At 62.6% G+C, this 230,686-nt stretch carries 196 protein-coding genes, 4 tRNA genes and 2 pseudogenes (2 of these 202 only partly in view); 129 read left to right on the top strand and 73 right to left on the bottom strand.

Features of this window, described 5'->3' with window-relative positions:
- Positions 1 to 1,171 carry the 3' portion of an RNA polymerase sigma factor RpoD gene (gene rpoD / locus ACK8CP_RS07030; RefSeq protein ID WP_414833784.1) on the top strand. The gene continues 821 nt to the left of window position 1, outside the view, so only the last 1,171 of its 1,992 coding nucleotides appear in the window; the start codon falls outside the window, past its left edge; the stop codon is at positions 1,169 to 1,171.
- A gap of 90 nt (positions 1,172 to 1,261) precedes the next feature.
- On the opposite strand, the gene ACK8CP_RS07025 is transcribed toward rpoD, so the two are convergent.
- On the bottom strand, positions 1,262 to 1,981 hold the full coding sequence (locus tag ACK8CP_RS07025; RefSeq protein WP_414833783.1) for an SIMPL domain-containing protein: 720 nt from the start codon (positions 1,979 to 1,981) through the stop codon (positions 1,262 to 1,264).
- A gap of 125 nt (positions 1,982 to 2,106) precedes the next feature.
- Between ACK8CP_RS07025 and ACK8CP_RS07020 the strand changes: the two genes are divergently transcribed.
- The 4 genes from ACK8CP_RS07020 to ACK8CP_RS07005 all read left to right on the top strand — a co-directional run bounded on the left by ACK8CP_RS07020 (position 2,107) and on the right by ACK8CP_RS07005 (position 5,284).
- Positions 2,107 to 2,183, top strand: a tRNA-Ile gene (locus ACK8CP_RS07020).
- A gap of 235 nt (positions 2,184 to 2,418) precedes the next feature.
- Positions 2,419 to 3,420, top strand: a complete 1,002-nt coding sequence (locus ACK8CP_RS07015) for a DctP family TRAP transporter solute-binding subunit (protein WP_414833782.1) — start codon at positions 2,419 to 2,421, stop codon at positions 3,418 to 3,420.
- A 63-nt stretch (positions 3,421 to 3,483) separates the two neighbouring features.
- Positions 3,484 to 3,969, top strand: coding sequence for a TRAP transporter small permease (locus ACK8CP_RS07010; protein ID WP_234627755.1), 486 nt, complete (start codon positions 3,484 to 3,486; stop codon positions 3,967 to 3,969).
- Positions 3,962 to 5,284, top strand: a complete 1,323-nt coding sequence (locus ACK8CP_RS07005) for a TRAP transporter large permease (RefSeq protein ID WP_414833781.1) — start codon at positions 3,962 to 3,964, stop codon at positions 5,282 to 5,284. Before ACK8CP_RS07010 ends, ACK8CP_RS07005 begins: the two co-directional genes overlap by 8 nt.
- A gap of 39 nt (positions 5,285 to 5,323) precedes the next feature.
- On the opposite strand, the gene ACK8CP_RS07000 is transcribed toward ACK8CP_RS07005, so the two are convergent.
- From ACK8CP_RS07000 to ACK8CP_RS06975, 6 genes are all read right to left on the bottom strand, one after another.
- Positions 5,324 to 6,457 carry an alpha/beta fold hydrolase gene (locus ACK8CP_RS07000; protein WP_414833780.1) on the bottom strand — a complete coding sequence of 378 codons (1,134 nt, stop codon included), beginning with the start codon at positions 6,455 to 6,457 and terminating at the stop codon, positions 5,324 to 5,326.
- Between the two features lie 146 nt (positions 6,458 to 6,603).
- Complete coding sequence (locus ACK8CP_RS06995) at positions 6,604 to 8,142, bottom strand: tripartite tricarboxylate transporter permease (RefSeq protein WP_414833779.1); 1,539 nt, start codon at positions 8,140 to 8,142, stop codon at positions 6,604 to 6,606.
- Between the two features lie 19 nt (positions 8,143 to 8,161).
- Positions 8,162 to 8,593 (bottom strand): tripartite tricarboxylate transporter TctB family protein, encoded by a 432-nt coding sequence (locus ACK8CP_RS06990; RefSeq protein WP_092815077.1) that lies wholly within the window; start codon positions 8,591 to 8,593, stop codon positions 8,162 to 8,164.
- A 58-nt stretch (positions 8,594 to 8,651) separates the two neighbouring features.
- Positions 8,652 to 9,647, bottom strand: coding sequence for a Bug family tripartite tricarboxylate transporter substrate binding protein (locus ACK8CP_RS06985; protein ID WP_370642291.1), 996 nt, complete (start codon positions 9,645 to 9,647; stop codon positions 8,652 to 8,654).
- A complete protein-coding gene (locus tag ACK8CP_RS06980) occupies positions 9,644 to 10,489 on the bottom strand; it encodes a citryl-CoA lyase (protein WP_414833778.1) in 846 nt (281 codons plus the stop codon). The genes ACK8CP_RS06985 and ACK8CP_RS06980 overlap by 4 nt, the downstream gene beginning before the upstream one ends.
- Positions 10,486 to 11,679 (bottom strand): CaiB/BaiF CoA transferase family protein, encoded by a 1,194-nt coding sequence (locus ACK8CP_RS06975; RefSeq protein WP_261212115.1) that lies wholly within the window; start codon positions 11,677 to 11,679, stop codon positions 10,486 to 10,488. The genes ACK8CP_RS06980 and ACK8CP_RS06975 overlap by 4 nt, the downstream gene beginning before the upstream one ends.
- 164 nt (positions 11,680 to 11,843) lie before the next feature.
- Between ACK8CP_RS06975 and ACK8CP_RS06970 the strand changes: the two genes are divergently transcribed.
- A complete protein-coding gene (locus tag ACK8CP_RS06970; RefSeq protein WP_414833777.1) occupies positions 11,844 to 12,557 on the top strand; it encodes an IclR family transcriptional regulator in 714 nt (237 codons plus the stop codon).
- 5 nt (positions 12,558 to 12,562) lie between these two features.
- On the opposite strand, the gene ACK8CP_RS06965 is transcribed toward ACK8CP_RS06970, so the two are convergent.
- From ACK8CP_RS06965 to ACK8CP_RS06950, 4 genes are all read right to left on the bottom strand, one after another.
- On the bottom strand, positions 12,563 to 13,636 hold the full coding sequence (locus ACK8CP_RS06965; protein WP_414833776.1) for an AbrB family transcriptional regulator: 1,074 nt from the start codon (positions 13,634 to 13,636) through the stop codon (positions 12,563 to 12,565).
- Positions 13,633 to 15,162 (bottom strand): tripartite tricarboxylate transporter permease, encoded by a 1,530-nt coding sequence (locus ACK8CP_RS06960; protein ID WP_261212112.1) that lies wholly within the window; start codon positions 15,160 to 15,162, stop codon positions 13,633 to 13,635. Before ACK8CP_RS06960 ends, ACK8CP_RS06965 begins: the two co-directional genes overlap by 4 nt.
- Positions 15,159 to 15,611, bottom strand: coding sequence for a tripartite tricarboxylate transporter TctB family protein (locus tag ACK8CP_RS06955; RefSeq protein WP_414833775.1), 453 nt, complete (start codon positions 15,609 to 15,611; stop codon positions 15,159 to 15,161). Before ACK8CP_RS06955 ends, ACK8CP_RS06960 begins: the two co-directional genes overlap by 4 nt.
- A gap of 74 nt (positions 15,612 to 15,685) precedes the next feature.
- Complete coding sequence (locus ACK8CP_RS06950; protein WP_414833774.1) at positions 15,686 to 16,678, bottom strand: Bug family tripartite tricarboxylate transporter substrate binding protein; 993 nt, start codon at positions 16,676 to 16,678, stop codon at positions 15,686 to 15,688.
- Between the two features lie 215 nt (positions 16,679 to 16,893).
- Between ACK8CP_RS06950 and ACK8CP_RS06945 the strand changes: the two genes are divergently transcribed.
- The 3 genes from ACK8CP_RS06945 to prpB are packed head-to-tail and all read left to right on the top strand — an operon-like array spanning position 16,894 to position 19,705.
- Positions 16,894 to 17,571 carry a GntR family transcriptional regulator gene (locus tag ACK8CP_RS06945; RefSeq protein ID WP_234627766.1) on the top strand — a complete coding sequence of 226 codons (678 nt, stop codon included), beginning with the start codon at positions 16,894 to 16,896 and terminating at the stop codon, positions 17,569 to 17,571.
- Positions 17,568 to 18,722 (top strand): PrpF domain-containing protein, encoded by a 1,155-nt coding sequence (locus ACK8CP_RS06940; RefSeq protein WP_414833773.1) that lies wholly within the window; start codon positions 17,568 to 17,570, stop codon positions 18,720 to 18,722. The genes ACK8CP_RS06945 and ACK8CP_RS06940 overlap by 4 nt, the downstream gene beginning before the upstream one ends.
- Before the next feature lie 53 nt (positions 18,723 to 18,775).
- Positions 18,776 to 19,705, top strand: coding sequence for a methylisocitrate lyase (gene prpB / locus ACK8CP_RS06935; protein WP_414833772.1), 930 nt, complete (start codon positions 18,776 to 18,778; stop codon positions 19,703 to 19,705).
- Positions 19,706 to 19,753: 48 nt separating this feature from the next.
- On the opposite strand, the gene ACK8CP_RS06930 is transcribed toward prpB, so the two are convergent.
- From ACK8CP_RS06930 to ACK8CP_RS06910, 5 genes are read right to left on the bottom strand one after another with little or no spacing between them, the layout of a single operon-like run.
- Entirely contained in the window at positions 19,754 to 21,709 is a 1,956-nt protein-coding gene (locus ACK8CP_RS06930; protein ID WP_414833771.1) for a MacB family efflux pump subunit, read from the bottom strand.
- 3 nt (positions 21,710 to 21,712) lie between these two features.
- Complete coding sequence (locus ACK8CP_RS06925; RefSeq protein ID WP_414833770.1) at positions 21,713 to 22,936, bottom strand: efflux RND transporter periplasmic adaptor subunit; 1,224 nt, start codon at positions 22,934 to 22,936, stop codon at positions 21,713 to 21,715.
- A gap of 21 nt (positions 22,937 to 22,957) precedes the next feature.
- The gene (locus ACK8CP_RS06920; RefSeq protein ID WP_414834203.1) at positions 22,958 to 24,460 is read right to left on the bottom strand and encodes an efflux transporter outer membrane subunit; all 1,503 of its coding nucleotides are present in this window, start codon (positions 24,458 to 24,460) and stop codon (positions 22,958 to 22,960) included.
- A gap of 36 nt (positions 24,461 to 24,496) precedes the next feature.
- The gene (locus tag ACK8CP_RS06915) at positions 24,497 to 27,646 is read right to left on the bottom strand and encodes an efflux RND transporter permease subunit (protein WP_414833769.1); all 3,150 of its coding nucleotides are present in this window, start codon (positions 27,644 to 27,646) and stop codon (positions 24,497 to 24,499) included.
- 9 nt (positions 27,647 to 27,655) lie between these two features.
- On the bottom strand, positions 27,656 to 28,882 hold the full coding sequence (locus ACK8CP_RS06910; RefSeq protein ID WP_414833768.1) for an efflux RND transporter periplasmic adaptor subunit: 1,227 nt from the start codon (positions 28,880 to 28,882) through the stop codon (positions 27,656 to 27,658).
- A 448-nt stretch (positions 28,883 to 29,330) separates the two neighbouring features.
- On the opposite strand from ACK8CP_RS06910, the gene ACK8CP_RS06905 reads away from it, so the two are divergent.
- Genes ACK8CP_RS06905 through ACK8CP_RS06895 form a run of 3 tightly spaced genes read left to right on the top strand, consistent with a single transcriptional unit; the run spans position 29,331 to position 32,361 of the window.
- Positions 29,331 to 29,921: a TetR/AcrR family transcriptional regulator gene (locus tag ACK8CP_RS06905; RefSeq protein WP_414833767.1), complete on the top strand. Its 591-nt coding sequence runs from the start codon at positions 29,331 to 29,333 to the stop codon at positions 29,919 to 29,921.
- A gap of 22 nt (positions 29,922 to 29,943) precedes the next feature.
- Positions 29,944 to 31,152 (top strand): acyl-CoA dehydrogenase, encoded by a 1,209-nt coding sequence (locus tag ACK8CP_RS06900; protein WP_414833766.1) that lies wholly within the window; start codon positions 29,944 to 29,946, stop codon positions 31,150 to 31,152.
- 21 nt (positions 31,153 to 31,173) lie between these two features.
- Positions 31,174 to 32,361 carry a CaiB/BaiF CoA transferase family protein gene (locus ACK8CP_RS06895; RefSeq protein ID WP_414833765.1) on the top strand — a complete coding sequence of 396 codons (1,188 nt, stop codon included), beginning with the start codon at positions 31,174 to 31,176 and terminating at the stop codon, positions 32,359 to 32,361.
- 15 nt (positions 32,362 to 32,376) lie between these two features.
- Here the strand turns inward: ACK8CP_RS06895 and ACK8CP_RS06890 are convergent, their stop codons facing one another.
- Positions 32,377 to 34,647: a putative bifunctional diguanylate cyclase/phosphodiesterase gene (locus ACK8CP_RS06890; RefSeq protein ID WP_414833764.1), complete on the bottom strand. Its 2,271-nt coding sequence runs from the start codon at positions 34,645 to 34,647 to the stop codon at positions 32,377 to 32,379.
- Positions 34,648 to 34,832: 185 nt separating this feature from the next.
- Between ACK8CP_RS06890 and ispH the strand changes: the two genes are divergently transcribed.
- The 7 genes from ispH (at position 34,833) to ACK8CP_RS06855 (ending at position 42,669) form a co-directional block, all read left to right on the top strand.
- Entirely contained in the window at positions 34,833 to 35,792 is a 960-nt protein-coding gene (gene ispH / locus ACK8CP_RS06885; protein WP_414833763.1) for a 4-hydroxy-3-methylbut-2-enyl diphosphate reductase, read from the top strand.
- Between the two features lie 219 nt (positions 35,793 to 36,011).
- Positions 36,012 to 37,037 carry a magnesium chelatase ATPase subunit I gene (bchI, locus tag ACK8CP_RS06880; RefSeq protein ID WP_234627777.1) on the top strand — a complete coding sequence of 342 codons (1,026 nt, stop codon included), beginning with the start codon at positions 36,012 to 36,014 and terminating at the stop codon, positions 37,035 to 37,037.
- Positions 37,038 to 37,050: 13 nt separating this feature from the next.
- The gene (locus ACK8CP_RS06875) at positions 37,051 to 38,856 is read left to right on the top strand and encodes a magnesium chelatase subunit D (RefSeq protein ID WP_414833762.1); all 1,806 of its coding nucleotides are present in this window, start codon (positions 37,051 to 37,053) and stop codon (positions 38,854 to 38,856) included.
- A 63-nt stretch (positions 38,857 to 38,919) separates the two neighbouring features.
- Entirely contained in the window at positions 38,920 to 39,813 is an 894-nt protein-coding gene (bchO, locus tag ACK8CP_RS06870) for an alpha/beta fold hydrolase BchO (protein ID WP_414833761.1), read from the top strand.
- A gap of 125 nt (positions 39,814 to 39,938) precedes the next feature.
- Positions 39,939 to 41,432: a phytoene desaturase gene (locus tag ACK8CP_RS06865; RefSeq protein ID WP_414833760.1), complete on the top strand. Its 1,494-nt coding sequence runs from the start codon at positions 39,939 to 39,941 to the stop codon at positions 41,430 to 41,432.
- Positions 41,398 to 42,471, top strand: coding sequence for a phytoene/squalene synthase family protein (locus ACK8CP_RS06860; RefSeq protein ID WP_414833759.1), 1,074 nt, complete (start codon positions 41,398 to 41,400; stop codon positions 42,469 to 42,471). Before ACK8CP_RS06865 ends, ACK8CP_RS06860 begins: the two co-directional genes overlap by 35 nt.
- A gap of 39 nt (positions 42,472 to 42,510) precedes the next feature.
- Positions 42,511 to 42,669 (top strand): hypothetical protein, encoded by a 159-nt coding sequence (locus ACK8CP_RS06855; RefSeq protein WP_234627782.1) that lies wholly within the window; start codon positions 42,511 to 42,513, stop codon positions 42,667 to 42,669.
- Positions 42,670 to 42,909: 240 nt separating this feature from the next.
- On the opposite strand, the gene ACK8CP_RS06850 is transcribed toward ACK8CP_RS06855, so the two are convergent.
- Together ACK8CP_RS06850 and crtD are read right to left on the bottom strand one after the other, a co-directional pair.
- Entirely contained in the window at positions 42,910 to 43,833 is a 924-nt protein-coding gene (locus ACK8CP_RS06850) for a carotenoid 1,2-hydratase (RefSeq protein WP_414833758.1), read from the bottom strand.
- Positions 43,773 to 45,314, bottom strand: coding sequence for a 1-hydroxycarotenoid 3,4-desaturase CrtD (crtD, locus tag ACK8CP_RS06845; protein WP_414833757.1), 1,542 nt, complete (start codon positions 45,312 to 45,314; stop codon positions 43,773 to 43,775). The genes ACK8CP_RS06850 and crtD overlap by 61 nt, the downstream gene beginning before the upstream one ends.
- 110 nt (positions 45,315 to 45,424) lie before the next feature.
- On the opposite strand from crtD, the gene ACK8CP_RS06840 reads away from it, so the two are divergent.
- From ACK8CP_RS06840 to pufC, 12 genes and pseudogenes are all read left to right on the top strand, one after another.
- Positions 45,425 to 46,297 (top strand): polyprenyl synthetase family protein, encoded by an 873-nt coding sequence (locus ACK8CP_RS06840; protein WP_414833756.1) that lies wholly within the window; start codon positions 45,425 to 45,427, stop codon positions 46,295 to 46,297.
- 39 nt (positions 46,298 to 46,336) lie between these two features.
- Positions 46,337 to 47,482: a methyltransferase gene (locus ACK8CP_RS06835; protein WP_414833755.1), complete on the top strand. Its 1,146-nt coding sequence runs from the start codon at positions 46,337 to 46,339 to the stop codon at positions 47,480 to 47,482.
- 93 nt (positions 47,483 to 47,575) lie between these two features.
- Complete coding sequence (gene bchC / locus ACK8CP_RS06830; protein ID WP_234627787.1) at positions 47,576 to 48,514, top strand: chlorophyll synthesis pathway protein BchC; 939 nt, start codon at positions 47,576 to 47,578, stop codon at positions 48,512 to 48,514.
- A complete protein-coding gene (locus tag ACK8CP_RS06825) occupies positions 48,511 to 49,524 on the top strand; it encodes a chlorophyllide a reductase iron protein subunit X (RefSeq protein WP_234627788.1) in 1,014 nt (337 codons plus the stop codon). Before bchC ends, ACK8CP_RS06825 begins: the two co-directional genes overlap by 4 nt.
- A gap of 138 nt (positions 49,525 to 49,662) precedes the next feature.
- Complete coding sequence (gene bchY, locus ACK8CP_RS06820) at positions 49,663 to 51,210, top strand: chlorophyllide a reductase subunit Y (RefSeq protein ID WP_414834202.1); 1,548 nt, start codon at positions 49,663 to 49,665, stop codon at positions 51,208 to 51,210.
- A pseudogene (gene bchZ, locus ACK8CP_RS06815) lies at positions 51,210 to 52,668 on the top strand (chlorophyllide a reductase subunit Z). The gene bchY and the pseudogene bchZ overlap by 1 nt, the downstream one beginning before the upstream one ends.
- Before the next feature lie 81 nt (positions 52,669 to 52,749).
- Positions 52,750 to 52,980 carry a hypothetical protein gene (locus tag ACK8CP_RS06810; protein ID WP_092814997.1) on the top strand — a complete coding sequence of 77 codons (231 nt, stop codon included), beginning with the start codon at positions 52,750 to 52,752 and terminating at the stop codon, positions 52,978 to 52,980.
- A gap of 131 nt (positions 52,981 to 53,111) precedes the next feature.
- Positions 53,112 to 53,336 (top strand): light-harvesting antenna LH1, beta subunit, encoded by a 225-nt coding sequence (gene pufB / locus ACK8CP_RS06805; RefSeq protein WP_234627790.1) that lies wholly within the window; start codon positions 53,112 to 53,114, stop codon positions 53,334 to 53,336.
- Positions 53,337 to 53,348: 12 nt separating this feature from the next.
- On the top strand, positions 53,349 to 53,534 hold the full coding sequence (pufA, locus tag ACK8CP_RS06800; RefSeq protein ID WP_092814991.1) for a light-harvesting antenna LH1, alpha subunit: 186 nt from the start codon (positions 53,349 to 53,351) through the stop codon (positions 53,532 to 53,534).
- 126 nt (positions 53,535 to 53,660) lie between these two features.
- The gene (gene pufL / locus ACK8CP_RS06795) at positions 53,661 to 54,485 is read left to right on the top strand and encodes a photosynthetic reaction center subunit L (protein WP_234627791.1); all 825 of its coding nucleotides are present in this window, start codon (positions 53,661 to 53,663) and stop codon (positions 54,483 to 54,485) included.
- A gap of 15 nt (positions 54,486 to 54,500) precedes the next feature.
- The gene (pufM, locus tag ACK8CP_RS06790; protein WP_234627792.1) at positions 54,501 to 55,481 is read left to right on the top strand and encodes a photosynthetic reaction center subunit M; all 981 of its coding nucleotides are present in this window, start codon (positions 54,501 to 54,503) and stop codon (positions 55,479 to 55,481) included.
- Positions 55,478 to 56,833, top strand: coding sequence for a photosynthetic reaction center cytochrome PufC (gene pufC, locus ACK8CP_RS06785; protein WP_414833754.1), 1,356 nt, complete (start codon positions 55,478 to 55,480; stop codon positions 56,831 to 56,833). The genes pufM and pufC overlap by 4 nt, the downstream gene beginning before the upstream one ends.
- A gap of 948 nt (positions 56,834 to 57,781) precedes the next feature.
- Here pufC and hemA read toward each other — a convergent pair.
- From hemA to bchF, 14 genes are read right to left on the bottom strand one after another with little or no spacing between them, the layout of a single operon-like run.
- Positions 57,782 to 58,993: a 5-aminolevulinate synthase gene (gene hemA, locus ACK8CP_RS06780; protein ID WP_261212052.1), complete on the bottom strand. Its 1,212-nt coding sequence runs from the start codon at positions 58,991 to 58,993 to the stop codon at positions 57,782 to 57,784.
- 54 nt (positions 58,994 to 59,047) lie between these two features.
- Positions 59,048 to 59,947 (bottom strand): putative photosynthetic complex assembly protein PuhE, encoded by a 900-nt coding sequence (puhE, locus tag ACK8CP_RS06775; RefSeq protein WP_234627796.1) that lies wholly within the window; start codon positions 59,945 to 59,947, stop codon positions 59,048 to 59,050.
- Between the two features lie 12 nt (positions 59,948 to 59,959).
- Positions 59,960 to 61,027, bottom strand: a complete 1,068-nt coding sequence (gene acsF, locus ACK8CP_RS06770) for a magnesium-protoporphyrin IX monomethyl ester (oxidative) cyclase (RefSeq protein WP_414833753.1) — start codon at positions 61,025 to 61,027, stop codon at positions 59,960 to 59,962.
- Positions 61,024 to 61,329, bottom strand: a complete 306-nt coding sequence (locus ACK8CP_RS06765) for a hypothetical protein (protein ID WP_092814973.1) — start codon at positions 61,327 to 61,329, stop codon at positions 61,024 to 61,026. Before ACK8CP_RS06765 ends, acsF begins: the two co-directional genes overlap by 4 nt.
- On the bottom strand, positions 61,326 to 61,787 hold the full coding sequence (gene puhC, locus ACK8CP_RS06760) for a photosynthetic complex assembly protein PuhC (RefSeq protein ID WP_234627798.1): 462 nt from the start codon (positions 61,785 to 61,787) through the stop codon (positions 61,326 to 61,328). The genes ACK8CP_RS06765 and puhC overlap by 4 nt, the downstream gene beginning before the upstream one ends.
- Positions 61,788 to 61,796: 9 nt before the next feature.
- A complete protein-coding gene (gene puhB / locus ACK8CP_RS06755; protein ID WP_414833752.1) occupies positions 61,797 to 62,462 on the bottom strand; it encodes a photosynthetic complex putative assembly protein PuhB in 666 nt (221 codons plus the stop codon).
- Complete coding sequence (gene puhA / locus ACK8CP_RS06750) at positions 62,459 to 63,223, bottom strand: photosynthetic reaction center subunit H (RefSeq protein ID WP_414833751.1); 765 nt, start codon at positions 63,221 to 63,223, stop codon at positions 62,459 to 62,461. Before puhA ends, puhB begins: the two co-directional genes overlap by 4 nt.
- A gap of 22 nt (positions 63,224 to 63,245) precedes the next feature.
- Positions 63,246 to 64,679: a BCD family MFS transporter gene (locus tag ACK8CP_RS06745; RefSeq protein WP_414833750.1), complete on the bottom strand. Its 1,434-nt coding sequence runs from the start codon at positions 64,677 to 64,679 to the stop codon at positions 63,246 to 63,248.
- Positions 64,676 to 65,377, bottom strand: a complete 702-nt coding sequence (gene bchM, locus ACK8CP_RS06740; RefSeq protein ID WP_414833749.1) for a magnesium protoporphyrin IX methyltransferase — start codon at positions 65,375 to 65,377, stop codon at positions 64,676 to 64,678. Before bchM ends, ACK8CP_RS06745 begins: the two co-directional genes overlap by 4 nt.
- Entirely contained in the window at positions 65,377 to 66,279 is a 903-nt protein-coding gene (bchL, locus tag ACK8CP_RS06735; protein WP_128293895.1) for a ferredoxin:protochlorophyllide reductase (ATP-dependent) iron-sulfur ATP-binding protein, read from the bottom strand. Before bchL ends, bchM begins: the two co-directional genes overlap by 1 nt.
- Entirely contained in the window at positions 66,276 to 70,001 is a 3,726-nt protein-coding gene (locus tag ACK8CP_RS06730) for a magnesium chelatase subunit H (RefSeq protein WP_414833748.1), read from the bottom strand. The genes bchL and ACK8CP_RS06730 overlap by 4 nt, the downstream gene beginning before the upstream one ends.
- The gene (gene bchB, locus ACK8CP_RS06725; RefSeq protein ID WP_234627803.1) at positions 69,976 to 71,559 is read right to left on the bottom strand and encodes a ferredoxin:protochlorophyllide reductase (ATP-dependent) subunit B; all 1,584 of its coding nucleotides are present in this window, start codon (positions 71,557 to 71,559) and stop codon (positions 69,976 to 69,978) included. Before bchB ends, ACK8CP_RS06730 begins: the two co-directional genes overlap by 26 nt.
- 1 nt (position 71,560) lies before the next feature.
- Positions 71,561 to 72,844, bottom strand: coding sequence for a ferredoxin:protochlorophyllide reductase (ATP-dependent) subunit N (locus ACK8CP_RS06720; RefSeq protein WP_234627804.1), 1,284 nt, complete (start codon positions 72,842 to 72,844; stop codon positions 71,561 to 71,563).
- Positions 72,841 to 73,392, bottom strand: coding sequence for a 2-vinyl bacteriochlorophyllide hydratase (bchF, locus tag ACK8CP_RS06715; protein ID WP_414833747.1), 552 nt, complete (start codon positions 73,390 to 73,392; stop codon positions 72,841 to 72,843). The genes ACK8CP_RS06720 and bchF overlap by 4 nt, the downstream gene beginning before the upstream one ends.
- Positions 73,393 to 73,700: 308 nt before the next feature.
- On the opposite strand from bchF, the gene ACK8CP_RS06710 reads away from it, so the two are divergent.
- Both ACK8CP_RS06710 and ppsR (ACK8CP_RS06705) read left to right on the top strand, forming a co-directional pair.
- Positions 73,701 to 74,528, top strand: coding sequence for a B12-binding domain-containing protein (locus tag ACK8CP_RS06710; protein WP_414833746.1), 828 nt, complete (start codon positions 73,701 to 73,703; stop codon positions 74,526 to 74,528).
- A 34-nt stretch (positions 74,529 to 74,562) separates the two neighbouring features.
- A complete protein-coding gene (ppsR, locus tag ACK8CP_RS06705) occupies positions 74,563 to 76,011 on the top strand; it encodes a transcriptional regulator PpsR (RefSeq protein ID WP_234627807.1) in 1,449 nt (482 codons plus the stop codon).
- 48 nt (positions 76,012 to 76,059) lie between these two features.
- Here ppsR (ACK8CP_RS06705) and ACK8CP_RS06700 read toward each other — a convergent pair whose 3' ends face one another.
- The gene (locus tag ACK8CP_RS06700) at positions 76,060 to 77,115 is read right to left on the bottom strand and encodes an alpha/beta fold hydrolase (protein ID WP_414833745.1); all 1,056 of its coding nucleotides are present in this window, start codon (positions 77,113 to 77,115) and stop codon (positions 76,060 to 76,062) included.
- Positions 77,116 to 77,241: 126 nt separating this feature from the next.
- Here ACK8CP_RS06700 and chlG point away from each other — a divergent pair, with 126 nt between their 5' ends.
- The 5 genes from chlG (at position 77,242) to argC (ending at position 82,174) form a co-directional block, all read left to right on the top strand.
- A complete protein-coding gene (gene chlG, locus ACK8CP_RS06695; protein ID WP_234627809.1) occupies positions 77,242 to 78,150 on the top strand; it encodes a chlorophyll synthase ChlG in 909 nt (302 codons plus the stop codon).
- Between the two features lies 1 nt (position 78,151).
- Entirely contained in the window at positions 78,152 to 79,519 is a 1,368-nt protein-coding gene (locus ACK8CP_RS06690; protein ID WP_414833744.1) for a BCD family MFS transporter, read from the top strand.
- A 2-nt stretch (positions 79,520 to 79,521) separates the two neighbouring features.
- Positions 79,522 to 80,760, top strand: a complete 1,239-nt coding sequence (locus ACK8CP_RS06685) for a geranylgeranyl diphosphate reductase (protein WP_234627811.1) — start codon at positions 79,522 to 79,524, stop codon at positions 80,758 to 80,760.
- Between the two features lie 21 nt (positions 80,761 to 80,781).
- Positions 80,782 to 81,045: a hypothetical protein gene (locus ACK8CP_RS06680; protein ID WP_234627812.1), complete on the top strand. Its 264-nt coding sequence runs from the start codon at positions 80,782 to 80,784 to the stop codon at positions 81,043 to 81,045.
- Positions 81,046 to 81,121: 76 nt separating this feature from the next.
- Complete coding sequence (argC, locus tag ACK8CP_RS06675) at positions 81,122 to 82,174, top strand: N-acetyl-gamma-glutamyl-phosphate reductase (protein WP_414833743.1); 1,053 nt, start codon at positions 81,122 to 81,124, stop codon at positions 82,172 to 82,174.
- An 83-nt stretch (positions 82,175 to 82,257) separates the two neighbouring features.
- Here argC and ACK8CP_RS06670 read toward each other — a convergent pair whose 3' ends face one another.
- Positions 82,258 to 84,906 (bottom strand): Rne/Rng family ribonuclease, encoded by a 2,649-nt coding sequence (locus ACK8CP_RS06670; protein WP_414833742.1) that lies wholly within the window; start codon positions 84,904 to 84,906, stop codon positions 82,258 to 82,260.
- Positions 84,907 to 85,382: 476 nt separating this feature from the next.
- On the opposite strand from ACK8CP_RS06670, the gene ACK8CP_RS06665 reads away from it, so the two are divergent.
- From ACK8CP_RS06665 to prfB, 3 genes are all read left to right on the top strand, one after another.
- Positions 85,383 to 86,597 carry an N-acetylmuramoyl-L-alanine amidase gene (locus ACK8CP_RS06665; protein ID WP_414833741.1) on the top strand — a complete coding sequence of 405 codons (1,215 nt, stop codon included), beginning with the start codon at positions 85,383 to 85,385 and terminating at the stop codon, positions 86,595 to 86,597.
- Between the two features lie 149 nt (positions 86,598 to 86,746).
- Positions 86,747 to 89,176 (top strand): penicillin-binding protein 1A, encoded by a 2,430-nt coding sequence (locus ACK8CP_RS06660; RefSeq protein ID WP_234627816.1) that lies wholly within the window; start codon positions 86,747 to 86,749, stop codon positions 89,174 to 89,176.
- An 86-nt stretch (positions 89,177 to 89,262) separates the two neighbouring features.
- A protein-coding gene (gene prfB, locus ACK8CP_RS06655) for a peptide chain release factor 2 (RefSeq protein WP_414833740.1) occupies positions 89,263 to 90,388 on the top strand; the annotation gives its coding sequence in 2 pieces (ribosomal slippage) (positions 89,263 to 89,331 and positions 89,333 to 90,388; 1,125 coding nt in all).
- Between the two features lie 68 nt (positions 90,389 to 90,456).
- Here the strand turns inward: prfB and ACK8CP_RS06650 are convergent.
- A complete protein-coding gene (locus ACK8CP_RS06650; RefSeq protein WP_414833739.1) occupies positions 90,457 to 91,809 on the bottom strand; it encodes a M23 family metallopeptidase in 1,353 nt (450 codons plus the stop codon).
- Positions 91,810 to 91,910: 101 nt separating this feature from the next.
- Complete coding sequence (bcp, locus tag ACK8CP_RS06645; RefSeq protein ID WP_414833738.1) at positions 91,911 to 92,387, bottom strand: thioredoxin-dependent thiol peroxidase; 477 nt, start codon at positions 92,385 to 92,387, stop codon at positions 91,911 to 91,913.
- 197 nt (positions 92,388 to 92,584) lie between these two features.
- On the opposite strand from bcp, the gene ACK8CP_RS06640 reads away from it, so the two are divergent.
- Positions 92,585 to 95,836, top strand: a complete 3,252-nt coding sequence (locus ACK8CP_RS06640; protein ID WP_414833737.1) for an AsmA-like C-terminal domain-containing protein — start codon at positions 92,585 to 92,587, stop codon at positions 95,834 to 95,836.
- Positions 95,837 to 95,892: 56 nt separating this feature from the next.
- On the opposite strand, the gene tyrS is transcribed toward ACK8CP_RS06640, so the two are convergent.
- Positions 95,893 to 97,155: a tyrosine--tRNA ligase gene (tyrS, locus tag ACK8CP_RS06635; RefSeq protein WP_128293911.1), complete on the bottom strand. Its 1,263-nt coding sequence runs from the start codon at positions 97,153 to 97,155 to the stop codon at positions 95,893 to 95,895.
- 113 nt (positions 97,156 to 97,268) lie between these two features.
- Between tyrS and ACK8CP_RS06630 the strand changes: the two genes are divergently transcribed.
- Both ACK8CP_RS06630 and ACK8CP_RS06625 read left to right on the top strand, forming a co-directional pair.
- Positions 97,269 to 98,339 (top strand): anhydro-N-acetylmuramic acid kinase, encoded by a 1,071-nt coding sequence (locus tag ACK8CP_RS06630; RefSeq protein WP_414834201.1) that lies wholly within the window; start codon positions 97,269 to 97,271, stop codon positions 98,337 to 98,339.
- A gap of 192 nt (positions 98,340 to 98,531) precedes the next feature.
- On the top strand, positions 98,532 to 100,703 hold the full coding sequence (locus ACK8CP_RS06625) for a putative bifunctional diguanylate cyclase/phosphodiesterase (RefSeq protein ID WP_414833736.1): 2,172 nt from the start codon (positions 98,532 to 98,534) through the stop codon (positions 100,701 to 100,703).
- Positions 100,704 to 100,759: 56 nt separating this feature from the next.
- Here ACK8CP_RS06625 and ACK8CP_RS06620 read toward each other — a convergent pair whose 3' ends face one another.
- The 3 genes from ACK8CP_RS06620 to ACK8CP_RS06610 all read right to left on the bottom strand — a co-directional run bounded on the left by ACK8CP_RS06620 (position 100,760) and on the right by ACK8CP_RS06610 (position 103,969).
- Entirely contained in the window at positions 100,760 to 100,894 is a 135-nt protein-coding gene (locus ACK8CP_RS06620; protein ID WP_414833735.1) for a hypothetical protein, read from the bottom strand.
- Between the two features lie 242 nt (positions 100,895 to 101,136).
- Entirely contained in the window at positions 101,137 to 101,742 is a 606-nt protein-coding gene (locus tag ACK8CP_RS06615) for a response regulator transcription factor (RefSeq protein WP_414833734.1), read from the bottom strand.
- Positions 101,735 to 103,969, bottom strand: coding sequence for an ATP-binding protein (locus ACK8CP_RS06610; protein WP_414833733.1), 2,235 nt, complete (start codon positions 103,967 to 103,969; stop codon positions 101,735 to 101,737). Before ACK8CP_RS06610 ends, ACK8CP_RS06615 begins: the two co-directional genes overlap by 8 nt.
- Before the next feature lie 499 nt (positions 103,970 to 104,468).
- Here ACK8CP_RS06610 and ppsR (ACK8CP_RS06605) point away from each other — a divergent pair, with 499 nt between their 5' ends.
- Positions 104,469 to 105,863 carry a transcriptional regulator PpsR gene (gene ppsR / locus ACK8CP_RS06605; RefSeq protein WP_414833732.1) on the top strand — a complete coding sequence of 465 codons (1,395 nt, stop codon included), beginning with the start codon at positions 104,469 to 104,471 and terminating at the stop codon, positions 105,861 to 105,863.
- 28 nt (positions 105,864 to 105,891) lie between these two features.
- Here the strand turns inward: ppsR (ACK8CP_RS06605) and ACK8CP_RS06600 are convergent, their stop codons facing one another.
- Entirely contained in the window at positions 105,892 to 106,542 is a 651-nt protein-coding gene (locus ACK8CP_RS06600) for an alpha/beta hydrolase (protein WP_234627825.1), read from the bottom strand.
- Between the two features lie 204 nt (positions 106,543 to 106,746).
- On the opposite strand from ACK8CP_RS06600, the gene ACK8CP_RS06595 reads away from it, so the two are divergent.
- The 7 genes from ACK8CP_RS06595 (at position 106,747) to sufA (ending at position 113,815) form a co-directional block, all read left to right on the top strand.
- The gene (locus ACK8CP_RS06595; RefSeq protein WP_414833731.1) at positions 106,747 to 107,880 is read left to right on the top strand and encodes a cysteine desulfurase family protein; all 1,134 of its coding nucleotides are present in this window, start codon (positions 106,747 to 106,749) and stop codon (positions 107,878 to 107,880) included.
- Positions 107,881 to 107,899: 19 nt separating this feature from the next.
- Complete coding sequence (gene sufB / locus ACK8CP_RS06590) at positions 107,900 to 109,429, top strand: Fe-S cluster assembly protein SufB (RefSeq protein ID WP_414833730.1); 1,530 nt, start codon at positions 107,900 to 107,902, stop codon at positions 109,427 to 109,429.
- Positions 109,430 to 109,513: 84 nt separating this feature from the next.
- Positions 109,514 to 110,266, top strand: a complete 753-nt coding sequence (gene sufC / locus ACK8CP_RS06585) for a Fe-S cluster assembly ATPase SufC (protein WP_128293919.1) — start codon at positions 109,514 to 109,516, stop codon at positions 110,264 to 110,266.
- Positions 110,266 to 111,588, top strand: a complete 1,323-nt coding sequence (gene sufD / locus ACK8CP_RS06580; RefSeq protein ID WP_234627828.1) for a Fe-S cluster assembly protein SufD — start codon at positions 110,266 to 110,268, stop codon at positions 111,586 to 111,588. Before sufC ends, sufD begins: the two co-directional genes overlap by 1 nt.
- Positions 111,589 to 111,655: 67 nt before the next feature.
- Positions 111,656 to 112,891, top strand: a complete 1,236-nt coding sequence (locus ACK8CP_RS06575) for a cysteine desulfurase (RefSeq protein WP_414833729.1) — start codon at positions 111,656 to 111,658, stop codon at positions 112,889 to 112,891.
- 11 nt (positions 112,892 to 112,902) lie between these two features.
- The gene (locus ACK8CP_RS06570; protein WP_414833728.1) at positions 112,903 to 113,322 is read left to right on the top strand and encodes an SUF system Fe-S cluster assembly protein; all 420 of its coding nucleotides are present in this window, start codon (positions 112,903 to 112,905) and stop codon (positions 113,320 to 113,322) included.
- Positions 113,323 to 113,428: 106 nt separating this feature from the next.
- Positions 113,429 to 113,815, top strand: coding sequence for a Fe-S cluster assembly scaffold SufA (sufA, locus tag ACK8CP_RS06565; RefSeq protein WP_414833727.1), 387 nt, complete (start codon positions 113,429 to 113,431; stop codon positions 113,813 to 113,815).
- Positions 113,816 to 113,935: 120 nt separating this feature from the next.
- Here sufA and ACK8CP_RS06560 read toward each other — a convergent pair.
- Positions 113,936 to 115,454 (bottom strand): annotated as a pseudogene (locus ACK8CP_RS06560) (DEAD/DEAH box helicase).
- A gap of 554 nt (positions 115,455 to 116,008) precedes the next feature.
- Here ACK8CP_RS06560 and ACK8CP_RS06555 point away from each other — a divergent pair.
- Positions 116,009 to 116,737, top strand: a complete 729-nt coding sequence (locus tag ACK8CP_RS06555; RefSeq protein WP_234627833.1) for an outer membrane protein — start codon at positions 116,009 to 116,011, stop codon at positions 116,735 to 116,737.
- A 238-nt stretch (positions 116,738 to 116,975) separates the two neighbouring features.
- Here the strand turns inward: ACK8CP_RS06555 and parE are convergent, their stop codons facing one another.
- From parE to ACK8CP_RS06540, 3 genes are all read right to left on the bottom strand, one after another.
- Entirely contained in the window at positions 116,976 to 119,015 is a 2,040-nt protein-coding gene (parE, locus tag ACK8CP_RS06550) for a DNA topoisomerase IV subunit B (RefSeq protein WP_414833726.1), read from the bottom strand.
- A gap of 521 nt (positions 119,016 to 119,536) precedes the next feature.
- Positions 119,537 to 120,946: a type I glutamate--ammonia ligase gene (gene glnA, locus ACK8CP_RS06545; RefSeq protein WP_234627835.1), complete on the bottom strand. Its 1,410-nt coding sequence runs from the start codon at positions 120,944 to 120,946 to the stop codon at positions 119,537 to 119,539.
- A 69-nt stretch (positions 120,947 to 121,015) separates the two neighbouring features.
- Complete coding sequence (locus ACK8CP_RS06540) at positions 121,016 to 121,354, bottom strand: P-II family nitrogen regulator (protein ID WP_092812670.1); 339 nt, start codon at positions 121,352 to 121,354, stop codon at positions 121,016 to 121,018.
- 180 nt (positions 121,355 to 121,534) lie between these two features.
- Between ACK8CP_RS06540 and ACK8CP_RS06535 the strand changes: the two genes are divergently transcribed.
- The 34 genes from ACK8CP_RS06535 (at position 121,535) to ACK8CP_RS06370 (ending at position 156,369) form a co-directional block, all read left to right on the top strand.
- A complete protein-coding gene (locus ACK8CP_RS06535; protein WP_414833725.1) occupies positions 121,535 to 123,052 on the top strand; it encodes an NAD(P)H-hydrate dehydratase in 1,518 nt (505 codons plus the stop codon).
- A gap of 237 nt (positions 123,053 to 123,289) precedes the next feature.
- Positions 123,290 to 123,374: transfer RNA gene (locus tag ACK8CP_RS06530), tRNA-Leu, on the top strand.
- 89 nt (positions 123,375 to 123,463) lie between these two features.
- Positions 123,464 to 124,834 carry a trigger factor gene (gene tig, locus ACK8CP_RS06525; protein WP_414833724.1) on the top strand — a complete coding sequence of 457 codons (1,371 nt, stop codon included), beginning with the start codon at positions 123,464 to 123,466 and terminating at the stop codon, positions 124,832 to 124,834.
- Positions 124,835 to 125,028: 194 nt separating this feature from the next.
- A complete protein-coding gene (locus ACK8CP_RS06520; protein ID WP_092812661.1) occupies positions 125,029 to 125,661 on the top strand; it encodes an ATP-dependent Clp protease proteolytic subunit in 633 nt (210 codons plus the stop codon).
- A 148-nt stretch (positions 125,662 to 125,809) separates the two neighbouring features.
- Positions 125,810 to 127,090, top strand: a complete 1,281-nt coding sequence (gene clpX / locus ACK8CP_RS06515) for an ATP-dependent Clp protease ATP-binding subunit ClpX (protein WP_092812658.1) — start codon at positions 125,810 to 125,812, stop codon at positions 127,088 to 127,090.
- Positions 127,091 to 127,286: 196 nt separating this feature from the next.
- On the top strand, positions 127,287 to 129,716 hold the full coding sequence (gene lon, locus ACK8CP_RS06510; RefSeq protein ID WP_234627838.1) for an endopeptidase La: 2,430 nt from the start codon (positions 127,287 to 127,289) through the stop codon (positions 129,714 to 129,716).
- A 168-nt stretch (positions 129,717 to 129,884) separates the two neighbouring features.
- Positions 129,885 to 130,160 carry an HU family DNA-binding protein gene (locus ACK8CP_RS06505; protein WP_092812652.1) on the top strand — a complete coding sequence of 92 codons (276 nt, stop codon included), beginning with the start codon at positions 129,885 to 129,887 and terminating at the stop codon, positions 130,158 to 130,160.
- 119 nt (positions 130,161 to 130,279) lie between these two features.
- Positions 130,280 to 130,355 (top strand) — tRNA-Val (locus ACK8CP_RS06500).
- Positions 130,356 to 130,504: 149 nt separating this feature from the next.
- Positions 130,505 to 130,581, top strand: a tRNA-Asp gene (locus ACK8CP_RS06495).
- Positions 130,582 to 131,310: 729 nt separating this feature from the next.
- The gene (locus ACK8CP_RS06490; protein WP_414833723.1) at positions 131,311 to 132,747 is read left to right on the top strand and encodes a VWA domain-containing protein; all 1,437 of its coding nucleotides are present in this window, start codon (positions 131,311 to 131,313) and stop codon (positions 132,745 to 132,747) included.
- Positions 132,748 to 133,037: 290 nt separating this feature from the next.
- Entirely contained in the window at positions 133,038 to 133,676 is a 639-nt protein-coding gene (locus tag ACK8CP_RS06485) for a type II CAAX prenyl endopeptidase Rce1 family protein (RefSeq protein ID WP_234627840.1), read from the top strand.
- Between the two features lie 143 nt (positions 133,677 to 133,819).
- Positions 133,820 to 134,185: an NADH-quinone oxidoreductase subunit A gene (locus ACK8CP_RS06480; RefSeq protein ID WP_092812819.1), complete on the top strand. Its 366-nt coding sequence runs from the start codon at positions 133,820 to 133,822 to the stop codon at positions 134,183 to 134,185.
- Entirely contained in the window at positions 134,176 to 134,751 is a 576-nt protein-coding gene (locus ACK8CP_RS06475) for a NuoB/complex I 20 kDa subunit family protein (RefSeq protein ID WP_370642296.1), read from the top strand. The genes ACK8CP_RS06480 and ACK8CP_RS06475 overlap by 10 nt, the downstream gene beginning before the upstream one ends.
- Positions 134,752 to 134,759: 8 nt before the next feature.
- Complete coding sequence (locus tag ACK8CP_RS06470; protein WP_234629315.1) at positions 134,760 to 135,365, top strand: NADH-quinone oxidoreductase subunit C; 606 nt, start codon at positions 134,760 to 134,762, stop codon at positions 135,363 to 135,365.
- Positions 135,366 to 135,626: 261 nt separating this feature from the next.
- Positions 135,627 to 136,820 carry an NADH-quinone oxidoreductase subunit D gene (locus ACK8CP_RS06465; protein WP_234627841.1) on the top strand — a complete coding sequence of 398 codons (1,194 nt, stop codon included), beginning with the start codon at positions 135,627 to 135,629 and terminating at the stop codon, positions 136,818 to 136,820.
- Positions 136,820 to 137,821 carry an NADH-quinone oxidoreductase subunit NuoE gene (nuoE, locus tag ACK8CP_RS06460; RefSeq protein ID WP_414833722.1) on the top strand — a complete coding sequence of 334 codons (1,002 nt, stop codon included), beginning with the start codon at positions 136,820 to 136,822 and terminating at the stop codon, positions 137,819 to 137,821. The genes ACK8CP_RS06465 and nuoE overlap by 1 nt, the downstream gene beginning before the upstream one ends.
- Before the next feature lie 72 nt (positions 137,822 to 137,893).
- Positions 137,894 to 139,201, top strand: a complete 1,308-nt coding sequence (gene nuoF, locus ACK8CP_RS06455) for an NADH-quinone oxidoreductase subunit NuoF (protein WP_414833721.1) — start codon at positions 137,894 to 137,896, stop codon at positions 139,199 to 139,201.
- Positions 139,202 to 139,239: 38 nt separating this feature from the next.
- Positions 139,240 to 139,533: a hypothetical protein gene (locus ACK8CP_RS06450; RefSeq protein ID WP_414833720.1), complete on the top strand. Its 294-nt coding sequence runs from the start codon at positions 139,240 to 139,242 to the stop codon at positions 139,531 to 139,533.
- Positions 139,534 to 139,558: 25 nt separating this feature from the next.
- Positions 139,559 to 141,664, top strand: a complete 2,106-nt coding sequence (gene nuoG / locus ACK8CP_RS06445) for an NADH-quinone oxidoreductase subunit NuoG (protein WP_414833719.1) — start codon at positions 139,559 to 139,561, stop codon at positions 141,662 to 141,664.
- Positions 141,665 to 141,669: 5 nt separating this feature from the next.
- The gene (nuoH, locus tag ACK8CP_RS06440) at positions 141,670 to 142,731 is read left to right on the top strand and encodes an NADH-quinone oxidoreductase subunit NuoH (RefSeq protein ID WP_234627845.1); all 1,062 of its coding nucleotides are present in this window, start codon (positions 141,670 to 141,672) and stop codon (positions 142,729 to 142,731) included.
- A gap of 6 nt (positions 142,732 to 142,737) precedes the next feature.
- Positions 142,738 to 142,953 (top strand): hypothetical protein, encoded by a 216-nt coding sequence (locus ACK8CP_RS06435; protein ID WP_234627846.1) that lies wholly within the window; start codon positions 142,738 to 142,740, stop codon positions 142,951 to 142,953.
- A complete protein-coding gene (nuoI, locus tag ACK8CP_RS06430) occupies positions 142,953 to 143,444 on the top strand; it encodes an NADH-quinone oxidoreductase subunit NuoI (RefSeq protein ID WP_092812619.1) in 492 nt (163 codons plus the stop codon). Before ACK8CP_RS06435 ends, nuoI begins: the two co-directional genes overlap by 1 nt.
- Before the next feature lie 71 nt (positions 143,445 to 143,515).
- Positions 143,516 to 144,130, top strand: a complete 615-nt coding sequence (locus ACK8CP_RS06425; RefSeq protein WP_092812616.1) for an NADH-quinone oxidoreductase subunit J — start codon at positions 143,516 to 143,518, stop codon at positions 144,128 to 144,130.
- On the top strand, positions 144,127 to 144,435 hold the full coding sequence (gene nuoK, locus ACK8CP_RS06420) for an NADH-quinone oxidoreductase subunit NuoK (protein ID WP_092812613.1): 309 nt from the start codon (positions 144,127 to 144,129) through the stop codon (positions 144,433 to 144,435). Before ACK8CP_RS06425 ends, nuoK begins: the two co-directional genes overlap by 4 nt.
- Before the next feature lie 3 nt (positions 144,436 to 144,438).
- Positions 144,439 to 146,487: an NADH-quinone oxidoreductase subunit L gene (gene nuoL / locus ACK8CP_RS06415; RefSeq protein ID WP_234627847.1), complete on the top strand. Its 2,049-nt coding sequence runs from the start codon at positions 144,439 to 144,441 to the stop codon at positions 146,485 to 146,487.
- A gap of 10 nt (positions 146,488 to 146,497) precedes the next feature.
- The gene (locus tag ACK8CP_RS06410) at positions 146,498 to 148,012 is read left to right on the top strand and encodes an NADH-quinone oxidoreductase subunit M (RefSeq protein ID WP_234627848.1); all 1,515 of its coding nucleotides are present in this window, start codon (positions 146,498 to 146,500) and stop codon (positions 148,010 to 148,012) included.
- Between the two features lie 24 nt (positions 148,013 to 148,036).
- Complete coding sequence (nuoN, locus tag ACK8CP_RS06405) at positions 148,037 to 149,458, top strand: NADH-quinone oxidoreductase subunit NuoN (protein ID WP_234629316.1); 1,422 nt, start codon at positions 148,037 to 148,039, stop codon at positions 149,456 to 149,458.
- A gap of 2 nt (positions 149,459 to 149,460) precedes the next feature.
- The gene (locus tag ACK8CP_RS06400) at positions 149,461 to 150,285 is read left to right on the top strand and encodes a biotin--[acetyl-CoA-carboxylase] ligase (RefSeq protein WP_234627849.1); all 825 of its coding nucleotides are present in this window, start codon (positions 149,461 to 149,463) and stop codon (positions 150,283 to 150,285) included.
- A complete protein-coding gene (locus ACK8CP_RS06395; RefSeq protein WP_414833718.1) occupies positions 150,285 to 151,970 on the top strand; it encodes a ribonuclease J in 1,686 nt (561 codons plus the stop codon). Before ACK8CP_RS06400 ends, ACK8CP_RS06395 begins: the two co-directional genes overlap by 1 nt.
- 8 nt (positions 151,971 to 151,978) lie before the next feature.
- Positions 151,979 to 152,383 (top strand): methylmalonyl-CoA epimerase, encoded by a 405-nt coding sequence (gene mce / locus ACK8CP_RS06390; protein WP_092812602.1) that lies wholly within the window; start codon positions 151,979 to 151,981, stop codon positions 152,381 to 152,383.
- A gap of 3 nt (positions 152,384 to 152,386) precedes the next feature.
- On the top strand, positions 152,387 to 152,638 hold the full coding sequence (locus ACK8CP_RS06385) for a DUF1467 family protein (RefSeq protein WP_234627851.1): 252 nt from the start codon (positions 152,387 to 152,389) through the stop codon (positions 152,636 to 152,638).
- Between the two features lie 367 nt (positions 152,639 to 153,005).
- Positions 153,006 to 154,331 carry a proline--tRNA ligase gene (gene proS, locus ACK8CP_RS06380; protein ID WP_414833717.1) on the top strand — a complete coding sequence of 442 codons (1,326 nt, stop codon included), beginning with the start codon at positions 153,006 to 153,008 and terminating at the stop codon, positions 154,329 to 154,331.
- A 110-nt stretch (positions 154,332 to 154,441) separates the two neighbouring features.
- Entirely contained in the window at positions 154,442 to 155,671 is a 1,230-nt protein-coding gene (locus ACK8CP_RS06375; RefSeq protein WP_234629317.1) for a lipoprotein-releasing ABC transporter permease subunit, read from the top strand.
- Positions 155,668 to 156,369, top strand: a complete 702-nt coding sequence (locus tag ACK8CP_RS06370; RefSeq protein WP_234627852.1) for an ABC transporter ATP-binding protein — start codon at positions 155,668 to 155,670, stop codon at positions 156,367 to 156,369. Before ACK8CP_RS06375 ends, ACK8CP_RS06370 begins: the two co-directional genes overlap by 4 nt.
- A gap of 679 nt (positions 156,370 to 157,048) precedes the next feature.
- Here the strand turns inward: ACK8CP_RS06370 and ACK8CP_RS06365 are convergent.
- The gene (locus ACK8CP_RS06365) at positions 157,049 to 158,269 is read right to left on the bottom strand and encodes an esterase-like activity of phytase family protein (protein ID WP_414833716.1); all 1,221 of its coding nucleotides are present in this window, start codon (positions 158,267 to 158,269) and stop codon (positions 157,049 to 157,051) included.
- 207 nt (positions 158,270 to 158,476) lie between these two features.
- On the opposite strand from ACK8CP_RS06365, the gene dnaE reads away from it, so the two are divergent.
- From dnaE to lpxB, 15 genes are all read left to right on the top strand, one after another.
- A complete protein-coding gene (gene dnaE / locus ACK8CP_RS06360; protein WP_414833715.1) occupies positions 158,477 to 161,932 on the top strand; it encodes a DNA polymerase III subunit alpha in 3,456 nt (1,151 codons plus the stop codon).
- 258 nt (positions 161,933 to 162,190) lie between these two features.
- The gene (locus ACK8CP_RS06355) at positions 162,191 to 163,276 is read left to right on the top strand and encodes a 30S ribosomal protein S2 (protein ID WP_414833714.1); all 1,086 of its coding nucleotides are present in this window, start codon (positions 162,191 to 162,193) and stop codon (positions 163,274 to 163,276) included.
- 31 nt (positions 163,277 to 163,307) lie between these two features.
- Complete coding sequence (tsf, locus tag ACK8CP_RS06350; protein ID WP_092812584.1) at positions 163,308 to 164,234, top strand: translation elongation factor Ts; 927 nt, start codon at positions 163,308 to 163,310, stop codon at positions 164,232 to 164,234.
- 86 nt (positions 164,235 to 164,320) lie between these two features.
- Positions 164,321 to 165,070, top strand: coding sequence for a UMP kinase (gene pyrH, locus ACK8CP_RS06345; RefSeq protein WP_092812801.1), 750 nt, complete (start codon positions 164,321 to 164,323; stop codon positions 165,068 to 165,070).
- A complete protein-coding gene (gene frr, locus ACK8CP_RS06340) occupies positions 165,067 to 165,627 on the top strand; it encodes a ribosome recycling factor (protein ID WP_092812581.1) in 561 nt (186 codons plus the stop codon). Before pyrH ends, frr begins: the two co-directional genes overlap by 4 nt.
- A gap of 149 nt (positions 165,628 to 165,776) precedes the next feature.
- Positions 165,777 to 166,532, top strand: coding sequence for an isoprenyl transferase (locus tag ACK8CP_RS06335; protein ID WP_092812578.1), 756 nt, complete (start codon positions 165,777 to 165,779; stop codon positions 166,530 to 166,532).
- Complete coding sequence (locus tag ACK8CP_RS06330) at positions 166,525 to 167,409, top strand: phosphatidate cytidylyltransferase (RefSeq protein ID WP_414833713.1); 885 nt, start codon at positions 166,525 to 166,527, stop codon at positions 167,407 to 167,409. Before ACK8CP_RS06335 ends, ACK8CP_RS06330 begins: the two co-directional genes overlap by 8 nt.
- Before the next feature lies 1 nt (position 167,410).
- Positions 167,411 to 168,592, top strand: coding sequence for a 1-deoxy-D-xylulose-5-phosphate reductoisomerase (gene dxr, locus ACK8CP_RS06325; RefSeq protein WP_414833712.1), 1,182 nt, complete (start codon positions 167,411 to 167,413; stop codon positions 168,590 to 168,592).
- Between the two features lie 70 nt (positions 168,593 to 168,662).
- On the top strand, positions 168,663 to 169,796 hold the full coding sequence (gene rseP, locus ACK8CP_RS06320) for an RIP metalloprotease RseP (protein ID WP_234627858.1): 1,134 nt from the start codon (positions 168,663 to 168,665) through the stop codon (positions 169,794 to 169,796).
- 159 nt (positions 169,797 to 169,955) lie between these two features.
- A complete protein-coding gene (gene bamA, locus ACK8CP_RS06315) occupies positions 169,956 to 172,319 on the top strand; it encodes an outer membrane protein assembly factor BamA (RefSeq protein WP_414833711.1) in 2,364 nt (787 codons plus the stop codon).
- Between the two features lie 40 nt (positions 172,320 to 172,359).
- The gene (lpxD, locus tag ACK8CP_RS06310) at positions 172,360 to 173,415 is read left to right on the top strand and encodes a UDP-3-O-(3-hydroxymyristoyl)glucosamine N-acyltransferase (RefSeq protein ID WP_414833710.1); all 1,056 of its coding nucleotides are present in this window, start codon (positions 172,360 to 172,362) and stop codon (positions 173,413 to 173,415) included.
- A gap of 37 nt (positions 173,416 to 173,452) precedes the next feature.
- Positions 173,453 to 173,911 (top strand): 3-hydroxyacyl-ACP dehydratase FabZ, encoded by a 459-nt coding sequence (gene fabZ, locus ACK8CP_RS06305; RefSeq protein ID WP_128293959.1) that lies wholly within the window; start codon positions 173,453 to 173,455, stop codon positions 173,909 to 173,911.
- Between the two features lie 3 nt (positions 173,912 to 173,914).
- Entirely contained in the window at positions 173,915 to 174,715 is an 801-nt protein-coding gene (gene lpxA, locus ACK8CP_RS06300) for an acyl-ACP--UDP-N-acetylglucosamine O-acyltransferase (RefSeq protein WP_128293960.1), read from the top strand.
- 11 nt (positions 174,716 to 174,726) lie between these two features.
- Positions 174,727 to 175,566: an LpxI family protein gene (locus ACK8CP_RS06295; RefSeq protein WP_414834200.1), complete on the top strand. Its 840-nt coding sequence runs from the start codon at positions 174,727 to 174,729 to the stop codon at positions 175,564 to 175,566.
- Entirely contained in the window at positions 175,563 to 176,756 is a 1,194-nt protein-coding gene (gene lpxB / locus ACK8CP_RS06290) for a lipid-A-disaccharide synthase (protein ID WP_414833709.1), read from the top strand. The genes ACK8CP_RS06295 and lpxB overlap by 4 nt, the downstream gene beginning before the upstream one ends.
- A gap of 12 nt (positions 176,757 to 176,768) precedes the next feature.
- On the opposite strand, the gene gltA is transcribed toward lpxB, so the two are convergent.
- Together gltA and gltX are read right to left on the bottom strand one after the other, a co-directional pair.
- The gene (gene gltA / locus ACK8CP_RS06285) at positions 176,769 to 178,064 is read right to left on the bottom strand and encodes a citrate synthase (protein WP_234627863.1); all 1,296 of its coding nucleotides are present in this window, start codon (positions 178,062 to 178,064) and stop codon (positions 176,769 to 176,771) included.
- A gap of 200 nt (positions 178,065 to 178,264) precedes the next feature.
- The gene (gene gltX / locus ACK8CP_RS06280; protein ID WP_414833708.1) at positions 178,265 to 179,689 is read right to left on the bottom strand and encodes a glutamate--tRNA ligase; all 1,425 of its coding nucleotides are present in this window, start codon (positions 179,687 to 179,689) and stop codon (positions 178,265 to 178,267) included.
- A gap of 97 nt (positions 179,690 to 179,786) precedes the next feature.
- Here gltX and ACK8CP_RS06275 point away from each other — a divergent pair, with 97 nt between their 5' ends.
- A complete protein-coding gene (locus ACK8CP_RS06275; protein ID WP_414833707.1) occupies positions 179,787 to 181,991 on the top strand; it encodes a ComEC/Rec2 family competence protein in 2,205 nt (734 codons plus the stop codon).
- A 28-nt stretch (positions 181,992 to 182,019) separates the two neighbouring features.
- Here ACK8CP_RS06275 and lexA read toward each other — a convergent pair whose 3' ends face one another.
- The 8 genes from lexA to ACK8CP_RS06235 form a co-directional block, all read right to left on the bottom strand.
- Complete coding sequence (gene lexA / locus ACK8CP_RS06270) at positions 182,020 to 182,733, bottom strand: transcriptional repressor LexA (protein ID WP_414833706.1); 714 nt, start codon at positions 182,731 to 182,733, stop codon at positions 182,020 to 182,022.
- Positions 182,734 to 182,834: 101 nt separating this feature from the next.
- Complete coding sequence (gene glp / locus ACK8CP_RS06265; protein ID WP_414833705.1) at positions 182,835 to 184,040, bottom strand: gephyrin-like molybdotransferase Glp; 1,206 nt, start codon at positions 184,038 to 184,040, stop codon at positions 182,835 to 182,837.
- Positions 184,037 to 184,519, bottom strand: a complete 483-nt coding sequence (moaC, locus tag ACK8CP_RS06260) for a cyclic pyranopterin monophosphate synthase MoaC (RefSeq protein ID WP_414833704.1) — start codon at positions 184,517 to 184,519, stop codon at positions 184,037 to 184,039. Before moaC ends, glp begins: the two co-directional genes overlap by 4 nt.
- Entirely contained in the window at positions 184,516 to 185,328 is an 813-nt protein-coding gene (gene trpC / locus ACK8CP_RS06255; protein ID WP_414833703.1) for an indole-3-glycerol phosphate synthase TrpC, read from the bottom strand. Before trpC ends, moaC begins: the two co-directional genes overlap by 4 nt.
- Positions 185,325 to 186,365: an anthranilate phosphoribosyltransferase gene (gene trpD / locus ACK8CP_RS06250; RefSeq protein ID WP_414833702.1), complete on the bottom strand. Its 1,041-nt coding sequence runs from the start codon at positions 186,363 to 186,365 to the stop codon at positions 185,325 to 185,327. Before trpD ends, trpC begins: the two co-directional genes overlap by 4 nt.
- Positions 186,362 to 186,982 (bottom strand): anthranilate synthase component II, encoded by a 621-nt coding sequence (locus tag ACK8CP_RS06245; RefSeq protein WP_414834199.1) that lies wholly within the window; start codon positions 186,980 to 186,982, stop codon positions 186,362 to 186,364. The genes trpD and ACK8CP_RS06245 overlap by 4 nt, the downstream gene beginning before the upstream one ends.
- Positions 186,983 to 187,092: 110 nt before the next feature.
- Positions 187,093 to 188,601 carry an anthranilate synthase component I gene (gene trpE / locus ACK8CP_RS06240; protein ID WP_414833701.1) on the bottom strand — a complete coding sequence of 503 codons (1,509 nt, stop codon included), beginning with the start codon at positions 188,599 to 188,601 and terminating at the stop codon, positions 187,093 to 187,095.
- Between the two features lies 1 nt (position 188,602).
- Complete coding sequence (locus ACK8CP_RS06235) at positions 188,603 to 190,462, bottom strand: SurA N-terminal domain-containing protein (RefSeq protein ID WP_414833700.1); 1,860 nt, start codon at positions 190,460 to 190,462, stop codon at positions 188,603 to 188,605.
- Between the two features lie 158 nt (positions 190,463 to 190,620).
- Between ACK8CP_RS06235 and tpiA the strand changes: the two genes are divergently transcribed.
- The 7 genes from tpiA (at position 190,621) to eno (ending at position 197,712) form a co-directional block, all read left to right on the top strand.
- On the top strand, positions 190,621 to 191,385 hold the full coding sequence (gene tpiA / locus ACK8CP_RS06230) for a triose-phosphate isomerase (RefSeq protein WP_414833699.1): 765 nt from the start codon (positions 190,621 to 190,623) through the stop codon (positions 191,383 to 191,385).
- A 67-nt stretch (positions 191,386 to 191,452) separates the two neighbouring features.
- Complete coding sequence (gene secG / locus ACK8CP_RS06225; RefSeq protein ID WP_414833698.1) at positions 191,453 to 192,217, top strand: preprotein translocase subunit SecG; 765 nt, start codon at positions 191,453 to 191,455, stop codon at positions 192,215 to 192,217.
- A 133-nt stretch (positions 192,218 to 192,350) separates the two neighbouring features.
- Entirely contained in the window at positions 192,351 to 193,979 is a 1,629-nt protein-coding gene (locus ACK8CP_RS06220; protein WP_414833697.1) for a CTP synthase, read from the top strand.
- Positions 193,980 to 194,072: 93 nt separating this feature from the next.
- Positions 194,073 to 194,933: a VOC family protein gene (locus tag ACK8CP_RS06215; protein WP_414833696.1), complete on the top strand. Its 861-nt coding sequence runs from the start codon at positions 194,073 to 194,075 to the stop codon at positions 194,931 to 194,933.
- Positions 194,930 to 195,793 (top strand): 3-deoxy-8-phosphooctulonate synthase, encoded by an 864-nt coding sequence (gene kdsA / locus ACK8CP_RS06210; RefSeq protein ID WP_414833695.1) that lies wholly within the window; start codon positions 194,930 to 194,932, stop codon positions 195,791 to 195,793. Before ACK8CP_RS06215 ends, kdsA begins: the two co-directional genes overlap by 4 nt.
- Before the next feature lie 51 nt (positions 195,794 to 195,844).
- Positions 195,845 to 196,321, top strand: a complete 477-nt coding sequence (locus tag ACK8CP_RS06205) for a hypothetical protein (RefSeq protein ID WP_414833694.1) — start codon at positions 195,845 to 195,847, stop codon at positions 196,319 to 196,321.
- A 113-nt stretch (positions 196,322 to 196,434) separates the two neighbouring features.
- Complete coding sequence (eno, locus tag ACK8CP_RS06200) at positions 196,435 to 197,712, top strand: phosphopyruvate hydratase (protein ID WP_414833693.1); 1,278 nt, start codon at positions 196,435 to 196,437, stop codon at positions 197,710 to 197,712.
- Positions 197,713 to 197,756: 44 nt separating this feature from the next.
- Here the strand turns inward: eno and ACK8CP_RS06195 are convergent, their stop codons facing one another.
- Entirely contained in the window at positions 197,757 to 198,527 is a 771-nt protein-coding gene (locus ACK8CP_RS06195; RefSeq protein WP_414833692.1) for a class I SAM-dependent methyltransferase, read from the bottom strand.
- A 403-nt stretch (positions 198,528 to 198,930) separates the two neighbouring features.
- Between ACK8CP_RS06195 and ACK8CP_RS06190 the strand changes: the two genes are divergently transcribed.
- From ACK8CP_RS06190 to ACK8CP_RS06160, 7 genes are all read left to right on the top strand, one after another.
- Positions 198,931 to 199,254 (top strand): FtsB family cell division protein, encoded by a 324-nt coding sequence (locus tag ACK8CP_RS06190; protein WP_234627881.1) that lies wholly within the window; start codon positions 198,931 to 198,933, stop codon positions 199,252 to 199,254.
- A gap of 356 nt (positions 199,255 to 199,610) precedes the next feature.
- Entirely contained in the window at positions 199,611 to 200,537 is a 927-nt protein-coding gene (pdhA, locus tag ACK8CP_RS06185) for a pyruvate dehydrogenase (acetyl-transferring) E1 component subunit alpha (RefSeq protein WP_234629320.1), read from the top strand.
- Between the two features lie 11 nt (positions 200,538 to 200,548).
- On the top strand, positions 200,549 to 201,991 hold the full coding sequence (locus ACK8CP_RS06180; protein ID WP_234627882.1) for a pyruvate dehydrogenase complex E1 component subunit beta: 1,443 nt from the start codon (positions 200,549 to 200,551) through the stop codon (positions 201,989 to 201,991).
- Between the two features lie 145 nt (positions 201,992 to 202,136).
- Positions 202,137 to 202,319 (top strand): hypothetical protein, encoded by a 183-nt coding sequence (locus ACK8CP_RS06175; protein ID WP_414833691.1) that lies wholly within the window; start codon positions 202,137 to 202,139, stop codon positions 202,317 to 202,319.
- A 48-nt stretch (positions 202,320 to 202,367) separates the two neighbouring features.
- Positions 202,368 to 202,961 carry a Uma2 family endonuclease gene (locus ACK8CP_RS06170; protein WP_414833690.1) on the top strand — a complete coding sequence of 198 codons (594 nt, stop codon included), beginning with the start codon at positions 202,368 to 202,370 and terminating at the stop codon, positions 202,959 to 202,961.
- A 22-nt stretch (positions 202,962 to 202,983) separates the two neighbouring features.
- Complete coding sequence (locus ACK8CP_RS06165; RefSeq protein WP_414833689.1) at positions 202,984 to 204,369, top strand: pyruvate dehydrogenase complex dihydrolipoamide acetyltransferase; 1,386 nt, start codon at positions 202,984 to 202,986, stop codon at positions 204,367 to 204,369.
- Positions 204,370 to 204,383: 14 nt separating this feature from the next.
- Complete coding sequence (locus ACK8CP_RS06160; RefSeq protein ID WP_414833688.1) at positions 204,384 to 204,980, top strand: DUF2585 domain-containing protein; 597 nt, start codon at positions 204,384 to 204,386, stop codon at positions 204,978 to 204,980.
- Positions 204,981 to 204,994: 14 nt separating this feature from the next.
- Here the strand turns inward: ACK8CP_RS06160 and ACK8CP_RS06155 are convergent, their stop codons facing one another.
- Positions 204,995 to 205,234: a Flp family type IVb pilin gene (locus ACK8CP_RS06155; protein ID WP_414833687.1), complete on the bottom strand. Its 240-nt coding sequence runs from the start codon at positions 205,232 to 205,234 to the stop codon at positions 204,995 to 204,997.
- Positions 205,235 to 205,405: 171 nt separating this feature from the next.
- Between ACK8CP_RS06155 and ACK8CP_RS06150 the strand changes: the two genes are divergently transcribed.
- Together ACK8CP_RS06150 and ACK8CP_RS06145 are read left to right on the top strand one after the other, a co-directional pair.
- Complete coding sequence (locus tag ACK8CP_RS06150; protein ID WP_414833686.1) at positions 205,406 to 206,812, top strand: L-serine ammonia-lyase; 1,407 nt, start codon at positions 205,406 to 205,408, stop codon at positions 206,810 to 206,812.
- A 143-nt stretch (positions 206,813 to 206,955) separates the two neighbouring features.
- Positions 206,956 to 207,393, top strand: a complete 438-nt coding sequence (locus ACK8CP_RS06145) for a DUF1489 family protein (RefSeq protein ID WP_092812494.1) — start codon at positions 206,956 to 206,958, stop codon at positions 207,391 to 207,393.
- Positions 207,394 to 207,398: 5 nt separating this feature from the next.
- Here the strand turns inward: ACK8CP_RS06145 and panC are convergent, their stop codons facing one another.
- Positions 207,399 to 208,241, bottom strand: coding sequence for a pantoate--beta-alanine ligase (gene panC / locus ACK8CP_RS06140; RefSeq protein WP_414833685.1), 843 nt, complete (start codon positions 208,239 to 208,241; stop codon positions 207,399 to 207,401).
- Between the two features lie 105 nt (positions 208,242 to 208,346).
- Here panC and ACK8CP_RS06135 point away from each other — a divergent pair, with 105 nt between their 5' ends.
- Entirely contained in the window at positions 208,347 to 209,069 is a 723-nt protein-coding gene (locus ACK8CP_RS06135) for a VWA domain-containing protein (protein WP_234627890.1), read from the top strand.
- 7 nt (positions 209,070 to 209,076) lie between these two features.
- Positions 209,077 to 209,769, top strand: a complete 693-nt coding sequence (locus tag ACK8CP_RS06130) for a J domain-containing protein (protein WP_414833684.1) — start codon at positions 209,077 to 209,079, stop codon at positions 209,767 to 209,769.
- Between the two features lie 36 nt (positions 209,770 to 209,805).
- Here ACK8CP_RS06130 and ACK8CP_RS06125 read toward each other — a convergent pair whose 3' ends face one another.
- Positions 209,806 to 210,396 carry an SPOR domain-containing protein gene (locus tag ACK8CP_RS06125; protein WP_414833683.1) on the bottom strand — a complete coding sequence of 197 codons (591 nt, stop codon included), beginning with the start codon at positions 210,394 to 210,396 and terminating at the stop codon, positions 209,806 to 209,808.
- A gap of 1,467 nt (positions 210,397 to 211,863) precedes the next feature.
- Between ACK8CP_RS06125 and ACK8CP_RS06120 the strand changes: the two genes are divergently transcribed.
- The 5 genes from ACK8CP_RS06120 (at position 211,864) to ACK8CP_RS06100 (ending at position 216,779) form a co-directional block, all read left to right on the top strand.
- Complete coding sequence (locus tag ACK8CP_RS06120) at positions 211,864 to 212,148, top strand: phasin family protein (RefSeq protein WP_414833682.1); 285 nt, start codon at positions 211,864 to 211,866, stop codon at positions 212,146 to 212,148.
- 621 nt (positions 212,149 to 212,769) lie between these two features.
- A complete protein-coding gene (gene clpS / locus ACK8CP_RS06115; protein WP_092812489.1) occupies positions 212,770 to 213,105 on the top strand; it encodes an ATP-dependent Clp protease adapter ClpS in 336 nt (111 codons plus the stop codon).
- Positions 213,106 to 213,134: 29 nt separating this feature from the next.
- Positions 213,135 to 215,552 (top strand): ATP-dependent Clp protease ATP-binding subunit ClpA, encoded by a 2,418-nt coding sequence (gene clpA, locus ACK8CP_RS06110; RefSeq protein WP_414833681.1) that lies wholly within the window; start codon positions 213,135 to 213,137, stop codon positions 215,550 to 215,552.
- 160 nt (positions 215,553 to 215,712) lie between these two features.
- Positions 215,713 to 216,438 (top strand): AzlC family ABC transporter permease, encoded by a 726-nt coding sequence (locus ACK8CP_RS06105; protein ID WP_414833680.1) that lies wholly within the window; start codon positions 215,713 to 215,715, stop codon positions 216,436 to 216,438.
- Complete coding sequence (locus tag ACK8CP_RS06100) at positions 216,435 to 216,779, top strand: AzlD domain-containing protein (RefSeq protein WP_414833679.1); 345 nt, start codon at positions 216,435 to 216,437, stop codon at positions 216,777 to 216,779. The genes ACK8CP_RS06105 and ACK8CP_RS06100 overlap by 4 nt, the downstream gene beginning before the upstream one ends.
- Here ACK8CP_RS06100 and ACK8CP_RS06095 read toward each other — a convergent pair whose 3' ends face one another.
- The 4 genes from ACK8CP_RS06095 to ACK8CP_RS06080 all read right to left on the bottom strand — a co-directional run bounded on the left by ACK8CP_RS06095 (position 216,780) and on the right by ACK8CP_RS06080 (position 219,672).
- Complete coding sequence (locus ACK8CP_RS06095; protein WP_414833678.1) at positions 216,780 to 217,211, bottom strand: HIT family protein; 432 nt, start codon at positions 217,209 to 217,211, stop codon at positions 216,780 to 216,782.
- A 33-nt stretch (positions 217,212 to 217,244) separates the two neighbouring features.
- Positions 217,245 to 218,420: a GNAT family N-acetyltransferase gene (locus tag ACK8CP_RS06090; RefSeq protein WP_234627898.1), complete on the bottom strand. Its 1,176-nt coding sequence runs from the start codon at positions 218,418 to 218,420 to the stop codon at positions 217,245 to 217,247.
- A gap of 66 nt (positions 218,421 to 218,486) precedes the next feature.
- Complete coding sequence (locus ACK8CP_RS06085) at positions 218,487 to 219,206, bottom strand: glycerophosphodiester phosphodiesterase family protein (RefSeq protein WP_414833677.1); 720 nt, start codon at positions 219,204 to 219,206, stop codon at positions 218,487 to 218,489.
- 4 nt (positions 219,207 to 219,210) lie between these two features.
- Positions 219,211 to 219,672, bottom strand: a complete 462-nt coding sequence (locus ACK8CP_RS06080; RefSeq protein ID WP_414833676.1) for a RidA family protein — start codon at positions 219,670 to 219,672, stop codon at positions 219,211 to 219,213.
- A gap of 124 nt (positions 219,673 to 219,796) precedes the next feature.
- Between ACK8CP_RS06080 and ACK8CP_RS06075 the strand changes: the two genes are divergently transcribed.
- Positions 219,797 to 220,660, top strand: coding sequence for a cell envelope integrity EipB family protein (locus ACK8CP_RS06075; RefSeq protein ID WP_414833675.1), 864 nt, complete (start codon positions 219,797 to 219,799; stop codon positions 220,658 to 220,660).
- Between the two features lie 23 nt (positions 220,661 to 220,683).
- Here the strand turns inward: ACK8CP_RS06075 and ACK8CP_RS06070 are convergent, their stop codons facing one another.
- Both ACK8CP_RS06070 and ACK8CP_RS06065 read right to left on the bottom strand, forming a co-directional pair.
- On the bottom strand, positions 220,684 to 222,003 hold the full coding sequence (locus tag ACK8CP_RS06070; protein ID WP_414833674.1) for a DNA polymerase IV: 1,320 nt from the start codon (positions 222,001 to 222,003) through the stop codon (positions 220,684 to 220,686).
- Positions 222,000 to 222,245, bottom strand: coding sequence for a DUF3572 domain-containing protein (locus ACK8CP_RS06065; RefSeq protein ID WP_234627902.1), 246 nt, complete (start codon positions 222,243 to 222,245; stop codon positions 222,000 to 222,002). The genes ACK8CP_RS06070 and ACK8CP_RS06065 overlap by 4 nt, the downstream gene beginning before the upstream one ends.
- A 147-nt stretch (positions 222,246 to 222,392) precedes the next feature.
- Here ACK8CP_RS06065 and ACK8CP_RS06060 point away from each other — a divergent pair, with 147 nt between their 5' ends.
- Together ACK8CP_RS06060 and ACK8CP_RS06055 are read left to right on the top strand one after the other, a co-directional pair.
- The gene (locus ACK8CP_RS06060; protein WP_092812467.1) at positions 222,393 to 222,764 is read left to right on the top strand and encodes a response regulator; all 372 of its coding nucleotides are present in this window, start codon (positions 222,393 to 222,395) and stop codon (positions 222,762 to 222,764) included.
- 10 nt (positions 222,765 to 222,774) lie between these two features.
- Positions 222,775 to 224,139 (top strand): PleD family two-component system response regulator, encoded by a 1,365-nt coding sequence (locus ACK8CP_RS06055; RefSeq protein WP_128294000.1) that lies wholly within the window; start codon positions 222,775 to 222,777, stop codon positions 224,137 to 224,139.
- A gap of 465 nt (positions 224,140 to 224,604) precedes the next feature.
- Here the strand turns inward: ACK8CP_RS06055 and rpmG are convergent, their stop codons facing one another.
- The 6 genes from rpmG to topA form a co-directional block, all read right to left on the bottom strand.
- Positions 224,605 to 224,772: a 50S ribosomal protein L33 gene (rpmG, locus tag ACK8CP_RS06050; protein WP_128294001.1), complete on the bottom strand. Its 168-nt coding sequence runs from the start codon at positions 224,770 to 224,772 to the stop codon at positions 224,605 to 224,607.
- A 62-nt stretch (positions 224,773 to 224,834) separates the two neighbouring features.
- Complete coding sequence (locus tag ACK8CP_RS06045; RefSeq protein WP_414833673.1) at positions 224,835 to 226,019, bottom strand: MFS transporter; 1,185 nt, start codon at positions 226,017 to 226,019, stop codon at positions 224,835 to 224,837.
- A gap of 9 nt (positions 226,020 to 226,028) precedes the next feature.
- Positions 226,029 to 226,769, bottom strand: a complete 741-nt coding sequence (locus tag ACK8CP_RS06040; protein ID WP_414833672.1) for an NUDIX hydrolase — start codon at positions 226,767 to 226,769, stop codon at positions 226,029 to 226,031.
- Complete coding sequence (locus ACK8CP_RS06035) at positions 226,766 to 227,176, bottom strand: DUF983 domain-containing protein (protein WP_234627905.1); 411 nt, start codon at positions 227,174 to 227,176, stop codon at positions 226,766 to 226,768. The genes ACK8CP_RS06040 and ACK8CP_RS06035 overlap by 4 nt, the downstream gene beginning before the upstream one ends.
- A gap of 14 nt (positions 227,177 to 227,190) precedes the next feature.
- Entirely contained in the window at positions 227,191 to 229,536 is a 2,346-nt protein-coding gene (gene rnr / locus ACK8CP_RS06030) for a ribonuclease R (RefSeq protein ID WP_414834198.1), read from the bottom strand.
- Positions 229,491 to 230,686: the end of a type I DNA topoisomerase gene (gene topA, locus ACK8CP_RS06025; RefSeq protein ID WP_414833671.1), read on the bottom strand. 1,438 nt of this gene lie beyond the right edge of the window; 1,196 of the gene's 2,634 nt are visible here — the last part of the coding sequence; its start codon lies off the right edge, out of view; the stop codon is at positions 229,491 to 229,493. The genes rnr and topA overlap by 46 nt, the downstream gene beginning before the upstream one ends.

The following is a 230,686-nucleotide window of genomic DNA, read 5'->3' as shown; positions in this document are numbered from 1 at the left end:
CGACACGCTTGTCGAAAACGACATGCAGAGCCGGGCGCTGACCCCGCCGCAGGAGCGCCGTTACAAGAAGCTGCGTGACGAGATCGTCGCCGAGGTGAAGTCGCTGTCCTTGAATCAGGGCCGCATCGATGCCCTGGTCGAGCAGCTCTACGACATCAACAAGCGTCTCGTGTCTCTCGACACCAGGCTGATGCGCCTCGCCGAGGGCTATGGCGTCGACCGCATGGAATTCCTGTCGCACTACCGCGGCAACGAGCACGACCCGCACTGGATTCGCCGCGTGGCGCGTCTGACCTCGCCGGGCTGGCGCGATTTCGTTGCCAACGGCAAGGACCAGATCCACGGCATTCGTACGGAAATTCAGGAACTTGCGGCGAGCACCGGACTCGAAATCTCAGAGTACCGCAACATCGTCCACAAGGTGCAGAAGGGCGAGCGCGAAGCCCGGCAGGCGAAGAAGGAGATGGTGGAGGCGAACCTCCGGCTCGTTATCTCGATCGCCAAAAAATACACGAACCGCGGCCTGCAATTCCTTGATCTGATTCAGGAAGGCAATATCGGCCTGATGAAGGCGGTCGATAAGTTCGAGTACCGCCGCGGCTACAAGTTCTCCACCTATGCGACCTGGTGGATCCGCCAGGCGATCACCCGCTCGATCGCCGATCAGGCACGCACGATCCGCATCCCGGTCCATATGATCGAGACGATCAACAAGATCGTTCGCACCTCGCGCCAGATGCTGCACGAGATCGGCCGCGAGCCGACCCCGGAGGAGCTGGCCGAGAAGCTGCAGATGCCGCTCGAAAAGGTCAGGAAAGTCCTGAAGATCGCCAAGGAGCCGATCAGCCTCGAAACGCCGATCGGCGACGAGGAGGATTCCCATCTCGGCGACTTCATCGAGGACAAGAACGCCATTCTGCCGATCGACGCGGCGATCCAGTCGAACCTGCGCGAGACGACGACGCGCGTTCTCGCCTCGCTGACCGCCCGCGAGGAACGCGTTCTCCGCATGCGCTTCGGCATCGGCATGAACACCGACCACACGCTCGAGGAGGTCGGCCAGCAGTTTTCGGTGACCCGCGAACGTATCCGCCAGATCGAGGCGAAAGCGCTCCGCAAGCTGAAGCATCCGAGCCGGAGTAGGAAGCTCCGTAGCTTCCTGGATAGCTGAGCCTCCAAGGCCAGAGACAACAAAAAAGCCCGGCCATCGTGCCGGGCTTTTTCGTTGCAGTCGCTCTCGTTGAGATCTCGGAAGAGCTGGTTACTCCTCGATCCCCCAGACCATGTTGACCTGGACCTCGACGGAGACTTCGCCGCCTTCCAGCGGCACCGCTGCCTCGTCCATTTGCGCGCGCGCCATCGCCATCATCTTCGGCTGCGGGCGGCCATAGCTCTGTTCGGAGATCGACTGGATGGGCCCGAGGGTGATTCCGGCCGCCTCGGCGAGCTGTTCGGCGCGGGCACGCGCGTCCTCGACCGCTTTTTTGCGGGCCTCTTCTTCGAGTGGCTTCGGGTCGTCGATGGTGAACGACAGATTCTGGATGCGGTTGGAGCCGAGCTCCACGACCTTGTCGAGCGTCGAGCCGGCGCTTTCAAGATCGCGGATGCGAACCGTGAGGAGGTTGTCGACGCGGTAGCCGACGATCTTGCGCTCGGAAGCCTGGCCCGGGCGCGGCTGCTCGTAGACCGGCTGGATGGAGAAGCCTGAGGTCTGCAGGTCGCGGTCGGCGATGCCCTGGTCCTTTAGCGCCTGCGTGACCTTCGTCATCGCCTCTGAATTGGCGCGAAGCGCCTCCTGCGCGCTCTTCGCCTGTTCCGACACGCCGAGCGTGACGACGGCCATGTCTGGCGTTCCGAATGCCTCGCCGTTGCCGGAGACGTTGATTTGCGGGCGGTCTGGCCCATCCTGTGCGAGCGCCGGTGCTGCGAATGCGGCGAGCGAGAGGGCGAGGGCCGGGGCGATAAGGCGTCTGGTCGGCATGTCGGTTCTCCGGGGTGCGTGAATCGGTGGCCCGTGCGAATGCCTGCCGAATGCGGCTCTTTTTGGGGCTGTTGTGTCGCGCCGGCTTGCCCGGTGCCGGGCAATCGCGTACCTGACGCCTGTCTGGGTCCGTAGCTCAATTGGTTAGAGCCGGCGGCTCATAACCGCTTGGTTGCAGGTTCGAGTCCTGCCGGACCCACCACACCCTTTTCCCCACATCATGTCGGACGAATTCTGAAGCGCGCCTGCCACCCAGGTCGCGCGGGGAGCGACGTTCGCCTCGTCTTGGCCTTTCGTGCACCGGGTGAGGCGTTTACGGCATTGCGTGGCGCTCGCTCATCCGTATTGTGCGCGGCCTCAGATGGATTTTTCGATCACCAAAGAGCGCTTTGCCGAAAAATCGTTCGTGTTGGTGAGGCGAAAACGGGAGGAAGAAAATGAAAATTTCGCAAATTGGCGCGATTGCGCTGTTTTCCGCCACGCTTGCCGCGATGGCGGGGCCGGCTTCGGCCGAAACCTATCGTTTGTCGCAAAATACCAGCAACACGACGACCTGGCAGAAGGGCGCCGAGAAGTTCAACGAGCTTCTGGGTGAGGCGACCGACGGCAAGATGGACGTCCGTATCTTCCCGAATGCGCAGCTCGCCGGCGGCGACCAGATGAAGCAGACGGAGATGGTGAGCCGTGGCTCCATCGACTTCATGCTGACCTCCGCGATCAACGTCACGCCGCTTGTGCCGGAGCTTGCGGTCTTCTCGTTGCCGTACCTCTATTCGGACTATGACGCGGTCGACGCCACGACGAGCGGCGAGCCAGGGCAGAAGATCGAAGAGATCTTGAAAGAGCACGGCATCATCGCTCTCGCCTGGGGCGAGAACGGCTTCCGCGAAGTGACCAACAATGTCCGCCCGATCAAGACGCCGGAGGACATGCAGGGCCTCAAGATGCGCGTCTCGGGTCCGATGTACATCGACGTGATGCAGGCGCTCGGCGCCAACCCGCAGCAGATGCAATGGTCGGAGACGTTTCCGGCTCTGCAGCAGGGCGTGGTCGACGGCCAGGAAAACCCGATCGGCGCCGTCATCATCCCGCAGCGCGTCTACGAGGTGCAGAAATACCTGACCACCTGGCACTATTCCTACGACCCGCTTTTCCTCGGCGTCAGCGAGAAGCTGTGGGATTCGTGGGATGATGAGACGAAGACCACGGTGAAGAAGGCCGCCGAAGAGGCGATGGAATACCAGAAGGAAATCAGCCGTGAAGGCACGGCCAAGGGCGTCGAATTCCTGCGCGAACAGGGAATGGACGTCTATGAGCCGAATGCCGAAGAGATCGATGCTTTCCGCAAGGCGACCAAGCCGGCCTTCGACACATGGTCGAAGAAGGTGGGCGAGGATCTCGTGAAGAGCTTCCAGGACACCATCGCTCAGTCGAACTGAGGCATCGCTCATGCAGGCGGGGTGTCTGTGCCCGCCTGCACGTTCAGCCTTTGAGGAGGTTTCGTGTCGTTCCTGTTGCGCGAAGCGGAGAAGATCGTCTGCGCGGTGATCCTTCTTGCGATGACGGCCCTCGGCTTCGCCAATGTGGTCGTGCGCTATCTGACCAGCTATTCGCTCGCATCGACGGAAGAGCTCCTCACCAACGGCTTTCTGCTTTTGACGGTTTTCGGTGCGGCCATCGCCGCACGCAACGGCGAGCATCTTGCCGTGACCATCCTCTACGATGCCGTGCCGAGGCCGGTTCGGAGGGCGATCCTCGTCCTGTCGAGCGTCCTCTCCGTCGCTCTCCTCGCGATGTCGGCCTGGTTCACCTGGCAGCTTTTCGCGAACCAGTTCGAGAGTGGTGTGCGCTCCTACGCGCTGCAGATCCCGGCCTGGTACTACAGCGTGGCGCTGCCTTTCGGCTTCGCGCTCGTCATTATCCGCTACATTCAGCATGCCTTCGAGCGCTGGCGCGGTGACACGCATGAGGTCGTCGCCGATGTTTGACCTCGATGCCGGCACGCAGATGGTGATCCTGTTCTTCGTGCTGTTGTTCCTGCGCGTGCCAGTCGCGTTCGCCCTCGGGCTTTCTGCCGTCTATGCGATGTGGGCGATCGGCTTCGGTCTCGATATGGCGGGCGATCTCATCGCAAGCGGGATCGCCAAATTCTCCCTGCTGGCGATTCCGTTCTTCATCCTCGCCGGCACCTTGATGGGCTCCCTCGGCATAGCGGAGCGTATCATCGCCTTCTTCCGCGTTCTCGTCGGCGGCCTGCCGGGGGGCATGGGGCTTGTCGGAACCGTCGTCTGCCTCTTCTGGGGTGCGGTCTCGGGCTCCGGGCCGGCATCGGTTGCCGCAATTGGCCCGCTGATCGTGCGCGGCATGGCCGAGGATGGCTATCCGAGAGCTTTTGCGGCCGGCCTCGTCTGCGCCGGTGCGGGACTTTCCATCGTCATTCCACCCTCGATCGGTCTCGTCATCTACGGCGTCATTGCCGAAACCTCGATTTCGGACCTCTTCACGGCAGCGATCATCCCGGGCCTTGTCATGGGGCTCTTGATGCTCGTCGCTCTGCCTTTCGTGCCGAAAGTGGATGTGAACGAGATGCCGCCGAGCCTGGAGCGCCTGATGCCGCAGGCGTTTTCGGAACTCCCGTACGGCCAACGGCTGTGGCGCTCCTTCCTGCATTCCTTCTGGGGGTTGATGACACCGCTCGTCATTCTGGGTGGCATCTATTCCGGCATCTTCACGCCGACCGAAGCGGCGATCGTGGCGACTGTCTATGCGCTCTTCGTCGGCGGCCTCGTCTACCGCACCTTGAGCTTTGCGACGCTCTACGAGGCATTGTCCGCAGCTGCGGCATCCTCGGCCGTCGTCATGCTTGTGGTGGCCTATGCAAGCCTCTTCGGCTGGGTCGTGACGGTCGATGATCTCATCGGAAAATACTCGACCGTGCTTCTCGGGTTGAGCGACCAGCAATGGGTCATCCTCATCGTCATCATGCTCATCCTCCTGATTGCGGGGATGTTCATGGACGCGATCACCATCATGTTCATCACGCTGCCGATCTTCCTGCCGGTCATGCGTGAGCTCGGCTGGGATCCGGTCTGGTTCGGCGTCCTGGTGATGGTCAATCTGGCGATCGGGCTCTTCACGCCCCCCGTCGGCATCAATCTCTATCTAGCGGCCAATATGACGTCACTGCCTCTGGAAAAGATCGCGCGCGGCGCCGTGCCGTTTTTGATCACGAGTCTCATCGGCCTCATCCTCATCGCCGCCTTTCCGGGCCTGTCGAGCGTGCTCGTCGAGGTGTTGAAATAGGCGGCGGGGAGGTCCTGCCGTCCTGGCGAATGGGCGTGGTCAGGTGGCGGATGACCTGTCGGAGGCGCGAAGGATCCAACTCGCAATTTTCGGCCAGGTTTGCGAGAGCGTGCGCGCGCTCATGAAAAGCCCGATATGGCCGCCGGGCACCGTCTCCTTCACGATCGCGTCCTTGGGCGTTCCAAGGAGACGATCGGCCTCCAGCACCTGCTCCGGTGTGGTGATGTCGTCGGCGGCGCCGGCAAGGAGATAGACCGGGCAGCTGATATCGCTCAGCTTGAGCGGCCGCCCGAGCCCGACGAAGGTGCCCTTGGCGAAGCGGTTCTCCTTGAAAATCTCTTTGATCACCTGGAGATACCAACGTCCCGGCAGGTCGATCGGGTTTTCATACCAGCTCTCGAAGGTCTCGCGTTTGGCGAGATAGGCCGGGTCGTCGATGTGCTCGTAAAGCTCGATGTGCTCGTCGATGTAATGTTCGGCCGGATGCATGTTCTTCCAGCCGCGTAGCATGAAGCGGCCGAGCATCAGGCCGCCGCCGAGTTCCACGAGTTCGCGGTAGAAGGACAGGGGAGAGGCCTGCACCATGCGTTTGATGGGGCCGTCGCCGGCATCCGTGTCGATCGGCGCGCCTGCAAGAACGAGGCTGTTGACCTTCTCTGGAAAGCGCGCCGCGATCATGGCGGATGCCCATCCACCCTGGCAGAGCCCGACGAGATCGACGGAGCCGCCGAGATCGTCGATCGCAACGAGCAGCTCTTCCAGATAATTGTCGACCTCGAAGTCGCGCATGTCGGGGGTCGCCGAGGTCCAGTCCGTCAGGGCGACATGGGCGATGCCGCCGTCCAGCAGCGTTTGGACGAGGCTTTGGCCCTTGTGATAGTCGGCGATCATGGCGCTGTGCCCGGCATAGGGGGCGACGACGAGCGTCGGGCGCCCTTCTTCGCGTCCGTAATCGCGCAGATGCATGGTCCGAAGCGCGAGGCGGACCCGATTCTCCGTCGCAAGCTGCGGCCGCAGCTCGTGATGGATTTTGATTTCTTCCTCGATGAATTTAACGTTGCGGGCATAAAGCTCCGCTTCATCCTCGACGAGAGCGGAGGCCATGGCGACCGGCCAGAAGGCCGGCACGCTGGCGAGCTTGAACTCATGCGGTCGCGGCGTTCCTTGAGACATGACGGCGGCTTCCCCGTGACGAACTAAAGACGGGAGCGATTGTCCGCTCCCCGTCTTCAGGTGGCGTGTCGAAAAAGCCTGGGCAAGTCGCCGTCAGGCGGGGCAGGGCTGCGCGAAACGAGCCTCTGCCGCGCAGAAATCACCGATCAATCCGGATCGTCGCTTTCGCGCGAACGACCCTTGCCGACATTGGTGCGGAAGAACGAGCCGACGATAATCGGCAGGATGAAGCCGACGATCGCGAGCCCCCAGAGCGTGATCGACAGCCACGAATCGACGAGCGCCGACCAGTCGCCGTTGGAGATCGTCAGCTCGCGGCGGAGGTTGACCTCCATCTGCCCTCCGAGGAGGACGCCGAGGATCACCGGCACCAGCGGCACGTCGAGCTTGCGCAACAACCAGCCGCCGAGACCGAAGAGCACCATGACGACGAGATCGAAGGTCGAGCCGGAGATGCCATAGACGCCGACGAATGCGATCATCGCGACCGCCGGCATGAGGTATTTCGGCGGCACGAGGAGAACCCGCACGAACAGAGAGACGAGCGGGATGTTCATGATCAGCAGGATGATGTTGCCGATGAACAGCGCCGCGATCAGGCCCCACACGACGTCCGGATTGGACTGAAAGAGAAGCGGCCCCGGCGTGATGTTGAGGGCGAGCAGCATGGCGAGAAGCACGGCCGTCGTGCCCGAGCCCGGAACGCCGAGCGCCAGCATCGGCACGAGGGCGCCACCGGCGGCGGCGTTGTTGCCGGCTTCTGGCGCCGCAACGCCGCGAGGGTCGCCCTTGCCGAACGTGCCCTTGCGGTCGGAGACGCGCTTTTCGACCGAATAGGCGATGAACGAGCCGAGCGATGCACCGGCCCCGGGCAGGACGCCGGCGAGGAAGCCGAGAACGGTCGAGCGGCCCATCGTGCCAGCGGTCTTACGGAGCATCGAAAGCGGCGCGGTGACGCGGTTGACGAGCTTGCTCGCGCCCTCCGCATGAGCTTCTTCGCCGCGGTGTTCCAGGAAGATGAACACCTCAGAGACGGCGAACAGGCCGACGATCGCGACCAGAAAATCGATGCCGTCGTAAAGATGCACCTCGCCGAAAGCGAAGCGTGGCACGCCCGTCTGGGCATCGACGCCGATCATGGCGATGCCGACACCGAGGGCTGCGGAGAAGGCGGCCTTCGCCTGATTGCGGCTGGCGATCCCTCCGAGCGTGGCAAAGGCCAGTGTGAAGAGGGCGAAGTACTCCGCCGGGCCAAAGAGGAGGGCGACCTTGACGAGCTGTGGGGCGAGGAAGACGAGCCCCCAGGTCGCGAAGAACGAGCCGACGAAGGAGGCGATGCCGGAAAGTGCGAGCGCCTCGCCGGCCTTGCCCTGCTGGGCCATCGGATAGCCGTCGAGCGTCGTCATCAGCGCCGGCTCGTCACCCGGGATGTTGAGCAGGATCGACGAGATGCGCCCGCCATACATGGCGCCGTAATAGACGCTGGTCAGAAGGATCAGAGCCGGCGTTGCGGGCAGGCCGAGCGTGAAGGCGAGCGGAATGAGAATGGCGACGCCGTTCGAGGGCCCCAATCCTGGCAGAGCGCCGAAGATCGTGCCGAGAAAGCAGCCGAGGAGCGCCAGTAGCAGGTTCTGAAAGGTGAGAGCGACGGCAAAACCGTCGGCAAGGGAGGAGAGTGCGTCCATCGAAAAATCCTCCGCTTTCTCAAAAGCCCCAGGGGCCGCGCGCGAGCGACAAGCCGAGGACGAGGCCGAAAAGGACGTAGATGCCGACCGAGATGGTGGCACCTGCGATTGCCGCTTGCACAGGTCCCGCGCCGAGACGCCAGGACAGGAACATTGCGGTGATGGCGGTCGTGAGGACAAAGCCGCCGATCGGCAGCGCATAGGCGTAACCGAAGAGCACCGCGGCGGCGAACAGCACTTCCATCGTGCGCCCGAAGCTCGCCCATTGCGGTTCGGGATCGGGCTTGATGATGAAATAGATGGAGGAAAGTCCGAGAATGACGCCGATGATGATCGGAAACGTCTTGGGTCCGACCGGATCGGACATGAAGCTTTCCTGGATGAGCGTCGCCTGCCAGATATAGAAGGCGGCAAGCGCAACGCCGATCACGCCGAGTATCCGATCGCTCATAAGCTCTCCCCGTTATCGAGGAGGGCCGTGCCGAGGTCCGGCGCGGCCCTTCGCGATGTCACTTGATGATGCCGATTTCTTGAGAGAGCTCTTTGATCTCCGCGACGGATTCAGCCACGAATTTCTCGAAGTCTTCGCCTTGAAGATCCAGCGGGGCAAGGCCGTTGGAGGCCATGATCTTCTTCCATTCGTCGGATTTGTAGGTCTTGCCGATGGTTTCGACCCACCAATCATAGGCTTCGTCCGACATGCCGCCCGGGGCATAGAAGCCGCGCCAATTGGCGCCGACGGCATCGATGCCCTGTTCCTTGGCGGTCGGGAATTTCGAGAAATCGCCGGGCAGGCGTTCCGGAGCGAGGACGGCGAGGACTTTGATGTCGCCGGAATCGACGAAGCCCTTCGCTTCTGATGCGTCGCCGGAGAAGGCCTGAACGGAGCCGGCGAGAAGCTGGGTCACCGCTTCGCCGCCGCCCTCGAACGCGACGTATTTGATCTGACGCAGCTTATCGATGCCGGCGCGCTTGGCTGCGATCAGAACTTTCAGATGATCCCATCCGCCGACGGCCGAGCCGCCGGAGACGGCGATCGAGGAAGGATCGGCCTTGATGGCGTCGAACAGTTCGGGAAGCGTGTTGAACTTCGAATCCTTGGCAACCGCGATGATGCCGTAATCGGCGCCGACGGAGGCGAGCCAGCGGACCTGATCCATGTCGCCGCCGGGATAGGCGCCCTGGGCGAGGCGGCTCGAGGTTGCCGAGGAGGCTGCGACGATGAGGTTGTTGTCGTCATTGCGCTTGTTGACGACTTCGGCGAAGGCGACGCCGCCCGATCCGCCGGCAAGATTGGTGACCTTCATCGTACCCGGGATGAAGCCCAGATCCTGCATGGTCTTGCCGACCTGACGGCAGGTGAAGTCCCAGCCGCCGCCGGGATTGGCGGGGGCGATGCATTCGGTCGACGACGGCTCGAAGGCCGACGCCCGGTCGCTCAGCGTGGCCGTGGCGAAGGCCAGCGGCAGAGCAAGTACAAGCAAACGACGCAATGACATGGTCATGAATCCTCCCTGATTTGACCATTCTGACGCAGCTTCTGGCTGCGATAGGAAGCCGGCACTTCGCGCGGAGCCATTCCGTCGAAGGTCCAGCGATAGGCTGGTGGTGTCGGGCCCTTATTGCGGCCACCCTGACACATCTGCTCCCAGGCATGGGAGAGAATGCCGACGGAACGTGACAGGCAGAACAGCCCTCTGGCAAGGGGCGCTGGAAAGCCGAGCTCGGCGTAGATGACGGCGGTTGCCCCGTCGATGTTCATCGGGACGGGCTTGCTCTTCGCCTCCGTCAGCGTTTTTTCAATTGCACGACCGATCGTCGCAAAGCGTCCGGAAACGGTCCCGGCCGCGGCTGCCTCGTCGACAAGCCCAAGAAGGCGGGGCGCGCGGGGATCAACCGGCTTGTGAAAGCGGTGGCCGAAGCCGGGCACGAAACGGCTGCGTTCCGCCTGCCAGCGGTCCAGGATATCGGCCGTCTTTTCCGGCCCGCCGGCGTCGTCGATCATGTGGTAGAGTTCGACGGCCTGCTCGCCTGCGCCACCATGCACGTCGTCGAGGAAATTGACTGCGGACGCCATGGCGCCATTCAAGGGCAGGCCACAGGTGACGGCCATGCGAGCCGCCGCGATCGAAGGAGCCTGAGGCCCATGATCGACGGCCGCGACGAGCGCCGCCTCAAATAGGGCCGCCTCGTCATGGCCCGGCAGTTCGCCGCGGGTCATGAGCCAGATCATCTCGGGAAAACTCACCTGGCCGATGAGGTCCTGGACCGGGTAGCCGCGGAAACTGATCTTGCCTGGTTCCATCTCGATGATGGAGGTGCGCCACCAATCGGACACGTCGCTCATATCGCACCTTCCTTCTGAAGCGTCTCGATCTCGCTCGCCGGCAGGCCGAGAGCGCCATAGACTTCCTGGTTGTGCTCGCCGAGTTGCGGCGGCGGCGCGTCGACGCTCGGTGCCTCGCCACTCATCTTGATGCCGGTGCGGATGACGGTGATGTCGCGCCCGACGCCTGGAACGTTCTGGAAAGTCCCGAGCATTCCTCTTTCGGCGATCTGCGGATGCGCCAGGATGTCCGGGACACTCATCACGGCACCCGCCGGGACGCCGATCTCGTTCAATTCGCGCACCCAATCGCGTGCAGGGCGGCGTGTCAGTGCCGTTTCCAGCTCAGCCTTGAGACGAACGCGGTTCTCCTTGCGCTTCTCGCGGGTGGCGAAATCCGGATCCTGAAGCAGGTCCTCGCGTCCAAGATGGCGGGCAAGGAGTTGCCACTGCTCGTCTTTGTTGGCCGCGATGTTGAGAAGCCCGTCCTGCGCCTGAAACGAGCCGGAAGGGGCAGACGTCATGTTTTCGTTGCCCTTCGGCGAAGGCTCGACGCCGCCGATCAGATAATTCGAGACGACCCAGCCCATGGTGGCGATCGTCGCTTCGAGCATGGAAACATCGAGAAACGCGCCGCGCTCTTCGGCATTGAGGGCAGCGGCAATTGCAAAGGCTGCGGTCAATCCGCCGATCGTGTCTGCGATCGGGTAGCCGACGCGCAACGGGCCTGAATCATTGTCGCCGGTGATCGACATGACACCGGACGCGCCCTGGATGATCTGGTCGTAGGCGGGGCGTCCGATCCAGGGGCCGCTCTGCCCAAAGCCGGAGATGGCGCAGTAGATGAGCTGCGGGTTGACGTCCTTGAGCGCCTCATAGCCCACGCCCAGCCGCTCCATGACGCCGGGGCGAAAATTCTCGACGAGGACATCGGCGCTTTCCACCAGGCGGCGGAAAATGGCTTTGCCGCGCTCGTCCTTGAGGTTGACGGTGACGGACTTCTTGCCGGCGTTCTGCGCCAGAAAGGAGATGCCCATGTTGCGGGCATTGAGCTCGGGATCGGCCCCGAGCTGGCGCGCAAGGTCGCCTCGACCCGTTGCCTCGACCTTGATCACCTCCGCACCGAAATGCACGAGCTGATGGCAGCAGAATGGACCTGCGAGGACGTTCGTCAGGTCGAGAATGCGGATACCGGCGAGGGGCCGGAGCATGGCGTCTCCTTTTTGATCAGAGGGATAGCGGGACGTGCGGAATCAATTCCGCAAGTTGGGCCGATGTCCTCCGGATCGTTCTTCATTGTTCTTGCGTTCTGTCAGGCAGAACGTATATTCAACGTAGCAGAACGATTGTATAGCGGCAAGAGGGGAAGACAATCGTGGCAACGGTTGAGAACGGTGTTTCTGACGATGCGGGCCAGCGCGGCGTGGAAGCGGTCGAGCGCGCCTTCCGCATCCTGGCCTGCTTCGATGAGGGAGAGTTGACGCTCACGCTTGCGGAGCTTGCGCGCCGCACGGGCCTCTACAAGAGCACGATCCTGCGGCTCTGCGTGTCGCTGGAGCGTTACGGTTACATCGCGCGCCAGCCCGATGGGCGCTATCGGCTCGGCGCGACGGTGTGGCGGCTAGGGGCGCGGTACCGGCAGAATTTCACCGCTGCAGACCTCATCCGCCCGGAACTGCGTCGTCTGGCCGAGACGATCGGTGAGACGGCATCCTTCTATGTTCGCGACGGTGACAGCCGTGTCTGCCTTTATCGCCATGAGCCAGACCGCGCGATTCGTCACCACATCGTGGAAGGCGCGCGTATGCCGTTGACGGCGGGGGCGGCGTCCCACCTTCTCCTTGCCTGGACTGAGGAGGATTCTCGGTACCGGGAGATCCGGCGGGCGGGGCACGCGGTCTCTCTGGGCGAACGCGATTCCGACATCGCTGCGATCGCCGTCCCTGTCTTCAGTCCCGACGGCAATTTGCGCGGCGCGCTCGCCATCTCCGGGCTGATCACGCGCTTCGACGATGCCCGCCGCGAGACGGTGCTGCTGGCCTTGAAGGAAAGTGCGGAGCGGATCGGCCGCCAGAAGACGGCCTCCTGAGCGATTCAGTCAGGCTTGCCGTGTTTTGCGAGGTGTTTGAGCCCGAGCGGGATCAGCGCCACCATGATCGCGACGCGGACGAGATGATGACAGGCCACCATCGCCGGCGCGATGTGAAGGGCGACCGCGACCACCCCCATCTCCGGGGCTCCGCCGGGCAGGAACGAGAGAAGCAGCGGCGCCGCGTCGATTCCGGTGAGCTTCGAGGCGGCAAGGGCGGCGAGGAAAGTGCTGAAGGACAGCATCACGCCGATGATTGCCGACATCCAGCCGTCGCTCAAAATGTCTCGAAGCCGATAGCCGACGAAGCGGACACCGACATTCGCGCCGATAACGATCTGTGCGACGATCGAGATCTGCACCGGCACATGCGCCTCAACGACGCCGAGGCTGTGGACGAAGGCGGACAGGACGAGCGGGATCAGCAGGAGACCCGAAGGCACTTTCATCACCCGCCCGAGGAAATAGCCGGCAATCGCGCAGCCGAGAAGCAGCAGAAGATCGAGGGGCGACCCGTCGATTGGCGGCAGGCTGCCCGGGCGTGAGGCTCCGGCAAGATCGTAATCGCCGAGGAGGTGGATGAGGATCGGCATCGTCACCAGAAGGGCGACGAGCCGGGCGGAGTGGCAGAGCACGACCCGGCGGGGATCCGCCCCATAGGTTTCGGCAATGACGCTGACGACCGACAGACCGCCCGGCATGGCCGCCAGAAAGGCGGTTGCGGGCGTCATCTTCGCCCATGTCCGCAGAACCAGAAAGGCGAAGAAGAAGAACGCGATCGACAGCAAGATCATGATCACGAGGCTCGGCCACCAGCCGGGGATCGCCTTCACCGTTTCTGGGTCGAAGCCGGCCCCGAGCATCGTGCCGACGATCACCATGGCGTAGCCGCGCCAGGAACCCGGCAGGGCGAGCCGGACCCCGAAAAGCGACAGGAGGCCGGTTGCTGAAAAACTTCCGAGCACCCATGGCAGTGGGATCGACAGCGCCGTGAAGGTGAGGCCGCCGGTGAGGCCGGCGGCAAGAGTGGCAAGACCGATGAGAAGGGTTGATGCTCGGCCGGACGTCTTCTGGCTCAAGACGAGCCGGCGGCCGCTTCCTCCGCGCTTTGCCGGTTTTCACGATGGCGGCGCCACAGGGGCAGCACCACCGCGGAAAGCAGAAGCAGGACGAGGAACAGGATCGCGATCGGCCGCTCGGCGAGATAGGCGAGCGGGTTGCCGCCCGAGATCTGCAATGTGCGCACCATCTCACCCTCTGTCATGCGGCCAAGAAGCAGGCCGATGACCGTCGCTGCGACGGGATAGGAATGCCGGCGCATCATCCAGCCGAGCCCGGCAAAGACGGCGACCGTCACGGGACCAGCGATGGTGCCGGTGATACCGAACCCGCCCCAGGCACACAAGGCGAGAACGGAGGGTACGAGGTAGCTGAGCGGCACGCGCACCACCATGCCGAGCACGCGCAGCGACAGGATGCCGACGACCGCAAGCAGGATCACCTGGCCCATATTGCCGATGATGATGGAGTAGACGACGTCCCGGTTGTCTCTGATGAAGGACGGTCCGCCCACGAGATTGTGGAAAGAGAAGGCCGCGAGGAGCACGGCCGTTGCCGCACCGCCCGGCACGCCGAGTGCCAGAAGCGCCGTCATCGATCCGCCTTCGGAGGATGAGTTCGATGATTCGGCCGCGACGACGCCCTCAGGCTCGCCCTTGCCGAACTTTTCCGGATGATCGGAGCTGCGGCGCACTTCGCCATAGGCGACGAGATTTGCAACCGAGGAGCCGACGCCCGGCACCGCTCCGATCAGGGCGCCGATCAGGCTGCCGCGGATCAGCGTCTTCGGATAGCGAAACGTCTTGAGGAAGCCCTTGAGGAGTGCCGAGAGCGAAATCGTGCGCAGGCCCTTGGCGTCGACGAGGTAGGAATTGCCGCGCAACCGGAGAAGCTCCGAGGCGGCAAACATGCCGATCATCGCCGGGACCACCGGGATACCGTCGATGAGATAGGGATTGCCGATGGTCGTGCGCATCGTGCCGGTCGTCGACATGCCGATCTGGCTCAGAAGCAGACCGAGAAGGCCCGCATAAAGGCCCTTCGCCATGGTGCTGTCGTTGAGCGTGGCGATGAGGGTGAGCCCCCAGAACACCACCATCACCATTTCGAGCGGGCCGAGTTTCAAGACGACGACCGTCAGCGGTTCGATCAGGAGAAAGAGCAGGACATAGCCCACAAAAGCGCCGACGACGGAGGCGCCGAGGCCGAGGCCCAGCGCTTCGTTATGCCGGCCCTGACGAGCCATCGGATAGCCGTCGAAGGCGGTCGCGACGCTCGACGACGAACCGGGGATGTTCATCAAGATCGCCGTGACGCCGCCACCATAGGCGCCACCCGTGAAAATCGACGTCAGGAACAGCATCGCCTGAAGGAAATCCATGTTCCAGGTGAGCGGCAGGAAGACGGCCATCGCCATGGAGATCTGCAGGCCCGGAATGGCGCCGAAGACAAGCCCGATGAGAAGACCGGGCAGGACATAGAGCCAGGGGCCGAAACCGCCGAAAAGAAGGTCGAGCGACTGGGAAAGTGCAAGGCCGTCGATCATGAAAGGACCGCCAGGGGCATGGGGAAGGGAAAGAGCGAGCCGAAGCTCTCCACCAGGAGCGCTGTAAACACGGCCGCGTAGAGCGGCGGCGCCCAGAAGCGCTTTTCACCGCTCAGATGCACCCCGATCCACACGAAGAAGAACGTCGCGAGATCGAAGCCGACCTTGGTCAGCGCCACGCAGAAGACGCCGAAGCAGGCAAGCAGAACGACATCTCCGAGGGTCTCGCGGAGCGGTGTCCTTTCCAGGCCTTCCGGATCGTGGGGGCGCAGCAGGCTCTTGCCGAGGATGAGGGCGGCAAGCACGAGGAGCGCGATTCCGACCGGCACCACGACGATGAGATTGTAGAGCTTCGTCGATGCGGAAATGGCGCTCCAGTTGAGATAGATCGCGGTGATCGATCCGAGGATCAGGAAGACGAGATGAGTGGGCGCGATACGCAGCGGCATGATCTGCGACAGACCTCGGGAAAGATTTCGCCGGAAGGGTGGGAGGAGAGGGCAAAGGCCCTCTCCAGGCGGGTTCAGCCCGCGACGTCGTTAAAACGCTTCAAGATCTCGAAGTTGGACTTGATGATCTCGGTGGTTTTTTCCGGCCCGAGCCATTCGGCGCCGATGCCCTGCTTCTTGAGGCTTTCGACGAATTCCGGGTCGTCAAGAGCCGCCTTGTAGGCGTCCGTGATGCGCTGGAAGCGCTCCGGATATTTCTCCTTGAAGGTCGCATGGGCCGCGAGGCCGCGCATCGAGCCGACGAGAGGCGGCACGGTCACGCCCTCGTCCGAGAGAGCCTCGTTCAGGGTCGGGGCATCCCAATCCGGCAGGCGCTTCTCGGAGGCGACGGCGAGGGGGCGGATATATTCCGCAATCGACAGCGACCCGTCGGCGCCGAGCACTGTCATGTCGACCTGCCCGCCGGCTGCGGCGGTGCGGGCTGCTGACCCCGATTCGTAGGTAACGATGTTCACGTCATCCTCCGAAAGGCCGTAGCCTTCGAGCATCAGGAGCGCGTTGATGTAGCCCGTGGAGCCGGGAACGACGCTGATCGAATGCTTGCCCGGCTGTTCCTTGATGGCGGCGGCGAACTCGTCGAGCGTCTTGTAAGGAAGATCCTTGTTAAGCGCGAAGAGATCGATATCCGTCCACTGGCCGTTGATGAAGGCGAAGTCGTCGAGCGTGTAATCGGCGTCTTTCTGCAGGATGGCGTTGCTGATGTAGGGGTGGATCGATGTCGCCAGGAAGAAGCTGCCATCGTCCGGCATGTTGAGGAAGTAGGTGTGGCCCACATGGCCGCCGCCACCCTTCTGGTTGACCACCCGGATCGGCACGCCGAGTTCATCCTGCATCTTCTGCGCCAGCATGCGTGCGGTGCGGTCGGCCGAGCCGCCCGGTCCGAGCGCCACCACGAAGGTGATCTGCTGGTTCGGCCAGTCGTCCTGCGCCTGTGCCGAGATCGATGTTCCGAGCAAGGTCATGCCGGCGACGAGGCCGGCCAATGCGGAGCGTCTGGTGAGTTTCATAATCGTCCTCCCGCTTTTGTTGTCTTCGCGGAATTTGCACCGCCGGGCGAGAATGTCAACAATGTGAAAGAGGTGACGGCACTGGTTCGGGCAATAGGGGACGCTTGTCAGAGGCGGACTATTCTTCTAAGTGAGGCAAAACAGGGGGTTGTGGCCCTAAATTGAATCTGTCTCGTCATTGAGCAGAAAACGCCGCTAGTGTTGGGGGAGGAATATTGTCGACAATTGCAGTCAGGCACGGCGATTCCTCTGCCGCCATTCTGGAGCGTCTGCGGGCCGATATCCTGGCCGGACGCCTGGTTCCTGGAGAGCGCCTCGGCGAAGTTGCTCTGGCGCGACGCTTCGAGGTGAGCCGCGGGCCGGTCCGCGAGGCGCTGCGGCTTCTGGCAGATGCCGGGCTCGTCAGTTTCACGCCCAATGTCGGCGCGCGCGTGCGCGAGCTGTCCCTGGCTGACGCCCGTGTTCTCTATGAGCTGCGCGAAGCGCTGGAGGCTGAAGCCGCGAGGCTTGCGGCACTCAGGGCGACGCCGGAAGAGGCGCAGGATCTCGGTGCGCTCTTGAAGCAGCACGCAGGCGAGATCGCCGCCCATCCCGTGGGCGCTTACTTTCAAAGCGGTGGCGATGCGGATTTTCACATCGTCATCGCCAGGCTTTCAGGAAACCCGCTCATCCTGCGGCTTCTCGATTCGGAGCTTTATCCGCAGCTCTCCCTTCTCCGCCGCCGCCATGGCCGCGTGCAGGGTCGGGGCCGCGAGGCGCTGATCGAACACGAGCGCATCCAGGAAGCGATCGCAGCTGGCGACGGCGAACTCGCCGGACTTTTGATGCGCCGGCATATCCGCGCGAGCTGGACCTCGCTTGCCGGCGAACTCTCTCAAGAGGAGGAACGATGACCCAGCAGCGCATTCCGGCTGTTTTCATGCGCGGCGGCACCTCGAAGGCGATCATGTTGAAGGAGCAGGATCTGCCTGAGGACCGCGCTCTGTGGCCGGCGCTTTTTCGCAAGATGCTCGGCAGTCCCGATCCGAACGGGAGGCAGCTCGATGGCCTCGGTGGTGGCATTTCTTCCCTGAGCAAGATTTGCGTCATCGGCCCTTCGTCGCGCACCGATGCGGATGTCGACTACACCTTCGCCCAGGTTTCGGTGAAAACCGACGCGGTCGATTTCAGCGGCAATTGCGGCAATATGAGTTCGGCCGTCGGCCCTTTTGCCGCCGACGAGAAGATAGTTGCTGCGCCGCGCGACGGCGAGGCCACGGTCCGCATCCACAACACCAACACGGGCAAGATCATCCGCTCCGTCTTCCGGATGGCAGGCGGCGAGGCTTCCGTCGAGGGCGATGCGGTTTTGCCCGGCGTGGCCGGGAGCGGGGCGCCGGTGCGTCTGGAATTCCTGCATCCTGCCGGGACGCGCGGCGACGGCCTTCTGCCGGCGGGCGAGGCGCTCACCCGGCTTACGAAGCGTGATGGCAGTGTGGTCGAGGCGAGCCTCATCGATGCCGCGATCCCGACCTGCTTCCTTCCGGCGTCAGCGCTTGGTGTCGATCCGACGATCATGCCGGATGCCCTCGATGCGGCGGGAGACGTGCTTGAGGAGATCGAGCATCTCCGGCGGCAGGCATCCGTTGCCATGGGCATCGCTTCGAGCGTGGACGAGGCGGCAAAGATCATCGCCATTCCGAAGATCGGCTTCGTCGCTGCTCCGTCCTCGTTCTCTGACCTGTCCGGTTCTGCTCTCGCGCCCGACGACTTCGACATCCTCGTGCGCATGATTTCGGCGGCTCAGCCGCACCGTGCCGTTCCCATCACGTGCTCGCTCGCTCTGGCGAGCGCGGCCGCGGTCGAGGGAAGTGTCGTGCGCGCGCTGCTCAAGCCGGAGACAGATTTGAGCCGGCTTCGGCTCGGCACGCCGAGCGGCGTCGTGACAGTCGGCGTGAAGGCGAACGGCGAGAACGCCGGCGTCCCGGTGATCGAAGCCGCACATGTTCTTCGGACCCAGCGCCGCCTCATGGAAGGCGCGGTCTGCATCCCCAACCCATCGTGAATTCCCCAAAGTGGAAAACAATCCCCAAAGTGGAAAACAATCAAGGAGTGCCCATGACCGAGACACCGAACAGACCCGTGTGGTTGGAAGAGCCGCTTCCGCGCGATCTTGGCGCCGCGCTTGCCGAAAAATGGACCTCCGGCGAATTCCTGCAGATCGCGGGTGCCCACGATCCGATGGCCGCGCTTGTGGCGCGCAAGGCAGGGTTTGAGGCGTTGTATCTTTCCGGGGCGGCGCTCACGGCGTCTCTCGGCCTGCCGGATCTCGGTCTCCTCACCATGGAAGAGCTCGTCGGACGGGCGCGGGCGATCATCCGCGTGACGAGGCTTCCTCTGGTCGTCGACGGCGACACGGGCTTTGGAGAGGCTTTGAACGCCATGCGCCTCATTCGCGAACTCGAGGATGTGGGTGTGGCGGCCGTGCAGCTCGAAGACCAGGTGATGCCGAAGAAATGCGGCCATCTGAACGGCAAGCAGCTCGTTTCCGCCGAAGACATGGCCCAGAAGGTCGCCGCAGCCGCCCGCGCGCGGCGCGATCTCAAGATAATTGCCCGCACCGACGCGGCGGCAAGCGAGGGCGTCGAGGCCGCGATCGAGCGCGCGCGCCTCTATATCGAGGCCGGGGCCGATGCGATTTTCCCCGAGGCGCTCGAAGGCGAAGAGCAGTTCCGCCAGTTCGCCTCGGCCATCAAGGTGCCGCTTCTTGCCAATATGACGGAGTTTGGCCGCACGCCGCAGACTTCGGCCGCAGAGTTTGCCGAGATGGGCTATGCGATGGCGATCTGGCCGGTTTCGAGCCTGCGCATCTGCGCGCATGCCATGGAAAAGTTCTTCACCGAGCTGAAGACCACGGGCACCGCGGCCGGCACCGTCAAGGACATGCAGAGCCGCGCCGAGCTCTACGACATCATCAATTATTTCGGTTACGAATCCTTGGACAAGAAGGTCCTGCGGACGGTCCTCGACCCGGCCTTTGCGGCGTAATCGGATCTTGCTCTGGATTGTCGCCGGCCCGGCTTGCCGTGGCCGGCGTCAATCCCGGGCGAGTGCGGCGACCGGATCGAGCCTGGAGGCATTGCGTGCCGGCAGATAGCCGAAGACGATGCCGATGAGGCTTGAACAGAGGAAGGCCGCGACGATCGAGACGGGCGAGTAGATGAGCTTGAAGCTCGATCCGAGCGCATCGAAAAGGGCGCCGAAGCCGAGCGCCAAAGCGATGCCAAGCACGCCGCCGATCAGGCAGACGAGCACGCCCTCGATCAGGAATTGCTGCAGGATGTCGCTCTGGCGGGCCCCGACCGCCATGCGCACGCCGATCTCGTTGATGCGCTCAGACACCGAAACGAGCATGATGTTCATGACGCCGATCCCGCCCACGATCAGCGAAATGAGGGCGATGGAGGCGATCAGGACGGTCAAGGTTTCCGTCGTCGCCGTGATCGTCTGACGGATGTCGTCCGTATTCAGAATAAAGAAGTCTTTTGTTCCGTGACGCCGGGTGAGGAGCTCCGTCACGGCCTCTTCGGCGGCGTCGGTGGAGGTGTCGTCGGCGACGCGTACGGTGATGCTTCTGAGTGACTGGTCGCCCAGGAAACGCGCCTGCACCGTCGTGTAGGGCAGATAGAGGTTGAGGTTGCTGCTGGAGCCGAAGCCGCTTTGCTGGGCGCCTGCGACCCCGACGATGCGACAGGGCACCTTGCCGACCAGGATGACCTGGCCGACCGGGCTGCCGTCGAAATCAGCGAACAGAGATTGCCGGGTATTGTCGTCGATGACGACGTCTTTCTCCAACCGCCTCACGCTCTCCTGATTGAAGAAGCTGCCGGCGGCGAGCGTCGTGCCCCGGGCCTCGAAATACTGCGCCCCGACACCGTTGACGAGCGCACTCGCTTCGATCGAGCCGAAACGCACGTTGGCGCTCGTGGAGACCGTGGGCGTGACGGCTGCCACATAGGGCTGGCCGGCGAGGGCGTCCCCATCGGAGACGACCAGCGTCGTAATCTTGCCCGAGCGCACGTCGCCGAAATCCTTGCCGGGAAAGACCTCCAGCGTGTTCGTGCCGAGGCTTGAGATTTGCGACAGAACCTGCTGCCGCGATCCTTCGCCGAGCGCCACCACACAGACGACGGACGCGATGCCGATGATGATGCCGAGCATCGTCAGAAACGTTCTGAGCTTGTGCGCGCGCATGGCAAGCAGCGCCATCCGAAAGGCTTCGCCGAAACGGTCGATCGCGGCGCGCACACGCCCGCGCCGCCGCTCCTCTGCAATCTCTCCGGCAATCTTTTGCCCGTCTGCCTTGGCGCTGCGGGTGTCGGAAATGATCTCGCCATCGCTGATTTCGATGATCCGCTCGGCGCGTGCCGCGACGTTCATGTCGTGCGTCACCAGAATGACGGTCTTGCCCTCTCGGTTGAGCTCTTCGAGGATCTTCAGGACTTCTTCGCCGGAATGCTTGTCCAGGGCCCCGGTCGGCTCGTCGGCGAGGATCACCTGCGCGCCGTTCATCAGCGCACGGGCGATGGAGACGCGTTGCTGCTGACCTCCGGAGAGCTGACCGGGCCGGTGCTCCAGTCGGTCGGCCATGCCAAGCCGTGCCAGAAGCTCTTCGGCCCGCTCTTCGCGCTCCGCCGGTGGCTGGCCGGCATAGATCGCCGGGATTTCGACGTTGCCGAGGGCCGTCAGTTCCGAAAGCAGATGATAGCGCTGGAAGATGAAGCCGAAATGCTCGCGCCGAAGCGCTGCCAGCTGATCGGGTTCGAGTGCCGACGTCTCCTGGCCGGAAATCCTGTAACTTCCCGCTGTCGCACGGTCGAGACAGCCGAGAATGTTCATCAGCGTCGACTTTCCGGAGCCGGAGGCGCCGACGATCGCAACCATTTCTCCGGCATCGATCTGGAGGTCGATATCCTTGAGAACCGCGATCGTGTCCTCGCCGGCGGGAAACTCCCGCCGAAGCTTTTCCAGCGTGATGAGAGGTGTGGCCAACGCCTAGAGTCCCATCGGTCCCCGCGGCCCGCGGCGCCGGCCGTTCGCGGCGTCGCTCGTCGCGCCCGGCTGACCCATGACGACGCGGTCGCCTTCGGAGAGGCCGGAGACCACCTCCGCCCGGATCTTGTCGTTGAGGCCGATTTTCACCTTGCGTTCGGCGACGTTGCCGTCCGCCCCCAGCACATGGACCGAGTATGTGCCGTCGGCACCTTTGTTGCCGAGTGCCGCCGACGGCAAGGTCAGGACATCATGAGCCTGGCCGAGAACGATGTGGACTTCCGCCGTCATATAGGTGCGCAACTCGCGATCCTGGTTCGGCACCTCGAAGATGCCGTTGTAATAGATCGCGCTCTCCGAGGCGGAGCTCGAGCTCGAGGAGGACGAGGCCACCATGCTGTCGCTGGTGATCGATTCCGGCGCCGGCTCGATGAACGAGAGGGTCGATTCGTAGCGACGGTCGGGATTTCCCAGTACCGTGAAATAGACGGGCTGGCCGGGTTTGACGTCCACGACATCGACTTCGGAGATTTCCGCACGCACGGTCATCGTGTCGAGCTGTCCGAGAATGACGATCGTCGGGGCCGACTGGATGGCATTCACCGTCTGCCCCTCCTGCGTCACCACCCAAAGCACCGTTCCGTCCATCGGAGCGGTAATTTTGGTGTAGCCGAGGTCGACCTTCGCCGTTTCGACGGCGACCTCTGCCTCGGCGATCTGCGCGTCGAGCGCGGAGATCTGCGCTTTGGTCACTTTGACGGTCGCTTCCGCCTCTTCGTAATCGGCACGCGAAACCGCGTTCTGGTTGATCATGCGCGTCTGCCGCGCGAGAGCCTGCTCGGCCTGAACGAGCGTCGCCTGCTTCTCCTCCTTTTGGGCGCGAACGTTGGCAAGCGACGCCTCTGCGGTGCGCAGGTCGTTCTCCTGCGTTTCGGAATCGATCTCCGCGATGAGATCGCCTTCCTTGACGCTATCGCCAACGCTGACGTCGAGCGATGTGACGCGGCCTGAAACCTGCGCACCCACGGCGACCAGTTTCGCCGGCTTCAGAATGCCTGTGGCAAGGACCGTCTTCTCGATATCGCCGCGTGTGACCGGCGACGTCATGATCTCGGGCGGCTCTTCGGTGAAATAATTGTCCTTCACCCAATAGCCCGCTCCACCGATCAGGAGGAGGGCGACAAGGACCCAGATGAGCTTGGAGCGCTTGCGCTTGCGGGCCGCCATCACGTTGCCGATCTTTGTGCCCTAATGTTGCACGAAGACGACCGGCCGGGTCTTCGGCCGATCGACGATCTCCGGCTCGTCGATCCGCACTCGTCCGTCCCAGCCACCGCCCAGCGCCTTTTGCAGCGCGATGTAATCCTGTGTGATCTCCACGCGGCTTGCGATCAACGAATCCTCCGCGGAATAAAGCGAGCGTTCGGCGTCGAGCACGTCGAGGAAGCTCGACGAGCCGCTCTGATACAGGGTTCGGGCAAGGTCCGCTGCCTGCCGGTAGGCCTGTGTGGATGTGGCAAGCTTGCCGTAGCGGATGCGCTCCTGGGACAGCCCGACGATGGCGTTCTCCACTTCCTCTAGCGCGTTGAGCACGGACGATTTGTAGGCGATGAAATATTCATCGCGCTGAGCTCTTGCGACATCTGCCGCAGCGGCGAGCTGGCCGCCATGGAAAAGCGGAACACTGAGGCTCGGACCGAACGACCAGGCGATCGAAGAATGGTCTGCAAGGTCGCCGATTTGTGCGCCCGATGTAGCGATGTTTCCGAGGAGGCTGACGCTCGGGAAACGATTGGCCTCCGCCGCCCCGACTCGCGCCGTGTACTGAGCAAGCTGCCGCTCCGCCATGCGCACATCGGGGCGGGTGTTCAGGATCTCAGCGGGAATGCCTGTGGGGATTGGCAGCTTCGGCCGCGGAATCGGTTTGCTCTTCTTGAGCTTGCTCTCGAGCGCGCTCGGTGCCTGGCCCGTCAACACGCCGAGCCGGTGCAGCGCTTCGGCGTAGGACGTGCGCAGCGAAGGAATCGTCGCCTCCGTGTTGGCCGCTTGACCCGTGGCGTTCGCCACGTCGAGCGAGGATGCCGCGCCCGCCTCGAATTTGTTGCGGGTGATGTCCGCGGTCTCGCGCTGCGAGGATGCGGTCCGCTGGGCAAGCGCGATGCGTGCCTGATAGCCCCGCAGATTGACGTAGTTCGACGCGACATCGCCGATCAACGTCAAAAGCGTGTTGCGCAGATCTTCCTCTGCGGCATCGACGCCGTAGCGGGCGGCCTCGGCCGTGCGGCGATTCCCGCCGAAAAGATCGAGCTCCCAGGTCGCGTCGAAGCCGGCCTGATAGTTCCATGCCGTGTTCGAGCCGCCCGTACCTGCACCGTTGCTCTTCGAACGCTGGCTGGAGCCGGATCCGTCGGTGGAAGGGAGGAGCGCGCCTGTGCTCTGCCGGTAGCTCGCCCGCGCCTCGCGGATCCGCGCTTTCGCCGAGGCAACGTCGAGATTGCCCGCGACCGCTTCCTCGATGAGAGAATCGAGCAAGGGATCGTTGAGGCGGCTCCACCAATGCGCGAGTTCAGGCGGACGGGTCGGTTGCGTGACGCCGTTGTTGCTCCAGCTGGCGGGAAGCGCCATCAGAGGCTTCTGATAGTCTGGCCCGACCATGCAGCCGGCGAGCCAGGGCAGGGTCAGAAGCATGGCCGCGGTGGTGCGTCTGCCTCGACGATGCGAAGCCCGTTTCGCGATGGGGTGAACGATCATCTTTGTCATGCCTGGCGATCGGTCTTTCTTGTCCGCCTAAGCCTGTGAAGCTGGGGCGGGGATGGTGTCGGCTGCGGAAGCCTGCGAATTGCGTCGCTTGGAGAACAGACGACGCACCGCAACGAATAGGAGAGGCGCGAAGAACACGCCGAGGGTCGTGGAGGCGATCATGCCGCCCATGACGCCGATGCCGACGGCATTCTGGCTGCCGGACCCGGCGCCATCGGCAATGGCGAGCGGCAAGACGCCGAGAATGAAAGCGAGCGACGTCATCAGGATGGGCCGCAATCTTTGCCGGCATGCTTCGAGTGTCGCTTCCACCAGGTCTTTGCCTTGTTTCTGCCAGTCCAGCGCGAATTCGACGATCAGAATGGCGTTCTTCGCCGCGAGACCGATGGTCGTCAGCAGACCGACCTTGAAATAGACGTCATTGGATTGGCCGAAATAAAGCGACGCGACGAGCGCTCCCAGAATGCCGATCGGCACGGTCAGGATCACGGCGATCGGGATCGTCCAGCTCTCGTAAAGCGCAGCAAGCGCCAGGAACACGACAAGGACCGAGATCGCATAAAGGGACGCCGCCTGATCGCCGGCGATGCGCTCCTGATACGACAAGCCGGTCCATTCGTGTCCGAAGCCGGCTGGCAGCTCGGAAATCAGCTCTTCGACCTTCTCCATCGCCTGGCCGGAGCTGTAGCCCGCACCCGCCGAGCCCTGGATTTCCATGGCCGGCAGCCCGTTGAAACGTTCAAGGCGCGGTGAGCCATAGGTCCATGTGCCGGTGGCAAACGCCGAGAACGGAACCATCTTGGCGTCCGAATTGCGCACATACCATTGCTCGATGTCCTCCGGCTGCATGCGGAAGTGCGAATCTCCCTGTACATAGACGGGTTTCACGCGGCCCTTGTTGATGAAGTCGTTGACGTATTTGCTGCCCCAGGAGACCGAGAGGGTGCTGTCGATGTCGGAGAGGGCAAGAGAATAGGCGCTCGCTTTCTCCTGATCGATGTCGATGTGGTATTGGGACGTGTCTTCCTGGCCATTGGGGCGGGTGCCGCTCAGGACCGGGCTTTGTGCCGCCAACCCGAGCAGCTGGTTGCGCGCCCCTTTGAGGGCGTCGTGGCCGGCGTTGTTGAGGTCCTGCAGATAGAAATCAAATCCGCCCGTTGCGCCGAAGCCCGGCAGGGCAGGCGGGTTGAGCACGAAGACGCGACCGTCCTTGATTCCCGATAGCGCACCCATAGCTCGTCCGGCGATCGCCTGCGCGCTCGCAGCTTCGCTCGTACGTTTCTCGAAATCGCTGAGCCGAATAAAGGCGAGACCGACATTCTGGCCTTGGCCGCCGAAGCCGAACCCGACCTCCGTCATCACTCCGGCGACGTTGTCCGTCTCATCGTCGAGGAAGTAATCCTGCACCTGACGCATCACGCGCCACGTTCGCTCCTGGGTCGCGCCGGCAGGAAGCTGCACGCTGGCGATCAGGATGCCCTGGTCCTCGTCTGGCAGGAAGGAGCTCGGCAGCTTTGTGAAGAGATATCCGGTTGCCCCCGCGATGACGAGGAAGACGACCAGGAAGCGAAGCGAACGCTTGATGATACCGCTGACGCCTGAGCGGTACCCGTTGGTCACGCGCTCGAAAGAGCGGTTGAAGAGGCCGAAGACGCCTTTCTGCTTGTGTCCTTCCTTCACGGGCTTGAGCAGCGTTGCGCACAAGGCCGGGGTCAGGATGAGCGCGACGGCGACCGAGAGGATCATCGCGGTGACGATGGTCACGGAAAACTGGCGATAGATGATGCCGACCGAGCCGGAGAAGAACGCCATCGGCACGAAGACGGCGGAAAGCACCGTGGCGATGCCGATCAGCGCGCCCTGGATCTCGCCCATCGACCTGATCGTCGCCTCCTTGGGCGGCAAGCCTTCTTCGTCCATCACACGCTCGACATTCTCCACCACCACGATGGCGTCGTCGACGAGAAGGCCGATGGCCAGCACCATGGCGAACATGGTGAGGGTGTTGATGGAATAGCCGGCGAAGGACAGCATGGCGAAAGTGCCGAGCAGAACGACCGGCACGGCGATCGTCGGAATGAGCGTCGCGCGGATGTTCTGCAGGAAGACGAACATGACGATGAAGACGAGGACGATGGCCTCAAACAGCGTCTTCACCACCTCTTCGATGGAGAGTTCGACGAACGGGGTCGTGTCGTAAGGATAGACGATCTCGACACCCCGCGGCAGCGTGCCGGCATTCGCGTCGAGCACATCGCGAACCTCTGCCGCCGTGGAGATGGCGTTCGCACCGGTGGCGAGATAGATCGCGAGACCGGCGGCGGGTTTGCCGTTGTAGCGTGAGCTCGTGTCGTAGCTCTCCGAGCCGATTTCGACCCGCGCCACGTCGTTGAGCCGCACGATCGAGCCGCCGGTGGCGCTCTTCAGGATGATGTTCTCGAATTGCTCGACCGTCTGAAGGCGGCTCTTGGCGGTGAGGGTGACGTTGAGCGCCTGTCCCTGGACCTGCGGTTCGGCGCCGAGCTGGCCGGCGGACACCTGCGTGTTCTGGGCCTCGATTGCCGTCGTCACGTCGCTCGGCATCAACGAGTATTTTTGCAGCTTGGCAGGGTCGAGCCAGACGCGCATGGCGTAGCCCGAGCCGAAAAGGCGGGTCGAGCCGACGCCGCCGAGGCGGCTCAACGGGTCGTTCAGTGTCGATTGAACGTAATCGGCGAGGTCCGTGGTCGTTTGCGAGCCGTCGGTCGATACGAATCCGACGACCATCAGGAAACTCTGGGTCGACTTGGTGACCGTCACGCCATTGTTGACGACGGCCTGGGGCAGTTGCGATTCCACAAGCTGCAGCTTGTTCTGCACCTGCATCTGCGCGACGTCGGGATTCGCCTGATTGGTGAAGGTGAGCTGGATGGAGGCGGAGCCGGTCGATGTCGACGACGACGTCATGTAGTCGAGATAATCGATGCCGGTCATGCCCTGCTCGATGACTTTGGTCACCGAATTCTCGACCGTCTCCGCGTCGGCACCGGGATAGTTGGCTCGGATCTGCACCGTCGTCGGTGAGATCTGCGGATATTGCGAGATGGGCAGGGTCGTCAGGGCAAGGAGACCGCCCAGCATGACGACGAGCGCGATGACTGCGGCGAAAACCGGCCGTTCGATAAAGAAGCGCGACATGGGTGTGGGTCAGCCCTTCTGAGCGCGGTCGTTCGAGAGGGCGGCTTTTTCGGGGGGCGTCTCCGAAAGAGCCTGAACTTCGCCGGTCTCCTCGTCGAGGGTGACTTCGGTGGCGCGCACGCTGTCACCGTCTTTGACGGATTGCGCGCCTTCCACGATGAGCCGGTCGCCGTCCGACACACCGCCGTCCACGAGCCAATTGCTGCCGATGCTGCGCTGCACGCTCAACACGCGCTGGTCCACCTTTCCGTCGGCATCGACGAAAAACGCCACCGCATCGCCATCCGGGTTGTGGGTGACGGCGCGCTGCGGGACGAGAAAGCTCCCCTCCGCGACGCCTTCTTGGAGGATGCCGCGCACATACATACCCGGCAGAAGCAGTCGATCGGGATTGGGAAAGACGGCGCGCACCGTGAACGTCCCCGTCGTCTCGTCGATCACCGATTCCATGAACTCGAGCGCCCCATCCTGAGCGTAGGTGCTGCCGTCGTCGAGCTTCAGCCTGACCGCGACGTTCTCGCCCGAAGTCTGGATGCGCCCTTCGTCGACAGCGCGCCTCAATCTCAGGAGGTTCGTGCTCGATTGCGTGACATCGATGTTGATCGGGTCGAGAGTGCGGATCGTCGTCAGAGCCGTTTCTTGATCTGCGGTGACGAGCGCACCGACGGTGACGGCCGAGGCGCTGATACGACCCGAGATCGGTGCCTTCACCTTGGTATGATCGAGGTTGATGCGGGCCGATTCGAGATCGGCCTTGGCTGACGCGACATCGGCCTGCGCTTGCAGGAGGTCCGATCGAGCATCGTCGACATCCTGCTTCGACACGGCGTTCTGCGCCACGAGCCCTTCATAGCGTTCCACCTTGGCCTTGGCGCTTGGGACCTTCGCTTCGGCTTTCTGGAGAGCTGCAGCCGCCACGTCGTAGGCTGCCTGGTAAGAGGCGCTGTCGATCTCATAGAGAACGTCGCCTTCTTTGACCTCGCTGCCTTCTTCGAAGGCGCGCGCGCGGATGATGCCGCCAACCTGGGGTCGCACCTCCGCCACCAGGGAGGCTGCCACGCGACCAGGAAGTTCGGCCGTGATGGTGGTCGATCCCGGATGGAGAGCAATGACGCTCACCTGCGGAGAATTGCTCTGCGCCGGCGCTGTCTTTTGTTCCTCAGATGGATTGCAGGCGCTGAGGAGCAACGTCGCGGCAAAGGTCCCCACAATGACGTTCGGACAGAGTGGGCGCAATCTGTCGTAGAGTTTGCCTATGCGGCTGGTCCGGGGGGAGGTAGGGAGGATGGAAATGGCCGTCGGGCGCCGAGTTTCGGGGGCGCCCGTCGCCGCAAAGCGAAGAAAGATTTCCTTGCGATGACCACCTGACGATGGGCTGCAGAAAATCATTCGCGCATTTCGCCGTTTACGTGAGGCGTTATTTCCGCGATAACCATATTTGGGAAAAGGACTGTCTTGAGCCATGTTGAGACCGGGGGGCGCTACAGCATAAGGATTGGGAGGGAGCAGCTGTGCCCGTTAATATAAAACGCGATCGTACCTATAAATGTCCCTGGCGCTCTGTCAAGCCGCTCAGGTGACCGATATGCATTCCGTAGCCTCTTCAAAAGACGAAGAAACCTTAAATCTCGGCAAGGCTGAGGGGGGCTCTGAGGCTCCTCGGGGACGTGGCCGTCCCAAAGTCATGTCGGATGAAGCCCAAAGCGCGATCATCCTTCAGAAGGCACGCGAGCTGTTCCAGGAGAGCGGCTATGCGCGCACGACGATGGATGAGGTGGCGGCGCGGTGCCGGATTTCGAAGCGCACGCTTTACCGGCTTTTCCCCAGCAAGACGGAGCTTTTCGCCGCCATCATCGACGCCCATCGTGAGACCATGCTGGCACTCCCGGGCGATTACGAGGAGATGTCGCTGCAGAACGCTCTGGAAGCCATTTTCCGCATCGACATTTCAGAAGAAGCCGATCGTGAGCGCATCGCTCTTTTGCGTTTCGTGATGGTGGAATCGCGGCATTATCCCGAATTGCACGATTTGGCGCGCCAGCGCGGCGGCGAGAGATCGCGAGCTCTCTTGGGCGAATGGTTTGACAAGCAGCGTCAACTCGGGCGTATCGAGGTCGACGATGCAATGAGTGCTGGGAAGATTTTGATGGACATGATCTTCGGTGCCATTGTTTTCAAAACGCCGGGAGACCTCGAATTGGGCGGTGGCGATGACCGTAAGAGCTATCTGCGCCGCTGTATTCGGATATTTTTGAACGGAGTGCGTCCCCGGTAGGGGCGACGGTGGCGAGCAGGTCATGGATCAACACGTTAAGAAGACCGATTCACACTCCGCCTTTGATTGGGCGGATCCTTTTTTCCTCGAAGATCAGCTGAGCGAAGAAGAACGGCTGATCCGGGATACGGCGCACGATTATGCGCAGGAGAAGCTCGCTCCGCGGATTCTCGAAGCTTACGCCAAGGAAAGAACCGAACCGGAAATCTTTGCGGAAATGGGCGAACTCGGCCTTCTCGGGATCACCATCCCCGAAGAATATGGCTGCGCGCATGCCTCCTATGTCGCCTACGGCCTTGTGGCGCGTGAAGTCGAGCGCGTCGATTCGGGCTATCGCTCCATGATGAGCGTCCAATCCTCGCTCGTCATGCATCCGATCTACGCCTACGGCGACGAAGCGCAGCGGCAGAAATATCTGCCGAAGCTCGCAAGCGGCGAATGGATCGGCTGCTTTGGTCTGACCGAACCCGATGCCGGCTCCGATCCCGCCGGAATGAAGACGCGGGCGGAAAAGGTGAGCGACGGCTATCGTCTCACCGGCTCCAAGACGTGGATCTCGAATGCTCCGCTCGCCGACGTCTTCGTGGTGTGGGCGAAATCGGCCGAGCATGACGGTGCGATCTGCGGTTTCATTCTCGAGAAGGGCATGCCGGGTCTTTCCGCGCCGAAAATCGGCGGCAAGCTGTCCCTGCGTGCATCGATCACCGGCGAGATCGTCATGGATGGCGTCGTGGTGCCGGAAGAGAATCTCTTGCCCAATGTCTCGGGGCTGAAAGGCCCGTTCGGTTGCCTCAATCGCGCGCGCTATGGAATCGCCTGGGGCGTCATGGGGGCCGCCGAGGATTGCTGGTTCCGCGCAAGAAGTTACGCGCTCGAGCGGAATCAGTTTGGCAGGCCGCTCGCCGCCACTCAGCTGGTTCAGAAGAAACTGGCCGACATGCAGACGGAGATCGCTTTGGGTCTCCAGGCGGCTTTGCGCGTCGGTCGTCTCTTCGACGATGGCAAGATGGCGCCTGAGATGATCTCGCTCATCAAGCGCAACAATTGCGGCAAGGCGCTCGATATCGCCCGTGTCGCTCGCGACATGCATGGCGGCAACGGGATCCAGGAAGAATACCACGTCATGCGCCACGCGCAGAACCTCGAGACCGTCAACACCTATGAGGGCACGCACGACATCCACGCGCTGATCCTCGGCCGTGCCCAGACGGGTATTCAGGCCTTCTTTTGATCTGAGGCTCGGGGTCGGAACATGAATAAGCCGCTTGAGGGCGTCAAAGTCATCGAGCTCGCCCGCATTCTGGCCGGGCCTTTTGCTGGTCAGGTTCTCGCCGATCTCGGTGCGGACGTGATCAAGATCGAGGAGCCGAGCCAGGGCGACGATACCCGGCGCTGGGGACCGCCTTTCGTCGTCAATCCGGAGGGTGGATCGGAGGGGGCCGCTTATTTTCACGCCTGCAATCGGGGCAAACGGTCGATCGGGGTCGATATCGCCACGCCCAAAGGGCAGGAGATCGTGCGACGGCTTTGCGCCGAGGCGGACGTGCTCGTCGAAAACTTCAAACTCGGCGGCTTGAAGAAATATGGTCTCGATGCGGCGACGCTGCGCCGTGATTTCCCCCACCTCATCGTCTGCTCCATCACCGGCTTCGGCCAGACCGGTCCTTATGCGTCCCGCGCCGGCTATGACGTGATGATCCAGGGCATGTCGGGGATCATGTCTCTGACGGGTGAACCGGAGGGCGAGCCGATGAAGATGGGTGTCGCTTTTGCCGACATCTTCACCGGCCTTTATTCCGTCATTGCGATCCAGGCGGCGCTGCGCGCGCGCGAAGCGAGCGGCGAGGGGACGCACATCGATATGGCGCTGTTCGATTCCATGACGGGCGTCCTGGCGAACCAGGCGATGAACTACCTCGTGACCGGCAAGAACCCGCAACGTGCCGGAAACGCGCATCCCAATATCGTTCCCTACCAGGTGTTCGCCGTCAGCGACGGCCATCTCATCATCGCGGTCGGAAACGATCGGCAGTTTCGTGGGCTTTGTCGAATTCTCGGCAACGAAGAATGGGCGGACGATCCGCGTTTCGCCGACAATGCTGCTCGTGTCGCAAACCGCCCCGAGCTTCTTGGGCTTCTTTGTCCAAAACTCGCATCCTGGCGGCGGACGGATCTCCTTCAGCGTCTCGAGGCGGCGGCAATCCCTGGAGGACCGATCAACACATTGTCGGAGGTTTTCGCCGACCCGCAACTGCGCGAGCGCGGCATGGTGATAGAAGCCGAGATGGCCGGTGGCGCTTTCACCCTTCCTGGGCTGCGCACCCCGATCCTCTTCGACGGAGCGCCGCTTGCCGCCCGATCGGGCTCTCCGCGGCTCGACGAGCACCGTGAGGAGATTCTGCGCGAGATCAATATGGAAGAAACGGCCTCCGAAGCCTGACACCGGCAGGATGTCTCAGGCGCATGTCGGCTGTTGCGTCTCCTCAAAGTGGGCGAGAGCCTGCGGATTTGCGGAAATCGTCAGCGCGTCGCCGCCTGAGCGGGAGTGAAACGCGGCGAGAAACGTGGGCACGTCCTCGGCTGGCATCGGGCGAGCGAAGTAGTAGCCTTGGGCTTCGTCGCACTTCATTTCCCGCAAGATCGCCAGCTGATCGGCATCCTCCACGCCTTCCGCAACCACTTTCATTCCAAGACGCGCGCCGAGTGTGACGATGGCGTGGACGATGGCCCCGTCACTGGTGCCGCGCAGAAACGACTTGTCGATCTTCAGCCGGTCGATCGGAAACTGATTGAGATGGGTGAGGGAGGCGTAGCCCGTCCCAAAATCGTCGAGCGCGATCTTGATGCCCGCAATATGGAGGGCGCGCAGAGCATCCCCGACCATTTCGGCACTCCACCCCATATAGGTGTTTTCCGTCACCTCGAGGACGAGGCGGGAGGGGGGAACCCCTGCGGCCGCGAGCTTGTCCAGAATCACCTCGGTGAGATTGCCGGTGCGAAACTGTGCCGATGAGAGATTGATGGCCACGCGGCCGAATTCGACGCCTTCGTCGAGCCAGCGTCGCATCTGCTCGATGGCGCTGTCGAAAGCGAGCTCGCCGAGTTGATGTCCGCATTCCGTATCCTCGAATGCGGCGATGAAGGCTGCGGGCGTGAGAAGACCTTTGCTGGGGTGCTCCCAGCGCATCAGAGCCTCGAGGCCGGTCACCCGGCAGGGCTCTGCAAGACTGACAGTCGGCTGATAGAAGAGCTTGAAATGGTTCTCCGCGAGGCTGCTGCGCACATCCTGCATGAGCTCGGCCTTGCGCTCCACGGCAAGGCGCATCCAGGGCTGAAAGCCGATCAGGCGATTGCGGCCCGTGAGCTTCGCCCGAAAAAGCGCGATGTCGGCGTTCTTCAAGAGATCCGTCGGATTTTCATGATGCTGCGGACACATCGCCGCTCCGGCGCTGGCCGTAATGGAGAAGTTGCGTCCGTCATGCTCGACGGGATGGCGAAGTGATTCCATCACCCGCTCGACGGCTCTGTGGATGTCGGCGGCCGTGTTGATGCCGGGCATGATGATGGCGAATTCGTCGCCACCGAGGCGGGCGACCGTGTTGTTTTGCCCAAACACGCGCTGGAGACGTTCTGCAATCAGGCAAAGAAGCAGGTCGCCGGCGTCGTGGCCGAGCGTGTCGTTGACCGTCTTGAAGTGATCGAGATCGAGCATGATGAGCCCGACGCTCGTCCGGCTTTGCCGCGCATGCTCGATGGCGCCCGACAAGCGCTCATGAAACATGGCGCGGTTGGGAAGCCCCGTCAGGCCATCGCGGAAAGCCAGTCGCTCGATCTCTGCATTGTGCTGGTGTTGCTCCGTCACGTCCTGCACGCTGCCGATCACATGCGCGACCCTGCCGTCGCTCCATTCGGCTTCGGCAAGGCACCGAATCCAGCGTCGATGGCCTTTTGCGGTGGTGATTTCGACTTCACGATCGAAACGTTTGCCTGCCTGAACCAGGGCCGTCACGGCCTGCTGCGCCTCTGTGTCGCTCGCGCTCGAGAGTGTCTGCTTGAAGAACTCGCGCGTTGGGTTGACCCGGCGATCGAGCTCGAAGATGCGGTACATCTCCTCCGACCAGGTCAGGCTGTCGTTGCGCACGTCGAGTTTCCAGCTGCCGACTTTGGTCAGGCGGGTGGCCTGTGCCAGGAGCCTCTTTTGGCGGCGCAGATCGATGATCGTTCGCCTGCGCGACAATTCGTTCATGGCGAGAGCGGCAAGCATCGCAAGTCGCACTCTTTCGTCCGCTGAAAAGCGACGCGGCCGGGTGTCGATGAGACAGAGCGTACCCACGGCGACGCCGGGGCGTACGATGAGAGGCGCTCCCGCATAAAAACGCAGATGACGCCGCTGTACCCATTCGTTGCTGTGAAACCGTGGATCCTGCAGGGCGTCTTCTACGATGAGGACGTCATCGGACAAGACTGTCCAGCTGGAGATCGCGTCGCTGCGGGGAATCGGGCGATCACCAGCCCCACAGCTTACGAGGACGACTTCCTCGTTCGCGTCCATGAGCGTGACGAATGCAAGCGGAACCTCAAACAGGCTGTGTGCGAGACCGCAGATTTCGTCGAGGGCCTTTTCCGAACCGCCATCGGCAAAACGATAATGTAGAACTTCCTGGAGCCGTTCCTGCTCATTGGCCGGGCAGGGGCACATCGCCTCCTGTATCTGTGCGGCCGTCATGACGTTGTCCTCTTGGTTCCCCCGAGCCAAACCTGCGGGCAAGCAGTAAAAGCTTTGTCCACCTTTTGAGATAAAGGGGAGTTAATCGCTGGGCGCAGACCCTGCCCGGGCGATGGCAATCCGTCACAGTGTCAAACCGACGTGACACATTACGCCGTCCTCGTAGATTGCCTATAAAGAGGCTTATGGCGACAGGACGGTCTTTGAGGGTGATCCTAGCCCAGCCACGCGGTTTCTGCGCGGGCGTCGAACGTGCGATCACGATCGTGGAGCGCGCGCTCTCGCTTTATGGCCCGCCCGTCTATGTGCGCCACCAGATCGTTCACAATCAGCACGTCGTCGACACGCTCAAAGAGCGCGGCGCCGTCTTCGTGGAGGAGACGGACGAGATTCCGGACGGCTCCATCACCGTCTTCAGCGCCCATGGTGTGTCCCGCGCGGTTGCCGATCGTGCCGCGGCCAAGAAGCTGGACGTCGTCGATGCGACATGTCCGCTCGTGCAGCGGGTGCAGAGGGAAGGTCGCCGCTACGCCGAGCAAGGCTACGACGTGGTGCTCATCGGTCACGCCGGTCACGCCGAGGTGGAAGGCACACGCGGCCAGATTGACGGTCGTCTCCATATCCTGTCGACGCCCGATGCGGTGGCTGAAATCGATGTCGCGGACCCCGGGCGCGTCGCCTACATCACTCAGACGACCTTGAGCCTGCTCGACACGCGCAACGTCATCGCCGCTTTGAAGGCACGCTTTCCTTCGATCGTCGGGCCGGAGACGCGCAACATCTGTTATGCGACGCAGAATCGGCAGACCGCAGTGCTGGAGCTTGCCGCAAGCGTCGAAAAGCTGGTCGTGGTGGGCTCCGCCAACAGCTCCAATTCAAGCCGGTTGCGCGAACTCGGAGAGGCGTCGGGTATCCCGAGCTATCTGATCGAGGCCCCGCAAGAGCTTGATCCGGCATGGCTTCGCAATGTCGATCGCCTCGGCGTCACGGCCGGCGCTTCGGCGCCGGAAGCGAGCGTACAAGCGGTGCTGAACTGGCTGCGAACTTTCCGCACACTTCATGTAGAAACCCTGGACGGAATCGAAGAAAAAGTTCACTTCAAACTGCCTCAGAGACTTCTTCGAGAGGCTCTGGCCGATGCCTGAGCCTTGCTGGCGGAAAGCTTGATTTTGCATTCCTGGCTTGTGAGGATGGTGTTTCATCTGGCGTCTCTTTTTCGAAAAAGTCTCAATCCTTTCATGAACCTGGGCGAGCGCTGTGGCGTCAGCCCGTCGTTGTCCGGCCCGGCGTAAGCCTGTCGGATGTTGAGCTGCGAAGCTGATATTTCGGGCGCGTATCGGCCCAAGCCGCAAGGTTGAACACACATGGCAATGCCGTTTCCCTTCTCCGCCATCGTCGGCCAGGACGAAATGAAGACAGCGCTGCTTCTGGCGGCGATCGACCCTTCCATCGGCGGTGTCCTCGTCTTCGGTGATCGTGGCACCGGCAAGTCGACGGCGGTGCGCGCGCTGGCGGCTTTGCTGCCGAAGATGCGGGTGGTCGTGGGCTGCCCCTATGGCTGCGATCCCGCCAATCCAGGGGCTTTTTGCGACAGCTGTAAGGAAAAAGCGGCGGAAGGCGACCTGAAGACGCGCCAGGTCCCGGTGCCGGTGATCGATCTGCCGCTCGGAGCGACCGAAGACCGCGTGGTCGGGGCGCTCGATCTCGAACTCGCGCTCACAAAGGGTGAAAAGGCGTTCGAGCCCGGTCTTCTGGCCCGCGCCCATCGAGGCTTTCTGTATATCGACGAAGTGAACCTTCTCGAGGACCACCTCGTCGATCTTCTCCTCGATGTGGCGGCTTCTGGCGAGAACGTCGTCGAGCGCGAAGGTTTGAGCGTTCGCCATCCTGCCCGCTTCGTGCTCGTGGGCAGCGGCAATCCGGAAGAAGGCGAGCTGCGCCCGCAGCTTCTCGACCGTTTCGGTCTGTCCGTCGAAGTGAAGACACCGACGGATCTCCCGACCCGTATCGAGGTGATCCGCCGTCGCGACACGTATGAACATGACCCCGCTGCGTTCGTCGAGCACTGGAAGCGCCGAGACGGCAAGCTGCGTTCACGTCTGACTGCCGCGCACAAGCGCCTTGGCGATGTCTCGGTTCCCGACAAGGCTTTGGAGCGCGCGGCCGAATTGTGCATGGCGCTCGGCACCGACGGTCTGCGGGGCGAGCTGACGCTGATGCGGGCCGCGCGCGCTCTTGCCGCTTTCGATGGCGATGCGGAGGTCGGCGACAAGCATTTGCGTCAGGTGGCACCACCGGCACTCCGGCACCGCCTGCGGCGTAACCCCCTCGACGATTCCGGTTCCTCCGTGCGCGTCGACCGCGCCCTTGAGGAGATTTTCGGCGCTTAAAGGTACGAAGGTGATGAGCGAGCGCTCAGCAGAAGATCCGATTTGGGGCGACGCGCTTCTTGCGGCGGCACTGTTCGCCGTTGCCCCGGCGCAGCTCGGCGGTGCTGCGATACGCTCTCTCGCAGGGCCGGGCCGCGATGCCTGGCTCGAAACCTTGCGCGCGCTTCTGCCCGATGAGGCCCCCATGCGCCGGGTGCCGCTGCATGCCAGCGAGAGCCGTATTCTGGGCGGACTGGATTTGACGGCGACCTTGCGCGCCGGGCGTCCGGTGGCCGAACGCGGCATCCTGGCTGCAGCCGATGGCGGCGTCGTTGTTCTCGCCATGGCGGAACGTATGGAGCCCAACAAGGCGGCCCATCTCGTTGCGGCCCTCGATGCCGGTGAAGTCGTTCTCGAACGTGACGGCCTTGCTTTGCGGACGCCGAGCCGTTTCGGCGTCGTCGCCCTCGACGAGGGCTTGTCGCAGGAGGAGCGGCCGCCCGCCGCGCTCATGGACCGTCTTGCTTTCCATATCGATCTTTCCGGCGCCACCCTGCGGGACCTGGAGCCTTCGGTCGTGACGGCAGAGGAAGTGACCGCCGCCGCTGCGCGTTACAGCGCCGTCTCGCTTTCAGACGACGCGCTGCAGGCGCTTTGCACGACGGCGATGGCACTTGGCATCGGTTCTCTGCGCGCACCGCTGCTGGCCGCACGGGCCGCAAAGGCGCACGCAGCCTTGTGCGGGGAGGATTCCGTCAGCGAGGTGGATCTGCAGACGGCCGCTCGTCTCGTTCTGGCGCCACGCGCCACGATGATCCCGCAAATCGAGGATCCGGAGGACGAATCCACCGAGGAACAACCGCCCGAGCCGCAGGAACCTCCGGAAGAAGCCGAGCAGAAGGACGAATCGGAGGCCAAGGACAAGCCGCTCGACGACGTGATCCTGGAAGCCGCGCAGGCGGCCATTCCGCCGGGCCTCCTGGCCATGTTGAAGATGGGGCTCGACCGGCACAGCCGCGGCACCTCTGCCGGCGGTAAGGCGGGCGCGCAAAAACAATCGAAGACGCGCGGCCGGCCGATCGGCACACGGCAGGGCGATTTGCGTGACGGGATGCGTCTCAACGTCGTGGAGACGTTGCGCGCGGCCGCGCCCTGGCAGCCGATCCGCAGGACGGCGCGCGGAGAGGTGATCGAGCCCGGCAAACGTCCGGCGCGCGTCGAGGTGCGGCGCGACGATTTCCGCATCTCGCGTCACAAGGAGCGGTCGGAGACGGCCACCATTTTCGTCGTTGATGCGTCGGGCTCGGCGGCCTTGCACCGCCTCGCCGAGGCCAAGGGCGCCGTCGAGCTCCTCCTGGCCGATTGCTATGTGCGCCGCGATCAGGTGGCGCTGATCGCCTTTCGCGGACGCGATGCCGAACTTCTTCTGCCGCCGACGCGGTCTTTGACGCGCGCCAAACGCAGCCTCGCGGGGCTGGCGGGCGGAGGCGGCACGCCGCTCGCGACGGCGATCGATGCGGCCGCGGCACTCGCTGATAGCGTCAAGCGCAAGGGCCAGACGCCGAGCATCGTGTTCTTGACCGATGGACGCGCCAATATCGCGCGTGATGGCGAGCCGGGTCGCGCGCAAGCCGAGGAGGATGCGCTGGCCTCTGCCAAGGCCTTTCGTCTGGCTGGATTTCGCGCCGTCCTCGTGGATACGTCGCCACGACCGCAAGCGAAGGCGGAGAAGCTTGCCGGGGAAATGGCTGCGATCTATCTGCCTTTGCCCTATGCGGATGCCGAGGGCCTCTCGCAGGCGGTGCGCGCCGTATCCTCGAATGTGCCGGCGGCGGCATAGTCCGCAGGACGCGCGGCGAGGAAAAAGTGCGGGTGGTGGAGTGAGCCGAGGGCGATTCGTCGGATGACCAGGAAGCTCGACTGGGAAAAGGAAGGCCGCAATTGGCCGAACCGTGCCGCGAGCCGCTTTGTCGAGGCGGCAGGACTGCGCTGGCATGTGCAGCAGATGGGGGAGGGACCGTCGCTCGTGCTCCTTCACGGTACCGGTGCGACGACCCATTCCTGGGGATCGATCCTTCCGCTTTTGGCTGAACGATTTTCCGTGACGGCCATGGATCTGCCGGGACACGGATTTACCTCAACGCCGGCGGCTCATCGGCTGTCGATGCCGGGAATGGCCGATGCGATCGCTGGCCTCCTCGATGCTCTTGCCGTCCGTCCGACCATCGTCGCCGGGCATTCGGCGGGAGCGGCCATCCTGATGCGTATGGATCTCGATGGGCATTTGGATTCCGATCTCGTGATCAGCCTCAATGGAGCCATTCTCCCTCTCTCGGGGATGGCGGGGCAGTTCTTCTCTCCCGTGGCGAAGATCCTGGCGCGCACGTCTTTGTCTGCGCGCTTTTTTGCCTGGAGTGCCGATCGGGACGAAAACGCCGTCAAACGGTTGATCGACGGGACGGGCTCGAAACTGAGCCAGCAGGACATCGACTGGTACGAGATGCTCGCCCGCAACACCGGTCACGTCTGGGCGGCGATCAATATGATGGCGAATTGGGAGCTCGGGCCGCTGGAGCGGGATCTGCCGAAGCTCAAGACGCGGCTCGTTCTCGTCACCGGTGGTGAGGATGGCTCCATCGATCCCTCCACCGCGTTTCGTGTCAAAGACATCCTGCCCTCCGCCCGGGTCGAGTATCTCCGTGGTCTCGGTCATCTCGCGCATGAGGAAGCGCCGCGGCAGGTGGCCGATCTCATCTTCCGTCTGGTCCAGGAAGAAACGCGGGTTTTCACCGCCTGAGGCGACGCGATAGGCCGGAATTGTCGCGGCCGTAGCGCCTTGCGGCGCGTTGCGCGAGACGGCCTGTCAGGTGTACATGTCAGTTTATGTTGACACGTGCTTCAGCTTCAATTCCGGTCGCTGAGATGGCGGAGCGTCGCCCGCATGCGATCGTCATCGGCAGCGGCTTCGGTGGTCTTGCTGCAGCCATCCGTCTCGGTGCTCGAGGATACCGGGTAACGGTTCTCGAGAAGCTCGATCAGCCGGGCGGTCGTGCCTACGTCTTTCGCCAGGACGGCTTCACCTTTGACGCCGGGCCGACGATCGTCACGGCGCCGTTTCTCTTCGAGGAACTCTGGCGCCTGGCGGGCCGCGAGTTTGCCGACGATATCACGCTGAAGTCATTGAGCCCGTTCTATCGGCTGATTTTTGCCGACGGCACGACGTTCGAAGAGTTTTCCGATCCCGATGTCATGCGCAAGGAAGTGGCGCGCATCTCTCCGGGGGACGTGGAAGGCTACGACCGTTTCATGGCCGAGAGCGAGGCGATCTTCCGCGTCGGGTTCGAGCAGCTTGCGCATGTGCCCTTCGGCTCCTTGCTCGATATGGCAAAGGTGCTGCCGGACTTCGTGCGGCTCCAGAGTTTCCGCAGCGTTTATTCCTGCGTCTCGCGCTATGTGAAAGATGAGCGCCTGCGCATCGCGCTGTCCTTCCATCCGCTCTTCATCGGCGCCAATCCCTTCCGGACCACGTCGATCTACGCCATGATCACCTTCCTGCAGCGGCATTGGGGGGTGCATTTCGCCATGGGCGGAACGGGCGCGCTGATCGAAGGGATGGCAGGCCTGGTTCAGCATCAGGGCAACGAAATCCGCCTCAATGCCGAGGTCGACGAGATCCTGGTCGAGAATGGGCGCGCCTGTGGTGTGCGTCTCGCCTCGGGAGAGATGATCGCCGCCGATGTCGTCGTCTCCAATGCGGATTCGGCCTTCACGTATCGCAAGCTCTTGCGCAGCGTGAAGCGGCGTCGCTGGACCAACGAAAAGATCGATCGTGCGCGCTATTCGATGAGCCTCTTCGTCTGGTATTTCGGCACCGATCGCACCTATCCAGACGTCGCGCATCACACGATCCTCCTCGGCCCGCGCTACCGGGAATTGCTGAGCGACATCTTTGACAAGAAGCGTCTTGCGCCAGATTTCAGTCTCTACCTGCACCGGCCGACGGCGACGGATCCTTCGCTGGCGCCGGCTGGATGCGACACGTTTTACGTGCTCTCTCCGGTCCCGCATCTCGGCGGCAACACGGACTGGCGTACGGAAGCGGAGGCTTATCGCCAGACGATCGAAGAGCATCTGAGCAAGACCGTCCTGCCGGACCTCAAATCGCATGTCGTCAGTTCGCGCATGACGACGCCTTTGGACTTCCGCAATCGGCTCCTGTCGCTCAATGGCGCTGCCTTCGGGCTGGAACCCGTTTTCACGCAAAGCGCCTGGTTCCGTCCTCACAACAAGAGCGAAGAGGTGGACCGGCTCTATCTCGTGGGTGCAGGTACGCATCCGGGAGCCGGACTGCCGGGTGTTCTCTCTTCCGCCCGAATTCTCGATGAGGTCGTCCCTGATGCTGCCGCACTGGCCTGAGCAACGCCTGGCCACACCCGCCGATCACGCCGCCTGTCGCGAGCTCATTCGCACGGGCTCGCGCACGTTCTTTGCGGCATCGCTTCTTCTGCCTCCGGCGGTGCGCGCACCCGCTTATGCGCTTTATGGCTTCTGCCGCCTTTCCGACGACGCCGTGGATCTGTCGAACGGCAAGGCGGAGGCGCTCGACCGTCTGCGTGCCAGGCTCGATGCGGTCTATGCGGGCCGCCCCGCGGCCGTTCCGGCGGACCGTGCCTTTGCCGAGATGGTCCTTTGCTATGGCCTGCCGCGCGCCCTGCCGGAAGCGTTGCTCGACGGTTTTGCTTGGGACGTCGAGGGGCGCCGTTACGAGACGATCGGCGAGCTCAACGCTTATGCGGCACGTGTCGCCGGCACGGTCGGCGCCATGATGACGGTGTTGATGGGCGAGTGCGATTATCCGGTCCTGGCGCGCGCCTGCGATCTCGGGGTCGCAATGCAGCTCACCAATATCGCCCGCGATGTCGGCGAGGATGCGCGCGCAGGCCGCATCTATCTGCCGCTCGAGTGGATGCACGAGGCCGGCATCGATCCCGATCTCTGGCTGGAAAATCCAGGCTTCTCTCCCGAGCTTGGCAGCGTCATTCAACGGCTCCTCGACTATGCCGATGTGCTTTATCTGCGTGCTGCGAGCGGCATCGCACGGTTGCCGTGGCGATGCCGGCCCGCCATCAGGGCTGCGTGTTATCTTTATGCCGAGATCGGACGTGAGCTCGAGCGCAGGGGACTCGATTCGGTGTCGAGCCGCACCGTCGTTCCTGCCTCCCGAAAGGCCTTTCTGCTCGCGTGCTGTGCGGCCGGCCGATCGGCACAGGAGCATCTGGTGTTCGCGCCGCTTCCGGAGACACGCTTCCTGGTGGAAGCAGCCGCTGCCTCGTCAGCCTATCCATTCCGGGAGATGCCGGTACGGCGGCGTGGCTTCGGCGAGCAGGCCGAATGGGTAATCGACCTCTTCGCTCAGCTCAACGAAAGGGAAGCGGCAGGCCGGATTCACCTCTAGGGCAGCTGCGGCTGTCGATCTTTGCCTCGGGGGGAGAGCATGGACGCAACGACGATCGTCTTGATCGAACTCATCTTTTTCTTCGGTGGCGTCCTCGTTTTCGGCCTTTGGCAGATTGTCTCCGTGCGTCGCGCGGACAGGCAAGCGAAGCTTGAGGAAGAGAGCAAGCAGGCACTCGACCGGAGACCGCCGCGCTGAGCGATATCAGCCGCTGTTTCCCGCGCGCGACAGGCCTTTGGTGAAACCTTCACGAAGAGCAGGGAGAGGAAAATGGGTGAAATGGCATTGTTGCCGTCGCTGACGTTGATGACGCTCGGCGGCCTGATCGCGCTGGCGATCGTCTTCGTCGTCTACAAAATGAAGAGCCGCCGACCGCGTTGAGGCGCATCGGCAGTGCCGGCGACAAGCTCGTCGCCGGCGCCTTTTCTGCGTTGACGCTCAGCGCAGCCGCGGCATGCGGAAGGGCAGCAGCATCTTCACCCATCGGGTTTTGAAGCGGTCGAGCGAGAGACTTTCGTGCACGGCTTTGACCGGGGCGCCTGCCAGATGCGTCGCCACGAGAGAGCGCGTGTAGAACGGCGTGTCTTCGAACGTGTCGAGCACGCGCGCCTCGCTGCCGACTTCGCAGTGCGTGCTGCGCGCAACGCGCCAAAGCGTCGAAGGCAGCGGAGCCGGGGCAGGAACGTCGAAATCCCGGGCATTGCCTTCACGGTCAAAGAGCAGCGCCAGCGTCTTGTTGCCTCCCTGCCGCCGCTGCATGTCGTAGAGGATCGCAGCGCCTTCCGGATGCGCGGAGCGCGACCAGTCCCACTGGCGAAAACCGTCTTCCAGCGGTTCGCTGCCCCAGTTGGAATCGAGATAGGCCTCGCCCTGCCAGACGCGCGACGGCTTTTCCATCGCCACCTCCGCATGGCCGCAAGGTCCGATGGGCCACCAGAAGTGCTTGCCCGCCTCGTCGAGCTGATAGGGGCCCGGGGTCACCGCATGTGGGGTGATTCTCACCGTACCCTTTAGGCTTGTGGGGATCGGCACAGTGGTCTCGTCGATGCGAATGGTGAGCGTTCGCCCGTCCCAGGACAGCGCGCTCGGTCCGATGACGAGTGCATCAGGACCCTGCTGCAGGCGTCCGCGGCCGCGTTCGGTGAGCGACCAGCGCTTGCCGCCGTCGCCGTACAAGGCGACGTTCAATCCGCAATGATCTCTGGGATCCGTCTCGCCGCGGTCCCGCGCCCAGGCGTAATAAGGTGAGAAGACGGAGCCGATGAAGGCGATGATGGTCAGCCCCTGGCGACCATCCTCGCTCAGCGCATCGACGTACCACCAGCGATAGCCGCGGGGCGGGACCGTCGTGTCGAAGCACAATCGTCCATCAGGCTCGTGGCGGCGATCTTGCCCGACAGCGCCGCCATCGGAACGCCCGCTCCCGGATGCACGCTGCCCCCGGCCAGATAGAGCCCCTTCAGCTTGGTTCGTGCCCCCGGCCTCTCGAACGACGCCTTCCACCCGTGTGACGCCTGGCCGTAGAGGGCTCCCCCCGTCGCGGGGAAAAGCCGATTGAATCCCTGTGGCGCCGTGATCACCGTCGCCTCTGCGCTGTGTTTGATCGTGAGGCCGCATTTTTCCATGAGTTGGAACGTCTGTGTCTCGCATGCCGCGATCTCGCTGTCAGTGAGGGGCGCGCTGTCGCCGCGCGCTGGTGCGTTGATGAGGCAAAACAGGCGCTCAGGTCCAGTCGCGACAGAGGCCGCGTTGTCGTCGCGATCTTGAGCGCAGAGATAGACCGTTGGAACGTCCGGTGGCCGCCCGGCTTTGAAAATACGGTCGAACTCGCCCTCGTAATCGTTTGAAAAGAATACGTTGTGGCGAATGAGGGGGAAGCCCGCTGCCTCCGCTGTCATCGCCCAGGTGATGGCGGAGAGGGAGCGCTCGGCCGAGGCAGGGACGCTGATGGCGCGGCGAGAGGCCTCACCGGCGAGCCCTGCCGCAAGAGCTGCGACATCACCGTTGAAGATGACGGCATCGGCTTCCAGGCGTTCGCCCGACGCAAGAGCGACCCCTGTCGCTCGTCCTCCGGCGGAAAGGATTTCCGTGACCGTCTCCCCATAGAGGAACTGCGCGCCCCTGGCCTTTGCGAGGCGGGCGAAGGTCTCGGCCACTTCGTGCATGCCGCCATCGACCAGCCACACGCCTTCCTGTTCGACATGGGCGATGAGCATCAAGGTGGCGGGTGACGAAAACGGCGAGGAGCCGCAATAGGTGGCGTAACGGCCGAAGAGCTGCTTGAGGCGCGGATCTTTGAAGTAGTCACCGAGTGCCCGCCACATCGTCGTGAACGGGCTGATCTGCATGAGCCCCGGCAGACCGAAGAGACCGACGCCGCGTACGAGACTTTCGACGCTCGGCCGTGGCGTGCGGATGAACGGTTCGTCGAGAGTTTCGAAGATGCGTTTGGCCCGCTCGCAAAAACGGCGATAGCCGCGCCCTTCTTCGGGGCCGGCAAAAGCTGAGATTGCTTCGGCGCTTTCGTCGATGTCGGCGAAGAGGTCGAGACGCTCCTCCGCGCTCCAGGCGTGACGGGCGAGGATCGACAAGGGTTTGAGCGAAAGCGCATCGCCGAGATCGACACCGGCATCCGCGACGATCTCCTCGAAGAGACCTCGCATCGTGAACACGGTCGGACCTGCGTCGATCCGGCGGCCTCCGGCTGCGACTTCTCGCATCTTGCCGCCAGGCGCGTTTTCTTTATCCACGACCGTCACGGCGCAGCCTTTGGCAGAGAGGATGAGAGCCGCCACAAGGCCCCCGATCCCGGCCCCGACGATCACCACCCTCTCGCTGCCCACCGCGACATTTACTCCTACAGGACTTTGTTGACTTCAGGCTAGCATCTGTCCATCGTAATTGACACTCCCTGTGACAATAGGGACTTACAGACAGCGCGAAGGGGGGCGTTATGGAAGCCTTGGTCCGCATCGAGCAGGCGCTCGACATGGCTGTGGCCTATGCCGAAGCACCAGGGGCCCCGCCACAATTGGCGCAGGCGATGCGCTATTCTGTGTTTCCGGGCGGCGCACGTATCCGTCCGCGGCTTTGTCTTGCCGTTGCGCATGCCTGCGGGGACGACGAGCCTGATCTTTCCAATGCGGCGGCAGCGGCGATCGAGCTCTTCCATTGCGCGTCGCTCGTTCACGACGACCTTCCTTGCTTCGATGATGCAGAATTGCGGCGCGGCCGTCCTTCGGTCCACCGTGCCTTCGGCGAGCCGCTGGCGGTTCTTGCTGGCGACGCTCTCATCGTGCTTGCTTTTGAGACGCTGGCGCGGGCAGGAGCCTGCGCCCCTCAGCGGCTCGCCGGTCTCACTTTGACGCTCGCCCGTTCGGTCGGCATGCCGGCCGGCATCATCGCCGGTCAGGCGTGGGAAAGCGAGCCGCGGGTGTCTGTCTCCGATTATCAGCGGGCGAAGACGGGGTCGCTCTTCGTGGCCGCGACCGCCGCTGGCGCTCTCGCCGCGGGGGCCGATCCGGCGCCATGGCGCGCGCTCGGTGATCGCCTCGGGGAGGCCTATCAGGTCGCCGACGACATTGGTGACGCCGTCGCTGCCGAGGAAGACAACGGCAAGCCGGTCGGTCGAGACATCGCGTTGGGACGCCCGAGTGCGGTCGTCGAGCTCGGTCTCGCCGGAGCCATGGAGCGCCTGCGTGATCTCGTGAAGGGCGCGGTCGCCTCGATCCCCGAGTGTCAGGGGTCCGACGAGCTCAAAGCGCTCGTGATGTCGGAATCGACACGGCTCGTACCGAAACAGCTCTCCGATCGCGTCGCCGCCTGAGCCGGCGGAAGAATCGGGGGCAACCGGGTCGGCCGCAAGATGAAGGCCTCGAAACTGCGTGCATCGGTGTTCGACCGGATCTACGCCCTGCGGGATCGTCTGGTTGGGAGCAAGGAGTTTCGCGAACGAGCTTCGCGCAATCTCCTGACGCGCGCGGTTGCACAGCACAATGCGCGTTCGCTTTTCGATCTCTGTGCGGGGTTCGTTTATTCGCAGGTCCTTTTCGCCTGCGTGCGGCTCGACCTGTTTCAGATTCTCTCCGAGGGACCCCAGGATCTCGCAACGCTCGCCAGACGGTTGAAGCTCGAGGAGAGCGAGGCGCGCCGGCTTCTGCGGGCCGCCGCTTCTTTGGGGCTCGTCTCCGTTCGGGGAGAGGGGCGCTATGGCCTTGGCACCCTCGGTGCTGCGATGGTCGACAATCCGGGCGTTGCCGCGATGGTCGAGCACCACGCGCATCTTTATGCCGATCTCGCCGATCCGGTGGCTCTGTTGAGGGGGGAGGCGCAGGAGAAGCGGCTTGCCCGATACTGGGCCTATGCCGAAGCCGACGATCCGCGCGCGCTGCCGGCGGAGGCGATCGACGAATACACGGCGTTGATGGGAGCCTCCCAGGCGATGGTCGCTCAGGAGGTGCTGGCGACGAACGCGCTCGCGACCCGGCGGCGTCTTCTCGATGTCGGTGGAGGCGACGGCACATTCCTCATGGAGGTGGCCAAGCGGGTTCCCGATCTTCAGCTGATGCTTTTCGACCTGCCGAGCGTCGCCGCCCGAGCCGAGGTGCGTTTTGCCCAGGCGGGGTTGAGCCAGCGCGCGGCCGCCGTCGGCGGGGATTTCCTGCGCGACCCTCTGCCGCTTGGCGCCGATGTCATTTCGCTCGTACGCATCCTGCACGATCACGACGATGCGTCGGTGATGACGCTTTTGCGCGCCGCGCACGCTGCGCTGCCGCGCGATGGCATGCTTCTGATCGCCGAACCGATGGCGCCGGTCCCGGGCAGGGATGCCGCTGCGGAGGCTTATTTCGGCTTCTATCTGCTTGCCATGGGCAGCGGTCGGCCGCGCTCTGTCGGCGAGCTTCAGGCCATGTTGCGGGAGGCGGGGTTTGTGCGTTCCCAGCAGCTTGGAACACCGACTCCAGTCCTGGCGCGCGCTTTGGTCGCCTTCCGTGACAGGGCGTCTGTGTAAATCTAGCTTGACGTATCGATGGGTCAAGTTAGACTTACACTCCATAAATCGCGCCAAAACAGAAGCGTGAACACACATTTAGGAGAGGCCGGTTTGAACACTCTCGCCGTCGTTCTGGAACAGCCTGAGCATCTTGCTCTCAAGGAAGTCGCGCTTGTGACGCCTGGCGCGGACGACGTGGTCGTGGATGTGGAATGGAGCGGCATCTCGACGGGAACGGAGCGTCTGCTCTGGTCGGGGCGGATGCCGGACTTCCCGGGCATGGGATATCCGCTGGTGCCCGGATACGAATCCGTTGGACGGGTGAGTGATGCAGGCGAGGGGGCTCGCGCCAGAATCGGCGAGCGGGTCTTCGTGCCGGGATCGCGTAGCTTTTCGGACGTACGCAGTCTTTTCGGTGGCGCCGCCAAGCGGCTGATCGTGCCGGCGGCGCGGGCCATCACCATCAAGGAAGATCTTGGCGAGCGGGGGACGTTGCTTGCCCTGGCCGCGACCGCATATCACGCGATCGCGGCCGACGGGGCGAGAAAGCCGGATCTGATCATCGGCCACGGAGTTCTCGGGCGTCTTCTGGCGCGCGTGACCGTCGCGCTCGATGCCGAGCCGCCCGTTGTCTGGGAGCGCAACGCCGAACGCGCGGAGGGTGCGCTCGGCTATGTCACCATCGATCCGGACAAGGATGTCCGACAGGATTATCGCGCGATCTATGACGTGAGCGGCGATTCGACGATCTTGGATCGGCTGATTGCGCGTCTTGCGCCCGGAGGCGAGATCGTCCTCGCCGGTTTCTACTCCGCGCCGCTGTCTTTCACCTTCCCGCCGGCATTCCTGCGCGAGGCGCGACTGCGCGTCGCGGCCGAATGGCGTGAGCCGGATCTGGTGGCGGTCAAGGAATTGGTGGAAACGGGGCGCCTGTCGCTCGACGGTTTGATCACGCATCGTTGCCCGGCACAGGACGCCGACGGCGCCTATCGAACCGCATTTGGCGACGCCGCCTGTCTCAAGATGATTCTGGATTGGAGAGCTGCATGACCCTTGACGTCAACGCGCCAGGCTTCAACCGCCGTGGAATGCAAGACTATCTGCGGGACGAGGCGGCGATCGAGCCTGATCCGGTTGCGACGGGTCCCGTCACGCGCGAGACTCAGATCATCGCCATCTACGGCAAGGGCGGCATCGGCAAGAGTTTCACGCTCGCCAACCTCTCGTACATGATGGCGCAGCAGGGGAAGAAGATCCTCCTGATTGGCTGTGACCCGAAGAGCGACACGACCTCGCTCCTGTTCGGTGGGCGCGCCTGCCCGACGATCATCGAGACCTCGGCGGTCAAGAAGGCCGCCGGCGAAGAGGTCAAGATCGGCGACGTCTGCTTCAAGCGTGATGGCGTCTTCGCGATGGAACTCGGTGGTCCAGAAGTCGGGCGTGGCTGCGGCGGTCGTGGCATCATCCATGGCTTTGAGCTTCTGGAAAAACTCGGGTTCCACGATTGGGGCTTCGATTACGTCCTGCTCGATTTCCTGGGCGACGTGGTCTGCGGCGGCTTCGGTCTGCCGATCGCGCGCGACATGTGCCAGAAGGTCATCGTCGTCGGCTCCAACGATTTGCAATCGCTCTACGTCGCCAACAACGTCTGCAATGCGGTCGATTACTTCCGCAAGCTTGGCGGCAATGTCGGCGTGGCCGGCATGGTGATCAACAAGGATGACGGGACCGGGGAGGCGGCCGCCTTTGCCGAAAAGGTCGGCATCCCGATTCTTGCCGCCATCCCTGCGGATGAGGACATCCGGCGCAAGAGCGCTGCCTATCAGATCGTCGGACGCCCCGGCACGCAATGGGCGCCGCTTTTCGAAGGGCTCGCGACCAATGTCGCCGATGCGCCTCCGATGCGGCCGGACCCGCTCAGCCAGGAGGATCTTCTCGGTCTCTTCAAGAGCGACGAGGTCGGGCGCGACGTGGTCTTGGAGCCTGCCACCATGGAAGACATGTGCGGCAAAGCTGCCCAAGAGAAACCGTCGCTCGAAGTGATATACGACACAGTGTGACAGCCGTCTTGGGGGGCTAAGACGATGGCAGATACCGAAGACCGGAAAGGTGGGGACCGCAAGACGACGGAAGTCGTCTACGACGGTGCCGCTGCCACGCCGATGGCGAATGATCTCGCCGCGGCGTCCGGGACCGGTATGCCCGCTCCAGGTGAAAGCATGACGAAAAGCCCCTCGAACGCTCCGTCTCCAGAAGGGGACGGCCTCGGTTGCCACGGCGGTCAGGCCGAAATGCGCGCTGCGGCCGAGAAAGCCGGCCAAAGCGAGATTTTGGATCGTTACGCTGCCGATTATCCGAAGGGTCCCCACGACCAGCCGCAATCGATGTGCCCGGCCTTCGGCTCGTTGCGCGTCGGTTTGAGAATGCGTCGCACGGCGACGGTCCTCTCAGGTTCTGCCTGCTGCGTGTATGGCCTGAGCTTCGTCTCGCACTTCTATGGCGCGCGGCGGACCGTCGGCTACGTCCCCTTCGATTCGGAGACGCTCGTCACCGGCAAGCTCTTCGAAGACATTCGTGAAGCCGTCCATAAGCTCGCGGACCCCGAGAAATACGACGCCGTCATCGTCACCAATCTCTGCGTGCCGACGGCCTCCGGCGTGCCGCTCAGGCTTTTGCCGAAAGAAATCAACGGTGTGCGCATCATCGGCATCGATGTGCCGGGGTTCGGCGTGCCGACCCATGCAGAGGCGAAAGACGTCCTCTCTGGTGCCATGCTGCGTTACGCGCGCACCGAGGCCGAGCTTGGTCCTGTTCAGGCGCCGCGTGGCGGGCCGAGCGACAAGCCGACCGTTACGCTCCTGGGCGAAATGTTCCCGGCCGATCCGGTGGGGCTCGGCATGATGTTGGAGCCGCTCGGTCTTGCCGCCGGCCCGGTCGTGCCGACACGTGAATGGCGCGAACTCTATGCCGCGCTCGATTGTGCCGCGGTCGCCGCGCTTCATCCGTTCTATACGGCGAGCATCCGAGAGTTTCAGGAAGCCGGGCGGCCGATTGTCGGCTCCGCACCGGTCGGCCATGATGGAACGGCCGCCTGGCTCGACGCGATCGGCGAGGCGTGTGGCATTTCCCGCGACTGTGTCGATCAGACGAAGAATCGCTTCCTGCCGATGATCAAGGGAGCACTGGCGAATGCTCCGATCAAAGGGCGCGTGACGCTTTCGGGCTACGAAGGCTCTGAGCTTCTCGTCGCACGGCTTCTCCTCGAGAGCGGGGCAGATGTGCCCTATGTCGGCACGGCCTGCCCGAAGACGCCTTATTCGGCTGCCGACCGCGATTGGCTCGAAGCCCGCGGCGTTCACGTCGAATACCGCGCGTCGCTTGAAAAGGACATCGCCGCGGTCGAGGAATTTCGGCCGGACCTCGCCATCGGCACGACACCGGTCGTGCAGAAGGCGAAGGAGATGGCGATCCCGGGTCTCTATTTCACCAACCTCATTTCGGCGCGGCCGTTGTTCGGTGTCGCGGGCGCGGGCTCGCTTGCGCAGGTCGTCAATGCTGCGATCGGCAACAAGGCGCGCTTCGACGAGATGCGTGAGTTCTTTGAGGGCGTCGGCCACGGCGATACCGCCGGCTTGTGGGAAGAGATCCCCGCCGACCATTCAGATTTCCGTCGCAAGGAACTTGCCAAGGCGGAGAAAGCTCGGAAGGCCGCAGACCCGAAACGGGTCGCGGAATCGGTGGTCTGATGCTGGTCCTCGATCACGATCGCGCCGGCGGCTATTGGGGCTCCGTCTACGTTTTTACCGCGATCAAAGGGCTCCAAGTCGTCATCGACGGCCCGGTCGGGTGTGAGAATCTGCCGGTCACCTCGGTCCTGCATTACACCGATGCGCTGCCGCCGCACGAATTGCCGATCGTCGTCACCGGGCTGTCTGAAGAAAATCTTAACCAGACCGGCACGGAAGGCGCGATGCGCCGGGCGCATGAAACGCTCGATCCCGCGCTCCCTGCCGTCGTGGTGACAGGCTCGATCGCCGAGATGATCGGTGGCGGTGTGACGCCGGAGGGGACGAATCTCCAGCGCTTCCTGCCGCGTACGATCGATGAAGACCAATGGCAGAGTGCCGACCGCGCGATGACGTGGCTCTGGAATCAGTTTGGCGCCAAGAAGGGCAAGATGCCGAAGGCACGCGCCCGCAAGGAAGGCGACAAGCCGCGCGTCAACATCATTGGTCCGATCTACGGCATGTTCAACATGGCCTCCGACCTCGCCGAGATCCGGCGACTGGTGGAGGGAATCGGTGCCGAAGTGAATATGGTCTTCCCGATGGGCAGCCATATCTCCGAGGTCGGCCGGCTTGTCGACGCGGACGTCAACATCTGCATGTACCGCGAGTTCGGCAGGCTCCTCTGCGAGGCGCTGGAAAAGCCCTATCTGCAGGCGCCGATCGGACTGCATTCGACGACGAAATTCCTGCGCGCCCTGGGCGAGCTTCTGGGTCTTGACCCGGAGCCGTTTATCGCGCGCGAAAAAACACACGACGATCAAGCCGATCTGGGATCTGTGGCGCTCCGTCACTCAGGATTTCTTCGGCACGGCGAGCTTCGCCATCGTCGCGAACGAGACCTATGCGCGGGGCGTGCGCCACTTCCTCGAATCGGAAATGGGCCTGCCTTGCACCTTTGCCTTTTCGCGCCGTGCGGGCGTCAAGCCCGACAACGAATCAGTGCGCGAATCGGTCAAGGAGAAGACGCCGCTCGTTCTGTTCGGCAGCTACAACGAACGCATGTATCTGGCCGAAATCGGCGCACGCAGCGTCTACATTCCGGCCTCGTTCCCGGGAGCCATCATCCGGCGGCACACAGGCACGCCGTTCATGGGCTATTCGGGTGCGACGTATCTCGTTCAGGAAGTGTGCAATGCGCTTTTCGACGCACTCTTCCATATTTTGCCCCTGGCAAAATACCTTGACGAGATCGATGCGACGCCCTCGCGGCTCCACGATGAGCTGCCGTGGGATGACGATGCCAAGAAGTCATTGGATTCATTGGTGGAATCGCAGCCGGTTCTGATCCGCATCTCTGCAGCGAAGAAGCTGCGCGATCAGGCTGAGCGCGAAGCCAGGCGCGTCGGCACGCCCCGCGTCACCATAGCATGTGTTCGTAGGGCTGCGACCGGTTTAGAAGAAGATGAGCTCGTATGACGGGGGGTCATCCGCAGCACGAAATCTTAACCGGACTGGCGCGGGGGCGCGCTGTCCGAAGAGTTTGATGTGGAGAGGCATATGGCTGCAATCGAAAAATCGAACGTAGCGCTGCTGCGATCCAAAGAAGAGCGCGATTTCCGTCTCATCGTGATGGTGAGCTTCGCCTTCTTCTTGGTGGTTTGCATCATTGCGCGGCTTCTGCCGCCGCAATGGCGTCCCTTCCCGCCGGGACCGAATGGTCGCCGGTCGGTGATTGAAGAGGCGCGCGTCGCGGCCAACACGACGATCCCATTCGCTTTTATGCGCTGAGGCGCATTCGCTGGAATTCGTCCGGCATTGCTGGGCGGAGATGTGTCACGGCCTTCGTGTCGTGACCATTCCCTGCCGCGCGGGAGGTGCGCGGTAACGGCCGAAAGGCTGATTTTAACGAGGGTAGATCAATGGCTGAAATCGATAGGCCGGTCTCGCTGTCGGGTCTGACGGAAGGCGAGGCTCGCGAATTTCACGGTGTGTTCATGACCAGCTTCATGGTCTTCATCGCCGTGGCAATCGTCGCTCACATTCTTGCTTGGATGTGGCGTCCTTGGATCCCGGGGCCGGAAGGCTACGCGTTCCTTCAAGACCTGCCGACGACCGCTTCGGCGTTCCTGTCAACTCTCGCATAGGGGGAGAGAGAAATGTGGAAAGTTTGGCTCCTGTTCGATCCGCGTCGCACGCTGGTCGCGCTGTTCACGTTCCTGTTCGTTCTGGCTCTGCTCATTCACTTCATTCTGCTGAGCACCGACCGGTTCAACTGGATGCAGGGCGCCCCGACGGCCCCGGCGCAGACCAGCCAGGTCGAGCTGATCACGCCGCTCGCCTAATCGACGAGACGGAAGGTTTTGCGAATGGCAGCGGACTGGGTTCCAGTCCGCTGGGATTTCCAGCCCGCTGCCATCTTCACGCAGGAGCGACTTCGCTCCTCGTCTCGTTGACCGGAGGATTGAGCAATGGCGATGCTCAGCTTTGAAAAGAGGTATCGCGTTCGTGGCGGTACGCTAATCGGAGGGGATCTCTTCGATTTTTGGGTGGGGCCGCTTTACGTCGGCTTTTTTGGCGTAACGACGGTCTTCTTCTCAGCGTTGGGCACCGGGCTCATTCTCTGGGGCGCGGCGCTGGGACCAACCTGGAACATCTGGCAGATCAGTATTGCTCCGCCAGATCTTTCATACGGCTTAGGCTTGGCGCCGCTCCGCGAGGGCGGGCTTTGGCAGCTCATTACCATATGCGCCTTGGGCGCATTTGTTTCCTGGGCACTGCGTCAGGTCGAAATCTCCCGCAAGCTTGGCATGGGCTATCATATTCCTATCGCCTATAGCTTTGCGGTCTTTGCCTACTTCACGTTGGTCGTCATCCGGCCCGTGTTGATGGGTGCGTGGGGGCACGGTTTTCCTTATGGCATCATGAGCCACCTCGATTGGGTGTCGAACGTCGGGTACCAGTACCTGCACTTCCACTACAATCCGGCTCACATGATCGCCGTCAGCTTCTTCTTCGCGACGACGCTCGCGATGGCGTTGCACGGAGGCGTGATCCTTTCCGCCGTCAACCCGCAGCCTGGTGAGGCCGTCAAAGGCCCGGAGCACGAGAACACCTTCTTCCGTGATGTGGTGGGCTACTCCATCGGTTCGCTTGGCGTGCATCGTCTGGGATTGTTCCTGGCGCTGTCGGCAGCGTTCTGGAGTGCCGTCTGCATCGTCATCAGCGGTCCGTTCTGGACCCGCGGATGGCCCGAGTGGTGGGGATGGTGGCTCAACCTCCCGATCTGGAGCTAGGGCAGGGGGACTATTATGGCTGAGTACCAAAACATCTTTAACCGGGTGCAGGTCCACGGACCTGTTTACGCCGGTGTCCCGGTCGCTAGCTCTGCTACCGGTCGGGCAGGACAGCCGATTGTCTCCTATTGGCTAGGCAAGATCGGCGACGCACAGATCGGACCTGTCTATCTCGGACTGACCGGTGTCGCTTCGTTGATCTTCGGCTTCCTGGCCTTTGAGATCATCGGTCTCAACATGCTGGCCTCGGTGAACTGGAGCCCGATTGAATTCGTGCGCCAACTGCCGTGGCTTGCTCTTGAGCCGCCGCCTGCCGAGCTTGGTTTCTGCGTGCTTTGCCCGCTCGACCAGGGCGGCTGGTGGCAGATGGCCGGCTTCTTTATGACGACGTCGGTTCTTCTGTGGTGGGTGCGCACGTACCGCCGGGCTACCGCGCTCGGTATGGGCACGCACGTTGCCTGGGCGTTCATGGCGGCGATCTGGCTGATGATTGTGATCGGCTTCTTGCGCCCGCTGCTTCTCGGCAGCTGGTCTGAGGCTGTTCCGTTCGGCATCTTCCCGCACCTCGACTGGACTGCGGCTTTCTCGATCCGCTACGGCAATCTGTACTACAACCCGTTCCACATGCTCTCGATCGTCTTCCTTTATGGCGCGACGCTTCTGTTCGCCATGCATGGTGCGACGATCCTGGCTGTGAGCCGCTTCGGTGGCGACCGGGAAGCTGAACAGGTCGTGGATCGTGGAACTGCAGCGGAGCGCGCTGCGCTCTTCTGGCGCTGGACCATGGGCTTCAATGCCACCATGGAATCCATCCATCGCTGGGCCTGGTGGTTTGCGGTTCTTTGCCCGATCACCGGCGGTATCGGCATGCTTCTCACGGGTACGGTTGTCGACAACTGGTTCCTGTGGGGCATCAAGCACGGGCTCGTTCCCGCCTATCCGCAGGTCTTTGACGCCATCCAGGATCCGGCTCTTATGTCAGGAGGGGCGCAATGACCTTCGCGATGAAAATGGCCGTCGCATTCTGCGTGCTAGTTGGCGGCCTCCTGCTGTTCACCCTTAATCTGCCGCAGCCGGATCATATCTGGCCTCTGGCACAGGGTACGCAGCTGGGTTATCGGGGCACCGGCATGCAGCAGGTCAAGTCTGTCGAGGACCTGCGCAAGGCGGCGGACCAGATTCCCGATCCGTTTCCAGCGGTTTCGGCTGAAGGTCCCCGCGCTTCGGAAGTCTACCAGAACGTCCATGTTCTCGGTGATCTTTCGGAAGAGCAGTTCCTGCGCATCATGACCGTGATCACGGAGTGGGTGTCGCCGGAACAGGGCTGTGCCTACTGCCACGATGAAAACGACCTGGCCGCCGAGCGGCCTTACACCAAGATCGTGTCGCGTCGCATGCTTGAGATGACGCGCCACATCAATTCCGACTGGACGAGCCACGTCGCCCAGACGGGCGTGACCTGCTACACCTGCCACCGCGGCAATCCTGTCCCGACCGAGATCTGGTTCAAGGACGAGGCTCCCACGAAGGCAGTCTATGCGGGCTACAGCCCGAACGGGCAGAACCATGCGAACGAAGTTGCCGGCCTCACCTCGATGGCCTCCAACCCGTCGGATGTGTTCCTGACCGGTCCGTCCAATCCTCGTATCGTTCCGACGACCGCTCTTCCGGCTAAGGGCAGCGGCCTCGGCGCGAGCATCAAGGATACGGAAGACACCTATGCGCTGATGATCCATCTGTCTGACGCGCTTGGCGTGAACTGCACCTACTGCCATGACAGCCGGTCGTTCATGTCTTGGAATGAGAGCAGCCCGCCGCGGCTCACGGCCTTCCACGGCCTGGACCTGGTGCGCGATCTCAATGCGAACTACCTCGTGCCGCTGCAGCCGGAATATCCGGCGATGCGCCTCGGCCCGACGGGAGACGCTCCCAAGGCGAACTGCGCGACCTGCCATCAGGGCGAGCCCAAGCCGCTTGGCGGTGCGCCGATGGTCCAGGACTATCCTGAGCTGATTTCCGCTCAGGTTTCCCCTGACCAGGCCCCGGCCGAGCAGCCGCAGGCTGGGCCGGCAGCGCAGCCAGAGGCTCAGCAGCCGGCCCAGCCTCAGGCTCCGGCTCAGCAGCCCAAGGCTCAGCAGCCGAAGGCCCAGCAGCCGGCTCAGCCGAAGGCTCCGGCTCAGCAGCCTCAGGCTCAGAAGCCTGCCCAGGCTCCGGCCCAGCAGGCTCCGTCTGGCGAGATGTCGCCGCAGCAGCAGCTGATGCAGCAGCAGATGCAGCTGATGCAGCAGCAGATGGAGCAGATGCAGCAGATGCGCCAGCAGATGGAGCAGATGCAGCAAAATCAGTAAAGACGGCGGCGTCTTCGGACGCCTCCTCAACCTCGATCCGGGAGATGTCTCATCTCCCGGATTTTTTTTGTCCCGGTTTCCGGGCGGCCCGAGTGTGCAGCGAAAAGCCCAGCTCGAGCTCGATCAACGTGAGGATCGGGACGAGAGCGGCATAGAGCGGCATCGTTCTCCGTCTTCGTGGCCGTTCTGGAACCCGCAAGAATTGCCGAAGCCGTCGCCCGCGTTGGCGAAGATCCCAGAAATTGCAACGTCAGTCGGAGGCGGCTGGCGACCGCACCCCGCCATCGCGCGTGAGGCCAACGAGCGGCGCTGTGGGGGCGGGGGCGCCGGACCGCATCACCCTTGAGAGATGCCGTCATGTGGGGGCGCAGCTACAAGAAGACGGGGCTGAGTGTTGCGCGCTGATTGCACGCGAGGCGTTTTGCGCAAACGCGACAATTCTGGCCATCGGACCGCGGGCGCTGACGCCGCTTTGGGTGAGGCGTCCCGTTGCGTGCATTCGTGGTCGCAGGTGCCGTGTCAGGAAACGGCGAACCGTGCGGATTGCCTGCCGGATCGCACGAGGGGCACCGTTTGGCGCGAGACGGTCACTTGAATCAATCTTTGAAGTTCGTCCCCTAAGCGGCACAGAGAACGCGCCAGGGGCGTCGCCAAACGTGAATCAAAACGTGAGCGGTTCTAGGCAAGTGACTCTTCAAAAAGGGTAACCACGGCATCAAAAGCCGCGGACGGGGGCGTGCGCGACGACCCGGAGAACGGTCCGGTCCAGAACTGCAACTGTCCAATCGGGTGAGGGCAAGCCTCAGATGGCGGGTCCGCGACCTGCGAGAGTGTGCCGAAAGAGTGGGCGTACGGCTTGCTCTTGTGCGGCAGCTGAGATCTCGTCCGGCCGCAAAAAAAGCGCCGGCGAGGGGCCGGCGCTTTGACAGACTTGCGATAAGGAAAAGGTCAGGCGGCGCGTTCGAGGCCGATCTCGGACCATATCGCCTTCAACGCGTTGATGAGGCGGTCCACATCCCAATCGGAATGAAGAGGCGAGGGCGTCACACGCAGCCGCTCGGTACCGCGCGGGACGGTCGGATAGTTGATCGGCTGCACATAGATCCCGTACTGCGTGAGAAGCCGGTCGCTGATCTGCTTGCACAAAACGGCGTCGCCCACCATCACCGGAACGATATGGCTCTCGTTCATGAGATGCGGCACGCCGATCTCGTCAAGGCGCCGTCGAACGGTCGCGACGCGCTCCTTCTGTCTGTCGCGTTCGGCCTCGCTCGCCTTCAGATGCCGGATGGAGGCGAGCGCACCCGCCGCGACGGAGGGCGGCAGAGCGGTCGTGAAGATGAAGCCGGAGGCAAAGCTGCGAATAAAGTCGCAGAGTGCTGTCGAGGCGGCGATATAGCCCCCCATGACGCCGTAAGCCTTGGCGAGGGTACCCTCGATGACGGTCAGACGATGGGCGACCTCGTCACGCTCGGAGATGCCGCCGCCGCGCGGGCCGTAGAGACCGACGGCGTGGACCTCGTCGAGATAGGTCATGGCACCATGCGCATCGGCGACGTCGCAGATTTCGGCGATCGGTGCGATATCGCCATCCATCGAATAAACGGATTCGAAAGCGACGAGCTTGGGCCGCGCCGGGTCGATCTCCGCGAGCTTGCGGTTGAGATCTTCCGGGTCGTTGTGCGCAAAGATCATGCGGTCTGCGCGGCTGTGGCGGATGCCCTCGATCATCGAGGCGTGGTTCTTGGCGTCCGACAGGACGACGCAGCCCGGCAGCTTCGCGGCAAGCGTGCAAAGCGTGGCCCAGTTGGAGACGTAGCCTGAGGTGAAGACGAGGGCGCTCTCCTTGCCATGAAGGTCGGCGAGCTCGTTCTCCAAAAGCACGTGATAGTGGTTGGTGCCTGAGATGTTGCGTGTGCCGCCGGCACCCGCGCCGCAGCGATCGAGTGCGAGATGCATCGCATCGATGACCAGAGAGTTCTGGCCCATGCCGAGATAATCGTTGGAGCACCAGACGGTCACTTCGGCCCGACCGCGTTCGCGATAATGTGTGGCACGCGGAAACTCGCCCGCATGACGCTCGAGGTCGGCGAAGACCCGGTAGCGACCTTCGTGGCGCAACGCCTCGAGTTCCTGCCGAAAGAAATTTTCGTAATCCATGGATCGCCTCCCCAAATCCGCGCTGACCTCGCGTGCCATCCCGATCGCTCCCGATTATTCCCGCGGCGGTGACGCGCCATACGTGCTCAAGGCCGGCTGCGCGCGCAATCGGCTGCCGGGTAATGCTGCGGCTGTCCGCGCTGAAAAGGGCGTCGACGGCCGTGCCTGTGAAGTCTGGTCATTGGGCTGCTGCACCTCATGTGTCCGCAGCCCCCATTTCCAAAGCGCTTCAGCCGGCAGCGGCAGCACCATGAACCAGTGCTCCAGGACGGCGAGCGCCATCAATGTGGCGAGGAACGTATAGGCGGTTGCTTCGAACGGGCTCGCCACATCGGCGATGGCGCGCTGCGCAAACAACACGGTGATCACGGTTGCAACCGTAATGGAGATAGGGAAGAGCGGATTCATGGACTTCTTGACCATGAAGCTCTTCAGATAGGCGAGGCTGTCCGGCAGGAACTGCTCGGAGAGATTGCGCACCCCGAGGAAGAGGTTGAGCTTGGCGCTGGCCCTCATGCCCCACAAGAGAAAGAAAATGCCGGTCCCGAGCTGATTGGGGCCCCCCCAGGTGAGGGCGACGATCACGGCCGCCGAGAGGAAGATGGCGAGCTCGTGATAGAGGATCGTTTGGACAGCGAAGAGGAAGCGCTTCCAACCTGAAATGTCGCTCGGGCACAGGCTCTTTCTCGGCCCGGTCACGTACCCCATGAGGAAGCTGATCTCATGCCAGCCCCAAGCGGTCAGGCCGCAGGTGAAGGCGACAAAGGCGCCCGAGACGCTCGCATCCCGACTGGAGACTGCCAGGCCGTAAAAGGCGGCGCCGAGCAGAACCGTCGCGCCGGCGAGGCTCCAACGAAACGTCCGCCGGGGCAGGCCGTCGAGATACAGAATCGCCCCCGTCGAGAACCACCAGGTAAACAACGCAAAGACGATGGGCAGAGCGTAGAGCGACACTCTGATGCCTCCCTACCAGGCCGGAACGAGCCGGCTCTCGGCCGGCGGGGCATTGTCCTTGACCGGCAGGAAATAAAGACGGGCGATGGCGACCCCTGCGCCGGCGCCGTTGAAGAGCTGCTGCAGGCCGCCGACGAGGCCGCCCTTGCGTTTGGCTGCCGCCATTCTCTCGCTCGCCTGCCGCAGCCTTTCGAGGCCGGCGCGAAAGCGGGGATTGTCGATGTCGAGCGTCAGCGGGAAGACCTGCTTGCTGATTTCCGACGTGATCCGAAAGACGGTGAAATCATATTCCGTCGGGTCGATGTCGAGAGCCTTGTGGAAGGCAGGGCGTGCATGGTCGCGCACATACATGGTCGCGAAAACGGCGAGCACGAAGAAACGGACCCAGTACTTATTGAGGCCCCGCGTGACATGTGGGTTCGCACGCATCAGGAGAGCGAAGGCCTCGCCGTGCCGGAACTCGTCGTTGCACCATTGCTCGAACCATTTGAAGATCGGGTGGAAGCGCTTTTCCGGGTGCTTTTCCAGATGCCGGAAGATCGTAATGTAGCGCGCATAGCCGATCTTTTCGGAAAGATAGGTGGCGTAGTAGATGAATTTCGGGCGGAAGAAGGTGTACTTCTTCGTGCGCGTCAGAAAGCCGAGATCGACGCCGATATCAAAATCCTTGAGCGTGTCGTTGATGAAGCCCGCATGGCGCGCCTCGTCGCGGCTCATATAGCGGAAGAGCTCGCAGATATCGGGGTTGTTGCCGCGCTTCTTCATTTCCGAATAGAGCACGCAGCCCGAAAACTCAGCCGTGAGCGAACTCACCAGAAAGTCGACGAACTCCTTTTGGAGATCCTCTGGCAGATCGGAGAGTTTCACGTCGTCCCACGCTTCCGTGCGCTTGAAATGGCCCTTGTTGGGGTCGCTCTTCATCTCTGCGATGAGCGCGTCCCACTCCAGGCGAATGTGACTGACATCGATGGCGTCAAGCTCATCGAAGTCCGTCGTATAAAAGCGCGGACTCAAAACCGTGCTTTCTTGAGCCTTGAGGGTGGTGTCGTTCGGAGAGAGGGAGAGGGTCTCGATCGTCATAGCCTGCTTTCGGAAGAGAAGCTGAACTCAAGGAGCTCCATGAACTCCATGTCACCGGTCATGCGTGTCCAAAGCCGCTCCAAAGCGGTCGCCCGCACCACCGTCGCGCGGCGGCGAAACGTGGCCGTCTCGCCGTAGGGGACGGTGATCGGCTCACCATGGACCCGCACCGCATCGCCCGGGCGGATTTCGATGCCACCATCGAGATCCACATGAGCGTGCAGGCTTTCGAAGGTGTTTTGCACCTCGATGGTGCACTCCACTTCGATCTCTTCGCGTCCGCCGACCCAATTGCCAATCATTGCGCCTGCCTCGTCTTGGAGAGGAAGCGGGCGAAGACCTGCGCGTTGGTCGGCCCGAAAGCTTCAAGTGCGACGAGCCGGCCGGTCGAGGGATCCTCGAGCGACAATTGTCCGTCGTCCCAATAGGTCAAACGAAAGGGGCTGTCAGGGCTGATGCCGCGACGTTCCCGTTCGTGTGCGAGGCCGCGCAAGGTTGCGCGCAAAAAACCATTCGTGCCGGGAGCGGCAACGGCGATCTGGCTGCCGTCGGAGGCGTCGAAAATGCCGACGCCCCCGTTGGCCAGATCTTTGAATTGCAGAAGACGCACCTCTACGGCCGTCGTCCCCGGCATCGCGGTGCTGTGGTCTCTACGGTCAAATGCGCTCACGGCTGCAAGGACGATCGAAACCGTCAGCAGCGCCGCGACGGCCAGAAGGGGGCCTCGCGGAAATGGCGCAGTGTTCGTAAAGCCGCTCACCTTGATCTCCTATGCCACCGCACTCGCGTGCGATGACCATTGTGCGTGCGTATCCGTCTCTGCCTCGGGGGCAGCTTCGCCCGCCCGGTCGCCACGTCCGGCGGTCGCTGCGAGCGCACCCGCCAGGATCTCCGCGACGCGCTCTGCATCGGCAACAGACCTCAGCATGGGCTCAGGCTGCTTGATTTTCCAGGGCCGAGCGTGCGGCCACAAAGCGTAATAGGCAACACGGTGGTTGGGGGAAAGAACGAGCGGAATGTCGCCAATTCCCTGCCCGTAGAGCCGCAATGCGGCCGATTCCACCGCCACGAAAGGGATGTTGAGCGTCATCGGCAAGACGACGCCGCTGCGGATGACGAGACGCTTCTCCGTGATCGTATAGACCGTGGTGCGGGCGATCAGCCAGCCATAGACGGTGAGAATAACGACCGCGAGAGCGGCGACCGGCAAAAGCCAGGTCGCCGACAGGATCGCGTCTTTTACCGTTCCCCCCGCCGAGAGAGCCAAAATGGCCCGCAGGGCGAGAAGAACAGCAAAATAGACGACGAGGGTTGGAAGGTGGAAAAGGCGCCGGGCAAGACTTGCCCAGCGCGGTTCCCCCTGCCAGAGGATCCGTTCCCCCTTCGGCAAGCGCTGAGGCAGGCCGCGGATAGGCTCGGATTCGTATTCGTTCACAGCAGCGGCTCCTGCCGTGCCGGCGTCGCATAAAGATTGCCACCGGCGAAGTAGCCCTGGATACGGTCTTCTTCCACCATGGTGATGCTCCTCGGGCTGGCCGTGCGCGGCGCGTCCGCGAACTGCTTGCCGATCAGCGCGTTCACGCGGATCTGACGCTGGCGAGCGTTGAGGGTCGCCATCACGAACGGAACCAGCACAGTGCCGGCGCCATCGAGCGCGACCTCGAGATAACGGATCATCACGTCGGAACGATCGACCCAGACATCTTCAACGCTACCCACGACTTCACCGTCGGCGGCGATGACGAGCATGCCCCGAGGATCCGGATCCTTCGGATCGAGATAGAAGCTCTCGTCGCTGGAGAGCGGCACGATCTTCGGATCGCCGTCGAGCGTCAGCTCCGGCTCATGGGCACGATCGGCATAGGCGGCCGGGCCAACGCCATCGACCAGCGGATTGCCGACGGGACGGAACGGTGCGCCGTTCGACGGGCCGGCCGGCGTCAGACGCACGTCGCGGTCGTCGCTGCGGCCGGACTGTGCCGTGCCACCGCCATGAAGTTTGAAGTATTTCGGTGCCGGTGCGTCGGGGAACCCGACAATCCGGTCATTGGTCTCACCGCGTTCCGCAACAAGCGGATAACCTTCGCGCTTATCTTCGCGACGAAGGTAGATGATGAGACCGGCAAAAAAGATCCAGAACGCATAAAGCGTCATCTGGGCCACATCCATATACCCTGTAAGTGCTCCGGCGGGCATTGATAACCTCCATTGACAACGGCTAGCCGGGAAACTCGGCTAGACCGAAGGACGATGATGGATCGGAGCGTGTTCGCCCCCCCGACCCCACGAGCGGCCCGATCGCCACGAGCGTGACGGCGAGCAGCGCGATTTCGAAATGGTAGACAAAGCTGTAACCGGTGGCCGGGCTCGTCAGAGCCGACCCGAGAACGCCTTGTTCTGCCAATGTGGAGAAGGTGTCGCGAACGACGCCACCGAGCGCGATCGAAAGACCCGCGGCGGTCGCCTGAACGGCGCCCCAGGCGCCGAGGGCGAGACCGCTCTGCCCATTCTCCGATAATTCCATAGCGGCTGTGAGCGTGCCGACCGAGAAGAGGCCGCCGCCGAAGCCGATGATGATGGTGCCTGCCCGGAAGAGCATCGCCGATTCCAGGGGCGCGGCGAAGATCACGGCGACGAACGCCAAGACGCCGGCAAGCGCGCCATAGGCTGCAAGCTTGTGCGGATCCTGGCCGCGTCCGAGACTGCGGGCGGCGAGGGCAAATCCGACGAGCGAGCCTCCGGCGAGGAGAGCCGTCAACGTTGTCGTGCCGCTCACGGTCAGGTGCAGGACTTCGCCGCCGTAAGGCTCGAGCAGAATGTCCTGCATGCTGAAGCCTGCCGTGCCGAGGCCGACAGCGACGAGGAGGCGGCTTGCGCGTCCACCTTTGGCGAAGGAGCCCCAGGCTTCGCGGAAACTGGTTCTTGGCGCGTCTTTTGCAGTGAGTGCGGGATTGCGCGCCTCCTGCTTCCACAAGGCGACGACGTTCAAGACCATCGTCAGGAAGGCGGCACCCTGAATGACCTGGATGAGCCGGAACGGGCTGAAATTGTCGAGAACCACACCGAAGACGAGGGCACTCACCATCATGCCGAGAAGCAGCATGACATAGAGCAGCGCCACGACACGCGGGCGGGATTCGGCCGGCGCGATGTCGGTGGCCAGAGCAAGCCCGGCTGTCTGCGTTGTGTGCAGGCCAGCGCCGACGAGCAGGAAGGCGATGGCAGCCCCGGCCTGACCTGCGATGATCGCCGGGCCCTGGCCTTCGGAAAGAACCAGAAGCGCAAACGGCATGATCGCGAGACCGCCGAACTGGATCAGCGTGCCCATCCAGATATAGGGCACACGCCGCCAGCCGAGCAGCGAGCGATGGGTGTCCGACTTGAAGCCGATCAGAGCACGGAACGGCGCGAAGACGAGCGGCAGCGACACCATCAAGGAAACGAGCCAGGCATGCACGCCCATCTCGACGATCATGACGCGGTTCAAGGTGCCGTTCAAAAGCACCACCGCCATGCCGACGGAGACTTGGAACAATGACAAACGCAAGAGGCGGCCGAGCGGAAGCTCGGCCGTTGCAGCATCCGCAAACGGCAAAAAGCGGGGGCCGAGACGGCTCCACGCTGCGCTTACCGAATTGTTCAGCCGCTTCATGCGGGCACGAGCTCCATAGCCTGTGACGTGTAAAATCCGCTTACGATACGACGGCTTCGACCCGGCCGCCATGCCGTTAGCTCAGGTGTCGCAGCGACCAGCTGGCGCAGCCGCGCTTCGCTGATCGGTTCGATGGAAGGTGCGCGGTCGCTGCGCGGAAAAAACCGCCCCGCCATGTGCATGGCCGCGAGCAGCGCCGTGCGGGGCGCGAAGGTGAAAACCACCCCCTGCCGGGCCCGCGTCGCCATCCGGGCGAGAATATTCGCGAGGTCCTGATCACGGTAATGGATGAGCGAATCCATGCCGACGATGAAGTCGAAATCACCGAGCGCGGGATCGAGCATGTCTCCGACGTGGAAATCGATCTTCTGTGCCTCCGGCTCGTCCCTGGTGCGCTCCTTGGCGAGTGCGACGAGCGACGGCGACAGATCGATTGCGACGATATCGCCGCCGCGGCGCGCCGCTTCCAGGGACAGCGCACCGGTTCCGCAACCGGCATCGAGGAGCCGCAGCCCAGAGAGGTCGTCCGGCAGATAGCTCAACAGGGTCGCCCGCATCTGGTCGCGGCCGGCGCGCACGGTGGCCCGAATACGGCTCACCGGCGCGTCGGACGTGAGTTTGGACCAGGCATCGGCCGCGGTGCGGTCGAAATAGGTCTCAAGCTCTCCGCGGCGCTCCAAATACGAGGCTGTTGGCATCAATCGAATCCCAGAAAGTCGAAGATCTCGCGATCTTTCATCGGTGTCGCTGCAAGCGGTTCGACGCCAGCCCAGAGCTGAGCGGCAAGGCGCAGATATTCGTTCTGCACCTGCTCCAGTTCGGGGGAGGGTTCCATTTCAAAAAGCGTCGACTTCTTCAGACGGCTGCGCCGGATCGCATCGAGATCGGGCAGATGCGCCAGACGCTTCAGTCCTGTCGCTTCGTTGAAGCGGTCGATCTCGTCGGTTCCAGCGCTGCGATTGGCGATGACGCCGCCGATCCGCACGTCGTAGTTCTTCGCCTTGGCGAGGATCGCCGCGGCAATCCGGTTCATCGCGAAGATGGAATCGAAATCGTTGGCGGTGACGATAAGCGCGCGCTCGGCATGCTGCAGCGGCGAGGCGAAGCCGCCGCAGACCACGTCCCCCAGGACGTCGAAGATCACGACATCTGTGTCTTCCAGGAGATGATGCTCCTTGAGGAGCTTCACGGTCTGGCCGACGACATAGCCACCGCAGCCTGTGCCGGCAGGCGGTCCGCCGGCCTCCACGCACATGACGCCGTTATAGCCTTCGTAGACGAAGTCTTCGACGCGCAGCTCTTCGGAATGGAAGTTCACAGACTCCAACACGTCGATGACCGTCGGCACGAGGCGCTTGGTCAAGGTGAAGGTGGAATCGTGCTTCGGGTCGCAACCGATCTGCAGAACCCGTTTGCCGAGCTTTGAAAAAGCCGCCGACAGGTTCGAAGAGGTCGTCGACTTGCCGATCCCGCCCTTGCCATAGACGGCGAACACTTTCGCCGTTTCGATATGGATCGACGGATCGAGCCGAACCTGAACGCTGCCTTCTCCGTCCTCGTTCTTCGCGATCGGTGGCATCGGTCTCAGAGGGATGTTCATGCGGCTCTCTCCACGGGTATGCCTTCGAGCTGGTCTTCCAGTTCTTCACCCGCCTGCCGCAGGGCTTCCACCACGGCCTCGTCGGGTTGCCAGTACTGGCGCTCATGTGCCTCCAGAAGCCGGTGCGCGACCTTTGCCGACGCGACCGGATTGAGGGCGGCCATGCGCTGCCGCATTTCCGGATCAAGCACGTATGTCTGCGTGATCTGCTGATAGATCCAAGGCGCGACCTGACCTGTCGTGGCCGACCAGCCCATCGTATTGGTGACCGCGGCCTCGATCTGACGCACGCCTTCGTAACCGTGCTTCAACATGCCCTCGTACCATTTCGGGTTGAGCATGCGGGTGCGGGTTTCGAGTGCGACCTGCTCCGACAAAGAGCGGACCATGCCTTCTGAACGGGTCTGGTCGCCGATGTAGACGGGAATCTCGCCGCCCTTGGCCTTGCGCACCGAGCGGCTGATTCCGCCGAGCGTGTCGAAGTAGTGATCGACGGTGGTCACGCCGAGCTCGACCGATTCGAGGTTCTGGTAGGCGAGCTCCACATCGCTGAAGATCGTCTGCAGAAGAGCGGCCTGCTGCTTGGGCGCGCCCTGGCGTCCGTAAGCGAAGCATTTGCGCTTTGCGTAGGTGTCGGCGAGCTCGTCCTCGTCTTCCCAGCGCCCGGAATCGAGCAGCATGTTGACGTTGGAGCCGTAGGCACCGTCGGCGTTGGAGAAGACGCGCAGCGCGGCCGTCTCCAGGTCGCATTGATGCTCTTCCTGATAGCGCAGGGCGTGCTTGCGCACATAGTTCATTTCAAGCGGTTCATCCGCCGTGGCCGCAAGATAGGCGGCCTCTGCGAGCAGCTTGGTCTGCAAGGGCAGGAGGTCGCGGAAGATGCCCGACAGCGTCATGACGACGTCGATGCGCGGCCGACCGAGATCTTCCAGGCGGATGAGAGCAGCCCCACAGAGACGACCGAAGCTGTCGAAACGCGGCCGCGCGCCGAGCAGCGCCAAAGCCTGGGCGATCGGACCGCCTTCGCTCTTCAGATTGTCGGTCCCCCACAGGACCATCGCCACCGATTCCGGGATCGGATGTCCGTCTTCGACATAGCGGTCGAGGAGGCGCTTCGCCTGGCGAGCCCCATCCGTAACGGCGAAAGCGCTCGGCATGCGGAAGGGGTCGAAGCCATGCACATTCCGGCCCGTCGGCAGGATCGCCGGCGTGCGCAGAAGATCGCCACCGGGGGCAGGGCGCACGAAGCATCCGTCGAGCGCGTGGATGAGAGACGGGAGTTCGTGGTCTTCCGACAGGAGCTTGTTGGTCGAGGCGAGCTCATCGAACAATTCGATGTTCGCTTCGTTCTCGTCCATTCCGCCAACGACCAGAGCCTGCCGCGGCTGCCGCCCGGCGACGAGGGCCTCGACAGCGTCCTTCTCCGGCTTGGTGCCGAAACGGGCTTCAGCCACCGCGAGGAGGAGATCGGCACGCTCTTCCGCCGAAGGTGGCTCGCCGATGACGTGCAGGCCGTGCGGGATGAGGCTGTATTCGAGGTCGAGAATGGCCTCGCTCAGCTTCGCCGTCTCTGCTGCAGGATCCTCCCAGGCGGGTTCCGGAGCCGCCAGGTCGAGCTCTGCGGCCTGAGCCTGAATGAGCGGGGCGAGCTGCTCGCGCTCCTTCGTCTCGTCCGGTGGCAAAGCCCGCCAGCGGTCGAGAGAGGCTTTGAGATCGAGAAGGCCGCGATAGAGCCCGGCACGGGCCACGGGCGGCGTGAGATAGGAAATCAGTGTTGCTGCGGAGCGCCGCTTGGCAATTGAGCCTTCCGACGGATTGTTGGCCGCATAGAGATAATAGTTCGGCAGATCTCCGATCAGCCGGTCGGGCCAGCAGGCATCCGATAGCCCCGTCTGTTTGCCCGGCATGAATTCGAGCGCGCCGTGCATGCCGAAATGCAGAACCGCGTCGGCACGGAAATCTTCGCGCAGATAGCGGTAGAAGGCGGAGAAGGCGTGCGTCGGGGCAAAGCCCTTCTCGAAGAGAAGCCGCATCGGATCGCCTTCATAGCCGAAGGCCGGCTGTATACCGACGAAGACATTGCCGAGCTGAACACCGAGCACGAAGATCGAGCTGCCGTCGCTTTGTTGCCGTCCGGGCGCCGGGCCCCACTGCGCTTCGATGTCCTTCAGATAGCGCTCGCGCCTCACGTGATCGTCGGTCGCGATCCGATCATGCACATTGGCGTCCGTGCCGTAGCGGCTCGCATTGCCCTTCAAAATCATGTCGCGCAGGGCATCGACGCTTTCCGGCACGTCGACCGTGTAACCCGCTTCCTTGAGGGATTTCAGCGTGTTGAAGAGCGAATGATAAACCGAAAGGTAAGCCGCGGTGCCGGTGCTGCCGGCGTTCGGCGGGAAGTTGAAGAGAACGACGGCGAGCTTGCGCTCAGCGCGCTTCGTGTGACGAAGCCTGACGAGCTTGTCGACACGCGAGGCGAGCATTTGGGCGCGCTCTGAATGCGCCTGCATATCGCGCGTCTGTTCGGCATTCTCCGAACGACCGCCGAAGAGCATCGGTCCGGTTGCCCCGTCGAGCTCCGGGATCGCGACCATCATGGTCGTTTCGACGGGAAGGAGGCCGCGGTCGGAGCCCTCCCATTGCTCGAGCGTCTGGAACTCGACAGCCTGTGCCGAAATGTAAGGGACGTCGAGATGCGTCAGCATCTCTTCGGCCGCCTTGGCGTCGTTGTAGGCGGGGCCGCCGACGAGCGAGAAGCCCGTCAATGAAACGACGGCATCGACCACCGGGCGTCCGTTCGGCGTGAAGAAAGCTTCCACCGCAGGCCGGCTGTCGAGACCGCTCGAATAGGCCGGCACTGCCTGCAGGCCATGGGCCTCCAGGGCGTCGATCACCGCGTCGTAATGCGCCGTGTTTCCGGCAAGCACATAGGACCGCATGATGAGGAGGCCGACACGGCCCTTGCGCTCCTTCGACGGGGAGGGCAGGGCTTCCAGGCGCTCCGTGATGCGTCCCTTGAGTCTCGGATGATAAAGCCCGACCTCTGGATAATTGACCGGCGGCTTGGCCTTCAAATGGTGGCGCAGCTGTTTGCGCGGGCCCTCGGCGTAACGCTCGATGAGAAGCCGCACCATGTTGACGATATTGTCTTCCGAACCGGCGAGCCAGTACTGCAGAACCAGGAAGTAGGCGCGCACATCCTGGGCTGTGCCGGGGATGAACCGCAGGAATTGCGGGATCCGGCGCAGCATCGCCATCTGCTTGGCGCCCGAATTGGCGGCCTGCTTGGCGCCTTCCTTGTCGCGCTTGTCCGACCCGCGAAGCCGCTTGAGAAGTGCGAGCGCGCCACCCTGCGAGCCGTCCATCTTGAAGCGGCCGATGCGGGTGAGGCGGATCACTTCGCCCGCCGACATGAAGCCGACGATGGCGTCGCATTCGTTCTGCCGCGCCTTCAAGGCGGGCATCACCGCCTGAATATGGTCTTCCATGAAGAGCATATTGGCGAGGATGATATCGGCCTCGGCGATGTCGGCCTGGCAGCGGCCGAGCGCGGTCGCATCGTCGCCCCATTCGGTGGCGGCGTGCAGATTGAGGATGAGACCGGGGATCTCTTTCTGGAGAATCGGGCGTGCGCGCTCGACTGCGCTCGCCAAATGGCTGTCGAGTGTCACGATGACGACGCGCAGAGGCGTCGCGTTATCGGCCGAAATGGGCTTTGGCATCGTAGAGTGTCTCAACTGTAATCGTCGCTAAGCCGCGTTCTTCGGCGAAGCGTTCGGTATTGCGGCGCGCCTTGCCGCGGACGAAGAACGGTATTTTGCGCAGTTCCTGCTCCGCTTCTGCCGCCCAGGTGACAGCTTGGGCGACACTGGCAATCTCAGCCTTTTCGATCTCCGTTTCTTTGATCTGAGTCTGGTCTTGCGCCGGTGCGGCGCCGTGCCCCAGATGCGATGGCTGGACCTCGTCGTGGAACTCGAAATCGCCGCGGAACATGCCGAGAAGGTGCTCTTCGAGGCCCATCATCAATGGATGTACGAAGGTGTCGAAGATCACATTGGCGCCTTCGAAGCCCATCTGCGGCGAATAGCGTGCCGGAAAATCCTGGACGTGGACCGGCGCCGAGATGACGGCGCACGGCACACGCAGCCGCTTCGCGATATGCCGCTCCATCTGCGTGCCGAGAACGAGCTCGGGATGAAGCTCTGCCACCTTCTCCTCGACTTCGAGATAGTCGTCGGTGATGAGCGCTTCGACGCCATAGCTTTCGGCGGCGGCGCGCACGTCGCGGGCGAATTCCCGCGAATAGGTGCCAAGGCCCACGACCTTGAAGCCGAGCTCCTTGTCGGCGATGCGCGCGGCTGCAACGACATGCGTCGCATCGCCGAAGATGAAGACGCGCTTGCCGGTGAGATAGGTCGAATCGACGGAGCGCGAGTACCACGGAAGACGCGATGGCGCGCCCGCGAGAACGGCGGTGGGATCGACGCCTGCGATCTCGGCGACTTCCTTGATGAAGTCGATCGTCGCGCCGAAGCCGATCGGGACCGTTTTCGTTGCCGGCTGGCGGAACGTGCGGGTGAGCCAACCGGCGGCCGTTTGCGCAATTTCCGGATAGAGCACGACGTTGAAATCGGCCTCTCCGAGCCGCGCGATATCGGCCGGAGTGGCGCCGAGTGGCGCCGTCACGGCGACATCGATGCCGAGGCGGTCGAGAAGGCGAGTGATCTCCGCCACGTCGTCGCGGTGCCGAAAGCCGAGGGCGGTCGGTCCGAGCAGATTGCACCGTGGCCGGCGGCCCGCATCCCGTTGCGGTCGTTCCGTGCCGGGCGCCGGCGCATGCGGGCCGGCGAGGGCCCGAACGAGATGATAGAAGGTCTCCGACGCGCCCCAGTTTTCCTTCCGCTGATAGGATGGCAGTTCCAGCGGAACGACGGGGATCGGCAGGGCCAATGCTTTGGCAAGCCCGCCCGGATCGTCTTGGATGAGTTCCGCCGTGCACGACGCGCCGACCAGCATCGCCTGCGGCTGAAAGCGCTCGTAGGCCTCGCGTGCCGCGTTCTTGAAGATTTCGGCCGTATCTGTGCCGAGGTCGCGCGCCTCGAACGTCGTGTAGGTGACAGGTGGACGCTTGTTGCGCCGCTCGATCATCGTGAACAGAAGATCAGCGTAGGTGTCGCCCTGCGGTGCGTGCAAGACGTAGTGGATTCCTTCCATGGCGGTGGCGATGCGCATCGCTCCGACATGCGGCGGTCCCTCATAGGTCCAGACGGTGAGCTGCATCTCACACCTCCAGCCGGGCGGCGCGGTTGAGCGGGCGGGCGAAGAGCTCGGCGAGATCGCCAGCCTGCTCGTAGCCCTGGATCGGCGTGAACACGAGCTCGATCGCCCATTTGGTCGTCAAACCCTCCGCCTCCAGCGGATTGGCGAGGCCGAGCCCGCACACGGTCAGGTCCGGGCGCGCGGCCCGCGCCCGGTCGAGCTGCCGGTCGACGTCCTGGCCTTCGGACAAAACGGCGCCTTCCGGCAGCAGATCAAGCTCTGCCGCGAGATTCTGGCGATGCAGATAGGGGGTGCCGATTTCGGCGATCCGCATCGACAGCTCCCGCGACAGAAACCGTGCAAGCGGTATCTCGAGCTGAGAATCGGGGAAGAAAAAGATGCTCTTGCCGGCGAGCTGCTCCTGATAGTGCGACAGCGCGCGTTTGGCGCGTTCGCGGCCAAGCGCCGTAACCGCCGTGAACCGGCTCTCGTCGACGCCGAAGCAATCCGCTGCAGCTTTCAGCCAAGCGGTGGTGCCTTCGGCGCCGAAAGGGAAGGGCGCCTGCAGGGCCTTTGCCCCGCGGCTCTCCAGGATCCTCCGCGTGTCGGCAAGATAGGGCTGAGCCATCAAAAAACGGGTGTTCGGACCGACCTCGGGCAGCTCTGTCGACGATCGCGGCGGCAGGAAGCCGACTGGCCCTACGCCGAGATCGTCGAACAGCCGCCGGAACTGGTCTTCCACCACGTCGGCGAGTGAGCCGACGACGAGGAGGGAGGCGGGCGCCTGTGCAGACGCTTCGGGCATCTGCGGGACAAGTGCGGCGAGGCATGCATCCTCGCCCTGCGTGAAGGTGGTCTCGATGCCGCTGCCGGAATAATTCAGGATGCGGGTCGTCGACGCGAATTTCTCGTTGAGACGATCCGCAGCCCGCGACAGATCGAGCTTGATGACTTCCGACGGGCAGGAGCCGACCAGGAACAGAAGCTTGATCTCGGGACGACGCGCCAGAAGCTGCGTGACGACCCGGTCGAGCTCTTCGTTGGCATCGGCCATGCCGGCAAGGTCGCGCTCTTCGATCACAGCCGTCGCAAACCGCGGCTCGGCGAAGATCATCACTCCCGCCGCCGACTGCATCAGATGCGCGCAGGTGCGAGATCCGACGATCAGGAAGAAGGCGTCCTGGATCTTGCGGTGCAGCCAGATGATACCGGTGAGGCCACAAAATACCTCACGCTGGCCGCGCTCCCGCAGGATCGGCGCTTCACTGCAGCCCGTCGTGACGCGTGCGACGCCGGCTGGGTTCATCGTGCGAACTCCATATCCGTCTTGGACGCGGCCGCCGCATCGCGATTCGCCTGCTCCTGCAGCCGCGCGGCGCGCAGCTTCAGAACGAACTGTGTCGCGTTGATTACGTATGCGAGATAGGCGGCGAGCGCCAAGATCATCTGCCCCCAAGCATCCAGGAAACCGGTCCAAAGCGCGCCGAGATAGGCCGTGTGAAGGGCCAGAACGAGCATCGAGAAGACGTCTTCCCAGAAGAAGGCTCGTGCAAAGAGATAGCGGCCGAAGACCACTTTCTCCCAGATCGAGCCCGTGATCATGATCGTATACAGGACCGCGGTTTTGACGACGATGGAGGCAGTTGCGACAAAATACCCTTGGCCGGTCGTCAAATACCGGATCACAAGGGCTAAACTGATGAGAAATACGAGGAATTGAATCGGCGCTAGCACACCCTGAACCAACGTCCAGGAGGTCGTGTCACGCCGCCGACGTTCTTCCTCCGTATAGAGAGAAATGATTGTTTTATTTGGCGTTTTCACCGCGCCCCGTCTCCCCACCCGGCACAACATAGAACCGACTCTAGGGCTGCGGCTCGGCTACTGTCAACAACACTAGACGTAAATCTTACTTTACATTTTCACGGGGTGGGGCGTACGCTCCAGCTCTATCGCGGAAGGTCCGAAAGTGCTTAAATTCGCGCGTCGACCGGCAGAGGTATGGGGCCTCGGCCGGGATGCAGCCGCCCGCAGGTGAGGCGGCTCACGAGCCGTTTTGGCCAGTTTGAGCTCGGGGGGTGCGAGAGATGGTCGACCTTAGGCAACACACTGAGGACCGCTGCGGAAGCTGGGACGGGAAAGGGCCGTGGGACGATGTCTCCATGCGCTCGATCCAGGTTTCGGATATTGAGGCGGCGTCCAGCCAGAGCGCCTGGAGTGGTCGCATTCTCACGACGATCGAAGGTGAGATCATCCCGCGGTTGATGCTGGCCCATCGGGTCGGGTGGGGAGAGCCCCATCTCAATTGCGTCGAGGGAACCGGCGTCGACGCGGTCGATATCGACGAATTCGCCCGTCTTTTGCTGGCGCGTGATGCGAGCGTCGCCTTCGCTTATGTGGATATGGCACGCGCGCGCGGTGTCGGGCTCGAGGCACTTCTGCTTGAGCTGATGGCGCCTGCAGCAGCGCGGCTTTGGGATTTCTGGAACGATGATCGCTGCGATTTCGCCGAGGTGACCATCGGTATGTCGCGGCTCCAGCACCTTTTGCGGGAGCTCGGCCCAGCCTTTTACAGCCAATCGGCCGATTGCGGCGACGGACGGCGCATCTTGCTCGCCTCTGCACCGGGCGAGCGGCATTCCTTCGGCGTCTTCTTGACGGAGGCTTTCTTCCGTCGCGGTGGCTGGGATGTATCTGTGGAACTGGACGCGAACACCGCCGATCTTGTCGAAATCGTCAAGCGCGAATGGTTTTCGATGGTCGGGTTGTCGCTGTCGAGCGCGCGGGGGATCGACGAGCTGGCGGCGACGATAAAGGCGATCCGCCTGGAATCTCGTAACAAATCCATCGCTGTAATCGTTGGTGGACAGATCTTTATGGAGCATCCGGAGCTTGTGGCATCGGTAGGTGCCGATGTAGGAGCGACGGATGCGCGCAGTGCAGTGTCTCAGGCCGAGCGTATGCTCGGGCTCCTAGCTATGCGTTGCTGATGATTCACGCCTGATGCGGGACTAAGTGCAACAGATGGACGGCTTGGTTACAAAATCAGCCCCAAGCGAGTTTGCGGTCCCGCATAAGTCGGTCGGAGACCTGGACGCCGAGATCGCCGGAAAGCTCATCGCTCACGCGGCAGACATTGCCCTTGTCCTGGACAAGGAGGGCGTCGTTCAGGATCTCGCCTTCGGCGACGAAGAATTCTCTCACGAGGGTGTTTCGGACTGGGTCGGAAAAGCGTGGCGCGATCTCGTCACGCCCGACAGCGAAAAAAAGGTTGCGGCTCTGCTGAGCGAGGCGGGCGCAAAAGGCGTTTCGCGCTGGCGTGAGGTCAATCACCCATCAAACCGTGGCCCCGATGTAGCCGTCCGTTATTTCGCCATGCAGGTGGGCGGCGGTGAGCGTTACATCGCGATCGGCCGCGATTTGCGACCGGTGTCCGCGCTGCAGCAGAGGCTGATCGAAGCGCAGGTGGCGCTGGAGCGCGAATATTCGCGCCTGCGCCAGGCGGAGACACGCTACCGGCTGTTCTTCAAGATGGCCTCTGAGGCCGTTTTGATCGTCGATGCCAACAGCCAGAAGGTCGTCGAGGTCAATCCCGCCGCCAGCCGGCTGCTCGACCAGTCTCCGGAACAGCTTGTCGGTGCACCGCTGCGCAGGCTCTTTGCCGACGAATCGGAGCGCGGCGTGCAAGCGCTGCTCGCGATGGTGCGGGCTGCCGGGCATGCGGAAGATGCGCGCGTGCGGCTTCCCTTCAGCGAGCAGGAGTGCGTTCTCTCCGCTTCGCTTTTTAGGCAGGAATCCTCCGCCCATTTCCTCATCCGCCTGTCGCCGGTCGACGGCGAGAGAGTGAGGCAGGATGCCGGGACGACCTCGCTTCTGGTCGATATCGTGGAGCATCTGCCCGACGCCTTCATCGTGACCGACCCCGACCGGCGGATCCTGGCGGCCAATATCGCTTTCCTTGATTTGGCGCAGACCGCGAGCCTCGAGCAGGTTCGTGGAAAGCGCTTGGAGCGTTGGGTCGGACGGCAGGGGATCGAACTCGACGTTCTCATCGCCAATCTGCGCGAACACGGTTCGGTTCGGCATTTTCGGTCGATCTTACGCGGCGAATACGGCTCTGTCGTCGATGTCGAGGTTGCCGCGGTCTCGGTGCTCGAGGGGGAGCAGCCCTGCCTCGGTTTCGTTCTTCGCGATGTCAGTGCACGGGTGGAAAGAGAGCGCCCGGCGGCGAGGCAGTTGCCCCGCTCGGTCGATCAACTGACGGAACTCGTCGGCCGCGTGCCTCTCAAGGATCTCGTTCGCGAAACCACCGACGTGATCGAGAAGCTCTGCATTGAGGCGGCCCTCGAGCTGACCGGCGACAACCGCGCCTCTGCCGCCGAAATTCTCGGTCTCAGCCGGCAAAGCCTCTATTCGAAGCTTCGCCGGTACGACCTAGTGGACTTCACGCCGGAAAACGGCAGCGACCACTGAACTTCATTGCGGTCTTGGGCCGGGCCCGAGAGGCCTGCGCGAGACGCCTCAGGCTTTTGCGGACGTCAGAAAGTCTTCGAAGCTCGCGAGGAAGGCCTCCGGCTGCTCGAAATAGACCATCGCGCCGGTCTTGAACGGCTTCACCGTCCAATTGGGTTGCGCGCGCAGCCAATCGACCTCGGAGAAATCCTGAAAATCCCCGCGGGTGCCATGCGCGAGGAAGATCGGCAGGGTGAGCTTCTCGTAGATGCGCCTGATATCGTTGGCGAAGAGGCATCCCGAAACGAAGGCATACGGCGCGTGACGCGCCCCGTCCTGATGCGTCGTCTCATAGGCGTAGTTGAAAAGCCCCTCGTCGATGTCCTTGCTGCCGAAGGTTTTCTCCAGGAAGAAGCGAATGCTCGGGCGGGTGGTGAGAAGGCGAAAGGCCCCCTTGCTCCAAAGCGGCACATTGAGCGTTTCGTAGAGAAACGGCACCTGCCGTGTGGAGCCTTCGGGGCCACGACGTTTGCTCGACCCTGTCTCGAAGCCGGTTGGCGTGACGAAGGTGAGGGTGCGAAGACCTTCCGGCCGTTCGGTCGCGGCGCGCGCCAGAAACTCGGACGACAACGACAGGGCCATGGCGTCGATGGCATGCGAGCCGGTTTCTGCTTCGATGAGATCGAGCATGTCGTGGACCGCGTCGACGAAGAGCCGAATGTCGTACGTGCGGTCGGAACGATCTGAAAATCCGAAACCCGGAAGATCGACGGCATAGACGCGGTGCCGCGCCTGTGTGTGCATGAAAACCGGCCGCACGTCGTAGGCAGAGCCTGCGGCGTTGATGCTGTGGATGAGGAGGAGGGGGCTCCCTTCGCCTGCGACATAATAGGAGAGGCGGCCGGCGCGTCCCGTGATCTCGCGCCGTTCGGCGGGAAAGGCCTCAGGCAACGAGGGCATCGGCGCGGCAGGTCGGCTGTCGCTGACCGGCGAGACGCTTTTCGCGGCGGGCTCGGGGCGCATGTGGGCGCCATTGCCCAATGCTGCGCTGCCTTCAGTTTCGTTCTGCGATGTCATCGCCTTGTCCTCGCTCGTCATCCGCTCCGCCATTTGGCTCTGCAACATTCGGGATGCTCTCGCAACGTCCGGCAGTGACGCGGGTTCCCCGCCTCCGGGGGCGCGAGATTCCGCCGCGGGGGCGAGTGTAAAGTTGAGTTGACGGTGCGCGAGGCGGCCAATACTGTCCCGGCCATGTCTCGTTCGGCTTCGATTGCATCCGATACTTTAACCCGCCCGAAACCGGCGGCCGTGCTCGAATTGTTGAAGCCGATCACATGGTTCGCACCCATGTGGGCGTTCGGCTGCGGCGTCGTCTCCTCAGGCGTTCCGATCTCTGAGCGCTGGCTGGTGATGCTGGCCGGCATCGTGCTTGCGGGACCGATGGTCACGGCGACGAGCCAGGCCGCGAACGACTGGTACGATCGCCATGTCGACGCGATCAATGAGCCGAACCGCCCGATCCCGTCTGGGCGCATCCCGGGCCGTTGGGGCCTTTATATCGCACTCATTTGGACGGCTTTGTCGCTCGTCCTCGCAGCGTTTCTCGGCATCTGGGTGTTCTGGGCGGCTGTGGTCGGCCTCATTCTCGCCTGGGCCTATTCGGCGCCGCCCTTTCGGCTGAAAAAGAACGGCTGGTGGGGCAATACGGCGGTGGCCGCCTGCTACGAGGGGCTTCCGTGGTTCACCGGCGCTGCTGTCATGGTGGGCGGGCTGCCGGACTGGCGGATCATCACGCTTGCCGCGCTCTACAGCCTCGGCGCCCACGGGATCATGACCCTCAACGACTTCAAGGCGGTCGAGGGCGACCTCAAGATGGGGATCCGGTCGCTGCCGGCGCAATTGGGCGTCGCGCGCGCTGCAAAATTCGCCTGCTTCGTCATGGCTTTCCCGCAAGTCATTGTGATCGCACTCTTGTTTTCGTGGGGAAAGCCGATCTACGCGGCCGCCGTCTGCGTCTCCTTGCTGGTGCAGTTCGTGCTGATGGCGCGCCTGTTGCGTGAGCCGAAAGAGCAGGCCGCCTGGTACAATGCCACCGGCACCACGCTTTACGTTCTTGGCATGCTGATTTCGGCTTTCGCACTGCGTACGATTGGAGCGTGACATGCAGACAGCCACGTTGGGCTGGGTCAGCATCGTCCGTCTCGGACTGGTGCAGGCGGCGCTTGGAGCGATCGTTGTCCTGACGACGTCGACTTTGAACCGGGTGATGGTTGTCGAGCTTGCGCTCCCGGCCACTTTGCCCGGCGCTCTGGTCGGCGTCCATTATGCGGTGCAGATGCTGCGCCCGCGCTGGGGTTATGGCTCGGACATCACCGCGCGCAGAACGCCGTGGATCATCGGAGGCATGGCTGTCCTCGGGGGCGGCGGCTTCCTGGCCGCGGTCGCGACGGCCTGGATGAGCGTCAATCTCGCCGGCGGTATTGCGCTTGCCGTCATAAGCTTCTTTGCAATCGGCATCGGCGTCGGCGCGGCCGGCACCTCGCTTCTGGCCTTGCTTGCCGCAAAGGTCGATCCCGGCCGTCGCGCGGCGGCAGCGACGCTCGTCTGGGGGATGATGATCGTCGGTTTCGTGGTGACGGCGACATCGGCCGGCCATTTCCTCGATCCGTTTTCTCCGCAGCGACTCGTTGCCGTGACGGGAGGGGTCTCTCTGGCGGCTTTCCTGGTGACACTCGCGGCCGTCTTCGGCGTCGAAAAGCGCGTTGCCCGGCCCGATGATGCACATCCCGCGGGGAAGGACGGGGCGGAGGAAAAGCCCGCATTCCGCCAGGCGCTGAAAGAGGTCTGGAGCGAGACGACGGCTCGTCGCTTCACCATCTTCATCTTCGTGTCGATGCTCGCTTACAGCGCCCAGGATCTCGTGCTTGAGCCTTTCGCGGGCACGGTCTTTGGAATGACGCCGGGCGAATCGACGAAGCTCGCCGGCGTCCAGCACAGCGGCGTCCTTGTCGGCATGCTGCTGGTCGGCGCTCTCGGCAGCAACGTGATCGGCCGGCGCATCGGCACCATGAAGAGCTGGACCATCGGCGGCTGCTTCGCCTCCGCCCTGGCGCTCTTCGGGCTGGTCGCGGCAGGCTTCTGGGGCCCCGGTTGGCCGATCAGGGGCTCGGTCTTCTTTCTGGGTGCGGCAAACGGCGCCTTCGCTGTGGCCGCCATCGCGTCGATGATGGGCTTGGCGGGTGCCGGGCGCGAGCGCCGTGAAGGTGTGCGCATGGGCCTGTGGGGTGCCGCGCAGGGCGTGGCTTTCGGCCTTGGCGGATTCCTGGGCACGGTAGCCATCGATACGACGCGCACGATCTTTGCTTCGCCGGTACCGGCCTATGCCATGGTCTTTGCGATCGAAGGCGTGTTCTTTGTGATTTCGGCCTGGCTTGCATACCGGGTCGATCGCGCGGGGGAGGTGATCTCGGCCCCGCTGGATGTGACGGCCGTGGGCGAGGAGACGCTCGCCGGTTTAGGGGGACGGTAATCATGCCTGAGAGCAAAACATACGATGTGGTCGTCGTCGGGGGTGGCCCGGCTGGCGCGACGGCTGCAACCGATCTTGCCTCCAAGGGGCATTCGGTCCTGCTGCTCGACAGGCAGGGCCGCATCAAGCCGTGCGGTGGCGCGGTGCCGCCACGTCTTTTGCGCGATTTCAACGTCCCGACATCGATGCTCGTCGCGCAGGTCTCCTCCGCGGAGATCGTCTCGCCGACGGATCGGCGCGTGAACATGCCCATCGAAGGCGGCTTCGTCGGCATGGTCGATCGCGAGCATTTCGATGAATGGCTGCGTCAGCGCGCGGCCGAGGCTGGCGCTGAACGCTGTGCCGGTACGTTCGAAGCTTTCGACCGCGACACCGACGGGGTGGCGCGCATCCATTACCGGCCGAAGGACGGCGGACGCGATGCGTCTCTCGAAGTCGTGCGCGCGCGCGCCGTGATCGGCGCGGACGGGGCGAATTCCGCCGTCGCGCGCGAGGCCGTGCCGCGGGCTGGTCGGGTGCCGTACGTCTTCGCCTATCATGAGATCGTTCGCTCGCCGCAAGACGGCGCCGCGCATTTCGATCCGAAGCGCTGCGATGTCTATTACAACGGCCGCATGTCGCCGGACTTTTATTCCTGGGTCTTCCCCCATGGCGACACGACGAGCATCGGTACCGGCAGCGCCAACAAGGGCTTTTCGCTGCGCAACGCCGTCGCCGATCTGCGCGGCATCACGGGCCTCGACGCGGCCGAAACCATTCGCAAGGAAGGTGCGCCGATCCCGCTGAAGCCGCGCAGGAAATGGGACAACGACCAGGATGTGCTTTTGGCGGGTGATGCCGCCGGTGTCGTGGCGCCGGCTTCCGGCGAGGGCATCTATTACGCCATGCTCTGCGGCCGCTTCGCCGGAGAGGCTGTCGAGGAATTCCTGCGCACCAACGATGCGAAGGCGCTCGCGGGTGCACGCAAGCGCTTCATGAAAGAGCATGGGCGCGTCTTCTGGATCCTCGGGATCATGCAGTACTTCTGGTACAAGAACGACAAACGGCGCGAACGCTTCGTGTCCATGTGCGCCGATCCGGACGTGCAGCGGCTGACCTGGGAAGCCTATATGAACAAGAAGCTCGTGCGCGCGCGCCCGGGAGCGCATCTGCGGGTCTTTTTCAAGGATGTGGCGCATCTTCTGGGGCTCGTGCAGCCGGACGAGGCGAGCAAGCTCGGCCCCCGTCGCGGCGTTTCCTAAGCCCTTTCGGGAGCCGCGCTCATGGCCGGTCTCATCGAAAGCGGTCGGATCGCCGACCTCATCCTTCTCCTCGTGCTCGCGGAGGCTGTCGGGCTCGTCTACTTCTATCGGCGGACCGGGCGGGGCGTTCGCCCGCTCGATCTTCTCGTCAATCTTGCCGCGGGCGCGACGCTGATTCTGGCGTTGCGTGCCGCACTGGTGGGGGCGGAGTGGCAGGCGATCGCCTTCTTCCTGGCGCTCGCGGGCCTTGCGCATCTCGGGGATCTCGTCCGCCGCTGGCGTTGAGCGGCTCTGCATCGACCTTCGTTGACTTCGCCTCGGCCTGACGGCTAAAGCCGGCGCCTTGAAGCGAGGGTTTGATATGCACGAGAAGATTCGCATTGGCGTCCTTGGCGCCTCCGGCTACACCGGCGCCGATCTGGTGCGTCTCGCGGCGCGCCATCCGCATGTCGAGATCGCTGCGCTGACCGCCAACACCCATGCCGGCAAGGAGATGGGGGCGGTGTTTCCGCACCTCGCAATCCTCGATTTGCCGCGTCTCAAAGCCTGGGAAGAGGTCGATTGGAGCGAGCTTGACGCCGTTTTCTGTGGCCTCCCACACGGGACGACGCAGGAGATCACGGCGGCGGTTTTGAGCGCCAATCCGAAAGCGCGCATCATCGATATGTCGGCCGATTTCCGTCTCCGCGACGCGTCCGTCTATGCCGAGTGGTACGGCCATGAGCATCAGGCGCCGGAGCTTCAGGAGGAGGCGGTTTATGGCCTGACCGAGCATTACCGCGCACTCATCAAGGATGCCCGGCTGATCGCCTGTCCCGGCTGCTACCCGACCGCCGTGCTGATGGCACTCCTGCCGCTCGTGCGCCAAGACATGATCGATGCGAGCGATCTCATCATCGATGCGAAATCGGGCGTGACCGGTGCCGGCCGCGGTCTCAAGCAGAACACGCTCTTTGCCGAGGCGGGCGAGGGGCTGTCACCCTATTCCGTCGGCAAGCATCGCCACGCGCCGGAGATCGAACAGGAAATCGGCGTTGCCGCGGGGACGCCCGTCACCGTGAATTTCACGCCGCATCTCATCCCGATGAGCCGGGGCGAGCTCGTCACCTGCTACGTGCGCCTTGCCGAAGGCGTGACGGCGGACGATCTTCGCCAACGGCTCGTGGAGGATTACGCGCCGGAGCCGTTCGTGCACGTCCTGCCGGAAGGGGGCATTCCCCAGACGCAGAATGTCCGCGGCTCCAACTACGTGCAGATCGGCGTTTTTCCCGATCGCATCCGCGGGCGCGCCCTGGTCATTGCCGCAATCGACAATCTCGTCAAAGGCTCCGCCGGCCAGGCCCTGCAGAACATGAATGTCGCGTTCGGCTTCGAAGAAGGCGAAGGCCTCTTGCAGCTGGCGCTGTTTCCTTAAGGCGTTCTTTTCCGCGATACGAAAAGAGCCCGTCCGGGTGTCCCGGGCGGGCTCTTTTTTAGCTCAACGAGCGATCGCTATGTTCAGAGGAATGAACGACGCTGCCACCAGCCGACGCGCTTCGGCCGATTCGGGTCGTCCTTCGGCTCGTCGTCCCTGGCCTTTTCGGCAACGTCCGCCTGTGCCGAAGCGGTCTCATCGGACTGCCGCTCTTCCGGCGTGCCGCTCGAGGTAGCGCCGCTTTCGGCTGCCTCTGGTTCGGCAGGCATTGCCGCTTCCGCCACGCGATCGGCGTTCTCGTCCTTGGCTTCTTCGTAGCTGGAACGATTTTCGTCTTCTTCGGCAGCTTCTTCGCCGGCATCCGAGCTGGTGTCAGATTCCGCCTTCGGCTCGCTCTCAGCGCCCGTTCCGACCTGCTCTGACGCGGCCGGGAGCGGAGGCTGCTCGACCGCCGTCTCCTCGGAAGGCTCGGCCGTCGCGGTTTCCTGCGTCGCTTCGACGGCCGGAGAGGTCTGCTCGGCCGATGGGGCTTCCGCAGTTTCCGAAGGGCTCGCTACTTCGTTCTGCTCTTCGGTCTCGGGCCGGCGTGCATCTGCGCGATCGTCGTCCTCATCGTCGTCATCGGAGCGCGAGCCGCGTTCTTGCCCATTGTCGCCATTCGCTGCGCCTGCATCCTGCTGCTCGTCCCGATTGCGACCGCGCCGCCTTCCGCCACGGCGACCACGGCGCCGCTTCTTCGGCTTCGTCTCGTCGCCATCGTCGTCTTCTGAGTTCTCGTCCCGCCGGCTTTCGCCGCCATTGGCCGCGGCGGCTTCCGACGTGGCGGCCTCCGTCTCCAAGCGGTCGCTTTCGGCTCTCTCGCCCTTCGGACGACGACGCTTGCGCCGCCGGCCTCCGCGGCGGCCACCATCCTCGCCGTCCTCATCGGCGCTCGTTTCGCTCTCGTCTTCGGCTTCAGCCGGAGCCGGTTCGTCGAGATCGGACACGTCGAGCATCGCAACGGCGGCCGAGTGCGGCGGCTCCTCTTCGGAGAGGTCGGCACGATCGATGGTGAAGCCCGAGGCCGCATCCGGGGCATCCCCGGCGACGCTGATCGAAACCGCGAAGCGGCGTTCAAGGTCGGCGAGGTGCGAACGCTTCTGGTTGAGCACGTAGAGCGCAACGTCCGGACGCGTCGACACTTCGAGATTGCGGCTGCGGTCCTGAATGAGATGCTCTTCCAGCATGCGCAGGAGCTGCAGCGCGAGAGAGGCGACGGAGCGAACCTGGCCGGTGCCATGGCAGGCATGGCAGAGCGCCGTCGAACTCTCCAAGACGCCGGTCCTGAGGCGCTGCCGCGACATCTCCATCAGACCGAAATGCGAGATGCGCCCGAGCTGAATGCGCGCCCGATCGAAGCGCAGGCAGTCCTTCAGCTTGCGCTCGACCGCCCGGTTGTTGCGCTTCTCCTCCATGTCGATGAAGTCGATGACGATGAGGCCTGCCAGATCGCGCAGCCGCAATTGGCGCGCGACCTCTTCGGCCGCTTCGAGGTTCGTTCGAACCGCGGTGTCCTCGATCGAATGCTCGCGCGTCGAACGGCCTGAATTGACGTCGATGGCGACGAGCGCTTCGGTCTGATTGATGACGATGTAGCCACCCGAGCGCAGGGTGACCTGCGGCAGGAACATCGCTTCGAGCTGACGCTCCACCGAATGCCGCGAAAAGATCGGGGCCGCATCGCGGTAGGGCTGAACATTCTTCGCATGGCTCGGCATGAGCATGCGCATGAAGTCCTTCGCCTCGCGATACGCTTCTTCGCCGGCCACCATGACCTGGTCGATCTCGCGCGAATAGAGATCGCGGATGGAGCGTTTGACGAGACTGCCTTCCTCGTAGACGAGGGTGGGGGCCGCCGATTTCAGCGTCAGATCGCGAACGTTCTCCCACAATCTGAGGAGATACTCGAAATCGCGCTTGATCTCCGTCTTGGTTCTGGAGGCGCCCGCTGTGCGCAGGATGACGCCCATTCCTGACGGCACCTCGAGCCCCGCTGCAATGCTCTTCAAGCGCTTGCGGTCGGCCGGGTCCGTGATCTTGCGGGAAATGCCGCCGCCACGGCCCGTATTCGGCATCAAGACCGAATAGCGACCGGCGAGTGACAGGTAAGTCGTCAGCGCAGCGCCTTTGTTGCCGCGCTCCTCTTTGACCACCTGCACCAGCAGAACCTGGCGGCGTTTGATGACCTCCTGGATCTTGTACTGCTTGGCCCGTTGGCGGCGCCGCTCCGGCACCTCCTCCAGCGCATCTTCCGCCCCGACGCTCTCAACGGCATGATCGGCGTCGTTATCGTCGCCGTTGCCGTCGTCGCCGTTGTTGTCTGCCGCATCGTCGTCGGAAGACTTCTCGGCCTTGGCAGGGGCTTCATCGCCGTCGCCGCCATTATTCTCCGAATCCTCCTCGCGGTCGGATTCTTCTGCGTCGAGAAGCGCCTGCCTGTCGGCGAACGGGATCTGGTAATAGTCTGGATGGATCTCCGAGAAGGCCAGGAAGCCGTGCCGGTTGCCGCCATAATCGACGAAGGCGGCCTGCAGCGACGGTTCGACCCGCGTTACCTTCGCCAGATAGATGTTGCCTCGAAGTTGTCTTCTTTCTGCTGATTCAAAATCGAATTCTTCAACCTTGTCGCCGCGCAGGACCACGACCCGGGTCTCTTCCGGGTGGGCCGCGTCGATGAGCATCTTGTTCGACATAGTGTGTGACTCCGCCCCGGGCCGAATATGCGTTAGGCGCGCCAGTTGCTCTTGGCGCGCGGCCGGGGCCAAATGTGAATAAGGGGAGAACAGGCGCCAGCGCGTGTCGCCGCGGAAGCATCGGCTGCTGCGCGATCTGCCTTTGCGGCAGAACCATCAGCTGCTGAGCGTTGCGGGCGCGGTCACCCATGGGCTGCCTTTCCAAGTCGTTGCGGCTCATGCCGCCTGAGACCAGCGGTGCGTCCGGCTGGTCCGTCTTCGCCTCCGTACAGTCGGTTGAAGGGCGTTGATCTTTACAACGCCGCACCCGATGACAGCCGGAGAAGAATCCGTCATTCTCTCTCTTATAAACGAGCTTCGTTCGATTCAAGAGAACGTTGCGACGTGGAGACGCGAAAACCACATTCGCTCGCCTTTGCCTTGCCACATCCTTTAGAGAGAAGCGAGGCGTTTTCTAAGAACTGAAGAAGGTGGGCATGGTCCGCTTCGCCCTCATGCTGCTCGTCTTGCCTTGGCTTGCAGCTTCTCCAGCCCTTGCCGCGAAGGTTTCCGACATCCGTGTTGTCGGAGATAGTGAGCGCACGCGCATGGTGCTCGACGTGGAAGGAGAGCCTCGCTTTCACATCTTGCGGTTACGCGCGCCCTATCGGCTTGTTGTCGATCTCCCCGATACGGAATTTGCCGCGCCGGCCTCCAAGAGCAAGGCGATCGGGCTCGTCAGCGATTATCGCTTCGGCCAGATCGCGGCCTCGCGCGGTCGCGTGGTCCTCGACCTGACGGGTCCGGTGGAGGTGGAAAAATCCTACCTGATGCCGGGAGTTGCCGAACAGCCGGCTCGTCTCGTCCTCGATATGGTTCCCTCCACGGCGGAAGCCTTTTCGGAGGCAGCCGCGCCGATCAGCGAACCCACGCCGGCGCTCGCCTCGCTTCAGGACGGGGAGGAGGGCGCATCACCCGAGACTCACGAAATTCCGATCGACCGGCCCGACGCGGCCGACAGCCGTCCGGTCGTGGTCATCGATCCTGGCCACGGTGGCATCGATTCCGGCGCAATCAGTTCAGACGGGCTGTTGGAAAAGGACATCACGCTCGGCTTCTCGAAGGCGTTGCGCGAAGTTTTGATCGAGCGCGGCAAGACGATCCCGATCCTCACGCGCGACGACGACGTCTTCCTGTCCCTCGGCAAGCGCGTCGCCTTCGCCAGACGTGAGGGGGCTGCACTCTTCATCTCTGTACATGCCGATACCGTGCCGCAGGATTACGTGCGTGGCGCCACCGTTTACACGCTCTCGGAAGAAGCCTCCGATGTGCTTGCGGCGCGTCTCGCCGCACGCGAGAACCGGGCCGACATTCTCGCGGGCCTTGCCATCGAAGATCAGCCGGACGAGGTGGCGACGATCCTGTTTGATCTGGCGCGGCGCGAGACCCGCAACCTCTCGATGCGTTTCGCCGCCGATCTGGTGAAGGATCTGAGTGCGGAAATGGTCCTGAACAAGAAACCTCGGCGGGGTGCATCCTTTCGTGTTCTCAAGGCTCCAGACGTGCCCTCGGTGCTCTTGGAACTCGGCTATCTTTCCAATAATGTGGACGAGAAGCTTTTTCAGTCGGATGAATGGCGAGAGCGCACGAGCGAGGCGGTGGCCAGCGCCGTGGAGAAGTATCTCGCCTTGCCGGGCGTCGCGCGGCGCTGAGGAAGATCACGAGAAAGCGTGTGGCTTATTGGCGACAGAGCCAGCGCCGGGGCGGTCCCGCCGGGGAAGCGCCTCAGTTTCATCACAAAACTGGATGAAGCCGATCTTTAGCAATCTCGGCTTTTCCGAATAGGTGGGGCAGCCCCTTCATGTTCTTGCGATTAATCGGCTATCTGTTCGGCATCGGCGCGCTTCTGGCGCTGTGCGTGGCGGCTGTGGCCGGCTTCCTGTTGCATCGCTACAATCAGGATCTCCCAGATTACGACGTGCTCGCCAAGTACGAGCCGCCGGTGATGACGCGCATCCATGCCGATGACGGCCAGCTTGTTGCCGAATATGCGCGCCAGCGTCGGCTCTATCTGCCGATTCAGGCCGTGCCGGACCTGGTCAAGGCTGCCTATCTGTCTGCCGAGGACAAGAATTTCTACAACCATCCTGGGATCGACGTGGAGGGCATCCTTCGCGCCATCGTCTCCAACCTCAGGAACAGCGGCTCTGGCAAACTGCAGGGTGCCTCCACCATCACCCAGCAGGTGGCGAAGAATTTTCTTCTCACCAACGAGCGCACTTACGAGCGCAAGATCAAGGAAGCGCTTCTCTCGCTGCGCATCGAGCAGGCCTATTCCAAGGACCGCATCCTGGAGCTCTATCTCAACGAGATCTATCTCGGCCTCGGCTCCTACGGCATCGCGGCCGCGGCTCTCAACTATTTCGACAAATCCGTGAACGAGCTGACGCTGGCGGAGGCGGCCTATCTCGCCGCTTTGCCGAAGGCGCCGGAGAACTACAATCCGTTCCGCGACACCGAGCGCGCCGTCGATCGCCGCAATTGGGTGATCGATCAGATGCTTGAGAACGGCTACATCCGCGCCGAGGATGCGCAGAAGGCAAAGACCGAGCCGCTCGACGTCAATCCGCGCCCGCGCGGGCAGTATCTTTTCGCGTCCGAATATTTCGCCGAAGAGGTGCGCCGTCGTCTGATCGATATGTACGGCAGCGAAAAGCTCTATGAGGGCGGGCTGTCGGTGCGCACCACGCTCGACCCGCAGCTTCAGGCGCTCGCCCGCAAGACCCTCCAGAAAGGTCTGATCGCTTTCGATGAAAAGCGCGGCTTCCGTGGGCCGGTCGATCGCATCGACATCGCCGGCGACTGGGGCAAGAAGCTGGGTGAGGTGGACGGTCTCTCGGACGTTCCGGAATGGCACCTTGCCGTCGTGCTGGCGACGGGCGACGGCGAGGCCGACATCGGTCTGAAGCCGAAGCGGCTCATCTCGGGAAAACTGTCCGATGAGCGCGAAACCGGCGTCCTGCCTGTCTCGAACATGAAATGGGCAAAGCGCAGCGTCAAATCCGCGAGCGATGTGCTGAGCGCCGGCGACGTCATCTTCGTCGAAGAGGATGCCGATAAGAAGGGCGTCTACAAACTCCGGCAGGCGCCGAAGATCCAGGGCGCCATGGTCGCCATGGATCCCTATACGGGCCGCGTCCGCGCACTTGTCGGTGGATTCTCCTTCGACCAGAGCAAATTCAACCGCGCGACGCAGGCCTATCGCCAGCCGGGCTCGTCCTTCAAACCGTTCGTCTACGCGACGGCTCTCGACAATGGCTACACGCCGTCGTCCGTGGTCATGGATGCTCCGATCGAGATCAAGGCCGGCGACAAGATCTGGCGGCCGCAGAATTACTCGAACAAATATTACGGGCCTTCGACGCTGCGCATCGGCATCGAGCATTCCCGCAACGTCATGACCGTGCGTCTGGCGCAGGACATGGGCATGCCGCTGATCGCTGAATATGCGGAACGCTTTGGCATCTATGACGACCTGAAGCCGTATCTGCCGATGGCGCTCGGGGCGGGCGAAACGACCGTCCTGCGGCTCGTCACCGCCTATGGCACGATCGCCAATGGCGGGCGTAAGATCAACGCCACGCTGATCGACCGCATTCAGGACCGCTACGGCAAAACCATCTATCAGCACGATCAGCGCGAATGCATCGGCTGCGAAGCTCAGGACTGGCACGGACAGGCCGAGCCGGAGCTGATCGATCAGCGCGAACAGATCCTCGATCCGATGACGGCCTACCAGATCACCTCGATGATGGAGGGAGTCGTCCAGCGGGGCACCGGCAGCCGCGTCAAGGCCGTCGGCAAGCCGATCGCCGGCAAGACCGGAACGACGAATGAGGAGAAGGATGCCTGGTTCATCGGCTTCTCGCCGGATCTCGTCGTCGGTGTCTTCATCGGCTACGATCAGCCGAAGCCGATGGGTCGTGGGTCGACGGGTGGTGTGCTCGCGGCGCCGATCTTCACGGATTTCATGAAGGTCGCTCTCGCCGACGAGCCGGCGAAGCCCTTCCAGGTGCCGCCGGGCATTCAGCTCATCCCGATCGATGCGCGCACTGGTCTGCGCGCGAGCGGCGCGGAAGGTGAGAAGGTCATCATGGAGGCCTTCAAGCCGGGCACGGCACCTCCCTCCAGCTACTCCATCATCGGCTATCAGGATTCCTCCGGTCAGCCTTTGACCGTGACGCCCGAGGCCGACAGAGCGATCAGCACCGGCACGGGCGGCCTTTACTAGGTCGGCGCAAAAGCGTTACGCCTCCCTCTTTCATCAGGCGGCGCTCCTCTGGGGCGCCGCCGTCGGTACATTTGCATGAGGACAAGATGCGCGCCGAAATCGAAAACCTCGTTGACGAGATCAGGGAGGCGCTGACCCTGATAAGGAGGCATCTTTGACTGGGATGTCTCTCAGAAACGTCTCGCCAAGCTGAACGAACGCGTCGAAGACCCGACGCTCTGGGATGATCCGCAGGAAGCTCAGAAGGTGATGCGCGAGCGCCAACGGCTGGAGACGGCCATTTCCGGCGTCCGCGAGATCGAAGCGAGCATTGCCGACAGCATCGAGCTGATCGAGCTTGCCGAGGAAGAAGACGACGACACCGTCATCTCCGAGGCCGAGAAGTCCCTCGTCGCTCTGCATAAGGACGTGCAGAGAAGGCAGGTCGAAGCTCTGCTTTCCGGCGAAGCCGATGCGAGCGATGCCTATCTCGAAGTCCACGCCGGCGCGGGCGGCACGGAGAGCCAGGACTGGGCCTCGATGCTCCTGCGCATGTATACGCGCTGGGGCGAGCGCCGGAAATTCTCCGTCGAACTCATCTCGCAGACCGACGGGGAAGAAGCCGGCATCAAGTCAGCTACCCTCCTGCTCAAAGGCGAGAATGCCTATGGCTGGCTGAAGACCGAATCGGGCGTGCATCGGCTCGTCCGGATTTCGCCCTTCGACAGCCAGGCTCGCCGGCATACGTCCTTCTCGTCTGTCTGGGTCTATCCGGTCGTCGACGACAACATCGAGATCGAGATCCAGGACAAGGATATCCGCATCGACACCTACCGGTCTTCAGGTGCCGGCGGACAGCACGTCAACACGACCGATTCGGCTGTGCGGATCACCCACTTGCCGACGGGCATCGTGGTGACGTCATCGGAGAAGTCGCAGCACCAGAACCGCGCCAACGCCATGAAGGCGTTGAAATCGAGGCTCTATGAGATGGAGCTGAAGAAGCGCGAAGAATCGATCCAGGAGGCCCACGAAGCCAAATCCGAAATCGGCTGGGGCCATCAGATTCGTTCCTACGTGCTGCAGCCGTACCAGCTCGTCAAAGATCTGCGCACATCCGTGGAGCACACGACGCCGTCGGAGGTTCTCGACGGGGATCTGGATGACTTTATGGAAGCGGCTCTCGCCCAGCGCGTGGGCAGCACCGACAATACCGAGGAAGCGGCCGAATAGCCGCTTCCTTTCCGCGAGCCATCCCTCTCCAAAACCCAAGGTCAGGTGAGGGATGCGCTTTGCGGCGTTTAGCTGAAGCGTTCGGTTTTCAAGAACGGGGTCGGGTCTTCCGGCTGTCCGTCGCGCCTGGTCTCGTAGTGAAGATGCGGGCCTGTTGAGCGCCCGGTCGAGCCGACGCGACCGATCACTTCACCGGCGGTGATTTTGTCGCCGACCTTCACATCGATGCGCGACAGATGCCCATAACGCGTGCTGACGCCGTGCGCGTGGCGGATCTCGACCATCTTGCCATAACCGCCGTTCCATCCAGCCTCGACGACTTCACCCGGAGCCGTCGCGCGAACCGGCGACCCGCTCACCGCCCGAAAGTCGATGCCCGTATGCAGGGCCGGCCGCTTCAGAAACGGGTCCGTGCGATAGCCGAAGCCGGACGACCGCGGCGCGATGATGGGGCGCCCGAGAGGCAGAGACGCGAGTTTTCGGCGCATATCCTGCAAATTGGCGAGCGTGGAATCGATCCCGTCGATGGTTTCCACAAAGGCGAGCCCCCGCAACGCGGCGTCACCGTCGACCGGAACGAAAGGTCCGCCTGTGGCATCGTCGCCTGAAGATCCGTTCTTCCTCGGAACGAGATCGGAAAAACCGAGATCGTTCAGCGTCGTCTCAAGACGTTCCGTTTCAGCGTGAGACGCGGCTGAGAGAACCGCTGCGGCATCCAGTTGGGTCGCAAAGCTGTCCCGCAAGGCTCCATCCATCGATTTGAGGAGAGGGCGAAGTTTTTCGCTCCGGAGGTCGCTCGTCCTGGCAGCTGCCGGTTTGATTTCCCTCTCACCCGGATGAGCGAAGATGCTGCCGGTGATGATGTCCGCCCGAGAGGGGCCATCCTCGGCATAACCGAGCGCCGGGCCTTCCTCTGGATCCGCGTTTTCTCCTGGCGTGGCGGCCAATTGCTGGAACGGTCGGTCGGGGCGCGGTCGCGGCGTCGCCATGCGTGTTTCGGCAATGCTGATGCCGGCCGCCTCGGCCTTCTGCATGACATCGTCGAGCAGGGACTGGCGACGGAAGATCGCCTCCTGGCGGTCGAGCAGCGTCGCCAGCTGCTCCTCCATCGATTGCGTCTCGACGAGATGCTTGCTGGTGACCTTGTCGATCTCGCCTCGAAGCCGGGCAATCCTGTCTTCATAGACATGTTGCAGCTCCGCCTGGCGTGTGGCGGCCGCATCGAGAAGGCCGTCGCGATAAAAGAGGTAAGCGGTTCCGCCGATATAGCCGGTGCCGAACAGGACGAAGACGCTGGCGATCGACCCGAAAAGCCAGGGCCGAAGCGTATAGGACGTGAGTCGTCCGCGCCGAGCGATGATGACGCGGGGCGGTTCTTTTCGGCGTTTGGAAGCAGGCTGAGAACTTGAGAAGGGGACCATGAGCACGAAGGCGCGGTATGGTTGAGAGGAGGTAAAGACCCTCGCAGCCCATGGTTAATATCGCGTTTCCTTAAGAGCGATTGACGCTCTCGGCGGCCTCCTCAGGTCGCCATCATCCGCGCGGCTTCCAAGACGTCATCCACGTGGCCGGGGACTTTCACCTTGCGCCAGACGCGCGCGATGACACCGTCGCGATCGATCAGAAAGGTGGAGCGTTCAACGCCCATATAGCGACGGCCGTACATGGATTTTTCCGCCCACACGCCATAGGCCTCGCACACCTTCGTGTCTTCGTCGGCGACGAGGGTGATGGAGAGATCGTGCTTCGTCTTGAACTTGTCGTGGCTCGCTGCGCTATCGGGTGAAATCCCGACCACGGAAATGCCGGCAGAGCGGAAGGCGTCTATTTCGGAGCTGAAGGAGATCGCCTCTTTGGTGCAGCCGGGTGTGTTGTCCTTCGGGTAAAAGTAGAGAACGACCGGTTCGCCGCGATGCGCAGCGAGCGAGAATTCGCCGCCGCCATCGGTTGGAAGAGTGAAGTCCGGAGCCGGGTCACCGACATCGGGGGCCTTCGCCATCTCGTCATCCTTTCGACGTGTTTGGAAATCAGGTGAACTCTAGGGTGCGATTTCGTGCCTGCGCTCGCCAAGTTGTCTATCGTTGGCAGCCACCTTGGGAAGAGCGAGACCCGATTCGGAAGAAAATGCTGTCGCAGGAACCCAAGTCAACGACCGAGAAGCCAGGGAAGAACGCCCCGCGAACGACACGTCGTGCCATGCGTCGGATCCTTCGTGTCGCATTTCTATCCTTGCTTGTGGTCGTCGGCCTGTTGGTTCTGGTGACGGGCAGCCTCGTTTACAGCGTGAGCGGGGAGGGCTTCGGCCCGAACTGGATGCGCGATCGCCTTGAGGCAAGTCTCCAGGACCGTGTCCCGCCCGGAGCGCACGTCGAGCTTGGCAGCATCCGCGCCTACTGGGAATCGGGCAGTGGCCTCGTGCTCGAAGCTGGAGACGTCGATTTCAGCTTCGGTCCCGCCTTGCACATCAAGGCCAAGACAATGGCCGTTTCCTCCTCGCTGCGTGACTGGCGCGAGACCTGGATCAAGCCGCGTCATGTGCGGATCTCGCAGGTGGAAGTCTCTCTGCAATTGCCGGAAAGCGCGACCGAGGCGCAGCCCCGCGCCGAATTGATCCGCCAGTTCGCACGGTCTTTTGCGGAAGGGGTCGTGGAAGCGGACGTGACTCTGCGCGAACTTGGATTTGAGGATTTCGAGGTTGAGAACATTAAGCTCGAACTGCCGCGTTCCGACCTGCCTCCTCTGACCGGGCAGATTTCCGATTTCACCTGGCAGCCGCTGGGAGAGGCGCGCAGCAAGCTGTGGCTTCAGGCCTCCGCGGCCGGGGCTTTCTGGTCGCTGACCGTGGAGCGCACGCGCGAGAGCGGTGCTGACATTGTGGAGCTCAATCTCGATGATCTGCCGCTTGCGACGCTCGTTCCAACACTGGCGAACCCGCAGACGCAGCAAAGCTATGCCGGCCGCCTGCAGCTTCATGCGCGTTTCCAGGCGGGTGTGGATGACGTGCAGCTTTTGGGCGAGATCGGGCTGACGCCAGGGCTCGTCACCGTCGACGATGCCAGTTCCTTTTATCTGAACGATGCGCGCTTTGCCTTTACGCTGCCGCCCAAGGGCGACGAGATACTCTTCAAGCGGGCCTATGTGGCGAGTTCTGCTGGCCTCTTCGGGCTGGCTGTGGCGCTCGATCTCAACGATGTCGACGAGCCGGTGGAGGTGCGTGCGCAAATGCCCTCCGGCGTGGTCTTCGCGCCTGGTGGGGTGCGGGAACAGGTGCGGGGCGAATTCGACGTCACATTCGATCCCGCCCGCGGCAGCGTCTCGATCGATCGTTTCTCGGTCGCCAATCCCGCCGGCAACATCAGTGTCGTTGGCGGCTGGCATCCCGATGGCGCCTCGCCGGGCCTTGCGCTTGCCGTATCCATCAGCGAGATGCCGAGCTCGCTCTTCGTGGCGCTATGGCCCGGATTCCTGGCACCGGGCGTGCTCCACTGGCTTGAGGACAATCTCAAAGAAGGCGTCGTCGGACCGGTCGAGTTGCAGGTTGCATTGCCGCCGGATCACATCGGGCCCGAGGGCAAGGACAAGATTCTGCCGAAGTACGGTTTGTCCGGCGATGTGCCGTTCCGTTCTGGACGTTTCACGCCCGCCCCCGAATTGCCGGACTTCGTCAATGCGAAAGGCTCCGTCCGGCTGGCCGACGCGACGGCGACGATCGCGTTGGATTCGGCCGATGTCGCCGTGCCGAACTATCCCGCTCTCTCGGCCGGAGGGTCATTGCTCGTTATTCCCGACCTCGGAGGCAAGGACGCCGTCGGCGACCTCACCCTGCGCCTCATAGGTCCGGCGCCTGCGCTTGCCGCGCTTTCCAATACCGGACCGCTGGATGTGGCGGCGTCGAAGGGCATTTCGCCGGATGATTTGTCGGGCGAGGCGGAGCTTTCGCTCGTCGCGGCGGTGCCTTTGAAGAAAGAGGCTTCGCTTCTCTCGGTGGAGCCGAAGTTCGAGCTCGTCTTGCGCGGTTTCGGGAGCAAGGCTCCGATAGAAGGCCACTCCGTCGCGGATGCTGATTTGACGTTGAGTGGTGTCCCCGACGCCTACCGGGTTGCGGGCAAGGCTCGCCTCGACGGGATCGAGGCGAACATCGACATGACGGGAGGCGAGGCCGGCAAGTCCGACACCGATGTTGCCCTCATCCTCGACAAGGCGGCACGAGAGCGCCTCGGCATCGATCTTGAAGACTATCTTTCCGGACCCGTGATCGCGTCGATTTCTGCCGAAGATGACGGATCGCAGCTCATCAACCTCGATCTGACGAAAGCGCGCGTGCGCCTGCCGCCGATTTCGTGGGAAAAGGGCGCGGGTGTTGCTGCCAGTGCTGAGTTCCGCGTGAAGACGAGCGCCTCTGGTCGCGATGTTGAGGGACTTTCGCTGAAAGGCGAAGGCTTCCACGCCTCCGGGTCGCTGAAGCTGACCTCGGACGGAAAGCTCGACAGCCTCGACCTTCACGATGTGGCCCTGAGGCCGGGGGATGATTTCGTGCTCAAGGCGAACGTCTCCGGCGGCAATGGGAGCATCAGCGTGAGCGGGGCTCAGCTCGATGCGCGTGGTCTCATCCGAGCTCTGAAAAGCAGCAAGAAAGGCGCGGGGGCCGGCATGATGCCGCTACATCTCGATGTCGCGCTCGATCGGGTGAAGGGCGAAAACGATGTCACGGCTTACGGCATCAAGGGCTCTGCGGAGATCGCTGGCGGTCGCCTCCACGGATTGAATCTTTCTGGCGTGCTTGGGGATGCCGCCGGTGGCGCCTTCAATTGGCGCATCACCGAAAATTCGAAACTGCGAGAGCAGGTGCTGGATGCCGCCGATGGCGGAGCGGTCCTGCGCTTTGTCGATCTCTATGCACGTGTCCGCGAAGGGCTTTTCACCCTCGTCATGCGCGGTCCGCCGGGTGGCGACAGCGCCTCTGGAGAGGCCTGGCTGCGGGACTTCCGCGTTGTGGAAGAGGCCGCACTCGCCGAAGCCGTCCGTCCGGCGACGCGCAAGCGCGACCAGCCGGGGTCGCAGCGGGCGCGCGAACAGATCACCGAGGAGGTCGACACCTCCAATATGACCTTCACGAAGCTCCGCATCCCCTTCCGCATGGAGAAGGGAGTGGTCGCGATCGATGAGGCTTATCTGCGCGGGCCGATGCTGGGAGCGACCGCGAGCGGGACCATCAACCTGACCGATGAGAAGATCGCCTTAAGCGGAACCTTCATCCCGGCCTTCGGCATCAACAACATGGCGGGTACGATCCCGATCTTCGGACAGATCCTCGGGGGCGGTCAGAACGAAGGCCTGGTCGGCGTGACCTTCAAACTCTTCGGCAATCTCGACAATCCATCTCTCAAGATGAACCTGATGTCGGCGATCGCACCCGGAATCTTTCGCAAGATCTTCGAGTACCGATGAGGCCGCCGGAATGCGGCCTCGATGGTGGTGTGGCGCCGTGACGGCAGGCGGGCGGCTTAGGCCGCCCCGCCCATACGCAAAAGCGCGTGTTTCTTGCGGCCGCTCGAAAGCTTCACGGCACCGTCCTCGGAGAGGTCGGAAAGGCCAATGAGGGCGCGCTCATCGCTGACTGGCGTATCATTCACCTTGATACCCCCGCTGCGGATGAGACGCCGGACTTCGCCGTTGGAAGTGGCAAGACCCGCACGCACAAAGGCGGAAAGCACGCCGATCCCGGCCTCGAGCTCGCTGCGCTCCACTTCGATGCTCGGCAAAGCATCACCCGTCTGACCGGCTTCGAAGGTGCGCCGCGCAGTCTCTTCGGCATCCTTCGCCGCGTCGCGGCCATGAAGGAGCGCCGTGGCCTCCGTGGCGAGAACCTTCTTCGCCTCGTTGATCTCTTCGCCTTGCAAAGCTGCCAGACGTTCGATCTCGTCGAGGGGAAGGATCGTGAAAAGCTTCAGGAAGCGACCGACATCCGCATCGGCGGCGTTGCGCCAGAACTGCCAGTACTCGTATGCCGACAGCATGTCGGGGTTGAGCCAGACAGCTCCCTCCGCGGTCTTGCCCATCTTGGCTCCCGTCGCAGTCGTCAGGAGCGGGGTGGTGAGGGCAAACATCTCCACTTGTTCCATGCGGCGTCCAAGATCGACACCCGAAACGATATTGCCCCATTGGTCGGAGCCGCCCATCTGCAGGCGCGCGCCATAACGGCGGTGAAGCTCGACGTAATCGTAGGCCTGCAGCACCATGTAATTGAACTCCAGCAAGGAGAGGTGCTGCTCGCGCTCCAGCCTCAGCCGCACAGAATCGCGCTGAATCATCTGGTTGACGGAGAAATGCCGCCCGACATCGCGCAGAACGTCGATGTAGTTGAGTTTCAGAAGCCACTCGGCATTGTCCGGCATGATGGCGTCGTTGCCGCTCTCGCCGAAATGCAGAAGCGGGTCGAAGGCGCGTCGGATGCCCTGCTTGTTCGCCTCGATCTCGGCATCGGAGAGGATTTTGCGGCTTTCGTCGCGGCCGGACGGATCTCCGATCCGCGTTGTGCCTCCGCCCATCAGCGCGATCGGCCGATGCCCCGTCTGCTGCAACCAGTAAAGCATCATGATCTGCACGAGGCTGCCGGCATGGAGGCTCCGGGCGGTGCAGTCGAAGCCGATATACGCGCTCACCATCTCCTTCGACAAAAGGCTGTCGAGCCCTTCCGGATCGGAGATCTGATGGATGAAGCCCCGGGCCTGGAGCGTGTTGAGGAAATCGGATCGAAACGTGGTCATGGGTTCGTTAGTTGCAGGAATGATATGGGGTGCTCCCTTAGCACCTGAAATCACGGAGCGCGAAGGGCGTGACAAAATTTCGTAGCACTTTGGGGGTGATCAGCGGCACGTCGATGGATGGGGTCGACGTTGCGCTGCTTGAAAGCGACGGCGAAACGCTCGGCGATATCGGCCCTGCCGCGACTTATCCTCTCGATGATGCGCACCGGGCGCTGCTGAGGCGCGCGATGGCGGCTGCAAAAGACGGTGCTGTGCGAGGCGAGGCGGTCATCGACGAGGCGGAGGCTGCCGTCACCAAAGCGCATGAGTTCGCTCTTCGTCGCTTTGTGAGCGATCACGCGTTGCGGCTTGAAGATATCGCCTGTGTCGGATTTCACGGACAGACTGTTTTTCATGCACCTGAACGCGGCATTACGCTCCAACTCGGAGACGGCCAGGCCCTCGCCGATTCGCTTGGCGTTCCAGTTGCCTGGGATTTCCGGACTGCCGATGTGATCGCAGGCGGCGAAGGTGCGCCGCTCGTACCAGTCTATCATCGTGCGCTCGCCCAACGCCTGGGCCGCAGATTGCCGATCGCCTTCGTCAATATCGGCGGCGTCGCCAACGTGACCTATGTCGGCGAGGGCGACACCTTGATCGCGCTCGACACGGGGCCGGGCAATGCGCTGATCGATGATCTCGTGACTTCGCGCAGAGGCCTGGCATTTGATGCTGACGGTGAAATCACGATGCGTGGGCACCCCGATGTCTCACGGGTTGAGAGGTGGCTCGAGCATCCCTTCTTCGCGCGGCCGGTGCCCAAATCACTCGACAGAGACGCCTTTGCAGCCGCCGATGTGACCGGGCTCGACGACGACGATGCGGCCGCCACGCTCGCCGCCTTCACGGCTTCTGCGTTGAATCGAGGTTTTCAGCTTTTGCCGCAAGTCCCTGATCTCGTGGTCGTTTGCGGAGGAGGTCGGCTGAACCGGGGCTTGATGAAGCTGCTTGCAACGGAGCTTGCCCCGGCAGAAGTCGTCGCGGCCGAGCATCTGGGGCTCGATGGAGACGCGATCGAAGCAGAGGCTTTTGCCTATCTGGCCCTCAGGGTGGCGGAAGGGCTGCCGCTCACATTCCCCGGGACTACGGGCGCTCCGCGGCCCTTGCCCGGAGGTCGCTGGAGTCGTCCCAACCGCAACAATTAACCTCGAATCAAGCCTTTCGGATCAAGGTCAAGTTCCGAAGAAGGTATCGGGTCCGAGTTCATGCGTAAAATAGCGGCCTCCTTCGCGGATATGTTCCGAGGCAGGGCGACAAAACACGGCCGAACGGTCGCAGCACCACAGCCCCTCGAAGAAACATCAGCCCGCGAAACCGCGCCCGCAACGACGCCTCAGGTGATCGAAGCCGGCCGCGAGGCAATCAAGAAGGCTTCCCCCGCCAAGGAGAAGAAGGTCAAGGCCGCAAAACGGCAGAAGAAAGCGGCTCGCTCCTTTCCAAGCCGGCGCGGCTCGATTGCTGGCGACCAGACGATTGCGGTCTTCGTCACCTTCGTGGGGCTCGTCACGGCGGCACTGACCGCCGGCGTCGTCTATTATTCTGCCGACGAGCTCTATTCGAAATATGTGCGATCGGAGGCGCTCGAGCGCGCGACCTTTGCGGCGGGACGACTTCAGGAGACAGGTCTGCAGGACAGAGATGGCAGCATCTCTGCCGAAGAGAATGTCGCCCTTAAGACAATCCTGGCGATGCCGGATGTCTTCCGCATCGAGGTGTTCAACCGGGCGGGTGAACGCATCCGCGAATTGAGTGATGCGCCGGGCGGCACAGAGATTGCGCCCATTGGTCGCGATGAAGCACGTTCACTCATCGAGGCAGGGAAGGGCGCGCTAAGCTGGCAGGACCGCCATGCTGAGGAAGGCGCGGGGCCATCCTATTACAGCCGTACCCTGGTGCCGATCGAGGATGCCGACGGAAACGCCGACGGCGCGATCGCGGTCTATCTCGACCACAGCGCCGATGAGGCGGGTTTCTGGCAGTGGCTGACGGGGATCCTCGGGACCATCCTGGTGCTGGCACTCGTCGCCTTCACGATCCCGGCTGTCAGCCTGCTCCTTCGCACGCGTCAGAAGCGCGAGGTCTATGAGGAGCTCACCTATGTGAGCGGTCACGATACGCTGACGGGCCTCAGCAATCGCGACGAATTCCTGAGGACGCTGGAGGTCGAAATCCGGCGTCAAAGCGAAGAAGGACATCACCTTGCCCTTCACTACATCGACATCGACCGCTTCAAGGAAATCAACGACACGCATGGCCATGCTGCAGGCGATGAATTCCTGAAGCAGGTGGCCGAGCGGTTGCGCGATGTCGTGGAGAAGCCCCAGTACCTTGCGCGGCTCGGTGGCGACGAATTCGCCATCATTCAGCTCGAGGCCGGCGGCACCAAATACGCTGAACTCCACGCAAGGCGCATCGGGTCGGCTCTCAACGGCGTCTACAAGGTCGGTGACGGCGAGAACAACGAAGTCGTCGCGAGCGCGTCGATAGGGATCGCGGTCTCCCCGGAGCACGGCGAAAACGCCAACGAGCTCCTGAAGAATGCCGACCTCGCCTTGAACAAGGTGAAGGCGGGCGGACGCAACGATATTTCCGTGTTCACCACGGAGCTGACCACTTCGATGCAGGGGCGTCTGGAAATGCAGGCGATCCTCCGCAAGGCCTTCCGAGAGAAGTGGTTCGTCCTCTATTTCCAGCCGCAGTACGATCTCGTGACGCGGCGCCTCACAGGCTTCGAGGCGCTCCTTCGGCTGAAACATCCCGAGCGCGGCGTCGTCTCACCCACGGAGTTCATTCCGGTTGCCGAAGAGACCGGGCTCATCGAGCCGATCGGCGAGTGGATTTTGAAGGAATCATGCCGTGCGGCAAGCCTTTGGCCGGAGCATTTGACTCTGGCCGTGAACCTGTCGCCCGCGCAGTTCAAGAAGGGCAACTTGCCCCGTTTGATCGCCAAGACATTGAAGCAGACTGGGCTCAAGGCGGATCGGCTCGAGGTGGAGATCACGGAAGGCCTGCTTTTGGAGACGTCCAATCGTGTGCTGTCGCAGCTTCGCGAGATCAAGAAGATGGGGGCCGCCCTCATCATGGACGATTTCGGCACCGGCTATTCCAGCCTGAGCTATCTCTGGCGGTTCTCCTTCGACGGCATCAAGATCGACCGCTCTTTCGTGCACGGTGTGGGCGTCGGCGGGCAGGTGGAGAAGCTTCTGCGTTCCATCATCAGGCTCGGCATCTCACTTGACCTGAAGGTGACCGCCGAGGGTGTGGAAAGCGCCCAGCAGGCACACTTCCTCGTCGCCAATGACTGCCGCAACGTCCAGGGCTTCCTGTTCGGCTGGCCGGTTCCGAAGGACGAAGTCGCAACGGTGATCGCCAAGGACATTCGCGTAGGAACACGTGCCGCTCAAAAGCGTCACGACGCGAAGACGATCGAGGTGCAAGCGGCAGGCGATGAGACGCCGAGCGAGCAGGCGCCCGAGAGGAGCGTGCGCAAGAGCCGGAACGCGGCCTGAATTCTTGCGGACTTGCGGTTGTCCCGTCAGCCGGTGTGTCCGGCTGACGGCAGACATCACGCCAGGCGATAGACCCGGCTGATCTCGCTCAAAAGCCCGATACGGATGAGCTCGCCGAGAGCCTCCGAACGTTCCGGGATGCCCCGTGCGGAGCGCCAGCCTTCGGCCGCGGCAAGTTGCTCATCTGTCAACGTCACAACGACCTTGTGAACGGTCTCAGACGTCTGCGACGCCAATTCCTCGCCCACAGCCCAGCAGGATTTTTTTGGTGGCATGACCCATGCCCCTTATTTGGGGCGCCGTCGGGGGCAGGCCCGTAACGCCGCCCATTGCTTATCGGCCGCAAAGTAGGCGCAACCGCAAGGCGGCGGTATCTCGGATATTCCGCTACGTAGAAACTGCGTATGTCCAAAACGCCGATCGCAGAGACGCGTCAGCGCATCATCCGGATGAGATCTGCAAGCCCGCGGGCTTCGAGTTTCTCTCGAATGCGGGCGCGGTGGATCTCGACCGTGCGTTGGCTGATGCCGAGCTCGACCGCAATATGCTTGTTGGTCATGCCAAGGACGAGGTGATCGAGAACCTCACGTTCTCGTCCGGTCAATCGCGCCAGCCGCTCTGAGACGATATGCGGTGGCAGCTTCGAAGACGGGCGGTTTGCCAGCTGGTCGGATGCGGCGCGGATCGCGCTGAGCAACTGCTCTTCCGAACCGGGTTTCTCGATGAAGTCGACCGCACCGTTCTTCATGGCTTCGACCGCGAGCGGGACATCGCCGTGGCCGGTCAGGATCACAACGGGGATCCCGATGCCACGTTCGGCCATCGTCTTCTGCAAATCCATGCCGCTCAAACCGGGCATTCGCAAATCGATGAAGGCACACAGCCCCTTATCGGCGTCGACGGCCTCCAGAAAACTCTCGGCGGAGGGAAATGCCTCGGTTTCAAATCCGTGCGCGGAGAGAAGGGCGCCGAGCGAATGACGGACGGACATCTCATCATCGACGATATAAACCAATCTGCCGCGGGCGGCATCACGCATCGTCTGGATCCGTAATTCTCAGCGTGAAGACGAAAGTTGCGCCTTCGCCATTCTCCTGCATCCAGATCCGCCCGCCATGTGCTTCGACGATGGAGCGGCAGAGCGACAGGCCGAGGCCCATTCCGCTTGTGGTCGAGTTGTGAAAAGGCTCGAAGAGCGTGTCTTCCATTTCTTGCGGGACGCCTGTTCCAGTGTCGCAGATGCTGATCTCCACCAGCGGCGAGGCATTGCGGATCGATAACGTCAAGCGCCTCATCTTGCTACCGGCCATCGCCGTGATGCTGTTGCGCGCGAGGTTCAGGATGACCTGAACGATCTGGACAGGGTCGGCGGAGAGAGGAGGGATATCGTCGGCGAAATCAAAGACGATCTCAGGGCGAGGTTCGTTGCTCGCGGCGAGGGCGAGCTCGACCCCTTGCCGGACCACCGCTTTGAGATCGACCCGCTCCATGGTGATCTCTCTTTGACCGATGAAATTGCGCAGGCGGCGGACGAGGTCTGCAGCGCGCGCCGATTCGCTGACGGCGCTCTCCATAAGGCCGCCGATATGGGCGGGTACGGCAATCCCGTGATTGCGCAGCTCTTGCCGGGAGGCGTTCACGTAATTGCTGACGGCTGAAAGGGGCTGGTTGAGTTCATGCGCAAGGGCCGAGGCGAGTTCGCCCATCGAACGGTCCTGCGCTGCATCCATCAGCATCAGCCGCAGCCGCGCCTCTTCGGCCTCCGCCCTGCGCATCGCCGCTGTTGCGGCACGCTCGCGATCGAGACTGTTGATGGCAAAGAGCGCGCGCCGCGTGATGCGGAGGATCTCGCCATCGGTTTCCGTGAACGGCTTGCTGTGTCCGCGCCGCTCTTCAAGCCATAGCGCGAAGGAACCTCGGGGAGACAGGCGGGTCGAGCCGTCCTCTGTCCGGATCGCGATCTTCTCGGGCTTGCCGGCCCATCGGATCGTCTCGCTAAACGCTTCGCGGAAGAGAATGAGCCAGTCGGAGCGATCTTCGGAGAGCTCCATCATCGCGGCGCCGGCGATGTCGTTGCCGAGATTGTCGACGCCGAGGAGTTCATGCAGCTGATCGCAGGTCGCGATCCCGCTCGACATTCTTGCAGCCAGCGGGGCGTAGTCGAAATCGCCGACAGGGACCTTTCCGATCGCCAGGACATCGTCAGCGAGCTTCAAAAGCATGCCCTGCGCGCTCAACTGGTTGAGCAGGTCGTCTGCGTGCGCCTCGATGGCGTCACGCAAAGGCTGGCCGCTTATCGCCTCCCGCTCGATCGCAAAAGCGGTCTTTTCGGCCCGGATGCTGTCGCGAAGTTGGCTCGTGTTCTCCAGACTGTGCAATAGAGCGGAGATCGTTCCGCCGATCAGCTCACAGGCCCGCAATCTGCTCCAGGACAGTTCGAGCGGGCTATAATGGTGGCAGGCGACAAGGCCCCACAGCTTGTTCTCGGAAATGAGCGAGATCGAGACGCTGCCCGCCACCCCCATATTGTTGAGGTATTCGACATGCACCGGCGCGACCGCGCGGAGCTTCGAATAGGTGAGGTCGAGAGGGGCCTGAGATTCGGCATCCGCGACGGTGCCGCTGCGCGTCATGATGGGAACGGGCTTCGCGTTGATGTCCGCGATCACGCGGATCACGTTGCGCACGAAATGACGCCGAGCCGGATCGGGGATGTCGGATGCAGGATAGTGGAGGCCGAGAAAGCTGTCTGGACGGACCGTGCTTTCGGCAATCACTTCGCCGTGCTGGTCCGCCGCAAAGCGGTAGATCATCACGCGGTCGAACCCCGTCGCCTCGCGCAGGATCTGCGCGCCCACTTGCGCGAGGTCTTCCAGGGTATCGGGGATGATCAGTTCGGAAATGACCCGCTGACGCAGGACTTCGTCCTCCCAGACGCTGCCCAAGCGGCTTTCCGGCCGGACGAATTCCAAAACGAGCCAGTCACCGCAACGGTGCGGAAAGCACTCGAGTTCGACGGGCTCACCGTCGGCAGACCGGATCTGCAGAAGGGCAGGCCGAAGAAGATCGGGCACCGTCGGAGCGAGGCGCCGCGCCAGAAGCGCCTCGCAGCCGTCCGCGCCAAGCAGCTCCGCCAGCGGCAGTCCCAACAGCGAAGGGTAGTCCCGTCCAAAATAGATGCGCGTGTTGGTGCTGGCGTATTCGATCGTCAGTGATCCGGCATCGACCGCGATGAGGCAGCCGATCGGCTGGATCGCACCGATCATATGAATAGGCTCTGTGTCGCAGGCGCTGAGATCAACCGGACTGTTCAGCAAGCGGCCGTACCCCTTCGAAACGGTGTGGCGTCAGCTCTTCCACGCAGGGCGACCAAGCGACGCATCAAGGCAGCGAAATTGCGCGGATGGAGGCTCAACGGCAACCCCGCGACGGACAAAAGTGCGACACTGGGGCACATGGTACAAACGAGGGACCAAAGTTCGTTTCTCTCGAATGTGCAGATTTGTCGGGATCTTGAGCCTTTGAAGCCAGGCGTTGCATCTGAAAAGCACTGCTCGTTGTGAAGCCCGGGATCCTGGGCACGAATATCTGCCCTGCGATCGCCACGCGTAAATGTTGCACGTGGGCACTGGACAAACCCTTCATAAAGGGAAACGTTCTCAAGAACATGCGTCTTGTCAACGTGCACTGGACGGGGTTTTTATCCAAATCGCCGCAAGCCGCGGTGCTGCCGCTCGACATCCGGCTCTCAATCGTTGAACTCAGATGACCTTGTATGCTCACAGCCTGTCACCCCTTGTGCAGATGGATTCTGTCGCCGTCGCATCCCTGATTTCGGCGATTGCGGATCTCGCTCTAGTTGTGGGAAAAGATGGTACGATTAGCGACATTTCGCACAATCTTGAGTCCGTCTCCGGCGAAGAAATCATGCGGTGGTGCGGCCAGCCCATCGAGAATCTTGTCACGGTCGGTAACCGTACCCGACTGCGCCGGCTGATCGATTCGGCGCGGCGCGGTCGTCTCCTCGAACGTGTGGACGTCAGCCACCCTCTCAAAGCTGGCGGTGAGCTGCCTGTGCGGTATTCCGCTCTGCACATCGATGGCGGCGACCAGGTGGTTCTTATCGGCCGCGACCTGCGTCTCGTCGTCGAGCTGCAGTCGCGTCTTCTGGCCCATGCCCGATCGATCGAGCAGCATGCCCGCAGCCTGCGGCAGGCCGAAGCGCATTACCGGCTTTTGTTCGAGACGGTCTCTGAGGCCATCGTCGTCGTCGATGCGGATAGCGGAAAGGTGCGCGAAGCCAACGCTCAAGCCGCGGTGCTCCTGGGCGTTCCGGGCAAGGCTCTGAGCGGGCGGAAATTCACGGCGCTCTTCCGCAGCAAGCAAAGGCCGGATGTTGTCGCCATGCTCCAGGCCGTCGGCGAGACAGGGTCGCCGCTCACGATCGAGGTCGAGGCAGAGGGACGTGTTTCGCTCTCCGCCGAGGCGTTTCGCGCCGGCGACCTCCATTTGGTGATGGTGCGGATTGCAACGGCGGAGGAGGAGACGGCGCCGGAATCCGATCTTGTCGCGCTTGTCCGCAACGCGCCGGAAGCGGTCATTCTCGCCGATGAGGATGGCAAGATCGTCTGGGTGAACGAGACGTTCCTCACGCTTGCAGACGTGCCCTTTGCCGCCAACGCGGCCGGGCGTCATCTCGACGATTTTCTGTCGTGGAGCGGGCTGACCCAGGATGTGCTTTTGCAGAACGTGCGCCGCCACGGACGATTGCAGAATCTCTCCGGCATCATTGGCGGCCGTAACGGTGAGACGGTCGCCGTGCGCTTTTCCGCACTCACTCTGCCGGAAGGCACGACGCCAGGTTATGGTTTTGTGATGCGGCCACTCAGCCCGGATGAGACACAGACGGGGGCCGAATCCAGCGATCTGGTCCGGGCGGTCGAGAATCTCGTCGAGATGATCGGCTATACGCCGATGAAGGATCTCGTCCGTGATACGACCGACGTGATCGAAAAAATGTGCATCGAAGCGGCTCTAAACCTGACGGGAAACAACCGCACGGTCGCCGCGCGTGTTCTGGGGCTGAGCCGCCAGACCCTTTACCTGAAGATGAACCGCTTTGGCCTCGTCGGCCCCGATGATGAGGCCGGCGAGGACTGAGAGCCCGGCGGGGCTCGTTGCGATCAGCTCAAGCCTCGACCTGGGCGAGCCGCTTTTCCAGATAGTCGCTGCAATTGCCGATGAGCTCGTCGACCTGACCCTCGAAGAAGTGGTTCGCGCCTTTGACGATCTGCTGATCGATGACGATGCCCTTTTGCGATTTCAGCTTGTCGACCAGAGTCTGGACGGCCTCCGGCGGCGCCACGCGATCGTTCTCGCCGTGGATGATGAGCCCCGAAGACGGGCAGGGCGCGAGGAACGAGAAGTCGTAGATGTTCGGCTGCGGCGCGATGGACATGAAGCCTTCTGCTTCTGGCCGGCGCATCAAGAGCTGCATGCCGATCCAGGCGCCGAAGGAGAACCCGGCGATCCACACGCCGCGCGCATCGGGGTGCAGCGTCTGCACCCAATCGAGAGCGGCTGCCGCATCCGACAGTTCACCGACGCCGTGATCAAAGAAGCCTTGACTGCGCCCCACCCCGCGGAAATTGAAGCGCAGAGCGGTGAAGCCGCGCTCCTGGAACATATAGAAAAGGCGATAGACGATTTGATTGTTCATCGTCCCGCCGAATCGCGGATGCGGATGCAGCACGATGCCGATCGGGGCAGTCTTCGTCTTTCCCGGCTGATAACGGCCTTCAAGACGACCGTCGGGGCCGGGGAAAATCACTTCAGGCATGGTTCACTGGGCTCTCAACTCGCTGGGTCGGGAAACTTGCATCTTAGACGGAGGTTTTGTTGACTCCGTTCGAACCCCTCCCTAAAACTTAGTTTGGAATGGTTCAAAAGAAATGCAGCGTCCCCGCTCGTGGCGGGAGCGTATCTAAACACTATGTGTTCGTTCGGTTGCAAGAACAAAGCAGCCGACCGGCCAGGAGCCGTGATGAGTCGGGCTAGAACCTATCTGGATGCAAATGCCACCGAGCCGCTTCGCCCGCAGGCGCGTGAGGCGATGCTTGCGGCTCTCGAACATCCCGGCAACGCGTCCTCGGTGCATGGTGAAGGGCGATGGGCGCGCGATCTGATCGAAGGCGCGCGCGAAGCCGTCGCCGCACTTTTGGGAGCGAAAGCCGCAAACGTCGTCTTCACCAGTGGCGCGACCGAAGCCGCCAATTGGGCACTGACCCCGATGGCGCCGGATGAGCGCCTTTATCTCAGTGCGGTCGAACATCCCTGCGTTCTTGCCGGCGGCATGTTCGCTCCGGACAGGACGGATTCCGTGCCGGTGCGCGGTGACGGCGTTCTCGATATCGAAGCATTGCGCGCACGGCTCGCTGCCGACGCAACCGAATCTCGTCCGGTTCTTGCCTTGATGGCCGTCAACAACGAGACGGGGGTGGTACAGCCCGTCGCCGAAGCGGCGGCTGCCGTGCATGAGTTCGGCGGGCGGATGATCTGCGATGCCGTCCAGGCGGCCGGCCGCATGCCGCTGTCTCTCGAAGAGCTCGGCGCCGACACTTTGTTTCTCTCCTCGCATAAGCTTGGAGGCCCGCAGGGCGCCGGGGCGCTGGTGGTGCGGAGCGACGAGGCGTTCCCGAAGAATCTGTTGAAGGGCGGAGGCCAGGAGAAGCGCCGTCGTGCTGGCACCGAAAACCTCGCCGCGATCGCCGGTTTCGGCGTTGCAGTGCAAGAGGTGCGCCACCATGTGTCGCACATGGAGAGGCTGCAGGAGCTGCGCCAACGGCTTGAGCAGGGTCTGCGCAAAATTGAGGCGCGCACTTTGATTGCCGGCGAAGCGGCTGAGCGGGTCGCCAATACGGTCTTGTTTGCAACGCCGGGCATGGCCGCGGAAACGCTGGTGATCGCATTCGATTTGGAGGGTGTGAGCGTCTCCTCCGGGTCTGCCTGTTCATCGGGCAAAGTCGGCGACAGTCACGTGCTGCGCGCCATGAATTTTGCCGCTCCAAGCGCTATCAGGGTCAGTCTTCCTTGGAACGCGGACGAGCGGGATATCGATCGTTTTCTTGACGTGTGGCAGACCATCCATCATCGGATGAACCTCGGCCGGGCGGCTTGAACCAATAAAGGAGAACTGAATGCCAGCCGTTCAGGAGACCATTGAGCAAGTTAAGCAGATCGACGTCGACAAGTATAAGTACGGCTTCGAAACGCTGATTGAGTCTGACCGGGCGCCGAAGGGGCTCGATGAGAGCACCGTGCGTTTCATTTCTGCCAAGAAGGGCGAGCCGGAATGGATGACCGAATGGCGTCTTGAGGCTTACCGGCGCTGGTTGACGATGAAGGAGCCTTCCTGGGCGCGGGTGAAGTATCCCAAGATCGATTACCAGGAGCTCTATTACTACGCCGCTCCGAAATCGATGAGCGGACCGAACTCGCTCGATGAGGTCGATCCGGAGATCCTCGCGACTTACGAGAAACTCGGCATTCCTCTGAAAGAGCAGGAGATCCTCGCCGGCGTCCGCAAGGCCGACGAACCCTCCGCGATAGACGAGGATTCCGAGACGCCGCCCGCCGGCGGTGAGGGGCGTCCGGTCGCGGTCGACGCGGTGTTCGATTCCGTCTCCGTTGCGACGACCTTCAAGAAGGAGCTCGCCAAGGCGGGCGTCATCTTCATGCCGATCTCCGAGGCGATCCGCGAATATCCTGACCTGGTCAGAAAATACCTCGGCTCCGTGGTGCCGATCACTGACAATTTCTTCGCGACGCTGAACTCGGCGGTCTTTTCCGACGGATCCTTCGTCTACGTGCCGAAGGGCGTGCGCTGCCCGATGGAACTGTCGACCTATTTCCGCATCAACGAGCGCAATACGGGTCAGTTCGAGCGCACGCTGATCATTGCGGACGAGGGAGCCTATGTCTCGTATCTCGAGGGCTGCACGGCGCCGATGCGCGATGAGAACCAGCTCCACGCGGCTGTCGTCGAGCTCGTTGCCCTCGACGATGCCGAGATCAAATATTCCACGGTCCAGAACTGGTATCCGGGTGACAAGGACGGCAAGGGCGGCGTCTACAACTTCGTGACGAAGCGCGGCGATTGTCGGGGCAAGAACTCCAAGATCTCCTGGACTCAGGTCGAGACCGGTTCGGCGATCACCTGGAAATACCCGTCCTGCATTCTGCGCGGTGACAATTCGGAAGGCGAATTCTACTCGATCGCCATTTCCAACGGTCACCAGCAGATCGATTCCGGCACGAAGATGATCCATCTCGGCAAGAACACGAAGAGCCGGATCATTTCCAAGGGCATCTCGGCGGGCAACTCCAACAACACCTATCGCGGCCTGGTGTCGGCGCACCGCAAGGCTTCGGGGGCCCGGAACTTCACGCAGTGCGATTCGCTCCTGATCGGCGAAAACTGTGGGGCTCACACCGTGCCCTACATCGAATCGAAGAACGCCGGGGCGATCTTCGAGCACGAAGCGACGACGTCGAAAATCTCCGACGACCAGATGTTCTACTGCCAGCAGCGCGGCATGAGCGAGGAAGAAGCGGTGGCCCTGATCGTCAACGGCTTCGCCCGTGAGGTCATCCAGAAGCTGCCGATGGAGTTCATGGCCGAGACGCAGCGCCTGATCGGTATCTCGCTGGAAGGCAGCGTCGGCTGATCGCGAGCGGCTCTTTGCGAGCCGAGTTTTCAAGACATATCAGGGCTCTAGCCCTGAAGGCTGAATCAATTCAGGAACAAACGCATGCTTGAGATCAACGACCTGCACGCCAAGGTGGCGGAAGACGACAAGGAAATCCTGCGCGGCCTCTCTTTGAAAGTCGGAGCCGGCGAGGTGCATGCCATCATGGGCCCGAACGGGTCTGGCAAGTCGACCCTGTCCTACATTCTGGCCGGCAAGGAGGACTACGAGGTCACGGGCGGATCCGTCACCTTCAAGGGCGAAGACCTTTTGGAGATGGAGCCCGACGAGCGGGCCGCTGCCGGCGTCTTCCTGGCCTTCCAGTATCCGATCGAAATCCCGGGCGTCGGTACGATGACCTTCTTGAAGACGGCGATGAACGCGCAACGAAAGGCGCGCGGCGAGCCGGAGTTGACGACGCCGGAATTCATGCGTCGCGTGAAGGAAGTGGCTGGCGAGCTCAACGTCACGCCGGAGATGCTGAAGCGCCCGCTCAATGTCGGGTTTTCAGGCGGTGAAAAGAAGCGCAACGAGATTCTGCAGATGGCGCTTCTCGAGCCGTCGCTCTGCCTGATGGACGAGACGGATTCCGGCCTCGACATCGATGCGCTCCGTGTCGTGGCCGATGGCGTCAACAAGCTGCGCTCGCCCGATCGCGCGATCGTCGTCATCACCCACTATCAGCGCCTGCTCGAATACATCGTGCCGGATTACGTGCATGTTCTCTCGCGAGGCCGCATCGTGACGTCCGGTGGGCGCGAGCTGGCGCTCGAGCTGGAGGCGAAGGGCTACGCCGATTACGTGGAGGCCGCGTAATGGCCGAGCCCGAACGCACGCGCACAAAAGCCGAGGAGGCGCTGGCTCACCATTTTGCAGCGCTTTCCGGCGACGACCCGATACGGGACATGCGCACCACGGCCTTCGATGCCTTCATCGAGAAGGGCTTGCCGAACCGCCGCGTGGAAGACTGGAAATATACCGACCTGCGGCGGCTGATGACGGACGCGCCGGCGCCTGCCGAGCCCGTCAATCCGGAGCGCGCGCGTCACCTGGTCGATCAGGCGGATATTTTCGCCGATATCGACCGCGCCCGCATCGTTTTCGTGAATGGATATTTCGTGCCGCCGCTCTCGGATTTGAGCGGCGTCGAAGATGCGCTGGATTTCGCTTCCCTGGGCCGTTTTCTGAACGACGGTGGCGCTCTCCTGGAGCGCAACGAGCAGGTCGATCCAGGTGAAGCGCCGGTTTATGCGCTCAACAGCGCCTTCGTGCGCGATGGCGCCGTGATCCGCATCCGCGAAGGCGCAAAACTCGCGAGGCCGCTTGAGATCTGCACCGTCTTTGCCGGGAATGAGCCGGGACTGCAGACGCTCCGCCATCAGGTGACGGTGGGAGACGGGGCAGAAGCCGTCATCCTGCAGAGCTACGTCGGTCCTGACGGTGTCGGCTATCACACCAACGTCGTCTCCGACATTCGCATCGGCAAAGGCGCGAAGGTGAAATGGGTGAAGGCGCAGGAGGAGGGCGACCAGGCGCTCCATCTTGGTCTCATCCTGCCGCGTGTCGAAGCCGACGCGGTGTTCGATCCGTTCTTCTTCGCTGCCGGAAGCGCGGTCGCTCGTTCCGAGATCCGAATGATCTTCGACGGCGAGGGGGCCACGTCCGGCATCCGCGGGGCGACCATCGCGAGGGGCCGCCAGCATCTCGACACCACCTTGATCGTCGATCACGCGGTGCCGGAATGCGTGAGCCAGGAATTCTTCAAGTCGGCGATCGACGACGAGGCGCGTGGCGTTTTCCAGGGCCGCATCAATGTCTGGCCGCACGCGCAGAAGACCGAAGGCAAGATGATGAGTCAGGCTCTGCTGTTGTCGGAGAACGCGGAGTTCTCCAACAAGCCGGAGCTCGAAATCTTCGCCGATGACGTGGTGTGCGGCCACGGTGCAACCTGCGGCCAGATCGACGAAGAAATGCTTTTCTTCATGCGCTCTCGCGGCGTTCCGGCCGATGAGGCAGAACGTCTGCTGGTGCATGCATTCCTCGCCGAGGCGATCGAGGAGATCGCAGACGACGACGTGGTTGCGGCACTTGAGGCGCGCACACGCCGCTGGCTGTCGCTCGGAGGCGAGGTCCGCTGACGAAAGCTGCCGCAACCTGCGGCAGCCATTTTGCGAATAGGCGCTTCGGCGCGAGAGGACGGGGCTGATGCTGACAAAGAACGCCACCTACGACGTGGAGGCTGTGCGGGCCGATTTTCCGGCGCTTGCGCTGGAGGTCTATGGCAAACCGCTGGTCTATCTCGACAACGGCGCTTCGGCTCAGAAACCGCAGGCGATGATCGACGCCGTTTCGCGGGCCTATGCCGAGACCTATTCCAACGTTCACCGCGGCCTTCATTTCCTCTCGAATGCGGCGACCGAGGCCTACGAGGATGCCCGAGAGACTGTGCGCGGCTTTCTCAATGCCACATCGGTGGACGAGGTAATTTTCACGCGCTCCTCGACGGAGGCGATCAACCTGGTCGCGGCGTCTTATGGGAGCATGGCGATCGGAGAGGGGGACGAGATCGTCCTTTCCATTCTCGAGCACCACTCGAACATCGTGCCTTGGAACTATCATCGCGAGCGCGCCGGCGCGGTGATCCGCTGGGCGCCGATTCGCGAGGATGACTCGTTCGATCTGGAAGCCTTTGAGCAGCTTCTCAACGATCGCACCAAAATGGTTGCCGTGACTCATCTTTCCAACGTCACTGGAACGGTCGTGCCGATCCGGGAGATCTGTCGGCTTGCCCATGAGCGCGGCATTCCCGTTCTCGTCGATGGCAGCCAGGCCGCCGTGCACCTGCCAATCGACGTTCAGGATCTCGGCTGCGATTTCTATGTCTTCACCGGCCACAAAACCTATGGACCGACCGGTATCGGGGTCCTCTGGGCAAAACGGGAATGGCTGGAGAAGATGCCGCCGTTCCTCGGTGGTGGAGAGATGATCAAGGATGTGACGCAGGACGGCGTCACCTATGCGGAACCGCCGCATAAATTCGAGGCCGGGACGCCGCCGATCGTTCAGGCGATCGGGCTGGGCTCTTCGCTCAAGTACATGCGGGAGCTCGGGCGTGAGAAAATTGCGGCCCATGAGCACGAGCTCAAGGAGTATGCGCACGAACGATTGGGCGAGATCAATTCGCTCACGATCTATGGGCATGCTCCGGATAAGAGCGCCATCATCTCTTTCAATCTCGAAGGCACGCACCCACACGATGTCTCGATGATTATCGACCGGGAAGGGGTAGCGGTGCGTGCGGGCACGCATTGTGCGCAACCGCTTCTCACCCATTACGGGACGACCGCCACGTGCCGTGCGTCTTTCGGCCTCTATAATACGAAAGCAGAAGTCGATAAATTGGCGGAAGCCCTGATGAAGGCGCAGACCTTCTTCGCGTGAGGATAAGAGCGATGGATGAGACCACGCACAAGGACGAAACCGACGCCGCGGCGGTGCCCTCTGCGCAGGCGGACGAGGCGCCGAACTCTCCGGATATCGACGCTTCGGCTATTCCGCCTGACGAGGTTGAGCGCCTGAGCCAGGATATCGTGGCGGCTCTCAAAACCGTCTACGATCCCGAGATCCCGGCAGACATCTATGAGCTTGGCCTGATCTATAAGGTCGATATCGACGATTCGCGCCATGTGAACATCGACATGACTCTCACGGCGCCGGGCTGTCCGGTGGCCGGCGAGATGCCGATCTGGGTGGAGAACGCTGTTGCCTCCGTCCAGGGCGTTTCCGGCGCGACGGCAACGATGGTCTTCGATCCCCCCTGGACGCCGGAACGGATGTCGGATGAGGCGAAAGTCGCGATCGGTTGGTGGTAGGGTCCGGCGCCGCTTGACGTCGGCTGCCTCGCAGTCTCGCGCGCCGGCTTATCCGCGATGCACTGCGGGACTGGAAACGACGAACCTCAGTGACTAGGTTGGACCTATGGCTTTTCCCGGATTTCAAGTTTTGAGCCTCACGGACGCCGCCACTGCGCGTGTGCGTGAGATTGTGGCAAACGCTGAAGCGCCGGCCGCGGGCATCCGGGTCGGCATCAAAAAGGGCGGATGCGCCGGTATGGAATATACCGTCGATCTCGCGCGCGAGGCCGATCCCTCCGATGACAAGGTCGATCTTGGAGAGGGGGTCGCGGTTTTCGTCGATCCCTCCGCCACCTTGTTTTTGCTCGGCACCGAAATGGACTTCGAGGTGACGAAGCTGCGGACGGGTTTCGTGTTTCGCAATCCCAATCAGACCTCGGCCTGCGGTTGCGGCGAATCGGTGGAGTTGCAGGCTGCCGATCCCGGCAGCTTCCAGTTAGCCCGTGTGTGAGCGCGGTTTCTGATCTCAAATAAAAAACGCCGGCCCTCGGGCCGGCGTTTTTTTATTGGGAATGAGACGGAGGGGCGAGCGATCGATGCGGCCGCCTCGCGGGCCCGTCCAAGTGCTCGTTCAGCTGTTGCCGACGCGAACCGGCTGCAGAAGGAAGGCCGGCACGTGATCCCCAAAGCCGACGGCTTCCTCTTCGCGTTGCCTGTGCTGCTTGCCTTTCGACCGTCCGCTCTGCTGCGGCTTGTCGTTGCGCTGCGGCCGCGAATCCGGACGAGAACTCGCCTTGCTTTGTTCGGGTTTCCCGTGCTCGGCCTTGCCATGGTCCGGTTTGGTTTGGCCGGATCTGGCTTCGGTCGCTGCAGGACCCGCGCTTGCAGCAACGTCGTCCGCATCTGTCTTGGTCGCAGGCTTTGCGCTGCGCGAACGCTCTCGGCTGCCGCTCTTTCCGCGCCGCGAACTTGAGCGCCGCGGACGTTCATCTTCCTCGTCGGCCTCCGGTTCGGCGGCTTCAAAGTCGGGGAGGGGCGGGATTTCGCGATGAATGAGCTTTTCGATCGCAGAGACGTATTTTTTTCTCTTCAGCCGTCATCAGCGTGAAGGAGCGGCCCTTGCGCCCAGCCCGACCCGTCCGGCCGATGCGGTGCACATAATCTTCCGCATGTGTCGGAACGTCGAAATTGAAGATGTGGCTGACGGCCGGGATATCGAGGCCGCGAGCCGCGACGTCCGAGGCGACGAGAAGGCTGATACGATTTTCGCGGAACGATTCCAGCGTCGCAAGCCGCGCATGCTGGTCCATATCACCGTGCAGTGCGCCGGCTGAATAGCCGTGCCGCCTGAGCGAGCGCTCGAGCGTCGCAACATCGCGCTTGCGATTGCAGAAGATGATCGCGTTCGTGAGATCCTTCTCGCGATCGATCAAGGCTCGCAACGCGACGCGCTTCTCATGTGGTTTGCGACCGGTGACCACGGTGTGTTGGCTGACGTTTTCCGCAGTGCTGGACGGTCGGGAAACCTCCACCCGCTCCGGATTGGTCATAAACTTCGCCGCGAGCGTGGCGATTTCCTTCGGCATCGTCGCCGAGAACAGAAGCGTCTGCGGTTTGCGCGTCGCCGTGATCAGGCTGACGATCCGCTCGATGTCGGGGATAAAGCCCATGTCGAGCATGCGGTCCGCCTCGTCGATGACGAGGACTTCGACACCTGTCAGAAGCAGCCGACCGCGTTCGAAATGATCGAGCAGGCGCCCCGGTGTCGCGATCAGAACGTCGGCACCCCGCGTCAGCTTCTTGTCCTGCTCATCGAAGGAGATGCCGCCGATGAGAAGCGCCACTGTGAGTTTGTGGTTGGCGCCGTAGCCAGAGAAATTGTCTTCCACCTGTGCCGCGAGCTCGCGCGTCGGCTCAAGGATGAGCGTCCGCGGCATACGTGCGCGTGCACGGCCGCGCTCGAGCAGCGTCAGCATAGGAAGAGTGAAGGATGCCGTCTTGCCCGTGCCTGTCTGGGCGAGGCCGAGGACGTCGCGTCCTGCCAGCACATGCGGGATCGCCGCCGCCTGAATGGGCGTCGGTTCGGTGTAGCCTACCGCGTGAACGGCCTGCAAAACCTTGTCGCTTAAACCGAGATTATCAAAGCTCATGGGAAATTTCGCGCCCGGCGGAAAACTTCTCAACGTCGGGCTTGTTTACACGAGGCGCACCATAGGTGCCATGCGACATGTGTCAAGCAAACGGTTGAGCGGGCGTGCTTTCGTCCTCCACGCATTTTCGTTGAGGGCCTCTTGGGGCCGCCTCCCGAGAGCCAAATGCGATGACATCACCCCGAATTAGGTGTCGAATTTGCCTCTCTTTTGAGAGGCCTCTGGAGGTTTTTGTCTTAATACGTCTTCGCGTGAGAACTTTGTCATAACAAAAATCGCAAGAGAGTATCGAATAAACATTGTAGGACCATCGTTATGCTAAAAATACACTTCGCCAAAATTCCGGTCGGTTTCTGCCACAATGTGGCGGGAAAAGGGTGCATTAACTTATCGTTCACAGTTTGCCGCCGTACATTAACGTTCGTTAACAATAAACAGCTGGTTTGAAACCCTGTCACTGTTGCGTTTCGGCGACAGACAGCTCCGTCGCGCTTTGCTAAATGAACTCTTGGCAAAGGGGAGCCTTATCCAGTTTTCCCGCAATGGAGTAACACATGAAAAAGATCCTTCTCGCGAGCGCCGCGGTTGCCCTGATGGGCGGTTCCGCCCTCGCAGCGGATTTGCCGACCTATGAGCCGGCTCCCGTCGCAACGCCGGTTGCCACGCCGACCTACAACTGGTCGGGCGGCTATGTCGGTCTTCAGACTGGCTGGGCGTGGTCGAACGTCGACACCGACTTCAACTACGGTGGCACGACGGTCGGCGGCTTTGATTTCGACAGCGACGGCTGGACGGCCGGTGTTGCCGCCGGTTGGGACTACCAGTGGAACTGGGCCGTCCTGGGCGTGCGCGGCGACATCAACTGGCTTGACGTCGACGGCGACGGCAGCCGTGACACGGTTGTCAACGGCATGGACGCCAACTGGCTCGCCAGCGTGACGGCCCGCGCCGGTGTCGGCATGGACCGCTTCCATCCGTATGTCCTCGGTGGTGTTGCCTACGTCGATTACGACCACAGCAACTCCTACACCGACGGCACTGTTGTCTATGGCGACAGCGACGACGATGGCGACTTTGGCTGGACGCTCGGCGCCGGCATCGAGGTTGCGGTCACCGACAACATCTCCGTCTCGGGCGAGTATCGCCACTACTGGTTCGACGACAAGTCGATCGGTTATGCGGACGGCTCGAGCGTGAAGTTCGACACCGACATGGACACCTTCATGGTTGGTGTGAACTGGCGCTTTGGCGGCCCGAGCGGCTCGGTGATGGCCAACTACTAATTCTCGCTTCCGAGCGAGTGGGAAACCGGCGGCTTCGGCCGCCGGTTTTTTTTGTGCATCACGGTGTGTCGTGAGGAGAGGCGTTGCGGGCGCCTCGGGCAGGGCTGGGACCCGTCCTGTCGCATCGATCGAGACGATTGCCCGGCCGCCGCATCGCCCTGAAATGCAACGGCGACACGGCTGATATCGGGCTTGCTCCGAACCCGTCTGAGGAGCGGCGTGTCGCGCTCGGGCGCGCCTAGATGTCGAGATCTGGCGGTGCGAAAGCCGCGCGCTCTTGGATGAAGGCGAAGCGCGCTTCGGGCTTGTTGCCCATGAGCTGTGTCACGGTTGCGCGAACCGCCTGAGCTTCGTCTTCGACGACACCGACGCGCAAAAGCGTGCGGCGGGCAGGGTCCATCGTCGTCTCTTTGAGCTGCGCCGGCATCATTTCGCCGAGGCCTTTGAAGCGGCTCACCTCGACCTTGCCGCGGCTCGAAAATTCGGTTCGCATCAGTTCGTCGCGATGAGCTTCGTCGCGGGCGTAGAGAACCTTGCCGCCTTGCGAAAGCCGGAAGAGAGGCGGGACGGCCAGAAACACGCGTCCCTCCCGGATCGCCTCGGGCATTTCACGATAGAAGAACGTGATGAGGAGGGACGCGATATGCGCGCCGTCCACATCGGCGTCGGTCATAATGATGATCTTGCCGTAACGCAGATCCTGTTCGCGGTAACGCGAGCCGGTACCGCATCCGAGCGCCTGGATCAGGTCCGAGAGCTGCTGATTCTGAGAGAGCTTTTCGCGCCCGGCACTCGCCACGTTGAGGATCTTGCCCCGGAGCGGGAGAATTGCCTGCGTGCGACGGTTGCGGGCCTGTTTGGCGGAGCCTCCGGCCGAATCGCCCTCGACGATGAAGAGCTCGGTGTCGTCGCGGTCGCTCGCCGAGCAATCGGCAAGCTTGCCCGGCAGACGCAGTTTGCGGGTCGCGGTCTTGCGAGAAATTTCCTTTTCGCGGCGTCGGCGCAGGCGCTCTTCGGCGCGGTCCACCACCCAGTCGAGAAGGTTTGCCGATTGGTTCGGCGATGCGGCGAGCCAATGATCGAACGCATCGCGAATGGCGGCGTCGACGATGCGGGACGCTTCGCCGGTCGCCAGCCGATCCTTGGTCTGGCCAACGAATTCCGGTTCGCGGATGAACACCGAGAGCATGCCGCCCATCGATGTCATGATATCGTCGGAGGTGATCTGGGCCGCACGCTTGTTGCCGATGAGCTCGCCATAGCCCTTCAGGCTGCGCAGGAGCGCGGTGCGCAATCCGGCTTCGTGCGTGCCGCCTTCGGGCGTCGGCACCGTGTTGCAGTAGGAACTCAGAAAGCCGTCGCCGGCAAACCAGGCCAGGGCCCATTCGACGGCCCCATGCCCGCCCGGGCGTTCCGTGCGGCCGGAGAAAATGTCGCCGACGCGGGTCTCTCCGGCGAGCGTCGCGTCGAGATAATCGCGCAGCCCGTCCGGAAAATGGAAGACGGCCTTCTCGGGCACTTCGCTCTTCGGATCGATTAGGGACGAAGGGCAGTTCCAGCGGATTTCGACCCCGCCGAAGAGATAGGCCTTCGATCGCGCCATCTCGTGCAGGCGCTTGGGATCAAACGTGATCTCGGAGCCGAAAATTTCAGGGTCCGGGCGGAAACGGATGCGCGTGCCGCGGCGATTCGGGGCGTCGCCGGCTTCTTCCAGCGGGCCGAGCGGCTTGCCGCGCGAAAAAATCTGTCGGTAGAGCTTGCGATTGAGCGCAACTTCCACCTCGAGTTTTTCCGACAGGGCATTGACGACGGAGACGCCGACCCCGTGCAATCCGCCGGAGGTTTCATAGACCTTCGAATTGAACTTTCCGCCGGCATGCAGCGTCGTCATGATGACTTCGAGCGCTGACCTGTCGGGGAATTTCGGATGCCTGTCGACGGGAATGCCGCGGCCATTGTCGGTGACGGTCAGGAAGCCTTCGGTGTCGAGCTCGACCTCGATCCAGCTGGCGTGGCCGCCCACGGCCTCGTCCATCGAATTGTCGATCACCTCGGCAAAGAGATGGTGAAAAGCCTTCTCGTCGGTGCCGCCAATATACATGCCCGGCCGCCGCCGGACCGGCTCCAAGCCCTCCAGGACCTCGATGTCGGAGGCAGAATAGCCCGACGCCGGAGCGCTCGCCTCGCGCGCCTTGCGGCGGCGAGGGGTCCGTTCTGTGGGCGTTTTTGTGCCGGAGGGCTTGCTGCCGCTCGAAAAAAGATCCTCGGCTCGGTCCATGCTTCTGCCTTGATGCGAATCGGATGGCGATGTTGCCATGGTCTCGGTCTGACGGCGACGTGACCCTGCTCCATGCGCAGCCGCAGAGAAGCGACCGCAGAGCGTGCCGCTATCGATGCGCCTTCAAGCGCTTGGTTTCAAGGGCAGCGCGCAGCTCGGCCTGCAACCGGTGGAGAACCGGAGGTGGACGACCGACAGGGCAAAGGAAGCCTTTTCGGATGCGCGCGATGAACCTAGCCGGCCATCCACCTGGACCGCCTAAAGATAGAGCAGATTCGTTAACGGTGCTGTGCCGTTTGCGACACATCTGCCTAGAAACTCGGCCTGCGCCAATTTAGCCGCCCATGCTTCATGTCCCGCCGGCAGTCGGGACGAGATCGCAGGGGCTTGCCAAAACCGAGGACGTCACTCTGGCTCTTCCGTTTCGTCGGGAGGTGGCCCAATTCTCGCGCGCAACAAAAAGGGGAGGCGGTGACCGCCTCCCCAGAGTGCTTTCGATGATGGCTCTGAGCCCGAAGGGGTCAGACCGAGTAGTACATCTCGAACTCGATCGGATGCGGGGTCTGCTCGTAGCGGATGTTCTGCTCGCGCAGGAGGTCGAGATAGGCCTCGATCTGATCCTCGTCGAAGACGCCACCGGCCGTCAGGAAGTCGTGATCGGCTTCCAGCGACGAGATCGCTTCACGCAGCGAGCCGCAAACCGTCGGGATGTCCTTCAGCTCCTCCGGCGGCAGATCGTAGAGGTCCTTGTCCATCGGGTCGCCCGGATGGATCCGGTTCTTGATACCGTCGAGGCCGGCCATCAGCATGGCGGAGAAGGCGAGATACGGGTTCGCCGCCGGATCCGGGAAGCGGATCTCCATGCGCTTCGCCTTCGGCGAATTGGTGTACGGGATACGGCAGGAGGCCGAGCGGTTGCGCGCCGAATAGGCGAGCAGCACCGGAGCCTCGTAGCCCGGGACCAGACGCTTATAGGAGTTGGTGGTCGGGTTCGTGAACGCGTTCAGCGCCTTGGCGTGCTTCAGGATGCCACCGATGTAGAAGAGGCATTCTTCCGAAAGATCGGCGTACTGGTTGCCGGCGAAGACCGGGTTGCCGTCCTTCCAGATCGACTGGTGGCAGTGCATGCCGGTGCCGTTGTCGCCGAAGACCGGCTTCGGCATGAAGGTCGCCGTCTTGCCGTAGGCCGCGGCCGTCTGATGGATGCAATATTTGTAGATCTGCAGCTTGTCGGCGACGCGTACGAGCGTGTCGAACTTCATGCCGAGCTCATGCTGAGCGGAACCGACCTCGTGATGGTGCTTTTCGACGTCGACGCCCATCTCGGCCATGTACATCAGCATGTCGGAGCGCAGGTCCTGGGCCGAATCGATCGGCGGCACCGGGAAATAGCCGCCCTTGGTGCGCACGCGGTGGCCCATATTGCCGCCTTCGTATTCCGTCCACTGATTGGTGGGCAGCTCGATGGAATCAAGCAGGAAGCCGGTGTTGTAAGGCGTGCAGGAGAAGCGCACGTCGTCGAAGATGAAGAATTCCGCTTCCGGACCGAAAAAGGCGGTGTCGCCGACGCCGGTCGACTGCAGATAGGCGAGGGCCTTCTTGGCCGTGGTGCGCGGATCGCGGTTGTAGGGCTCGCCCGTGGACGGCTCCAGGATGTCGCAGAAGATGGCGAGCGTCGGCTGCGCGAAGAACGGGTCGATGACGGCGGTGTCGGGATCCGGCATCAGCGTCATGTCGGACTCGTTGATGGCCTTCCAGCCGGCGATCGAAGAACCGTCGAACATGATGCCGTCGGCGAACATATCCTCGTCGACGATGGATACGTCCATGGTCACGTGCTGCATCTTACCGCGCGGGTCGGTGAAACGCAGGTCGACATATTTCACATCGTTGTCTTTGATCGATTTCAAGACATCGGAAGCATTGCTCATGAGTGTCACCTTCTAAATGGAATGGGGAAAGGGTGCGGCCATCGGAGAAGTGCCGGCCGCGACCGATCTCTAGATTGCCTCTGCGCCGGTTTCGCCCGTGCGGATGCGAATGGCTTCTTCGACGCTGGAGATGAAGATTTTTCCGTCGCCAATGCGACCGGTCTGCGCTGCGTTTCGGATGGCATCGACGGCCCGCTCGACAAGCTCGTCCGGCAGAACCACTTCGACCTTCACCTTGGGCAGGAAATCGACGACATATTCTGCACCGCGATAGAGCTCGGTATGGCCCTTCTGACGCCCGAAACCTTTGGCCTCGGTCACTGTGATGCCCTGCAGTCCGACTTCCTGCAACGCCTCCTTCACTTCATCGAGTTTGAACGGTTTTATGATCGCTTCGATCTTCTTCATATCAAGGGAAACTCCAGAGCCCGTGAGCGTCGTCGTCGCTCCGACCGCCCCTCAGCAGGAAGCGTGCCAGCCCGCTCTTGGCCGCGCGACGAGGCGCCTGCCGCTGCCAAGGCTAATTTTGCGGCGACGGATGACCGCTTTTTCCCCATTGGTGTGGCATAATAATGAGGCAACTGCACAATGCGTGATCATTTCTCTGCCCGGGATGCTCTCCACCTCCTCACTCCAGAGGAAATGGGGCGCGCCGACCGAGCTGCGATGGACGCCGGAATTTCCGGCCCTTTGCTCATGGAGAACGCCGGCGCGGCGGTCGCAGAACATGCACAGGCCATGTGCCCGCACCGCGGGCATGTCCTCGTTCTGGCCGGGCCCGGCAACAACGGAGGCGACGGCTTCGTCGCCGCACGTTGTCTCGCGGAGCGCGGTTATCGTGTCCGGCTTGCGCTCCTCGGTTCCCGCGAAAAACTGTCAGGTGACGCGGCGAGCGCCGCTTCGCGATGGCCGGGAGAGATCGAGCCGCTGTTGGCCGGGATCGATCTGTCCGCCGACCTCATCGTCGATGCGCTTTTCGGGGCGGGTCTCGGACGTCCGCTCGACGGGGAGGTGGCCGCTCTCGTCGAGGCGGTCAATGCGAGCGAACGACCGGTTCTGGCCGTCGACCTCCCAAGCGGCATCGATGGTCGTACCGGAGGCGTTCGCGGAGCGGCCTTCAAGGCGGCAAGGACCGTGACCTTCTTCCGCGAGAAGCCCGGACACCTCCTGTTGCCCGGGCGTCTCCATTGCGGGGAGATCCATGTGGCCGACATCGGCATCCCGGGCGCGGTGCTGCCGGGTCTTTCGCTCCGCCTGTGGCGCAATCATCCAGGCCTGTGGCGCACCGTTCTGCCGCTCCCGGGTGTGGAGGGACACAAATACGCCCGCGGCCACGCCGTCGTCGTCTCAGGGCCGGCCCATGCGACGGGAGCCGCGCGCCTGGCGGCGCGGGCCGCTCTGCGGGCGGGGGCGGGTCTCGTCAGTATGGCGGCGGAGGAAGATGCCATTCCGGCGCTTGCGGCCCACCTCACTGCAATCATGATCAAGAAGGCGGACGGCTCTGGAGGTCTGGCCGAGCTTCTTGCGGATACGCGCCTCAACGCCGTGGTGATCGGGCCGGGCGCCGGGGTGGGGAAGGCGACATGCGAACGTGTGATCGCCTGCCTGAAGAGCGAGGCGGTCGTCGTCCTCGACGCCGATGCCGTGACGAGCTTCAAGGAGCATCCCGGCGGGCTCTTCGATGCGATCGCAGGCCGCTCGGCTCCGGTCTTGATGACGCCGCATGCGGGCGAGTTTTCGCGGCTTTTTCCTGATCTCGTGAAGGAGGACGACAAGGTCGAGAGGACACGCAAGGCCGCCGAGCGAGCCGGAGCGGTCGTCATTCTCAAGGGCGCGGACACGGTCGTGGCCGCCCCTGACGGTCGGGCTGCGATTTCCGCGCAGGATGTTCCATGGCTCGCGACGGCCGGGACGGGCGACGTTCTCGCTGGCATGATCGCGGGGCTTGCCGCCCAAAGAATGCCGGCCTTCGAAGCCGCATGCGCTGCGGTTTGGATGCATGCCGATGCGGCACACCGTTTTGGGCCGGGCCTGATTTCGGAAGATTTATCGGAGATGCTGCCCGCGGTGTGGTCGCAGCTCGCATCTGAATGCTGCGCTGATTAACCACAGGCGAACCGGGGGATTTCGTTAAACTCCGGTTTACGCTAAGAGAGGACGTGTGGGCAGGTGACGTGATGTGTCGTCGGTTGCCACGGCAAGCTTCAAGACTCACTGCACAATGATTGGTCCTCAGCCCTCTTCGGAGGGCTTTTCTTTTGGCGGTTGCGCGCCACCTTGTGCGCGGACAAAGACATGATATAGAGCCCCAACCTTGGCAGGGCGCGCCAGCTCTTGAAGGTGGCGGGCGTGGTGGAACTGGTAGACACGCTTGGTTTAGGTCCAAGTGCCTAACAGCTTGGGGGTTCGAGTCCCTCCGCCCGCACCACGTCACCCGACGCTTGACGGCGCGAACCGCTTACATCTCAACTTCAGGCAATCAAGCGGCGAGTTTCGCCTGAGCATCAGGAAGCGACAATGGATATCAACGAGACCCTCTCCGACGGCCTCAAGCGCGAATTGAAGGTTACCGTTCCGGCCGGCGAATTGAACGATCGGCTGGCTGCGCGCCTGGATCAGCTGCGGGGACAGGTCCGCCTCAAGGGCTTCCGCCCTGGCAAAGTCCCGACCGAGCATCTGCGCCGGCTCTATGGCAAGGCCGCGATGGCGGAAATCGTCGAGAACATCGTTGCCGAGACGACACGTACGGCCATCAACGAACGCGGTGAGAAGGCTGCCATGCAGCCGGAAATCGCCATGACCGATGATGAGGCGGAAGCCAACGAGATCTTGGCGGCCAATGCCGATCTGACCTTCACGGTGAATTACGAGGTTCTGCCCGAATTCGAGATCGCCGAGATCAAAGGCATCAAGATCGAGCGCCCGATCGCCGAAGTGCCGGATGAAGAGGTCGATGAGCGCCTGAACGCCATCGGCGAAGGAAGCCGCACCTACGAGGCGGTGAAGCGCAAGGCCAAGGACGGCGACCGCATCACGATCGGCTTCGTCGGCAAGATCGATGGCGAAGTCTTCGACGGCGGCAGCGACGACAACACCCAGATCGTCATCGGCTCCGGCCAGTTCATCCCGGGCTTCGAAGAGAAGCTGAAGGGCGTGAAGGAAGGCGACGAGAAGACGATCGAGGTCACCTTCCCGGAGGACTATCCCTCTGAGAAGCTTGCCGGAAAGCCGGCCACGTTCGATGTCACGGTCAAGGAAGTGGCCGCTCCGCAGGAGCTGAAGCTGGACGATGAGTTCGCGCAGAAGCTCGGTGTCGAATCGCTCGACAAGCTGAAGGAAGCCGTCCGCGCCCAGCTCGAAAGCGAATACGGTTCTGCTACCCGCCAGCGTGTGAAGCGTCAGCTCCTCGACGCGCTCGACGAGAAGCACGAATTCCCGCTTCCGGAAAAGCTGGTCGAGCAGGAGTTCGAGAACATCTGGCGGCAGGTGATGCACGATGTGGAGCATCACGGCCGTTCCTTCGAGGATGAAGGCACGACGGAAGAAGAAGCGCGGGCGGAGTACCGCACCATTGCCGAACGCCGTGTGCGTCTCGGTCTCGTCCTGTCGAAGATCGGCGAAGAGGCGAAGGTCGAGGTCGGCGAGGAAGAGCTGCAGCGCGCTCTCTACGAGCAGGTTCGCCGCTTCCCGGGTCAGGAACAGCAGGTGATCGAGCACTACCGCAACAATCCGGAAGCGGTGCAGGCGCTTCGCGCTCCGATTTTTGAGGAGAAGGTCGTCGACTACATGCTCGAGCTCGCTGACGTCACCGACAAGACGGTGTCACGTGAGGAGCTGCTTGCCGATGACGACGAAGATGACCACCATCATCACGACCACGATCACTGATAGGTGACCAAATGGGCGTGTGGCGCAGTCGACGCTGCGTCACCGCACCACGCAGGCCGCGCATCGCGCGGCCTTTTTTCCGCCAAGTCGGGCGTCATGTTTTACGGGGCTTTGGCAGATTGCTAAGAACCCCCTAAATTAGGACGAATCGTATCCCCGTGCCCGCGCCGCCGCGGGCAGAGCAAAGGCCTCCCATGAAAGATCCCGTTGAAACCTACATGAACCTCGTCCCCATGGTCGTGGAGCAGACCAACCGGGGTGAGCGCGCCTACGATATCTTCTCGCGCCTTCTGAAGGAGCGCATCATTTTCGTGACGGGCATGATCGAGGATCACATGGCGACCCTCGTCTGTGCCCAGCTCCTTTTCCTCGAGGCGGAGAACCCTAAAAAGGAGATCAGCCTCTACATCAATTCGCCGGGCGGTGTCGTGACCTCCGGCTTTGCGATGTACGACACGATGCAGTTCATCAAGCCGGCTGTGTCGACCTTGTGCATCGGGCAGGCTGCTTCGATGGGCTCGCTGCTTCTGTGCGCCGGTGAAAAGGATATGCGCTTTGCCGTTCCCAATGCCCGCATCATGGTGCACCAGCCCTCGGGCGGCTTCCAGGGGCAGGCCTCGGATATCGAGCGCCACGCCGAGGATATTATCAAAATGAAGCGCCGGCTGAACGAAATCTACGTCAAGCACACAGGTCAGAACTATGAGACGGTTGAGCGGACGCTCGATCGTGACTATTTCATGACGGCTGAGCAGGCGCAGGAGTTCGGATTGATCGATCGCGTGATCACGAGCCGGGCGATGACGGAGACCGAGGGGCAAGGTTGACGTTGCAAGCGTCACGCAGGCTAGAAGCTGTTAAGTTTATCTTGAAACCGTACAGCCAAAGATGTTCGATGAAAGGGGCGTGCTGCTTCGCGGCAGCGCCTCGTGCCAGGCGCCGGAATGGCGGGCTGGCCCACCGGAGAGGTGACCGATGAGCAAAATCAGCGGTAACAGCGGGGACAGTAAGAACACGCTCTACTGCTCCTTCTGTGGCAAGAGCCAACACGAGGTGCGGAAGCTCATCGCGGGACCGACCGTGTTTATCTGCGACGAGTGTGTCGAGCTGTGCATGGACATCATCCGGGAGGAGAACAAATCCTCGCTGGTGAAGTCCGGCGACGGCGTGCCTTCGCCGCAAGAGATTTACAACGTCCTCAACGACTACGTGATCGGCCAGACGGGTGCCAAGAAGGTGCTCTCTGTCGCTGTCCACAACCATTACAAGCGCCTCAACCATGCGGCGCGCAACAATGATGTGGAGTTGGCGAAATCCAACATCCTCCTGATCGGCCCGACGGGTTGCGGCAAGACGCTGCTTGCGCAGACCTTGGCCCGCATTCTCGATGTGCCGTTCACCATGGCGGATGCGACGACGCTGACCGAGGCCGGTTACGTCGGTGAGGATGTCGAGAACATTATCCTGAAGCTGCTTCAGGCCGCCGATTACAATGTGGAACGTGCCCAGCGCGGCATCGTCTATATCGACGAGGTCGACAAGATTTCCCGCAAGTCCGACAACCCTTCGATCACCCGCGACGTGTCGGGCGAGGGCGTCCAGCAGGCCTTGCTGAAAATCATGGAAGGGACGGTCGCTTCCGTGCCGCCGCAGGGCGGACGCAAGCACCCGCAGCAGGAATTCCTCCAGGTCGACACGACGAACATCCTGTTCGTGTGCGGCGGCGCGTTCGCCGGTCTCGATCGCATCATTTCTGACCGTGGCCGCAAGACCTCGATCGGCTTCTCCGCCACCGTCGCGTCGCCGGACGATCGCAAGATCGGCGAGCTTCTGAGCCAGGTGGAGCCGGAGGATCTTCTGAAATTCGGTCTCATTCCGGAATTCGTCGGGCGTATGCCGGTCGTGGCGACGCTTGAGGACCTCGACGAGCCGGCTCTCGTCTCCATCCTGACGGAGCCGAAGAATGCGCTGGTGAAGCAGTATCAGCGGCTCTTCGAGATGGAGAATGTCGAGCTGACATTCCATGAGGACGCGCTTGCGGCGATTGCCCGCAAGGCGATCGAGCGCAAGACGGGCGCTCGGGGCCTGCGTTCCATCATGGAAGCGATCCTTCTGGAGACGATGTTCGATCTTCCGGGCCTCGACGGGGTGGAGGAGGTCGTCATCTCCGGCGACGTGGTCAACGGCAGCGCACGTCCGCTCTACATTTACTCGGAACGTCATTCCGAGACGCAGAACGCCGGTCGCTCGGCCTAGGAAAGCGGTGAGGGGCCTCAGGTTGACAACCGGGCCTCTCCTATCCACCTAACCGGGTAACGCAACAAGCTCGCTTCGAATGGTCGCGCCAGGTGTGTGGCTTGTCATTTTGTCTGCGCCCAAAAGTGATCCCGTGAGCGAGTACTCTTTACACTGAGATTTCGTCGGATCGACCGGCGAACGCGAAGGAATCCTTATGACAGAACCCACTGGTTTCCTCGGATCTGCTGAAGGGAACGGGGTTTATCCCGTCCTTCCTCTTCGCGACATCGTTGTCTTCCCGCACATGATCGTGCCGCTCTTCGTCGGGCGGGAAAAGTCGATCAATGCCCTGGAAGAGGTGATGCGGGCAGATAAGATGATCCTGCTGGCCACCCAGAAAGACGCCAGCGACGAGGATCCGTCTCCCGAACGTATTTACGAGGTCGGCACGCTCGCCTCGGTTCTGCAGCTTTTGAAATTGCCCGACGGTACCGTGAAGGTGCTGGTCGAGGGGCGCAGCCGCGCGTCCATCAAGCGCTTCAGTGATCGCAAGGACATCTTCGAGGCCGAGGCCGAAGAGATTCCGGAGACGCTGGGCGACGAGGTGGAAGTCGAGGCGCTGTCGCGCTCCGTGGTCGCGGAGTTCGAGAACTACGTGAAGCTCAACAAGAAGGTGAGCCCGGAAGTTCTGACCGCCGTCGCCAACATCGAGGATTATGCCAAGCTCGCCGATACGGTGGCGTCGCATCTCGCCATTCGCATTCCGGAGAAGCAGGAAATCCTGGCTCTCACTTCTGCGACCGACCGCCTCGAAAAGGTGCTCGGCCTGATGGAGAGCGAGATCTCCGTCCTGCAGGTGGAGAAGCGCATCCGCTCGCGCGTCAAGCGCCAGATGGAGAAGACGCAGCGCGAGTACTACCTCAACGAGCAGATGAAGGCGATCCAGAAGGAGCTCGGCGATTCGGAAGACGGACGCGACGAGCTGCGCGAGCTGGAAGACCGCATCGGCAAGACAAAACTCTCCAAGGAGGCCCGCGAAAAGGCCGAGGCGGAGATGAAGAAGCTGCGCCAGATGAGCCCGATGTCCGCCGAGGCGACCGTCGTGCGCAATTATCTGGATTGGCTGCTCAGCATTCCGTGGGGCAAGCGCACCAGGGTCAAGAACGATCTCGGTCATGCCGAGGCCGTGCTCGAGACCGATCATTACGGTCTTGAGAAGGTCAAGGAGCGGATCGTCGAGTACCTTGCCGTGCAGAGCCGCGCCAACAAGCTGAAGGGGCCGATTCTGTGCCTCGTCGGACCTCCCGGCGTCGGCAAGACGTCGCTCGGCAAGTCGATCGCAAAAGCGACCGGCCGCAATTTCGTGCGGATGTCGCTGGGCGGCGTTCGTGACGAAGCGGAAATCCGCGGCCACAGGCGCACCTATATCGGCTCGATGCCCGGCAAGGTGATCCAGTCGATGCGCAAGGCGAAGAAGTCCAACCCGCTCTTCCTGCTCGACGAGATCGACAAGATGGGCATGGATTTCCGTGGCGATCCGTCGTCGGCGCTGCTCGAGGTGCTCGATCCTGAGCAGAACGCAACCTTCATGGACCACTATCTGGAGGTCGAGTACGACCTGTCGGACGTGATGTTCGTGACGACCGCGAATACGCTCAACATCCCGCCGGCCTTGATGGACCGGATGGAGATCATTCGCATCGCCGGTTACACCGAGGATGAGAAGGTCGAGATCGCCCGGCGCCATCTCTTGCCGAAATCGGAAAAGGATCACGGCCTCAGGAAGGGCGAGTTCTCGATCGACGATGAGGCTCTGCGGACGGTGATTCGTCGCTATACGCGGGAAGCTGGCGTCAGAAATCTCGAGCGCGAGCTCGCCACGCTCGCCCGCAAGGCGGTGAAGAAGCTTCTGACGAGCGACGAAAAGAAGGTCGCGATCACCTCAGACAATCTCGCCGATTATCTGGGTGTGGCCCGGTACCGATTCGGTGAAGCCGAAAGGGAGGACATGACCGGTGTCGTCACCGGTCTTGCCTGGACCGAAGTCGGCGGCGATCTCCTCACGATCGAGGGTGTCATGATGCCCGGCAAGGGCAAGATGACCGTCACCGGCAACCTTCGCGATGTGATGAAGGAATCGATTTCCGCAGCGGCGTCCTATGTGCGCTCGCGGGCCGTCGATTTCGGCATCGAGCCGCCATTGTTCGATCGGCGCGATATCCACGTGCATGTGCCCGAGGGTGCGACGCCGAAGGATGGACCGTCGGCCGGTATCGCGATGGTGACGGCGATCGTTTCGGTGATGACGGGCATTCCGGTCCGTCGCGATGTGGCCATGACCGGCGAGATCACCTTGCGTGGCCGTGTTCTGCCGATCGGCGGGCTGAAGGAAAAGCTCCTGGCGGCTCTGCGTGGCGGCATCAAGACCGTGCTCATCCCGGAAGACAATGCCAAGGATTTGGCGGAGATTCCGGACAACGTGAAGAGCGGCCTTGAGATCATTCCGGTTGCCCGCATGGACGATGTCCTGCGGCACGCATTGGTCCGGGAGCCGGAGCCGATCGTGTGGAGCGAAGTGGAAAGCGAACCAAAACGCTCTGACGTCGCCGATGATGACAACGCAGCAACGATGATTGCGCACTGAGTGCGCTTGAACTTCAGGCGGCCCGGAACCTTCCGGGCCGTTTTGTCGTTCAAAGTTGCGGAAATGCCCAGTTTTCTTGAAGATTTTGCAGATTTTCCGGGCTCTGGCGCTTGCCCCAGGCGTTAATGTGACGCAGAGAATCGCCATCTCGACAAAGGGAGAATGAGAATGAACAAGGGTGAATTGGCCGCTGCGGTGGCAGAGAAGACGGATCTGTCCAAGGCTCAGGCGACGGACGCTGTGGAAGCCGTTTTCGGCTGCATCACGGATGCCCTTAAGAAGGGCGAAGAGGTGCGCGTGCTTGGTTTCGGCAATTTCGCCATCTCGGAACGCGCCGCCAGCACGGGCCGCAATCCGCAGACCGGCGAAAAGATCGAAATCAAGGCTTCCAAGCAGGCCAAGTTCAAGCCGGGCAAGGGTTTGAAGGACGCCGTCAATAGCTGACGGCCTCGCTGTTTTGTTGAAAGGCCGACTTCTTCGGCCTTTTCGATTCCGTCTTCGCGGAATCCATTCTCTTCCAACAGACTTGTCATGAGCGACCGCCCTTTATACAGGGGGGCGGCGGGCGGTTAGCTCAGTTGGTAGAGCATCTCGTTTACACCGAGAGGGTCGGCAGTTCGAGCCTGTCACCGCCCACCACAATTCCGGAGTCAGCTTGCAACCAACGGCTTGCTGGCGCCGGCTTCAGAAAGCTTCACCAATCGTTCGGTGTTCGCTTGACACAGACGGCGCAGTCACCTATCTCGCCGTCTCGCTGAGGGCCAAACCACTGGCCCGACGCCACCCGCGGGGGTGTAGCTCAGTTGGTTAGAGTGCCGGCCTGTCACGCCGGAGGTCGCGGGTTCGAGCCCCGTCACTCCCGCCATTTTTTCTCAGACCCAACCAACGTCTGAGAGATCCGCCGGAGAGAGAACATCTCTCTCCCCCGAAGGCGGAATTCTCCAAACCTCTTCTTCTCGATTGATCGGCCCATAGCGTTCGGATTGATGTCCAGGCGCCATCTCTGATGCCGTCGATTTGCGCGTGCCCGGCGGCCAGGGCGCACGGCACGTCGCCGATTCGGTTCGGCGGCTGGCGCCGAGAATCGAATCGCGAAAACTGGATTGCGAATTGCGAGACTGCATTGTTGTGCCTGTTCCGCCCGGTCCTGCACCCCGCCGACCTGCTTTACGCCTTCACCCGGCCCTGCAGGCCGCCAGGAGCGCGCAGGGCGCCGATCTCAATCTCGCGCGGGAAAAATGATGGCGCTGCCCCGCGAGCGCGTCTGTGACGCTCTGTGGGCTCCTCAGCTCGCGTCCCCCAATCGAGCGGTACCATCGCAGTCGGACCTTGCGCGCCCGGGGCTGCCGTCGTGGCACGATCGTGATGAGGTTCGGCCGGAGGCGAATTGCCGGCGGCGCCGCTCCGCGACATGCGTGACGAATGGCGGGACTGGAGGGGGGCTTGTAGGTCCCGGCGCCTCGGAATGGCGTCCTACGAAGCCCGATCTTATCGGCGCTCGCAGGAAGGTTCCGGAAATTAGAACGTGCCTAGACAAAGCCGATAAAAAATTATTAAAAATAATAATTATATATTGCGTCTGAGGGGAACAAGCATGGCGACCAGCATTCAGCAGGACATTACTTTCGTGATCGATACCACCGGAAGCATGTGGGAGGAAATCGACACGGTAAAAGAAAGCGTCACGTCTGTTATCGACGCGATTTTTGGCTCTGGTACAACTGATGCGCGCGTTGCGTTGGTCGCTTACAACGACCCGGATACTGAGGTTGTTCTGAATTTCACCAACGATACGAGCATTTCTGCGAGGGAGACGGCGGCACGTGAGGCGATTGAGAGCCTCTACGCATCCGGCGGGGGCGACCTCCCGGAACTCGTCAACGCAGGTCTTCTCCATGCGCTCGACGGCGATATTGGCGCCTGGCGCCCGGAAGCTGAAGCGCGGCGCATCATTCTGTTCGGCGACGCGCCTCCCAAAGACACCGACCTTCATGACGAAGTGGTGTCACTCGCCAACGGTCAGGATGTGCAGATCTACGGCGTCATCATCGGCGTTTCCGGCTCTGGCATCGACAGTGGCACCAAAGAGGCCTTCCAGGACCTGGCATCCGCGACCGGAGGGGGCGTGATTGAAGCGGAAACCACCGAGGACGTCGTTGATTCGCTTCTCTCGGTGATCCTGACCGGGACCGAACCTATCACCGGCACTTCTGGGGATGATGCGCTGAACGGCGGTATCGGCTTTGATACTCTGATCGGCGGAGGCGGAGCCGACACGATCTCCGGGGCTGGCGGAAGCGATCAGATTTTCGGCGGACCAGGCGACGACGTGGAGTTCGGCGGGTCCGGCAATGATGTGATGTTCGGAGGCGGAGAAGCCGACAAGATTTGGAGCGGTGATGGGTCCGACCAGGCCTATGGCGCCGCCGGCAACGATGTCATCGGCGGTGGCAAGGGCGACGACATCCTGGGCGGCGGAACTGGCGCGGATTCCCTTTACGGCGGCGATGGCGACGACACGGTCTACGGCGGCTCTGACGCCTCTCGCGATGTGATCTACGGCGGGAGTGGCTCAGATGTGGCCTATATCGGAGCGGGTCACGACGTTCTGGTCGGCGGCGCGGACGACGACATTCTCGGCGCAGGCTCAGGCAATGACGAGGTTGCGGGCGGGGCCGGTGCGGATACGATCTACGGCGCTGCGGGCGATGATACGATTTTTGGTGGTGAGGACGACGACGTCATCTACGGTGGCTCGGGCAATGACGAGATCTACCTGGGATCCGATTCGTACTCGTATGACGTCTATGCCGCCGGACCCAACAATGGTGATGACACCGTCTATGGGTTCGAGGACGGGCGTGACCACATCGATCTCTCCGAGACCTCGATCGGCAGTTCGGCTGAGCTCGATGCAGCTCTTTCGACCGACGCCTCCGGCAATGTCGTCATCGCCTTCGCCGAGGGCGGCAGCATCACGATCGACGGCATCAGTGCTGGAGAGTTCAGCAGCTCGGACGTTTATTTCTGACTTCGCCGGCCTGGCCGCCTGCGGCTGACACAGCCTTTCCCGCCCGCAGATCTTATGCGGGTGGGGAAGGGGGCCTGAGGCCGTTCCTGGGGTCTCCCCGTCATCTCCCGTTTTTGCCCCTCTCATAAGGCGCGCATCTTGCGACGCGCGAACCTTGCTGGAAGCCGCCAACGTCCCGTCCACAATGACCATGGGCGCCGGCAGGTCGCGCCATAAATTCCGGGTTGCGAGAGGGATGTCTGGAAGAGGTCGGGTGAGGGGTGGAGCCGAGGCGAGCATGTTCGGCGCAATTGCGGTTCCGCCTGGCGGGTGAGGCGGCGCTCATCTATCTCGGCGCGCCGCTCGCCATCCATTGGATGGTGATCAACTGGCACATGCCGGTCTTCGCGTTGCTGACAGCGACGCTGCCTGCGATTCTTCTGATTTTCGCGGCGGATCGCTCGTTCCGTTGGCAGGATGCGTTCCGGCTGCATTGGCAGACCGGCGTCCTTCGCCGGATCCTGATTCTGTTCGTCGGAGCAGCCGCCTTTTTGACGGCTGCCACCGCCTGGCTTTTGCCGGACGGACTTTTCGGGTTGCCGCGGATCCACCCGCAGCTCTGGCTTCTGATCCTCGCCCTCTATCCTCTCCTGTCGGCGCTGCCGCAGGAGCTCATCTATCGGGTGTGGTTCTTCCATCGCTATCGTGGCCTCTTCGGGCGCCACGAGACGGTCGCCGTCGCGGCGAATGCTGCGCTCTTTGCCTTCGCCCACATCATTTTCGGCAGCGCGGTTTCCGTTGCCGGGACCTTCCTGTTGGGGCTTCTCCTGGCCTGGCGCTATGCGCAAGTGCGCTCTTTCTGGCCAGTTTGGTTGGAACATGCCCTCTATGGTGACCTCGTCTTCACCATCGGCCTCGGCCGGTACTTTTATCTGAGTGCTGGTGGATGAGACAGGGTTGCGCAGGACGATGCTCCGGTCTAACTCACACAGCGGTGCGATTGGAAAATCCCCTCCGCCGCACCCGGATGAACCATTGACGCTCTGACTTGCGCCAATACATACCGTCTACCGGGGATGGCCCGGTCGTTATGATGAACGAGCTTCTTCTCAGCTATCTGCCCATCGTCATTTTCATTGCGCTTGCGCTGGTTATCGGCCTGGCGCTGCTGGTTTCTCCATTTATCGTTGCCCACAGTGCGCCGGATCCGGAGAAGCTGTCGGCATACGAATGCGGCTTCAACGCCTTCGATGACGCCCGTATGAAATTCGATGTGCGGTTCTACCTGGTCGCCATCTTGTTCATCATCTTCGATCTCGAAGTGGCCTTTCTCTTCCCCTGGGCTGTGGCGTTCCACACCGTCGGTTGGTTCGGCTTCTGGTCGATGATGGTGTTTCTCGCCGTGCTTACGATTGGCTTCGTCTACGAATGGAAAAAGGGAGCTCTGGAATGGGATTGACCGACGCTCGCCCACGCATCGACGACCCGCATCCTCTTGGGCGCGAAGGCTCGTCGACGCTGCCGCGCCAGGGGGATCCCTTCTTCAGCGAGATCAACAATGAGCTCGCCGACAAGGGTTGGCTCGTCACCTCGACCGACGAGCTGATCAACTGGTCGCGCACGGGCTCATTGATGTGGATGACCTTCGGGCTCGCCTGTTGCGCCATCGAGATGATGCAGACGTCCGGCCCGCGCTATGACGTGGAGCGTTTCGGTTTTGCGCCGCGCGCCTCGCCGCGCCAGTCGGACGTGATGATCGTGGCAGGCACGCTGACCAACAAAATGGCCCCGGCGCTCAGGAAGGTTTACGACCAGATGCCTGAGCCGCGCTACGTCATCTCCATGGGCTCATGCGCCAATGGCGGCGGCTACTACCACTATTCCTATTCCGTGGTGCGGGGCTGCGACCGCGTCGTTCCGGTCGACATCTACGTGCCTGGTTGTCCGCCGACGGCGGAAGCGCTTCTGTACGGCGTGCTGCTTCTGCAGAAGAAGATTCGCCGCACTGGCACGATTGAGCGGTGACCGAGACCATGGCCGACACTGAAAGCCTGACGGATATCGCCTCTCACATTGCCGGACATCTCGGCGACCGCGTAGAAGATTCCGTCATCGCCTATGGCGAATTGACGATCACCGTCGACCCTGTCGACATCGTTCAGACCTTGCGCTTCCTGCGCGACGACGCGCGGCTGCAGTTCGTCTGTTTCATCGACGTCTGTGGCGTCGATTATCCTGCGCGCCGGCGCCGCTTCGACGTCGTCTATCATCTCTTGAGCCCACGCCAGAATGCGCGCATCCGCGTAAAAGTGCAGGCGGACGAGAATACGGCTGTACCGTCGGTCACCGAGGTGTTCCCGGGAGCGGATTGGTTTGAGCGCGAGGCTTACGACCTTTACGGCATTCTCTTCTCAGGCCATCCGGACCTTCGCCGCATCCTGACGGATTACGGCTTCCGGGGGCATCCGTTGCGCAAGGATTTTCCTCTGACGGGTTTCGTCGAGGTTCGCTACGACAACGAGCAGGCGCGCGTCGTCTACGAGCCGGTGAAGCTCCAACAGGAATTCCGGAGTTTCGATTTTCTATCCCCGTGGGAAGGGCCGGACTACGTTCTGCCCGGGGACGAGAAGGCGAGTTGAGCGAGGTGTCCCGCGCAGCAGCAGAGCGTGTCGCTGCCGGCGGTACGAGTTTTGCCCGCTGCTACAAGCGCATCCGAGCCGCCTCCAGCGCCGTGTCGACAACGGCAGAGCGGCGCGAAAGTGAAGCGCGCGCGCTTGGCGATCCTCTCGTCTCGAATCGCACCGGTGACAGCGTGCGGCCGAACGCCGGCGGCTCCATAAAGCCCGCGCCATTGCGCTGCCGGGTCATTCATCATCTCTCTTCAGGACCGACGTATCCTCATGCCCTCTGAAGCTGATCTCCGTAATTTCAACATCAACTTTGGACCGCAACATCCTGCTGCGCACGGTGTTTTGCGTCTTGTGCTGGAATTGGACGGCGAGGTCGTCAAGCGCGTCGATCCGCATATCGGCTTGCTGCATCGCGGCACCGAGAAGCTGATCGAATACAAGACCTATCTGCAGGCGGTGCCTTATTTCGATCGCCTCGATTACGTCGCGCCGATGAACCAGGAGCATGCGTTCGCGCTGGCTACGGAGCGCCTCCTGGGGCTGGAGGTTCCGAAGCGCGGTCAGATCATTCGTGTGCTCTATTCGGAGATCGGGCGCATTCTCTCCCATCTCTTGCACGTCGTGACGCATGCCCTTGACGTCGGGGCCCTGACGCCGCCGCTCTGGGGCTTTGAGGCGCGGGAAGTGCTGATGGGCTTCTATGAGCGGGCCTCGGGTGCGCGCATGCATGCGGCCTACTTCCGTCCGGGGGGCGTGCACCAGGATCTGCCGCCGCAGCTCATCGCCGATATCTACAATTACTGCGACCCGCTGTTGAAGGTTTGTGACGACCTTGAGGGGCTTCTCACCGAAAACCGCATTTTCAAGCAGCGCTGTGTCGACATCGGCGTCGTGACGCTCGACGAGGCCTGGCGGCGCGGCTTCTCGGGTGTCGTGCTGAGGAGCGCCGGTGTCGCGTGGGATCTGCGGAAATCTCAGCCTTACGACGGCTACGAGGAATATGATTTCGATATTCCCGTCGGTAAGAACGGCGACGTCTACGACCGGTACATCATCCACATGGACGAGATGCGTCAGGCCGTTCGCATCATGAAGCAATGTTGCGAGAAGCTGAATTCGCCCGAAGGTGCCGGCCCGGTGTCGGCCCAGGACGGCAAGGTGGTGCCGCCGAAGCGCGGACAGATGAAGCGTTCGATGGAAGCGCTCATCCATCACTTCAAGCTCTATACCGAGGGCTACCATGTACCGGCTGGCGAGGTTTACGCGCCGGTCGAGGCTCCAAAGGGTGAGTTCGGGGTCTACCTCGTCTCCGACGGCTCCAACAAACCTTACCGCTGCAAAATTCGAGCGCCGGGCTTCGTGCATCTGGCCGGCCTCGATTCGATTTCGCGAGGCCATATGCTTGCCGATATGTCGTCCGTGCTCGGCTCCATCGATGTCGTTTTTGGAGAGGTGGATCGCTGATGGCCGTTCGTCGTCTCGCTGAACAGCAGCCCGATTCCTTTGCGTTCACGCCCGAGAATACGTCTTGGGCGGAGAAGGAGATCGCCAAATATCCCGAAGGTCGGCAGGCTTCTGCCGTCATTTCGCTCCTCTGGCGCGCCCAGGAGCAGGAGGGGTGGGTGACGAAGCCGGCGATCGAGACGATCGCCCATATGCTTGCCATGCCGGAAATCCGCGTGTTGGAGGTCGCGACTTTCTACACGATGTTCCATCTCGCTCCCGTCGGCACCAAGGCGCATGTGCAGGTCTGCGGAACGACGCCGTGCATGTTGCGCGGCTCGGACGAGCTGAAGAAGGTGTGCCAGCGGCGGATCGCCGAGCACCCGCACGAAGTGTCCGCTGACGGCGCGTTTTCGTGGGAGGAGGTGGAATGCCTCGGTGCCTGCGTGAATGCACCGATGGTGCAGATTTTCTCCGATACCTACGAGGATCTGACGCCGGAGAGTTTTGAGGCGATTCTGGATGATTTCGCTGCCGGTCGCACACCACGTCCAGGCACCCAGGTCGATCGCCAGCATTCGGCGCCACAATCTGGCCTGACGAGCCTCACGGAAATCGATGGCGGTTCGGAGCAGGTTTTGCGCGAGCCGCCGCGCGGTGCTCCGGCTGACGGCAAGGCCCGCGAGCGGGTCGAGGGTCGCAACGGCGCATCCGTCGCTGCTGGGAAGCCGAACCCCGCCAACGAGGATCTTGCCGGAGGCGTTCCGGAAGAGCCGCAGCAGGCGGTCGGCCGTAACGAAGCCGCCGCCACGCCCAGTGGCAAGCAGGAACTTGCCGGTCGGCCGACGGGCTCTGGCCGTCCCGACGAAGAGGCAGCACGTTCCGAGCCCACGGATACGGGGTCGGAAAATCTTGGCGCGGAGCCCCATAAAGAGACCACCCAAGAGCAGGCCGAAAAAGGCGCAGGCCGGGAGCCAAACAAGGCTTCCCGCGACGCCTCAGGCGGGACGGACAAAAGTTGATGCGACCGAATGCGCCTTGCCCGATAGCCTCCGGGCTTCCTTGCTGCTGTGTCGGGATGAAGAGGAAATCCGATGCTCGCCGATAAAGACCGCATCTTCACGAACCTCTACGGCCTTTATGCCCCTGGTCTGAAGGCAGCCCAGAAGCGCGGCCAATGGGACGGGACGAAAGACCTGATCACCAAAGGCCGTGACTGGATCATCGACGAGATGAAGAAGTCGGGTCTGCGCGGCCGTGGCGGTGCCGGCTTCCCGACGGGTCTCAAATGGTCGTTCATGCCGAAGGAATCGGATGGACGTCCGCATTATCTCGTCGTCAATGCCGACGAATCGGAGCCCGGCACCTGCAAGGATCGTGAGATTATGCGTCACGATCCCCACACGCTGATCGAGGGATGTCTGATCGCCTCGTTCGCGATGAGCGCCCACACCTGTTACGTCTACGTGCGCGGCGAATATATCCGCGAGCGCGAGGCTCTGCAGCGCGCGATCGACGAGGCCTATGACGCGGGCCTCATCGGCAAGGACAATTCCTGCGGCTGGGATTTCGACATTTTCATCGCCCATGGCGCCGGCGCCTATATCTGCGGCGAAGAGACGGCGCTTCTGGAGAGCCTGGAAGGCAAGAAGGGCCAGCCGCGCCTGAAGCCGCCATTTCCGGCAAATGTGGGCCTGTATGGCTGCCCGACCACCGTCAACAACGTCGAATCGATCGCGGTTGCGCCGACGATTCTGCGGCGCGGCGGTGCGTGGTTTGCCGGCATCGGCAAGGAAAACAACACCGGTACAAAACTCTTCTGCGTGTCTGGCCACGTCAATCAGCCGTGCACTGTGGAAGAGGCGATGTCGGTGCCGTTCCGCGAGCTGATCGAACGGCATTGTGGCGGCATTCGTGGCGGCTGGGACAATCTTCTCGCGGTCATCCCGGGTGGCTCGTCGGTCCCCTGCGTGCCGGCGGACCAGATCATCGATTGCCCGATGGATTTCGATTCGCTGCGCGCTCTGAAATCGGGCCTCGGCACCGCGGCCGTCATCGTCATGGATAAGTCGACAGACATTGTTCGGGCGATCGCGCGGATCGCCTATTTCTACAAGCACGAGAGCTGCGGCCAGTGCACGCCGTGCCGCGAAGGCACGGGCTGGATGTGGCGCGTGCTCGAACGCATGGCGCGCGGCGAGGCGGAAAAGCGCGAGATCGACATGCTTCTGGAAGTGACCTACCAGGTCGAAGGCCATACCATCTGCGCGCTCGGCGACGCGGCGGCGTGGCCGGTTCAGGGCCTGATTCGGCATTTCCGCCCCGAGATCGAAAAGCGCATCGACCAGTACGCGGCCAATCCGAAGACGGAGAACAGGGTCGTTCTGGAGGCGGCGGAGTAGATTTGTTTGAGGTTGCGGCAACGATGAGAGGGATGCGCATGCAGAAGGACGATCAGCGATTCGGCGGTCTGCCTGCTGTCGCCGCGTGCGTGACCCGCAAAACGCTTGTCGATCTGCAAAATCCCGGGACCGACGGGGTAAAAGAGGCCGACGCTATTGGCGTCTCGCTTGAAATCATTCTAAACGAGCCCGGCATCGTTCATTTCCAAAAGATGGCAGATCGGGACGGGGCGGAGATCGCCTGGAACAACGGACATATTGACCGCAAGCGCTACATGGGGTGCAGCCGCTCGCTGCCGCATGCAGCGCCTTTGATGGCCGCCGGTCGGTGAAACGGCGACAGGCGCAGGACGGATCATGGCAGATACGCGAACACTCATAGTCGACGGCACCGAAGTCGAGGTCCCCGTAACGTACACGCTTCTGCAGGCCTGCGAGGCGGCAGGTGCGGAGATCCCGCGCTTCTGTTTCCACGAGCGGCTCTCGATTGCAGGCAATTGCCGCATGTGCCTCGTGGAGCTGAAGGGGGCGCCGAAACCCGTCGCGTCCTGCGCTTACGCGGTGCGCGATTGCCGCCCTGGGCCCAACGGTGAGCCGCCGCAGGTGCTGACGAAGTCGCCTTTGACGAAAAAGGCGCGCGAAGGGGTGATGGAGTTTCTGCTCATCAATCATCCGCTCGATTGCCCGATTTGCGACCAGGGCGGCGAATGCGACCTGCAGGACCAGGCGATGGCCTACGGTGTCGACACCTCTCGCTTTGAGGAAAACAAGCGGGCGGTGGAGAACAAATACATCGGTCCGCTGGTGAAGACGATCATGACGCGCTGCATCCATTGCACGCGCTGCGTCCGCTTCACGACCGAAGTCGCCGGTGTCTCCGAACTCGGCGCCACCGGCCGCGGTGAGGACATGGAGATCACCACCTTCCTCGAGCGGGCCATGACCTCCGAGCTGCAGGGCAATGTCATCGACCTTTGCCCGGTCGGAGCCCTGACTTCGCGGCCTTACGCGTTCAAGGCGCGGCCGTGGGAGCTCAACAAGACCGAATCGATTGATGTCATGGACGCGCTTGGCTCTGCCATTCGCGTCGATTCGCGCAACACCGAAGTGATGCGCATCCTGCCGCGCACCAACGAGCTGGTGAACGAGGAATGGATCTCCGACAAAACCCGCTTCGTCTTCGACGGGCTTCGGACCCAGCGCCTCGATCGCCCTTATCTGCGTGAGAATGGCCGCTTGCGGGCCGCCACCTGGCAGGAGGCGTTCTCCGCCATTGCCGACAAGGTGAAGGCCGCCGCGCCGGAAAAACTCGGCGCCATTGCCGGCGATCTCGCCAACGTGGAAGAAATGTTTGCGCTGAAGGAGCTGATGTCCTCGCTCGGCTCCGCGAACATCGATTGCCGGGAACCGTATTCGCCGCTGCATCCGAAGAACGGGCGAGCGAGCTACGTCTTCGGCTCCACGATCGCGGGCATCGAAGACGCCGATGCGATCCTTTTGATCGGCACCAATCCGCGTGTCGAGGCGGCGGTTCTGAATTCGCGCATTCGCAAGGTCTGGCGCGCCGGACAGGCTGAGATCGGCCTGATCGGCGAGCCGGCGGATCTGACCTATTCCTACGCGCATCTGGGGGCCGGACCTTCCTCCCTCGATTCGCTCGTCGCCGGTGAGCTCGACTTCCTCGATGTTCTGAAAAAGGCCGAGCGGCCGATGATCATCGTCGGGCAGGGTGCTCTCAACCGCTCCGACGGTGCCGCCGTTTTCGCCCAGGCCGTGAAGCTTGCCGAGTCGATCGGGGCTCTTGGCGAGGAATGGAACGGCTTCAACGTTCTGCATACGGCGGCCGCGCGCGTCGGCGGCCTCGATCTCGGTTTCGTGCCGGGCGAGGGCGGTCTTGCAACGGCCGAGATGCTCGGGATGGAGGGGACGGCACCACTCGACGTGCTCTTCCTCTTGGGCGCCGACGAGTACAAGCTCGACACGATCCCCGACACCTTCAAAGTCTATATCGGCAGCCATGGCGATCGTGGCGCCCACGGTGCCGACGTCATTCTTCCGGGCGCGGCCTACACCGAGAAATCGGGCACGTACGTGAATACGGAAGGGCGGGCCCAGATGGCGAACCGTGCGATCTTCCCCCCGGGACAGGCGCGCGAGGATTGGTCGATCCTGAGGGCGCTCTCTGCCGTGCTCGGAAAGACGCTGCCCTTTGATTCTCTCATGGAGCTGCGCAATCGTCTTGCGGAGAGCGATCCGCGCTATCTGGCGCTCGACGAGATTGGCGATGTGGCCAAGGACGGCCTCAAGTCGCTCTCAGGCCGCGCCGGCGGAAAGCCGGGCAGCGAGCCGTTCGTCAGCTGCGTTCCGGACTTCTTCCTGACAAACCCGATCGCCCGTGCTTCGGCAGTGATGGCAGAATGTTCTGCGCTGCGGCTCGGCCCGCGCGCTGAAGCCGCGGAGTAGGCCCGATGGATACGTTCCTGCACAGCTACCTCATCCCGGGTGCCATCATCGTCGGGCAGAGCCTTCTGCTTCTGGTCGTCCTGCTCGTCGTCATCGCGTATCTGCTTTATGCGGACCGCAAGATCTGGGCGGCCGTGCAAATGCGGCGCGGTCCGAACGTCGTCGGGCCCTGGGGGCTTTTTCAGTCTTTCGCCGACTTGCTGAAGTTCGTTCTGAAGGAGCCGGTGGTTCCCGCGGCGTCCGACAAGACGATTTTCCTTCTGGCCCCGCTGATGTCGACGGTTCTGGCGCTCGCGGCCTGGGCGGTGATTCCGGTCGGCTCCGGATGGGTCATTTCCGACATCAATGTCGGCATTCTCTATGTCTTCGCCGTCTCCTCGCTCGAGGTTTATGGCGTGATCATGGGCGGCTGGGCGTCGAATTCGAAATACGCGTTCTTGGGATCACTGCGCTCCGCGGCTCAGATGGTGTCCTACGAGGTCTCGATCGGCTTCATCATCATTGCGGTGCTCTTGTGCGTCGGCTCACTCAATTTCTCGGACATTGTGTTGGCCCAGACCACGGGTCTCGGTACGATGCTGGGCCTTCCGAATTCGTTCCTCGACTGGCATTGGCTGCCCTTGTTCCCCGCGTTCGTGATGTTCTTCATCTCGGGTCTGGCGGAAACCAACAGGCCGCCGTTCGACCTGCCGGAAGGTGAGTCGGAGATCGTCGCCGGGTTCATGGTCGAATATTCCTCGACCCCGTACATGCTGTTCATGCTCGGGGAATATGTGGCGATCACCGTCATCTGCGCCTTGATGACGACGCTGTTCCTCGGCGGCTGGCTTCCGCCCTTCGACTTTGCGCCGTTCACCTGGATCCCCGGGGTCGTCTGGTTCACCTTAAAGCTGTGTTTCATCTTCTTCCTGGTTTCGATGGCGAAAGCGATCGTGCCGCGCTACCGCTATGACCAGTTGATGCGGCTTGGTTGGAAGGTGTTCTTGCCTCTGTCTCTCGCCTTCGTCGTGATCGTCGCGGTCGTGCTTCAGTTCACGGGCTGGGGCGGCGTTCCGGCGGCGGGGTGAGGCGTGATGGATCTCGCATTCATCGGCTTGGGCGTCGGGCTGGTCTTTGCCATTGCCGACTACATGTTGTTCGGCATGGTGCTTGAGCGCGCCAAAAGGCGCGGCGAGGGCGGTTTCGGCGTCACGGCGATCGATCTTGCCCGCAAGGCGCAGCTGGTTCTGTTTCCTGTTCTCGGATGGTTTTTGGGACCGCTGCTTTACAGAAATTTCGGAGGTGGATGATGGCGTCTCTGCGTCAGGCGGCCGGATCCTTGTTGTTGAAGGAATTCGTCTCCGCCACCATGCTGGCCATGCGCTACTTCGTGGCGCCGAAGGCCACACTGAACTACCCGCACGAGAAGGGGGCACTGTCGCCGCGCTTCCGTGGCGAGCACGCGTTGCGGCGTTATCCGAACGGTCAGGAACGGTGCATCGCCTGCAAGCTTTGCGAGGCGATCTGCCCGGCCCAGGCCATCACCATCGAGGCCGGTCCGCGGCGCAACGATGGCACCCGGCGCACCGTCCGCTACGACATCGACATGGTGAAATGCATCTATTGCGGCTTCTGTCAGGAAGCCTGCCCGGTGGATGCCATCGTGGAGGGGCCGAACTTCGAGTTTTCCACGGAGACGCGTGAAGAACTCTACTACGATAAGGAGAGACTCCTCGAGAACGGTGACCGCTGGGAGCGTGAAATCGCTCGCAACATCGCTCTCGACGCGCCTTATCGGTAAATTGAGCCTGGCCCCGCTGGACGCTCCGGCGGGGCTTCGTTAAAGACTTTCAGCACCCGAAGCCCGGACCCATGATCCTGCAGCCGATCTTTTTCTACCTCTTCTCCGCCGTGACGATTGCCGCGGCTTTGATGGTGATATCGTCGCGCAATCCTGTGCATTCGGTGCTCTTCCTGATCCTCGCCTTCTTCAACTCCGCCGGCCTTTTTGTGCTTCTCGGAGCCGAGTTCATCGCCATGATTCTGGTGGTGGTCTATGTGGGGGCGGTGGCCGTGCTCTTCCTCTTCGTCGTCATGATGCTCGACGTCGATTTCGTGGAGCTCCGGCAGGGCTTTCTGCAGTATCTGCCGATCGGCGCACTGATAGGAATCATCCTGCTCGTCGAACTGGTCGCGGTGCTTGGCGGCACCATCATCGCGCCTGAGGTTGCCCAGCAGGTGGCCCAGCCGATTCCGCCGCTTGCGGAGGCGAGCAACATCGCCGCGATCGGCGAGCTTCTCTACACGAAGTACATTTTCTTCTTCCAGACGGCCGGGCTCGTTCTGCTGGTTGCGATGATCGGGGCCATCGTGTTGACGCTTCGCCACAAGGAGGGCGTCAAGCGCCAGGATATCGGGGCTCAGGTGGGCCGCACGCGCGAAGCCGCCGTTGAGCTGGTAAAAGTCAAATCGGGGCAGGGGATATGATGATCGGTCTCGGCCAGTACCTCACGGTCGCCGCCGTGCTGTTCACGCTCGGCGTCTTTGGCATCTTCCTCAACCGCAAGAACGTGATCATCATCTTGATGTCGATCGAGCTCGTTCTCCTGGCGGTCAACATCAATCTCGTCGCGTTCTCCGCATTCCTTGGCGACCTCGTCGGCCAGATCTTCGCGCTTCTCGTCCTGACGGTCGCTGCAGCGGAGGCGGCGATCGGCCTCGCCATTCTCGTCGTCTTCTTCCGCAACCGCGGTTCGATCGCGGTCGAAGACATCAACATGATGAAGGGCTGAGCTTTGTATACGGCGATCGTTTTTCTGCCTCTGCTCGGCGCCATCCTCGCCGGCTTGATCACGATGGCAGGCGCGCAGGCGCGCCATCCCGTCGGCCAGACGTCTGAGCGCCGTTCGCTGCGTGACCGGCATGCCGAGGGCGATGATCATCATCACGCACCGGCCGCCGCCGGATCCCGCGCCGCGGAAATCATCACCTGCGCGCTGCTGATCCTGTCGGCGATCCTCTCCTGGGTCGGCTTCTTCGATGTCGCGATGGGGGAGCGTCAGGGTTTTACCGTGCCGGTGATGACCTGGGTGCAGTCGGGTGGGATGTCGGCCGATTGGATGCTGCGGATCGATTCCTTGACCGCGGTGATGCTGGTCGTGGTCACGACGGTCTCGGCCGTCGTTCACGTCTATTCGATCGGCTACATGGCGCATGACGCACATCGTCCGCGGTTCTTCGCCTATCTCTCTTTCTTCACCTTCTCGATGCTCGCGCTGGTGACGGCGGACAATCTTCTGCAGATGTTCTTCGGCTGGGAAGGTGTCGGTCTCGCCTCATATCTCCTGATCGGCTTCTGGTATCAGCGGCCGTCGGCCAATGCGGCGTCGATCAAGGCGTTCGTGGTCAACCGTGTCGGCGATTTCGGCTTCATGCTCGGCATCTTTGGCCTCTTCGTTCTCTTCGGCTCGATCAATTTCGACACGATCTTCGCCAATGCTGAGGCTCTCGCGGCCGACCAGGGCGCGACGCTGAACATGTTCGGAACCGTTTGGAGCGGCGAGACGGCGCTCACGGTCGTCTGCCTGCTGCTTTTCATGGGCGCGATGGGCAAGTCCGCTCAGGTGCCGCTGCACACATGGCTGCCGGACGCCATGGAAGGCCCGACGCCTGTTTCCGCGCTTATTCACGCGGCCACGATGGTGACCGCGGGCGTCTTCATGGTCGCGCGTCTTTCGCCGATCTTCGAGTTTTCGATCAGCGCCCTGACGGTGGTGACCTTCATCGGTGCCGTGACGGCCTTTTTCGCAGCAACCGTCGGTCTCGTGCAGAACGACATCAAGCGTGTGATCGCGTATTCGACCTGCTCGCAGCTCGGATACATGTTCGTCGCGCTTGGCGTTGGGGCCTATCCGATCGCGATTTTCCACCTCTTCACCCACGCCTTCTTCAAGGCGCTGCTCTTCCTGGGGGCCGGGTCGGTCATCCATTCCGTCTCCGACGAACAGGATATGCGCAAGATGGGCGGCCTATGGCGGAAGATCCCGGTCACCTACGTCATGATGCTGGTCGGCACGCTCGCGCTCACCGGTTTTCCGATGACGGCCGGATATTTCTCCAAGGACGCCATCATCGAAGCCTCGTTCATGGGCCATAACGGGATGGCGGGCTTTGCCTTCGTCCTCCTGACGGTGGCTGCCGCCTTCACGTCGTTCTATTCCTGGCGGCTCATCTTCATGACCTTCCATGGCCGCCCGCGCGCTTCCACCGAGGTGATGAACCACGTGCATGAGAGCTCGGCTGTCATGCTGGTTCCTCTCTTCGTGCTCGCGGCTGGCGCGCTGTTCGGGGGCATCCTGTGCAGCACCGCCTTCATCGATCCGGAGCAGTCGGCAGAATTCTGGAAGGGCGCGCTCTACACGGCTCAGGACAACCACATCATCGAAGAGATCCACCATGTTCCGGGTTGGGTGAAGCTGGCCCCGTTCGTGGCCATGGTTGGGGGCTTCCTCGTCGCGCTCTTCTTCTACATCGTGCGTCCGGAGACGCCGAAGACGCTGGCGCGGCAGATGGGCAGCCTCTACCGTTTCCTTCTCAACAAGTGGTATTTCGACGAACTCTACAATGCGATGTTCGTGCGTCCGGCATTCGCCGTCGGCCGCTTCCTGTGGCATCGCGGCGATGAGGGGACGATCGACAGGCTGGGGCCTGACGGGATCTCAGCGCGTGTCGTGGACATCACCGGGCGCGTTGTCCGGCTCCAATCCGGCTATCTCTATCACTATGCCTTCGTCATGCTGATCGGTGTCGCTTTGCTCGTCACCTGGATGATGTTTGCAGGATGACGGTGCGAAAATGCTGAACTGGCCCATCCTTTCGACGATAACGTTCCTGCCGCTGGTCGGCGCCGGGATCATTTTCTTCTTCATTCACGGTGATGAAGAGGTGCATCGGCGCAATATGCGCCATGTGGCTCTCGGCGTGACCGTCGTCACCTTCCTTGTCTCGCTGCTTCTGTGGATCGGTTTCGATCCACAGAACCCGGGCTTCCAATTCGTCGAAAATGCGGATTGGCTCGGCGGCTTCATGAGCTACCGGATGGGCGTCGACGGCATCTCGATGCTGTTCGTCATCCTGACGACGTTTTTGATGCCGCTCTGCATCCTGGCGAGCTGGGAATCCGTGCAGAGCCGCGTCAAGGAATACATGATCGCGTTTCTCGTCCTCGAAACGCTGATGATCGGCGTCTTCTGCGCGCTCGATCTCGTGCTCTTCTATGTGTTCTTCGAGGGCGGCCTCATTCCGATGTTCCTGATCATCGGTGTCTGGGGTGGCCCGCGGCGCGTCTATTCCGCCTTCAAGTTCTTCCTCTACACGCTGCTCGGCTCGGTTTTGATGCTGCTGGCCTTGATGGCGATGTACTGGGATGCGGGCACGACCTCCATTCCGGAGCTCCTCAATCATCAGTTCCCGGAAAGCATGCAGTTCTGGCTGTGGCTGGCGTTCTTCGCCTCGTTCGCAGTGAAGATGCCGATGTGGCCGGTGCACACCTGGCTGCCGGATGCACATGTGGAGGCACCGACCGCCGGATCGGTCATCCTGGCCGGCATCCTTCTGAAAATGGGCGGCTACGGATTCCTGCGCTTCTCGCTGCCGATGTTTCCGCTGGCGAGCGCGGACTTCGCGCCTTTCGTTTATACGCTGTCCGTCATCGCCATCATCTACACCTCCCTCGTCGCTCTGGCGCAGGAGGACATGAAGAAGCTGATCGCCTATTCGTCCGTCGCGCATATGGGCTTCGTGACGATGGGCATCTTCACGGTGACGGCACAGGGCGTGCAGGGCGGCATCTTCCAGATGCTCTCGCACGGTCTCGTCTCGGGTGCGCTCTTCCTGTGCGTCGGCGTGATTTACGACCGCCTGCACACGCGCAAGATCGACGCCTATGGCGGTCTGGTGAACCGCATGCCTTGGTATGCCTTCGCCTTCCTTCTTTTCACCATGGCCAATATCGGTCTTCCCGGTACGTCGGGCTTCGTCGGCGAATTCCTCACCATGCTCGGTGCGTTCCGAGTGAACACCTGGGTCGCCCTGTTTGCGGCGTCAGGCGTGATCTTCTCGGCCTGCTATGCGCTGTGGCTTTATCGCCGCGTCGTGCTCGGCCAGCTGGAGAAGGAAAGCCTCAAGGCGATGCTCGATCTCTCCCGGCGCGAAAAGCTCATATTGGTGCCATTGATGTTGCTCGTTCTCTTCTTCGGCGTTTATCCGCAGCCGGTGATGACCGTCACCGCGGCTTCCGTCGACAATCTCGTGGCCCAGGTGGAGGCCGCCCGCGAGGGCGCCACATCCGCCGCAATGCTCGGCCGCTAGGAGGTCTCCGTGCCGGAAGTCATCATGATGCCGACCCTGACACCGCTTCTGGCGGAACTGGTTCTCGCTCTCGGAGCCTTGGGGCTCTTGATGTTTGGCGTGTTCGCCGGTGAGCGTTCCGCGCCGACCGTGACGGGCATTTCGATCGGGCTCCTGGGCCTTGCCGTGCTTCTCGTCTTGTTTGCGGGCGGCGACGGCACGACCTTCAACGGGGCCTACATTCAGGACAGCTTTGCCCGCTTCATGAAGGTCTTGACGCTGATCGCGTCCGGCTTCGCGATTGCCATGTCGGTTGGCTATGCGCGCCTCGCTGGCTTTCAGCGCTTCGAGTACCCGATCCTCATCGTGCTCGCCACGCTCGGCATGCTCCTGATGATCTCGGCCAACGACCTGATCAGCCTGTATCTGGGTCTCGAGCTGCAATCGCTGGCGATTTATGTGCTCGCCGCCATCCATCGCGATTCCATTCGCTCGACGGAAGCCGGCCTCAAATATTTCGTCCTGGGTGCGCTGTCGTCCGGCATGCTCCTCTACGGCTCGTCGCTCGTTTACGGCTTTACCGGCCATACGAATTTCATCGAGATCGCCAACGTCCTCGCCGACGGGCGCTCGACGGGCCTCGTGATCGGCCTCGTCTTCGTCATGGCCGGCCTTGCTTTCAAGATTTCCGCAGTGCCGTTCCATATGTGGACGCCGGATGTCTATGAAGGCGCGCCCACGCCGGTTACCGCGTTCCTGGCGGCCGCTCCGAAGCTTGCCGCGATGGCCCTCACGATCCGCGTCGTGACGGAAGCGTTCGCTCCCATCTCGATGGACTGGCAGCAGATCGTCGCCTTCATCTCGATCGCCTCAATGGCGCTCGGCGCGTTCGCCGCGATCGGCCAGCGCAACATCAAAAGGCTGATGGCCTATTCGTCGATCGGCCATATGGGCTACGCGCTTGTGGGGCTGGCTGCAGGCAGCGAGCTCGGCGTGCGGTCGGTGATCATCTATCTCGTCATCTACGTTCCGATGACGCTCGGCGCCTTCGCCTGTATTCTGGCGATGCGTCGCCAGGAGCACATGGTGGAGGATATCGATTCTTTGGCGGGGCTTTCGCGTACCCAGCCAATGACGGCCGTCATGCTGGGGGCGATTATGTTCTCGCTCGCAGGCATCCCGCCGCTCGCTGGCTTCTTCGCCAAATACTACGTCTTCCTCGCAGCGATCGAGGCCAATCTCTATTGGCTGGCGGTCATCGGCGTCGTGACGAGCGTCGTCGGTGCCTTCTACTATCTCAGGATCGTCAAACTCATTTACTTTGACGAAGCGGAAGCGAGCTTCGAGCGCATGCCTGGCGAGTTGAAGGCGGTCTTGGTCCTTTCGGGCGTCTTCGTGCTTGGGTTTCTGGTGTTTGCCTCCCCGATCATCAACGCGGCCGGCACTGCGGCCGCAAGCCTCTTTTAGGGATGGGTTTCACCCTAGGCGCCAAGGCTCGTGCCGCAGGCTTCAGGCTTCTGGCGCTTCCCTCCGTCGGGTCCACCAACTCGGAGGCCATGCGGCTCGCGCGCGAAGGCGATGCGGGTCGCCTGTGGGTGGCAACGACACACCAGACGGCCGGGCACGGACGGCGTGGGCGCGCGTGGTCTACGGAGCCGGGCAATCTCGCCGCGAGCCTGCTTCTCATGGTGCCGCGAGGTGTGAATGCGGCCAATCTGGGCTTCGTGGCGGGTCTTGCGCTTCACGACGCACTTGGCGCCTGCGCTCCGGCTCTCAAGCTCAACGTCGGTCTCGACGGAACGACGGATGGCAAGAACAACCGGCTGACTCTCAAATGGCCGAACGATGCGCTCATCGACGGTGGTAAGGTTTCGGGTATCCTGCTCGAAGCGTCGAATGTGGGCGACGGGTTGATGGCTGTGGTCATCGGGATTGGCGTCAACGTCGTTCGGACGCCGCCGGATCTGCCTTATGCTGCAACTTCGCTCGTTGACCTCGGCGTTGAGGGGATCTGTGCGGAAGACGTGTTCGCGCGACTTGCCGATGCCTGGGTGGATCAGGAGAATCTATGGGCCGGCGGCCGCGGCTTTGCGGCTGTCCGCGATGCCTGGCTGAAGCGGGCCTCGGGCCTGGGTGCCCCGGTCGCCGTCAAACTGGGTGAAGAGATTATCCGCGGGACCTTCGATTCAATCGACGATGAAGGGCGCCTACTCGTGCGGACAGCAAGCGGAGCGATGAGAGCGGTGACCGCGGGCGAAGTTCATTTCAGCGCCGCTGCGACCGTACGGATTTGATGATGGCTCATAAGAACAAAGAAAAAAGCGAAGGCCTCGTCTTCGTGCCCTTGGGTGGCGTCGGCGAGATCGGCATGAATCTCGCGCTTTACGGGATCGGTCCCGCGCGCCGGCGACGCTACATCGCCGTCGATATGGGCGTGGCTTTCGGCCACGACAATCTGCCCGGGGTCGATGCCGTCCTGCCGGATATCGCTTATCTGGAGGAACGGGCGGATCGCCTCGAGGGGATATTCATCACCCATGCGCACGAGGATCATTTCGGCGCGCTCTTCGATTTCTGGCCGAAGCTGAAGGCTCCGGTTTACATGACGCCGTTCGCGGCAGGCCTTCTGGCCGCCAAGCGGGCAGGCGAAATTGGCGCGCCCGATATCCCGGTGACGGTGGTCGAGCAGGGCGCCCGGGTCTCAGCCGGCCCGTTCGAGGTCGAGTACGTGCCGGTTTCCCACTCGATCCCAGAACCGAGCGCCCTGGTCATCCGCTCTGAGGCTGGCACCGTGGTCCATTCCGGCGATTGGAAAATAGATCCGACGCCGGGCCTCGGCAGGCCGATCGACGAGGTGCGCCTCGCCGAAATCGGTCGAGAGGGGGTGCGGGCGCTCGTCTGCGATTCGACCAACGCCGTGCGCGACGGCATCAGCCCGAGCGAAGCTGAGGTCGCTGCCGTTTTGAAGGAAATCATCGCCGGCGCCAGGCAGCGCGTTGCGGTCACCACCTTCGCCAGCAATGTCGCGCGGCTGAAGGCGGTCGCGGAGGCGGCCCTGGCGGCCGAGCGAGAGGTGGTCGTCGTTGGACGGTCGCTCGATCGCGCCATCAACGTGGCGCGCGAGCTCGGCTATCTCGACGGGCTTCCACCGTTCCACAATCAGGAGGCTTATGGCTACCTGCCGCGCGACAAGGTCGTTGCCTTGATGACGGGAAGCCAGGGTGAGCCGCGTGCGGCGCTGGCGCGCATCGCCGCCAACGATCATCCGGCCGTGGCGCTTTCGCCCGGCGATATGGTGATTTTCTCGTCCCGGACGATTCCCGGCAATGAGCGGGCGGTCAACGGCATCATCAATGGCCTGATCGATCTCGGCGCCGAGGTGATTACCGACAGGCTTGGCCTCGTGCACGTCTCCGGGCATCCGCGGCGCGACGAGCTGCGGCGCCTCTATGAGCTCCTGCGCCCGCAATTGCTGGTGCCCGTGCACGGCGAAGCTCTGCATCTCCACGAGCAGGCGAAGCTCGGGCGCGCTGCCGGCATCCCTGAAGTTCTGGAGGTGCGAAACGGCGACCTCGCGCGCCTTGCGCCGGGTCCGGGCGAGGTCATCTCCAAGGTCGGGGGAGGGCAGATGTTCCGCGACGGACGGCTTCTGTTGGCGCCCGAACAGAGCGGTGTCGTCGAACGGCGCCGCCTGTCGTTCGCAGGTGCCGTTTTCGTCTCCCTGGTCATGAGCGAGAAGGGCGAGCCGCTCGACGACCCCCAGGTCGCGCTGATCGGTCTGCCTTCATGCGACAGCGAGGGCGAGTTGCTGCAGGCCATCGTGGAGGACACGGTGGACGACACGCTCGATTCCCTGCCCAAGGCAAAGCGTCGCGACGAAGCAAGTGTCCAGGAATCGGTTCGACGCGCTATACGCAGCGAGATCGCGGCGATCTGGGGCAAAAAGCCTTCCGTCGCCGTTACCGTCAGTTACGTCTGAGGAATACCATGCTGGGTCGGCTCAATCATATTGCTATCGCCGTCAGTGATCTTGCCGCCGCTACGGCGCTTTATCGCGACACGCTCGGAGCGGAGGTGTCTGAGCCGCAGCCCTTGCCGGAGCACGGCGTGACCGTCGTCTTTGTGGTTTTGCCGAACACCAAGGTGGAGCTTCTGGAGCCGCTCGGCGAAAACTCGCCGATTGCTGCCTTCCTCGAGCGCAGTCCCGCCGGGGGCATCCACCACATTTGCTACGAAGTCTCCGACATTCTCGCGGCCCGTGACCGCCTGAAGGCTGAGGGAAAGCGTGTCCTGGGCGATGGCGAGCCGAAGATCGGAGCGCATGGCAAGCCGGTCCTTTTCCTTCACCCCAAAGACTTTAACGGCACGCTCGTGGAGATCGAGGAGGCCTAGGACGTGTCCTGGATCAGCGCCCTTGCCGTATATTTCGTGATCTGGTGGCTGGTGCTGTTCGCCGTCCTGCCGTTCGGGGTGCGTACCCAGGAGGAGGAGGGGGAGGTGACGCTTGGCACGGACCGTGCCGCGCCGGCAGTTCCGCGCATGTGGTGGAAGCTTCTGGCGACTTCTCTGGTCGCGGCCGTCCTTTTTGGCGTCGTCTATCTCGCCATCGCCGTCTTCGGGGTGACGTTGGAAGATCTCGTGGTCTGAGCGGAGCGCGAGCTGCGCCGAGGCGCGAGAATCGCCAATAAAAAAGGCAAGGCCTCAGCCTTGCCTACTCGTTTAGTTCTTTGTTCTGTGGCCGCTTCTCGTTCGACGCGGGAGCAGCTTGATTCCGTTTCCTTCCTAGACCGGCCGCCGTTTATGCGTTGTTTCACCGCATGAGGCAGAGATGACAGTAACGAAGTGACGCAGGCTTGTCACCTAGCTTCCACAAGAAATGCGTCTTTTTTGGTCGAAGGCTGCTCAAACATGGTGCAGCCGATTGTTGGCTTGGGAAACACCGGCTGCGCGCTTGCCAAGCCGCCCCCGATACGGTTTCAGTGCGCGCGCACAATCTGACCTATGGATCGCTTCAATGCGACTGTCCCGATATTTCCTGCCCATTCTCAAAGAAGACCCCAAGGAAGCGGAGATCGTCTCCCATCGCCTGATGCTCCGCGCGGGTATGATTCGCCAGCAATCTGCTGGAATTTATTCGTGGTTGCCGCTCGGCAAGCGCGTGCTCGATAAAGTGAGCGCCATTGTCCGGGAGGAGCAGAACCGCGCCGGTGCGCTCGAAATCCTGATGCCGACGATCCAGTCGGCGGATCTCTGGATCGAAAGCGGGCGCTACAACGATTATGGACAGGAGATGCTGCGGATCCGCGACCGTCATGATCGGTCGCTGCTCTATGGTCCGACGGCGGAAGAGATGGTCACCGACATCTTCCGCAGTCATGTGCGCTCCTACCGGGATCTGCCGCTCAATCTCTATCACCTGCAGTGGAAGTTCCGCGACGAGGTGCGGCCCCGCTTCGGCGTCATGCGCTCGCGGGAATTCCTGATGAAGGACGCGTATTCCTTCGATCTCGACTATGAGGGCGCCCGTGCGGCCTACAACCGAATGTTCGTCGCCTATCTGAGGACGTTTTCGCGCTTCGGCCTGCAGCCCATTCCGATGCGTGCGGAAACCGGACCGATCGGCGGCGACCTCAGCCACGAGTTTATTATTCTCGCCGACACCGGCGAAAGCGCTGTCTATTGCGACAAGGCGCTGTTGGATCTGCCGATTCCCGGTGAAGACACAGACTTCACCGCCGATCTGTCGCCGATTTTCGATGCTTGGACGGGGCCTTATGCGGCGACCGACGACATGCACGATCCAGCGGCCTTCGAGGCGGTGCCGGAAGAGCGGCGGGTTTCCGCACGCGGTATCGAAATCGGCCATATTTTCTACTTCGGCACCAAGTACTCAGAACCGATGAAGGCGATGGTGACGAATCAGGACGGGGAAATGGTGCCGGTGCATATGGGCTCCTATGGCATCGGCCCGTCGCGCGTGGTCGCCGCGATCATCGAGGCGAGCCACGACGATGCCGGCATCATCTGGCCGAAGAGCGTCGCACCGTTCGATCTTGGTCTCGTCAATCTGAAGCCGGGCGACGCAGCGACGGACGAAATCGCCGAGGGGCTGACCGTGCGCCTGGAGAAGGCCGGTCTTGAGGTCCTCTACGACGACGTCGATGCGCGCGCCGGGGCCAAATTCGCAACGATGGACTTGATCGGTCTGCCGACTCAGCTCGTCGTCGGCCCGCGCGGCGCCGCCTCGGGCGAGGTCGAGGTCAAGGATCGCGCCACCGGCGCCAAAGAGACATTGTCGCTCGATGAAGCGGTCAATCGCCTCGTGCACGAAAAGGCCTGAGCTTGGTGGAAAGAGCCGCAAAGGGGGAGGCCGAGGTCGCCGACGAATCGGCAGGCAAACGCCGCAGCACATCGAACGCTGCGACGCGGCCTTTCTCGGCGTATGAATGGATGCTGGCGCTGCGTTACCTTCGGCCGCGGCGCAAAGAAGCTTTCATCTCCGTCATTGCGGGTTTTTCCTTTCTCGGCATTTGCCTAGGCGTCGCGACGCTCGTGATCGTCATGGCCGTGATGAACGGCTTCCGTGCCGAGCTTCTCGACAAGATCCTCGGGATCAACGGCCATCTCATTCTGCAGCCGATCGATACGCCTTTGACCGACTACGATGCGGTCGCCAAGCGCATAACGGCGGTGCCAGGCGTGCGCGCGGCCATTCCGTTGGTGGAGGGTCAGGCGCTCGCCTCGGGCGCAACGAGTGGCGGCTCGGGTGTCCTGGTGCGGGGCATCCGAGGAGCCGACCTCGAAAAAGTCCCCGGCATTGCCGGCAACATTCAAGACGGCGGCGGGATTGCCGACTTCGACACGGCGGGTGGCGTGGCCGTCGGCAGCCGGCTTGCCCAGTCTCTCGGCCTCTTCGTGGGCGACAACATCACCCTGGTCAGTCCGCGCGGTGCCGTCACGCCCATGGGCGTCTCGCCACGCGTCAAAGCCTATCCGATCGTCGCGATCTTCGAGATCGGGATGTCGGAATACGATTCGACCTTCGTCTTCATGCCGCTCGAAGAGGCGCAGGCCTATTTCAACAAGGGTGAGGAAGTCGGGGCGATCGAGGTCTATCTCGACAATCCGGACGATGTCGAGGCGATGCGGGGCAAGGTCGAAGAGGCGGCCGGTCGGCCGATCTATTCGTCCGATTGGCGACAGCGCAACGTCACGTTCTTCTCCGCTCTCGAAGTCGAGCGCAACGTGATGTTCATCATCCTGACGCTGATCGTGCTCGTCGCGGCCCTCAACATCATCTCCGGTCTGATCATGCTGGTGAAGGACAAGGGGCACGACATCGCCATCCTGCGCACGATGGGGGCGACACGCGGGGCGATTTTGCGGGTCTTCTTCATCACGGGAGCAAGCATCGGTGTCGTTGGTACGCTCGTCGGCGTGGCGCTCGGTGCGCTCGTCTGCGCCAACATCGAAAGCCTGCGCGAATTCGTGACCTGGATCACGCGCACCGAAGTGTTCTCGCCTGAGCTTTATTATCTGAGCCGTCTGCCCGCCGATATGGACGTGGGAGAGACGATGTCGATCATGGTGATGGCGATCATTCTTTCCTTCCTCGCGACGCTCTATCCGGCCTGGCGCGCCGCCAAGCTCGATCCTGTTGAGGCATTGCGCTACGAATGAGCGACACGGCAGACATCCCCGCGCTCAGCCTTGAGAAGGTCGTGCGCGTCTATCAGAGCGGCAGCGGAGACCTCCCGATCCTGCAAGGGGCGGATCTCACCCTTTTTCCGGGTGAGCTCGTGGCGCTCGTCGCCCCCTCGGGCGCCGGCAAGTCGACGCTTCTGCATATGGCCGGACTTCTCGAAAAGCCGGATGACGGGCAGGTCTGGGTGGCCGGGGAGGCGACGGTTGGCCTCGATGACGGCGAGCGCACGGCTTTGCGACGGCGCACCATCGGCTTTGTCTACCAGTTCCACCATCTTCTGCCGGAATTCTCCGCGCTCGAGAACTGCGTCATCCCGCAAATGATCGCGGGCCTGTCCCGTCAGGAAGCGATGGAACGGGCGCGCCAGCTGCTTGCCTATTTGCGCGTCGATCATCGCGCGGATCATCGACCTGCCGAGCTTTCCGGCGGCGAACAGCAGCGCGTGGCGATCGCCCGGGCCTTCGCCAATGCGCCGCGCCTCCTTCTCGCCGACGAACCGACCGGCAATCTCGATCCGAAGACGTCGGACCATGTCTTTGATGCCTTGACCCGGCTCGTGCGTGAGACGCGGCTCGCCGGGCTGGTTGCGACCCACAATCTCGCTCTGGCAAAGCGCATGGATCGCACCGTCACGCTGAGAGACGGCAAGATCGTGCCTTACGAGGGCGCCTGAGGCGGCCGGCCATCGCAAGGCGCATGGCTGAACGACGTCGTGCCGTTTCGGCAGCACGCCCTGCCGACGAGTTCAAATCCAAACGACTCTCTCCGAACATCGCCGATCGAGCGCGCATGCCACTGGGCTTTTGCGCCCATGGCGTGTCGGCAGCCTGCACACGCTCTCCGCGGCCGGCTCCTATCACAATAGGCGCCGTACATCTGTGCGTTCAGTCCAAACGTGGGCCTGAGGGGCCGCGACGCCTCCGCTGACGGGCGTCCTCGCCAGAGCCCTGCCTTTTCATCTGCGGAAGTCCTGCGGCTGCGCGCCTTCCGAAAGAGCAGAAGCGCACGCTGTGAAAAGCCCAACAGGCACCGGGGTTGACAGAAATCAAGAAACAGAACATGTTGAGAACAAAGAGGGAGTATACGATGAATATGTTCGCTTCTGAGCTTCTGTCTTTCGCTGCGACCGTGGTGCTGACAGCCTCTTTATACGTCCTGAGCCTTGGGTTGTTCGCGCCCCTTTGAGGCCTTTTCCGCGCGAACGGCGGCACCGGTTCGTCGGCTGCGATTCCGCAGGGACGTGCGGTTGCTGGTGAGCAACCGGTGGCTCCTTGGCCGGTCTCATGATGTTGGTCTCGGGTTGGGTGCGGGACGGCCGAGCGAGACGTGATGGCCGCGTCGACCAGGGGCAATCAATCCGCGGTGCCGGATTTTCGCTGCGATACAGGGAGATCACCTGACGGCTCTGTGTCCGGAATGGCGTTCGGCGCCGTGAAGGTGAAGAGCAGGAATTGTGTGACCTGGCCAAGCGGGTTGAAATTGTCGTCTGAGGCAAGGACGAGCGAAGGCTGGCCGTCGATCATCGGGCCAAAGCTCGCGGCCTCGATGTTGTCGAGATCGAGGCCGAAGGTTCCTTCATCGAGGACGAGCCAGGGCGTCTTTCGCACCGCGCGGACATCGCGATCCGCAATGCTTTCGAGACCAGAAATGTCGTCCGCATCGTCGAGGTCGACGCCATAGAGGGCGATGTGGTTGCCGACGCCTGCCGCATAAGAGCGTTCGATGACGAGGAGACGACCGTCGGCGAGCGCGAGAGCTTCTGAAACGCCATTGTCGGCGCCGCCGAGCGGAAATGCGGGGGCGCGAAAAATGGGATCGGTTTCGTAGACGTATTCGGCCGCTACGTTGCCGGAGGCGAGGTCGAAGACGATGATGCGTGACGGGCTTCCGGCGTAGAGCGTCGCCTGGCCGCCGTCCTGAATGAGCGCGTTTTCGGTAATGGCGTAGAGGCGTGTGTTGTCGGGAGAGAGGGCGATCGCCTCAAAGCCGAGATTGTCGCGCACGCCCTGGGTGCCATTGGGGCGGTTGCCGTCGGGGCTGGTGCCATCGTGGTGGGTGCCAGAGGGATTGGGCAGATAGGCGTCAGGCAAAGAGAGCTGGCCACTCGCGCGGCCGTCGAGGTCGGAAATGAAGATCTCCGGAGTGCCGTTCTCGTCGCCTTCGCTCGACCAGTAGAAATGCGTGCCGTCGGCGGCGAGCCTCAAAGCCTCTGGATCGATTTCGCCTGCAGAGAACTGACCGCCACCCGGCGGCCTGAGAACATGCATCGACGTGATGTCTATGCCGTGGATGCCGTCGGCGTCGAGGGTCAGGTGGAGCGTGTAATATCGTGCCGGTCCGCGCTGCGCCCGGTCGTCTGAGAGAGCGTAAAACGTGTCGTTCGCCGCATCGTAGTCGAGGCCGGAGATTCCCCCGAAAGGCGTTCCTTCGACCTCGAGGTTTTTCGGCAATATCAGGGCCCCGTGGAAGACGGGTGGGGGCAGGCTGCCGGCCTCTTCGGCCTCTCCCGGGCTCGACGCCGCGATGGCTCCGAGAATGACGAGGAGGAGGGAGAGAGGGGAGACAGAGGGCACGGTAGGTCTTCGGGCGATTCGTACTTTTCTTAGGAAGCGCAACTTGGCGACGGATCCATGACGGGACCATCGCGGGTTGGCTGACGTGGCGTCGCAGCCGGGGCGGGGCGCAACGGCGGGGCTGAGAGAGATGGGTGGGGACGAGGGGCGCTCGTGCCTGTCGTTCGGTCGCCAGCGGCGTTACAAGAGGCGTGAAGGAGTCCACTCTTGGCACCGCATTTTATCCATCTCAATTGTCATTCAGCCTTTTCGCTGCTGGAGGGTGCGCTCCCGGTCGCAAAGCTCATCAAGCTCGCCAAGAGCGCAGGCATGCCCGCTGTGGGCGTGACCGATTCGGCGAATCTTTTTGGCGCGCTCGAATTCTCTCAAAAAGCCTCCGGCGCCGGCATCCAGCCGCTCATCGGCTGCAAATTGCCCGTGGCTTTGTCGGAGAACGTGGAGCGCCGCGCCGAGCCGCACTTCCGGGCCGCGGGGCGTGAACATCTCTTCCTGCTCTGCGCCAACGAAACTGGCTGGCAGAACCTCGTTCACCTCGTCACCGCCTATTATCTCGGCGAAGATTCCGCCGGGCTGCCGCTGACGGCGCCACTCTTGCAGGCGTATGGCGACGGGCTTCTGGCGATGACGGGCGGCCATGATGGCGTGCTTTATCCCTCGATCTTCGCCAATCGCCCGGAGGATGCCGCCGGGCGGCTGAGGGCGCTTCAGACGATTTTTCAGGACCGGCTTTATGTGGCGATCGAGCGCCATGGAATGCAGATCGAGACGGCTGCCGAAGCGGGTGTTCTGGACCTTGCCTATGCGCGCGACGTGCCGATCGTTGCGACGAATGAGCCCTTCTTCGCGAGCGAGGACGATTACGAATCGCATGATGCACTGCTGGCGGTCGCGGAAGGCCGCGTCGTCTCCGAAGACGATCGTCGGCAGCTCACCCGCCAGCACGGCTTCTTGTCCGCCGAGGCGATGGCAGAGAAATTTGCCGATCTCCCCGAGGCGATAGAAAACACCGTCGAAATCGCCATTCGCTGCCAGATGCGGCCGAAGACGCGCCGTCCGATCCTGCCGCGTTTCGTCGGCGGGGCGGCTGCCGATGCCGAGACGGCGGAGGCGCACGAGGCGGCCGAGCTGCGCGAGCAGGCCGAAGCGGGCCTCCAGGCCCGTCTCGCCAAGCATGGCTGCGCGCCGGGCCTCAGCCTCGAAGACTATGAGAAACGTTTGAGTTTCGAGCTCGGCATCATCGAGAAGATGAAGTTCCCGGGCTACTTCCTGATCGTTTCCGACTTCATCAAATGGGCGAAGGAACACGGCATTCCGGTGGGGCCAGGCCGTGGCTCGGGCGCCGGTTCTGTGGTCGCGTGGTCCTTGACGATCACCGACCTCGATCCCTTGCGTTTCAATCTCCTCTTCGAGCGCTTCCTCAATCCGGAGCGTGTATCGATGCCGGACTTCGACGTCGATTTCTGTCAGGAGCGGCGCGACGAGGTCATCTCCTATGTCCAGGAGCGCTACGGCAAGGCGCAGGTGGCGCAGATCATCACCTTCGGAACGCTGCAGGCGCGCGCTGCCCTGCGCGATGTCGGCCGTGTGCTTGAAATGCCGTACGGCCAGGTCGACCGGCTCTGCAAACTGGTGCCGGCCGATCCGTCAAACCCGGTCACTCTGGCCCAGGCCGTCGCCGACGAACCGCGCTTTCAGGAAGAGATCGAGCGCGAGCCGGTGGTCGGTCGGCTGATCGACATCGCCACGCGGCTCGAAGGGCTTTATCGCCACGCCTCGACGCATGCCGCAGGTATCGTGATCGGTGACCGTCGGCTCGAGGAGCTGGTACCGCTTTACCGCGACCCGCGTTCCAACCTCCCCGTCACCCAGTTCAACATGAAATGGGTGGAACAGGCCGGTCTCGTCAAATTCGACTTCCTCGGCCTCAAGACGCTGACCGTGCTCGACAAGGCGGTGCGTCTCCTGCGCAAGCGCAAGATCGATTGCGATCTCGCGGCTTTGCCCCTCGACGATCCGACGACTTTCGCCATGCTCGCCCGCGGCGAAACGGTTGGCGTCTTCCAGCTGGAAAGTCAGGGCATGCGCCGCGCGCTCGTCGGCATGCGTGCCGACCGCTTCGAGGACATCATCGCTCTCGTCGCGCTCTACCGGCCGGGACCGATGGACAACATCCCGACCTACAACCGGCGCAAGCATGGCGAGGAAGAGCCGGATTACCTCCTGCCCGAACTCGAGCCGACGCTGAAGGAGACCTACGGCGTCATCATCTACCAGGAGCAGGTGATGCAGATCGCCCAGCTCCTGTCGGGCTATTCACTCGGTGAAGCCGATCTTCTTCGTCGCGCGATGGGCAAGAAGATCAAGGCGGAGATGGACGCCCAGCGCGAGCGCTTCGTCGAAGGCGCCAAGGCGCATGGCGTGAAGGCCGCCGATGCTGCCATGGTCTTCGACCTCGTGGCGAAATTCGCAAGCTACGGCTTCAATAAATCTCACGCGGCAGCCTATGCTCTCGTTGCCTATCAGACGGCCTATCTGAAGGCCAATCATCCCGCAGAATTCCTGGCGGCGTCGATGACGCTCGACATGGGCAACACCGACAAGCTCAACGAATTTCGGCTGGAAGCAAAGCGCCTCGACATCCAAGTGCTTCCGCCGGACATCAACCGCCCACGCACGTTCTTCGACGTGGAGGAGGGCGCGATCATCTACGCCCTGTCGGCACTGAAGGGCGTCGGCCAGCATGCGGTCGAGCATATCGTCGAAGCCCGACGCGACGGGCCCTTCGCCGATCTCGCCGACTTCGTGGCGCGCACGGATCCGAGAGTGATCGGTCGGCGTGCCATGGAATGCCTGGTCCAGGCGGGTGCATTCGATTCGCTCGGCCTCGACCGTGCGACCGTCTTTGCCAATGTCGGCCGGCTTCTGCGGTCGGGTACCGAGCATCATGCGCGCCAGGAGGCGGGCGTGGTCGATCTCTTTGCTGCGCCGAGCGATGCTCCCGAACTCAACCTTCTGCCAGCTGATCCGTGGATGCAGTCGGAAAAGCTCATGCGCGAGCTTGCCGCCGTCGGAGCCTATCTGTCCGGACATCCGCTCGACGCCTATTCCGACATCGTCAGGAAGAAGGGGGGCAGCTCATGGAAGGATTTTGCCGACAAGGTGAGGCGGCTCGGCGCGGAGGCCGGCCTCGTCGCCTCGACTGTCGTGCGCAAACAGGAAAAGCGGACGCGCTCCGGCGGGCGCATCGGCATTCTGACTCTGTCTGATCCCTCGGGACAGTTCGAGGCGGTGCTGTATCAGGAGCAGCTTTTCGAATGGCGCGACAAGCTCGAGCCGGGCCGCTCTTATCTCTTCCGCCTGACCGCTGAGATGGAAGACGAGACGGACGATCTCAGGGTGCGCATCGTCGGCGTGGAGCCGCTCGAGGAGATGGCCGCGCAGCTCAGCATGGCGCTGACGGTCTATTTGAACGACAGCGATCCCGTCGAGCGTCTGGCAAGCCGGTTGAACGGGCGTGGCCAGTCACAGGTGTCACTGGTGCTGCTGCGGCGAGACGAAAATCGGGAAATCGAGATCCGACTGCCCGGGCGCTATCAGGTCACTCCGCAAGTCGCGAGCGCAATCAAGGCAGTACCGGGCGTCGTTCACGTCGACCTTCAATGATGTGAGAGCGTGCGGGAGAGGCCAGTGCGGCCTCTCCCCACCGCACGCGGTGCGTTTTTTGGCGTTTCGTCAGCAATCGCGCGACGCTGCTGGACCCTCTTCAGCTTGCGAAGCGCGTCTCGCATGCCCATTTGGGCGTTGCAAAAAAGCCGCCCGCCCCTTATAGGGCCGGCCATCACACACGCAGGGTATTTGCTTTAGAGGCATCCGGTGGCGGTCTGCCGTCCGTCCCTGCGGAGGTACAACCGGAGACGAAAAATGGCGCTTCCTGATATTTCTATGCGCCAGCTGCTCGAGGCTGGCGTTCATTTCGGTCATCAATCTCACCGCTGGAACCCGAAGATGGCTCCGTACATCTTTGGTGAGCGCAACAATATCCACATCATCGACCTCGCCCAGACGGTGCCGATGTTCTATCGCGCGCTGCAGGCCGTGAGCGATGTGGTCGCGCAGGGCGGTCGCGTGCTGTTCGTCGGCACGAAGCGGCAGGCGTCTGAGGTCGTGGCCGATTCGGCACGGCGTTGCGCCCAGTATTACGTCAACTCCCGTTGGCTCGGCGGCATGCTCACCAACTGGAAGACGATCTCCAATTCCATTCAGCGGCTGAAGACGCTGGAAGGGATGCTCGAGGAAGGCGTCCAGGGCCTCACCAAGAAAGAGCGTCTGTCGCTGACGCGCGAACGCGACAAGCTTGAGCGCGCGCTTGGCGGCATCAAAGACATGGGCGGCATTCCGGATCTCCTTTTCGTCATCGACACGAACAAGGAATCGATTGCCGTCGCTGAGGCGCGCCGCCTCAACATTCCGGTCGCTGCCGTCGTCGACAGCAACAGCGACCCCCAAGGCATTTCCTACCCGATCCCGGGCAACGACGACGCGGGTCGCGCGCTTGCCCTTTACTGTGATCTCGTCACGCGTGCAGTCCTCGACGGCATTTCGCGCGGCCAGGGCGACATGGGTGTCGACATCGGTGCCTCTGAAGAGGTGAGCGAGGTCGCGCTCGAGGATGCAAGCTTCGGCGGCGAGACGCCCGAGACTGCCAATCCGGAAGCGAATGCGCAGGCCGACAACGCTGCGTCGTCGGACAAGGCCGGGGACGTCGAGCCGTTGTTTGCGCGCCCGGAAGGCGACGCTGACGATCTGAAGAAGATCAACGGTATCGGCCCCGTTTTGGAGCAGAAGCTGAACCAGCTCGGTGTGACCCGTTACTCCCAGATCGCCGGTCTCGATCAGGCGGACACGGAACGTCTCGACGCGGCGCTCGGATCCGCTGGCCGTGTTGAGCGCGAGGACTGGATCGCGCAGGCGACCGCGCTGGTGAAAGAACAGGAAGCCGCAGCCTAAGGCTGCGCACACGCAAGAGAGGACATGATCGATGGCTGTAACGGCCCAGATGGTCAAGGAGCTGCGCGACAAGACCGGCGCCGGCATGATGGACTGCAAGACGGCACTGCAGGAGGCGGATGGCGACATGGATGCCGCCGTCGACTGGCTGCGTGCGAAAGGTCTCGCGAAGGCTGCCAAGAAGGCGGGCCGCGTTGCCGCTGAAGGCCTCATCGGCATCGCCGAGGCGGACGGCAAGGCCGCCATCGTCGAGGTGAACTCCGAGACCGACTTCGTTGCCCGCAACGATCAATTCCAGGCGCTCGTGTTGAAGGTCGCGGAAGCGGCCCTCTCCACGGACGGCTCTGTCGCCGCGGTCAAGGCCGCCGACATGGCAGGTGCCGGCAAGAGCGTTGAAGGCGCCTTGACGGATGCCGTCGCCACGATCGGCGAGAACATGGTGCTGCGTCGCTCGGCGGTGCTTGAGGCCAATCCGGGTGTTGTTGCCACCTACGTGCACGCAGCTTCCGCGCCGGGCCTTGGCAAGATCGGTGTCCTGGTCGCGCTGCAGTCGAACGGCGACAAGGAAAAGCTTGCGGCTCTCGGCCGCCAGATCGCGATGCATATCGCGGCCGCGAGCCCGCTTTCCGTCGATGTCGATGGGCTTGATGCGGACGTGGTTGCGCGTGAACGCGCGGTCTTTGCCGAGCAGGCACGCGAATCCGGCAAGCCGGCCAACATCATCGAGAAGATGGTCGACGGCCGGATGCGCAAGTTCTACGAGGAATCGGTGCTTTTGAAGCAGGCTTTCGTCATCGACCCGGACAAGTCGGTCGAGCAGGCGATTGCCGATGCCGAGAAAGACGCTGGCGCTGCGATTGCTCTGACCAACTTCGTTTGCTTCCGCCTGGGTGAGGGCGTAGAGCGCGAAGAAGAAGACTTTGCCGCCGAAGTTGCCGCTGCTGCCGGCAGCCGCTGAATAGACCCGCGCACTCTTCGCGCGGCGCAAAGAGACAGGGGCGCGAACGTGTCGGGCCGCAAACCGAGTAAGGAATGCAGGCATTTATGAGCGAACGTCCGCGCCCCAAAAGAATTCTTCTCAAGCTTTCCGGCGAAGCCCTGATGGGCAATCAGCCCTTCGGGATCGACGACAACGTCGTCCGCGCCTTCGCAACGGAAATCGTTGCCGTCCACAACGCTGGCACTGAGCTTGCGATCGTCATCGGCGGCGGCAACATCTTCCGCGGAGTGGCGATTGCCGCACGCGGCGGAGACCGCGTCACGGGCGACCATATGGGCATGCTCGCGACGGTGATGAATGCGCTCGCCGTCGAAGCGGCGATCGAGCGCTTGGGCGTGTCGGCCCGCGCCATGTCGGCGATCGAAATGCCCTCCGTCTGCGAGACCTACGTGCATCGGCGTGCCGCGTGGCATATGGACGAGCGGCGCGTGGTCGTGCTTGCGGGCGGGACCGGCAATCCCTTCTTTACGACGGATTCCGGTGCGGCGCTGAGAGCACTTGAACTTGAGTGCGATGCGCTTCTCAAGGGAACCCAGGTCGACGGTGTCTATTCGGCTGATCCGCGTCTGGATCCGACCGCGACCCTCTACGAGACGGTCAGCTATCAAGAGGTCATCGCCAAGGATCTCCAGATCATGGATACGGCGGCTTTCTCGCTTGCTCGCGACAATAGCTTGCCGATAATTGTATTCAACATTCACCAGCCGGGGGCGCTCGCCCGCATCGTCGCTGGGGAGGCCGTCGGAACCCTCATTTCCGGCGACCGCAAAAACGAAATCCGGGGAAAACCATGAGTGAAGGCGTCGATTTCAAGGACATCAAAAGACGGATGGACGGAGCCGTCTCCGTGTTGCGCACCGAGCTTGCGGGTCTGCGCACCGGCCGGGCTTCTCCGAACCTTCTCGATCCGATCACGGTGAGTGCTTACGGCTCGCAGATGCCGATTTCGCAGGTCGGCACGGTGAGCGTCCCTGAATCGCGCATGCTTTCGGTGCAGGTGTGGGACCAATCGCTTGTCGGCGCAGTTGATAGAGCAATTCGGGATTCCAATCTCGGCCTCAACCCGATCATGGAAGGCACTCTTCTGCGAATCCCGATCCCCGAGCTCAACGCCGAGCGTCGGCAGGAGATGGTGAAGGTGGCCCACAAATATGCCGAGAACGCGCGTGTGGCCGTCCGCCATGTGCGCCGTGACGGCATGGAGGCACTGAAGAAGTCCGAAAAGGACGGAGAGATCAGCCAGGACGAGAGCCGGGGTCATTCTGACCGGATCCAGTCCCTTACGGACGAGCATATTGCCGCAATTGACGACATGCTCGGCCATAAGGAAAAGGAGATTATGCAGGTCTAAAGACGGTTGCGCCTTCGCGCTGGCCACCGGACCTCTGGTTGCGTTAGCCTCTCGCGATAGCACTCGTTCAGCCGGTAGGGGCACTGGCTTTACGTTTTCCGCTTATGATTGGCGCAACTGGAGCGCGAGCACGCAGGCGGCACAGAGGCATGGGCACACTAGCGCAGATCGATCCGGTGCCGCGCGCGCGGTCCGGCGGGGAAATTCCCGCGCACGTTGCCATCATCATGGATGGCAACGGCCGTTGGGCAAGCGCCCGTGGCCTGCCCCGAATCGAAGGTCATCGCCGCGGGGTCGAATCCGTTCGCCGGACAGTGCGCCACGCGGGCGATCGCGGTGTACGGGTTCTGACCCTCTTCACATTCTCCTCTGAAAACTGGTCGCGACCGCGCAGCGAGATCAACGACCTTTTCAATCTTCTGCGCTTCTTCATTCGTAACGATCTTGCCGAACTGAAAAAGAACGGCGTGCGCATCCGCGTCATCGGCCGCCGTGAGGGGGTGCCGAAGGATATTGCCGCTCTCGTCGAGAAGGCCGAAACGGAGACCCGTGGCAATGAGGGTCTCGTGCTGCAGGTCGCCTTCAATTATGGCGGTCGCGACGAACTGGTGCGCGCCATGCGGCGGATCGGCGAGAAAATGGTTCGTGGCGAGATCGATCCGGCGGACTTCTCAGAGCGCGTTTTTGCCGAACATCTCGATACGGCCGGCATCTCAGATCCGGATCTTCTGATCCGCACATCCGGCGAAGCGCGGATCAGCAATTTTCTTCTCTGGCAGCTCGCTTACACGGAATTCGTCTTTCTTCCTGTCTATTGGCCGGATTTCGACGAGAACGAATTCGACGCTGCAATCGCTGAGTTTCACAGTCGCGATCGCCGTTTTGGAGGGCTGACAGGTGTCTGAGGGCAGGGGCATTTTTTCATTCGACAAGAGCGATCTTCCGACGCGCGTGGTCTCCGCGGCGATCCTGCTGCCGCTCGCGATCCTGCCGACCTGGTTTGGCGGCGTTGCCTTTCTTCTTCTCGTTCTCGTTCTGGCGCTCCTCGTCTTCTACGAATGGACGCGCATGAGCGAATGCGAGCAGCCTCAGGCCTGGCGGATCGGTGAGGGGCTGCTTCTCGCCTTCGCGCTGCTCGTGACCTTCGGTGGCTTGCCGGGCGGTGGGATCCTGCTTCTGCTGCTGCCGCTCGTGGCGGTCCCGCTCGTCGCCTCGGGGACGGTTCTGTTCGATCAAGGCGTGGCGAGCGGCCAAAGCGCCGGCGCGCGCGACCGGCGGCCGCTTTGGCTCGCGCTTGGCGTTCTCTATGCCGGCATTCCGAGCGTGGCCCTCTTGGCTTTGCGCGCTGATGCCGAGACGGGCCGCCTCGTGCTCTTCTTCTTGCTGTTCGTCGTCTGGGTCACGGATATCGCGGCTTATTTTGGTGGGCGCGCCATCGGCGGGAAGAAGCTCTGGCCGCGCGTCTCGCCGTCGAAGACCTGGTCGGGCGCTGCGACCGGCGCGGCCGGCGCGTTAGTCGTGGGAATTTTGTTCGCGGTCTTCACGGAATCTCGATGGGCGTCCGCGATCGGTGCCGCATTGATCCTGTCGGTCGCGGCGCAGCTTGGAGACCTCGGGGAATCGGCGATGAAACGTCGGTTCGGCGCCAAGGATTCCGGCCGTCTTATCCCGGGGCACGGTGGTCTGATGGACCGGATCGATGGGCTTTATGCGGCGGCCGTCGTCGCCGTCCTTCTGGCGCTCAGCGGTTTTGCCGCCCCCATCCCTGATTGGACACAGTAAAATGGCACGTATCGTCACCATTCTCGGCGCCACAGGTTCCATCGGAAAGAGCACTGTGGACCTCATGGAGCGCGATCTCGCGCGCGAGGGCGGCCCGGCGTTCAAGGTGCGTGCGGTGACCGCGGGGACGAAGGTCGACGAGCTTGCGGATGTCGCCCGTCGCGTCAAAGCCGAAAGCGCCGTCATCCGCGACAAGAGCCGTTATGGCCGTTTGAAAGAGGCGCTGGACGGGTCCGGAATCAGAGTGTCGGCCGGTGATGACGCCGTCTGCGAGGCGGCGGCCGAGCCTGCCGATCGGGTTCTGTCCGCGATTGTTGGTGCGGCTGGTGTCGCGCCCACGGCGGCGGCGATTCGCGCCGGCAACGATATTGCCCTCGCCAACAAGGAATGCCTCATCTGCGCCGGCTCGTCGTTCATGGCGCTGGCGCGCGAAAAGGGTGTGCGCATCCTGCCGGTCGATTCGGAACACAACGCCATTTTTCAGTTGCTGGTCGACGTCGATCCGGCGTCGGTCGATCGGCTCGTCCTGACCGCTTCGGGCGGGCCGTTCCGTGCCAAGAGCGCCGACGAGCTCGCCAAGGTGACCGTCGACGAAGCTCTGCATCATCCGACCTGGTCGATGGGGCCGAAAATCACCGTCGATTCGGCGACCTTGATGAACAAGGGGCTGGAATTGATCGAGGCACGGCATCTCTTTGGCTTCCCGCCGGAGCAGCTCGGCGTTCTCATTCATCCGCAATCGAAGGTTCACGCCTTCGTCGTCTTCCGCGACGGTTCGTGGCATGGAGAGCTTGGCGCGCCCGACATGCGGCGCCCGATCGACTACTGTCTCAACTGGCCGGACAGGGCAGAGCGGGCGACAAGCCATCTCGATCTCGCCGAGGTCGGGACGCTCTCCTTTGAAAAGCCCGATTCGGAGCGCTTTCCCGCACTGAGGATCGCCCGCGAGGCCATGGTCGCAGGCCGCGGCGCGCCCACTGTGTTGAATGCGGCCAACGAAATTGCCGTTGCGGCCTTTCTCGATCGGCGCATTGGGTTCATGACGATCCCGCAGCTCGTCGAGCGCGTGCTGGAAGAGGCCGACAAGGCGGGGTTGCTACACGAGCCCGCGACGGTCGAGGCGGCACTCGTTCTCGACGGCCAGGCGCGCGATCTCGCGGCCGGGCGTCTGCTGGCGGCCTGAGCCCGCAACGAACGGCGCGTCAGACGAGGCGAATGCCGATCAACGACACGGATAAGGAGGAAGCACACACATGCTAGAAACCCTGAGTTCGGCTGGTGAGGTCGCTTTCTTCTACGTCGTGCCGGCGCTCGTCGTGCTGACGGTCGTCGTGTTCATCCATGAGCTCGGGCATTTTCTCGTCGCGCGCTGGTGCGGGGTAGAAATCTCCACATTCTCCATCGGCTTCGGGCGCGAGCTCTTCGGTTTCGATGATCGACACGGCACACGCTGGCGGGTGAGCGCGATTCCATTGGGCGGCTATGTGAAGTTCGTCGGCGACGAGAACGACGCGAGCTTCCCGGATCCTGAGGTCTTGGCTGCGACGACGCCCGAAGAACGCGCGGGCCTGTTCCATTTCAAGCCGGTCTGGCAGCGTGCGGCCGTCGTGTTTGCCGGGCCATTTGCGAATTTCATTCTCGCCGTCGTTCTCTTCGCGGCCGTTTTCGGCACGATCGGCAAGCCGGTGACGACGCCTCTGGTGGAGATCGTCAATCCTGGCAGCGCCGCGGAAGAGGCAGGCTTCGAGCCCGGCGACACGATTGTCGCGATTGACGGAAGCCATGTTGAGACCTTCACGGACGTTCAGCGGGTTGTCGCGCTCGCCTCGGGCGAGACGCTTCATTTCACGGTCGAGCGCGATGGGCGTGAGATCGAACTGACCGCCACTCCGCAGCGTCAGGAAATTCCCGACGGGCTCGGTGGGACGCAACGCATCGGCGTTTTGGGCGTCTCCCGGGCGGCCGATGTCAAGCTGGAGCGGTTTGGCCCGATCGGTGCAATCGGCGAGGGCATGCGGGAAACCTATGTCGTGGTCGAACGCACGCTGACCTATGTGGGTCGCATCTTCAGGGGGCGTGAAAACGCCGACCAGCTGAGCGGTCCGCTGCGCGTGGCGCAGGTCTCTGGCGTGGTGGCCGAATCGGGCGGTGTCCCGGGGCTCGTTCATCTCGCCGCGATTCTCTCCGTCTCGATCGGTCTGTTGAACCTTTTCCCCGTTCCGATGCTCGATGGTGGGCATCTCGTGTTCTACCTGATCGAGGCGATACGCGGTCGGCCGCTCGGGCCACGAGCCCAGGAGATGGGTTTCCGCATCGGCTTCGCGCTGGTCATCATGCTTTTCGTCTTCGTCACCTTTAACGATATCGTAAGGATGACCGGGATTTGAGCGCCGTTGCCGAATGGCCACTTGACCATCAAAAACGGCCGTATCGCTTGGGTTGCCAGTTGCTTCGCGCCGGTATCCCTGCGATACGAACGGCACAATCCGCGGCCCTTCACGCGTATCTGGGCGGCTCCGCAGACAAGAGACCGGGCAAAACGGCACATGAAACATAGATCCTTAGCGGGCTTCATCCGCGGCGCAGTTTTCGCCGCACTGACGATCATGGCGACGGGGCTTGTCTCCGGTCCCGGCTTCGTCTCTCAGGCTGAAGCTGCTGTCGTCAGCTCTGTTGCAGTGAATGGAAATCAGCGTGTCGATGCTGACACCATTCGCGCCTACCTTCTCGTCAAGCCAGGTCGCAGCTTCTCGGCGAAAGACGTCGACGAATCGCTGAAGGCGCTGTTCGAGACGGGGCTGTTCTCCGATGTTCAGATCAATCAGCGCGGCAGCACCCTGGTGGTGAGCGTTGAAGAGAATCCGATCATCAACCGCATCAATTTCGAGGGTAACAAGAAGTTCAAGGACGACCAGCTGAAGGGCGTCGTGAGCTCCCAGCCGCGCGGCGTGTTCACGCGCGCCAAGGTGCAGAACGATGTTCAGCGCATCCTTGAGCTCTATCGCCGGTCTGGTCGTTTCCAGGGCTCCGTGACGCCGAAGGTCATCGACCTGCCGGAGAATCGCGTCAACCTCGTCTATGAGGTTTCGGAAGGCCCGAAGACGGGCGTGTCCCGCATCACCTTCATCGGCAATCAGCATTACAGCGACGGGCGTCTGCGCAACGTCGTTCAGACGCGCGAGAGTGGTCTTCTCAGCTTCCTGCGCTCTGGCGACACGTATGATCCCGATCGTCTGTCTTCGGATGAGGAGCGGCTGCGTCGCTTCTACCTCAACCGTGGCTTCGCCGATTATCAGCTCGTCTCGTCCGTCGCCGATCTCGACCGCGAGCGGAATGCTTTCTTCGTGACCTTCACGATGGATGAGGGCCCGGAATACCGGTTCGGCCAGATCCAGGTCGACAGCATCATCCCGGGTATCGATCCGCAGTCTCTTATGCGTCTGGTTTCCACCGACGAGGGCGATGTCTATTCGAGCGAGAAGGTCGAGAAGTCGATGGAGGCGATCACCATCGAACTCGCCAGCTCGGGCTATGCGTTTGCCCAGGTGCGGCCGCGTGTCGATCGCGATCCGGTCAACCATACGATCGGCATCACCTATATCGTCGACGAGGGGCCTCGCGCTTATATCGAGCGCATCGAAATCTCTGGGAACGACCGCACCCGCGATTACGTCATCCGCCGCGAGTTCGATATCTCCGAGGGCGACGCCTACAACCGCGTTCTCATCGACCGGGCCGAGCGTCGCCTGCGCAACCTCAACTACTTCGACAAGGTTTCTGTCGGAGCACAGCCGGGCAGCGCGCCTGACCGGGTCATCGTGACGGTCGAGGTTCAGGAAAAGGCGACCGGCGAGCTCTCCTTCGGTGCCGGCTATTCCACGAGCGACGGCATCCTTGGCGACATTTCGCTGACCGAGCGCAACTTCCTGGGTCGCGGCTATTTCGTCCGTGCGGCGGTCGGCGCTGGCGAGTCTTCCAAGACCTACGAATTCGCGTTCACCGACCCGTACTTCCTCGGACGGCGCGTTTCCGCTGGCTTCAACGTCTATCGCAAGGACTACGAGGACAACGACTACCGCTCGTACGACTACACCACGACGGGTGGCGGCATCACCTTCGGCTTCCCGATCACCGAGGACTTCACCGTCCAGCTTGGCTACAAGATCGAGCAGCAGGAGATCGACGTTCCGAACTTCGATATCGACACGGATCCGATTTCCGAGTGCACGAGTTCCTCGAAGGCCGTGTGTCTGGCCGAGGGCGACACGCTGGTGTCCTCCGCGGTGTGGAGCATGATCTACGACACGCTCGACAACCGCCTCGATCCGCGTGACGGCATGTATGGCAAGCTGACCCAGGAAATCGCCGGCGTCGGTGGCGACGTGAGCTTCGTGCGCACGACCGCTTCGGCCTCTCTCTATCGCGAGCTTCTGGTCGACCAGGAAGTCATCGGTATGCTGCGCGTTCAGGGTGGCAACATCACGGGCCTCGGCGAGGACGTGCGGTTGCTCGACGCCTTCTATAAGGGCGGCGAGACCATCCGCGGCTTCGAATCCTCCGGTATCGGTCCTCGCGATATCGCCTCTGATGATCACGATGCTCTCGGTGCGAAGTACTTCGCAGCGGCCACCGCTGAAGTCGTCTTCCCGTTCCCGGCTCTGCCGCGTGAACTTGGGCTGCGGGCGGCTCTCTTTGCCGATGCAGGCACGGCCTGGGGCACCGACATCAGCGAAGCCGACGTTCCGGGTATCGATGTCGTCGATGAAAATGGCATCCGCTCATCGGTCGGCGCCTCGCTTCTCTGGGCCTCTCCGCTTGGTCCGATCCGCGCCGACTTCGCTTATGTGCTGAGCAAGGAAGACTACGACGAGACGCAGTTCTTCCGCATCGGCGGCGGCACCAAATTCTGATCCCAAGGCCGGCCTCGTGCCGGCCTAACCTTTTTTGACCATGACAGATCGCACGCGCTTCTTTCCGCCCTTCGGGCCGCTCCGCCTCGGTGACGTGGCAGAGCTTTCCGGCGCCACGCTGTTGCGTGGCGATCCGGAGTCAGAGATCACCGGTTTTGCACCAATCGAGATAGCCGGGAGAGGGGACCTGACCTTTCTCGACAATCCGAAATATGTGCGCCATCTGGACGGGACGCATGCGACCGCCTGCCTCTGCGCGCCGCGCTATTCCAGCAAGGTGCCCGAAGGTGTCGCGGTCCTCGAAACCGGTGAGCCTTACCGCGCTTATGCGCGCATTCTGGCCACCGCTTTTCCCGAGGCGGTCGCGCCCAAAAATTTCGCCAGTACATCCGATGAGCCGCTTATTGCCGGCACCGTTCATCCCACTGCACGTCTTGAAGAAGGCGTGCGGGTGGAAGTCGGTGCGATTGTCGGCCCCAACGTCGAAGTCGGCAGTGGCACCGTCATCGGGGCGGGTTCCGTCTTGGCTCATGATGTGGCCATCGGACGCGACTGCATCATCGGTCCGAACGCGACCGTGCAGCATGCGCTTCTCGGCAATCGCGTGCGTCTCTATCCGGGCGTCCAGGTCGGCCAGGATGGCTTCGGTTTCGCCATGGGCGCCGGTGGCCATATGAAGGTTGCGCAGATCGGGCGTGTGATCATCCAGGATGACGTCGAGATCGGCGCGGCGACCACCATAGACCGTGGTGCGAACCGCGACACGGTGATCGGCGAAGGCACCAAGATCGATAATCAGGTTCAGATCGGCCACAATGTCGAAATCGGGCGGCACTGCGTCATTGTCGCCCAGGTCGGGATTTCCGGCTCTGCCCGGATTGGAGACTTTGTTGCGATCGGCGGAAAAACCGGCATAAACGGCCATGTCACGATCGGCGATGGGGCGCAGATCGCCTCCGTGAGCGTCGTCCATGGCGACGTTCCTCCGGGCGCGCGTTTTGGGGGGGTTCCTGCGCAACCGGTCAAAGACTGGTTCCGTGAGGTGACGATTCTGCGCCGCATCGCTCGGCGTGAATTGGGGCTGGACAAAGACTGACGGTGCCGGACAGAGGGTGCCGTAATCGGAGAAGATAATGAACGAGATGCCGACGCAGTTGGAGGCGACAGACATCCACGGGATTCTGCAGGCCTTGCCGCATCGCTACCCGTTTCTCATGGTCGATCGAATTCGCGACATTCGTGGCGATGAATCGGGTGTCGGCATCAAGAACGTTACGATGAACGAGCCGCATTTCCAGGGGCATTTCCCCGGATATCCGATCATGCCGGGCGTGCTCCTGATCGAAGGCATGGCGCAGACCGCGGCAGCCCTTTGTGTTCTCTCTTCAGAGACGAAGGCGCCGAAGCGCGTCTTCTTCATGACCATCGACAAAGCGAAGTTCCGCCACCCTGTCACGCCGGGCGACACGGTCGAGTATCACGTCAACAAGCTGAAGCGCCGCGGTACGATCTGGAAATACGCGGCCGTTGCGGAAGTGGCGGGCAAGAAGGTGGCCGAGGCGCAAGTGAGCGCCATGGTCCTGGACGAGTAGCGCGTGGCTTCCATCCATCCAAGCGCGATCGTCGCCGACGGCGCGAAGCTCGCTGAAGACGTCGAAGTCGGTCCGTTCTGCGTAGTCGGGGCCGGGGTCGAACTCCGTTCCGGTGTCGCGCTGCGCTCGCATGTCGTCGTCGACGGTGCGACGACGATCGGCGAATGCACCACAATCTTTCCCTTTGCGTCGGTCGGCATGCCGCCGCAGGACAAGAAATTCCAGGGTGAAGAAAGCCGGCTAGAGATCGGTGCGCATTGCGTTATTCGCGAGCACGTGACGATCAATCCCGGGACGGAGGGTGGGGGGCTCGTCACGCGCATCGGCGATCGCTGCCTGCTTCTCGTCGGAGCGCATGTCGCCCATGATTGCATCATCGGCAACGACGTAATCCTGGTGAACAATGTGCTCCTCGGCGGGCATATCTCGATTGCTGATTTCGCCATCATCGGCGGCGGCGCGGCTCTGCACCAGTTCGTGCGTGTCGGCGAGCATGCCTTTGTCGGAGGAATGTCGGCAGTCGAGAACGACGTGATCCCCTTCGGCTCCGCCATCGGCAATCGCGCCAATCTCGGAGGGCTGAATATCGTTGGCCTGAAGCGGCGCGGTTACGAGCGTGAGGCCATTCATTCCTTGCGGCGGGCCTACCGGCTCCTGTTCGCGCAGGAAGGTACGCTGCACGAGCGCCTGCGTGATGTGGCGCAGGAATTCGCCGACGATGCCAATGTCCAGAAGATCGTCTCGTTCATCGAGGAGGGCGGAAGCCGCGCCATCTGCACGCCGCGCGGAGGCCGTGAGGTCTGAACGTGGTGGAGATGTCCAAGGGCGGCCCGCTTGGTATCCTCGCCGGCGGCGGGGGACTTCCCAACTTGGTGGCGCAGGCGGCCGCGCGCGCAGGGCGTCAGCCGCTGATCTTTGCCCTTGCCGGAGATGCTGAAGAGCGCAAGACGACCGGCTTCCCGGTTTTCCGCATCCGGTGGGGCGAGATTGGCCGGCTGGAGCGGTTGCTGAAGGAGCACGATTGCAAAGAGGTGGTGATGGTCGGTGCTGTGAAGCGGCCGGAGATCAAGGACATCCGTCCAGATTTCGGCGCTTTGCGGCTGATGCCGCGCATCATAAGTGCCATTCGCTCCGGCGATGACAGCGCGCTCAAATCTGCAGCCGGCATCTTCGAGGAGTACGGCGTAGAGCTTCTCGATCCCCTTTCAGTTGCACCTGAACTTGCCTGCCCGCCCGGTCTTCTCGTCGAGGGAAGGGTGCCGCTCGATACCGATGAGCTTGCCAAGGCTGCAGAGGCCGCGCGCATGATCGGCGATCTCGATATCGGGCAGGCGGCGGTCGCATGCGGGCGCCGCGTGGTGGCGCTCGAAGGTGCGGAAGGCACCAACGGCCTCTTGTCACGCGTGCGGGAGATGCGCCTGACGAAGCGCATCCCGAGGCATGGCGGGATTCTCGTGAAATGCATGAAGCCGAGCCAGGACCCGAGACTCGATATCCCGACCATAGGCCCGGAGACAGTGGAAATGGCTCGTGAGGCGGGCCTTGACGGAATCGCATGCGAGGCGGGCCGCACCATGCTCGTTGGCCGCGATGAGACGTTCGCGGCCTTTCGTGCAGCCAGGCTCTTTCTCTACGGCATTCGCCGACGCCCATGACCGCGCGTCCGATTCGCATCGCCCTCGTCGTCGGTGAAGCTTCGGGCGATCATCTCGGCGCCGCTCTTCTGAAAGAGATCCGCTCCCGGCATCCCGAGACGGTGTTTTTCGGGGTCGCGGGCGAGCGCATGACGGAGGCTGGCGTCGAGAGCCTGTTCCCGCTCGATGATGTGGCCGTGATGGGCTTTGCCGCGGTCGTTGCACGCCTCCCGCGCATCATCGGGCGTATCCGCGAAACCGCCGCTCATATCGTGGCGGAGCGGCCGGACGTCCTCGTCATCATCGACAGCCCCGGTTTTACGCAAAGCGTCGCAAAGCGTGTTGCGCGGCAGCTGCCCGATCTTCCGATCGTCAATTACGTATCACCCTCCGTCTGGGCCTGGCGGAAGGGGCGGGCGCGCAAGATGGCGCGTTACATCGATCACGTGATGGCCCTGCTGCCGTTCGAGCCGGAGGTCCATAAACGTTTGGGCGGGCCACCTTGCACCTATGTCGGCCACCCGTTGATCGAGAACCGTGAGAAACTTCGCCCGGCGTCTGGAGAAAGGGCCGGCCTCGATGCCGAACCGCACGTTCTCATTCTGCCGGGCAGCCGTCTCAGCGAAGTGAAGCGGCTGATGGAGCCGTTCGGTGAAACGGCGCGCCTGATCGCGCAGTCAAAGCCCGATGTGCGTTTCGTGTTACCGGCCGTCACCCATTTGCGGCCGGAGATCGAAAGGCGCGTGGCGGATTGGCCTGTGAAGGTGGACCTGGTCGTCGGCGAAGAGGCAAAGCTCGCGGCCTTCCGACAGGCGAGCGCCGCGCTCGCGGCGTCTGGAACTGTGACACTCGAGCTTGCGCTCGCCAAAGTGCCGATGGTTGTCGCCTACCGTGTGGAATGGCTGGCGCGCAGCCTCAAATGGCTTTTGAACGTGCACTCGATCGTGCTCGCCAATCTCGTGCTCGGCGACAATACGGTGCCTGAGTTCCTGGACGACGCCGGGTCTCCCGAGGTGCTCGCCCGAGAGATTCTTGCGCTGTTGGAAGAGGGGCCGGCACGCGAGGCGCAGATGTCCGGTTTCGCGCGCCTCGATGCGCTGATGGAAACGCCGGATGGCCAGACGCCGAGCGAGCGAGCGGCGGACATCGTTCTCGACTATGCGCAAAAAGGAAAGGCGGCCAGTGGCCGCCCTTCCAGCATTTCGCAGTGAGGCGAGGAGGCCTCAGGCTGTCCGGTCGGACAGATTGACGTAATCGCGCTTGGGCGAGCCCGTGTAGAGCTGACGCGGACGGCCGATGCGCTGGCTCGGATCCTCGATCATCTCCTTCCACTGGGCGATCCAGCCGACGGTGCGAGCGACGGCAAAAAGGACCGTGAACATCGTCGTCGGGAAGCCGAGCGCCTTCAGCGTGATGCCCGAATAGAAGTCGATGTTCGGGTAGAGCTTCTTTTCCAGGAAATACTCGTCGGTCAGTGCGACGCGTTCGAGCTCCATGGCCACATTCAGAAGCGGATCGTCCTTGACGCCGATTTCTTCGAGAACCTCGTGGCAGGTGCGCTGCATGATGCGCGCGCGCGGGTCGTAGTTTTTGTAAACCCGGTGCCCGAAGCCCATGAGCCGGAATGGGTCGTTCTTGTCCTTCGCACGCCCCACGAACTCCGGAATCCGCTCCGGCGTGCCGATCTCCTGCAGCATGTTGAGGGCGGCCTCATTGGCGCCGCCATGCGCCGGGCCCCAAAGGCAGGCAATGCCCGCAGCGATGCAGGCGAACGGATTGGCGCCCGAGGAGCCGGCAAGGCGGACCGTCGAGGTGGATGCGTTCTGCTCGTGATCGGCGTGGAGGATGAAGATCCGGTCCATGGCGCGCGACAGGATCGGGTCGACCTCGTATTCCTGGCAGGGAACCGCGAAGCACATCCGGAGGAAGTTCGACGCGTAATCGAGGTCGTTCTTCGGATAAACGAACGGCTGGCCGATATGATATTTGTAGGCCATCGCCGCGATGGTCGGCACCTTGGCGATCATCCGCAACGACGCGACCATGCGCTGATACGGATCGGCGATATCGGTGGAGTCGTGATAGAAGGCCGACATTGCACCGACCATGGCCACCATGATCGCCATCGGATGTGCGTCGCGGCGGAAACCCTGGAAGGCGCGCGACATCTGCTCATGCACCATCGTGTGGTGCGTGACCCGGTAGTCGAAGTCCGCTTTCTGCTCCTTCGTCGGCAATTCACCGTAGAGAAGCAGGTAGCAGGTTTCGAGAAAATCGCCGTGTTCGGCAAGCTGCTCGATCGGGTAGCCGCGGTAAAGAAGGGTGCCTTCGTCACCGTCGATGTAGGTGATTTCAGATTCGCAGGCGGCCGTTGAGGTAAAACCAGGATCGTAGGTGAACCGCCCAGTTTCTCGATACAACGATGAGATGTCGACGACCGATGGCCCGATTACTCCCTCGCGAACCGGGAAGTCCCAGTTCTCATTACCGATGCTCAAGGTCGCCTTGGAGTCGCTCATACACTTCACCCCTTTGTGGATCGACACGAGACTCCAGCACGCGCAACTTGGGCTGCGCCTCCCCCCGGAAGAGTCCGCGTCGTGGATGTTTAGCTGTCCGAGTGCTATCGGCTTTTGCGCTGCACCGCAAGATGAGAGCGGGCGCTGAGCTTACGTGAAGGGCAGGGCGTTGCCTGACACGGCAGCGCCCCACCGGAAGCTTACGCAGCGCTCGCCTGATCGCCGATGCGGGCGAGCGTCTCGTCGCGTCCAAGGGCAAGCATCACGTCGAAAATCCCCGGCGAGGACGTCGAACCTGTCAGTGCGGCGCGCAGCGGCTGTGCGAGCTTGCCGAGCTTGACGCCCTCCGATTCTGCGAGAGTGCGGACCGCTTCTTCCAGGGGCTCGGTCTCCCATGCGCAATGGCCGAGGGCATCGCGCAGAAGACCGAGGCGACGGCGAGCATCGTCGTCGAGAAGGCCTTCTGCCTTGGTGTCGAGCGTCAATGGCCGCGCCGCAAACAGGAAGGCCGCGTTGTTGGCCAGTTCGACCAGCGTCTTCGCACGCTCTTTGAGACCCGGCATGAGTTGCATGAGCTGCGAACGCTGCGCCGCACTCAACTCTGCGGGAAATGCCGGCGGCGTCTCCATCTCCGGGAGAATCTTGAGCATATCGGCGACGAGTCGCTCGTCGTCCGCCTGGCGGATATAATGCCCGTTCAGATTTTGCAGTTTGACGAAGTCGAAGCGCGCCGCGCCCTTGCCGATCGCGTCGAGATCGAACCATTCCGTCGCCTGCTCGGAGGAGAAGATCTCCTCGTCGCCATGGCCCCAGCCGAGGCGTGCGAGATAGTTGCGGAGCGCCTCAGGCAGGTAGCCCATCGCCCGATACGCTTCGACGCCGAGCGCCCCATGACGTTTGGAGAGTTTGGCGCCGTCCGGACCGTGAATGAGCGGGATATGCGCCCATTGCGGCACCTGCCATCCGAGCGCTTCGTAGATGATGCCCTGTCTGGCGGCATTGGTGAGATGATCGTCGCCGCGAATGACGTGCGTGACGCCCATATCGTGATCGTCGACGACGACGGCCAGCATGTAGGTGGGCGTTCCGTCCGAGCGCAGGATGATGAAATCGTCGAGGTCGCGGTTCGGGAACGTGACGCGGCCCTGAACGTGATCCTCGATGACCGTCTCTCCGTCCTGCGGAGCCTTGATGCGGATGACCGGCTTGATGCCTTCCGGCGCTTCGGACGGATCGCGGTCGCGCCAGCGCCCATCATAGCGGGGAGGGCGCCCCTCGGCGCGTGCCGTCTCGCGCATCTCCGCCAGCTCTTCCTGGGAGGCATAGCAGCGATAGGCATGGCCGCTCTCAACGAGCTGCCAGGCCACCTCTGCATGGCGGTCCATGCGGGCAAATTGTGAGATCGGTTCACCGTCCCAATCGAGGCCGAGCCAGGAGAGCCCGTCCAGGATGGCCGCAATGGCAGCATCGGTCGAGCGCTGGCGATCGGTGTCCTCGATCCTGAGCAGCATTTTACCGCCGCGGCCCCGCGCATAGAGCCAGTTGAAGAGCGCCGTGCGTGCGCCGCCAATGTGCAAAAAGCCGGTTGGCGAGGGAGCAAAGCGGGTAATCGGATGAGATGACATGGTGGTTTTGGCTGGCAAAAGGGCGGGGCGATTGGTGGATGCCCGGCCCGCGTGTAAGATGGGCTCGGTCTAGCCACAGCGCCGGGTGCTTGCAAGCATGGAACCGAGCGGCGGACAGTCAAGCGCGGCGGATGGGGAGCGGCCTTCGCAGGACGATCGCCGTATCGAAGGCTTCTTGCCGCCTGGCCGGCTCAGGCGCTTCGGCTACGGCGTGGCGTCTCACACCGCGCATCTCAGAGCACAGGCTGCCCGCGATTTCGAGGAGCGGCGCGGCTTTCTCTTCCTGGCTGTCGGCTTTTCTTGTGGCGCGGCCGCCTATTTCATTTTGCCGCGCGAGCCTTTGCTTTCCGCGCTTCTGCCCGCAGCCTTGGCTGCGGCGGGTGCCGCATGCCTCGCGTGGTGGCGCGGTGGTGGCGCCTATCCGTTGGTGTTCCTCGCCTGTTTTCTGGCCGGGATGTCCGCAGGCAAGCTTCGCGTTGAAAGCCTTCGCGCGCCGGTGCTCGAACATCCGTTGAGCAGTGAAGTGACCGGCCGAGTGGTGGCTGTCGAAACCCGCGCTGAACGAACGCCGCGGGTGGTCCTCGACCAGGTGCGCATTGAGCGTCTTTCTGCCGAAGAGACGCCACACAGGGTCCGGCTTACCTTGCGCACCGATCTGCCGCCAACCGGTGCAACGGTGAAGGGGGCGGCGCGGCTGGCACCGCTGCCGGGCCCGGCGATCCCCGGGGGCTACGATCCTGCTCGGGCGGCGTTTTTCGATGGGATCGGCGCATCCGGTTTTGTCTTCGGCACTCTGACGGTCGTCGAACCACCGAGCGGCGTCCATCTGTTCCTGGCGATTGCGGCCATCCGCCGAGCGATCGCAGAGCGGATCACCGACGCGGTGGCAGGCCCGCCCGCTGCGATCGCGGCAGCGCTTCTCGTCGGCGATCGCGGCAAGATCGCGGATGCGGACGTCGACGCTCTGCGGATCGCGGGTCTTGCGCATATTCTTGCGATTTCGGGCCTGCATATGATGCTGATCGCCGGCACGGCCTTCTGGCTCGTGCGTGCGGTGCTGGCGTTGTCGGAACATATGGCGCTCGTTCTCCCGATTCGAAAAATCGCAGCGGCCGTCGCGCTCGCAGTCGGCGCCTTCTATTTGTCGATCTCCGGCGGCAACGTGGCGACGATCCGCGCCTTCGTGATGCTTGCGGTCATGCTGACGGCCGTCTTTCTGGATCGTCCTGCTCTCTCGCTGCGCAACCTCGCGATTGCAGCTTTCGTGGTCGTCGCGCTCCAGCCTGAGAGTGTGCTCGAACCGGGCTTCCAGATGTCCTTTCTGGCCGTCGCCGCCTTGGTGGCGGCCTGGGAAGCCTGGCGCGACCGTCCGCGCCAGGATCTTGCTGAACCCGCCCGCGGGCTCATGCGACTTCTCCGCAGGCCTGTCGTGGCGATCGGTGCCGTCGGCTTGACCACGCTCGTCGCCGGTCTGGCCACATCGCCGTTCGCGGCTTTCCATTTCGGACGGCTCGCGTCCTACTCGCTCCTCGGCAATCTCATTGCGATGCCGCTCGTCTCGCTCATCGTGATGCCGGCGGGGCTCATCAGCCTGATTGCGATGCCGTTCGGTCTGGAAACCGTGCCGTTGACCGTCATGGCCTGGGGCATCGATCTCGTCCTCGCTTCGGCGCATTTCGTAGCGTCATTGTCGGGCGCCACCGTTATCGTCCCGCCGTTTCCCGCGATCGCGCTCATTCTGATGTGCGGCGGGCTTCTGTGGCTCAGCCTCTGGCGATCGCAGCTGCGCCTCTACGGCGTCGCGCCACTCTTGCTGGGGGCGCTGCTTGCGTGGCTTCTCGGCGCCAGGCCCGACCTTCTGGTGGATGAGGCGGGGAGGGCGGTTGCTGCCCGTGACGTCGCCGGACACCTCCAAATCGTTGGCGCGCGGCAAGGCTCTTTCCTTGACGATGTCTGGCGCGAGGGCGAGCCGGAGGCGGAAGCCGCGGGAACGTCAGGCTTTCGTTGCGACGCCGAAGCCTGCGTTCTGGAGATGCCCGAAGGACTGACCCTCTCGCGCGTCACCGATCCGGTGGCCTTTTCGGAAGATTGCCGCCGCGCCGAGATTATCGTCACGCAACTGCGCGCGCCGAGAGATTGCGCGGCGCGCATCGTCATCGACCGCTCCGCGCTCGCCACCCATGGAGCGCACGCGCTTTTTATGGAGAGCAAACACCCGGACGGTGTAGCTCCGCACCTTGAACTTCGCACATCACGCCCATCCATCCGGCGACCGTGGCAGGGGTCGCCGGCACTCAGATGACGTCGAGGCCAGAAAGGCTGAGAAGCGCTCAGTAGCGGCGCAAAAGCCCCACGAGGCGACCCTGGATGCGGACCCTGTCCGGACCGAAGATGCGGGTCTCGTAGGCGGGATTGGCAGCCTCGAGCGCAATCGATGCACCTTTGCGGCGCAGACGCTTCAAGGTCGCCTCTTCGTCGTCGATCAGCGCCACCACCACATCTCCGCTGTCGGCACTGTCCTGACGACGGATGACCACGGTGTCCCCGTCGAGAATGCCGGCCTCGATCATGGAATCGCCGCGCACCTCGAGCGCGAAATGCTCGCCCTTCGAAAGGAGGTCCGGCGGCACGACGATGGAATGGCTCTGGTTCTGAATGGCGGAGATCGGAACGCCGGCTGCAATCCGCCCCATGACCGGGACGCTCGCGCCTCGCTCACTCTCTTCGAACGCTTCTTCCTCAACGGGTTGTGGCGCCTTGCCGAGCCGGCCTTCGATCACGCTCGGCGTGAAGCCACGCTGCTGCGGTCGCCCGAAACTCGGATTGACCGCGTCGGGAAGGCGCAGAACTTCCAGCGCGCGTGCCCGATTCGGCAGCCGCTTGATGAAGCCACGCTCCTCCAGGGCGGTGATGAGGCGATGAATTCCGGATTTCGACTTCAGATCGAGCGCGTCCTTCATCTCGTCGAACGAGGGCGGCACGCCCGATTCCTTCAGTCTTTCATTGATGAAGAGCAGAAGCTCGAGCTGCTTCTTTGTCAGCATTGCCGTCCCCTCGCGATGCGAGTCGCGTCTCGTGTACAAATCACGAACGCACACTACCTGTTCATGGCGTGTTCCACAAGCCTTGGGGGCCGCGCGCGGGTTTACGAGAGGGCTTGCGCGAGATCGATGACGGCAACCACATCGCCCGTCCGGGCCGCCGGAGCAAAGGGAGGGCGAATGATGAGGGCGTCCGAACGGGCAAGCGTCGCAAGAAGAGACGAATCCTGCTCGTCAGCGACCGTGACGGCTGTCCGTCCCTGCCATTCGACGAAGCGCGCCCGCAGATATTGCTGGCGGTTGCCGACCTCGGGCAACGCTGCTGCAAGCGGCAACAGGCGCGTTGGCTCGCTGCCTTCGGCGCCCTGCATCGCCCCGATAAGAGGCTTCAGAAAGACGAGTGCGCAAATGAGGGCGGAGACGGGGTTTCCGGGCAGGCCGAGCACCCGGGTGCGCCCGAGCGTACCGAACATGACCGGTTTGCCCGGCCGCATGGCGACCCGCCAGAAATCGACCTTGAGACCTTGTTCGGCGAGCGCCGGCTGGACGAGATCGTGGTCGCCGACCGAGGCGCCGCCGATCACCACCAGGATATCGGCATCCGCCGCGCCTGCTGCAGCATTGGCAATCGCCTGTTTGTCGTCGACGGCGACGCCGAGATCCCGTGCGAGACCGCCACAGGCCGCAACCATCGAGGCAATCGCCGCGCCGTTCGAAGAGACGATCTGATCTGGGCCTGGCTCTTCTCCGGGCTCGACGAGTTCGTCGCCGGTCGAAAGGATGGCCACGATTGGCCTCTGGCGTACCGGAACGATTGCATGGTTCATCGCTGCGGCAAGCGCAGTTTCGCGCGTTCCGATCCGGCGTCCGGCATGAAGAAGCGTCTCGCCCTCCCGGAAGTCGAAGGCCGCGGCGCGTATGTGTCGGCCTGACGCCACAGGCTCCAGAACCTCGATGCGGTCGCCGTCGGCGCGGGCGTTTTCCTGAATGAGGATGGCATCGGCCCCGTCGGGGACAGGCGCTCCCGTGAAGATGCGAACCGTCTCGCCCGTCCCGAGCATCCCGGCAAAATGGTAGCCCGCGCGTGCTTCGCCGATCTGGCGCAGCCATGCGCCTGAGGGCGTATCCTCAGCGCGTACGGCATAGCCATCCATCGCAGACGCACGGAACGGCGGTTGGTTACGTCTCGCTGCAAGATCGCGCGCAAGCACCCGGCCGCGTGCTTCCGTCAGGGGGACACTCTCTTCCCCGAGGCGCGTGACGCCTTTGAGCATACGGGCAACGGCATCCTCGACGGAAATCAGGCTCATGGGTCGGAACGCCAATCGCCGGAAACGCCGCCGCTCTTCTCCTCCAGGCGAATATCGCCAATCGTCATGGCCCGGTCGACGGCCTTCGCCATGTCGTAGATGGTGAGACAGGCGACGGAAACCGCTGTGAGCGCTTCCATTTCGACCCCCGTCTTGGCATTCACACGTGCCATCGCCCGAACGCGGAGCCCGGGAAGCTTCTCGTCGGGCAGAATATCGACGGCGATCTTCGACAAAGCCAGAGGATGACAGAGCGGGATGAGATCGGAAGTGCGCTTGGCCGCCATCACGCCGGCAATGCGCGCGGTCGCGATGACGTCGCCCTTCTTCATGTCCCCCTCGCGAATGAGGCGCAGCGTCTCCGACGCCATGCGAACGCTTCCGCTCGCGACGGCGATGCGCGTCGTCACCGCCTTGTCTCCGACATCGACCATTTCCGCGCGCCCATCTTCAGAAAGATGGGTGAGGTGATCTTTCATCCGGTGGCCTGCGGAGCCGGTGAGGCGAGGAGCCGACGGGTTGCCTCGGCCACGTCGTCGGAGCGCATCAGGCTTTCGCCGACGAGGAAGGCGTGGATGCGGCAGGCTTTCAGGCGAGCGATATCAGCGGGCGAAAAAATACCGCTTTCTCCGACAATTAGCCGATCTTCCGGAATCAGTTTCGCAAGCCGTTCGGAGGTCGCCAGATCGGTGTGAAAGCTGCGCAGATCCCGGTTGTTGATCCCGATCATTGGCGAAGCGAGGGTGAGCGCGCGCTCGAGCTCCGGCTCGTTATGGACTTCGATAAGCACATCCATGCCATATTCGAAGGCGCTGTCTTCGAGGGATTTTGCTTCATCGTCGGAGACCGCAGCCATGATGATCAAGATGCAGTCGGCCCCCCAGGCGCGTGCCTCAGCCACCTGATAGGGCGTGAACATGAAGTCCTTGCGCAACGCCGGCAGGGAGACGGCCGCGCGTGCCGAGGTCAGGAATTCTGGCGCCCCCTGGAAGGACGGGGCATCGGTCAGAACGGAAAGACAGGCGGCGCCGCCGTCCTGATAGGCTTGTGCAAGTTCAGGCGGATTGAAATCCGGCCTGATCAATCCCTTTGACGGACTCGCTTTTTTGATCTCGGCGATGAGGCCGGGCTGGTCCGCCTCTGCCTTGCGACGCAGAGCGGCCAGAAAACCGCGCGGCGCTTCCTGATCGGCGAGGCGGGCTTTGAGCTCCTGAAGCGGGATGGCAGCCTCCGCGGCTTCGATCTCTTGCTGCTTGTAGGCTTCGATTTTCTTGAGGATGTCGTTCACGAGGCTGGGGCCGCTTCGTTGGAGACACGCAGGAGCGCTTCGAGCGCGGCTTTTGCCTTGCCGGAATCGATCGATTCCTCGGCCATATCGGCGGCTTCCTCGACGAGCTCGGACTTGCCGGCGACGATCAAAGCGGCCGCCGCATTGGCGACGACCACATCGCGGTAAGGACCGAGCTTACCGTCGAGAAGACCGCGCAGGGCGGCCGCGTTTTCCTCCGCCGTGCCGCCTTTCAGATGCTCCGGCAGCGCTTCTTTGACATCGAAATCCTGCGGATGGACCTCGAAGGTGCGGACATGCCCTTCCTTGAGCTCCGCGACATAGGTGCGTCCGGTGGTCGACACCTCGTCGATGCCGCCGGCATCGCCGTAGGTGCCGTGCACCACCCATGCCGTTTCCGCTCCGAGATTTTTTAGCGCGTTAGCAATGGGTTCGACCCATTCCTTAGAGTAAACCCCGAGCATATAGCGCTTCACCTTGGCCGGATTTGCGAGTGGGCCGAGGATGTTGAAGATCGTCCGAGTGCCGATTTCGACACGAGAAGGACCGACATGGCGCATGGCGGCATGATGGTTCGGCGCGAACATGAAGCCGATGCCGGCCTCGCGGATACAGCGTGCGATCCCCTCGGGCTTGAGATCGACATTGACGCCGAGTGCCGTGAGGCAGTCGGCGGCACCCGAGCGGGAGGAAAGGGCGCGGTTGCCGTGCTTGGCGACAGGAACGCCGACACCCGCAACGACGAGCGCTGCACCTGTCGAGATGTTGTACGTGCCGGAGGCATCGCCGCCCGTGCCGACGATATCGATGGCGCCTTCCGGAGCCTCGACCGGCGTCATGCGAGAGCGCATCGATGTGACGGCGCCGGCGATCTCCTCGATCGTTTCACCGCGCACTCTGAGGCCCATCAAGACGGCACCGATCTGCGTCGGCGTCGCTTCGCCCGACATCATCACGTCGAAGGCCTGCTGCGCTTCGGCTTCGGTCAGGCTTTCACGATTGGCCAGCTTGGCAATCAGCGGCTTGAGATCGCTCATGAGAGCACCTTGGGGCTGGCCTCTGCCGCGCCCGTCGTCTGACGGAAGCTTGCGGCGAGCTTCAGGAAATTGTCCAGGATGCGATGACCGTGTTCGGAGGCGATGCTCTCGGGGTGAAACTGCACCCCGTAGACCGGATGAGACCGGTGCTGCACGCCCATGATCACGCCATCGGCCGTATGCGCCGTCACCTCGAGGCTCTCCGGCATACTCTCCGGCAAGATGGTGAGAGAGTGATAGCGGGTCGCCTGGAACGGTCCGTTGATGCCGTGAAAGACGCCCGCGCCCTCATGCTCGATGAGGGACAGCTTTCCATGCATGAGAGACGGTGCGCGCACCACTTCGCCGCCATAGGCCTGACCGATCGCCTGATGGCCGAGGCACACGCCGAAGATCGGCATCTGGCCGTTCGCCTTTTTGATCAAGTCCAGCGAAATGCCGGCTTCGTTCGGGGTGCATGGGCCGGGGGACAGAATGATGCCTTCGGGCTTTGCCGCGAGCACATCTTCCGTCGACCATTCGTCATTGCGCAGAACCTTTGTCTCGGCGCCGAGTTCGCCAAGGTAATGCACGAGATTCCAGGTGAAAGAATCGTAGTTGTCGATGACGATGAGCATGGGCGGCTCGCGTTTGTCTGTCATCTGCACGGATTAGGCGGGGAGGGCGCGGCGGTCAAGAAACGCCGCGCCGCACGGATGCAAGTGGCCTCTCAGATGTCGGAGACGCGCTATTGTCCGCGGCCGGCCTGGTTGGCGAAGCGGCGCGCCTCTTCGGCCGCCCGAAAAAGCGCTTTCGCCTTGTTCACGCATTCCGCCTGTTCTGAATCCGGGTCGGAATCGGCGACGATCCCGGCCCCGGCCTGAACATAGATGGTGTCGTCTTTGACGACCGCGGTTCTCAAGACGATGCAGGTATCCATGTCGCCATCGGCCGTGAAATAGCCGACGCAGCCGGCGTAAGGACCGCGCTTCGATTCTTCCAATTCGTCGATGATCTGCATCGCCCGAATCTTTGGTGCTCCGGAAACGGTGCCGGCCGGAAAGCCGCCGGCGAGGGCATCGATCGCGTCGCAATCCTTGCGCAGATCGCCTTCCACGTTGGAGACGATGTGCATCACCTGGCTGTAATGCTCGAGGAAAAATTTGTCGGTCACGTGCACCGAACCAATCTCGGCGACCCGCCCCACATCGTTGCGCCCGAGATCGAGGAGCATGAGATGCTCCGCGAGTTCTTTCGGGTCTGCCAGAAGCTCTTCGCCGAGACGCTTATCCTCCGCCGAAGTGGCGCCGCGCGGCCTCGTGCCTGCGATCGGCCGGATGGTGACCTTGCCGGCGCGCGCCCGCACCAGGGTCTCAGGGCTCGAGCCGACGATGGAGAAGCCGCCGAAATCGAGAAAATACAGAAACGGTGCCGGATTGACCCGCCGCAGAGCGCGGTAGAGTGAGAAGGCGGGAAGCGGGAAGGGCGTTTCGAAACGCTGCGACAGCACCACCTGAAAGATGTCTCCGGCGGCGATATATTCCTTCGCGCGGCGAACCTTCTCTTTGTAGGCTTCCGGAGTGGTGTTCGAAGTGGTGTCCGAAGCGAGCGGCACGTCGGCCGTTTCGACTCCGCGCTCCAGCGGTCGGTCGAGCGCGTCGACGATTTCCGTGAGAAGGTTGACGGCTGTTTCATACGCCGCCCGCGCCGCGACGCCGGGTGTCGGCCTGACGGGCGTGACTACGGTGAGTTCATCCTTGACGGCATCGAAGACGACAACGGCCTGCGGACGCATCAAGACGGCGTCAGGCAGGTTGAGGCTGTCCGGCGGAACGTTCGGCAAACGCTCCATCTGACGCACCATGTCGTAGCCCAGATAGCCGAAGACACCGGCGCCCATCGAAGGCAGACCCTCCGGCACATCGACCCGGCTTTCTGCAAGGAGGGTGCGCAGAGCCTGCAGCGGCGGTTCGTCGAGCGGGATAAAATCGTCAAGATCGGGCGCGCGTGCGATTGCGGCCTGGCTTCCCTCCGCCCGGAAGATGAGATCAGGCTGAAGCCCGATCATCGAATAGCGCCCCCGCACAGCACCGCCTTCGACCGATTCCAGGAGGAAGGAATTGGCGCGCCCGGCGGCGAGCTTCAGAAAGGCGGAGACGGGTGTCTCGAGATCGGCAACGAGGCGGGTATAAAGCAGTTGCGCTTTGCCCTCGCTGTAAAGCTGCTCGAAGGCGCCGAAGGCTGGCTCGACTTGCATGTTATTGCTGGCTTTCTCCAACGAACTGCCCGTAGATCGCCTGATTGACGGAGATCGATCGCTCGTTGATCAGATGGGCATTGTAGGCCTGCAAGAGGTCGCCGGCGATGGCTTCCCCGAGGCTGTCCCGCAATTGCGTGGCTCCTGCCGCTTCCTCGAAATACGCGGGCACGGTGACACTGTCGACGTGCAGGAGGATCCGGTTCTGCGGATCTTTTCCTTCCGCGTTGGCCACGTGATTCTGCGGCCCGGCGAAGGCTTGCGCGACGGCATTCGGGCTGAGCGGGCTGTCGGGCTGCTGCGAGGCCGTGCGCGTCACAGCTTCCGCCGTCTCGACGTCTTTGCCGATTTCGGACGCGATCTCGGATAGCGGTGTCCCGCTCTTGAGACGGTCGAACAGGGCATTGGCGCGGTCGCGGATACGTGTGGCGCGTTGATCGGCCTGCCATGCGGCGACGACGTCCGGCTTAACCTCATCGAGCGCGCGGTCGCGAGCGGGTGTGGTCTCGGTCACGTCGTAGAAATAGAACGTGTTCGTGCCGACGTGGATCGGGTCGTTCTCGAGCCCGACATCGCTTTGAAAGGCGTCGGCGATCAGATCCCGGCCACCTGGGACGGAGATCTCGTTTCCGTCCGGCCCGGTCCCGTCCGCGGCAACAACATCGATCTTCTGGTAGGGAAGGTTGAGCTTCTGCGCGACTTCCTGGAGCGTTGCGCCACCGGCGCGTTCGTCCTCGATCTGGTCGTAAAGCGAAAGAACCTCGTTGGAGCTTTGGCGCTCGGCCATCTCCTTGCGCAGTTCGGGCTCGACCGCGGAGAACGGTTGGGTGGAGCCTTCTTCGACATTCACCACCTTGATGATTGCCGGCCCGAGACGGGCGTCCAGGACCGGAACCGTTGCCCCTTCATCGGCGGCAAAGGCGGCATCGGCGACGCTCTGGTCGACGATTTCGGCCTTTGATTTCAGGCCGAGGTCAACGGCTGTGAGATTTCTCTCGCTTGCAACCTCCTCGAGCGTCTTGCCGGAGGAGATTTCGTCGGCAGCCTTCTTGGCATCTTCAGGATCGTTGAGCCGCAGCTGGAGAACGCGCCGGCGCTCGGGCGTCGAAAAGCGTTGAGACTGGCTGTCGTATTCTTTCCTGACATCTTCCTCGGAAATGGAGGCAGGGTCGGCGATGGCGGAAGGCTCGAGCGCGATGATGCCGAGGGAGCGGTATTCCGGTGCCCGAAATTGCGACTGATTGTCCTCAAAGAAAGCCTGAAGGGTTGCGTCGTCCGGCTCGCCCACCGGCTCGATCGCGCTGGTATCGACGGTCACGTACGAGATCGTCCGCGCCTCGTTCTGATAGCGGTAGAAGGCATCGAGCATCGGCTTCGGCGCGCTGACGTCACCGGCTATGGCGGAGGCGATCTGCCGGCGCACCATGCGCTCGCGCATATCGGCGATATAGTCTTCCTCGCGCAGTCCCGCATTGGCGAGGAGGGTCCGGAAGCGCTGCCGGTCGAAGCGGCCACCAACCCCCTGGAACGTCGGATCGGAGGCGATCTCCTGAGCGAGCTTATCGTCGGAGACGCCGAGATTGTATTGCGAGGCCTGGTCGTCGAGGGCGGCTTCTGAGACTAGCTGCGAGAGAACCTGTTGAGGCAGGCCGATGTTGCGGGCCTGCTCCATCGTCATCACCTGGTTCATCTGCTGCGAGAACTGCTGCATGCGCTGGCGCAGCGCGCGGTCGAACTGGACCGCCGTCACCTCTTCGTCACCGACAGAGGCAAGCGTGCCCCGGCCATAGCCGCTGAACTGGTTCGCCACGCCCCAGATACCGAAGCTGACTACCAGCAGCCCCAGGAGCAGCTTGGCCATCCAGCCGCTTGTCGCTTGACGCATTCGATCGAGCATGGAACACCCTCGGCCCAACAAAAACGCCGGGCAAGAGCGCCCGGCCCGCGCATCATAGGCATCGGTCGGTGCCCTGCCAAGCACAGCGCCGCCGCCACTTCAACCCACAGGGACGACGCATCATGAAATGGGTGATCGGCAATTGGAAAATGAACGGCCTTTCGGAGAGCCTTCATGAGGCCCGTTCGATCGGAGACGGCGTCGGCGGATGGACCGGCAAAGTCGTTTCCATGGTCTGCCCGCCCGCGACTTTGATTGCACGCATGGCCATGCATTGCGCTGGCACGCCTCTCGAATTCGGTGGCCAGGACTGCCATGCGAAAGCCTCAGGCGCGCATACTGGGGATATCGCCGCCGAGATGCTGCACGACGCGGGTGCGCGCGCAGTGATTCTCGGACATTCGGAACGCCGCACGGATCATGGCGAGACCAACGAACAGGTGCGCGCGAAGGTCGATGCTGCATGGCGCGCTGCCCTAACGCCGATCGTCTGCGTCGGCGAAGTCGAAGCGGAGCGGGATGCGGGCCGTGCCGAGGCCGTGGTGGAAGAACAGCTCGCCGCCTCCCTGCCGGATGCTCTTCCCACCCAGGAGAACGAAGACCTGATCGTCGCCTATGAGCCGGTCTGGGCGATCGGCACCGGCCGTGTGCCGACGGAGGCCGATATCGGCGCCATGCACGGCCAGATTCGTGCACATCTGGTGAAGCGCTACGGCGAGGCGGGCCACCGTGTTCCGATTCTCTACGGCGGCTCGATGAAGCCGGACAACGCCAAAGCGATCATGTCCATCGCCGACGTTGATGGCGGTCTTGTCGGCGGCGCGAGCCTCAAGGCTGAGAGCTTCCTGGCGATCGCCGAAGCGGCTGCGGCAGCAGAAGCGGCCTAACCGCCTTTAAGTCGACACCGGCCTCGTGTAGAAGGCCGACCAAATTCCAAAAACGGCAATTGATCTGATGACTACTGTTGTGATCGTCATCCACCTGATGGTGGTTTTGGCCATGATCGCCCTTGTACTCCTGCAGCGCTCGGAAGGCGGTGCGCTCGGCATCGGCGGGGGCGGCGGCATGATGAGCGGCCGCAGCGCCGGCAATCTTCTGACGCGCTCGACCGCAATTCTGGCTGCGGCGTTCTTCGCGACTTCGATCGGGCTGACGGTCCTGGCGAGGCTCGATACCGGGCCGAGCGACATCTTCGAACGCTTGCAGAACCGTCCTGTCGCACCCGCGACGACCACCGAGCCGAATGCGCCCGCAGCGCCTGCAGACACGTCCGGCGGTCAGCCCGTAACGCCTCCGAGCGCGCCGAGCGGAGCGCAGGACGGACCGGGTGTCCTCGACGCTCTGAAGAGCTTGTCGAACTCTCCGCAGCCGATGCAGCCATCGTCGCCCGCGACTTCCGGCCCGCAGACACCTCCGGCTGAAACGCCCTCCGAGGCTCCTGCCGAAACGGCCCCGAACGCAACGGCGCCCGAGCAGACGTCTCCTGAACAGACATCCCCGGCGCAGACATCCCCGGCGCAGACGGCGCCTTCGGATGCTCCGTCGGACGCATCATCGGCGGACGACAGCGCGGATAGCCCGGCGACGGAGGCGACGCCTTCGGGCGAGGCTGCGCCCTCCGGCGCAGAAACTCCGGCGAGCGAAGACGCCCAGTCGGGCACCGACAATTCGGCTGGTTCGGAGAATCCGGCTCAGCCGCTCGGAGGCTCGGCCCAGTAATGCTGTTTGTCTCTTGGGCACCCGCCGCGTTCACCGCGGCGGTGGTGCCTTTGCGTCACAGCCGTGCCCTTCTGCACGGCTGTTTCATTTTCGACTCCACGAATCGTTCCAGCTTAGGTAAGCGTTGAGGCCCATGGCGCGGTACATCTTCATCACCGGCGGCGTGGTCTCCTCCCTCGGCAAAGGTCTCGCATCCGCAGCGCTCGGCGCGCTGCTGCAGGCCCGTGGCTATAAGGTCCGCCTCCGCAAACTCGACCCGTATCTGAATGTGGATCCGGGTACGATGAGCCCCTATCAGCACGGCGAGGTCTTCGTGACCGACGACGGCGCTGAGACCGATCTCGATCTTGGCCATTACGAGCGTTTCACCGGTCGCTCGGCCAATCAGCAGGACAACATCACGACCGGGCGGATTTATCAGGAAATCATCGCCAAGGAGCGGCGTGGCGACTATCTCGGCGCCACCGTTCAGGTGATCCCGCACGTGACGGATGCCATCAAGGAATTCGTCCTCGACGGAAACGAAGATTACGACTTCGTTCTGTGCGAGATCGGCGGAACCGTCGGCGACATCGAAGGCCTGCCGTTCTTCGAGGCGATCCGTCAGCTCGGCAACGAGCTGCCGCGTGGTCAGGCGATCTTCATCCATCTGACGCTGATGCCGTTCATTCCGGCGGCCGGCGAATTGAAGACGAAGCCGACGCAGCATTCCGTGAAGGAGCTGCGTTCGATCGGCATTCAGCCCGATATTCTCCTGGTGCGCTGCGACCGCCCGATCCCGGCCGCAGAGCGGCGCAAGCTCGCGCTTTTCTGCAATGTGCGCGAGAGCGCGGTGATCACGGCGGAAGACGTCGGCTCGATTTACGATGTGCCGCTCGTCTACCATCGCGAAGGGCTGGACGCCGAGGTGCTGGCCGCCTTCGGCATCGACTATGCCCGCGGCATGGAGATCACGCGCTGGCAGGACATCTCCGACACCATCCACAATCCGGAAGGTGAGGTGACCATCGCCATCGTCGGCAAATACACGGGCTTGAAGGACGCCTACAAATCGCTGAGCGAGGCGTTGTCCCACGGCGGCATCGCCAACAAGGTGAAGGTCAATCTCGAATGGATCGAGAGCGAGATCTTCGAGAAGGAAGATCCCGCCCCCTGGCTCGAGCGCGTCAACGGCATTCTCGTCCCCGGCGGGTTCGGTGAGCGCGGAGCAGAAGGCAAGATCGCTGCGGCGACCTTCGCCCGCACGCGCAAGGTGCCTTATTTCGGCATCTGCTTCGGCATGCAGATGGCGGTGATCGAAGCGGCCAGAAACATGGCCGGCATCGAGAACGCCAATTCGTCGGAGTTCGGGGCGACCGACGAACCGGTCGTCGGCCTGATGACGGAATGGCTGAAGGGCAATCAGCTCGAGAAGCGGGCCGAGCAGGGCGATCTCGGCGGCACGATGCGACTTGGCGCCTATCCGGCCTCTCTGTCTGAGGGAAGCCGCATCGCGTCGATCTATGGCCGCAGAAACATCTCCGAGCGCCATCGCCACCGCTACGAGGTGAACATCGAATACCGAAAGCGGCTGGAAGAGGCGGGGCTCACCTTCGCCGGAATGTCGCCCGACGGGCTGTTGCCGGAAACGGTGGAGCTCGCCTCGCATCCCTGGTTCATCGGCGTGCAGTACCATCCGGAGCTGAAATCGCGTCCGTTCGAGCCGCATCCGCTCTTTGCGTCCTTCATCGCCGCGGCCGTGGAGCAGAGCCGGCTGGTTTGATCTCGCAGGCGCGGGCCGTTCGGGTGCCGCGCTTGTCCGAGCGTTTGCCGGCGCCTATGCCTGCGGTCCTGAAATGATTGCCGAAAGACCACCATGCGTCCGATCGATCACCTCGTCTTGCCGGTTGCCGCGCTCGCTACGGCGCGAGAGCGCCTGACCGAGCTCGGCTTCCAGGTCTCGCCGGAGGCGCGGCATCCTTTCGGCACGGGCAATGCGCGTGTGTTCTTCAAGAACCGCACCTATCTGGAGCCGATTGCGACGCTCGATCAGGCCGTGGTCGACAAGGGGATCGCCGAAGGGCTCGTCTTCCTCGACAGGATCGCGAAGGCGAGCGCACGTGCCCCGGAAGGCTTCGCGATGCTGGCCTTGAAGGGCGACGATGCGGAGGATGCTCTGGACGTCTACCGGCAAAAAGGCTTTGGCGTCGGCGATCTCTTTTCGTTCGTCGGCAAGGCGCGCAACGATGCTGGCGAAGAAACCGAGTATGGGGTGCGCCTTGCTTTCGCGGCCGACCCGAAAGCGCCGGAGGCCGCGATCTTCGTCTGTCAGCCCGTCGGCATGAGTGTGAATACCGGCACGCGCTATTGCGACCATCCGAACGGAGCGGACGGTGTCGTCGCCGTCGCAGCCGTTGCAAAGAATCCGGCCGACTTCCACGTCTTCCTGTCGGCGGCGACCGGACAGCGTGAGCTGCGCGCGACGTCGTTTCTCGTCGAGGCGGAGCTTGGTTCGCAGAGGCTGCTTCTCATGACGCCGGCGGGCTTTGAAAACCGTTACGGCGTCACAGCTCCCGATCCAGGCGACGGCTTCGTCTTCGCGGCCTTCGAGGTCCTGGTCGACAATCTCGAGAAGACGCGCGAGTTTGCGTCGGACGGGATGCGCACTGCAGAGCGGCTTGTCGTGCCATCTGCCCCAGGCCTCGGAACCGTCCTTGCCTTCGTGGAAAACCGATGAATGACACCGTGCAACCTCTAGTCCCCAATGCGGTTGTTGAAGCCGGCAGCGTCAGCTTCGGCAATCACCTGCCGTTTTCGCTCATCGCGGGACCCTGTCAGATGGAGAGCCGCGATCACGCCTTCGATATGGCGGGCGCGCTCAAAGAGATGACGCAACGGCTCGGGATCGGCCTCGTCTACAAGACGAGCTTCGACAAGGCGAACCGCACGAGCCTCTCCGGGCGCCGGGGCATCGGGCTGGAGGCGGCGTTGCCGGTGTTCGCCGACATCCGCAAGGAGCTCGACCTGCCGGTTCTGACCGACGTGCATGAGCGCAGGCAATGCGCCGAAGTCGCCGAGGTCGTCGACATTCTGCAGATCCCGGCCTTCCTGTGCCGGCAGACGGATCTCCTCATCGCCGCCGCGGAGACCGGCCGGGTGGTGAACGTCAAGAAGGGCCAGTTTCTGGCGCCCTGGGACATGAAGAACGTTGTTGCCAAGCTCATGGCGAGTGGCAATCCAAACGTCCTTCTGACCGAGCGAGGCGTTTCCTTCGGTTACAATACCCTGGTGTCCGACATGCGCGCGTTGCCGCAAATGGCGGAGACCGGAGCGCCGATCATTTTCGACGCAACGCATTCGGTGCAGCAGCCGGGCGGGCAGGGCGGCTCCTCAGGGGGCGATCGCCGCTTCGTGCCGGTACTTGCCCGCGCGGCAATCGCGGTGGGCGTCGCCGGGCTCTTTGTCGAGACGCACCAGGATCCCGACAACGCGCCCTCTGATGGGCCGAACATGGTGCCGCTTTCTGACATGGAAGCGATGCTTGAACGGCTGATGGCGCTCGATGCTGTGGTGAAAGCCTCGCCGAGCGGTAGGTAAGGTCTCGTCACGGCCGCGGCGAAAACGTGGCCGTGCCTTTTCCATGCCGAGATGCCGGAACGCTGGTCCGGGCCGCGCCGTATTGCCTCCAAACCTTTGACGAGATCGGGCCAAACGCTGCACGTTCCGGCGAAATGCGGCCGTTTGCCGACAGGCTTTTATTATCTTTTTTTCATTCGTGCGGATTCGCCATCTCCCTTAGCGTGGGGCCGCGAATGGTTGGGTGAGATCAACTCCGGCCAAGATCGACACGAAAATGGGTTGGTATTGATGCGCGTGCTTCTCGTTCCGGTCGCTCTCGCGATTTCCCTTGTGTCCGCGGCCTTCCTGATGGGGCGGCAGGCCGATGTGCAGACGACACCGGCAATCGATGCTCCCCGCCACGATATTCGGATGGCCACCGGGCAAAGTCCGCATTTTTGGGTTGATTGGCCGTCTGAAGGCTGTGCGGCCTCCAAACGTGTCGTCGTCACCTATCGCGGTGAGACGTCGTTCTTCTGCGCTGACGATCTCGGACGGTCGAGCTAAAAGGTCCGCGACACGCGCACCGAAGGGCGTGAGCTGCGCGGCAGCTCTGCCGCCAGGGGGCTTTTGTTGCGCGCTCACATCGAATAGGAAAACGCCCTGAAGGGGGATCCCATATGACTGCGATCATAGACATTATCGGCCGCGAAATCCTCGACAGCCGTGGCAACCCGACCGTAGAGGTCGACGTGCTTCTCGAGGACGGTTCGACGGGACGCGCTGCGGTGCCGTCCGGTGCCTCGACCGGCGTACACGAGGCCCATGAGCTGCGCGACGGCGACAAGTCCCGTTACGGCGGCAAGGGCGTTTTGAAGGCCGTCGAGGCGGTCAACAGCGAGATTTTTCAGGCGATCGGCGGCCGCGAGGCCGAGGAGCAGATCGCCATCGACCGCGCCATGATCGAGCTCGACGGCACGGAGAACAAGGGCCGGCTCGGCGCCAACGCCATTTTGGGCGTGTCGCTTGCCGTTGCCAAGGCGGCTGCGGCTGCCCGTGGCCTGCCGCTTTACCGCTATGTGGGCGGCGTCGCGGCGCGCACCTTGCCGGTGCCGATGATGAACATCGTCAATGGTGGTGCGCACGCCGACAACCCGATCGATTTCCAGGAATTCATGATCATGCCGGTCGGCGCCGACACCTTTGCCGACGCGCTCCGCATGGGCTCCGAGATCTTTCACCGCCTGAAGGCGTCCCTTCACGATGCCGGACACAACACCAATGTCGGTGATGAAGGCGGTTTCGCGCCGGGGCTCGCCTCGACCGACGAAGCGCTCGGTTTTGTCGTGAAGGCGATCGAGGCAGCCGGCTACAAGCCGGGCGAAGATGTCTACCTCGCGCTCGATCCGGCATCATCCGAGTTCTTCAAGGACGGAAAATACGTGCTGGAAGGCGAGGGGCGCACGCTCTCACCGTCCGAGATGGTCGACTATTATGCCGATCTCGTCGCTCGCTATCCGATCGTCTCGATCGAAGACGGAATGGCCGAGGACGACTGGGACGGCTGGAAGATCATGACGGACAAGCTGGGCGACAAATGCCAGCTGGTCGGTGACGACCTCTTCGTGACCAACGTCAAGCGCCTGAAGCGTGGTATCGACGATGGCATCGCCAATTCGATCCTCGTCAAAGTCAACCAGATCGGCTCGCTGACCGAGACGATGGAGACGGTCGAAATGGCGCATTTCGCCGGCTACACCGCCGTCATGTCGCATCGCTCCGGCGAGACGGAAGACGCGACGATCGCCGACCTGGCCGTCGGCACCAATTGCGGACGCATCAAGACGGGTTCGCTGGCGCGCGCCGATCGGACCTCGAAGTACAATCAGCTTCTCCGGATCGAGCAGGATCTCGGCGCTTCCGCGCATTATGCCGGCCGCGCAGTTCTGAAGAAGTGATCTTCCGAAGGCCCGCTGCGCGTAGCGTGGCGGGCCTTCGAAACTCAGGCCGCGAGAACCTCGAAAACGGCCGTATCGATCGTAAATGAGCCGTCGTCCTCGATGGCGAAGTGGCGGGAGACATGGCCGCTCGCCGACTTTTGCAGGAGACGAATCGCGGACGAGAATTCCGGTTCGGTTCCGATGCGCTCCACCCAAGACGCAAAGTCGAGCCGCAGTCGCGCGCCCATGCTGCGGCGAAGCGAGAAGCCCGCGCTCTGCAGTTCTCGCAGCCATTCTGAGATTGAATAGTCGCGCACATGCGACGGGTCCCGCAAAAGCTCCACCGCCTGCAAATGCGTGTCGAGGAGCGGCGTGCCCGGAGAGACGACATCCATGAAAATGGCCGTCGAGCCTTCCTTCAGTATACGACGCGCCTCCCGTAGCGCGCCTGGAAGATCGGTCCAGTGATGGGCGCTGAAGCGGCTTGCGACGAAGTCCGCCTCGCCATCGGCGAAGGGCAGGGCGTGGATGTCGCAAACTTGCGTCTCGATATTGGGAAGTCCGCGATTTCGTGCCGTCTCCGCCACGGCAGAGAGCATCTCCTGGGAGAGATCGCAGGCGACGACGCGGCGCGCGAATCCCGCCATCGTGTAGCTGACATGCCCGCCGCCAGCACCAAGATCGATGGCCGTTTCCGGGTTAAGCTCGGCGATGCGCTCGGACAGATAGGCAAGATCGGAGCCGCTCGCATGCACGGCGCTTGCCACATATGACGCGGCGCGAATGCCGAACTGGCGGTCGATGAGTACGTTCTGTGACATGCTCGAGGCCATGGGAGGTCCCTCTCAATCGGGCTTTTTGGGCACGCATGCGTCATATGCCGTCAGATGCGGCCGCGAATCCAGTCTCCTTGTTCCTCCTTTCTGAACGCATGATGACGGAGGAGGTCGCCACGCTCATGGCGGCTCCGGCTGAAAGGCGTTGAAGAAGGCGCCGGAAATGCGGGCGATTGTGGGAATGAAGCGAGACGAAAGGGTGCCGGGCATCCGCGCCATCGGCGTCGATGTCTTAACGTGATGGCAAGAAAGACGCCCCGATTTGGGACACTCCAATACCGGCTGTCACACCGTTTCTTTACCCTGGGTCTCTAGTGTCCAACTCGTGGGGACGGAAGGGTTCTGCGTACGTCCCCGCCGATCACCTCCAGTCTGAGTGAGCGTTGGGGTAGAGCGGCCGATGGCAACCCGGCAGCGTAAACAGTCGAAGCTTAAGCCGCTTGCCCTTCCGTTGGGCTGCCTCCTTGTGCTCGCCTATTTTTCCTATCATGCCGTTGAAGGGCATTACGGATTGGAGGCGCTGGAGACGCTCGAAGCGCGCAAGGTCGATCTCAACAAAGAGCTCGATGAGCTGCTTGCGAAGCGCGCCAAGCTTGAGCGCCGGGTCGCTCTTCTGCGTCCAGACAGCCTCGACCGCGATATGCTCGACGAGCGCGCACGTCAGGCCCTCAATCTCGTTCATCCCACAGATATTGTGATTTACGACGCTGCCGACGGCAGCTGAGCATCGGCTTTTGTCGAGGCGCTTTTTCCTCTTCCTCCGGTCCGTGGGACGGCATGCAACCCTGCCTGTCTTGCGAAACGGGTTTCCCCGCCCATTTTCCCGTAATAGTGTGCGGCAGAAATTTCAGGAGGACTGGAATGGCGGCAGCCAAGACCCCGTCACAGACGGGGACCGGCCAGCGTAGGTCACGCTCGCGCTCGCAAAACTCTTCCGCGAAGACCCGCGGGAAGGCGAATGAGAACGGAAATCCCCCGGTAGGTGCAACGGCCGAGCGGCCGAACACCGAGACCGCTGAGAAGTCGGCGTTCGATCCGATCGTCTTTTCCAAGGACGAGGATCTGAAAGCCTATCGCGAGATGCTTCTCGTGCGGCGATTCGAGGAGAAGGCTGGCCAGCTTTACGGCATGGGCCTGATCGGCGGATTCTGCCATCTCTATATCGGCCAGGAGGCCGTCGTCGTCGGCATGCAAATGGCGTTGAAGGAGGGGGATCAGGTCACCACCACCTATCGCGACCATGGGCACATGCTTGCGACAGGTATGGACCCAAAAGGCGTTATGGCGGAGCTGACGGGTCGTCGCAGTGGCTATTCGCACGGCAAGGGCGGCTCCATGCATATGTTCTCGCGGGAGAAGAACTTCTTCGGCGGACATGGCATCGTCGGCGCCTCGGTGCCGATCGGAACGGGCCTCGCCTTCGCGAATCGCTATCGCGAGAACGATTGCGTCTCGATCACCTATTTCGGCGATGGCGCAGCCAATCAGGGACAGGTCTACGAGAGCTTCAATATGGCGAAGCTCTGGAGCCTTCCCGTCATCTACGTGATCGAGAACAATCAGTACGGCATGGGCACATCGGTGGCGCGCGCTTCGGCTACGACTGAATTGTGCAAGCGGGGCGAATCCTTCGATATCCCGGGCCACCAGGTGGACGGGATGGATGTGCGGGCCGTGAAGGCCGCCGGTGATTTTGCCGCCGAGCATGCCCGCTCCGGCAAAGGCCCGATGATCCTCGAGATGCTCACCTACCGCTATCGCGGCCATTCGATGTCGGATCCGGCCAAATATCGCTCGAAGGAGGAGGTGCAGAAGATGCGCACCGAACACGATGCGATCGAGCAGGTGAAGAAGCGGCTGATGGAAAGCCACGGCATGAGCGAAGATGACGTGAAGGCCGTCGACAAGGAAATTCGCGGTGTCGTCAACGAAGCGGCGGAATTCGCCCAGAACGATCCCGAGCCCGATCCGTCCGAATTGTGGACGGACGTGTACGTAGAAGCGTGAGGCCCTGCTGAATGCCGACCGAGATTTTGATGCCGGCCCTGTCGCCGACCATGGAGGAGGGAAAACTCTCCAAATGGACGGTGAAGGAGGGCGACGAGGTCGCCGCCGGAGATGTGATCGCCGAGATCGAAACCGATAAGGCGACGATGGAGGTGGAAGCCGTCGACGAGGGCAAGATTGCCAAAATTCTCGTCGAAGAGGGCACCGACGCCGTCAAGGTCAATACGCCGATCGCGCTGTTGCTCGGCGAGGACGAAAACGAAAGCGATCTCGAAAAAGCCCCCTCTGGAGACAAGGGAGGCAAGGCCAATGGCGGCTCCGCTCCCGCGGCACCGGAGCCGGAGGCTAAGGGGAAGGAACCTCAAAAGGAGGACGAAAAGCTCGGCCGCAAGGACGGACCCGTCTCCGTGCTCGTGGCGATGGACAAAGCCGAGCCGCCAGAAGATCCGGACGTGCCCGAAGGCACCGAGTTCGAAGAACAGACTGTGCGTGAGGCGCTGCGCGACGCCATGGCCGAGGAGATGCGCCGCGATGGCGATGTCTTCGTCATGGGCGAGGAAGTGGCCGAATATCAGGGTGCCTACAAAGTCACCCAGGGGCTCCTCGACGAGTTCGGAGCTCGCCGCGTCATCGATACGCCGATCACCGAGCATGGCTTTGCCGGCCTCGGGGTGGGCGCCGCGTTTGCCGGCCTGAAGCCGATCGTGGAATTCATGACCTTCAACTTCGCCATGCAGGCGATGGATCAGATCATCAATTCGGCCGCGAAGACGCTTTATATGGCAGGCGGTCAGATGGGCTGCCCGATGGTCTTCCGTGGGCCGAACGGTGCCGCGGCTCGCGTTGCTGCGCAGCACAGCCAGGATTACGCGGCCTGGTATTCGCAGATCCCGGGCCTCAAAGTCATCCAGCCGCATACGGCGGCCGACGCGAAGGGGCTTCTGAAGGCGGCGATCCGTGATCCAAATCCCGTGATCTTCTTGGAAAACGAGATTCTTTACGGCCAGTCGTTTCCTGTTCCGAAGCTCGATGATTTCGTCCTGCCGATCGGCAAGGCGAAAATCGCGCGCAAAGGCTCGGATGCGACGATCGTCTCCTTCGGCATCGGCATGACCCACGCCTTGAAGGCGGCGGAGCAACTGGCCGAACAAGGCATCGATTGCGAAGTGATCGACCTCAGAACGTTGCGGCCGCTCGATATCGAGACGGTCATCCGTTCCGTGAAGAAGACCAATCGCTGTGTGACGGTGGAAGAAGGCTGGCCGCAGAACTCGATCGGCTCCTGGATCGCCTCGCAGCTGATGGTGAAGGCCTTCGATCATCTGGACGCGCCGGTCTTGTCGGTGACCGGCAAGGATGTACCGATGCCCTATGCCGCCAACCTCGAGAAGCTCGCTCTGCCGAGCGCCAAGGAGGTGGTCGAAGCGGTGAAAGCGGTGAGCTATGCCGACTAGGCTGGCATTCGGAGTGTTGGGCGGGGCTCTCTTGGCTGGCCCCGCTCTGGCTGATCCTCCCCGTTTCGACGTCGAGGCTTATTGCCGAGAGGTCGCAAATTTCGGCGGTTCTTTCAGCCAAACGACACTCCAGGGTTGCTACCAGATGGAGCAGACTGCCTACGACGCGCTGAAACGCCAATGGAACGAGCTCGATGATGGTATGAGGGATTATTGCATCGACGTCGCGAAATTCGGCGGAAAGGGCTCCTATTCCACCCTCCAGGGCTGCGTTCAGATGGAACAACAGGCCGAGGGTGAGAACCAGGGCTTTAGGTTTCGGTATTGAGTGGGAAAGTCGAGATGTCGGCGTATTGTCGGGAGCTGAAAACGAGCGATGGCTGAGCCCGCGGAAAGACAGGCGACCTACGCCGATCTTCAGGCGGTCCCGTCGCATCTCGTCGCCGAGATCATCGACGGGACGCTCGTCACGCATCCAAGGCCGACACCTCGGCACGCTGCTGCGGCGAATCTTCTATCGTACGAGGTCACCGGCCCGTTCCAAAAAGGCCGTGGCGGTCCCGGCGGCTGGATCTTCCTCGTTGAACCTGAGCTGCATTTGGGGCGGGACGTTGTCGTGCCGGATATCGCCGGGTGGCGCCGCGAGCGCCTGTCGGTGCTGCCTGAGACGGCATATCTGGAGACGGCGCCGGACTGGGTTTGCGAGGTGATCTCGGCCTCGACCGAAACCTATGACCGGGTGTCGAAGCGCAGGATTTATGCCGGTGCCGGTGTCTCGCATCTCTGGCTGCTCGACCCGCGCTCCAAGGTTCTGGAGGTCTTCGCGCTCGCCGGCGACAGCTGGCTGCTCGTCGGCACCTTCCGCGACGGGGACGATGTCGCTGCGCCCCCGTTTGACGTCATGACGTTTCCGCTGAGCGCGCTCTGGCCGCTCGATGTCGAGGGCGAAGTCTCGCCCAACGCGCAATAAAGAATTTCCGGAGAACCGGTTTATGTCGATCAATATCCTGATGCCCGCCCTGTCGCCCACCATGGAGAAGGGCAATCTCGCCAAATGGCACGTCAAGGAGGGCGATGCGGTCGCTCCGGGCGATGTCATTGCCGAGATCGAGACTGACAAGGCGACCATGGAAGTGGAAGCCATCGATGAGGGCACGGTCGCCAAGATCCTGGTCAGCGAGGGAACCGAGGACGTCGCGGTCAACGATGTGATCGCCATTCTCGCCGAAGAGGGCGAGGACGCAGATGCCGTGGAAGCTCCGGCAGAGGAAGCCTCGGCCTCCGCAAACGGCAAGGGGGCTGATGCTTCGCCTCCGGAACCGAAAGAGACTGAGGGCGGTGAAGCCGTCCCGCGCGAGGGCCTGCATGACGCCGACGCTGCGGACAAACCGAAGCCATCTCACGAGACGGAGAAGTCGAACGACAAGTCGTCCGGCCGAATTTTTGCCTCGCCGCTGGCAAAGCGCCTCGCGAAGGAGAAGGGCCTGGATCTGTCGGCGCTTTCGGGTTCCGGCCCTCACGGGCGTATTGTCAAACACGACATCGAGGAAGCGGTCGAAAAGGGGGAAGGCCAGGCCGCTGCCCCGGCTGCCGCAGAAACGGCACCCGCATCCGCGCCGAAGACGCCGGCACCGGCCGGTATGGGCGACGAGCAGATCCGCAAAATGTTCGCCGAGGGCAGCTACGAAGTCGTGCCGCACGATTCCATGCGGCGCACCATTGCCCGCCGCCTGGTCGAAGCGAAGACCACGATCCCGCATTTCTATCTGACAAGCGATTGCGAGATCGATGCGCTCCTGAAGCTGCGTTCCGAGATCAATGCGGCCGCACCCGTTATCGACGACAAGCCGGCCTATAAGCTGTCTGTGAACGACTTCGTCATCAAAGCGATGGCTATGGCGCTGCAGGCCGTGCCGGAGGCGAACGTCACCTGGACGCAAGAAGCGATGCTGAAGCACAAGGGATCCGATGTCGGCGTCGCCGTCTCGATTCCGGGCGGCCTGATCACGCCGGTCATCCGCGATGCGGAGAAGAAGACCCTCTCTGTCATCTCCAACGAAATGAAGGATATGGCGGGCCGCGCGCGGCAGCGGAAGTTGAAGCCTGAGGAATATCAGGGTGGAACGACTGCCGTCTCCAATCTCGGCATGTACGGCATCCGTGATTTTGCGGCCGTGATCAACCCGCCTCACGCGACCATCCTGGCCGTCGGCGCCGGCGAAAAGCGCGCCGTCGTCCGCGACGACAGGGTCACGGTCGCCTCGATCATGACGGTGACATTGTCGACGGACCATCGCGCCGTGGACGGTGCGCTGGGAGCCGAGATGCTTGCCGCTTTCAAGCGTTATATCGAGAACCCCATGACGTTGCTGATCTGAGCGGCACGGAGTTGATGCGTGTCATAAGTGACCGCCCGCAATTGCGGGCGGGACTGGCGGTTGCAGGCATCCTTGCCCTGACGGCCGCCATCCTCCTCGCCATGGGGCGAATCCCGATTTGCGAATGTGGCCGTGTCGATCTCTGGTACGGCGACCCGAACGGGCCGGGGAATTCCCAGCACCTGTCAGACTGGTATACGCCCTCGCATATCATCCACGGCTTCTTGTTTTACGGTGCGCTGTGGCTCCTGGCCCGGAACTGGTCGGTGGTCAGGCCGATCGGAGTGCGTTTGGTCCTGGCGACTCTGGTCGAAGCGGCCTGGGAGATTGTCGAAAACTCGCCCTGGATCATCGATCGCTACCGCGAGGTGACGATCGCTGCCGGCTACAATGGCGACAGCGTCCTCAATTCTCTGTCGGATATCGTGGCGATGATGGCGGGATTCTGGTTCGCCCGCATATTGCCCGTATGGGCGACCGTGTTGATTGCCGTCGCGATGGAGATCGTGGTCGGATGGCTGATCCGCGACAATCTCACTTTGAATGTGTTGATGTTGTTGTGGCCGCTCGATGCGGTGCGCGAGTGGCAGGCGGGCGCGGCACCTCTTTAAAAGCTCGGCGGAAGCTATCTGGAGGGGCGGATCGAGCCGGTGATAATGGTATCGTCGCGCTCGTCTCTTGCCGCCACAAGCGCTCCGGCATCCATCCTCTGCATCGCCAGTTCCGTCGCGAGTTGGTCGAGGCTATAGCTGGTGAGCTTGACACCGGCGACTGAGACGACGGCGATCAGCGCTGCAATCAGCGCATATTCGCTCGTGCTGTTGCCGGCGTCGTCGCGCCAGAATCGTCTTGTGGAATCGCGCATGCCCATCCCCCTGGGTTCTCCACAAGATAGAGAAGAAGCCTTGCACGATGGTAAACCGCGCGTTGCCGGAAACGATGAAAATGCGCGGAAAATGGTGCGGCAGCTTTTGTCGCGCCCAGAACGTTGCATGCAGCAGGCTGAGGTAGCGTGTTGCTGTATGAGAGGTCCCGAATGTTTCTTTCGGTTTTCGATATTTTCAAAATTGGCATTGGTCCGTCGTCGTCGCACACGATGGGGCCGATGGTGGCGGCGGGACGCTTTCTCAACCTCATCCGCGACGGCGATTGGCCGCGCCCTGCCGGTGTCGAGCCAGCGCGGCTCGCCGTCAGCCTGCACGGCTCGCTCGCGTTCACAGGCAAAGGCCACGGCAGCGACCGCGCGATCCTTCTTGGCCTGATGGGCGAGAGCCCTCGAGACATTGATCCATTCCGCATCGATGAGATCATTGCAGGGGTTCACGAAACCGGGATGGTGACCCCGCCGGGGCACCCGGCCTACCAGTTCAATCCCGGAAAAGACCTCGTCTTCGACTTCGACACCCCGCTCCCTGGCCACGCGAACGGCATGCGGTTTTCAGCCTTCGCCGCCGATGGGCGCCGGCTCGTGCAGCAGATCTATTATTCTGTCGGTGGCGGCTTCGTTGTCACCGACGAGGAATTGGCGCGCACTTCCGCGAACGATTCGCCGGTCACCGACACGTCTCCGGTGCCCTATCCCTTTGCAAGCGCCAGGGAGATGCTGGCGATGGGCGAGAGCTCGGGGCTCAGTATCGCAGAGATGAAAGAGGCAAACGAACTCGCGCGAGGGCAGGAGAGCCGGGCTCTTGTCTCGGGCTTGGAGCGCATCTGGGACGAGATGCGCGCCTCGGTGGAGCGCGGGCTTTCGGGCGAGGGCGATTTGCCCGGTGGCCTTGGCGTCAAGCGCAGAGCGCGCGAACTCCATGATCGTCTGCAGCATGAGAGCGGGGCCAACGCGCTGCAGCCGCACCGCGTGATGGACTGGCTGAGCGTCTATGCCATGGCAGTCAACGAGGAGAACGCCGCCGGCGGCAAGATCGTCACCGCCCCGACGAACGGGGCGGCGGGGGTCGTGCCGGCGGTCGTCCATTATTATCTCGACCATTGTATCGGAGCATCGCGGGAAGGCGTGCGCACCTTCATTCTGACGGCGGCAGCGATCGGCGGCATCATCAAGCACAACGCGTCGATCTCAGGCGCTGAGGTCGGCTGTCAGGGGGAGGTGGGCTCGGCCTCGGCGATGGCCGCTGCGGGGCTTGCTGCGGCTCTCGGCGCGACGAATGCGCAGATCGAGAACGCCGCCGAGATCGCGCTTGAACATCATCTCGGCATGACCTGCGATCCGATTGCGGGGCTCGTTCAGGTCCCCTGCATCGAGCGCAATGCGCTTGGGGCGGTGAAAGCCGTCACCGCCGCGTCTCTCGCCATGCGCGGCACCGGGGACCATTTCGTCCCCCTCGACAAGTGTATCGAGACGATGCGTCAGACCGGCCGCGACATGCACGAGAAGTACAAGGAAACCTCGAAGGGCGGTCTCGCGGTCAACGTCATCGAGTGCTGACGCCTCGGCTCTGCGTGCCCATGCGGGTCGTGACTTGGTGCGTAGCCCCGATCGTACGATTTTAGCCTGAAGCGACTGTTGAAGCTGGGGAGGGTGCCGGCTTTCCCCTTCACGGACGACGCCGTCGGGACTAAATCGAAGGGATGGCGCTGCATCTTCTGAAGCTCTGTGTGGGCGCGGAATCAATCGACGACCTGAAGGACTGGATCGAACGGCGACTCGCTGAGCGCGAGCGAGCTGGCGAGCCGGCCGAGCATGCTCATGTGACGCGCATGGTGCCGCGTCGCCGCGACGAACTTCTGGCCGGCGGCTCCCTCTACTGGGTCATCAAAGGCAATGTGCAGGTTCGTCAGCGCCTCTCGGATATCCGCGTCTTTCAGGACAGCGAAGGCGTTCAGCGTTGCCGTCTCGTGCTCGATCCGGAGTTGGTGCCGACGGCCTGGCAGCCCCGGCGTGCCTTCCAGGGATGGCGCTATCTGAAGCCTGAAGATGCTCCTGCCGATCTCGGCGGCGATGTCGACGGCTTCGGGGAGCTTCCCGCAGAGCTGCGTGGCGAGCTGGCGGCGCTCGGCCTGCTGTAAGCGCTTTAGACCGCGATATTGTCGATGAGACGCGTGCCCCCCAGCCAGGCGGCTGCCAGGAGGCGGGCCGGACCGTCCGAGAGCTCTGCGAGCGGCTGCAATGTCTCGCTGTGTCGGAGCGAAATATAGTCGACGCGAAAACCCGCCTCACGCAGCCGCTCTTGGACGTCATTGACAGTGCTGGCGGCCGGGGCACCTGCACGCAGAGCGTCTGCTGCCCCTTGCAGCGAGGAATAGATCAGCGGTGCCCTCCGGCGTTCTTCAGCGCTCAGATAGGCGTTGCGCGAGGACAGGGCGAGCCCGTCGGCCTCACGTGCGGTCGGCGCCGCAACGATGCGCGTGGGCAGCCTCAGATCGCTCACCAGCCGCCGGACGACGAGGAGCTGCTGATAGTCCTTTTCACCGAACACCGCCTCGTCGGGAAAGCACGAGATCAGAAGCTTTGAGACAACGGTGGCGACACCCTCGAAGAAATGTGGGCGGAAATCGCTCTCCAGCCCTTCGCTCGGTCCGGCCACTTTGATCGTCGTGGCGTAGCCTGCGGGATACATTTCCTCGGCACTCGGCGCGAAAACCAACGGCACGCCGACCCTTCCAAGCGCTTCCAGGTCTGCTTCCGGGCGTCGTGGATAGCGAGAGAAATCCTCTTCGGGTCCAAACTGCGTCGGATTGACGAAGATGCTCACCACCACCCGGTCGCAGCGTTCTGCCGCAAGCTCCACGAGTTGGAGATGACCGGAATGCAAGGCGCCCATCGTGGGCACCAGCGCGATCGTTTCGTCAGCGGCACGCCAGCTGTCGATCCGGTCCCTGAGATTGGCGATACTCGTCGCGATATCGGGATGCACGTCGATCCTCGGATATGTGAAAGCTGCCGAAGCGGTAATCGGCCATGCTGACTTGCGCAAGGTGCCGCGCAGACCACATCCTGCGAAAAGGAGATGCGCAAGGCGATGACCAAGGGCAAAGACATCACGACCCCCGGACGGGATCTTCCGTCTGAGAAAAGCCGCTCGAGCCGCGGCGAAATCGACGCATTTTTGAAACAGGCGAACAGCCTTGCACCGGTGAGCGGCGATGCGCGCGGCCGCCTGGTCTTTGCGCTCGATGCCACGATGAGCCGTCAGCCCACATGGGATCTCGCCTGCGGCTTGCAGGCCGAAATGTTCAAGGCCGCGGCCGATGTCGGCGGGCTGACCGTACAGCTTGTCTTTTTTCGCGGCTTCGGCGAATGCCGGGCCTCCCGCTGGGTTGCCGACCCCGCGGCCTTGCGGGACTTGATGGTCGGGATCGGCTGCCGTGGCGGCAAGACACAGATCAAGAAAGTGCTCGCGCACACCCGTCGCGAGACCGAGAAGAGGCCGATTGCCGCTCTCGTTTATGTGGGCGATGCGATGGAAGAGGAGGTCGATGAATTGTCGAATATCGCGGGTGAACTCGGTCTCCTCGGCGTGCGCGCGTTCATGTTTCACGAAGGGCGGGACCCACGTGCCGAAGCGGCCTTCCGCGAGATCGCGCGCCTGACGCGCGGCGCCTATCTGCCGTTCAATTCAGCCTCTGCGTCAGAGCTCAAAGATCTGCTGGGGGCGGTCGCGACTTATGCGGCAGGTGGCCTCAAAGCCCTCGAAGCATCGGGCTCGTCTGCGGCCCGTCGGCTGCTGCCATCGCTGAAGTGAACCGACGATGATCAGAGGCCTTTTCATCCTGATCGCGGCTGTCGCCGCGATCTATCTGCTCTTTCGCGTCTTCTTGACGGCGTCTCCGGCAAGGCTTGCGGGGACGTTGCGTCTGGGGGCGGGGATCGCTTTAGGGCTCGTTGCCCTCGGCCTTTTGATCGTGGGCCAGTTCGCGTTCGCCCTGCCGGTTGCGATCTTTGCGTTCTCGCTTTTGCGCAAGAGCTGGTCGCGGCGGGGAGGGGCAGGAGGCCACCGGTCTACTGTGCGCTCCGCCGGGCTCGAAATGACACTCGATCATGCAACCGGTGAGTTGGATGGCACGGTTCTCGCCGGGCGCTTTGAGGGGCGGCTGTTGTCGGAACTCGCGTTTGAGGAACTGACCGTGGTCGCCCGCGATATGAAGGGCGACCCGGAATCACTCAGGCTTCTGGAAAGTTATCTCGACCGGGCGCATCCCCGATGGCGAGACGACATGCAGGCTGATGCCGACATGGGGGCAGGCACGACGAGCAGCGCGAGCGGAATGAGCACGCAGGAAGCCTATGATATTCTGGGGCTTCAGGCGGGCGCCGGCGAGGCGGAAATCCGCCAAGCCCATCGCCGGCTGATGAAGCAGGTCCATCCCGACCGCGGCGGCTCCGCCGCTTTGGCTGCCAGAATCAACCAAGCCAAAGAGAGGCTTTTGAGAGAACACCGCTGAACTCCGTTTACGCAACGAACACTCCAGAGGACGGGGTCAGTTCGGCAGGGCGAGACAGGAGAAGGATTTGCGCTTCAAGCTTGCGCAGGCAGCGCGGGCTTCGTTCTTCCCGGAAAAGCCGGCGAAGCGGGCGCGGTAGAGCGTCTCACCGCTCTTTTCGACCGGCTGCGTGAACGGGGTCGCCGACGCGAGCACCGTTCCGCCATTGCGCTTGGCCTTGTCCAGGAGGGTGCGTGCACCTTCTTCGCTCGGCGTTGCGCCGATCTGGATGTGCCATCCGCCAGGCGCAAGACGCGGTTCCGAATAGCCCCTGCGGGTGCGGACCGAAACGAGCGGCTCCTCGTCTGCCGCACCCTCAGCGGCATGCAAGGCGGGTTCCCCAAGAGCCGCGGCGCGACGGTCTGCCATCCGCGTGAGGGCGGCAATCGGATCTTCTCCGGCAGCGTCGGATGCATAGGCGAGGCGGGCGACCTCGGTCGCTTCCTCGATGCGTGCGGCGATCGGGTCGTAGCCGCTTGCGATCTGCCGCGGCGCTGCGGGCCTGTTGGCAGGGGCGGAGACGGCGAGGATCGCTGCCTGCGCTGAGTCGCCGCTGCTGATGCCCGAAGCGGCCGAAGCGAAAGCCATCGTAGGTGCCAGCGTCGGACGCGCTCCCCTCGCTCATATTCAGCCGACCACCGTGTCCTCAAAACCTGGGCTACGATCAGCTCCGCGGTAACATAGCCAACTACTCATCCGCTCCTGAATAGCCTTAGCTTATCGGAGCATCGGTCTGAGTATTCGACTCCTAATTGACGTCCCCAGACCCGCTATTAGTCAATCCTCGCCTAGTACAACCCGTCCGTACATGTAGATCCCACCTCTGCGTTCAACCGCCTATGAATACTGGCGATCTACCCCGATCCGTCGCCTCACCATATAGAGTTTACAGATTTGAACCGTTCTGCGTTATCTCGCCGAGAAATCGCTCTTGTTTCCTCGTGACATTCGTGCGCTCACCTCGGCCATCAATATAAATCGTCCGTATTCGGCCAACATCGCATGTCGTGCGCGTAAACCGTAATTGTCTTGTTATTATCACGAGCTCATATATTCCGGGTTGTAACCGACGTCGTTGCCGCTCAGTATCCCGTAGCAGACCATCTCCGGCCTTGCTACCTGCTCTCGAACTCCTCTCTAGTCGTTTCTATAGCCGCTTGCGAACGCCGTCTGTTTCGACTCATGTCCTCAGATCGTCCACCAGCGACCGTCGCTTGCGCGCGATATCACGCATGCGAGCCTGTGATGTGCGGTTTCAACCCGCCACCGTACTGCCCGCTCGCTTCGAGCTACTGAAACGACGCTATCATGAGCATATTAACCGCTGTAGTACGATACGACCAACGCATGTCGACTCTTGAGAACGTCGTAGCGTCACCCCTTCGTCTTAGACTCATCGAAGACTAACGCGCACCGCTGTCGAGCCTCCTCAACGAGGATACCCGCAGCGTCATGCCATCTCGTCAGGACGCAGGATCAAGCGAGCTCATCTCGCGCACGTAGCACTACGTACGAGCACCCACGGTCACTCACGCTCCACGAGCGATGTCACTCACCATGTCCTAATCGCGTATGTCTCTTGCGAACTCGGTGAATATTGTAGAACACACGTCACCCGCCCGTGCAATATTGCTCATTCTCTGTGTACACACACACACTGCTCACAGACTTCTGTTCGCCGAGACTGTAACCGCACGGAACTCGTTATTCTGTCGCCTTCACACTCACGCTTATGCACCCTTGCCCCGACGCATGATCCCGCACGACGCACGCTCGCCCCTACCGGCTCTGCACGCTGTTTTGCACCTGGCACCCGTGTAGTGTGTGTTGCGAATGCAACGTGCGCCTCGACTCAGTGAACTGCAAGGAAGCCAGTAGTTTTCATGTGTGGTGTGCAACATATCGTGCAAACTTTGCACCGCACATATTATACAATGCATGTGTCTACTGCAGCCGCAGTGAGGCCTCGCGTATATAGGCGCCCGCCTACCCCTTACTCTGGGTTTTGTATGACCAACCGCATTTGAAGATTTGCAGAAAATGAGCACGCTCGGCATGGACAAAGCAATGCAGAGCTTCGGCCTTGTGTCGAAGCGGATGCAGGCCATTGCCGCGGAAACGGCGGACTATTCCAAGAAGTCGTTCGAGGATACGGCGGCTCACGTGGAAAGCCTGATGGGCGTCAATTCGCTCGACAAAGCGATCGAAGCCCAGACGCAATATGCGCGGTCGAGCTACGAGGGTGCTGTTGCTCAGGCGACCCGCATCGGCGAGCTCTACGTCGACCTCGCCCGCGACATGATCAAGCCGTTCGAGGACTTCGCTGCAAAGCGCGCCTGAGGGCGATCGATCAAAGTCTCATCCTTTCAGGATGTTTAGAGCCCGGCCGCTGGCCGGGCTTTTTTTGTGTGGGAGTGCGGTTCACGACTGGCCTACGGGTTTCGGTCTCCTCCAAGGCGTGGGGCCATGACGAGACCGTTGAGGTCGGTGAGCACATGGCCGACGATCCGGACGGGAATGTCACGCGGCCAGAGATAGAGGCCGATACCCTAGAAAGGCCCATGCGCTAGCGCGAAGGCGAGAAACGAGATGGCGGCCGCCGCGAGGGGGCTGTCGCCGCCCCGTGCGATCGTGGCGACGCTGGCAAGGAGGAGGAGCGAGAGAAATTTTCCGCGATGAGAATTTGCCTTGGCGGTCGATCCGTCGGGCAAGGCTGCGATTGCGGTCGGTCCGATCGATGCGAGGGCAAAGGCCGAGTCAAAGATCCTCGACCACATCCCGTTCGAACATCGTTTCGCCCTTCGCTCAACCGGCGTTTCAGCCATCCGCTCTTCGAGCTTTTTGAAATTCTGTGGCCGGCTGCCCCTACACAGCGCCTACGAACGGCTCTAGCATTCCACCCGAGCCTACCTAAATTACGGTTTGGCAGGAGGGATAGATAAGGGGAGACCGAGGCGTTTCATGGCCAAAGACGACCGCGACGATTCCGGCAACAAAAATGGCACCGGGACGGTTGTCGTCACAAAGACGAAGCCGAAAACCCAGCGTCCGAACCTCTACCGCGTCCTTCTCCTGAACGACGATTACACGCCGATGGAGTTCGTCGTGCACGTCTTGATGCGTTTCTTCCAGAAGAACCAGGAAGCGGCGACGCAGATCATGCTTCACGTGCACAACAACGGCGTCGGTGAGTGCGGCGTGTTCACTTACGAGGTGGCAGAGACAAAAGTGACTCAGGTGATGGACTTTGCACGCCAGCACCAGCATCCTCTGCAATGCGTAATGGAAAAGAAGTAGCGAACGGAGTCGATCGGAAGGGCTATAACGTGCCATCATTTTCCCGCTCACTGGAGCTGGCGCTGCACAGAGCGCTCGCTTCGGCAAACGAACGTAGTCAGGAATACGCAACGCTTGAGCATCTGCTCTTGGCGCTCGTCGATGACAAAGACGCCGCCGCCGTCATGCGCGCTTGCGGTGTCGATCTGGACCGGTTGAAAACTGATCTGACGGAATACGTCGATACAGAGCTTGCCAACCTCGTGAGCCAGACGGAGGACGATTCAAAGCCGACAGCCGGCTTCCAACGCGTCATCCAGCGTGCCGTCATCCACGTGCAATCCTCCGGCCGTGAAGAAGTGACGGGAGCCAATGTGCTCGTTGCGATCTTCGCGGAGCGCGAGAGCCATGCGGCCTATTTCCTGCAAGAGCAGGATATGACGCGCTACGACGCGGTGAATTACATCTCGCACGGCATTGCGAAGCGCCCGGGCCTGTCGGAGCCGAGGCCCTCCAAGGGTGCTCCCGAGACCCCGGGCAAGGCCGCGCCGGACGAGGAGGGCGAGGCTTCCGCCGGCAATGCGCTCGACGCCTGGTGCGTCAACCTCAACGAAAAGGCCATCCGCGGGAAAATCGATCCCTTGATCGGCCGTGAAGGCGAGGTGCGGCGTACGATCCAGGTCCTGTGCCGTCGCTCGAAGAACAACCCGCTCTATGTCGGCGATCCCGGCGTCGGCAAGACGGCCATTGCCGAGGGGCTGGCCAAGCGCATCGTGGAAGGCAATGTGCCGGACGTTCTCAAGGACGCCACGATCTTTGCCCTCGACATGGGCGCTCTTCTTGCTGGCACGCGGTATCGCGGCGACTTCGAGGAGCGTCTGAAGCAGGTCATCAAGGAGATCGAGGCGTTTCCGGGCGCGGTGATGTTCATCGACGAGATCCACACTGTGATCGGTGCGGGTGCCACGTCGGGCGGCGCGATGGATGCGTCGAACCTCTTGAAGCCGGCTCTGGCTTCCGGTTCGATCCGCTGCATCGGCTCCACCACCTACAAGGAATATCGCCAGTTCTTCGAAAAGGACCGGGCGCTTGTCCGGCGCTTCCAGAAGATCGACGTGAACGAGCCTTCGATCCCCGACACCGTCGACATCCTCAAAGGCTTGAAGCCGTACTTCGAGGAGCATCACGAGGTTCGCTACACCAACGATGCCATCCGCACGGCGGTGGAGCTCTCGGCCCGCTATATCAACGACCGCAAGCTCCCCGATAAAGCGATCGATGTCATCGACGAGAGCGGTGCCTCGCAGAAGCTGATGCCGGAGAGCCGGCGCAAGAAGCTGATCGGCGTGAAGGAGATCGAATCCACGATCGCGACCATGGCGCGGATTCCGCCGAAGTCGGTCTCGAGGGACGACGCGGAGGTGCTCCAGCATCTGGAGACCAACCTGAAGCGCGTCGTGTTCGGGCAGGAGCAGGCGATCGAAGCGCTTTCCTCGGCGATCAAGCTCGCACGTGCGGGCCTGCGCGAACCCGAGAAGCCGATCGGCAATTACCTCTTCTCCGGCCCGACCGGCGTCGGCAAGACGGAAGTGGCGCGTCAGCTCGCGGATCTGCTCGGTGTGCATCTCCTGCGTTTCGACATGTCGGAATATATGGAGCGGCACACCGTCTCGCGTCTGATCGGTGCGCCTCCAGGTTATGTCGGCTTCGATCAGGGCGGCATCCTGACGGATGGCATCGACCAGCACCCGCATTGCGTGCTCCTGCTCGACGAGATCGAGAAGGCGCACCCGGATATCTTCAATATCCTTCTGCAGGTGATGGATCACGGCAAGCTGACCGATCACAACGGCAAGCAGGTCGACTTCCGCAACGTCATCCTCATCATGACGACCAATGCGGGAGCCGCCGATCTCGCCAAGCCGGCGATCGGGTTTGCATCGAGCAAGCGCACCGGCGACGACGAGGAGGCGATCAACCGCCTGTTCACGCCGGAATTCCGCAACCGTCTCGACGCCACGATCGCGTTCGGCTCGCTGCCGCCGGCGGTGGTCAACATGATCGTGCAGAAGTTTATTCTGCAGCTTGAGGCTCAGCTTGCCGATCGCGGCGTCACCTTCGAGCTCGACGAGGCGGCAACGACCTGGCTTGCCGAGAACGGCTACGACGAGCGTATGGGTGCTCGCCCGCTTGGCCGCCTCATCCAGGAGGTGATCAAGAAGCCTCTGGCCGAAGAGGTGCTGTTCGGGCGCTTGCAGAAGGGCGGCATCGTCAAGGTGACGGTTGAGGAGAAGGAAGACGGGACCACGGGCCTGAAGCTCGAATCGATCCCGGACGAAAATGCCCGGCCGAAGCCGAAGCCCGCGTTGAAGAGCAAGAGTTCGACCAAGCGTACCAAGGCCGAAAGCAAGAAACCGCCGAAGAAGGGCGGAGGCTCGGTGCCGAGCGTGCCATTGAAAGTGGAGTAAGACCCTCAAAGAGGACGGTGGGCGGCAGGCCCATCGTCCTCTTCTCCGAAGCGGGCCGGTTCGCCTTCTGGCGCGCCGGCTTTTCCATGCAGCGCCCGGCGATCTTCCGTCTCGGGACGTTCGCGACCCTCCCGCCATCTCCCGAAGAATGCAGGAGCCAATGCGCGACGAAGATACAGGACTGCGCTGGTTCCTGCGCGGAGTGGGCGGCATCGTCTCGGTGCCAGCCTTTATTCTGATGGCGTCTTTCATCGGTTTCGGCGTCTTGTGCCGGGAATCGGGGATCACCCTCGGGCAGGCCGTCTTCATGACCGGCTTCGTCTGGGCTTTGCCGAGCCAGCTCGTGCTCGTGGGCGCCATGGCGACGGGAACATCTGTCGTCGTTGCAGGCGTTGCCGTTGCGCTCTCCGCCATCCGTCTGATGCCGATGACGGCGGCATGGGTGCCACTTGTGCGTGGCCCGAAGACCCGCAAATGGCAGCTCATCCTCATGTCTCACTGCGTTGCCGTGACGGCCTGGGTGTGGAGCGTGATGCGCCTGCGTGACACGCCGCCGGACAAGCGTGCGGCCTATTTCGCCGGGTTTGGCGCGACCCTCATCTCCGTGAATGTCTGCATCACTGCGATCAGCTACGTGAGCGCGGCTTCTCTGCCGCCGCTGTTGGCGGCTGGCCTCTTCTTCCTCACGCCGATGTATTTTTTGACGGCTCTGACGGCCTCGGCGCGCCTTGCCGCCGAGCGTCTCGCGCTGGTCTTTGGCCTTGTGCTGGGGCCTGTCTTGCGGGCGTCAGGGATTGGCCTCGATCTCCTTTGGGCCGGAGTGATCGGCGGAACTCTCGCCTTCGGAGCCCACAAGCTTCTGCGCGCCAAGAAGACTGGCGCATGACGCAAAGCGATTTCGCCCCGTATCTCTTCATTCTGATCGCCGGCACATGCGCGACAGATATCTGGCGCTGGCTCGGCGTCCTCGTCGGCGCGCGTCTCAAGGAAGAATCGGATCTTCTCTTATGGGTGCGGGCCGTCGCGACGGCTCTTGTCGCTGGCGTCATCGGCAATCTGATCGTTTCGCCGAGCGGGGCTCTCGCTGAAGTGCCGCTTTTGATCCGACTGGGGGCGGGCGCTTTTGGCTATGTGGCTTTCTGGTTCGGCCGGAAGAGCGTTCTTGTCGGAGTGCTCGCCGCAGAGGCGGCGCTCCTCGGCGCCGCCTGGGCTTTCAGCGCTCTGTGATCAAGCTCCACCAAGGGCGGCTTTGATCTTCATCGCCTGCTCCTGAAGGACGGCCTGATCCGCCATCTCGCCGCTATGCGGCTTCAACTCGACACCCTCGAAGCGCGGCAGCACGTGGAAGTGCGTGTGGAAAATCACCTGACCGCCGGCTGGCTCGGAAAACTGGCTGATCGTAAGTCCATCGGCTTCAAAGGCTTTGACCACGGCGCGGCCGAGCCTTTGCACGGTGGCCATGAGGTTCTGCAGATCGTTCAGGTCGATATCGAGAATGTTGCGCGACGGCGCTTTCGGAATGACCAGGCAGTGACCGTCGCCACGGGGCATGATGTCCATGATGGCGAGCGTGTGGTCGTCCTCGAAGAGCTTGATCGCCGGGATCTCGCCGCGGAGGATTTTGGCGAAGACATTGTCGTTGTCGTAGGGCTGGCTCATTGCGCGCTCCTTGAATATGCCGCTGGGCTCGCCTCAGGCCTCTCCCTTTCGGAACGGCGTGTGCTCGGCGAGGATGCGATTTTCCAATTCCACGTGTCGCCGCTCGCTTGCAAGGTAATCCGCCACGGCGCGACGAAATCTCGGTTCGGCGATGAGGTGAGCGGAGTAGGTGGTGACCGGCACGTAGCCTCGGGCGAGCTTGTGGGGTCCCTGGGCGCCCGCTTCGACGCGCGTGAGCCCATGCGCGAGGGCATAGTCGATCGCCTGATAATAGCAGAGCTCGAAGTGCAGGCAGGGATGCTCTTCGATGCAGCCCCAATAGCGTCCGTAAAGCGTATCGCTGCCGATGAAGTTGAGCGCGCCCGCGACGTAGCGGCCGGCGCGTCTGGCGAGGATCAAGACGATCTGGTCGGCCATGCGTTCGCCGATCAGCGAGAAGAACCTGCGATTGAGATAGGGGCGACCCCATTTGCGGGCGCCGGTGTCCATATAAAACTCGAAGAAGGCGTCCCAATGCGCCTCGGTGAGGTCGGCGCCTGAAACCCACTCCACCTCCACGCCGTCTTCCAGGGCGTCGCGGCGTTCCTTCCGGATGCCCTTGCGCTTGCGCGAGGAGAGGTCGCCCAGAAAATCCTCGAACGTTTCATAGCCGTTGTTCGTCCAGTGAAACTGCTGGTCGGTACGGACGAGGAAACCGACATCTTCCAGTTCTGACGCCTCCGCCTCCGGCAGAAAGGTGACATGGGCCGAGGAGGCATCGTGCAGTCGGGTGACTTCGGCAATGCCGGCCGCAAGAATTTGACGCCGCGCCTCGGCTTCGGGGCCTGGCGCCACGAGAAGACGGCGGCCGGTGACCGGAGTGAAGGGGACGGACACCTGGATCTTGGGATAGTAGCGCCCGCCCGCCCGCTCGAACGCATCGGCCCAGCCGTAGTCGAAGACGTATTCGCCCTGCGAGTGGCTTTTCAGATAGCACGGGACAACGCCCCAGACCTCGCTGCTCTCACCACCTGCAACGAGGTGACGAGGCGCCCATCCGGTGCGGGCCGTGGCGCAGCCGGCCCGCTCCAATGCCTCCAGAAAGTCCCAGGACAGGAAGGGGTTGACGTCGGTGCCGGGTGGATTGGCGCAGCGATCCCACGCCAGGCGGTCGATCTCGCGCAAGCCGGAGATCACACGCAGATTGATGGAAGAGGAGCCGTTCTCCATGCGGGCAATGGTAATGCGAAAGACGCCTGCCGCAATGGCGGCGAGAGAAGAATTGGATGAAGCTTCTCAGGCCATAAAACCCTCGAACGTGATCTGATCGCTCCACCTTTCGGCTGTCTCCCGCTGCTTCCGGTTTCGCACGGTCCAGCAGATGAGCGGGTTGTCGGGCGCCGCTTCACGGAAAAGCGGTGCGAAATGAGGAAGGTCGGCGACCCGGCACGAGGCGAAATCGAGGCCCAGTCGCTGGATCGCCGCGATATGGCAATGGCAGGCTGTGACGTTGCCTTCGAGGGTCAGCCCGAGCGGACGGGCGCGCGTCACCCGCTGCATATCGTGGAGCAAAAAAGGATCGAACGACATGATGGCAAGCGGCCCGTCGTAATCGGCGATGGTTTTTCCGATCACTTCCGCAAATCCTGCGTCCCGCGAGGGGATGCTCTTCAGCTCGAGGACGATGGGCACGCGGCCCCCGACGAGCGAGAAAAGGTCGGAAAGCCTAGGGATGGTCTCTTTGGTGCCCGAAAGCCGAAGGGGCACCAGATCCTCCGCCTTCCGGTCGCGAAACGCGCCTTCGGCTCCCGTCATGCGCGCCAGCTCGTCGTCATGAAAGACCATTGCAACGCCGTCGGCAGAGGGATGCGCATCACATTCGATTCCGTAACCGTGCTCGATCGCGGCCTCGAAAGCCGCGAGTGAGTTTTCAGGCCGGCCCTTCGAGACGTCGTGCAGTCCGCGATGGGCGAGGGGACGCGATGCGATAAACGAAAGCGAGCCGAAACGCGACATAGCTTCAGCCGATTGCCACGACGGCTTCGATCTCGACCGCTGCGTCGAGCGGCAGCGCGGGTACGCCGACCGCCGAACGGGAATGCATCCCGCGTTCACCGAGCACCTCGGCGAGGAGATCGGAGGCGCCGTTGATCACGAGATGCTGCTCGGCGAACGAGGGATCGCTCGCCACAAATCCAGTGATTTTCACGAGAGCGCCGAGCCTATCCCAATCGCCATCAAGGGCGGCGTTGATCTGTGCCAGAATATTGATGGCGCAGAGACGGGCTGCCTTTTGGCCATCGGCCACGGCGAGCGCGCCGCCGAGCTTGCCTGTCACGGCGAGCTGGCCCGCCTCGATCGGCAGCTGGCCGGAAATGAACAGGAGGTCGCCATGGCGGCTGTAACTCTTGTAATTGGCCGCCGGTGCCGCTGCCTTCGGCAGTGTGATACCCAGGGTTGCCAGCTTGTCCGTGACGCTCATCTCATATCTCCCGCGCATTGCGCGCTGCAGTCTAATCGGTTGATTTTCTGCCAGTCGCGTTCATTCTGACGGCTGAAGCGAAAGCCGTCTCGCTTTCGCCGCACTCCTGGTCTTGAAGCCGCCCATGCAGACGATCCGTCCTGTTCATCTTGCCGTCTCGATGCTCGCCATGGGTTTTCTGACCGCGGCGACGCCTCTGCCAGCCCCTCAGCCGGTGACCGCTCCGGTGCCGCATCGCGCCGTCTACGCTATCACGCTGGCGAAGTCGACGGATGCGTCAGGCATCACCGATGCTCGCGGGCGCATGGTTTTCGAGGTCTCCGGCAACGCCTGCGAAGGCTATACGATGACGCAGCGCCTCGTCGTCAATCTGGTCGGCGGAGAGGGGGGAGATCGCCTCCTCGATTTCCGCGTGTCGACGTTCGAAGACGGGCAGGGCGGCCTCTACCGCTTTTCCTCAGACACCTATCTCAATGATCAGGTGGTCGAGCAGATCGAGGGCGTGGCGCACCGGCAGAACGGCAAAGTGGTCGTCGATCTGACGACGCCAAAGGACAAGACGGTCGAGCTCGGCGCGGCCCCGCTTTTTCCGGGCCAGCATCTCAATGCGCTGCTTGCTGCTGCCCGTACCGATCAACGTTTTTTGTCGAGCGTGATCTATGAAGGCTCAGGCTCAGGTGAGACGGCGGACACGGCGACTGCAGTCATCGGCCTGCCGGACAAACTGACGGCCGATGGCACTCCTTCTGGTCTGCCGGACAGTCCGCTCGTCAAGTGCCGGCACTGGCCGGTATCGGTCGCCTACTTCAAGGATGGCGAGGAAGCGAAGCCGGAAAGCGGTGAAGAAATGCCGGCTTATCAGATGAGCTTCACGCTCTACGAGAACGGTGTCACGCGCAATCTGGTGATGGATTATGGCGACTATGTTCTCAACGGGGAGCTCCAGCGGATTGAGCCGCTCGCCAGCAAGCCCTGCAAGAGCCAGTAGCGCAGCTCGCACAAATCAGACGCTCAGATGCGCGTGTCGCCTTCTCGCTTCTTGGGCTTTCCCGCCTCGAAGGTGAGTCCGAAATCGACACCGTGCGCACCGAATTTTGCGCGGATCCGGTCGATCGCTTCTTCCACCTGAGCGCGGCGGCCGGCTTCCGGATCGAGAAGATCGAGCGGGTCGGCCCGCGCAGCATCCTGAAGTTCGCTGACGCCGATGCCGAGAAGCCGGTAAGACGAGCCGCCGAGCTCTTTCAGAAGAAGCTCGCGCCCGTTGCGAAAGATCTTGTCGGCGAGCGACGTCGGATCGCTCAGGGCGCGACTGCGGGTCAGCGTGCGGAAATCCGACGTCTTGAGCTTGAGCACGACGGTCTGGCCGGCAAGCGTCTTTTCCTTGAGGCGGGCTGAGACCTTTTCGGAGAGTCGCCGCAGGACGGGCATCAATTCGCTCTCGAGAGCGAGGTCGGTTTCGAATGTGGTCTCGGCCGAAATGCTCTTCGCCTCCCGCTCGGACTTGACGGGCCGTGCGTCGTGACCCTGCGAAAGCTGGGCGAGCCGCAATCCCATGGCGCCATAGCGGCGTGCCAGAACGCTTTCCTCCATGCCTTGAATCTGGCCGATCGTGGCGATGCCGTCTTTCTCCAGCCGACGCTGCATGGCGGCCCCGACGCCCCAGATGACCGTCACTTTTTGGCGGGCGAGGAAATCCATCGTCTCGTTTCGGCCGAGAACGGAAAAGCCGCGCGGCTTGTCGAGATCGGACGCGATCTTGGCGAGGAACTTGTTGTGGCTGAGTCCGACGGAGACGCTGATGCCGATCTCTCTCTCCACCCGCTGCGCAAAGGCGGCGAGAACCGCCGCCGGCGGGGCATGATGCAGCCTTTCCGTCCCGGAGAGGTCGAGGAAGGCTTCGTCGATCGAGAGCGGTTCAACGGCCGGCGTCAATTCCAGCATCATCGCTCGAACGTCGCGGCCGACAGCGCCGTACTTTGCCATATCGGGGCGTATGATGACGGCTTCGGGGCAGAGCTGGCGCGCCTTGAACATCGGCATCGCCGAGCGCACGCCCTTGATTCGGGCGATATAGCAGCAGGTTGCGACGACGCCCCGTTTGCCCCCGCCGATGATGACGGCATGATCGGCGAGGCTGGGGTCGTCGCGCTTCTCGATCGCCGCATAGAAAGCGTCGCAATCGATATGCGCGATCGCGAGTTCAAAGAGTTCGCCATGCTGGACGACCCGTGGGCTGCCACAGGCGCGGCAGCGTGACAAGGGCACGTCGTAGCGGGCGAGGCAGTCGCGGCACAGCGTCTTTGAGGAAGCCCCAGGCACGGTCCCGCTCATCCCACCTGCGGCAGCTCTTTGGCCCCCAATTGGCGCGCCGCTTCGACGACTTCCTCCGGGTGCAGCTCCGCGGCTTCGGCGAAATCGAAGAGGTCCGGCTCATGTGCCAACAGAAAGGTCAAAGTGCCGGCGAGGAAACCCGGCTCGCTCGCGGCTTGTCGAAGGCCGTCGGGCCGCAGACCCGTCAGGTCGAGATAACGTCCGAGCAGATCTGGCCTGGAGGCGATATGGCCGAGGGCCATGACCGCGATTTCCTCGGCACGGTCTCTGGATATTCGGCGGGCTCTGATCATGTTGTGTTTGCCTTTCCTTAAAAGGCTTATGTCAAATTATGCGCGGTTTCGGCGGATCCTCAACCGCTTCGACCCGTCGTCCAAAGAGGCGTATTCATGCCGAAGACAGTCATGATCGTTGAAGACAATGAGCTCAATATGAAGCTCTTCAACGATCTTTTGAGGGCCAAGGGCTACGGGACGCTCCCCATGCGCAACGGGTACGAAGCGCTGGAGACACTGAAGACCGAACGGCCCGATCTCATCATCATGGACATCCAGCTTCCGGAGATTTCGGGGCTGGAGGTCACGCGCCTCATCAAACAAGACGATGAGCTGAAGCACATTCCCGTTATCGCTGTAACAGCTTTCGCCATGAAGGGCGACGAGGAGCGCATACGGCAGGGGGGATGCGAAGGCTATTTGTCGAAGCCGATCTCCGTCGCCTCCTTCATCGAGAATGTTCGCAATTACATCGGCGACGCATGAGGGTTGAAACGTGACAGCGCGTATCCTGGTCGTCGATGATGTTGCCGCGAATGTGAGGTTGCTCGAAGCGCGGCTTCAGTTGGACTATTTCGACGTCCGGACCGCGCTCTCCGGCGAGGAGGCTCTCGAGATCGCCTCGCGCGAGCGTCTCGATCTCATTCTCCTGGATGTGATGATGCCGGGGCTGACCGGTTTCGATGTCTGCAAGGCGCTCAAGAACCAGGCGGAAACGGCCGATATTCCGGTCATCATGGTGACCGCTCTCGATTCTGCGGAAGACAAGGTCAAAGGGCTCCGCTGTGGGGCCGACGATTTCCTGACCAAGCCCGTGAGCGAGATCGAACTCCTTACGCGCGTGCGCAGTCTCGTACGGCTGAAGAGCGTGACCGACGAGCTCAATCTGCGCGCCGCCGCCATGCAGTCTGTCGGAGTCGATTCGCGAGCCATCTTCACGAGCCCGCAGCTCAAAGGGTCGCGGATTCTGGTTGTCGATGACCGGGAAAGTTCCACCCGCCATCTGCGCAAGGCGCTTGGTCGCGACGTCGATGCCGATTTCGTCACCACGGCTCCGGAGGCTCTCGCCGCCGTCGAGACCTCGGTCTACGACCTTCTCATCGTTAGCCTCTCGTTGTCAGGTCAGGACGGGCTGCGCTTATGCTCGCAGATCAAATCGATCGATCATCTGCGCTACGTTCCTATCCTCATCGTGACCGATCCCGACGAAAGCGCGAAGCTGCGTCGCGCACTCGATTTTGGAATAAACGATTATATCGTCCGTCCGCTCGATGAAGCAGAACTCCGCGCGCGCGTGACGACCCAGTTGCGGCGCAAACGTTATTCGGATCGGCTGCGCTCGATGGTCACCAACGCCGTCGAGCTGGCCATCACCGATCCCCTGACCGGATTGCACAACCGCCGTTATCTCGACAGTCATCTCGTGTCGCTGCTCAGCCGATCGGTCGAGCACGGTAAGCCGGTCTCCATCCTTCTTTTCGATATCGACTTCTTCAAAAGCATCAACGACCGTTACGGCCATGATGCCGGCGATGACGTGTTGCGGGAGTTTTCCACGCGCCTGCGGAAAGGCGTGCGGGGCATCGATCTCATCGTCCGATTCGGGGGAGAAGAGTTTCTCGTCGTCATGCCGGAGACGGCCATCGAGCAGGCTGTGCTGATTGCCGAGCGTCTGCGCGGCGATGTCGAGGCGGAGCCGTTCACCACTCGGGAAGGGCAAAAGCTCCCCGTGACGGTCAGCATCGGTTTGTCGCGCCTGGAAGGGCCCGAGGACACCCCGGGCAAACTCATCAAACGCGCCGACAAGGCGCTCTACGAGGCGAAAGCCGCCGGCCGTAATCGCGTCGCTCAGGCCGCCTGAGCGAGGCGCCGCGAGACCCGACGTCATCGGCTGGCGACCTGTCCTGTCTGACCATTTCGCTCGCAGGAGCTCTGTGCGCAGTTGTCCCCAACTTTTAGGGATGGCGTAAGTCGATATAAAATAAGTGCTTTTCTGGAAGGGGAGAGAGCCTGTTCCATTTTGGTACAATTGTGCACGTTAGAATTTACCAATTGTTTACCGCAGGCTGGATTCGCGCCGTTCCTTGCGCTCAATTGCACATTGAGCCCACCGATCGGGTTTAGGGTTTTGCGAGATACCCCATGGACTTGCTCAGGTCCGCCGCATCTCCTGGGCGCCGTGGGGTCGGCCGGTCCGGCCGCGACACGTGGCCTCCTCGATTGTCGCGACCGGCCGGCCACTTTTTTCCCAGTCAGAGCAATCCGAACGCACAAAAAGAAAGGCGCCCCGCAGGGCGCCTTTCTTGAATCCGCTGATGCAGCGAAGCTACTTGATCTTCGCTTCCTTGAAGAGGACGTGCTTCTTGAGCTTCGGATCATATTTCCGCTTCGTCATCTTCTCGGTCATCGTGCGCGCATTCTTCTTGGTGACGTAGAAGGTGCCTGTACCTTCCTCGCTCACCAGACGAATCTTAATGGTCGCGGCCTTGGCCATCGCTTCAGTCCTTGCTCAATGGCGGGAATTTGAGGGTGACATGACCCCTCTGGCTTCGGAAGTCAAGGCGTCTCGGCGCGCGAACGCACCAGGCGTGCCGCGGCGATGATGCAATAGGCGCCGAAGGCGGCCCCGATCGCGATCGGGAAACCGGTCGTGGGCATGCGATTCATCGCGTCGCCCACCATGACCGGGCCGATCAGCATCCCGAGAGCATAGCAAAAGACGAACGCGGAATTGGCAGAGGCGAGATCACCGCCTGAGAATCGCGCCGCAAGATGCGCCAGTCCGACCGTGTAGAGTCCCGCCGATGCGCCGCCCCAAAGAAACAGGACTGCGGCAAGCACAAGCCAGTTCGCCGTCGCCGCACTCGCGATCACCATGCCGAGGCAGCCGACCAGTCCGCAGACGAGCAGGATCAGGCGCTTGTCGATCTTGTCGGCGACGAGGCCGAGTGGGATCTGGAAGACGACATTGCCGAGCGTCATCGCCGAGGCGAGCAGCGGAAAAATGGCCGGCGCATATCCAAGATGCTGACCCCAGAGTGGGAGGAAGGCAAAGCCGGACGATTCGGCCATGGCGAAGACCAGCACGCCGAACGTTGCGATCGGCACCGCGAAGATGAAGGAGAAGAAAGAACCTGAGGGTTTCTCGGAGAAATCGGGAGAGACGTCGCGCGCCATCCATGTCGGCATGACGGCAATCACGAACAGGGCCGAGCCCAGGAAGAAGGGAAGGGGGCTGGAGAGCCCCGTGATCGAGATCAGGACCGGCCCGAAGGCGAATCCGATCGACAGGCAGGTGGCGTAGATGCCCATGACGATGCCGCGTCGATGATGCGGCGTCACGGCGTTGATCCAGAATTCCGACAGCGCAAAGCAGATCGACACGCACATGCCGTAGACGAACAAAAGCACGAACAGGATGGGCAGCGCCGTCACGTACCATGCGAAGGGAATGAGGCACGCCGCTGCCGGCAGAAGATACGAGATGGTTCTCGCGGTTCCGAAGCGGTGCGCGATCCGTGGGGCATACGGCGTCGAAAACAGAGCCGAAAGCGCAAGGGTCGCCACAAGAAAGCCGATCGTGCGCTCCGACACGCCGCGGCCGGACAAGGTCAAGGCAACGAGAGGAGACAACAGGCTGATTGCCGTGCCGACGGCAATCATGGTGGAAATTGCCGCGATCGCGCCCCTGGTCAGCCCCAGTGCAGCGAGGCGTCCACCGAGCGCGGTGCTCAAGCTCACCTCAAACTCCTAGAGAATCTCGCTCTGTCTGCGACCGTAATGCATAAAATGGAAGGGAACGCCAGCTCCTGGCTGCAGGTCGGGATCCTCGTCCAGACGCGCTGCAAGATCCGCCAGGACGCGCCGGGTGATATTTGCGAGTCCGGTTTCGTAGGCCTCTTCGAATGTCAGCCAGCGCGGTTCCAACAGCTCTTTGTCGAGGCTCTCCTGACGGCCGACGACCGAATCTTCGAACACCGCAAAGAACCGTGCGTCGAAGCGCCGTGTCCGACCCGGCGGCGTGATGGCCCGGGCGATCAGACGCATTGGAGAAAGTGAGGGAAGGGCACCGGCATTCGTGAAGGCCCGCCAAGCCGGATTGGATGGCCGAGCCGCATCGGCTGCCGCTTCGGCTTTCTCGCCCACCAGATATCCGGTTTCTTCGAAGGTCTCCCGGATCGCAGCAAGCGCGAGTGCGCGCGCCTGGCGGTGTGTCGCGCATCCGGCTCGCCCCGCTTTCAGTTTGGCCGCCACCACCGGGTCGAGATCGCTCGCCATCGCTGCGGAATAATCGCTACGCTCGACGCGTCCTCCGGGAAAGACGTACTTGCCGGGCATGAAGGCGTGGTGTTCGGAGCGCTTGCCCATGAGGACGCGCCATTTGCCCCTCTCGCCGCTCAGAATGATCAAGGTGGCCGCGGGTTTTGGGCGCAGCCGAGGCGGTTTTTCCGACGCCTGTTGCGGCTGCTCGAACTCCTGCGCAGTGCTCATTGCCAGGCCGTATCGACGTTCTTGTCGGCGGCATCGGCGTTTTCCGGATCGAAGCCGTGCATCCGAAGCGCCCATTGCAGGCCGATCACACCACCTTTGACCGGACGCAGAAGGGCAAGCGAGAGAAGCGTGGCGAGCGGCACCCACAGCGCCATGTGCACCCAGATCGGAGGTTGAAACATCAGCTCCACGGCAAGCGCCATCGCCACAATCACATGCCCCACGATGAGAATGATGAAATAGGGTGGGGCATCGTCGGCGCGATGGTGATGCAGCTCTTCGCCGCAGACCGAGCAGGCGTCGGGCACTTTCAGGAAGCCATGGAAGAGAGAACCTTTTCCGCATTGCGGACACCGGCCGGCAATCCCCCGGAGAATGGAGCCGATCACTGGGCGTGGTCGCTTCATACGCGTCCTTTCCGCTATTTGCGTTTTCGGGAAGGGGCTCCCCTTTTGGGGCTTCGGGGTCCCCGTGGCCTCGTGGTGCCAGGGCGTTTGCGCCCGGCATTGTTATGCCCCGAGGGCCTTCCGCCGGGCTTGCCGCGTGCGCCCTCGCTCAACATCTCGAGCCTCAGATCCCCGGCATAGGGGGTCGCCTCGGCAAGGCGCACTTCCACACGATCGCCGAGCTGGTATGTGGCGCCGCTATCGGCGCCGTAGAGCCTGTGCAGCGTCTCGTCATAGATGAAGAACTCACTGCCGAGCGTGGAGATCGGCACGAATCCGTCCGCACCGCTTTCTTCCAGTTCGACGAAGAGACCGGCTCGGGTCACGCCGCGGATTCGACCGAAGAAGCGCGCGCCCACCCGTTCTGAAAGCCAGGAGGCTACGAGACGATCGAGCGTGTCTCGCTCGGCCGTCATCGCGCGACGCTCGGCGAGCGAAATCTCCGCGGCAATTTTCTCCATCGCCGCCTCGTCCATATTGCCGAGGCCGCCTTCGCCGGCGCCGAGAGCCGAAATCAGGGCGCGGTGCACCAAAAGGTCGGCGTAGCGCCGGATCGGCGAGGTGAAATGCGCATAGCGGCGCAGATTGAGTCCGAAATGGCCGATATTCTGCGTGGAGTATTGTGCCTGGCTCTGCGAGCGCAGCACCACTTCGTTGACCAGAATCGAATGCGCCGTGTCGGCGACGTTCTTCAGGATGGTGTTGAATTCGGACGGGCGCAGATTGCCCTTTTTCGGAAGGCTCATGTCGAGCGACCCGAGAAAATCGCGCAGCCCTTCCAGCTTGTCGAAGGATGGCTCGTCGTGGATCCGGTAGACGAGCGGAGAATTGCGGCCTTCCAGCTCTTCGGCCGCTGCCACATTCGCCTGGATCATGAATTCTTCGATGAGCTTGTGTGCGTCCAGGCGCGGCGGCACATAGACGCGCTGAATGGCGCCGCTCTCGTCGAGCTGGACCTTGCGTTCCGGCACGTCGAGTTCGAGTGGCTCGCGCGAATCTCGCCCTGCCTTCAGCACCTCGTAGGCATCCCACAACGGCTTCAGGACGGTGTCCAACAGCGGCTGCGTGCGCTCGTTGGGACGTCCATCGATCGCCGCCTGGCTCTCTTCATAGGAGAGCGCTGCCGCCGAGCGCATCATGATGCGGCTGAAGCGGTGCGACGTCTTGCGGCCGTTCTTGTCGAAGACCATACGCACGGCGAGCGCCGGCCGGTCTTCTCCTTCGCGCAGCGAGCACAAATCGTTGGAGATGCGCTCCGGCAGCATCGGCACGACCCGGCCCGGGAAATAGACGGAATTGCCGCGCTTCACGGCTTCCTTGTCCATGGCCGAGCCGGGGCGCACGTAATAGGCCACATCGGCGATCGCCACGGTGACGATATGGCCGCCCTCGTTGTCGGGATCGGGCTTCGCATACACCGCATCGTCGTGGTCGCGGGCATCGGCCGGATCGATGGTGATGAGAGGAAGATCGCGCCAGTCGTTCCGGTGCTCCATCCCGGCCGGCTTTGCGGCCTCCGCCTCGTCGATCACCCGCTGAGGGAAGACGTAGGGGATGTTGTTTTCCTCGAGCGCGATCAGGCTGATCGCCTTCTCGGAAGAGACATCGCCGATGCGCTCTGACACCCGCGCCGACGGCAGCCCGAGACGCTTCTTCGACAGCGGCTCGACGGCAACGAGCTCACCATCCACCGCGCCGGCAGCTTCGCTGGGCGGCACGATGTATTCCTTCGCGCGCCGGTTCGTGGGCACGATGCGTCCGCCGCCCTGTTCGCCGGGGTCTGCTTTGAAGATGCCGACAATCCGGTCGGGCACGCGCTCCAAAAGCTTCATGATCCGGCCGCGATATGGGCCGTCGTGTCCGCTTCGCTCGATGCGGGTCAGAACCCGGTCGCCGACACCTGCCGTGGGCTTGCCGCGTCGCTTGCCGGCCGGGGGCAACGGCAATCTCACACGTGGAGGTTTGCCTTCCGCCTCATCCCATTGCTCTGGCGTCCCAACCAGATCGCCATCGTCGTCGACGTCGATCACGCGCAAGACGGTGACGGAGGGCAGCGTGCCGGATGCCCTGATCGCCTTACGCGGCGAGGCGATCAGGCCTTCGTCCGCCATCTGCTTGAGGGTGCGCTTGAGCGCCACGCGGTCGGGGCCGGTGATCCCAAAAGCACGCGCAATCTCCCGCTTGCCCACCTTGCCCTCGGAGTCTTGGACAAAGTTCAGGATATCCTGCTCGCTTGGCAGGCGCGGACGTGTGCTTTTGGGTTTCTTCGGCAAGCTCAGCCTTCTGCCTTGGCTTTCGCCTTGGTGCTTTTGGTTTTGGATGCAGCCGGCTTCTTGGCCGTGCTTTTCTTGGCTGGCGTCTTGCGAGCGGTGGCCTTCTTCGTCTTGCCACCCTTCGCCGCCTTGGCCTCGATCAGCTCGAGCGCTTCTTCCAGCGTGATCGTCTGCGGATCCTTGTCCTTCGGCAGTGTCGCGTTGATCTTACCGTGATTGACGTAGGGGCCATAGCGGCCCTCCATCACGGCGACCGCGCCGCCATCGGGATGCTCGCCAAGCGCCTTCAGCTCTTTGGCGCCGGAACGCCCGCGCCCTTTCTTCTCGGCGAGGAGAGAGATGGCTCGGTTTGCGCCCACGGTGAACACGTCTTCGATGCTCTCCAGATTGGCATATTTGCCATCGTGCGAGACGAACGGGCCGTAGCGCCCGAGACCCGCCGTGATCGGCTTGCCGGTTTCCGGATGGCTGCCGATCTCGCGGGGCAGCGAGAGCAGTTGAAGGGCTTTTTCGAGCGTCATCTCGTCGGCCTGCCAGCCGCGCGGCAGGCTCGAGCGCTTCGGTTTTTCTTCGCCTTTCGCGGGATCGGGACCGAGCTGAACATAGGGGCCGAATCGGCCGGAGCGCAAAATCACCGATTCTCCGCTCTCCGGATCCTCGCCGAGCTGCATGCCTTCCGCGGTCATCGCCTGTTGCGCGACCTCGCCCTCCGCATCGGGCTCGGTGATCTGGCGCGTGTACCGGCACTCGGGATAGTTGGAGCAGCCGATGAAGGCGCCGAAACGCCCGAGCTTCAACGACAGCTTACCGTCGCCGCAGCTGGGGCAGCTGCGCGGGTCGCTGCCATCTTCGCGGGGCGGGAAGACGAAGTCGCCCAGCATTTCGTTGAGTGCTTCGAGAACCTCCGAGACGCGGATGTCCTTGATGTCGTCCAGATTGCCCTGAAAGTCGCGCCAGAAATCGCGCAGCACCGCCTGCCAGGAGAGTTCGCCGGCGGACACCTTGTCGAGCTTCTCTTCAAGATCGGCGGTGAAGTCGTACTCCACATAGCGCCGGAAAAAGCTCTCCAGGAAGGCCGTCACGAGCCGGCCCTTGTCCTCCGGCATGAGGCGCCGCTTGTCCATCCGCACGTAGCCGCGATCGCGCAGAACGGTCATCGTCTGCGCGTAAGTGGACGGGCGGCCGATACCGAGCTCTT

This window comes from Afifella sp. YEN Y35 (assembly GCF_047553465.1).
Taxonomy (GTDB): domain Bacteria; phylum Pseudomonadota; class Alphaproteobacteria; order Rhizobiales; family Afifellaceae; genus Afifella; species Afifella aestuarii.
Note: the sequence above shows the minus strand (reverse complement) of the source record. Positions and strands in the feature narration are given on the sequence as shown.

Bases quoted from the DNA above. Each gene is read 5' to 3' on its own strand.
- bchB (WP_234627803.1), bottom strand. From the start codon at position 71,559: ATGCAGCTCACCGTCTGGACCTATGAGGGACCGCCGCATGTCGGAGCG.
- eno (WP_414833693.1), top strand. From the start codon at position 196,435: ATGACTGCGATCATAGACATTATCGGCCGCGAAATCCTCGACAGCCGT.
- ACK8CP_RS06520 (WP_092812661.1), top strand. From the start codon at position 125,029: ATGAAAGATCCCGTTGAAACCTACATGAACCTCGTCCCCATGGTCGTG.
- ACK8CP_RS06570 (WP_414833728.1), top strand. From the start codon at position 112,903: ATGGATGAGACCACGCACAAGGACGAAACCGACGCCGCGGCGGTGCCC.
- proS (WP_414833717.1), top strand. From the start codon at position 153,006: ATGCGACTGTCCCGATATTTCCTGCCCATTCTCAAAGAAGACCCCAAG.
- ACK8CP_RS06095 (WP_414833678.1), bottom strand. From the start codon at position 217,211: ATGAGCCAGCCCTACGACAACGACAATGTCTTCGCCAAAATCCTCCGC.
- ACK8CP_RS06435 (WP_234627846.1), top strand. From the start codon at position 142,738: ATGGATCTCGCATTCATCGGCTTGGGCGTCGGGCTGGTCTTTGCCATT.
- ACK8CP_RS06650 (WP_414833739.1), bottom strand. From the start codon at position 91,809: ATGGTCCCCTTCTCAAGTTCTCAGCCTGCTTCCAAACGCCGAAAAGAA.
- pdhA (WP_234629320.1), top strand. From the start codon at position 199,611: ATGCTTCTCGTGCGGCGATTCGAGGAGAAGGCTGGCCAGCTTTACGGC.
- ACK8CP_RS06950 (WP_414833774.1), bottom strand. From the start codon at position 16,678: ATGAAACTCACCAGACGCTCCGCATTGGCCGGCCTCGTCGCCGGCATG.
- ACK8CP_RS06915 (WP_414833769.1), bottom strand. From the start codon at position 27,646: ATGTCGCGCTTCTTTATCGAACGGCCGGTTTTCGCCGCAGTCATCGCG.
- ACK8CP_RS06690 (WP_414833744.1), top strand. From the start codon at position 78,152: ATGCAGACAGCCACGTTGGGCTGGGTCAGCATCGTCCGTCTCGGACTG.
- ACK8CP_RS06875 (WP_414833762.1), top strand. From the start codon at position 37,051: ATGAGCGAGCGCTCAGCAGAAGATCCGATTTGGGGCGACGCGCTTCTT.
- mce (WP_092812602.1), top strand. From the start codon at position 151,979: ATGCTGGGTCGGCTCAATCATATTGCTATCGCCGTCAGTGATCTTGCC.
- argC (WP_414833743.1), top strand. From the start codon at position 81,122: ATGCACGAGAAGATTCGCATTGGCGTCCTTGGCGCCTCCGGCTACACC.
- glp (WP_414833705.1), bottom strand. From the start codon at position 184,040: ATGAGCCTGATTTCCGTCGAGGATGCCGTTGCCCGTATGCTCAAAGGC.
- ACK8CP_RS07015 (WP_414833782.1), top strand. From the start codon at position 2,419: ATGAAAATTTCGCAAATTGGCGCGATTGCGCTGTTTTCCGCCACGCTT.
- ACK8CP_RS06555 (WP_234627833.1), top strand. From the start codon at position 116,009: ATGAAAAAGATCCTTCTCGCGAGCGCCGCGGTTGCCCTGATGGGCGGT.
- ACK8CP_RS06475 (WP_370642296.1), top strand. From the start codon at position 134,176: ATGGGATTGACCGACGCTCGCCCACGCATCGACGACCCGCATCCTCTT.
- ACK8CP_RS06355 (WP_414833714.1), top strand. From the start codon at position 162,191: ATGGCGCTTCCTGATATTTCTATGCGCCAGCTGCTCGAGGCTGGCGTT.
- pufA (WP_092814991.1), top strand. From the start codon at position 53,349: ATGTGGAAAGTTTGGCTCCTGTTCGATCCGCGTCGCACGCTGGTCGCG.
- ppsR (WP_234627807.1), top strand. From the start codon at position 74,563: ATGGACGGCTTGGTTACAAAATCAGCCCCAAGCGAGTTTGCGGTCCCG.
- ACK8CP_RS06170 (WP_414833690.1), top strand. From the start codon at position 202,368: ATGGCTGAGCCCGCGGAAAGACAGGCGACCTACGCCGATCTTCAGGCG.
- fabZ (WP_128293959.1), top strand. From the start codon at position 173,453: ATGAACGAGATGCCGACGCAGTTGGAGGCGACAGACATCCACGGGATT.
- ACK8CP_RS06660 (WP_234627816.1), top strand. From the start codon at position 86,747: ATGTTCTTGCGATTAATCGGCTATCTGTTCGGCATCGGCGCGCTTCTG.
- ACK8CP_RS06245 (WP_414834199.1), bottom strand. From the start codon at position 186,982: ATGCTCATCGTCATCGACAACTACGATTCTTTCACCTGGAATCTCGTG.
- ACK8CP_RS06925 (WP_414833770.1), bottom strand. From the start codon at position 22,936: ATGGCGGCCCGCAAGCGCAAGCGCTCCAAGCTCATCTGGGTCCTTGTC.
- ACK8CP_RS06600 (WP_234627825.1), bottom strand. From the start codon at position 106,542: ATGCCTGAAGTGATTTTCCCCGGCCCCGACGGTCGTCTTGAAGGCCGT.
- ACK8CP_RS06765 (WP_092814973.1), bottom strand. From the start codon at position 61,329: ATGATTGGCAATTGGGTCGGCGGACGCGAAGAGATCGAAGTGGAGTGC.
- ACK8CP_RS06060 (WP_092812467.1), top strand. From the start codon at position 222,393: ATGCCGAAGACAGTCATGATCGTTGAAGACAATGAGCTCAATATGAAG.
- ppsR (WP_414833732.1), top strand. From the start codon at position 104,469: ATGACCTTGTATGCTCACAGCCTGTCACCCCTTGTGCAGATGGATTCT.
- sufC (WP_128293919.1), top strand. From the start codon at position 109,514: ATGCTTGAGATCAACGACCTGCACGCCAAGGTGGCGGAAGACGACAAG.
- ACK8CP_RS06710 (WP_414833746.1), top strand. From the start codon at position 73,701: ATGCGCTCGATCCAGGTTTCGGATATTGAGGCGGCGTCCAGCCAGAGC.
- pyrH (WP_092812801.1), top strand. From the start codon at position 164,321: ATGAGCGAACGTCCGCGCCCCAAAAGAATTCTTCTCAAGCTTTCCGGC.
- gltA (WP_234627863.1), bottom strand. From the start codon at position 178,064: ATGAGCGACTCCAAGGCGACCTTGAGCATCGGTAATGAGAACTGGGAC.
- ACK8CP_RS06040 (WP_414833672.1), bottom strand. From the start codon at position 226,769: ATGAGCACTGCGCAGGAGTTCGAGCAGCCGCAACAGGCGTCGGAAAAA.
- tpiA (WP_414833699.1), top strand. From the start codon at position 190,621: ATGAAATGGGTGATCGGCAATTGGAAAATGAACGGCCTTTCGGAGAGC.
- parE (WP_414833726.1), bottom strand. From the start codon at position 119,015: ATGGACCGAGCCGAGGATCTTTTTTCGAGCGGCAGCAAGCCCTCCGGC.
- bchL (WP_128293895.1), bottom strand. From the start codon at position 66,279: ATGAACATCCCTCTGAGACCGATGCCACCGATCGCGAAGAACGAGGAC.
- ACK8CP_RS06120 (WP_414833682.1), top strand. From the start codon at position 211,864: ATGGACAAAGCAATGCAGAGCTTCGGCCTTGTGTCGAAGCGGATGCAG.
- sufD (WP_234627828.1), top strand. From the start codon at position 110,266: ATGGCCGAGCCCGAACGCACGCGCACAAAAGCCGAGGAGGCGCTGGCT.
- ACK8CP_RS06535 (WP_414833725.1), top strand. From the start codon at position 121,535: ATGCGTGATCATTTCTCTGCCCGGGATGCTCTCCACCTCCTCACTCCA.
- ACK8CP_RS06425 (WP_092812616.1), top strand. From the start codon at position 143,516: ATGATCCTGCAGCCGATCTTTTTCTACCTCTTCTCCGCCGTGACGATT.
- ACK8CP_RS06450 (WP_414833720.1), top strand. From the start codon at position 139,240: ATGCAGAAGGACGATCAGCGATTCGGCGGTCTGCCTGCTGTCGCCGCG.
- bamA (WP_414833711.1), top strand. From the start codon at position 169,956: ATGAAACATAGATCCTTAGCGGGCTTCATCCGCGGCGCAGTTTTCGCC.
- ACK8CP_RS06410 (WP_234627848.1), top strand. From the start codon at position 146,498: ATGCTGAACTGGCCCATCCTTTCGACGATAACGTTCCTGCCGCTGGTC.
- ACK8CP_RS06125 (WP_414833683.1), bottom strand. From the start codon at position 210,396: ATGGCTTTCGCTTCGGCCGCTTCGGGCATCAGCAGCGGCGACTCAGCG.
- rpmG (WP_128294001.1), bottom strand. From the start codon at position 224,772: ATGGCCAAGGCCGCGACCATTAAGATTCGTCTGGTGAGCGAGGAAGGT.
- ACK8CP_RS06680 (WP_234627812.1), top strand. From the start codon at position 80,782: ATGGCCGGTCTCATCGAAAGCGGTCGGATCGCCGACCTCATCCTTCTC.
- ACK8CP_RS06035 (WP_234627905.1), bottom strand. From the start codon at position 227,176: ATGAAGCGACCACGCCCAGTGATCGGCTCCATTCTCCGGGGGATTGCC.
- ACK8CP_RS06825 (WP_234627788.1), top strand. From the start codon at position 48,511: ATGACCCTTGACGTCAACGCGCCAGGCTTCAACCGCCGTGGAATGCAA.
- hemA (WP_261212052.1), bottom strand. From the start codon at position 58,993: ATGGATTACGAAAATTTCTTTCGGCAGGAACTCGAGGCGTTGCGCCAC.
- ACK8CP_RS06575 (WP_414833729.1), top strand. From the start codon at position 111,656: ATGCTGACAAAGAACGCCACCTACGACGTGGAGGCTGTGCGGGCCGAT.
- rseP (WP_234627858.1), top strand. From the start codon at position 168,663: ATGCTAGAAACCCTGAGTTCGGCTGGTGAGGTCGCTTTCTTCTACGTC.
- nuoN (WP_234629316.1), top strand. From the start codon at position 148,037: ATGATGCCGACCCTGACACCGCTTCTGGCGGAACTGGTTCTCGCTCTC.
- ACK8CP_RS06145 (WP_092812494.1), top strand. From the start codon at position 206,956: ATGGCGCTGCATCTTCTGAAGCTCTGTGTGGGCGCGGAATCAATCGAC.
- ACK8CP_RS06835 (WP_414833755.1), top strand. From the start codon at position 46,337: ATGAAGGCCTCGAAACTGCGTGCATCGGTGTTCGACCGGATCTACGCC.
- bcp (WP_414833738.1), bottom strand. From the start codon at position 92,387: ATGGCGAAGGCCCCCGATGTCGGTGACCCGGCTCCGGACTTCACTCTT.
- ACK8CP_RS06370 (WP_234627852.1), top strand. From the start codon at position 155,668: ATGAGCGACACGGCAGACATCCCCGCGCTCAGCCTTGAGAAGGTCGTG.
- bchM (WP_414833749.1), bottom strand. From the start codon at position 65,377: ATGCCAACAGCCTCGTATTTGGAGCGCCGCGGAGAGCTTGAGACCTAT.
- nuoI (WP_092812619.1), top strand. From the start codon at position 142,953: ATGGCGTCTCTGCGTCAGGCGGCCGGATCCTTGTTGTTGAAGGAATTC.
- lexA (WP_414833706.1), bottom strand. From the start codon at position 182,733: ATGCTGACAAAGAAGCAGCTCGAGCTTCTGCTCTTCATCAATGAAAGA.
- ACK8CP_RS06065 (WP_234627902.1), bottom strand. From the start codon at position 222,245: ATGGCCCTCGGCCATATCGCCTCCAGGCCAGATCTGCTCGGACGTTAT.
- ACK8CP_RS06090 (WP_234627898.1), bottom strand. From the start codon at position 218,420: ATGGAGAACGGCTCCTCTTCCATCAATCTGCGTGTGATCTCCGGCTTG.
- ACK8CP_RS06075 (WP_414833675.1), top strand. From the start codon at position 219,797: ATGCAGACGATCCGTCCTGTTCATCTTGCCGTCTCGATGCTCGCCATG.
- ACK8CP_RS06855 (WP_234627782.1), top strand. From the start codon at position 42,511: ATGGACGCAACGACGATCGTCTTGATCGAACTCATCTTTTTCTTCGGT.
- ACK8CP_RS06955 (WP_414833775.1), bottom strand. From the start codon at position 15,611: ATGCCGCTGCGTATCGCGCCCACTCATCTCGTCTTCCTGATCCTCGGA.
- ACK8CP_RS06295 (WP_414834200.1), top strand. From the start codon at position 174,727: ATGTCCAAGGGCGGCCCGCTTGGTATCCTCGCCGGCGGCGGGGGACTT.
- ACK8CP_RS06105 (WP_414833680.1), top strand. From the start codon at position 215,713: ATGCGCGACGAAGATACAGGACTGCGCTGGTTCCTGCGCGGAGTGGGC.
- tig (WP_414833724.1), top strand. From the start codon at position 123,464: ATGGATATCAACGAGACCCTCTCCGACGGCCTCAAGCGCGAATTGAAG.
- ACK8CP_RS07000 (WP_414833780.1), bottom strand. From the start codon at position 6,457: ATGTCTCAAGGAACGCCGCGACCGCATGAGTTCAAGCTCGCCAGCGTG.
- ACK8CP_RS06900 (WP_414833766.1), top strand. From the start codon at position 29,944: ATGGATCAACACGTTAAGAAGACCGATTCACACTCCGCCTTTGATTGG.
- ACK8CP_RS06335 (WP_092812578.1), top strand. From the start codon at position 165,777: ATGGGCACACTAGCGCAGATCGATCCGGTGCCGCGCGCGCGGTCCGGC.
- ACK8CP_RS06375 (WP_234629317.1), top strand. From the start codon at position 154,442: ATGCTGGCGCTGCGTTACCTTCGGCCGCGGCGCAAAGAAGCTTTCATC.
- ACK8CP_RS06615 (WP_414833734.1), bottom strand. From the start codon at position 101,742: ATGCGTGATGCCGCCCGCGGCAGATTGGTTTATATCGTCGATGATGAG.
- ACK8CP_RS06700 (WP_414833745.1), bottom strand. From the start codon at position 77,115: ATGTTGCAGAGCCAAATGGCGGAGCGGATGACGAGCGAGGACAAGGCG.
- ACK8CP_RS06490 (WP_414833723.1), top strand. From the start codon at position 131,311: ATGGCGACCAGCATTCAGCAGGACATTACTTTCGTGATCGATACCACC.
- sufA (WP_414833727.1), top strand. From the start codon at position 113,429: ATGGCTTTTCCCGGATTTCAAGTTTTGAGCCTCACGGACGCCGCCACT.
- secG (WP_414833698.1), top strand. From the start codon at position 191,453: ATGACTACTGTTGTGATCGTCATCCACCTGATGGTGGTTTTGGCCATG.
- ACK8CP_RS06100 (WP_414833679.1), top strand. From the start codon at position 216,435: ATGACGCAAAGCGATTTCGCCCCGTATCTCTTCATTCTGATCGCCGGC.
- nuoF (WP_414833721.1), top strand. From the start codon at position 137,894: ATGCTCGCCGATAAAGACCGCATCTTCACGAACCTCTACGGCCTTTAT.
- ACK8CP_RS06080 (WP_414833676.1), bottom strand. From the start codon at position 219,672: ATGAGCGTCACGGACAAGCTGGCAACCCTGGGTATCACACTGCCGAAG.
- trpD (WP_414833702.1), bottom strand. From the start codon at position 186,365: ATGAGCGATCTCAAGCCGCTGATTGCCAAGCTGGCCAATCGTGAAAGC.
- ACK8CP_RS06150 (WP_414833686.1), top strand. From the start codon at position 205,406: ATGTTTCTTTCGGTTTTCGATATTTTCAAAATTGGCATTGGTCCGTCG.
- dxr (WP_414833712.1), top strand. From the start codon at position 167,411: ATGGCACGTATCGTCACCATTCTCGGCGCCACAGGTTCCATCGGAAAG.
- ACK8CP_RS06190 (WP_234627881.1), top strand. From the start codon at position 198,931: ATGGCAACCCGGCAGCGTAAACAGTCGAAGCTTAAGCCGCTTGCCCTT.
- sufB (WP_414833730.1), top strand. From the start codon at position 107,900: ATGCCAGCCGTTCAGGAGACCATTGAGCAAGTTAAGCAGATCGACGTC.
- pufM (WP_234627792.1), top strand. From the start codon at position 54,501: ATGGCTGAGTACCAAAACATCTTTAACCGGGTGCAGGTCCACGGACCT.
- ACK8CP_RS06155 (WP_414833687.1), bottom strand. From the start codon at position 205,234: ATGCGCGATTCCACAAGACGATTCTGGCGCGACGACGCCGGCAACAGC.
- ispH (WP_414833763.1), top strand. From the start codon at position 34,833: ATGGCGACAGGACGGTCTTTGAGGGTGATCCTAGCCCAGCCACGCGGT.
- ACK8CP_RS06195 (WP_414833692.1), bottom strand. From the start codon at position 198,527: ATGGCCTCGAGCATGTCACAGAACGTACTCATCGACCGCCAGTTCGGC.
- ACK8CP_RS06895 (WP_414833765.1), top strand. From the start codon at position 31,174: ATGAATAAGCCGCTTGAGGGCGTCAAAGTCATCGAGCTCGCCCGCATT.
- ACK8CP_RS06505 (WP_092812652.1), top strand. From the start codon at position 129,885: ATGAACAAGGGTGAATTGGCCGCTGCGGTGGCAGAGAAGACGGATCTG.
- ACK8CP_RS06160 (WP_414833688.1), top strand. From the start codon at position 204,384: ATGCGTGTCATAAGTGACCGCCCGCAATTGCGGGCGGGACTGGCGGTT.
- nuoH (WP_234627845.1), top strand. From the start codon at position 141,670: ATGGATACGTTCCTGCACAGCTACCTCATCCCGGGTGCCATCATCGTC.
- ACK8CP_RS06610 (WP_414833733.1), bottom strand. From the start codon at position 103,969: ATGATCGGTGCGATCCAGCCGATCGGCTGCCTCATCGCGGTCGATGCC.
- lon (WP_234627838.1), top strand. From the start codon at position 127,287: ATGACAGAACCCACTGGTTTCCTCGGATCTGCTGAAGGGAACGGGGTT.
- ACK8CP_RS06540 (WP_092812670.1), bottom strand. From the start codon at position 121,354: ATGAAGAAGATCGAAGCGATCATAAAACCGTTCAAACTCGATGAAGTG.
- ACK8CP_RS06960 (WP_261212112.1), bottom strand. From the start codon at position 15,162: ATGATCGACGGCCTTGCACTTTCCCAGTCGCTCGACCTTCTTTTCGGC.
- ACK8CP_RS06745 (WP_414833750.1), bottom strand. From the start codon at position 64,679: ATGAAGCGGCTGAACAATTCGGTAAGCGCAGCGTGGAGCCGTCTCGGC.
- glnA (WP_234627835.1), bottom strand. From the start codon at position 120,946: ATGAGCAATGCTTCCGATGTCTTGAAATCGATCAAAGACAACGATGTG.
- bchF (WP_414833747.1), bottom strand. From the start codon at position 73,392: ATGTTGTGCCGGGTGGGGAGACGGGGCGCGGTGAAAACGCCAAATAAA.
- acsF (WP_414833753.1), bottom strand. From the start codon at position 61,027: ATGACGATCGAGACCCTCTCCCTCTCTCCGAACGACACCACCCTCAAG.
- ACK8CP_RS06165 (WP_414833689.1), top strand. From the start codon at position 202,984: ATGTCGATCAATATCCTGATGCCCGCCCTGTCGCCCACCATGGAGAAG.
- ACK8CP_RS06975 (WP_261212115.1), bottom strand. From the start codon at position 11,679: ATGCTCCGGCCCCTCGCCGGTATCCGCATTCTCGACCTGACGAACGTC.
- ACK8CP_RS06670 (WP_414833742.1), bottom strand. From the start codon at position 84,906: ATGTCGAACAAGATGCTCATCGACGCGGCCCACCCGGAAGAGACCCGG.
- prpB (WP_414833772.1), top strand. From the start codon at position 18,776: ATGACCGAGACACCGAACAGACCCGTGTGGTTGGAAGAGCCGCTTCCG.
- ACK8CP_RS06920 (WP_414834203.1), bottom strand. From the start codon at position 24,460: ATGATCGTTCACCCCATCGCGAAACGGGCTTCGCATCGTCGAGGCAGA.
- ACK8CP_RS06730 (WP_414833748.1), bottom strand. From the start codon at position 70,001: ATGCCAAAGCCCATTTCGGCCGATAACGCGACGCCTCTGCGCGTCGTC.
- ACK8CP_RS06980 (WP_414833778.1), bottom strand. From the start codon at position 10,489: ATGAGCGACGTGTCCGATTGGTGGCGCACCTCCATCATCGAGATGGAA.
- nuoE (WP_414833722.1), top strand. From the start codon at position 136,820: ATGGCCGTTCGTCGTCTCGCTGAACAGCAGCCCGATTCCTTTGCGTTC.
- kdsA (WP_414833695.1), top strand. From the start codon at position 194,930: ATGAATGACACCGTGCAACCTCTAGTCCCCAATGCGGTTGTTGAAGCC.
- ACK8CP_RS06220 (WP_414833697.1), top strand. From the start codon at position 192,351: ATGGCGCGGTACATCTTCATCACCGGCGGCGTGGTCTCCTCCCTCGGC.
- ACK8CP_RS06890 (WP_414833764.1), bottom strand. From the start codon at position 34,647: ATGACGGCCGCACAGATACAGGAGGCGATGTGCCCCTGCCCGGCCAAT.
- ACK8CP_RS06070 (WP_414833674.1), bottom strand. From the start codon at position 222,003: ATGAGCGGGACCGTGCCTGGGGCTTCCTCAAAGACGCTGTGCCGCGAC.
- ACK8CP_RS06400 (WP_234627849.1), top strand. From the start codon at position 149,461: ATGGGTTTCACCCTAGGCGCCAAGGCTCGTGCCGCAGGCTTCAGGCTT.
- ACK8CP_RS06665 (WP_414833741.1), top strand. From the start codon at position 85,383: ATGGTCCGCTTCGCCCTCATGCTGCTCGTCTTGCCTTGGCTTGCAGCT.
- ACK8CP_RS06180 (WP_234627882.1), top strand. From the start codon at position 200,549: ATGCCGACCGAGATTTTGATGCCGGCCCTGTCGCCGACCATGGAGGAG.
- ACK8CP_RS06175 (WP_414833691.1), top strand. From the start codon at position 202,137: ATGGAGCAGACTGCCTACGACGCGCTGAAACGCCAATGGAACGAGCTC.
- ACK8CP_RS06640 (WP_414833737.1), top strand. From the start codon at position 92,585: ATGCGTCGGATCCTTCGTGTCGCATTTCTATCCTTGCTTGTGGTCGTC.
- ACK8CP_RS06720 (WP_234627804.1), bottom strand. From the start codon at position 72,844: ATGAACCCAGCCGGCGTCGCACGCGTCACGACGGGCTGCAGTGAAGCG.
- ACK8CP_RS06685 (WP_234627811.1), top strand. From the start codon at position 79,522: ATGCCTGAGAGCAAAACATACGATGTGGTCGTCGTCGGGGGTGGCCCG.
- ACK8CP_RS06630 (WP_414834201.1), top strand. From the start codon at position 97,269: ATGGATGGGGTCGACGTTGCGCTGCTTGAAAGCGACGGCGAAACGCTC.
- ACK8CP_RS06470 (WP_234629315.1), top strand. From the start codon at position 134,760: ATGGCCGACACTGAAAGCCTGACGGATATCGCCTCTCACATTGCCGGA.
- ACK8CP_RS06135 (WP_234627890.1), top strand. From the start codon at position 208,347: ATGACCAAGGGCAAAGACATCACGACCCCCGGACGGGATCTTCCGTCT.
- ACK8CP_RS06275 (WP_414833707.1), top strand. From the start codon at position 179,787: ATGGAACCGAGCGGCGGACAGTCAAGCGCGGCGGATGGGGAGCGGCCT.
- bchY (WP_414834202.1), top strand. From the start codon at position 49,663: ATGCCCGCTCCAGGTGAAAGCATGACGAAAAGCCCCTCGAACGCTCCG.
- ACK8CP_RS06865 (WP_414833760.1), top strand. From the start codon at position 39,939: ATGGCGGAGCGTCGCCCGCATGCGATCGTCATCGGCAGCGGCTTCGGT.
- tyrS (WP_128293911.1), bottom strand. From the start codon at position 97,155: ATGACCACGTTTCGATCCGATTTCCTCAACACGCTCCAGGCCCGGGGC.
- ACK8CP_RS06860 (WP_414833759.1), top strand. From the start codon at position 41,398: ATGAGGTCGTCCCTGATGCTGCCGCACTGGCCTGAGCAACGCCTGGCC.
- ACK8CP_RS06235 (WP_414833700.1), bottom strand. From the start codon at position 190,462: ATGGCCAAGCTGCTCCTGGGGCTGCTGGTAGTCAGCTTCGGTATCTGG.
- nuoG (WP_414833719.1), top strand. From the start codon at position 139,559: ATGGCAGATACGCGAACACTCATAGTCGACGGCACCGAAGTCGAGGTC.
- moaC (WP_414833704.1), bottom strand. From the start codon at position 184,519: ATGAAAGATCACCTCACCCATCTTTCTGAAGATGGGCGCGCGGAAATG.
- ACK8CP_RS06995 (WP_414833779.1), bottom strand. From the start codon at position 8,142: ATGGACGCACTCTCCTCCCTTGCCGACGGTTTTGCCGTCGCTCTCACC.
- chlG (WP_234627809.1), top strand. From the start codon at position 77,242: ATGTCTCGTTCGGCTTCGATTGCATCCGATACTTTAACCCGCCCGAAA.
- pufB (WP_234627790.1), top strand. From the start codon at position 53,112: ATGGCTGAAATCGATAGGCCGGTCTCGCTGTCGGGTCTGACGGAAGGC.
- bchO (WP_414833761.1), top strand. From the start codon at position 38,920: ATGACCAGGAAGCTCGACTGGGAAAAGGAAGGCCGCAATTGGCCGAAC.
- ACK8CP_RS06905 (WP_414833767.1), top strand. From the start codon at position 29,331: ATGTCGGATGAAGCCCAAAGCGCGATCATCCTTCAGAAGGCACGCGAG.
- ACK8CP_RS07005 (WP_414833781.1), top strand. From the start codon at position 3,962: ATGTTTGACCTCGATGCCGGCACGCAGATGGTGATCCTGTTCTTCGTG.
- ACK8CP_RS06130 (WP_414833684.1), top strand. From the start codon at position 209,077: ATGATCAGAGGCCTTTTCATCCTGATCGCGGCTGTCGCCGCGATCTAT.
- clpX (WP_092812658.1), top strand. From the start codon at position 125,810: ATGAGCAAAATCAGCGGTAACAGCGGGGACAGTAAGAACACGCTCTAC.
- pufL (WP_234627791.1), top strand. From the start codon at position 53,661: ATGGCGATGCTCAGCTTTGAAAAGAGGTATCGCGTTCGTGGCGGTACG.
- ACK8CP_RS06480 (WP_092812819.1), top strand. From the start codon at position 133,820: ATGAACGAGCTTCTTCTCAGCTATCTGCCCATCGTCATTTTCATTGCG.
- ACK8CP_RS06990 (WP_092815077.1), bottom strand. From the start codon at position 8,593: ATGAGCGATCGGATACTCGGCGTGATCGGCGTTGCGCTTGCCGCCTTC.
- ACK8CP_RS06085 (WP_414833677.1), bottom strand. From the start codon at position 219,206: ATGTCGCGTTTCGGCTCGCTTTCGTTTATCGCATCGCGTCCCCTCGCC.
- ACK8CP_RS06940 (WP_414833773.1), top strand. From the start codon at position 17,568: ATGACCCAGCAGCGCATTCCGGCTGTTTTCATGCGCGGCGGCACCTCG.
- pufC (WP_414833754.1), top strand. From the start codon at position 55,478: ATGACCTTCGCGATGAAAATGGCCGTCGCATTCTGCGTGCTAGTTGGC.
- trpE (WP_414833701.1), bottom strand. From the start codon at position 188,601: ATGCAAGTCGAGCCAGCCTTCGGCGCCTTCGAGCAGCTTTACAGCGAG.
- ACK8CP_RS06985 (WP_370642291.1), bottom strand. From the start codon at position 9,647: ATGACCATGTCATTGCGTCGTTTGCTTGTACTTGCTCTGCCGCTGGCC.
- ACK8CP_RS06840 (WP_414833756.1), top strand. From the start codon at position 45,425: ATGGAAGCCTTGGTCCGCATCGAGCAGGCGCTCGACATGGCTGTGGCC.
- gltX (WP_414833708.1), bottom strand. From the start codon at position 179,689: ATGTCATCTCATCCGATTACCCGCTTTGCTCCCTCGCCAACCGGCTTT.
- frr (WP_092812581.1), top strand. From the start codon at position 165,067: ATGAGTGAAGGCGTCGATTTCAAGGACATCAAAAGACGGATGGACGGA.
- ACK8CP_RS06395 (WP_414833718.1), top strand. From the start codon at position 150,285: ATGATGGCTCATAAGAACAAAGAAAAAAGCGAAGGCCTCGTCTTCGTG.
- ACK8CP_RS06205 (WP_414833694.1), top strand. From the start codon at position 195,845: ATGCCGGAACGCTGGTCCGGGCCGCGCCGTATTGCCTCCAAACCTTTG.
- tsf (WP_092812584.1), top strand. From the start codon at position 163,308: ATGGCTGTAACGGCCCAGATGGTCAAGGAGCTGCGCGACAAGACCGGC.
- ACK8CP_RS06810 (WP_092814997.1), top strand. From the start codon at position 52,750: ATGGCTGCAATCGAAAAATCGAACGTAGCGCTGCTGCGATCCAAAGAA.
- nuoK (WP_092812613.1), top strand. From the start codon at position 144,127: ATGATGATCGGTCTCGGCCAGTACCTCACGGTCGCCGCCGTGCTGTTC.
- puhA (WP_414833751.1), bottom strand. From the start codon at position 63,223: ATGCCCGCCGGAGCACTTACAGGGTATATGGATGTGGCCCAGATGACG.
- ACK8CP_RS06465 (WP_234627841.1), top strand. From the start codon at position 135,627: ATGCCCTCTGAAGCTGATCTCCGTAATTTCAACATCAACTTTGGACCG.
- lpxB (WP_414833709.1), top strand. From the start codon at position 175,563: ATGACCGCGCGTCCGATTCGCATCGCCCTCGTCGTCGGTGAAGCTTCG.
- bchI (WP_234627777.1), top strand. From the start codon at position 36,012: ATGGCAATGCCGTTTCCCTTCTCCGCCATCGTCGGCCAGGACGAAATG.
- ACK8CP_RS07025 (WP_414833783.1), bottom strand. From the start codon at position 1,981: ATGCCGACCAGACGCCTTATCGCCCCGGCCCTCGCCCTCTCGCTCGCC.
- lpxD (WP_414833710.1), top strand. From the start codon at position 172,360: ATGACAGATCGCACGCGCTTCTTTCCGCCCTTCGGGCCGCTCCGCCTC.
- clpS (WP_092812489.1), top strand. From the start codon at position 212,770: ATGGCCAAAGACGACCGCGACGATTCCGGCAACAAAAATGGCACCGGG.
- ACK8CP_RS06595 (WP_414833731.1), top strand. From the start codon at position 106,747: ATGAGTCGGGCTAGAACCTATCTGGATGCAAATGCCACCGAGCCGCTT.
- ACK8CP_RS06215 (WP_414833696.1), top strand. From the start codon at position 194,073: ATGCGTCCGATCGATCACCTCGTCTTGCCGGTTGCCGCGCTCGCTACG.